This window comes from Methanohalophilus sp., assembly GCF_030156785.1.
Classification (GTDB): Archaea; Halobacteriota; Methanosarcinia; order Methanosarcinales; family Methanosarcinaceae; genus Methanohalophilus.
In genome coordinates, this window is sequence record NZ_JASGLW010000001.1 from 56,548 (window position 1) to 252,262 (window position 195,715).

Sequence of the window (195,715 nt, forward strand, 5' to 3'; positions counted from 1 at the left end):
GATGTGACTCTCGAATTATTCAATTCAAATATAGGTACCGAACACATTACCCGTCTTTTGTCAATAGGTTTGCTCGGACAAAAACGCAAGCTTGTACCAACACGATGGGCAATAACTGCTACGGACGATATGATTGGCAAAGAGCTGGCAAAACAGGCACTTGATTATCCTGAAGTTAAGGACATACAATTATTCAGCGGTGGATGCTTGGGAAACCATTTTGAAATTCTGCTTTACCCCCGTACTTATTCCTTTGAGCTGCTTGAAATCTGGATGAAAAAAACCGTTTGGTCCGGTGCAAATTCATGGATAGGACAGGATATGGAAGGTGCAAAAGGAAAGAAGGGGTATTCAAATCTGGCAGGAGGTTACTATGCCGCCAGGCTTCCGGTTTTGGAGCACTTCCAGAAAACAAGGCGGCAGGCAGCAATATTTGCGATTCGGGAAATTACTCCGGAATACTGGGCTCCTCTTGGCGTATGGGTGGTGAGGGAAGCGGCAAGGAATACAATGACCAGAAAACCACAAACATTCGAAACCCTTGAAGGTGCACTCATGGATATGGAAAAAAGAATCCATACGCCCCGAAGCGAATGGCAAAGTCGCTCCGAAATATTACAGCTCCTGCAAAAACAAACATCATTATCACAGTTTTTGAATTAACTATGTGAGATATATTGATCTATATAGCACAATGAAACTATATAGGAAACTTATATCTGCAAATGGCTGTTTTCATCCTCAGAGATTGAGGAGTTATTCCAATGGATTACTTAAACCCATACATGATAATTTTAGTTCTTGCCGGTTTGTATATGGCATGGAATATAGGAGCCAATGATCTGGCTAACGCCATGGGAACCTCAGTGGGGAGTGGTGCACTGACCCTGAAAAAGGTTGTGATTGTTGCAGCCTTTTTTGAATTCACTGGAGCCGTATTTTTCGGGAAACGTGTTACAACAACAATTGCAAAGGGAATTGTCCCCCTTGATGCAATAAAGACAATAGATCCTCATCTGGTAGTACTGGGAATGCTTGCTGCAATTCTTGCAGCCGGATTCTGGATCACACTGGCAACATTCTACAATTTACCCGTTTCCACAACCCATTCAATAGTAGGGGCAGTACTTGGTTTTGGAATAATAGCTGCTATGATGGACATAATCGCAATAAATGACATCCAGTGGAGCATCCTAGCTAAAATTGTAGCAAGTTGGCTCATTTCCCCGATCCTTGGAGCAATAATTGCTTACATTATATTCTTAATTGTGCGATTCTTATTTTTACAAAGAGCGACTGAACCACATGATGTAGAGAGAAAATTTGTTTATCTGCAAATAATGACTGCTTGTTACATCGCATTTGCACATGGATCAAACGATGTAGCAAACGCCGTTGGACCCCTGTATGCTGGACTTAATGCACTTGGTGCCGCGGATGGCGGAGTTCCAATATGGGTTCTTGCAGTAGGAGGAATAGGAATGGTAATCGGGCTTGCCACATGGGGATACCGAGTGATTGAAACCATCGGAACAAGGATAACTGAACTAACTCCTACAAGAGGTTTCTCTGCAGAGTTTGCAACCGCTTCTGTAGTGATTTTGCATAGTTATAGCTCCCTTCCAATATCGACCACACACACTCTTGTGGGTTCTGTGATTGGTGTGGGGCTTGCTGGAGGTCTTGCTGCCGTTGACCTCAGTGTGATAGGCAAGATTGTAGCATCATGGATCACTACAGTACCTATAGCTGCTCTGACTTCAGCAGTCATTTTTACAATATTATTGGGGATTGGAATATGAAAAAATTTGATTACATACGTACAGTTCTGGATATTTTTGCAACGTCACCGTTCAAACCAATAGCTATGCATGCCAGCAAAGGTGTGGAGGCAACCTACATTTTACAGAAATCATTTGAAGCATACTGTGAAGGAAATATGGATGCAGTACTGGAATATAGCAGGCAGATTGATTCCATCGAACATGAAGCTGATATCATCAAACAAACCATAAGAAGCGAGATTTCTTCATCCATAATGCTTCCAGTTAAGGCAGAAGACCTATTTAATTTCCTCAAACCACAGGATTCAATTGCAGACGTCGCCCAAGAAGTCGGATTCTGGATGACTTTAAGAAAGTGCGAAGTGCCACAAGATCTGAAAGAAGAGCTTAAGAGGCTTGTGGAAAAAACAATTGAAACTGTTGACACATATGAACTGCTTATAGGCGAACTTGAGGATTTACTGGAATCATCCTTTGGAAAAAAAGATGTCAAAGAAGCCCTTGCACTTGTTCCAAGAGTAGAGGAACTGGAGCACGAAGTTGACATTATTGAAAAAAACTTAATGATGAAGATATTCAACTCAGAGAATGAGCTTGGTGGAGCAGCCGTATATCACCTCACAGAACTTGTTAAACTCACAGGGGATATAGCAGACAAGGCAGAACATGCAGCAGACCGTCTCAGAACGATGATACTGAGAAGATAATGTCAGTGAAGGTTTGAATCTTCATTTAATATCCCTAACAATTCGATTATCGAGTAAGCCGCACGTGTAATCCCCATGCTGCGGCTGTCCGTATCTGTTCCTGCTATATAAAGATTCTTAACAGGAGTTCTTATTTTCGCAAAATTTCCGTCAATTGTAACTGAGGCCTTTTCTGGAATCGTTACTTGTTCATGCTGCATTTCCACATGGTCCTCAGCATTGGGAACTGCCGTGAAAACGGTCTCATAGGCCTTTTTAATTTCAGTATTTTGCGATGCACCCTCATCCATGGCAAATGCAAATCCCACAAGCTGTTTACCTGATGGGGCAAGTGAGGAATCATAATTGCTTATTGGCATTGCCCAATAGGCATTTTCCTTATACCAGATTTCAGAGCCTATGTAATTAAATTCATCAAGTATTTTATCAAAGCCCAGCCACAAAGTAAGGCTTTTGCTATGCACAATACCATTTAATTCATCGATATATGCTTGTGGCAACTCTTCTATCATAGAAGGCAAATCGCGGGCAAATCCTGTATGAATAACAACATCCGCAGTATAAATCTCATCTGCCTCCACACCTGTGACCTTTCCATCCTTCACAAATATCTTCCGGACTTCACATTCAGTCTTGATTTCAACCGATTTTGGAAGGGAAAATAAAATTGCATTGAGCAAGGCTTTGAGGCCTTTGCGGGGGTAACCCTGAGAATTACTTGCCTTGTTTGTAGCAAGTCTTCCAAGGGAGGAAAACTGGTTTGATACACTGTAAATCCGATCTTGTAGGGATGCATGATGCTCTGACGGAATTATAGTCCGGAGTATTGATTCCACAGGTGTTTTCTTGTGTTTGCCAACAATACTTTCAAACTGCTCCTGAGTAACACGATCCCTGACAAAGCTACTTCCGGTCAGTATTCTGTGCACAGAAGTCTCTTTCATGGATTTTCCGGATAGGAAATGCGATATTGAATCAACAAAATCATAGGTATCCTTAGAGAGGTTTTTTGGCAAGGCATCATATACCGATTGTTTGGTGAGATCAAAACCAAAAGTTGAAAGTGTTAGTTGCTTTGTCAAAGCCTGGGCGATTAGTAAGCGGTCTTTTTTTGGAAGAGGATCAAATACGGCAAATTCCTTTAGGTTGGAAGGGACTTTTACAAAGTGTTGTTCCGTCCTGGCAAAATAATTCCCGTAGTCCTCAAAAACCGGAAGATAATCAAAGTAGTTTTCCATCAGTATTTTCAGGGGACCTTCTGCAAGGTGTGTAATTGCATGAGGACCAGTATCAACTTGGAATCCATCAATCATGTAACTATTGCAATTTCCCCCGACATGTGACTTTTTTTCAAGCACCAGCACTTTTTTTCCATGCTTTGAAAGTGTCAGTGCTGCTAAAAGACCGCTTGCTCCTGCACCTATTATTACAATATCATATTTACCCATATTTTTTCTTCCGTTTTAATAAGGAAGTAAGGATAATGAAAAAATGTCAATGCGAAGTGACAGGAATTCCATTATACCTTTCAAAAAATTATTCAAATATCTCAGGAACTATTCGCCGGGCTACCTTTTCATAGACTCCCGTAACATTGCCTTTGTCAAACCTGAAAACATCCTTGTCAAGAGACTCACCAGTTTCTGCATCCCAGAAACGGCAGGTATCACAGGAGATCTCATCAGCAAGCACAATCTCGCCGTCCCTGCGACCAAATTCCAATTTGAAGTCAACAAGGATTAAGCCCCGCTTCTCTAGGTATGCAGTTAAGAGTTCATTTATCTTCAATGCAAGCTCCCTTATTTTAGCAATCTCTTCTCTTGTTGCAATGCCGAGTGCTACTGCGATGTCCTCATTGAGCATTGGATCACCGTATTCGTCACTCTTATAATCCATCACAATAACCGGTTCTTTGAAACGCATACCTTCTTCAAATGGATATTTGCGGGTGATAGAACCGGCTGCGATGTTCCTTGGAATTACTTCGATAAGGATTATATCAACCATTTGAACCAGCATATGCTCATCATCCAGCATACCAAGATAGTGGGTTTTTATTCCGGCGTCTTCAAGCATTTCAAATAGTTTTCTGGAAATTTGAGCGTTATAGTAACCTTTCTTCTCTGCCTCACTTTTTTTCTTGCCATCAAATGCAGTCAAGCTATCCCTAAAGTGTGAAACCAAAACATCGGGATCAGTTGTCTTGTAAATAGTCTTGGCTTTTCCAGAATATAATTTGTCTTTAATTTCAATCTCCGACATAGCAATCTCCTATACTAAATAAGTGATTTTTGATAATAAATTTATGCAACGAAATATGCGTACATGGTTTATAAATTTATGCAACGAAATATGCGTACATGGTTTATGCCATAACACAAAATGTTATTAATAAAAAATCCAATAGTTGATAGGTGAAGATAAGATGGATCCGGAACTTATGAGAATTGGCGTATCACTACCTAATAACCTATTAAACAAGTTTGACTCCATCATAATGGAAAGAGGTTATTCCTCCAGATCCGAAGGGATAAGGGATGCCATCCGCAGTTACATTAACTACTATGAATGGATGAATGACATAAGTGGCAGACGAGTGGGTACAATTACCCTCATTTATGATCATACCAAAAGAGGGGTTTCAAATGCGGTTGCTGATATTCAGCACGACTATTCAGACCTTATAAAGTCCTCTGTACACATTCATCTAGATAAAGAAAACTGCCTTGAAGTTATAATTTTTGATGGAGATGGGAACGATATTAGGGAACTGGATGAAAGTCTTATGGCACTTAAAGGAGTAAAATACGTCAAATTGAATACAACGCCTCCGGCAGAAAAATTGTAAGTTTTAGCACCTTATGTTAAATGCCATTTATTTATTTGGCATTGCTTGGCGGTACATGATATTCAGAGAAAAAATACCATATTTGCGGAAATCATTTTTCAGTTGATGAAAATGTAGCCCGCAAAAGAACATTCTGCATACTTCTCTGTTACAATAAAATCCGATAACAGGCTTACTGCTGCAATCGATAAAAAAATGGACTTGTCGCTTGATTAAAAAATAAAACTGCCTATAGAGGCAGTTCATTTCATTTTTCTATGGTATCCGTACATAATGACAACTGCGGCTGCCAGAATAAAGACGGTGCCAAAAACATCAGCTGCCGAAAAAGCAGAGGAAACGCCTTCACCGCTTGAAGGTGTTTCACGGTTCATCTCATAGCCCTCCACATAAGTATCTCCTTTCTTTGACTGCTGACTGGCAGGAGTATTTTCCTCACCGGCACCCGTGACACTTACAACTTCTGATGTCTGATTACCCGAAGCCCCGGTGATAACACGTGCTTCCCCCCTTCCAGAAAATGAAGGATTGTTATCCTTGGAAGGAAGACTACCTGACATGCCTGTAGCGGTCTCCATGAGCTGCAGGTAATCGCTGGCTGCCTGTTTGCTGACATGCGTGGTGGGAGCTGAAATATAACCATGCACATACTCATGGAGCAAGGGGTTGCCACAGGTATGGTGACAGCAGGTCACGCCATTCTCAGCAACGGATTCCACATACTCTTCTACAAGACGTTCCACAACTTCCTCAGGGGCATCCCAGTAATCTTTGCGCACAGCCTCCAGCATGCGTGCAACTGCAGACTGGTATGCATATGGGTTTTGTGTGTTGAATGCTTCCTTGATGCCGATTTCATTGCGATCAAGCACAAGAGTTTCGTAAAGATCGTTCCACATGTAGTCCTTCACAAGTTCCGGTGACACCACCTGCCATCCCCAGAGGTTGTCCACGATCTCGGCGATTTCCTTCATACCGGAGTATCCTGAGCCCATCATACCTTCAAGGTATAGAGGATTAAGGGCACGACTTCTCAATTCCCTTGCGAGGAAAACCTCTAAAGGCTCCACAACCGGATCGCCCCGTAAATTTACGACTTTGATCTCAGGCGAAGTTCCTGAAACGTGTTCAATCGCCACGGCAAGCCCTCCCACATACTGGAAGAAATCATCATTATCCAGCACGCCGTACAGGCTTGTGGAACGGCTGTTGAAAATAACGTCTGTTCCCTTGAGATTTTCGCTGAAGATATCCTCATAGTTCCCGAGGTAATGCACATTACCGCCTTCATCACTGGTGTAGAGATTGGCCATACGGAAGATATACATCGAACCAATGGCTTCCGTGGAATTGGAGGCATCCCATGCCGTACCACCTGCTTCAATCTCTTTTTCAATGCCCACACCATAACCGCCGGGCGGAGGTCCGAATATCCTGTGCCTGGAGAGTTTGGCTGCAAGTTCAGGGAAATCCCCGGCAAACCCGGGATCAGCCTGCAGGTAGTATTCCATCAGATCCCGTTTCTGGCTTTCATTAAATCCCAGAAGATGTTGTTCGATCTCCTGACTGTGCTTGCGGACATAATTCTCCTCAACAGATTCATTCAGTCCCGAGATCTCCCAGACGGCTACATCCAGCATCCTCATCTGGTACTGGAGAGTGTCACGGTAAAGACCCGAAGTTGTGATGACGACATCTATCCGCGGGCGCTGCACCACAGTACCATTTGAAAGGGTTAATGTCAGCTCATCGAGAGGCGTCACTGTTACCCGATCATTGTAGACTTTGGAAAAAGCACCGCTTCTGGTATAATAAAAAGACGGTTCTGCACCCATCAGCCGTAGCACCATGGATTCCACGACACCGTTATGCCGCAGTGTTTCCACAGACCACATGGATACACCCATCTTATCCGGAAAATGCCCGTGTAGCTCATAGTAATCCACCAGCATGTCATCTGCCAGGTCCTTTCCGATCTCCCATGTAGTGGGATCAGGGACTTTTTTGGAATTGAAACCGTAGTAATTACAGCCGGTTGGGAGAGCTGACGGGTTACTGACCGGATCGCCCTGCTCTCCGGGTATCACGTAACCACCATCAAGGGCATGGATTAAAGAATTCATCTCAATTGAAGGATCTAACAAACCTTCTGTTCTATTTAGTTCTTCATAGGTCTGGTTGAGCCTTTCACTGAGGGATGCATCAATGGTGATATTGAAGTACTCTGAAACTGTTTCCCTGAAATCATCGTTTCCGCTGCTATTGAAGAAAGCACCGAGTAGCCATTTGCTTGTATTTTCAGCATCAGTTCTGTTTTCCAGATTTCCAAGGCCGCCCTGCGAAACATCCGAATAATTATATCCAAGGATTGTACAGGAAGTGTTCATGAGGAGATCTGTATGCATGGTCTCAAGGAACATCGAAACATGTGAATCTGGCAACGCTATCCCGAATGTGTGTGTCCCGTAAGGAATTGTCTCGGAAGCTACCTGTTCCATATACTCCACGATTTCTTCGGCACTTTCGGCAAAATTGCTGTCATTTATCTCGACGCCGATCTCCTCGTCCAGTGTGGTATTCCCCAGAATGGCAATTACCTTCTCCTTTGTCTTGTTCATACCTTCGGTAGAACCGGTTTGTGAATACCGTTCATATTGCATGAGGTAATATTTCAGGTCACGGAGTTCACCGTATGTTCCGCCATATGCGATAGGGGGTGTCAGGTGGCTGATAAGGGTTGCATAACCACGCCTTTTTGCCTGTATACCTTCCCCGCCTCCGTCCATGATGTAAGGATATATGTTTGGCAGATCTCCGAGTAGGACATCGGAATAACTGGTATTGTCCAGGCATAACATCTTGCCAGGAAGCCATTCGTGGGTTCCGTGCCTTCCGACATGCACTATTGCATCTGCCCCAAAACCACCTTCGGCAGGAGAATGCTGCAGCCACAGATAGAACGCAAGGTACTGGTGCGGTACCGGAATGTTCAGGTCATGATAAAGCCTTTCCACATCCTCCTCCCAGCCCCTGGCAGGCTGTGGCGTGAGGATGACGTTGCCGTCCTTTATCGCAGGAATAACAATGTACCTGTTGCCGTCGCGTTCCAACACCATCATGTCCCCCGGTGGCTCCCCCCATGTCGCAACAACTTCATCGCGGATAGGAGACGGCAGTTCGGCAAACCATTCCTCGTAGGTTGCAACATCCAGCAGGACAATGGAATTATTTGCAAGCCCTGCATCCACAAGCTCTTCAAGTTCACCCGGAGCCCATGTTCCGACATTGCGACCTTCACATAAGATCATTCGCTGCAGCACTGAGGCATTCAGGTGCTGTGTGGAATATCCTTCATTTTCAAGGGCTGCAAGCATTCCGTCAAGTGACTCAAAAAGGTTCAGATAGCTTGCTCCTACATCCTGCTTACCCGGCGGATGATTGAAGTAGATCAGGGCTATCCTGCGATCTGCAGGAGATGTATTGCGCAAATCCGCATAGGATTCTGCAGTACCCACCAGTTTATCCACCCTGTCCATTATGGGATAGCGGGTATAATCGTCTTCTGTGAACTGTGCCTCCACGGGGATAGGAGCTATTACCCCATCCATTTCGGGTTGGTCAAGTTTCCAGGTTATTGCGGTACCGTGCATTCCATAGGGGTTTGCCTGCCACTCCGCATATGTCTGGTAGGAAAGACTCACGGCTTTTAAGACCGGTACATCACTCTGGCTTAGAATATCCGCCGGCCCTGTGGCACCGAAGAAAAGGAAACTTATTATGGCATCCACACAATGGTTTTCATCGGAATTGTTGTAAAAAGTATTAATGGGACTCCCCCATGGGACATAACTGGCTATGACATTGTAGCCGTCCTCTTCCAGCATCCGTATCATGACATCCTCGGTATGCAGCTTACCCTCCTGATAATCCCTGTAATACATTGCAATTCCGATCCATGGAGCACCCTCCGTATAATGCCCGCTCTGCTCATACCAGCTGTTGTATTCTGTCCGGTTTGTGAAAAGATGCTCAAAACTATCCCCTTCATAGTTGCATGGGGGAGCATCCGGATGATAGATCGCCGCCGGTGGTACAATCATTGTGGGTTTGACATAGGGAGCAAGATCTTCCCGTTCATCTACCTCATTTGAAACATAAACAAACATCCTTATAAGGTTTTCAGGGAGAACAGTACGCCAATACCCTGGCCTGTATTTGTCAAACAAAGTTTTAAGCACCTCAGAACCATCGTCTACGTTGTAGTAATAGGAATGTGCGGAACTAAAACCTCCAATCCCAAGCACGCTGATCCCTCTATCACCCGCAGCTTGAAGACTATCTTTATAGAGATCATACTGCGAGTCTGCTACATATTCTAGGATTATATCCCCATCGAAATCATCTATCTCCGCATTGACATAGGGTGCAAGGGAAGTATCCCGGGCCATCATGGACATTGCAGTGAGGTTGGCAAAACGTATGTCAATTCCGTACTCTTCAAGTTCATCCTCTACACTGAGTATCGTCGCATGGTTGGGAAGCACCACCAGCAGAATAGAAGTGCGTAAAGGGGGTTTTGGTGATAAGTCCACCCTGCCTGCAACTTCATGGGCGGAATATACAAGTAACCGTTCCAGATTCTCTTCCGTCCATGTCCAGTAAAGTGAGGCGTTCTGCTGCACGTCTTCAGAGACGGTTGCAAGGAATGCGGAACTATTCGTAAAACTGATAATTTCTCCGCTAATATTCCCGTTGCCGATTTCTTGTGATAGGTAGGTAATGTTTGCTTCAGCGCTTACATCCACAAATACGATATCCGCTTCAATCGACATCCCTCCGGGGATACAGTCATATTTGCTTACATTAAGCCCAAGTGTTGCATTTCCGATAATATTGTGTGGCACATCAGAATCTGTTACATATGCAAATTCTGTCATTGCGCTTGCTGTAGCTGTGTTTATTAATAGCATAACAAACAGGAAAAAAAACGCTGAAGAGGCGATTGATACCTGTTTCCACCGTACATCAGAATTATTTTCAGTAATATTTATTTTGATCATAGTAATACCAAAATCAGACAATAATAATTATTAGTTATAAAGTTATTGATATTTATAACATTAAATATTAATTTATATCTATTTGGTGTTACCAGATGTGAAGACAGCTTATTAAAACAAAAAACTACTGCTGGATATGGATTGCTGTTGATAGATATGGGAAGAAATTCATCAAATTCTCTTTTGACAGCAAAAAAGCATAAAAAGTAAAAACCTCTGGAAGAAGTTAAAGACAAAAGTGGTGGATAATTAATGACAGATTACTGAGGAAATATATGCAGAGTCCCTCCCTATAAAGATATATACCCGCTCAAAAGCAGAAACGTATACTGTTGAAGGCTATAAAACTATATTTAGGCACTTTCTACCAAGACTGAAGATAAAGTCAAAGGGTTATAGAAAAGTCTTGAAATGCTTAAATATTCTATTTTGCTCTTGATGAAATATGAAAATAAAGAACTAACTATTAATTAACAATGCCCTTTGATTTATTCTTTTAATCGGCCGTGCCTTCTGTCCACATCATCCATCATATTAAGAAGTTTGCGGATAGCCGTCCTGATTGCATCTGCCTGGCTAATAAATTTTTTATCCACACCTACGTGTGCATTAAGATCATCCAGAAGTTCTTGAGGGATATCCACACTTACCTTGGGCATTCAAACATCTCCTGTAACTATGTAAGGTAAGGGAATATAACATATATAAGATATAAAGCAAAAGATAGGCTTCTTAAGAGCCGTTTGTATTTTGTCTTCATTGACTTAATAATTTTTTGATTCAATTACAGGAACCGTGTAGATGTAACCTACATCCAACAACGGAAGATTGAATACCCCGAAAGTTTTTCGCGTCATCGAATTCATAATTAGCGACAACCGGTAAGATATTTCCACTTAACAATTTTGATACCCGGTGGCATCTTTAATTCCATGAAATGTTCGACGACCATGTCCCTGTTTTCAGGTTCCCATTTACTTATTTAACAGCATTTTCTATCCCATTTAACGAAATAAACTTTCAGTAACCCATTACGCAATGCAATATAATATGGAATGCAACATTCTAAAATTATTAGAGGTGCAAAAAAGTTAGATGGCGGGCCGGAAGGGATTTGAACCCTCGGCCGATGGATTAAGAGTCCATCGCTCTGCCTGACTAAGCTACCGGCCCATACTACTGAAACTGGCTCTCATACGTATTTTCATAATATATAGGTTTCGGATGGAAATTATGTTTAATCACAATATTGCAATAATTTGCCATTAATGAGATCATCCTCCTTCTCGTTTTGGTCCACTTAAGTGTGCTTATAGGGGGCTGATTATAAGGTAATGATATGATTAGTAAACTGCTGAACTTGATGTTCTCTCATTTTGCTTTCGGACTTCTCCGGATATGTGAAAAAGCTATTATAGTTTTGCAGGAATTTCATAATTGGCTGAAAATGTGGAGATTGGTTTGATGAGCCGTGATATGCTTTTGTGGGATGAGACACTTTTCCGTGATCCTCAGGTACTTGAAATCGATTATGTTCCTGAAGATCTTCTTCATCGTGAAAACCAGATGCAATCTCTAGTCTATTGTATCAAGCCTGCACTGGGAGGTATGAGACCTGTAAACTGTCTGTTGACAGGTCCGCCGGGTACCGGGAAGACTTCCGCAGTCCTCAAAATATTTGAGGAAGTGGAAAAACGCTCTGATGATGTGGTTGTGCTTAAAATAAACTGCCAGATTGATTCCACACGGTTTGCAGTTGCTTCCAGGATATACAGAAAATTGTTCAATGTGGAGCCTCCTTCTTCAGGTGTCGCCTTCAGGAAACTTTTTGAGAAAATAGTGCAACGACTTATCGAGAAGGATAAAGTAATGGTTGTATGCCTTGACGATATCAACTATCTTTTTCACGAAGGTCATGCGGATGAGGTTATGTACTCCATTCTCCGTGCTCACGAGCTTTTCCTCGGTGCAAAAATTGGAGTAATAGCTGTTGTAAGTGATACGGGCAAGCTCTATAGATTTGATCCGAAAGTCAGTTCAGTTTTTCTTCCAGAGGAAATTGAATTCTTACGCTACAATTACCATGAAATAAAAGATATTATAGCTTCTAGGGTCCGGCTGGCATTTTATCCCGATGTGTTTTCTAAAGATGCACAGGAGCTTGTAGTAGATTATGTTGACAGTATTGGTGATTTGCGTATAGGTATCGATCTCCTCAAACGGTCAGCTCTTAATGCGGAAAAAAGGGCTAGCAGGACTGTTGAGATCGAAGACGTAGAGAAAGCGTATGAATCTTCCAGGCTCCTTAACCTGAAAAGGGTGATAATGCCTCTCTCGGCTGATGAGAAAAAATTGCTTGCTATCATAGCCGGTATGGGCCGGTCAAAAGCAGGGGACATTTACGAGCAATTCCATGAAGTTACAGGACTCGGATACACAAGATTTTATGAAATTGTAAATAAGCTTGCTGAATTGCAGCATCTGGATGCTACTTTTTCCGGTGAGGGTATGCGTGGGCGCACTCGTTTGATCGGATTATCCTATCCTCCCGAAGACGTTCTTAAGTGCCTGAAGGGGTGAAGTATTGTGGAAAGAAAGAGCAAAGTATGGCTTTCGCATGAAGGCAAGCCCGTTCTTGGTGCGGGCAAGGTTGAAATCCTGCGTGCAATAGATGAAGAGGGATCTTTGCAGAAAGCTTGCAAAAAGCTTGACATTTCGTATAAGCACGCCTGGAAAATCATCAAAAGCATAAATGAAAGGCTAGGGTAGGATGTCGTGAGGACTGTAAGGGGTGGCAAGAAGCAGGGTACTTTCCTTACGGATTGTGGAAGGAAACTTATTGCGGAATACGAAATAAACAAGAGTTATCTGGATGAACTCATGGCCGATGAAGTTTCATGGGAAAATCTTGGAGTAAAATTATCAGCTCGAAATCGGCTTTTAGGAAAAATCGTGGAAATTGAAAAAGGGGATGTCGCCTGTAAGATAAAGATCGAAGTGGAACCTTCTGTACTTACATCCCTGATAACGGCTGAAGCAGCCGAAAGCCTTGATCTTTCTGAAGGTGATAAGGTATTTGCCATAATCAAGTCAACCGAAGTGCTTGTGGGAAAACCTTCAGGTACGGTGGAAAGTAAAAATGAGTGATATGCGTTTATTGTCATGGAATGTGAACGGCATTCGTTCAATGGTTAAAAAAGGATTTGTAGAATGGCTTCAGGAAGACTCTCCTGACATATTGTGTATTCAGGAAACCAAGGCAAACCCTAATCAACTTTCCAGATCCATAAAACACATCGATGGCTATTATTCCTATTTTTCGGCAGCTGAAAGAAAAGGCTATAGCGGGGTTGCTATCTATAGCAAAATTGCACCGGAACGTGTGGAATATGGTTTTGGGAATCCACGTTTTGATCATGAAGGCAGGATCCTGATTGCCTGGTATGAGAACTTTGTCCTTTTCAACATATATTTCCCCAACGGTAATTCTTCAAAGGAGAGGCTGGATTACAAGATGGCTTTCTATGATGTTTTCCTTGAATATGTGGATGATGTCAAGGATAAGGGTCACAATGTAGTCATTTGTGGTGATGTAAACACGGCTCACAAAGAAATCGATCTTGCACGACCCAAACAGAATGAGAAACATTCGGGTTTTCTTCCTGAGGAGAGGGCATGGATAGATACTTTCCTTTCCCATGGTTATGTTGATACTTTCCGCATGTTCAATGAAGAAGGTGGTCACTATAGCTGGTGGGATTTAAAAACGCGTTCCAGGGAACGCAATGTAGGCTGGAGAATCGACTACTTTTTTGTTAATGAAGAGTTTAAGAGTAATGTAAAATCTTCTTTCATGCTCAGTAATGTTATGGGTTCTGATCATTGTCCGATATGCATAGTTCTTAAGAATTAAGACTCATAATAAGGTTATTTTTATCTTTAACATCTTGTGGGTAAATGGAGTTTTCCTGCCACCAAGAATGTAATTGTATTTCTTCACTTCTCAGTTCTTCAATCCATATACTCTCTTAATTGCTACAGTCTTAATCTTGTTGTTCAATCCTTCAACAAAGCCATTAATAATGCTTTTTAATTGATTCCAAAATTCTCTGAAAAATCCTTTTTACCATCTTTGCTAATGTCAGTAGTTCGCTAATTTTTCTCCACGAACCTGTTTCATTATCCTTATTATCCTTTTTACCAGCATTAAATGAAACTCGCAATATTCAGCAATCCCTTGAAAACTACATTGAGCCATTCATATATGGCTTAGTACTTCTAAATCCCATCTTCAACAATCGTTCAATACTGATTCATTTGTCATCCCTGAATCGATTTGGACTTAAAAACTATCGTTTACACGCGAAAAAATATCGCGCAAAATAATAAATAATATGGTACGTAGGGTGAAATAATATGGAATGAAATTTATAAATATTGCTCCCCATACTTATAACTAGGTGTGCTTGCATGGATATCCTCAAAATATATGATGATGTGCAAAAGGATGTACAGGCTATATACAGATCGAGGTTGCAGGTTCAGGTACTTCTTTCACTTTTAGAAGGTAGGAAATTACTCAGTGACTTGAGGGATGTCACTGGTAGCACTTCACAGGCGCTGCTTCCAAAAATACGTGTTCTTGAGTCAAATAAATTGATTGAATCAGTTGACCATGAATACAGGTTAACTCCTCTTGGAAGAATTATTTCTTCAAAAATAGCTGATTCCATAAAAACAATGGGTTCCATACTTAAACACAAAAATTTCTTTTACACTCATTATCTGGAAGGTATTCCTGATGAGCTTCTGCAGGATATTGGCTCGCTTTACAATTCAACCTTGATCAGTGACACCAAAGTGGAAATATTCACTGTATATAACAATTATCTGAAAATGCTGCAGGAAGCAGATGAAATCTATGGCATTTCCACCATAATGACCGGTGGTCTGGCAGATGCACTTGCTTCCAGAATACTTGAAGGGATTCCCGTAGAATTGATTATTAGTGCTGATGTGATGAATGAGCTTGGTCAACAGGTATATGCCGAACAGATCAATGCTTTGTTACAAAACGAAAATTTTAAGATTTATGTAGTGCAGGAAAATATAAAACTTGGATTCACAGTAACAGACAAGTGTATATCTATTGGTCTTTATAAGAATGATGGTATTACTTATGATCCTACCATGGATCTTTTCAGCTATGATGATATGGCAATTAACTGGGGTAAGAAACTATTTGCTTACTATCATTCAAAAGCAGAAGAATTCAAAGGCTACTGATCTGATCTACAGAAAGCTCCTTCATAGCCTCCATAGCAGGGGGATTACTTTTTTTAAAAACTAATTCAGCAACAGTGTTGAGTAATTCCTTCGGATTAATAGGTTTGGTTAAATAAGCACTTGCTCCTGCTTCAAATCCTTTTTTCCTGTCAGAAGTATCTGTCAGTGCAGAGAACATCATTACCGGAATGTTTCTTGTTGATATATCATCCTTTAAAATCCTGCATGCTTCCAATCCGTTTATACCAGGCATCATAACGTCAAGAATAATGAGATCCGGATTGTAATGTTTCGCTTTTTTCAGCCCTTCTGTTGCATTAAGTGCACTGATTGTAGAATAATCATCTTCAAGGAATATTTCAAGCAATTCCACTACGTCAGGTTCATCATCGACAACAAGGATCAAGGGCTTATCTTCTGAATTCATGATTGGGAACATCCGTCGTTTTTGGAAGGGACCATGAGAGTTGCAAGGGATTTATGCAACTCTCAGGGCAATATTGCTTTCATTGATGTATTATAATTTGAAAACTATACATATATTGCTGTAAGCAATGTTAATCGATCCGATTAATATTTTCCATAGGAATTAATGTTAGTTTTTTCTGCATAAGTTAATCCTATGGGTGAATATACACAATTATCCAGATACAGTGATGGTACAGCAGTCAAACAAGTCCTTGATGCCATTATTTTCAGTTCGGTTTTTCTTGCATTTACCGGTGTTGGAATGGCATATATTTCCTGTTCATTTCAGGGTTTTCCAGTTATATGGGAAACACTGGGAATTATGTTCCTTGTCACATATTCCGTTTATAATATTGATCGGAAAGCAGACGAAGAAGAAGATTCAATAAATCACTCTGCCAGGTATTCTTTTACTTCACGTCATGCTAAATTTCTTTTCATATCCTCAATTTTTGCATACTTGCTCGCATTTGTAATTGCTGGATTCCACGGTATAAATGCAGTAATTGTGACATCTATTCCACTTGTTTGTGGTTTATTATATAGTTTTCCTTGGCTTCCAAAGGGTTTCAAGTATAGAAGGCTAAAAGAAATACCATCTGTAAAAAATCTCGTTATAAGTTTTGCATGGTCTTCTATCCTTGCTCTTCTCCCGGCATTGATATATGAAGTATCATACGATATCACAATGCTTGTAACACTGATTTATTTCTTCCTTCTTGTCTTCGTCAATACAGTTGTTTTTGACATGCGGGACATTGATGGTGATAGTCTTTCAGGAATCAATACAATTCCGGTAATGTTAGGTGCAGAAAAAACCAGATTTATGTTGCTCAGTATGTCAATTGTTCTTGGTACAGGAATGTCTTTAATTGGTATTTTCCGTCTGAGCATTCCTGCGATCGTTGTTTTGGTTGTAGGATTCATTTATACATTGATTTACGTCCTGTTTTCTGACAGGATAGGAGGAAACAATGCTATTTGTGATGTTGTGGCAGATGGACAATTCATCATTCTGGGATGTGTATTGTTTGTTGTCTCCGGGCTTATAGATGGCTGATTATTTATTTTATTCAAATTACTGAAATAAAATTGTGAAGGAAAACCTGTTTCCTTTACCCTATTCACTTTCCTCCCATATTTCCACCATCGATTTCCACAAAATTTTGACCTATACCAAGCCCATGGGATGTTCCTCAATATTTTTGTAAAGTAGGCAAATCTCATTAAGATCTTACAATAGATCTTTCTCAAATTATTATATGCTCAAATCCCGGGCTGAATATCGAGGATTTCTAGATAGTCAATTTAGAATAATACATTTTTTCGCTAAAGCAGGAAAAGTCAAGAGAAGAAACTGCAAACAGAAATGTTGATCTCAGACTTGCTAAAATACCCTTCCAAATTTCAACTCAGCAGCAAACCTTTAATCTTCTTATTCAAATATTCCCCCTATTCGATCTACCCTAAAACACAAAACTTAACAAGCAAAACCATGTCGCTGAAAAATATAGTTGTCAAAGGAGCCAAAGAGCACAATCTCAAGAACCTTGACGTAGTGTTACCCAGGGACAAGCTTATTGTCATCACCGGGTTGAGTGGCTCTGGTAAATCCTCTCTTGCTTTTGATACTATATATGCAGAAGGGCAGAGGCGTTATGTCGAATCACTCTCTGCCTATGCCCGGCAGTTTCTCGGGCTGATGGAAAAGCCGGATGTTGAGTACATCGAAGGGCTTTCCCCTGCCATATCCATCGAGCAGAAGACCACTAGCAAGAACCCCCGTTCCACTGTGGGCACAGTTACCGAGATTTACGATTACTTGAGGTTGCTCTTTGCCCGCATCGGTGTTCGTCACTGCCCGGACTGTGGTAGGGTTATAGAGCCGCTGAGTGTTGACCAGATTGTTGACAACATTATGAAAATCCCAGAAGGAACAAAAGTGAACATCCTTTCTCCCCTTGTCAGGGAGCGTAAAGGAGAATACCGAAAACTGCTCATCGATTTGCAGGCAGAAGGCTTCTCAAGGGTTCGGATTGACGGGAGAATCATGCGAATTGAGGATGCTCAGGAAGTGGAACTTGAGCGCTACAAAAAACACAATATTGAGATTGTTGTGGACAGAGTACAGATCAAACCGGATATCGCAGAACGTCTCTCAGAATCAGTGGAACAGGCACTTACAAGGAGCGGTGGACTTGTTATTGCAGATGTTGTTGATGGTAAGGAACTTGTTTTCAGCGAGAAACTTGCCTGTCCCAATTGTGGAACAGGTTTTGAGGAACTTGAACCAGCCATGTTCTCATTCAACAGTCCACAGGGAGCATGTGAGGAATGCCATGGTCTCGGGACTTCAATGGAATTTGATCCTGATTTAATCGTGCCAGATCCAACCCTAAGCTTGCGGGAAGGTGCTATTGAACCATGGGGTAAACGGCAAGACGGCTATTACATACAATCCCTTCTATCCATGGCCAACTACTTTGGCTTTTCAATGGATGTTCCTTTTGAAGATCTCAAACCCGAATACCAGCACATGATCCTGTATGGGACATCGGCCAAAATACCTTTGGTTCATGTGGGGAAAAATGGTGGTGTATGGAAACACACCGGTCGCTTCAAGGGAGTCATTCACAATCTTTCGCGCATCTATGAAAAAACAGAATCCGAAAGCACCAAGGAACGGATGCGCAAGTACATAAGCACAAATCCTTGCCATGTGTGCGGTGGGGACAGACTCAAGCCGGCCAGTTTGGCGGTACTCATAGCTGACAATAACATAATTGAAGTAACTAAGATGTCCATCGAGGAAGCACTGCATTTTTTCGAAAAACTGGAACAAAATCTCGGGCACAGGGAATACACAATTGCACGCCTGATCCTTAAGGAAATCAAAGCCCGTCTGGGCTTCCTTGTGGATGTTGGGCTTGATTATCTCTCTCTCGACCGCTCGGCTGCGACTCTTTCAGGTGGAGAGGCCCAGCGTATCCGGCTTGCCACACAGATTGGTTCAAGTCTTATGGGTGTGCTGTACATCCTTGATGAACCCAGCATCGGATTGCACCAGCGTGACAATTTGAGGCTAATCAATACTCTTAAACACCTGAGGGATATCGGCAACACTGTGCTTGTTGTGGAACATGATGAGGAAACCATCATGAATGCCGATCATGTGGTGGACATGGGTCCAGGTGCCGGTATTCACGGGGGTGAGATTGTTGCCCAAGGATCCCCTCTTGACATAATGGCAGATCCCCACTCACTTACAGGACGGTATCTCAGCCGGAAAGTTGAAATCGGTATTCCTGAAAAACGCCGTTCTCCACAGGGTTTTATCCGTCTAATTGGTGCCGCAGAGAACAATCTGAAATCCATTGATGTGGATTTTCCCATTGGTGTCATGGTATGCGTAACTGGTGTTTCTGGATCAGGCAAAAGCACTCTAGTCAATGAAACCCTGAACAAAGTGCTCGCCCAGAAGCTCAACCGTGCCAGAGAGCGTCCCGGGAAGTACAATTCCATTGAAGGGTTGGAAGCGGTTGATAAGGTAATTACCATCGATCAATCCCCAATTGGCAGGACTCCACGTTCCAACCCCGCAACCTATACCAATCTTTTTACTCCAATCAGAGAACTTTTTGCCCAGACTAAGTTATCCAAAACCCGGGGGTACAAACCCGGCAGATTCAGTTTCAATGTAAAGGGAGGCAGATGTGAAACCTGTAACGGAGATGGGACAATTACTATTGAGATGCATTTCCTTCCCGACGTCTATGTTCCATGTGAAGTATGTCACGGAAAACGATATAACAGGGAAACTCTTGAAGTCACTTACAAGGGCAGGAACATAGCCGAAGTTCTTGACATGACTGTAGAGGAAGCTCTTGAATTCTTTGAAAATGTGCCCAAGATAAAACGCAAATTACAGACTTTGTTTGATGTCGGTTTGGGTTATATCAAATTGGGACAGTCTTCCACAACCCTTTCTGGTGGTGAAGCCCAGCGGGTAAAACTTGCCACGGAACTCAGCAAGAAATCCACGGGCAAAACCGTTTACATTCTTGATGAACCAACCACAGGACTTCATTTTGCGGATGTGAAAAAACTGCTTGAAGTCCTCCAGCGGCTCGTTGATGCCGGAAATACTGTCATCGTCATAGAGCACAATCTTGATGTTATTAAGGTTGCAGACTGGATAATTGATCTGGGCCCGGAAGGGGGGGAGCGCGGAGGTTTTCTTATTGCCGAAGGCACTCCTGAAGATGTGGCGAAAGTGGAAAATTCCTATACAGGTGAATTCCTGCATAGATTGTTCCATGAGTAACCCACCGTAAGGTTTATTGTTGAGACCTTCAAAAAACTATCATGTAAATCTACCTTTGGAGTAAGAGGGACTGTATGGTAAGAAAAATTAAGTGTAAAAATATCAAGAATGATCTTGAATACCTTAGTAATATCATGGTAAAACAGGATCGTTCCGAACCGACTCCTGATGTTGCCAGATTCAAGACTCAGGTGGAATTCAAAAAAACCCTGTGCAAAATAATCAGGGAAGAGAATGAAATGGAAAGGCAGACGAGCCAATCCTGATTTCAGACGTCGTATTTCTCAAAGCAAGGGAGACAGAAATACTTTCCATGGGCAATACGTGCACGGCTTTCCATCATGCCTTCGCCACACTCACTACAGGTCAGAGTCTGGAAAATCACCGCCTTTTTTGGTGGCTCGGCTTTAATTTCTTCTATCTTGAATAATTCGTCTGCAGGAGCTTCCAGTATCATTTTAATTCTCTCTTCACGCTCTTTTTTGAACTCTGTCATTTCTTCTGGTGTAGCAGTTTTTGCACGAATTTTTTCAAACAGATTATTTCCGTTATTATCTCTTTCGAAAACATTCTGTTTTCGGACTATACGGAGTGCTTTTTCGTTCCCTCGTTTAAAAAATGTGTAAACGTGTTTCCCGTAATCTCTGAAGATCAGATTACCTTTTCCAAAAGTACAACTGTTGATAACCTGTATGGCATCTACTGAGCATGATTTGTTTTCTACAATAGCAACAAGTTCTTCATCTTTTGAACGCATCCCAAAATGCTCCTCTGCCAGTTTTGCAACCCTGAATCCAATTGCAAGACCGGGACACATGTGTCCGTGGAATTTCACGGCATCCTCGATTTCCATTACTTATCAACTCCACAATTAAAGGTATAATTTTCTCAGTTTATCAGTCACAGCATCAACCTGCTCAACGGCTGTGCCAATGTATTTGTAAGGGTCTACAAGGGCCTCAATTTCGCTCTCTGTCAGCACATCCTTCACAGCTTCGTTTTCAAGGAGTGTTTCCTTGAGGTGTTTTCCTTCTTCGTGTGCCTGCATGGCAGCGATTCGCACAATCTCGTGGGCCTCCTGCCTACCGACTCCTCTTTTTGCAAGCTCGATCATGACAGCTTCTCCCATATTTAGTCCTCTGAGAAGCTCAAGATTACGTTTTATGTTTTCAGGATAGAATCTGAGGTTATCAAGTACCCGGATTCCAAGATTTATAATATGATCTGTAAGGATGCAGCTTTCTGGGAACACCACACGTTCACATGATGAGTTGGTGAGATCCCTCTCATCCCAGAGTGTGTTGTTTAGTAATTCTGGTTCTACCATTGAACGAATAATCCTTGCAAGACCGCAAATCTGTTCGGATTTGATGGGGTTTCGCTTGTGGGGCATGGTGGATGATCCTACCTGTTTTTTGCCAAAGCTTTCCTCCACCTCTGCAAGTTCACTTCTTTGGAGGGTACGTAATTCAACACCTATTTTATCAAGTGTTGTTGCAACGTTTGCCATCCACATAATGAATTCAGCATGCCTATCTCTTTGGATAATCTGATTTGAAACATCAACACTTCCAAGTTCGAGGAATTCCATTGCCTTTTTCTGGATATCTATTCCTTTTGACCCGAAGGCTGCCTGAGTGCCCACAGCACCGGTCATCTGTCCCACGATCACCCGGGGTTTGAGTTGGTTCAACCTTTCGATGTGTCTTCCTACTTCAGAAGCCCATATTGCAAAGCGAAGCCCGTAGGTTGTGGGAACGCCAATCTGCCCGTGTGTTCTTCCTGCACAGACAGTTTCTCTATGTTTTTCCGCCTGCCTGACAAGTACAGCAAGCAAACCCTTCATTTTGGGTTCTAGAACTTCGATGGCCTCTTTAAGCTGCAAACCGGTTGCAGTATCCAGCATGTCATTAGAAGTAGCTCCAAAATGAACCCATTTGGCAGCTTCCTCATCACATTTTTCGGATATAGCAAGGACAACTGCCATCATATCGTGATGGATTTCATCCTCAATTTCCTTAACTCTGGCAATTTCGACTTTTGATATCCCTTCCTCTATCAATCTGGCTGCATCTTCAGGGATAAGCCCGACATAGGCTTCGGCTTTTGCAAGTGCAGCTTCTGCTTTGAGGATACACCGCAGCCGGTTGTCTTCACTCCATACCTGCTTCATCTCCTCAGTGCCATAACGAAATTCTATGGGGTGTATTGCCATTATAAATCACCTGATTATAATAAATTGATTTAGTATTCCTGAAGCCTTTAGAGCTTTTCAACCAATAAATAAGCTTTTGTAATCCATGAGTTTTGTACGGTTATCCCATAAGCATTAAATATCATTTACATTATATTCTAATATACAGTAAGTTTACTCTGGAGAGTATTTCTATGTCACAAAATGTTTTCGAGTTATCTGAAAGCCAGAAAAAAGAGCTTTCTGACATCTTTGGGGAACGTGTGAACTTTTCGAAGAGGGAGCGCCATTTTTACAATCATGATGTAGGTGCTCTTCCTTCAATGGTGCGCAGGTTTCTTGGTAAAGCAGAACCGGCCGCAATTGTAAAGTTAAATGATGAGGATGATGCTAAAAAACTGCTGAAATTTGCAGCGAACTATTCCATCCCCATTGTTCCAAGGGCAGGTGCAACATCCGGGTACGGAGGTGTAATTCCAACAAAAGGGGGAATTATTGCAGATGTTGGCCTGCTTAACAAAATCTATGATATTGATCATGAAGCTATGGAAGCCACCGTTGGTGCAGGTATAGTCTGGGAACGTCTCGAACAGAAGCTGAACCATGTGGATCTTTCCGTTTGTGCCATGCCTTCAAGTGCACCTGCTGCCACAGTGGGTGGTTGGCTTGCCCAAAACGGTGTAGGCTACGGAAGTTATGAATACGGCTGGTCACAGGATACTTTTGTAGGTGCAAGGATTGTGCTCCCGAATGGCGAAGTCAGGGAGTTTGAAGGAAACGAACTTGCTGATATTGTTGGCAATTACGGCAGTCTTGGTATAATCACACAGGTTACGATCAAGATTCGCAAACATGAAAGGACAATTGCTGTTTCTGCTGCTTTTAAGGATGCTGCCTCTCTGCAAAAGGCCATTGAGCTAATCGGGGAACGCAAGATTCCGCTGTGGTCAATCTCTTTTATAAATCCAGATTTTGCCGAGATGAAAAATAATGCTCCTGCGAGGTTGCATCATGGTGAACCTGTGAAAGAAGATCGTATTAATCTACCGAAGTCTTTTATCTGCAATTTCTTCTATCCCATAAACAGGAATATAATTGGTCTCGAAGATGCCATTAAGGATGCTGGAGGCGAAGTCCTGCCTGCAGAAATTTCCGAGCACGAGTCTGGTGAATGGTTCAGGACAATGAAAGTCAAGCGACTTGGCCCTTCATTTATTCCTGCAGAAGTAGTAATTCCTGCTGACAAACTCAGCAAGGTAATTGCCGAGATCAACAAAACCGTCTCCTTGCCGGTACTCATGGAAGGAATGGTGGCAAAGGGAGATGATATAGTTCTTCTCTGTTTCATTCCACATTCAGAAAGATCATTCAAATTCAATCTGGCCTTCCCGCTGGCTCTGAGCATCAACCGCATTGCAGAAGAGAACGGCGGAAGGATGTATGCTACCGGACTGTACTTCGCAAAGGATTCTCCTAAAGTCTATGGCGAACACTTTAGAAAGCTCATGGAGCTAAAGAAGAAATTTGATCCAAAGGACGTGATGAATCCCGAAACCCTTACTGGAAGGGGAAGTTTCAGTACGGCAATTTCCATGTCAAGGACTTTTGAACCCATTATGCGTGTTGTGGGCAACATGTCCGGCGTAGGGGAGACAAAGTTCAGCACGCAGAAGGGTATCCCTGCAGACGTAATTTCTCATGCTTACACATGTGCCCAGTGCGGTTATTGTGTAAACGAGTGTGACCAGTATTACGGTCGTGGATGGGAATCACAGTCTCCCCGCGGAAAGTGGTTCTTTATCAAGGAATACCTTGCCGGCAGGGACAAAATGGTACAGGAGCAGGTTGATACTTTCCTGGCCTGTACGACATGTGAACTCTGTGATTTCAGATGTCAGCTTGATCTTCCCATCAATGATTCATGGATGACTATGAGGAATGAACTGGTTGTGAAACAGGGCAAGATGACTATTCCGCCATTTGAGATCATGGCTTCAAGCCTGCTCAAGGAAAGGAACATCTGGGGAGAGTACCTGAAGAAGAGGGAAAACTGGATGCCTGAGGATCTTAAACCAAAGATCAAAGACAAGGCAGAGTATGCTTACTTTGCAGGCTGTACCGCTTCCTTTGTCGAGAAGGATATTGCTGAAGCTTCAGTACGTTTGCTGACGGATGCAGGAATGGATATTACATATCTTGGCAAGGAAGAATCATGTTGTGGTATTCCTATGCTTACAGCCGGTAAGTGGGATGTTTTCGAAAAAATTATGAGAATGAATATCGAGAACATGAGGAAGAAAGGCGTCAAAACCGTTATAACATCTTGTCCTGCATGCTGGCTGGTATGGGATACATTCTATAGACAGTGGGCAGAGAAACTTGGAATTGAATATAATTTCGAAGCAAAGCACTACTCACAAGTTCTTCAGGACAAGCTCGATGTTCTTTCAAAGAAATTCGTCAAACCACTGGACAGGGTAGTTACCCTCCATGATGCATGCCACATGGGTCGTGCAGGCGGCATATACGAACCGCCAAGGGATCTTATCAAATCAGTTCCGGGAGTTAAGTTCCGTGAGATGGAACACAACAGGGAAAATGGTCATTGTTGTGGTTCAGTACTGACACTTGTTTCTGACCCTGAAGTTGCGAATGTTGTTGGTAACATAAGACTTAAAGAAGCTGAAAATGCAGGTGCTGACTTGATGGTTGCAGCATGTCCGTGTTGTCAGGTACAGCTCAGGATTGCTGCAGATAAAAGTGGCAGTCCGGTGGAAGTGCAGGACTTGTCTGCAACTGTTGCCCGCAGTCTTGGGTATGATATTCCTGACACTACAAATACTGCACTGACGGCATGGGTAACCTTTGATCAGATGATACATCTGCTAAGACCAGAGAATATGACTGATCTAATGGTAGAGTTACTTCCGCAGATGATGGATGCAATGCCGGCTCCCCTGAAACCCATGATGAAGATGGTAAAATATGTTCCTGGTATGGATCGGGTGATGAAGCCAATGATGCCTATCATGATGCCAAAACTCCTGCCTGGAATGATGCCAAAGGTCATGCCGGATATGCTTGAAGCTGTCGGAAGGCGTGTGCAGATGTCTGATGACCTGAGGGAGCAGATGCCTGATCTTATGCCAAAAGCAATGGAGAATCTGATGCCTAATATGCTTCCGCAGATTATCCCGCTATTGACACCTAAGATGATAGAATATATCAAGACACACTGAACACCCCCCTCCTGCATACTGCATCCCATTTTTTTGGATGCAGTTTAATACTTTCTTTTTCCTTACAGAATGTTGGTGTTTTAAGAAATGGATTCTGGAATCCTATTATATGCAGTATTATTGGTAAAAATCTCAAATCCTGTTTTTGGGATCGAAAAAGTTATGTGCATTGGCAGCAGTCAAGTGAGGATGGGTCGAATTTGTATTCGTTTTCACGGAAGCACTTCCTGCATAACTGTTGTTTTCCACAACTGAATAGTTTTTCCATATATTCTCCACACTTTTCACATTGTGGCATAAAAAGCACCATGTATTGTGGTTTACTGCTATTATATCTATTTTGTGCTTTTCCATTCAGTATTTATAGCATGGTTTTCTAACCTTCTATGGGGTGTATAATATGCTTTCAGAAATACCTGGGTCTTCGGTGGATATGGATCCTGAAAATATCAATAAGGAAGTCCTCAGAGCGGCAATGCTTGCGGAGCTTGATGCCGTAAATTTTTATGAGTAAAGAGAAATTGACATCTATGGCGATAAGCGAGGATCTCCGCCAGGATATTGCTCGACATCGCACGTGAGGAGAAAATCCATGTCGCTATGTTTCCAGTCGGTTTTTGTGGTATACGACGAAGAAATCCTTGACATAATGGCTGATTTTTCTGCCACGCAATAAGATATTTTAAGAGTGGAGGTTCCTGATTGCAGGTAAACACTTCGAAAAGAACAGAACTGATAGACATTACTGAAATGGTCGCATCGGAAGTTAAGAACGCCGGAATTGATAATGGGATTTGTATTATCCGCACGGCTCATACTACCACTTCGATTGTGATTAATGAGAACGAAACGGGTTTGGTCTCTGACATTATCGGGATGCTGGAGAGATTTGTTCCTTCTCATGCAGGATATAACCATGATCGAATAGATAATAATGCAGATTCTCATCTTAGAAGCATAATACTTGGTAGCAGTGAAATTGTTCCTGTCAAAAATTCTCGCTTGTCACTTGGGACATGGCAAAGCATTTTTCTTGCAGAGTTTGATGGGCCACGAAAGCGCAATGTGGATGTAATTATTATTCCCGGTGGTATGTTTGGGTGAATATTTCCAGTCCATCAATTTTGATTAATAGTCTGATTTAGGGAGGTACAAAATGGCTGAAGAAACAGAAATAAAGAAAAACGTAGAGAAAAAGGAAACAAAAAAAGTGTCTCATGTGGAACCTATCCATCCCGGGGATGAAAGGGTAGGGAAGAGCCGGCATTTACTGGATACCTGCGAGTAAATTATACCGTATATGCCCGTGAAGAATGGTATTTTATCCATCAAATTGCAATTTTTAATCATTATTTTTGAAAATATTGGATTGAATATTTCGTATTTCTAAACATCATAACTCATAAAAAAAACAAAAGTGATAAAATGTTCTGCTACCAGTGTGAAGAAACAATGAATTTTAAAGGCTGTACAAAAAACGGCATGTGTGGTAAGAAAGGGGAAGTCTCAGACCTTCAGGATGATCTCATCTATTTGCTTAAGAGCATTGCATTCTACAACCAGAAAGCAAGAGAGTCAGGTATTTCTGAGGAAAGCACTGATGAATTTATGTTTGATGCACTGTTTTCAACCATTACAAATACAGAGTTCAGGGCTTCTGGAATTCAGGAACGCATTAGCAGAGGGTTCCAGATTCAGAATGAAATCAGGCAGAAACTTCTGGATAACGGTGCACTTGATGAGAACAATCTACCTGAGATTGCAACTCTGACCCCGGAAAATCTTAAGGATAGGAATACCGGAGTACTTGCAACTGAGGATGCTGATATTCGATCATTGAGAGCACTGATAATTTATTCTCTCAAAGGAATTGCAGCATATGCTTATCATGCTATGATGCTTGGAAATCACAATAAGAAGATAGTGAACTTCATAGAGAAGGCTCTTGTGGCAACCACGGATGACAGCCTGACTGTTAAGGATCTCATGTCATGGGCACTAAAATGTGGGGAACACGGTTTTGATGTAATGGCAGATCTTGATAAGGCAAACACAGGTGCATTTGGCAACCCCGAACCCACACATGTCAATATTGGGACTAGAAGCAATCCCGGGATTCTTGTAAGCGGTCATGATCTTAAGGATCTGAAAGAACTGCTGGATCAGACTGAAGGGACCGGTATAGATGTTTATACTCACGGCGAGATGCTTCCTGCACATGCATATCCTGAATTTAAAAAATATGACAATCTGGCAGGAAATTACGGCGGAGCATGGTGGGAACAGAGAAAGGAATTTGAGAGTTTCAACGGACCAATATTATTGACAAGCAACTGTATAGTGCCACCAAAGGATACCTACATTGACAGGTTATACACCACAGGTTCCGTTGGTTATGAGGGAGCCACACATATCGTGGCTGAGGATGGTAAGAAAGACTTCTCGGCTATTATAGAGCAAGCAAAGGCATGTGAACCACCGGTGCAGATAGAAGAAGGTACAGTTCTGACAGGTTATGCTTACAACCACGTACTGTCCAATGCAGACAAGATCGTAGATGCCATTCAATCAGGCAAGATAAAAAGGCTCATGGTAATGGCAGGTTGTGATGGGCGCCATAAGGACAGGCAGTACTACACGGATTTCGCAGAAGCCCTGCCAAAGGATACCATTATACTGACCGCCGGATGTGCAAAATATCGTTTCAACAAGCTTGATCTCGGGGACATTGACGGAATCCCGCGGCTCTGGGATGCAGGGCAGTGTAACGATTCGTTTTCACTGGTCATCATTGCACAGGGACTTATGGCACGGCTTGGCTTTATAGATGTTAATGAAGCACCGTTTTCGTACAATATCGCATGGTACGAACAAAAGGCAGTTCTTGTGTTGATGACCCTTTTGAGGCTTGGCGTAAATAATATCACGTTGGGGCCAAAGCTTTTCCCATTCGTCACACCGAATGTTTACAATGAACTGATGAAGGAGAAATACGGCATGGTGCCAAGTACCACGGTGGAAGAGGATATGGAAAGGCTTTTGAAATAAAGCCTTTGCTTTTTTGATTATCAGTTGATGGGAGACTATTTTTTGTTTTTCTGTACTTATCTATTCATAAAAAATCAAATAAGCAAAGATATTTGATATATTAATTCAGATGATTAAATGTGGACAACTCTATATGAATAGTGGTATAAATTGGATTTCCATATAACTACTTATCAAGAGAAAAATTGCTTAAGCAATCTAACATTTTTTGGATAAAACAATTTCTTTGGTTTTATGGGAAACTGACTAAAATTTAAAATAAAACAACTTTATGGATACGAAAGTCTTGATTGCCGTTAAGCAATCAAGTCCTCAATTTTTATTGTATGATGATGCTCAGAGGCATCGCCTTCTTTTGTGAAGTGTGTTCCATGTTCTTTCAATGATTTTTCTGTAAATTCTTTCATGAAAGATTGCAGTTTTTCCTGATCCACATTTGTGACAGCGCAAAGCAGAGCAAGAAACGGGCTCATTTTTGTCTGATTCTCCAATACCTGTATGCTGATTTCCGCTTCAGCTGATGTCACACTTGCACGAATCAGTTTATCGCCTGTACTAACAGCAATTTTCACATGTCCTACAAATTCAGGATTTAATTCAAGGATAGCGTCTTTTAGGTTATTGAGGACACCAATTGCAACGTTTTCTGCCGTATCTTCATTGATTGTACCTTCTTCAATCTGATATTTGATTGAGTAGGCTGCAACCCCTGATTCTTCAATGGAGTTTCTGGAGTTTTCTTTTCCAACTCTTGTGCTGTTCTGTGCAAGAATCTCAATAAACTGTCGGAAACTCTTGTTTTCTTTGGTTGCTGAAGTCCTGAAAATAGTTGCATCAGGATTGAGCTCCTGCAACGCATTGAATACAGCCTCTACCTTTTCTTTAGGTGTAATATCAGTCTTGTTTATAACAAGGATTTCCGCATCCTCAATCTGTGTCCGGATAAATGCTGGTGCCTGCTGGATTTCCGCACTAAAACGGCTGCCATCAATAATGTTAACAAGCGGAGCAAAAGTAACCCCTTCAATATCCATTATCTCCAGATCTTTTCTGATTTGCTTTGGAAACGCCAGCCCCGTAGGTTCGATAATAATTACATCGGGTTCGTATTCTTCTTTCAATTTCTGGAGAGTATATTCCATACTGATTTTAAGAGTACAGCAGATGCACCCGTTTGTAATCTCCCGGGTCTGAATTCCGGATGTTGAGAGTATTGTTCCGTCAAGTCCAACCTCTCCAATTTCATTGACAATGATTGCGATCTTGTTCCCCTGCTCGGTAAGGATTTTTCCAAGATTGAGCAACGTAGTTGTTTTCCCGCTGCCTAAAAATCCACCAATGATTATGATTTGCATAAGTACACCTAATGATCTGAAGTGATGAGGAAAAGGGCCTCAATTATTTATTTGTTATGAGTGCTTTATGTCCTTGCATTTTTTTACAGGATGCAACTCATAAAGATGGAATCCCAGTGATCAGGCATCTGTATTTGAACCACTAGCTGTCACAGTCATAAAACCCAATTGATGGCTCAGTAGGATTTACAAATAGGATTTCTACAGAGCCCTTTAACTCATCTTGAATATCTTAAAATCAACATCTTTTAGCAATATCAGTACCACCTCAGTACCAACTTGATAAATAGGAAATGTTCTTTTGGACATCATGTTAGCTTTTGGGCTAACATGCAGTATCCAACAGGATATCATGTATAATCCAGTTACCAATTCTTAAATATGATATCTTTTTTGTTAAAATGGATCAAGTTAACTTGCCTCTCATTTCAAAACGGAAATAATGACTCATCATGAATCACCTATAGATATTATAAATTTTTCAGAGGTTATTATAAATGGATGTTGTTGCACTCACAGTTATTGGGATTATGACTTCTATTCTGTTATTTGCAGTTAAGGCAGGCATAGGTTGTGGATGTTCTACAATCCACAATAGAAATATTTTTATAATTGCATCCACCTACCTTGTTATGTCAACTATAATAGGGATAGTACTGACACGCGTGGATATTTCCTATCTTATGGAAATATCAAGTGCAGGTATTGTAATACATGCCTTAATGGCACTGTTGCTGATCGGTGTAGGGGTTTATACCACCAAGAACTGGTACACAGGCAAGGATGTTTCCCACCGCACTTTTGCTCTTATGTCCATACCGTGTCCGGTTTGCCTTGCAGCGCTTTTTATATCGATCATGCTTCTAGGTTCCTCGCTTGAAAGAAGTACTGCAATTCTGGGTTTTGTTGTGGGTGTTATATTCTTTATAGCCGTGGTTGTTTCCTCGCTAACTTTGAGGAAGCTGAAAAAAGGACCAGACACACTTGGCAACATCATGACATTCTTAGGTATTTTCTATTTGCTTGGAGCAATAATCGCTCCTGCATATATGAAAATAAAGCAAATGGGTCTGCCTGAATTTGTAGGTCCTGAAGTTGAGTTGATTCCCTTTGTAGGTTTCTCCTTATTGATTGCAATTGGATTTGGCTTAAACAGACTAAAAACCCAATCTTGATTTTAGGAGTGAATAAATAAAATGGCAATTGAATCATCGCTTTTCCAGATAATGTATACAGTATCTTCTTCTTTACTGTATCCTGTAGTTATCCTTCTTTTGCTTGCAGTAGTGTCCTCTTTAGGTCTGATAGGAGAATTTATTTCAGAATATTCCCGAAGACATCGTAATGTCGCACAACTTGAGCAGATTGGGACGCAAGTTCAGCAAAGCATAACTAACTCTGATTTTAAATCTGCTGCGGCTTCACTTGAAAAAATTGACCAGAATCCTCTTGTTACTTCTTTTGCAAAGGATGCTGCACGGCATCTCGGGGAGGGAGTATCCACTTCAATAGACTGGCTTTCCGAGGAATATGAAGTCCGCATGACCAAGAATCTTGAATTCACAAAGATTCTTTCTACAGTATCCCCCATGCTTGGTCTCATGGGCACCCTGATCCCATTAGGTCCTGCTCTTATAGGTCTTGCGGAAGGAAACATTCTTCAGCTTGCCAACAACCTTATGGTTGCTTTTGCAACTACTGTGCTGGGTCTTTTTGCAGGTATCGTAGGATATGTTCTCACACTGGTGCGTAAACGGTGGTACTGGCAGGATATGGCTGACATTAATTATTTACTTGATTGTATGGAGGCAGAGAAGTGAGGAAACGCGACTTCCGCCGGAAAGGGCTGTTGTACGAAGGAGACGAGCAGAATCCCCTTACAGGGGTTGCAAATCTTTTTGACATAGCCATGGTGTTTTCCGTAGCGTTGCTGGTAGCCTTGGTAATGTCTTTCCAGCTTCCGGAACTCCTCTCGCCTACCGAGGATGTAACAATCGTCAAAAATCCCGGGCAGGACAACATGAAAATCATCATCAAGGAAGGGCAGGAGATTGAGGTGCTGAACATGACCGATCAGATAGGCGGCGGAACCGGCGAGGCACTTGGAACTGCTTACAAACTTGCTGACGGGCGTGTGATTTACGTGCCTGAGTCCGGTAATGAAACAGGAGGATAATTTTTTTCAGCAGTAGAGCAATTTAGTTTGTTATATAGAAATCCAATTTGAATTGGATTAATTTGTAGTGCATCCCGGCTGCTGGCTGGTAACCTTACCGGGATACACTGCATACCATCGGGTGATAATATGCATATGAAAAAAGGTGTCTTATTAGTTTTAAGCGTATTGTTTTTGCTGGCAATTTCAGTGTCAGCGGTATCGGCAGTAGAGAACAAGATTAATGTAACTTACATAGGTCTGGATGAGCCCGGTCAAATTCTCCTAAATGCATCGCTGAGTAATCCTTATTCTGATCAGATAAATTATACTTTTGTATCTGCTTATGATGGTTGGTCAGTCAGTGATGAAATTGTTAACGCTTCCACGAACGGTCTTCTGGAATTACTTGGTGATCAGGATGTGATTTTCTGTGACATGCTTTATTCAGCGGTTTATGATCCTTTAAATGATACCCTATATGAAGCTCATCTAAATGGAACTTCAATATTAGCTATCAGATCAGCTGATACTCCTTCATACTTTGATTACATTTCTGATGGTGACGATGAGGATAAAATATGTACATATTTTAATAATATGGACAGTGCATCTTATTCCGGGAAAAAGAGTGCTGAGAATCTTTTAATCTACCTCAGCAGGAACTACGGGAATCATCCATCAATAACAGACAGCTGGCCGATGATTAACATTACCTATGTAGCATATGATCCAAGTGCAGCTCTTGAAAAAGCAAGTAAAACCAATCCTTATGCTGAATTTATCAGCTTCAATTACCTTCCTTCGTATAACAAAACCGATTTTATCATAAGTGACGAACTTATAACAGCTTCAGAATCAGGCTTCCTTTCCCAGCAGGATGTCATTTTCTGTGATATGATATTTTATAATGAATTTTATAACAATACATTTTATCCTGCACACGAAAGTGGTGCATCTTTACTGGATGTCAACTCGTATGGAACTCCTGAGTACTTTGATTATGTTTCCAACGGTTCTTTGAATGATAAAATCTGCACATATTATGGGAATGCAGAAGTTTCAGGTTCTGGTCTTAAAAGTGCAGAAAATTTCCTGATGTATCTTTCAAGAGATTTTGGAAATCACCCTGAAATCACTGATGAGTGGCCACAATTGAATTTCACTTACATTTATTACACGCACAATATACCACTTGAGAATGCAGTTCTAACAAACCCTTACGCAGAATTTATTGATTTTACTTATCTACCTTCTTATTCACCAGATTGGTCGAATATGAGTGATGAACTCATCAACGCATCAGAATCAGGTTTTCTCTCGCAACAGAATATTATTTTCTGTGATATGATTGGTTATAACGATGACTATAACAATACATTTCTGGCTGCCCACGACCATGGTTCGGCATTGCTTGATATAAATTCAGCGAACACGCCTTCCTTCTTTGATTATATTTCCAATGGCACTGAAAATGATACCATATACCTCTACTACAGCAATATGGGCACGGACACTTCTGGGAAAGTTAATGCTGAGAATTTATTGATTTACTCATCCCGTGAATACGGAAATATGTCTTTTCTGACAGAAGGATGGGTACTTTCGGATGAAGGAAATATTATTCCTGCTGCTGGCCTGTACCATCCGGATTATGAAAATAGGTTCTTTGAAACCACAGAGGAATATTTAGAATGGTATGAAAATGATACTGCAGACCACTATGTGTATGATCCTGAATTGCCAACGATAGGAATGTGGTTCCATCGTAATGATATTACTGAAGATCATCTGGATGTTGTGGACGCTTTAATTTCGGATATCGAAAGCAAAGGTTGCAACGTTATTGTCGGATTCGATACTTTTGATAATATTACCTATTACTATTGCGACGAAAATGAAACACCACTTGTTCAATGTGTGATCTCTCTCAAGAGCTTCAGGTTGAACTACTGGGACAATGAACGTGGTATTCAGGAGCTTGAACACCTGAATGTACCGGTTCTCAGGGGAATCGTTGCAGATGTACCTACAAATCCTGATCCGGCAGATGCCAACAGGGGAATTCCCAATTCCCAAATGGTGTACAAGACTCTTGCACCAAATGTTGATGGTATTTTTGAGTATATTTTAATTGGCAATGCAGTTTATGATCCGGATACTGAAAGTACTTCCTATGTACCACTTTACTCGCAGATTGACTGGATCAGTAACCGTTCCATCAAGTGGGCAAACCTTAAACTGGAGGATAACAGTGACAAGAAAGTTGCTGTAATTTACTATAATTATCCTTCAGGTAAGGATAACATTGGTGCCAGCTATCTTGACACAATAACAAGCATGAGACTCTTGCTTGAAGAAATGGATGCTGCAAACTATACAGTTTCTAACATTCCGAAAAACAATTCAGTGCTTCTGGAAATGTTACAGTCCCAAGGTCTAAATGCAGGTTCATGGGCTCCAGAGGTACTTGATGAGATGGTCGAGAACAGGAAAGAATGGGGACTGCAACTCATACCGATGGAACAGTATCACACATGGTTTGAGGAGGAAGTGCCTCAGGAGCTTCAGGATCAGGTTATTGAGGAATGGGGTGCTCCATGGGATGAAGATCTGCCGCAGAACAAGTCACTGATGATATGGGAAAACGAAAGCGGTAGATATCTTGTGATCCCTGCTGTTCAGTTTGATAATGTATGGCTCATGCCGCAACCTGCACGTGGATTCTTACAGAATGACGATACTCTTTATCACAGTAGTATTGTCCCTCCACCTCATCAGTATATAGGTTTCTATCTGTGGCTGAACAAAGAATGGAAGCCTGATGCAATAATCCACGTTGGTACCCACGGAACTCATGAGTGGCTCCCTGGACAAACCTACGGGCTCAATAGGACTGCGGAATGGGCGCCCATATTGCTTCAGGATCTTCCCAACATATATCCCTACATAGTTGCGAATGTGGGAGAGGGTCTGACGGCTGAATATCGTGGAAATGCATTAATAATTGATCACCTTACACCAACCCTTGAAAGATCCGGTAGCTATGGGGAAATTGCCAATCTTTCCCAGCTCATGCAGACGTATTATGGACCTGAAATGAGTGAGCAAACCAAGCAGGCTTACCAGATGGAGATCATTGATGAAATGGTTAATTTAAATCTGGATGTTGATCTTGGAATCAATGTCACAGAGCTATATTCATACAATACAACTCAGTTTGGTGATTTCATCAAGAATGTACTCCATGAATATATTGAAGAGGTAGAGGGTGAAAATATGCCCTATGGAATGCACATTCTTGGACAGGTTCCGTCCACAAACATGTCAGATCCAAGCAGGGATGAGCTTTCTGCCATGGTATATGCTATGCTTGGAAACAAATTTGATGAAAATGTAACTCTTGCTTTCTATCCAGAAGATGACTATCCGTTAGGTATTCCTTTCAATGATACGAGAGTAACACAACTTGTCTGGGAAGTTGTAACTAATGAAACCGGTGTCAATGATTCCCAGATTATGGTATATGGTGAGATCAATGAGTCTGTTACTGCCGATCTGGAACGTGGTCTCATTTACCGTGACCGTCTCCTTGCCTCTGCAATTGAGATGGATCGTGTGATGGGAGCCCTATCTGCAGAGTATATTTCTGCAGGTCCAGGCACAGATCCTGTCATGAACCCAGCAGCTGTACCAACAGGAAGGAATTTCTATGGAGTTGATCCGGAACTTTATCCATCCGAAGCAACATGGAGAATGGGAAAATATCTTGCAGAACAATTGCTTCAGGATTATTATGAAAAGTATGGTGAATATCCGAGAAAAGTTTCATTTTCAAGGTTTGGTACAGAATTTATCAGAGATCATGGAACTCTCGAGGCTGAAATCCTGTATCTACTTGGAGTAGAGCCGGGGTGGGATGCTAATAATAAGATTGATCTTAATAAATTTGAGCTGATACCAGAGGAAGAACTTGGTCCAAGCTATGGGGAGTATCCTGGCAGACCCAGAATTGATATTGTTTATACAACTGCAGGAATGAGGGATGCTTTCCCCGATAAGATCAAAATGATCGATTATGCGGTTCAGATGGCAAGTGAAGCTCCTTCAGGAAACTACACAAATTATGTGAATGAAAGCAGTTCAGCTATATATGATGAATTGTATGCCCAGTTTATTCAGGAGATGAATGAAGAAGAGGCTTCAAAGCTTGCAAGGCAACTTTCAACCATGCGATGTTTTGCTGTAAAGGATGGTACATATGAAATAGGAACGGGTAACGCAATTGAGGTAAGTAGCTCATGGGAGGACGAAAGTGAAATTGCTGAACTTTATCTTGACAAGATGGGTTATGTTTACGGCCAATCTCTCTGGGGTTTCAAGAGTTCAGAATTGTTGATTGGGAATCTTCGAAACGTGGATGCATCCGTTCATTCAGATTCATCGAATCTCTACGATACACTGGACAATGATGACTTCTTCCAGTACTATGGTGTATTAAATCTTGCAACAAGGTATGTATCAGGGAAGACCCCCGAAATGTACGTTTCCGATACCCGTGATCCAGATGCTGCCAAGATGGTGGGGATGCAGGAATATCTTATGAAAAATCTGCGATCCAGATACTGGAATCCCAAATGGGTAGAAGGAATGCAAGAATCCGGTTATGCTGGTGGCAGAATGATGGCCGAATTTGTGGATAATCTCTGGGGATGGGAGGTATCAGATCCTGAGCTTGTTGATGACAGTGTCTGGCAGCAGACATATGAGATTTACACAAGTGAAGAAATGAAAGAGTGGTTCAATGAGAACAATCCACATGCATATCAATCAATTACTGGCAGAATGATCGAAGCCATAAGGAAAGGATACTGGACACCATCGGAAGAAGTAATTGAACAACTGGTTCAGGATTACTCTGAATCAGTTGAAGAATACGGAGTTGCATGCTGCCACCATACCTGTGGAAATCCACTTCTGAATGAATATATGCAGGGATTACTCTCAGCTCCAACTGTGTTGCGCTCATCAAGTCATGGCAGTCTCACAGCAAAGGTCGTAAACTCGTCATCTATGAGTCCCGGTAATCAGACATCATCAACGGATGGAGGTTATGGTGAATCCCTTACCGAACCCACGCCTGAAGCAAATGATGATTATGTTGAAGGCTACGAAATGACCAAGGAATCACAGCAAGCTGAAGAATCCGGAGGTATGTCATTCTCGGGTGCTGATATTGTTGGTACAGTACTCGTACTGGCAGCAGTGGGTGCCATGTATGTCGGATACAGGAGAAGAAGTCTCTAAAACAGAAGATGCCCGGAATTTCTGGGCTATTCTTTCTTTTTTATCTCAAATTTTAATCAATTCATAATCCCGGCTTCCAAGTCCTATCTTCTCCCCATAATCAAGCTGGTGATTTCCTGCGCTGTTTTCCCAGACACCTTTAAACTTATCTTCCCCAATTTCGAAATTGGAATGTAGTTTTGAATGAACAATACCATGCTGCTGGTTTACCAGATAGAGACTCGCAGCATCAATGGCTACCGGATCAATTGATGCAAGAATCCCGATATCCGGTACAAGTGGGATGTCGCTCCAAGGAGCACAATCACATTCAGGTGTAATATTGACAAGGAAATTCATGTAACCAACTTTTTTCTGCTTTCCGGTCACGGCCCCGAGGGCGTATTCCGTCATCATTTCGATAAATTTTTCAGCATCCCTTTCCTGGTTAAAATCGATTGCTTTTACAGGACACACCAGCATGCATTCCCCACAGCCGATACATTTCTCATGCCTGACAGAAGCAATGCTCTCGGAAATTTCCAGTGCTTCATAAATACAGGTTTCAACACATCGTCCGCACCCTATGCAGGAGTCAGGATCGACTTCAGGGTGCAGTCCTGCATGCTGCTCCATCTTACCGGGAACTGCCGCACATCCCATCGCAAGGTTCTTGATAGCTCCTCCGAAACCTGCAAGTTCATGTCCCTTGAAGTGAGACATCACTATCATGCTATGGGAGTCTGCAATTGAGGATGCAATCTTTACCTTATCAAAATGGTTCCCTGCAATTGCAACTTCGTGAAAATTGTTTCCGTCAAGTCCGTCAGCAATAACAAGAGGTGCCCTTGTAACTTCGTAACCAAACCCATGTTCTATGGCAGTTGTCAGGTGATCCACAGCATTCCTACGTGAACCCGAATATAGTGTGTTTGTATCAGTCAGGAAAGGATTTGCACCGCAATTCCTTGCTTTATCCACCACCTGCCGGACATGTACCGGACTTATGAATCCCTCGTTGCCTCTTTCACCAAAATGTAGTTTTATGGCGGTTAGTTCATTCTTGTCAATTAAGGATTCAAAACCTGCCGCATCAAAAAGCCGCCTGATTTTGCTCAGGGTATTCTCAAAATCCTTTCGGACTTTCAAATCGGTAAAAAAGACCTTGCTTTTCATAGAGCCTAGTTTTGTCAGTATTGGAGTATAACTATGTTGGTTAGGAGTAGGGGGATGTTATTCCATTTCTCAAATACCTATGATCATCTTTCAAATATCCAGAATCCACTTCCAGAGGGGTATGAAAGAGACACCATTTTCCTCTTTTACGATGTCTTTTGTGAAAAGCACCAGATTGGCATCAAAAATTCAAAAAAAAGAAAGAAAAGAATCCCGCCTCTTTCAGCAGGATCAATAATTCACTTATTTTCAGGTGGCCAGTTAGTTTCCAGCCAGCCGGGAATTCTTCCTGAATCAGTAGGCCCTATAAGAACCTTTGAGCCAAGCTGATCTTCCACATCACCCTGCAACCTTGCGGCAAGTCCCGGAAGGATGACGGTGTTGAAAGTTGTCTTTTCTTTCAGGTCAAAGCCAGCATCATCAAGTGTCTTCTTGATCTTGGCAGCTGTAAGCTGTCCGCCTGCAACAGCTGCTTCCACACCGATACCGTCAGTATCAACCACTACAATATAGCAGTCCACCTTGTTGGATGAAACGTCACTCTCCACGGTATAGTATGTGAGAGCGAAGTTTGTGGTTATGATAACTGGTGAATCAGCAGTTGGTGACCCGATTTCCATGATTCCCGGATCCACTGTCACAGGTTTACGTGGGTCGGTGTAAATGGTATCACGGATGTGAAGTTGTGGGAGCAAGGCGTGTGGCTGGATGCTGTGCATGATCATGATGTCACCGTATTTGACGGTAAATACAGATGCAAGCACTGTTTCCCAGTATGAGGCACTGATCTCATCATCATATGCCATCCATGCGGTAAGGGGCACTGCCATAATCGGGCATGCAATATCCCTGTCACCCTCGATTCCTGCTCTCCTGATTTTCAGGAAATTCTCAAAAGTGGTTTTTAGGTCTCTGCCAGTGGGAAAGGTTCCCGGATCAAGCACAAGGTTATTAATACTCATTTCACTGAAGGTCTTTGCCAGGGACTTGAGCATGTCAAGGTCATTGGGTGCAAAGAGGGTTACAGGAACTTCGTAGTCCTTTGCAAGTTTTGCGACTTCCTGCCAGTTGTCTTTTGTTGCAGCATAAAGCAGGGGTTTTTTCTCTGCAGCCACTTCAAGGGAGGCTTTCAGGACTGCCGGATCAAAAGAACAGAGCACCATTGGGAGATCTGTGGCTTGCATTACCTTTTTCACAGCAGCGGTAAATGTTTCGGGATTACCGGAAACACAACGTACTGCAATCATGTCAAGGGTCAGAAAATCCCCTACGTAGAATTTCTTGAAATTCTGGATTGTGTTAACACGTTCCAGTAGTTCCTTCTCGTCCATGGTGTCAGTTACGTCATATGCATAGGCTGTCTTGTTGAAGAAAGTAAGCTTGTGACGGAAAAGGACATCGTCACCACCGATTTTCACGGCTTTCTCACCAACACCGATGACAACTTCCCTGATCTCGGGTGCAAGAAGTGCTTCAAGTTCCTTGAGCTTATTGGCAAACTTGTCTTCCTCAACCATAGGAAGGCAGTCCGTAGCCTTATGTGATCTATCAATGAGGTGGGATGCAAATGCCATACAGGTATCTTCGCCACATCTGCCGCAGTTTGTACCTGGCAGGAATTTGTAGGCTTCAAGTGGACTGTTAACTTTCATTCTTTCACACCTCCGCTGTTACCCAGCTGTTGATGTCTGTCGGTCTGGATTCGATGCTGCCGAACAGTGTCTGGGTAATTTCCTTGAGTACCTGTACGGATGTCGGGTGCATCATCATGAACAAATCGTTTCCTGCAAGGGACAGGGTAAGACCCGTGACAATTTCCCAGATTGGGCCCCTGTATTCCCTAGGTCCCCAGTCGGAATCTTCCTTGAGGGGTGATTCTTTCATCCAGGATTCTCTTGCTCCCCAGGCATTGGTGGTACCTGAAGACATGGGGAAGTTAAGCTCTGTATCGCCCATCAGTGCGGAAAGCCTGATCCTCTCCATGTTGCTGTAGGCATAATCAAGGCCGTATCCCAGTGCTGCGGTGGTCGGGTCCATCACGATGCTGTCCCTGGGTACATTGCATTGTTTCATGAGCTTACGGTTAAGCTCCTTCTGGGCATTGATTTCAAGCTGTGTCCAGGATAGCACTGCATGACCATGGTCAGTTGCCGCTTTTGCAACCCTTTCATAATCCAGATTCAGGCTGGCGGATGCAAGCAGGGCACGTTCGCCTTCTGCAACTTCTGCTGCCCTTTCCAGCACTTCGGGGTCTTTTTGCGGATTACCAGATCCACCGATGACAATTGGTACATCTACGGCCTGAAGCACATCTTCCACAACCTTTGCAGCTTCCCTTGCAGGAGTGTCGTTGATAAGAGGATCTGTGGATATCAGGTGTATGGTTACCATGTCAGCATTGAAGTCCTTGACCACCTTTTTTGCCCACTCTGCCGGATCTTCCATGACATCTTCATAGTTGCTCTTAACTGTTTTTGCCATGGAAATTGGGATGTCAAAGACATCCATAGTAACATAATTGCGGTGAGGCATTTCTGCATCGAAATAGTAAGGCATTGCCTTTTCTCCACCAAGTGTGACTGTGCTTTTTCTGCTGCCGCCGTCTGCGGAAGTTGCACCGAGGGTAATTTCCTCTATCGGTGTGTTCCATTCGGCAATCTTTGCAACCTCGAATTTGCTTTCAATCAAATTCTGGATTGCAGGCTCTGCAACAGTTGCAGGTGAAGGTACAAGTCCCAGTCCTTCGGCAAAAAGCTGATCTACAGGATATCCCAGCATTCTGGAAATGTTGGCGATATGAAGTGAGATCTGGGCAGCTTCATGTCCAAGAGCATAGGCAAGGGCAGGGTTTAAGCCTCCTCCACCGCTGATATTTAATTCAATATCTCCTTCAATAGTAACCCCTTCAAGGGATTCCACATCGAGGTCTTTGAAAAGCTTGTTAATATCTGCAAGCTTGATCTTGTTCGACATAATGATTCACCATTTACGGTTTTCTGGTTGTTTACAACCCCAGTCTCTCTGCGATTTTATTCACTTCAGTGACAGCGATAGATTCGTCAGGAAGATCAAAAAGGGGCATCCCCTTAAGATCCCTATCGACGATCATCTCATCTGCCGGCACCAATCCAATAAGTGTAAGTCCCAAATCTTCCGCTGTCTGCTTGATGGTTTCCCGTGTTTCGTCAGTAACCTTGTTTGCAATCACGTAGATATTCCCGACATTGGTCTCGAGTTCTTTCACGAGTTCCCGAATACGTTCTGCGGTACGCAGTCCGCGACGTGATCCGTCGGTAACCACAATCAAATCATCAACATTTCTGATTATCTTCCGGCTAAAATGCTCCAAGCCCGCTTCGGTATCCATTATTACCATGTCGTAATTTTCAACCATCTTGTCCATTATTCCGCGGAGCAGGTTGTTGATATAGCAGTAACATCCTGACCCTTCAGGCCTTCCCATGACTATAAGATCATATTTGGGCATTTCATTCAGGATTTCGTATATCTTGGATTCGAAAATGGATTCCTTGTTGACATCAGGAGGGAGATTATCACGTTCGGTCATCATGAATTCTTTCATATCACCGATTGTTCTTTCCACTTCACATCCCAGAGTTTCCGGGAGGTTAGTATCAGGATCAGCATCAATAGCCAGAATTTCTTGGTTTGATGAGGCTAAATGGCGAATGAGAAGAGCCGTAATGGCAGTCTTCCCGGTTCCCCCCTTGCCAGTGATTGCAATCGTCCTTGTCACAGGAAACACCGGTTTTAGTCGTTCTTCTTGATTATTATTTTGTCAACCGATACCTTTGCATTCTTAAGAATAATTTTCACTCCACCGCCTTCTCCGGTCATTTGTGGCATTGTCGGGAAATTCATTGGCATGGTTGACTGCATCTGTGGCATTGTAGTAGCAGTTGTTTTTTCAGCGACTTCTTCAATTATCTCTTCTTCCTCGGACTCCCATCTGTCTACAACAGGGTGATTCTTCTCATTCAAGAAAGTCTTTAGGGATTCAAGGTCACTTACATCTTCTTCGGTTGCGATTTTGTCCACAATATCTGCTGGTATGTCACTGATGACTCTATCTTTGAGATTCTTGGGCATCCAGACTACACGGTTCCAGCCACCATCTGCCTGTATGAATTTCGGGGACCGGAAATAATTGATACCAATTCCAAGGAAACCAACAACCTGTTTCCCGCCACCTGTCTGTCCGGCCATTGTGGAGAAAGGCAAGCCGTTTGGTGCGGTTCCTGGGAAGTCCCTGTCAACCCATCCGATACCGTCAACTTCCGGAATGTAGAAACCGACTACTTCAAAACATCCGCAGGATGTGTGTGGATATTCAAAGAAAGAGTGGAGTTTGATCCGGTCATATTCACCACTTGAAAGGGTCTTGGCAATTTCGTTAACACCTGTGTATTCTCCGGACATGTCATCAATAACATCACCTTTCGGGATTGCGAACTGGGGACCCTCGGGGTCTACTTTTGCAGCTGCACGACCGTCAAACCAGTTGATAGCACCACAAAGGGAAACCCTGTCTGGAGTAATTACACAGACATTTGAAGGTGCAAATGACTGACAGAGTGTACATCCGTAGAATGTATCAACGTCCTCATCATGGAGGTTGCGGGTTCTGTCATCTCTGGATTTGTAGATTTCTTTTGCTTCGTCCAGTCTCTTCTCGATTTCATCCTTGTCTGTGATGTAAATGGCTTCTACCTTCTCAATAAAGGGAAGTTCGTTCTTAAAGAGCATCATGATTGCTTTGGCAATGGACTCAAAGGAAGTCATTCCTTTGCCAACCGCTTCCTTACTTATACGTACCCAGACGTCATAACGCTGGTTTAAGTGCATAAGTCCTTGGACATAGTTCTGGAAGTCATGGTTTCTTCTTTCCACAATGGATTCGAGGTCTTCTTCAACCAATTCACCCGCTATTTTGTAGATCATGGCAAAAGGATATCTTCCTCCCTCTTCCATTTCGGAAATGTCAGGACCAATAAGCGTGAATTTACCATCTTCCACATTGTCCATTTCTGAAGCTCTCACAAGTTCAAAACCAACGGATTTAGGACCTGCAAGTTCAACATACATGTCATTTTTTCGTATCCTTTCTCCTTCAAACATCGGGGAAATTTCAAAAGGAAAATCTTCAGCCATTCTTAAATCCTCTCTATAAAATGATCAAAGCTCTGCGATAAGTTCATCTAATGCTTCAAGGTGCGTTTCTGGTTTAATATTTCCGAAAGACATTGATGCATTCTGGATGAAATGTCTCTCTATTGCAATGGTCTTGAGGTTTGAAAAGTTTTTCAATCCTGAAAGTACCTGATTAATGTAGTACTTCTTGTGTCCGAGGAACAATATAAGATCATAGGGTCCTTTCCCGTCAAGCCCCTGCCAGTTCGCATCACAAAGATAACTGCCGAGGAAATGGATATTGATGTACTTTGCATCGACACCTTCTGCATCCTTTAAGCCTTTCATGGTATGTCCCGTGGCAGCCACAGGAATGCCTTTCTGTGCAATCGCAATTGCTTTTTCAAGCTTTTCATCCTTTAAGATTTCCGCTCCAACAACAAGCAAAGGTCTCTTTGCCTTGGTGATCATTTTTGCAACGATAGCAGGTTGGGCAGGCTTTGCGTTCTTCGGACCGTATGTAGTGTATACTTTCAAGTTCTTGGTAACGTCTGCCATTAGCATGCCTCCTTACAGAGTCTTTTGATGTTGGTTGGCTGGGCCGAAACATCCGACTTTGTAGTTGGTCCGGAAAGAATCTTCTTCTTGTTCCAGTCAATTTCCCATCCATGTTCTTTTTCGAGGATCTTAAGAAGCTCCTCACGCCGTGCTAGTGGAAGATCTGTTTCAGTTCTTACAAACTTATACCAGTCGTCAGGCATGATTCCAAGGTATTTCTCACTGAGCTCGATGTAGTGAGTCAGTTTGATCATCCTTCCCATGTTGTTATCACTTGGACGGATGCAGCTCTTGGCAAGCATTGGCATAAGTTCTTCAACAGTTTCAGCAGATGTCAGAAGATATTCAGGTGCAGCAGGAGTGCTAATTTCGGAACCATCCCTTGCATCGTACACCTTCCATTTTTCCTCATCATAGGGTTTACCTATCAGTGCCCTGCGGTATTTTGAACCGTGGGGTCCTACAATGACAGGTATTCCAAGACGGTTGCATCCGGTACCGATTGAAGCGGCTTTCTGGGAATATGCTCCCCATGCCACACCGACAGCACCTACACGGTTGAGGATGTAATCTGCAATCTCCTCGTAGTTTCCAGCGACATTGCGCTGTGCAAAAATGGCTGCAACTTTAATTGCAGCACCGGTAATGTGCGAGTTGGAGACACATGAACCGACGTTGATAAGATTTCCTTTGAGGAACCTTGCGGGATACCTCTCGTATAAGGTTTCACCATCTTCGTTTTTGTACATGCCTATATCCATTGCAGTACAACCTGAAACGATAACAATGTAGTTCCTTTTAAGCATCTCATCGCCTATGCGGTAAAGATCCTTTGTACCTTCAGGGTGATTGGAGCATCCTACAAGTGCGACAATACCCGGTGTTGTACCCATGACAAGATTTACACCTTCTTCACGGATTTCAGGGTCACTGATCTGCCCTCTTCCGACACGTACTTTGCCCTTTTCTTCACGGATAACTTTCTGTGCCGCCTTCTCAATTACATTAAGGATTGGGATGTCCTTCGGGCATGCCTGTTCACATCTGCCACAGCCGATGCATTTATCGTGCAGTTCTTCAAATGGTGAAAGGTTACCTTCTGCAGCGGATGTCATTGAATCACTGATGGGCAAGTTTGTCGGACAATCAAGCTCACATGCAAGACAGTGAACACATCTGGAAGTAAGTTCCTTGAATTCCTCATCGGTTGGAAGTGCTGTAACACCTTTTTCCTTGCGTATCTTTGACATTTCCTGTGCAAGTCTTGGTGCGACTTCCCCGAGCTTTTCAAAATCAAGAATCAGTGCACCATCCTGCTTGCCTTCCTTGAGATCATTGATAATATCTTCCACATCATCGTTCGAGCGGTTTGGAAGACCATACATGATTTTGTCGTTGGTAGTGATTACCGGCATCATGAGTTTTCTTGCTTCCCTGAGTACATCGGCACGTACACACTGCTCATCCACAACAATAACATCAGGTACACCGGACCTGATCATTTTCAGTTCTTTTGCAAGGGTTCCGACTACCTTGGCTTTTGGTACGTCTCCACCTTCAGTCCTATACCTTGTCATATCAAGGGCGGTACAGCAGAGACCACATAGCTCGATCTTATCTGAAAGATTGTGCTCTTCCATATAATCGATAATGTTGGTAACTCCGGCTACGTTATGACCAATTACCAGCAGGACGGGTTTTTCGGGATCTATTGTTCCCATTCCAATTTCTGCCAGTGAAGTATTTTCCTTGGCTTTTGGCATGTCAAGGCAGGAAATCTGGGCAATATCCGATACTTCCATTCCCACATGGTCGAGCATTCCGCCGTGCAGTGCCTTGGATTCAAAGTCAATTGCTTCTCCTTCCTGCCCCATGTGGACGGTTGCTAGAAGCTGGACAAGCTGTTCTTCTACATAATCCAGTGCATCATCAAGGTCTCCGAGGGTTTCCGGTTTCTTGCCGGTGACAAGCTGGACGTTGGGTGCGATGATGTTTGATGGTCCCACTTTCAGCGGATAATCTTTCCCGTAGAGATCAATCAGGTGATGCAGCAGGTGTCTGCCGTGACCGGAGTGTGCAGCTGCTCCTGTAATGACACGAAGCATGAATTCCCTTGCGTTGTGTCCTTCCATATTGATCCCACAGGCACCTTCCTTGTTTCCTGTAAGATCACAGGTACCGAAAGTACAGTAACAACACTGATCACACATGGGAGTATAAACCGGGTTGTATTTCTCGAGGAGTTTATAGTCCCAGTCCCTCAGATCGGAAATGCCGGGTTTTGCAGTTGGTCCCACATCTCCTTCTTCTTCTGCTGCTTTTTCGATAGCACCCACTATGCTACCGATGGTGATCTGGACGTTTTCCAGTTCCTCAATTGAGAAAGTGCCTGATTTCAGTTCACTCATCTTAATATTATCCTCCTGAATGACCCCTGCGCATCACAATGCTGTAACCGCAAACGGGTGTTACAAATTGAATAAACTTAACGGTATTTACAGTATAGAAGACTGTCGAACCAAATACGGGAATTCTCTATATAAGTGTTTGGATATTTGTCATGATTATAATTGTAGAATTATTTGCGTTGTTTTCACTGTTTACATTTTGGATCAGGATCTAAATAAAGGAATTAATCCTATAAATGCAAAGAAGGCAAGTAATAGGGTGTTTTTCATTATTATTTATGGATTGATGGCTATTTCACTATTGTATTATGTCCCGTTATCTATAGATAATGAGTATCGAGGTTTTATTTTCTTATGCAAGAAGAAGTTAATAGTGGGAAATATTCATACTGAGAAATGTCCATCTCCGATACCATTATAAGCATGGAGTCGGATTTCCTTAATGGAGGATAGCTTGGAAAGCGGTTGCTGGATCTGTGGTAAAGAGGACTATTTTATGACAAATTGTCCTTATTGTGGGCATACTTTTTGTGTAGAACACCGATTGCCACAGCAGCATGCTTGTCCGGGTATTGATTATTCATCACGCTTTGGACATCAGGCAGGAACCAGAAGGGTATACAACCAAGTTGGCAGTGATGATATTTTCAAGGTATTTTTCAGAAATGCGGCAAAAGGAGCAGCAACCGAGTTTGCATATAGAACTCATCGTTCCTTTTACAGCAGCCCTTCGATGGCGATCTTAATTATATGTGTTGCGGCATTCTTCATTCCACGCTTCATATCTCTATTGTTTCCGGGATTTTTAGGTCTGTTTTACGGTTTGTTCCAGCTTTACCCGAATGATATGTTATCCATGCCATGGACTATCATTACTCATATGTTCTTGCATGCGAGTTTCTCCCATCTTTTCTTTAATATGATGGTTCTCTTTTTCTTTGGAAGGGAACTGGAAAGGAGAATAGGGAACAATAGGTTCCTTTATGTTTATTTTATTTCCGGGATAGTTGCAGCAATTGGTTTTTCCATTACTTCAAGCACTTCTCTGCCACTTGTAGGTGCCAGTGGTGCCATCATGGGAGTTTTTGCCACTCTTACGATCCTTGCTCCCGACCTGCCTGTCTATGTTTTCTTCTTCCCCATGCGCATCAAGCATGCTTTAATGTTGTTTGCAATTCTTGATTTTGCTTTGATAGGCACAAATGATATGGTAGCCCATACGGCTCACTTAAGCGGGATTGCTGTCGGAATTTATATGGGTTTACGACTAAAAAATATGAAGAAAATGCGTAGCAGTTATCGGAGTTGACCTTATGAAGAGTGAGCTTCGGCGCCTTTCCTCTTACAGACCAAGGCCACAGGAAGGCGAAGAAATTCCTATCAGCTTTATCGATCTTGAAAAAAAAATCGCTGGCTGGTCTCCCAAATTAAAACAAACTGTATACGCGGATGATCTTAAAAACACACAGGGTCTCAAAAGAGTCAGAGAAATATTCCTGCTTAAGGTTTTCAACTGGTATCGAAATGGGGTGTCTATCATAGAACTTACTAACGATGAAAGGATGCACTTTGAGGACATCCTTAATGAATTTTTGCTTTATGGGGGTGAAATACTTTATTCAAGAAAGAAAAAAGGCAGGAAATACATCAATTCTTTCCGTCTGAATACAGCTGGAAACGGGAATGGTAATGTAAGGGAATGTTTGCTTGCCGAAAAGCTCTGACAATTATTTCCAAAATTAAAGGGATTAGCGGCAGGAATACTTTTTTAATCTGAAATCTGTTGAAAAATAATCTTTAGAAAATAACTTTAGTTTTGTCATCTTTAATATCTTACAATAGAATAATATAAGATAACATCTAAAAACTAAATTGTCCCATCTCATGGTATTAAGTTTGTTATTAGTGGGATTATAAGTGTTATTTGAGTATACTTAATTTATCGTGAGGCACCATGGCGAATGTGAAAACCGGTATTAATTCTATTGTGAAGTATTTGAGTACTAAAAAAGAAGGGGGACGGCGAAGCATTGGGCTTTTGGTTGATGGTCCAAACGTTCTCCGTAAGGAATTTGACGTAAATCTCGAGGTGATCCGAGATGTTCTTAAAGAATATGGGAATGTCAAAATTGGACGTGTTTTCCTCAATCAGTATGCTTCAAACAAACTGGTTGAAGCGGTTGAAAACAATGGATTTGAACCCATAATATGTTCAAGTGATGTTGATGTAAGACTTGCTGTAGAAGGCATGGAACTCGTCTACAATAACAACATTGACACTATTGCCCTTGTAACAAGGGATGCTGATTTTAAACCACTATTAAATAAGGCCAATGAACATGGCAAAGAGACTATAATTTTTGGAGTACAGCCCGGATTCTCTACGGCACTGAAAAATTCCTCTGATTATGTCATAATGCTGAATGAAGCTTTGGAAGAAATTGGTGAAGACAAAACAGATGAAAAATGAAGGAATTTTACTGGCTTTCATGTCCTTCTAGTTCAAGAATCATCTCTTTAAGCCGAGATCTTGAGATTCCCTTCTTGAGATCTGTACAATTCTTAATCCTGCCAATAAGGGTACAGAGTTGGTCATGCTCTAGACTGTATCCCATGTCCTTGATAATTCCTTTGAGGGCTTTCATACCGGTATGTTTACCGACAATCAGGTTTCGTTCTCCTCCAACCATCTCCGGACTGAATAATTCATATGTACGGGGTTCTTCAAGAATTGCCATAACATGGATGCCGGATTCATGGGTAAATGCATTCTTTCCGACGACTGCTTTGTTAACCGGTGTCTTAAGACCTGTATAATTTTCAACTTTTCTTGAAAGCCGGTTGAGATTAGATATGTCATATTTTTCCAATCCATACTGGACTCTCAGTGCAACAAGCACTTCTTCAAGGGCTGCATTTCCTGCTCTTTCGCCAATTCCGTTTACTGTGGTATGGAGTTGCTTTGCACCCGCTTCAGCTGCTGCCAATGTGTTTGCAGTGGCAAGCCCAAGATCGTCATGGCAATGTATACACACATCGGTTTTCACCTTTTCTTTGATTTTGCTCACAAGATAGTGAGTGGTACTGGGGTTAAGGATTCCAATTGTATCTGCAATGCTTACATATTCTACATTGTACTTTTCAGCTTCATGGAACACTTTCTGGAGAAGGTTTACATCTGTGCGTGTTGCATCTTCTGCTGCAAACCTGACCTTTAAGCCATGATCTTTTGCGTATTCAATGGTGTTCATTGCACATGTAACAATGTCATGGCAACTCTTATGGTACTTATATCTTAGATGAAGATCAGACATGGCAATGAAAATACTAACAATGTCTACATCACACTCAAGGGCAGCGTCCACATCTGTGACTATTGATCTTGAAAGGCAGCAAATGTTAGCATCAAGTCCCATGTTGCTTATGGTTTTGACAATTTCTTTTTCAGAGCTTGAAACAACCGGAAATCCGGCTTCAATAACCTCAATTCCGATACTGTCAAGTTCAGAAGCAAGGTCCATTTTTTCTTCTTTTGTAAAAGCCACTCCCGGAGTCTGCTCACCATCTCTGAGGGTGACATCACAAATCTCAATGTCAATATGTCCAATGCCCAGGTAATCCATGAGTTTGTTTCGGGAGTACATTTCATCTGAATGCATAGTAATTCGCTCTGTCAGAACGTAACTTAAGCTCTCATTTAAATAAGTATGTATTTGGTATTATCGAAGCTTTGATTCTACTTTTTGGTAAAAGCCAGTGATACCCGTTGATACAAATCGTGCAGGGTTTGGTGCTTCTGTAAGAGTAATAACATCATTCATTTTCATGGTGAAGTTGTGCTGCCCGTCAATGACAATGGCCGCTTCCTTTTCGGGAACAATGATCTCAACCTGTATACTCCTGTCGGATGGCACTACCCAAGGTCTTGCAGAGAGCCTAAAAGGTGCCAATGGAACAATAAGTGTTGCATTCACGCGGGGGTCAATTAGTGGGCCGCCTGCACTCATGGCATAAGCAGTTGAACCAGTTGGTGTGGCAATAACCACTCCGTCAGCTCTTATTTCTTCGATAATGCAGTGGTCGACGGTTATCCTGAAAGTTATTATTTTTGCAGGTCTTGCAGTGGTCAGGACAACCTCGTTTGTAGCAGATGGTAATTCTTTCCTATTTAACATGACTTTGAGGCGCTTTCTTTCCTCGTATTCAAAACCATCCAGTATTTTTTCAATTGTGGGAATGGCATCTTCTGCAGCTGTATCCACAAGGAACCCAAGAGTTCCCATGTGGATGCCAAGCAAAGGCAGAGGATCTTCCATTTTTGAAATAGTGCGCAAAACAGTACCGTCTCCACCTATTGATACAATTAGATCAACACCTTCTTCTCTCATTTTTTCAACAGGAATTATTTCGGCGTCAGTAATTTTGCAATAAGAAGCTGAGTTTGGGGTAACTGCAATGCTAATTTTATCCTTAAAGTGATCTACTAGTGTCTTAACCATTTCTCTGGCATCGGCTTTATCATATCGTGAGACGATACCGATTTTCCTAACTTTCATTGATATTTTCCCCCAATACTCTCTAATATAGCTTTATGTACATATCCATTTGACGCCACCATTGAGAGCCGATTGATAATATTACATTCAAGCGATAATGGTTTTCCTGTACCATTAGTTATGGTACCACCTGCTTCTTCAAGAATAAGTTTGCCTGCAGCAACATCGATAAGTCTTAACGAGTTTCTTACATCTACAATTGCATCCATTTTTCCGGATGCTACGTAGCAAAGTTCAAGTGCGACACTTCCCAGAAGACGTACGCGCCGGATTTTCCTGGCAAGTCCCAGTGTCTGCTCGACATTTTTCTGATATCCATAAAGACTTGCACAGGCTTGCTTCAAGTTTTTGATCTTAGATGTGTGAATTCTTCTTCCATTTAAGTATGCACCTTTTTCTGCCATGGCATAGTAGGTATCATTATTTGCAAGATTCTTTACATACCCAAAATCAATTTTTGAAAGATCAAGGCTTCCAATTGCTATGGAGATGCTGTAGAAAGGGATTCCCATTGAAGCATTATAGGTTCCATCAAGCGGATCCAATGCGATGGTTATTTTCGGATCTTTTCCCAATACGATTTCCCCGATTTCTTCGCTGAGTATTCTCATGGGGATTCCGGTATTCTCAAATACTTCCAAGATCGCCTTTTCGGCAACATCATCGATTAATCGCGTAGGAGTTCCATCTGCTCCGGCATATACTTCTTTGTAGGCATTTGGTGTTCCTACAAGTGGGGTGATTGCCTCTATAGCTTTTTCAGAAGCTTCCTCACAAATACTAAAATAATCTGTTTTGTCGTCCATGAAAAAAGAATGGGCATTAGATGCCCATATTTTTGTTTGTCATTGCAATGGATTTCAGTGGATCGTTTTCCAGCTCTGTGATCGCACGAATTGCATCTATGTTTTCAGGTATTACGTCGGATTCCTGATGTATTGCCTGGAAAAAGTATAATTCTCCTTCGTACATTGTGATGGATTCATCCCATACACAATTTTCCCACATGTCCCCGCGTGGTCTTCCGAGATCTTTTGCAAGCTCCATGATTTCTGCAGTGGAGGTTATACCTTGCCCCACAAAACGAACTCTTGATTGTTGCTCGAAGATATCTTTAACATCCTCTACGTTGGAGTCTTTTTCAAGTTCGATGTTCAGGGTATGCAGGTGCATAAGGGTAGTTGGTAACTTAACAGCAGTTGTTGCAATATCCATGTGTGGGATTACTGTCTTTACGTCTGGGCCATGGTGGGAAGGCAGCCTTATGGGATTTGGTACGATTGCATTAATGGGTCCTTTCTTGACGTCATTTGGATCAGCGGCCCTGCGCATGAGAGTAACTCTTGCTTTCTTTACTCCGAATTCCTTGTCCAGTGGGGTTAATACCCTGCAAAGGCCTGTGGTATTGCATGAAACGACTCTGACAAAATCCCTTCCCAAAGCCTCGGTATAATTACTGGCGGCATTAAATGAGCATCCTGCAAGATCGTGATCTTCTCCGCCCTGCCAGATAGCTTTGGTGCCAGCTTTCTCGTAAATCGCTTTGTTGCTTTTTCCTAATCCTCCGGGAGTACAATCCACGACAACATCAGCATTTGCAGCCATGTCCTCAATGTTGCCTGCAACTTCAATTCCGGCTTTTTCCATACCACTGATCTTCTCAGCAGGGGTATAGACATCAAAGCCTTTTTCAACAGCCATTTGTGTTTCAAAGTTTGGTCTTGTCTTTGAGACGCCGATTATTTCCATGTCTTTCTGAAGCATTACTGCGTCCGCAACACGCTTCCCAATGGTTCCATATCCATTTATAGCAACTTTGATTTTTGCCATTTTAGTACCGTCCTAATTTAAATGAAGTTCCACTTAGTTAATATTAACAAAATACCCCGATCATGTATACTGAAAGGCACTATTTAGTCGTTTGCAACAATTACGAGTATTCCTTTTGAGAAGTCTATTTCACGTATTTTGCCTTCAATTATTTCCTTTTCACCAAAGATACCGGTCATTTCGATAAGGGAATCGTTTACTATTACTTTCATAACAGATTCCATTATGTCACGACTTTTGTTATCCTCGGTTTTGAAGATAGCTTTTAGTTCGCACATGTGTATCACTTCATGAAAAGCTTCGCAACGGAGCAATCTTTTTCCAATCTCATATCATTTGCTACAGCATCACATTTTGTTCTCAGCAGGTATGCAATTGGACGAAGTTTCTTTTCAGAGAGGGTTTCGTAATTTGCCATTCCTTTACTAATAATAAGGCTGGCATTGTCAAATGCTTCAAGTAGTTCATCAGGTGCCTCCTCAAAGGATACTCCCACAGCATTACATCCTGTTGTTATTATTTTATCTACATGTTCTTCTATTTCAAGTGCCTTAACATCTTCCATTGTAACGTCAGTTAGCATTGGTTCACCACGAATAACAAGGGTTACTTTTCCTCCATGTTCTCGGATGATGTCGAATACGAGGGTATCAAGAATTATCTCACCGCAGTTGTCCGCTACATATACAGTATTGGAGGTTAGGTCGAACATTCTGTCAGTATCATCGACGTCAAGTCCTTTTTCAAAAGTGCTTGTGAATATTGCTTCAAAATTGTTTTCTCCAACTTCCAGTCCCATGACACCAAAGTCAAAGAAATTCCCGATAACTGCTGCAAGAACAGCTCTTCTAAAAATCTCTTTTGAATCGGGATTTCCTTTATAAATAAGTGCCTTTGCAAGAGGATATACTCCCAAAGCTGCATGGTTGCTGACTTGCTTTAAATCGTAGTAAGGGTCAGGATCATTGAGAATTTCGTAAGCTTTTCTGTGAACGGCTGTTGATACATGACCTGCAGCAACACCAGGTACATATTGTTCTTTGATGACATCCATGCATGAAATAAGAGTTTTGTGAATAAGTTGCTCATCTTGTGTTGAGAGCTTTGATTCATAATGTACCCGTGAGAGTAAACAGTAGATACAACGTGGATCCATTTTCATAAATTTGTTTTCCGCTTTTGTTTTCTGAAATTATTGGTTAACTATAAACTACAGTATTTTAAAATTTCGATTAATCGAGTTTAAAAAAGAATAGAATTATTTTCGGTTTGTTGTTACTCTGCCAGATTAAAGAATTTATACATGTATATGCTGTGTATATTTTCTTACACACTTGTGTACTTATTTGATTATACTTTTAACCAAGCATTTTGATTATAAGTCTTACTTGTTTTAATGAATAGTCAACACCAAACTCTTCTTCAATATATTCTTTAATCTGTTGCGTTGTTAATTTCTTATTCTGCACAAGGTATTGCTTAAGTTCGGCCTTTTGCTCAAGGTTTAATTTGGGTGGTCTACCACCTTTATACCGTGGCAATAATCCAGGGTAACCATCTCGGTTCCAGCGTCTTTGCCAGATGTATCCCGTGCGTTTTGTAACTCCAACCTTTCTTGCTGCTTCCTCGACTGAATCCCCCATGTACCTGTACCTGACAAAATAAAGTCGATCCAGTATTTTGATAAGTGTCTCGATGTATTTGATTCGTTTATTAAGTTCTTTTAAACTCACCTTTTCTTGGATTGGATATACTTCTTTTTTTACCATGCCTGATGATTGTGTTTTATATGTATAAAACATTTGGTTCTCTGCAGAAAATCTTTATATAAGATAACTCGATACCTTTTCTTAACAGCTTACCACCCTACATTTTTCAAGGGTCGGTTTGCTTTGTTACATCTAAAATATAGGTGATGAAATGGGAAATCAGGAAATTTTCGATAAACTTAAGGAAACTATCGTAACCCAGGATGTTGCTGGCTGTACAGCAGCAGTTAAGGAAGCTCTCGACGCAGGTATCAGTGCACTTGATGTAGTTAATGCACTTTCTGCTGGCATGAAGATTGTTGGTGATAAATTTGAAGCTGCAGAGCTTTACCTTCCACAGATTATGATGTCTGCAAAAGCAATGAAAAGTGCAATGGAAATTCTTGAGCCACTTCTCGCAGAAGAAGCAGGTGAGAGGGTTGGCACTGTCATCAAATTCGTCCAGGAAGGTGACATTCACGATATTGGTCACAGGCTTGTCGCAACCCTTCTTGCAGCAAACGGTTTTGAAGTAATTGATCTCGGTGTTGATGTACCTAACGAAAAGGTCGTTGAGGAAGTTGCAAAGCATAAGGGTGAGAAATTGATGATTGCTGGTTCAGCTCTTATGACTACCTCCATGCTCGGTCAGAAAGACGTTGTCCGTCTCATTAAGGAAGAAGGTCTCCGTGATTCGGTCAAGATCATGTTCGGTGGCGCACCTGTTACCGATAAATGGATTGAAGAAATTGGTGCAGATGCAACTGCAGAAAATGCAGCAGAAGCAGCAACAGTTGCACTTGAACTGATGAAAGAATAAAAGGGGAGGCGATTAAATTGACATTCACAAAATCAGTTACTTGCTATGATTTTTATGACCGTGCCCAGACCGGTGAGAAATGCAGTCAGGATGACTGGGATCTGATGACCATTCCAATGAAGGCAATGGAACTCAAGCAGAAATACAACCTTGACTTTGGTAAAGAGTTCATTCCAACTGACAAGGATCAGATGGAGAGACTTTTCAAGGCAGGTTTTGAGATGCTTCTTGAGTGTGGTGTATGGTGTACCGACACTCATAGAATCGTCAAATACACAGAAGACGAAATCTGGGATGCAATCAACAACCCACACAAGGAATTCCAGCTTGGTACTGGCAGGGATGCTGTCTACTGCAGAAAGAGGTCTGTTGGAGACAAAGCCAAACCAATCGTACAGGGTGGTCCAACAGGTTCCCCTATTTCCGAAGATGTCTTTGTTCCTGTTCACATGAGCTATGCTCTGGAGAAAGAAGTTGACACCATTGTGAACGGTGTTATGACGTCAGTTCGTGGCAAACCACCAATCCCCGGCAGTCCATATGAAGTACTCGCTGCCAAGACCGAGACACGTCTGATCAAGGACGCATGCTCCATGGCAGGTCGTCCGGGTATGGGAGTTTAGGGTCCAGAGACTTCCCTGTCAGCTCAGGGTAACATTTCTGCCGATTGTGTCGGCGGTATGGGTTGCAATGACAGTCACGAAGTTTCACAGCTTAACGAACTCAAGATCGATCTGGATGCAATTGCCGTCATTGCTCACTACAAATCCAACAGTGACATAATCATGGACGAACAGATGCCAATCTTCGGCGGATACGCCGGTGGTGTCGAGGAAACCACCATTGTTGACGTGGCAACCCACATTAACTCCATGGTCATGAGCAGTGCCAGCTGGCACCTTGACGGTCCTGTCCACATCAGATGGGGATCCACCAACACCCGTGAGACACTCATGATTGCCGGCTGGACATGTGCCACCATCAGTGAATTCACTGACCTGCTTTCTGGTAACCAGTATTACCCATGTGCCGGTCCATGTACCGAGATGTGCTTGCTTGAAGCAGCTGCCCAGTCCATCACAGACACCGCATCCGGTCGCGAAATCCTGTCCGGTGTTGCATCTGCAAAGGGTGTCATCACTGACAAGACAACCGGTATGGAAGCACGTATGATGGGTGAAGCAGCCCGCGCAACCGCAGGTGTTGAGATCGAAACAGTTAACGAGATTCTAGACAAACTCGTAGCAAGCTATGAGAATAACTATGCAAATGCACCTGCAGGCAAGACGTTCCAGGAATGCTATGATGTTGCAACCGTTACACCGACTGACGAATATGTCAAGGTTTACGACGGTGCAAAGAAGAAACTCGAAGACCTCGGTCTTTCATTCTAAATTTAAATTAAGAAAAGCCGGCAAATATGCCTGCTTTTCTTTTTTTTTAATGAGAATAGAATATAAAAAAATTATGTATCAAAATTGGAGGCATCAAATTGGACACTTGGACAATTGTTAATGGTGTACTTTATCTCGTAAGCTTTGCCATAATAGGCTATATGTTACTTGATGCCGCAAGGGTCTCAAAGAAATAATGGGGGGGACAATAAATGGAAGGTCAAGAATCTCCAGATCTAGTTAAAACATTACGTCCGTACCATGTTTGGGCTCTGGGTGTCGGTATCGTGCTTGTGGGCGAGTACATGGGTTGGAACTTTACTGTTGCTAAAGGTGGTGTTCTAGGTTCGCTTTTTGCTTTGCTAGTAGCAGGTACTATGTATGTCATGGTTTCTCTCTGTGCCAGTGAACTGGGATCATCTACAAAATTGGCCGGAGGACCTTATGACTGGGCCAGGTTATTTGTAGGTCCGGGCGCAGCCGCACTTGTAGGTCTGGGAGTATATATGGAATATATAGCTCTTGAAGCTGCAGATGCAATTGTGGTGGCATCGGTAATCCAGGCGATATTCCCGTCGGCGAATATAGCAGTATTCCCCATGACATTGATTGTTATAGCTTTCTTAACGTTCATGAACTATAGAGGAGTAGTGGCGGCGCTAAACCTTAACTTTGCACTAACTTTCACAGCACTGATTGCAATTATTGTCTTCTTCTTTACGAATATAGCTGGATTCGGTGGGCAATGGCATCCTGAATACCTGATATCTGGTGCAATGCCTAACGGCTTTGTGGGTATTTTTGCGGCGTTGCAGTTTGGTCCGTGGTTTTATCTCGGGATCGAAGGAGCTGCAATGTGTGCGGAAGAATGTAAACACCCCACAAGGGCTATCCCACTGGGTCAGCAGGCCGGTATGATTACCCTTCTACTTGCAGCAGGTATGACCCTGTATGTCTGTTCAGGTCTGGTACCAGATAACGTTCTTGGTGTATCAGCATATCCGCTCTTTGAAGCAGCAAGTAACAGTGGTGTAGGAATACTGATAGCATTGCTTGCAGTAGGTACACTCTTTACCTGTCTTGCAAGTGCGAACGGTACGGTTTGTGACTCTTCACGGTCATGGTACGCTCTGTCAAGGGATCACTTCCTGACTCCCTGGTTCTCTGCGATTCACCCGAGATACAACACTCCGTACAGAGCTGTAATCTTCACAATGCCAATCGCAATCGCCTTTGCATTCAGTGGTTACCTTGATCAGGTTATTACATTCTCAATTACATCAGGATTGGTTTGTTATGTTCTGATCCCATTCTCACTGATACGCTTCAGGAAGATGTTCCCAGAAAGCCACTTGAAAGCCAAGGGTGCAGAAAGGGCTGTACGTCCATTTGCGGGACCATTGCAACCTTACCTTGCATGGTTTACAATTCTGCTTGCGATAGTCATCATGTCCACTCTGAATTGGGGATATAACTACAACCTTGTCTTCGGACTGGTGTTCTATGTGATAGCATATTTCTACTTCACGTGGAGATATCGTTCACTTGAAGTCCATCATGACTGGGGTGAGGACATGGGATGGCCAGATCCTGTGGGAGTTGAATAAGGAGGTGTACTCGATGGAAGAAAACAATACAAATATTGATCCCGTAAGATATGCGAGTAAGCTGAAAGCTGATGCAGGTGTTGTTATACTGTTGCTTGCTATCCTGTACTTCTCAGAGAGTTTCATCACCTACAACATACTCTCCACGGTGTTGGCGGAGGTACCGGAAGCTGCAAAGCTACTCCCAGTTTACATACTCTTCTTTGTGCTGCTAATTGGTATTGAGACAGCAGGATGCTTGAGGGTGTATGGTTCGATCAAAGAGCACATGTACTCATTTGAGTACTATGATTAAAGGAGGATTAAGATGGGAGTTACTAGTAAAAATGGAGAGCGCAGTCTCTTCATGCAGATCTTCGATATCCTGTTCATATTCATAGTAGCAGGAGTATGTGTGGTTACGCCGGTTCTCCTGCAAGGTACCGTTCTTGTGGGATGGGGTGAAAAAGGAGGCATGCAATTTGTATGGGACCCGTCGGCATATTTCAGTCTGCTGGCCATAATTATTGTCTTCTTCATTGTGATCCTGTATCACTCGGTAAAGAATTATAAATTCTAAAATCTGGAAGTATGCCTTGAAGTTTCAAGGTATTTTCCATTTATTCGAGCAGGTGATTAATATGTCAGATGATATCAATTGGATAGAAATTGATGAGGAACGAACGGACGTCGAAGAGAGGCACGTGCCGGTTATTACTTCGCCGGATGTTATGACTGCAGGCGAGTCCTACGAAGTAAAAGTAACTGTTGGCATTTCGCCTCATGTGATGGAAACAGATCATTACATAGAATGGATTGAGCTATGGTTGGCTGACCGCAAAATCGGAAGGTTTGATCTTGGTCCATCGGAAAAAATGGCAGAAGCAGTATTTTCAGTTATGCCGGAAAAGGACATTATTGAAGCAACTGAATATGAAGTTTGTAATATTCATGGTGTAAATGTTTGTGCTGAGGATCTTAAATCGGCTTTTACACATCTTCGGGCAGTTGTAAGCTGCAATGTTCATGGTCTATGGGGCAGTAGCAAGAAAGTAGAAGTGAAAGAGTGAAAGAACAGAAGTAAATTTTTAAGCATTATCTGTTCTTCAAAGACAAATTAAATACCATACAATACCGATTTATGGGGATCGGTATTGCTTTCATTTTTTCACAAATTACTTATTGATTTTAGCTTGAAATAACAAATGGGGGAGTGCATATATCGGAACATCCACGTATAGTTATTGTTGAAGATGAGATGATAGTGGCCATGGGGATCAAGTTAAAACTTGAAAGTATGGGTTATGTTTGTAGTATGGTTTCTAACGGGTTGAGTGCACTAAAGGTTGTAAGAAAACAGAATCCTGATGTAATACTTATGGACATAATACTCAAAGGGGAAATTGATGGGGTGGAAACAGCTGCTTTAATTAAGAAAAATTATGATATACCATTAATTTTTCTTACGGGAGACAGTAGCGCAGAAACCCGGGAAAGAGCACTTGCTGTTTCTCCTGCCGCTTTTATCGAAAAGCCCTTCATGGATATTGAACTAAAGGATGCTATCGAAAATGCTCTTTATTCCAGGATGATAAAGCCAAATATAAGAAGAAAATATTCTATACGGCTTTGAGAAGTCCACATCATAATCTTTATATTCAATCCTACCTTTAAAGAAACCGATTCCGATGATCTATATCCCCATTCTTTTCATTTTGAGTTTTGTTCTTATCACAAAAGGTGCGGATTGGTTTGTGGAATCAGCAGTTGAGATTTCTACGAAAAGTGGAATACCGAAGGTAGTTATTGGTGCAACAATTGTTAGCTTTGCGACAACATCTCCTGAATTCACGGTTTCTGCCTACGCTGCGTATTTGGGACAAACTGATATGACAGTCGGAAATGCTGTAGGTTCTGCAATCTGTAATATTGGATTGATATTGGGTGCAGTTATTTCCCTGAAAGCGATTGAAGTTACGGATGCTTCTTTTTTGCAGAGAGGGGCTTTCATGCTTGTTTCAGGTATCATTCTGTTGATAACTTCTTTGGATGGGAATATTTCATGGATTGATGGTCTGATTATGCTTCTTTACTTTGCCATTTTCTTGTATTTTAATTACAGATCCCAATCGTCAATTTTTATTCAGTCTGTTCAGTGTGAAGATTGTGGAAGCATAAGAAAAGATGTAGTGTATTTCCTTGGAGGTGCAATTTCAGTCGTGGTTGGAAGTCGTATCCTTATTTATTCAGGTACGGAAATTGCTTATTGGCTTGGTATCCCGGAAATGATTATTGCATTAACTCTTGTGGCATTTGGGACATCCCTACCGGAACTCATTACTGCAATTTCTGCAACAATGAAAAACCATCAGGAATTAACAATTGGTAATATTTTTGGTGCAAATACAATGGATATTGTAATGATACTGGGTTTCTCATCCCAGCTTACCGATCTCCCGATTGGCAGTCAATCTTTGCAATATGATTTTCCGGTAATGCTGGTAATTATGGCTGCAATTGTTGCTTTCGGATTAACAAAACACCGTTTTGATCGATGGGAAGGTTTTCTCATCCTAGGTTTTTATCTTGCTTATGTGTTTGGCTTATTGTTCCTCTACAATTAAAAATTGGGCTTTGCTATTAACATTGTTCTATATTTATAAATTCTTAAATGCATGAATTACCTCTTCCTATTTTTAATTAACAATGTAACTACTAAAATTACCACTTAATTTTGAGGAGATCCATAAAAATGAAACAAAACATGTATATACAATAAATTCCTCTCATCTAAGGAAATGAGCGGGTTAAAAAACCTTTTTTAGTACCCCCACTCCCCAACCCGCTCATACCACCCCATTTTTAGAAATTCGTATTGGAGAAGTGTAACTAGTACTTTTGAATTTTATGCAATAACTGTTTCAAAAATATAAATACTATTTCTCCTAATTGTAGTTTGAGGAGTGTTGAATAGAATTACAAAAGTTCTTAGAGATTCTAGAAAGGTAAGCTATCACTTAAAAATAGTTTATGTGGACAATATTTTCATTAAAACTAAAAAAGGGCAGGGATAGCTTACAATGAATATAAGGAAACTATAAAGATAAACAGAGACATTATTAAACGATTCTTTACATCTGGTTGAAGATGGGGAGAAGATTCGCAAGCAGATATTAAAGGTTCAATGTACTTTTCAAGGATTTGCTTGGATATTAAATGTTTCATGTTCTGCTGGAAAAAAAGATAATAAGGATAATGAAACAGGTCCATGGTTTAATGCGGTATCCATCCTGTTCAATCAGGAAGATGACGCATGATGTGTCCTGCTTCAGGGAGAATTATCTCATCCATTGCAAGTTCCACTGCTTTTGGTGATCCTGGAAGGCAGAATATTACAGTTCCTTCTAATATCCCGGCAGCAGCTCTTGTAAGAATTACAGCGGAACCGATTTGATCAATGCTCTTATATCGGAATAATTCTCCAAATCCCGGCAGCGACTTCTTGAAAAGAGGTGCGAGGGCTTCTATTGTTACATCAGATGAAGCAAGTCCGGTTCCTCCGCTTGTTACAATCACATCTGCAGAGTCAAGATATTTCTTCACAGCATTCTGGATTAAATCCATATCATCTGGTACAAGAGAATAACCTACCACATCGTTTCCTTCTTTTTCGACACATTCAATCATTTTTTCTCCGGAAAAATCTTCAGCATCTGCAGGAGATGAAACTGATCCGTATTTCTGGTAGCGAGAAGTAGAAATCGTGATTAGTGCAAATCGGTAGGCGTTTTCAGTTCCTTTTTTGTGTTCTTCGACAACTGAAGTCATGGATACAAATAATTGTATTGAAAATATTAAAGTCATTTGTCATAGGTACATGCCATGCATCAATAAGGCTTATAAACCCCTACGTAATAACGAAGCTCTAAAGGTAGCAAACCACCAAATTAAAATATTAAAATCATAATAAGGTAGCAGACCCTTTCAAAGAAGTCTGTTATACCAATTATCCAAGGAGGCCTATATTAACTATGGTAAGAAAACCAGCAAGCATGTACAGGAACATTAAGCAGCGCTCATACACACGCAGGAAATACATGGGTGGTGTTCCTGGAAGTCATATCATTCACTATGACATGGGTAACAAGACAGCCGAGTTTCCAATTAAGGTATCACTTTTAGTTGAAGAAAAATGCCAGATCAGGCACACGGCACTTGAAGCTGCACGTATTACATCTAACAGATACATGATATCAGTGGCAGGTCGTATGGGTTACCACTTAAAACTCCGAGTATATCCACACGAAGTACTCAGGGAGAACAAGCAGGCAACAGGTGCAGGTGCAGACCGTGTTTCAAGTGGAATGAGAGGCGCATTCGGAAAGGCTGTTGGAACCGCTGCAAGAGTATCTGTAGGTCAGAAAATCTTCACAGTTTCAGTTAATAAGAACCACTTCAAAGAAGCAAAGGATGCGCTCCGCAGGGCAGGACAGAAGCTCCCGACACCTGTAAGGATTGTTGTTGATCAGGGCGCTGAACTTGTACAGTAAATGCACGAAGGAATTTAAATGGAAGATTATGAAGCCCTCCTTGACAGGGCAATCAAAAACTTGCCTGACATAGAAACGACTGATGTGAGGTTTGTAATCCCTGATCCAAAAGTATTCATAGAAGGGAAAACCACGGTCCTTGATAACTTCGGTCAGATAGCTAGTGTACTTAACAGGGACCCTGAACACATCATGAAATACCTCACCCGTGAAATGGGTACTGCTGGTAAAATAGAAGGAACAAGAGCAATCTTCCAGGGCAAATTCCCTTCAAATGTAATTAAATCCAATATTAATGCCTATGCTGACGAGTATGTGATTTGTTCAGAGTGTAACCGCCCTGATACACAACTCGTGAAGATTGACCGCGTCATGATGATGAAATGTGCGGCATGCGGTGCCCACAGGCCTTTTAAGAAGAGGAAAGCCACTGCTGCAGCTCCTGTAGCCGCTCTTGAAGAGGGGAAGGAGTATGAAGTTAAAATCGAGGCAGTTGGTTCCAAGGGTGATGGGATTGCCAAGCTGGCAAAATTCACTATATTTGTACCCCGTGCTGTAAAGGGTGATGTGGTAAAGATTCGCATCAAAAAGATCAGTGGAAACATTGCTTTTTCCGAAATCGTACAATGATAATACCAGGGGATTATCAAATCTCGGTACAGGATGAAATATATGGAAAATACGGATAGCGGGAAGGCAATTCCTGTAGTTTTGCTCCCGGGCCTTTCCATAGAGCTGGACAGTACCGGCAGTTTCTCCCAACTTCAGGCAGAAGGGAAGCTCAGTGCTGTCTGCAAACCTTTTTTAAAACGTATCAACGATCGCTTAAAAGAAGAAAAGCCTGCTCTTGTAAAGGAAGATTGTGTAATTGCTTCCACATGGTTGCCTCCAATACCAAGCGGTCCATTCAAAAGACTTGTTTCCGCAGAAGTACAGATAGCACTTGGAAAACGAATACCTGAAACGGTTTCCTTTGAAATAACGCGAAAATGCGGCTGCAAATGCGATCATTGTTTTATGAGCAATGGAGAAGGAGAGCTGGCTACTCCTGCCCTCAAACAAGCAATTGATGAAGTAATCGAAATGGGTGCAGTCGTGATCGTCTTTACAGAGGGGGACCCGCTCCTCAGAAAAGATATTTTTGAACTCATTAAACATGTTAATCCAGAAAGAGCAGTTGTAAATATGTATACTCCTGGAACCGAAATGACTCCGGAAGTTGCACATAAGCTCAAGGAGTCCGGTCTCCACAATATTCTGATCAGTATTTACTCTACTGATCCTGCAAAACACGATTCTATCCGCAAACTTGAAGGTGCACACCGGATGGCAATCGATGCTATGAAGATGTGCCTTGATGCAGGATTGCTAGTCACAATGTGTACGCACACGTCACCTTCCAGTTTCCACGAACTTCCCGGACTTTACAAACTTGCAAAGGAAATTGGGGTTCACGAATTTTCAATATGGGAGGCAATCCCCAAGAAGAAAGGTGATCCGGTGATAAGTGAAGCTCAGAGGGAAAGTATTCTTGAAATGTACCATCAAATCAATGCAGATCCGGATGGGCCGCGCATTTTTGCAAACAGTTATTTCGAAGGTGAAATGCTTGGTTGCATGGCGGGAGAACGTTGGATGCATGTTTGTGTAGATGGGGATGTCAAACCCTGCCCGTATATTCCATTTAGTTTCGGTAATGTAAGGGACAGATCAGTAAGGGATATCTGGAAGGATATGAAAGTGCTTACACACCCCAGACAGGGAACAGGGTTTTGTGTGATGCAGCACCCATATTATCTTGATCTCGCAGCAAAAATACCTGATGATGCACCGCTTCCTTATCCATTCGATATGATAAAATAACAGGATTGCCATAACGGGCAGGGAAGCAATGAATAAGGAACAAGAGGCTACCTATGAATTCAAAACTTGATCCATGGGGTTCATCAAACATCGATGATTATTCAAAACTGTTTGATGAATTCGGAATTCTCCCGTTTGACGATATTTACAGCAGTATACCTGAACCAAACCACTACATGCGCCGCAAGATAATTTTTGGTCACCGCGGGTATGACAGAGTGGTAGAAGCAATGACAGAAGGCAAACCATTTTCGGTAATGAGTGGATTCATGCCTTCCGGTATGGTTCACTTAGGTCACAAGATGGTTATGGAGGAAATTATCTGGCACCAGAATATGGGAGGATGTGCCTTTGTAGGCATTGCTGACATGGAAGCTCATGCCGTAAGAGGGTTTTCATGGGAAAAATGTCGGGAAATCGGTGTTGAACAATATATAATAAGTCTGATAGCACTTGGTTTTGAGCCGAAAGGGCACATTTATTTCCAGTCTGAATCAGATAATGTTAAAGATCTTGCCTTTGAACTTGGAGTCAAGGCAAACTTTTCCGAACTCAGTGCAATTTACGGATTCAACGGTCAAACAAATGTGGCACATATGGTTAGTGCTCTGACACAAAGTGCCGATATATTACAACCACAACTTGCGGAATTCAGCGGACCTAAGCCCACAGTAATTCCAGTGGGTTCGGATCAGGATCCACATATCCGTCTCACACGGGATCTTGCAAATAGCATGAACATGTTCCGTATCGAGAAACGGGAAGATCAGAAAGGAAACTCATACATGAGTATCCGTAGCAAGGCTGCACCTGAAGGAGCACTTGAGGAAGTGGCAAAGAGGATGCCATGGAAAACAAAAGTATTCGAGGGACATGTTGATGTTTTTGGAGTTGATGACAAACTAAAACTTAGGGAAATTGCCAGACAGACTGAGCTTGATCTTGGAGGATATGCATTTCTTCCGCCAGCGTCCACTTACCACAGATTCATGTCTGGATTGCAGGGAGGTAAAATGTCCAGCAGCATACCAGACAGCGTGATCTCTCTTACCGAAGACCCAAAGGCAGCTGCCAAGAAAGTCAAGCGTGCAAAAACCGGTGGACGCATGACTTTGGAAGAGCAGAAAAAGCTTGGCGGCGAAACCACTAAATGCTCAATTTACGAATTATTCATGTTCCATCTTATTGATGACGACAGGGAACTGGAGGAAATCCATTCCGAATGCGTTGAAGGTAGGCGTATGTGTGGACAGTGTAAGGTATATGCTGCCGAGCTTATGGCTGATTTCCTCAAGGAACATCAGGAACTCAGGGAACAGGCGCGGGACAAACTTGACGAATATGGACTCTGAAGGTAATATCCATGAATACTAATCTCACACTCAATGAAAAGAAGGTTTTACTTGCACTTGCAGAGCTCAAGGAAACAAACCCTGAAGTTCTGGCAGAAAAAGTATCACTGAAAGTGGAAAATGCAACACAGGCAGCGTTTCTACTTGAGGAAAAGGGGCTTGCCGGATTAAAAGATGATGTCACAGAAAGCTTTAGTTTAACAGATGAAGGTAAAATATATGCTTCTGAAGGACTGCCTGAAAGGCAGGTGCTAAACGCTATCGACGGGCCCACCCAGATCCAAGAATTGCAGCAGAAACTTTCTCCTCGTTTGGTGGGAATTGCGACTGGATGGCTCAAGAAAAAGGGATGGGCAACCATCGAGCAGGGGAAGATTGTACCAAATGTCGATGTTCCTGAAGGCGAGGATGAGACATTACTGAAAAATGCAGGGGAAGGCGAGTTTTCGGCGGAAGATATAGGTGTTTCTAAGAAAACAATCGATGATTTGCTCAAACGAAAACTTATCGAAAAAACCGAAACAAAGGAGCGTACAATCTATATCACAGAAGAGGGTCAGGCTCTTGCCACAGAGGGCATAAGTCTTGAGGAAGACATTACCCAACTTACTAGCCAGATGCTGAAAAGTGGAGAATGGATACGCAAGTCATTCCGCCCTTATAACATCGAGAAACCTCCGAGAAAGATTTATCCCGCCAAGGTACATCCTTACAGACGTCTGATTGACGAGATGAGACAGATTTTTCTGGAAATGGGATTCACTGAAATCAAAGGTGATATTATCCAGAGTTCATTCTGGAACTTTGATGCTCTTTTCCAGCCACAGGATCATCCGGCAAGGGAAATGCAGGATACGTTCCACCTTGACACGACGTCCGAACTTCCGGAAGAGTATGTTAAAGCAGTGTGTTCCATGCACGAGAGCGGTGGGGATATTGATTCCATTGGGTGGGGAGGCAAATGGAAGCAGGAAATTGCAGAGCGTAATGTCCTGCGTACACATACTACCGCCATCACAATCAAATATCTTTCAGAGCACACAGAACCTCCAGTGAAAGCATTCTGTATTGACAGGGCATACCGCAGGGAAACAATTGATCCTACACATACTCCTGAATTCGAGCAGCTTGAAGGAATTGTAATGGATAGGAACATGTCATTTGCAAATCTTCTGGGCTGTCTTAAAGAATTCTACCGCCGCATGGGATTTGAGAATGTCCGTTTTAGACCTGGGTATTTCCCATACACCGAACCCAGTGTGGAACCTGAAGTATACGTAGAGGGTCTTGGATGGATCGAACTCGGTGGTGCGGGCATATTCAGGAAGGAAGTTACAGAGCCTCTGGGAATTGATTATCCGGTTCTTGCCTGGGGTCTTGGTGTAAGCAGAGTTGCTATGCTTAAAATAGGTCTAAAAGACCTTCGGGATCTTTACCAGTCTGATATTGAATGGCTTCGCACAAGTCCTATCTGCAAGTTTTAATCTCAATTGATAGCAATTTAGCAAGCATGGACTGTTTGATGTAGACTGCCCCATAGGGAATATCTCACGGAAGCATTAGCAGAGGATAAACTTGCATTCATCCAAGAGGTAACAAACAAAGAACATCCTTGGAGGCTGTGTGAATTTTATTGCCACATCCTCAACAGGATTTCATGTAACTTCTGGTTCTGTATTCAAACCCATTCTGGGAGCAAACCGATTGGTCGAATCCAATTATCTTTGCTGCAACCGCAACGAAAGCTACGGAATTGATAGAAACAATAATTGTATCTGTTTACCTGGAAACCCTCAGTATAGGTCATGGCCTTCTATGCACAAAAACTGTATTCAAAATTGAAAGCAAGGGCCAGCCTGTTAATCGTTCATCAAAAACAATCTCTTTCACATCTGTTAAAAGTGTTTTGAGAACTCTGCTTTGCATAAACGATGCCCATCAGATGGGCTGGAATTGCACTAATTGCCGTACATGTTTCGCAGGAAATTCCTTCATTGGTAATATCAAGATGCAGAGAGGCACGTTTTATCAGGTTTCTGGGAAGGCCTTTGCGTCCAAGTCCCACAAGGAAAAGGAACGATTTGCACATCAGGATCTCATCTGCCATTTCAAATGGAGTTATTTTGAATGAAGGTTCAGGTCTTGAAGTAGTTGCCACAAGCTTGCCGAAATGGGACGGGAAACCTTTTTTAGGGAGTTCATGCACGAAAAAATGCCCTTTTTCATTGAGCTGCTGAAGATAATATCCGGATTCTCCAATTGTTGTTTTTTCCACTACATATTCCACCAGTTCATCCTTCTTCATCTTGAACGGAAAATCAAAAAGTGCAAGGCTGAAACCATAAGCTTTGCAGATGGGGGCAGCCCTTGCGACGGCACGATAGTGGGCGTCCAGAATCTTTATCTTATCATAAGTGTTGACAATACCAAGCGTCAGCATTCATTATTCTCCGTGGTTTTGAAGTAAAGGAAATGTTGCCTGCATGAATCGAGTAGGTTGCAATTGGCACAATCTTCCCATAAATCCTCTTTTCCAATGTTTTCAGCTTTCTTAAATCCCTCCTTCAGAAAAAAACCCGGAGCAGTTGTCCTTACGTATACAATACCATTAAATCGGTTTAATGCATGCATTAAAAGGGATTTTCCGACTCCTTTTCCCCGGTATGAAGCATGAACAGCTATGGAATGGATTTCGTTGAATGGTTCTTCCAGATAAGAAAGTGCACCGATTATCTTTCCATTAATTTCCGCAACAATGAAATTGGAAATATCGACATCATCCCTATCAAGGAAATAAGTGGAAAGAAGAGCATCAACTTTTTTGTTATCTGCCTTGTTTGCATTCCTGATTGATATATTCTATAAAAAGCAGGCATCTGAAGACAAGCTGCTGTATGTAGGTGATTTGATCTTTGCACACATTTACATAGAATCTCATGAATGGGCAGTATAATAATGTATTGATAATTACCAGCTACTACAGGCCAGATAAACAACATATGCAAAATTTATAATGCTTGTGTCCTAGATGCTGGAATTGATTCAGCCTGTAGAATATAATTTGTTTAATTCATGCCCACCATCTTTAAATAAGGAGAACCTTTATCTGCCAGCATTCTTTCAATACATCTGCTATAATAACCATTTAAAAGCAGGAACATTTAAAATGCCTGAAATCCTTGAAAAATCCTTATCTATTGCCCCGGTGATACAACGAGGAGAGTACTTCTATTTTATCCATCCCATTGCGGACGGTATTCCTCTGATTGAACCCGAATTACTGGAAGATGTTACAAAGAGAATCATGAATGTTGCAGACATGAACGTTGATCGCATCGTGACCGTGGAAGCCATGGGCATTCCGATTGCTACTGCTCTCTCCCTGAAAACCCGCATCCCATATTCTGTCATAAGGAAAAGGAGATATTGTCTGGAAGGTGAGGTCAAATTATCCCAGAGTACCGGCTATTCGAAGAGTGAATTGTATATCAATGGCATTGAGAAAGGAGACCGAGTTCTTATCGTAGATGATGTCATCAGCACCGGAGGTACTATGGATGTCCTTGTGAAGGGACTTCAGGAGATGGGCGTTGAAATCGTGGATATTGTGGTTGTAATCGGTCGGGGGGACGGTGCATCAAGACTTTCCGCCGAAGGTGTGAAGGTCAAAGTCCTTGTTACTATTGATGTGAAACCTGACGGAGTGATTGTAACGGAGGTTGCTGATTGGGAGTAACTGAAGATTTTGATCTGGGAATTGACCGAATAATCAATGAGATCAAAAACCGTAATGCTCGCAAAGTGGGGCTCCAATTTCCCGAAGGGCTTAAACGGAGGTCCTTTTCAATTGCTTCTGAGATTGAAAATAAAACCGGTGCTGAAGTGCAGATTTCAGCAAATCCCTGTTATGGTGCATGTGACCTTGACAGACAGCTTCTTGAAACTATGGATCTTGTATTCCATTTTGGTCATTCCACAATCAGAGAGGATGACGGCGGGAAGGTAATTTATATTGAAGCACGCTCACCTGTAGATCTTGGGGAAGTGGTTCGCAAAGCAATTCCACTGTTTGAAGGAATACGTATTGGCCTGATTACGACTGTACAGCATGTCCACAAACTGGAAGGTATACGCAGGCTGCTTGAAGAAGTAGGTAAGGAGGGAGTAATAGCGGAAGGGGATAGCAGGATTGCATATCCTGGACAGGTGTTGGGATGTAATTTTTCCGCTGCTTTTTCGGAGGACTGTGATGAGTACCTATATATCGGTGGGGGACAATTCCATCCAATTGGCGTGGCGCTTTGTAGCAAGAAGCCTGTAATTATTGCAGACCCCTATCTTAATGAAGTCAGAAAAGTGGACACCCATGCGATAATGAAAAAACGATATGCTGCAATCGGCAAAGCCATGAATTCAAAGGTTGTGGCGATAGTTGTATCCACAAAAACCGGTCAGCAGCGGATGGAACTTGCAAAATATCTTCTGCGTAGTGCAAAGAAAAAGGGGTTGCAGGCCTATATTCTGACCATGGATCTTGTCTCCCCGGAGCAGCTGTTGAATTTTAAAGTGGATGTTATCGTCAATACGGCATGTCCGCGTATTGCAATCGATGATGCCGGCAGATATCCTGCTCCGATGCTTACTCCGCCAGAATTCGAGATTGTACTTGGAGAGCGGGAAGAACTTGTTTTTGATGAGATAAGAGGTGAATGAAGCACTTATGAAACAGCGCAAACTTGAGATGCGGCTGCAAAAAGTAGAAGGCTTTGAAAAACCTGATATCAGCCTTGAGCAATACCCGACACCTGCAACACTTGCAGCGGAGATCTTACATTTTGCTTACATGCAGGGTGATCTTGAAGGCACTGTTATTGATCTGGGCTGTGGGACTGGGATGCTGGCCATCGGTGCAAAATTGTTGGGAGCTAAAGAAGTCATTGGATATGATATTGATCCCAGACCTCTTATGATAGCACGCAGGAATGCAGAAAAACTGGGTGTTGAAGTTGAATTTGTCTGCTCTCCAATCGATTCCATCCAGTAGCATGCTGATACCGTTGTTATGAATCCTCCATTTGGAGCCCAATGCAAAGGAAACGACAGACCTTTTCTCAAAAAAGCCTTGGAAATTGCAGACACAGTCTATTCCATACATAATAAAGGTAGTCGGAGTTTCATCGAGAAGTATATAAGGCCTGCCATTGTAACAGACACCTATTCTGCAAGTTTCTCGATAAAAAGAACATTTAAATTCCATAAAAAGGATGTAGAACAAATTGAAGTGGAAGTATACAGGATAAAGTCCGGTTCTCATTCAAACTAATATAATAGATATGAGGGATTTTCATTAGACTCAAAAATACTAAGAAGAAAACAACTAGGAGAAGGCTAAAATCCGCTTCTTCAGATGAACAGAAAATGAAATCAGAGTTAATCGAAGGGGATGAAACAGTTGGAGAAGTAGAAGAAGTAGGAAAAACAGATGAATCCCCAGAAGAGAAAGAACTGGAAGAGCATTTTGTCCTGCCTGGAGAAGTAGTGGGAATCACTGAAGAGTTCAAAGGCGGTGACGGGACATATACTGTTAGGGGTGACATTTTAGCAAGTCGCATTGGTACGGTCCAGATCAACAGGAAGAAAAGGGAAGTATCAGTTAAACCTGCCTCAGGCATTCCACCGGTTGTTAAGAAAGGCGACATAGTTGTGGGTATGATTATAAATCTTAGGGATTCCATGGCCCTTGTGAAAATTGCAGCAATTAAAGGGTATGGGGAACGTGAAATTAAAGATCCCGGGATTGCTGCCATTCACATATCAAACATCAGGGATTCCTATGTAAAAAATATCGCCGATGAATTCGGACTTGGTGATATTGTCAAGGCAAAAGTTATTGACATTGAAAACATGCGCCTCTCAACTGCGGAAAAAGACCTTGGTGTGATGTCTGCAATGTGCCCAAGATGTGGAACTGTAATGCAGAAAGATGAAAGGCGCCTTAAGTGCCCAGCATGCGGTAATGTTGAGAAACGCAATCTGTCTTCAGATTACGGAAGCGGTGAGATATAAAATTGATACAGGTGACTACTTATGGAATTAAAAATCCTGGAAAAAACCGATAATGAAATCAGACTTGAAATCCGGGGAGAGAGCCATACCCTTCTTAATTTACTCAAGTCTGTTTTGCTCGAAGATGAACACGTAGAGATCGCAACATATGACATGAAACATGTCACTATAAGCGATCCCGTACTTTTTGTCAAGACTGATGGCGAAGATCCAATTGCAACCATCAGGAAAGCAGCAGGAAACCTCATTGAAAGGTTTGACAATTTCATGGAAGTATTCCAGAAAGCACTTGCCTGAATTTCATGAGGCTTATTTATGGTACTGGATTCAAACAGTCTCTCCAAATTTGGTTTTATTGAGAGAGGACCAAAGGATTTTATCAATATTGACCCTCTGCAAACCGGCGGAAAGCTTACCCCTGAAGCCCAAAAAGCTCTTAAAGAGTGGGGTGATGGCTACTCTATATGTGACTTCTGCCCCGGTTCCCTTGATATCATAAAGCAGCCGCCTATTAAGGATTTCATACATGAAGCCCTGCCTGAGTTTTTAGGTGTGGACGGTGCACGTATTACCAATGGTGCAAGGGAGGCCAAGTTTGCAGTGATGCATTCAATTGCCAATGAGGGAGACTGTGTTGTGGTAGATGGACTTGCACATTACTCATCAATTGTTGCTGCCCAGCGGGCAAGGCTTAATATTGAATCAGTTGAACATAATGGCAATCCGGATTATTACATTGATCCAGAAGCTTATGGTAGGGCAATCGAAAAAGTAATAAGCGAATCAGGTAAGCCACCAGCACTTGCATTGCTTACATACCCGGACGGCAATTACGGAAATCTGCCGGATGCAAAGAAAATTGCTTCAATATGTCATGAGTATGATGTTCCTTTGCTTTTGAATTGTGCATATTCAGCCGGCAGGATGCCTATTAATGCAAAGGAAATTGGTGCGGATTTCATTTCTGTCAGTGGTCACAAATCAATGGCATCATCCGGTCCCATAGGAATAGTTGGGGTAAACGGAGACTATGTTGATACAGTATTCAGAAAATCGCCAACCCATCCTGTAAAGGAGATTGAATTCCTTGGCTGTACTGCCAGAGGTGCCACCATCATGACGATGATCGCGTCTTTTCCGGCAGTTGTGGAGCGTATAAAGCACTGGGATGAAGAAGTTGCAAATGCCCGCTGGTTCTCGGAAAAACTCGAAGGTCTGGGTTTGATACAGGTTGGAGACAAACCACATAACCATGACCTTATGTTCTTTGAAGCACCGGTATTTTATGAAATTTCACAGAAGGTCAAAAAAGGGCGCTATTTCCTTTACAAGGAACTTAAAGCCCGCCGGATTCATGGTATAAAGGCTGGACTGACGAAATACTTCAAGCTCAGCACTTTTGGTGTGGATAAAGAAGATTTGTCCTATATTGTTGACTCTTTTGAAGAGATCATTGACAAGTATCAGGATAAGTTTTGAATTCTAAACAGCATGTGGTGGAATATTACCACAAAAACTTTATTTAATTTCAGACTAATATTCCCCGACTCATGCGGCTGTGGTTTAGTGGTTATGACCTGAGCTTCCCAAGCTTAGAACCCGGGTTCGAATCCCGGCAGCCGCATCGTTTTCTGATAGGGATTTTAGTCGTTGTTATTCTGGCTTTTCAACTCTTGTTTCCTTGTAGAAATCTCGCGTGTTTGTTTGCTCAAGAAAATACATACAAAGGGGATGATTTTGTTTTGTCTGGCTTTGTAGAATTTTTTTTGAGTTTGGCAATGAACCATACTTATAAATTAAAGGTTTAGATTAATTTATGAAAAAAAGAAAATTTGCAGAAAAAAGTATGTGGGAGATGAACCGAATTATTTATCTCAGGAATAAGACTTGAGACGAACAATGTTTTCCATAAGCATTTCGTTCTCTTCAACAATTTCACGTTCAAGCGTATCAACAATTTCTCTTAGAGGAAGCGCAAGACGATAAACTTTGACCGGACGACCTTTGCCCTCATTCTTCTTGACATCTTCACAGAGTACCCAGCCACGTTTCTTGCACAGGTATTTCATTGCAATGCTGACCTCTGGCTGCCTGAGCTGAGATCTCATTTCAATTTCCCTTGATGTAATTTTATCAGTGGATGAGAGGCAAGCAAGAGTTTTTGATATGGGTTTTGATAAGTTTAATTTCCTGAAAAGATTGGCGATCTCTATCTCTCTTTCATTCATACTGGAAACAGCTTCATCATTCATCAGATCACCACTAATATACGGACCTAAATTCACTTAGAGATTCTATATATTTTAGAAGATATATAACTATTACTTTCAAAATTCTTGGATGAAAATGCCTATATATTGCCACGCTGAGTTGAGGAAAAGTGTTGGTGGGCCCGCTGCGATTCGAACGCAGGACCTCACGGTTATCAGCCGTGCGCTCCACCAAGCTAAGCTACGGGCCCATTCAGTCACATTCAGTCGCGATTGGACATCGTGCGAGCTACCAGATAAACATTCAAGTACTTTAATATTTCGCTTTGGTCCGTGATTATAACACAATTTTCAAAAAAATAAAAATGTAAAGGAGGTATAATCGATAAGTTTATCTTTGATGATTGCAAGTGTGTTTGTGCTCTTTTGGGCCGGTAGATCAGGGGTAGATCGCTACCTTGGCATGGTAGAGGCCTCGGGTTCAATTCCCGACCGGTCCACATTATAACTACTATTGAAATGGGCACTGTAGAAAAACACACTTTTTTATATTTTTACACAACGACAAAATAAAAAGTATATTGTTTGCCAACTGAAAACACAAAACGGGGATGGTTGTGCAAACTCTGAAACTCCATTAAATTCTTGTTCTAACAAGGATTTCTATAGAAACGAAACATTTAACTTTTTTTGTACTTTATAATTCACATGTAAATCAGGGGTAGTTATGAGGGATTTAATGGACAATACGATTATATTCGGAGGAATAAAGTATGCTCCAAATGTCCGTATGCTTAGTGATATGGATAAAGTACTCTATGACCGTGAGTGGCTAAAAACTGCCGAGAACAGGGAACTCTACTATATGTATCGTGACTTGTTCCTCACGGAAGATGATCACAATACAATGAAGATGTACGATCTGAGATATGATATTACTATTATTCCCACTGGGATGCTGGGAAGAGAATTCATAAAAACTGCAGGACATTTCCACCCGATGGTTCCCGGCACCACTATAACCTACCCAGAAGTTTATCAGGTTCTTGAAGGCAAAGCTACCTACCTTTTACAGTATGATGATTCAGCAGATGTTTCCGATGTAATCGTCGTACGTGCTTCTAAAGGAGATATTGTAGTAATCCCTCCGGACTATGGACATGTCACAATTAACGCTTCATCCGAAGATCTCAAAATGGCTAACTGGGTTTGCAGAAGTTTTTCTTCAATCTATGATCCAATACAGGAAAAAAGAGGAGCTGCCTATTATCTTCTTAAGGACGGATTCGTGAAAAATCCATCTTATTCAAGCGTTGCGGATATCAGGTATCTAAAACCCCGAGAGATGCCTGAATTTGGTCTTTTTCATGGAAAAGACATGTATGATCTTATCAATGATCCGGATAAGCTTCGTTTTCTGACAAAACCTCAGGAGTTCATGGAGTCTTTATATTCATTGATCAACTAAAAATATATCTTCAATGGCTGCATTCCTTATACAAACACATTCAGGTGTAGGTATGCAGGAATATAGCAAGCCTGTCTTATTCATGTCTTCAAAGATTGTGGACATGATGTTTAAGACAACTCTCGATCTCAGTACAATGGAAGGAGACATTATTGCAAATGTATCTATTGTGAGAGAAGATGATCTTGACAGGGTTCTTGAAATTATGGGTGTGGCTTTCAATAGTGGTCTTTCAATCAGTCCATTTTTTAGGTTATTCCATGCAGGCGAGACTATCGGAAGCTTAAAAATACCTCCCGGAAAAGTTGGTATTGCCACCATGTGCAGCATTACAATTGATGGCCTTCTGCTGAAATCAGGTGTTTTATCAAATCCCAAGTTTGGTGGAGTTGTCCAGATACACAACGGCTTACCTGTTCGGTTCACCGACGTGTTAACTTATACAAGTACTACGATTGATCCTCTTGAAGTCCTGATGTCGCAGGACATTACTTCCGTATTGCAGATGTTACACACCGGTTCCGGGAAAATCCTTGCAAACCTCAGAGAATTGCACATGTCTGCCCGGGATGAAATTGACAGGACTCTCTATGATATGATGGAAGTGGGTATCAGCGGAATACTGGAAGTAGGAGAACCAAATAGTCGCGTTTTGGATGTTCCGGTTGAGCGCGATCACCTTGGTCTGGTGGTAATTAGCGGGACAAACCCCATGGCCATTGTAAAAGAAAGTGGCATGTCTATCTGGACGCATGCGATGTCAAGTATTATCGACATTGCTTCCATGCGTCACATTGAAGATTTTATCTGAGCTGCTGCCCTATTATCTGGTTGAGTATAGTAACAAATTCCTGTTTTGAAGATGCAGGTATTGTGGCACCGGCTGCTATATCATGTCCTCCTCCAGTACCCCCCACTGCAATTGATGCTTCTGAGATCGCTTTTGAAAGATTAAGTCCGCGTCGGATAAGATCCTGATTTCCCCGAGCTGAAACCTTTACACCGGAGTCGGCATCCGCGAAAGCAATTATTGGCTTGTTCCGGTTTCCAATGACTGTGGTGCTCATTCCTGCAATAATACCGACAATTGTTTCCTTGATGTTATTTCCGGCATCAAAGTATTGCAGGTTTTCCATTTGGATGATGCCATTTTCTTTCACAAACATCAGTCCCTTTACAAGATTTTGCCTATGCTCATAAAGCAGTGCTTTTGCACGATCATAGGCATCCCCCCGATCACCCATACAAACCGCCATCCCAACATCAGCATGATCGTACCTGGCTGTTGCATTCAGGAGAGTTGAGAATTCGGATGCATCTCGCATTTCCTGCCCTTCTTTTTCATTTAACAGGAGGTAGACCTCCCCTATCATTCTTTCCACTTTATAGGACGGAATTCCTGACTGGACGCAATGTTGTATAAGTGCCGAGACTATCTTCTGTTTTTCTGGCACTTCAAGATCTATCCATCGCCTCCAGCGTTCGTCTCCACTAAATCGGATCCCAATGTCTGCAAGGAATTTTATGCAGGCGTCTTCGTTTCCTGTGAGTCCCGGGAGGTAGGGATCAGATGCAAATTGCAACAATTTGAATACAGGTCGTGTTTGCTTCCCAAAAAGTGTGATGTCCTTGCAATAATCAACAACCCCATTTGCATGACCTTCTTTTAGTATCATGCGGTTGATTCCAGTAAGTTCGCCTTTTTTCAGGTGTTGAAGGTCTCCGACTGCTCCCACGGTGGCAAGACCGGCAAGATCCTTATTGTTGCCAAGTTCATTTGCAAGTATATATGTGGTTCCTGATCCACTTAGCTGATAGGATCCGTTGATCCCGAAAAGATGTGGATTGAGGTGGAATTCCCCTGTTCCCTGAGGTTGGTGATGATCAGATATAACCGCATTTATTCCGTATTTGTTTATGGTTTCCAGCATTCCACTCCCCAGATCAGTGAAAACTACCACTTCAGGATTGATGTTTGCAACATCCTCGATTATCGTCTCATCGAGCTGTTTTACAAATCTGACATCGTATTCTATTCCCGCTCTCTGGAGTGAGGTGCATATAATGGCTGCAGATGTCAGTCCGTCAGCATCAATATGTGAGACTACGGATACAGAATCATGTTTTTGTATTTCAGTTGCACAGTAAGACGCAGTCTTTTTCATTTGGGTAAAAACGGAACTCATATTATTTATTCCCAAAATAGCTACCTCCTTATCTCCAGCATTCAGGTTCAATTAGATACAAATTCCCATTTCGTCTGATTTCGGGGTATTCCTGTATCTCAGAAATAGTGTATTTCAGCTCTCCGCTGGCATACTTCTTGGCAATGTCTTTCCAGGGTATGGCGTATGCAGCTCTTGCCTTTCCCATACCGTAGCGCAATTCAACAGCCAGAAATCCGTTTCTTCCGGATTTTTTAATATAATCACCGATTCGTTCCACCTGGTGAACCCCGTTTTTATCTACAGTAAAATGCTGACTGAAATATAATGCATTCGCCCCCTTATCCACGGAAATACTCTTGCATTCGATACCGAGATAATAATCTGGATTGAGCGAATCAACAAGGATATCCAGAAACTGTGGTGTAAAGCGATGCTGCTTGATGCGGTGTGCAATGGCACGTATATTAGTTTTTTCAAAAAACTGGTTGAATGATTGTACCAGCGCTCTCTCAAATTCTGTCATGTGTATCCTAGTATGTTTGATGTAGTTTTCTCTGTATGTTCCTTAAATGTTACTGCGTTAATTTCATGTATGAGATATACAATTCTACTAACATGAATAAGAAAACACTTGAAATTCTTCTTGCAATAGGCTCCATTGTCCTTTTCACTTTGCTTCTTATTGTCGTACATTCAACTTTCGGCAACTCCGAAGGTTCTGCCAATTATGAAGGATATGGGTATGTGGTCGTTTTAGTGCTGTTTGTTTTTGGTGTATCGGCTGCCGGCCTCAAACTTGTGGATATGAAATAATTTTATGGTGGTAGTGATGGTCGTTTATTCGGATGAATTTTCTTTTGAAACGGCCAAAGGGACTGATATTATTGATATAACCTCGCAGATACTGGAATCCGTTGAATCTTCTTCTATAAAAAATGGGATTATTTGTGTGTTTTCACCGGGTTCTACCAGTGCAGTAACAACAATTGAGTATGAGCTTGGTCTGGTACATGATCTGGAAAATGCCCTTGAAAGGATTGTTCCCGAGTTCCTTGAATATCGGCACAATGAACGCTGGAATGACGGGAACGGGCATTCACATATACGGGCATCACTCATAGGTCAAAGCATATCACTACCCTTGATAGATGGCAAGATTCCTTTGGGAACGTGGCAGCAGGTAATCTGCTTAAATCTTGATAACCGTCCAAGGACGAGAAAAGTGATTGTTCAGATAGTCGGAGATTAATATAAAAAGAAGTCCCAGTGGGACTCCCTTCTCATTGCTGTTGCATAATGAATTTGATGAAATCCGGACTCAGTCTTGTTTCTTTTACCATTTTATCGACAATTTTCTCTTCAGAAAGCCCTTCTTTCCTGTATTCATCTATGCGATCATAGACGTTTTTGGATACTTCGGAATACTCATTGATGTCTTTCCTGTGTCCCCAGACATCTCCTTCAAGGAGTTCGATTCCTTGCATCTCAAGATACATTTTTGCAGAAGATGATATTGTCCTCTTGTAAGAACTTGGGATGTGCAATGCTTTCACCTTTGGACATTTAATTACAAGATTAAAGATGTCCGTGTTTGATGGACGGAATGCAAGATGCACAATTTCCTCATCTTCATTTAATGTGTTTATTTCTTCCTTTGAGCTCACTACGCGTATTTTCATATGTGGCCCCTTCCGTCTTATTTCAAGACTAATTTAGTCAGCAAAAAATCTTTTAGATATTCTGCCAATGTGTATATACAGATCAATTCTATATAAATTTTATTAAAAAAGACGAAAGATTACTTTGGGGAAATTGTATCATCTGCACAGGTGGTAGAAAAATCCTTTTGGCAACGTATTTCACCCAAATCAGAAAGGTTATAGCCTTTGGTAACTATCAGCTTACAAGGAAGGATGTACATGAAAAGTTTGCATATAGGTTCTGCTACAATTGAATGGTTGGGTCATGCGGGATTTATCCTCAGGGACAAAGATCACGTTGTTTATATTGATCCTTACACGGTTCCCTCGTACATAGACCCTGACTCCCAGGCAGATGTTCTTCTAATCACACATGAACATCACGATCATTGTTCTCCAAGTTCGATTCGAAAAGTCAGAAAAAGCACTGCAACCTCCCTGATTCCTGAAAGCTGTAGTCTTGAGTTCCGTGGAGATGCAAGACGGATTAAGGCAGGGGATATTTTGCACAATGAACTTTCCATTAAAGGATTGGATATCGACGTTGTTCATGCTTACAATATTGAGAAACCCAACCATCCAAAAGGGATGGGTGTTGGTTACATTGTTAATATTGGTGGAAAGAGAGTCTATCATGCAGGCGATACCGATCTTGTTGAAGAAATGAAGGGCATTTATGCAGACGTTGTGCTTTTGCCAATTGCAGGCTACGGGATGGATGAAAAAGATGCTGCAGAAGCGGTTTCATGGATCAAGCCGAAAATTGCAATTCCAATGCACTATGGCACCCTGGAAGGAATGGATGGGGATATTGATCTTTTTGTATCCCTTGTAAAAGAGAAAGCACCGGATGTTGAAGTAATCATCCTCGAAAACATTGTTGAATCATGAGGATATCGGGTGTATTATGGCACGTTCCCGTAAACAAAGGAAGCATCTAATAAAAGAAATGGCATCAGAGCGCATATGCCGCCTCTTTGAGCTTGCTGAAGAGGAGTTTTCAACTCACCCTGAAAGGAGCTTCAGGTATGCTGCACTTGCACGCAAACTGGGGATGCGCTATCGTGTCAGTATTCCGCGGAAGTACAGGCAAAAAGTATGCAGGAGTTGTAATTCCTATCTTGTGCCTGGAAGCACTTGTAGGGTTAGGCTGCAGAAAAATAATATTTGTATTACATGTCTCAAATGCGGGAGAATAATGCGCTATCCTTACAAGCGCTGATTCAGGTTACAATTAATGACATGAGACTTTTGAGAATATAGGCGCCGATAATTACAACAATACCTATTGTGACATAAATAGCCACGTTCCGGTAGACTTCTTCTTTTTCAGCACCTGAACGAATTCCAAGGGCACCACAGCATCCTTTTGTATTGCATCCGTCACAGGAAGAGGATTTTTTTTCATTTTCAGATGGTTTTTGAATGACCGGAAGTTCACTCATATGTTTTGACATATGACAAACCATTGTAATTCTTATAGATATAAGTGACGACAAAACAGTACAAAGGAATAGGACGACGAGAGGGGGATTCGAACCCCCGAGGTGCAGGGCACCACAGGATTAGCAATCCTGCGCCATACCGGGCTTGGCTATCTCGTCACGCATCAGTCCATAAAGACTATCGGATATTTAATATTTTCCAGTATAGGGTGGCAGGCACACCTTGGGTCGATTTCTTTCACATCAACAAGTAGCCTGTGTTCTCTTCTCCACTCCGCAACCCTGAAAGCGATGTATGCTCACGGTAAGCCTGCTCCCTTCCGGGCCTCGGCCGGTCCCCGCGATGAAGATACAGAAGCTGATTCTCCAACCAGCTTCCATATCAGCACCATCCAGACAGGACGGAGCTTCGCAGTTGAGATCACAGGTTTGAAGATGATCCAGAAACCTTCCCTTGGTTTCGTCCCCCGCGTATCGACGATTTCGGGTTACAGATGACGCCGAACTATCCGGACTAGCCTGCCACCCCTAACATAGGCATGCCGGTTTATAAAAGTATTCCTTTTTGGGATCTGTAGAAAACATATCAAAATCAACATCATCAGACTTGAATAGGGATTAGTGTCCAATATCGTGTAGCACATTTGATCATATTTTTAAATTATTCGTTGCCCCCCTTTCTACAGAGCTAGCGTTTCCATAATACTTAAGATTCAATGACCCATTCATATAAAAGGAGATAAGATGGGAGAGCAAATAAGACTAATACACACTGCTGATACACATATTGGTTATAAGCAGTATCACAGCGATATCCGAAGGCATGATTTCCTGAAAGCTTTTGAAAGCATAATCAATGATGCCATTGGAATGGACATTGATGCAGTAATCCATGCCGGAGACTTATTTGACTCACGAAACCCGACTCTGGAAGACATTCTCCATACAATACAAATTCTTTCCCGATTAAAGGCAGCCGGGATTCCTTTTCTTGCAATTGTGGGCAACCACGAAAGCAAGCAAAATACACAGTGGCTGGATCTTTTCCAGAGCATGGAAGTGGCAATAAGGCTGGGAAGCGAGCCTTATATTCTCAATAACTGTGCAATATATGGCATCGATAGCATTCCCAAACCAAAAATTGCAGGATTTGATTATTCCGTCTTTACCAAACCTCCTGAAAATATCAATCATGTTTTTCTTGTAATGCACCAGCTTGTAACCCCGTTTCCTTTTGGGGAATGGGACAGTGAAGTTCTCATATCTTCAATGCCATTCCCGATAGAAGCTATCCTTCTTGGAGATTACCATAAATATGAAAAAACAAAAGTCGGGAATACATGGCTTACTTACCCTGGAAGCACTGAAAGAAACAGTGCTTCTGAGAAAGAAACGCGCGGTTACAACCTGATTACTGTAAGTGACAAAGGTATCGACATTGGAAGACGCAATCTTAATACAAGGGATTTCCGGTACGTTAATGTCGATCTAAAAGCAGATTCAGACACCTATAGAGACATTTTCAATACAATCAAGGAAAACCAAATTCGCGATACCGTCGTTTTCCTGGAAATCACTGGAGACACAGCTTCGGACATATCCTATAACCAGATTGAAGACTTTATCCTGAAAGAAGGAGCTGTTGCCTGTAGGATCAATGACAGAAGAATTTCAGGATACGAAGATGAAGAAGAACGTCCTGAGATAAATTTTGCAGATCCCGATCTGGCAGTAAAAGAAGAAATCGAAAAAATGGGACTTACAAAGGGAGGTCTTCTCCTCGATGAAATCATCCGTGATCTGACAATTCCAAAATCCAATATAGACAATGTTACCGAGGAGGCTTTCAGGAAACTTCTTGATGAGATGGATTTCAGCAAACTTCCTGATCATGTGAGCAAAGGTGATGAGATAAAAAAAGAAGAGATTCCTGAAGAAGTGAAGGGAGCCTTACCAACTGAAATTCAGGAGTCTCCAAACCCGGCTCCTGTACCTAAGAAAAGTAAGATTGAAACTAGTATACCCGGATCCGACCGGAAGGATAAAAAACAGATAGAAAAGAAACCTCGCCAATACAATCTGGGGGATTACCTGTGAAGATTAAAAGACTTCATATTAAAAATATCCGAAGTTATGAGGATATGGAAATCGGGTTTGATGACGGGGTCACGGTAGTTTCGGGTATTAACGGCAGCGGAAAATCCAGCCTGCTGGAGGCATGTTTCATAGGATTATTTGGCAGTAGAGGAATTCCAAAAAATTTTGTTCTTTCTGATATGATAAGAAAGGGATGCGAAGATGCATCTATTGTTATTGAATTTGAACACTTGGGACATAACTATAAAATCACGCAGCAGTTCAGGAATAACCCCAAAACCGGAAAAGCATCAACATCACTGTCAAGCATGGAGATGGAAGGTAAATTGATTGCTGATCAGGTCAACCTCACATATGATAATATTCGGGCACTGCTGCGAATGGACGAGGAAGCTTATAGGAATTGCGTATACGTCAGGCAGGGAGAAATTGATGTCCTGATCAATGCAAAGCCAAAAGAAAGGCAGCGTATGATTGATGACCTGCTCCAGATAGGCAAGCTTGAGGAATATAGAGAGAGAGCAAAAGGAGCACGTACTGGACTCCGAAGGCATATTACTGAAGCAAAAGCAAGGATCCAAGATCACAAAGAAGAGATTGAGAAAATCGAAAAATTGTCACCTGTAAAGCAGCTCAATTTGCTTAAGGAAAAAATAGGCAGGTTTGATCTTGAATTAAACAATATGAGGGAAAAAAGGGAGCGGGCAAAAAGTGCAATTGATCAAATCCAGAAACAGATTGAAAGTTATGCTGAATTGGAACAGCAGAAAAATGAGTTGATGGATGAAATCCAGATTCTCCAGAAACAGAAAATTGCCGCATTAAAGGCTGAAAGTGAATACCGTGCCCAGATCCTTGAACTTGAAAAATCCTGTCAGGAATTGAGTGTGGAGATAGGGAGCTTACAGAAAGAACTTGGTATTGAGAGGATTTCGGATATTGAGATATTACTTGAGAAAGCAAATGAGGAAGAGAGAAAAGCATACAATGCCATTGAATCCCTCAAAGCTGATGAAAAGGCTACTCTTATGCGACAGCAAACTGCTAAACAGCAAATTGAGACTATGGAACAGCGCCAGAGGGAGATCTCGGTGAAATTATCCCGACTACAGGATCAGATCGATGAACAGGAAAAGAGCTTATCAAATACGAAAAAACAGATATCTAAATTGCAAGAGGAAATTGCCGGCATATACAGTCAACTTGAGGAAATCGGGTTTGATCGGAAGAAAACGGAAAATCTGGATGAAATCAATGATTTGATCATAAACCGAAGACAACAATTCCACGGCAAAAGCGTGGAACTGGAAACAAAAATCACCAGATTAACAGAGCAGATTGCTAAAAACCGTACCCTAATTGAGAAGGGATTTTGCCCTACATGTGGACAAGACATGCACGGATCTCCGATTAATGAAACCACTGCCGCCGAAGAGAAAGAGCTGGAAAAACTAAAGAAGCAGCTTATGGAAGTGCAGGCTGAAGAGAAGAAGATTCTCAATAAGGTGGAACTGGTGAACCTTGCAAAGAGGCACCGTGATAAGATTGAAGAATTGCAGCACCAGATACAGCTTGCTGAAAACCAACTCGCAACTTCGAAAACTACTATTGGAGATTATAGGTCACAAATTGAAGAAGAAAAGCATGAAAGGGAAATAATACAGGAGCAACTGGAAAAATCTGGCAGGGATCTTGATGATTTGGAAAAACAACTGGATCTTTTGAGTATCGAAAAAGAAAAAGCGAAATTGCAGCACAAGGTTTTTGAAAACAAATTGAAACAGATGAATAAACTCTCCCGGCACAATCTCGATTACAGAGAGATGAAAGCCGAGATAAAACACCTACATGAAAGGGAGAATGAACAGCAGGAGAAAGCCGGGCTTCTCGAGAAACAGATCCTTTCCCTGAAAAAAAGAGCGGATGAACTCAAAGTAAAACTGGGTGAGAATGATCCGGCTAAACTGCAACAAAACCTCCATAAATTGGAAATGGCTTATACTGGACTGTCTGGAGAAATCGAGACTATTCGCAAGCAGAAAGATGAAGCACTAATTGAAATGGGACAGGTGGAGACAGCTATCAAAAGGCAGAAAGAACTCAAGAATAAGCTCAGAATTTTTTTCAACAAAAAACGCTATCTTGACGATGTATATAAAGAAGCGGAAGACCTTGAAGAGATGTACCTGAGGTTAAGGGCAGATTTGCGGGCACGTAATATAGAAGCTCTTAGCAGGTTACTTAATGAGATTTTTGCCTTCATGTATACCAACAACGCCTACTCTCTAATACAGCTGGACAGCGATTACGAGCTTACGGTTTACGAAAAAGACGGGACGCCACTTGAGCCAAAACTTCTTAGTGGTGGAGAGAGAGCAATATTCAACCTTGTATTGAGATGTGCGATTTATCGTCTGCTTTCAAGGGGGCTTGATGGAGGGGTATACAATAACGAAATGCCTCCACTCATACTGGATGAGCCAACTGTTTTCCTAGATCGCGGCCATGTTCATCAGCTTATCAAACTCATCGACCTTATGAGGGATACCGGAGCCGGACAAATAATTATTGTATCCCATAACGAAACACTTATTGATTCGGCAGATAATGTGTTTTCAGTTGAGAAAGACCCGACGACAAACATATCCACAATTAGTTCATTTTGACGAACAAAAAGCAATAAGTTATATAGAATTGTCTTTTAAATGTGGGAATGAGGGAAGAACTGGTTTGTGAGGTGCAAAATTGGAAGCAGGTCAGAGGGATTTTGTAATCGAACGGCTTGAAAAGCAGCTTTTACAAAAAACTGAAGAGGTTGAACAGATCAAAAATACACTCAGAGATTCTATAATTCATGAATTACGTGATGATCTCCTAAGTGATCTGGAAATTAATAAACGTCTTATGAGGCTAGAACAAAAAGTCCAGGAACTTGCAAATAATGTTAGCGGAGTGATGGACGAGTTGCTTGATCAGAAATCCATGATCCAGAAAATTAAAAATCCGGAAAAAGAAGACAGTTCTCAAATTAAGTCTAGGCAACATACTGGAATAAACGATGGTTTTTTTAATAGGAGGGAGCCTCCAGAATCTGCTGTAAGGATTAAACCCAAAGAACCTATCATGCCTGCACCTAAGAAACCAGGTCGCACCATGAGTTTCAGTATAAGGGATATTAATGAGGATGTTCAGGATGATGCACCTGAGCCAGAGATAGAAACAAAAGATGACTTGCTAATCGTACCTGAAAATAAATCAATCTCCGACAAGTGCAACGGGCAAGCAGAAAATTATGATTGCGAGTACATAATTGCCGATGAACGAAGTCATACCAGAAAAAAGCAGGAGACAGAATTTGAAACTGTCGAAAGCCGAGACGATGAAGACACTGTCATAACCATCACCCATAGGAAATAATCCTTCTGCAAAAAAGAGGATTTACGTGTATATTAAGGAAATAGAATTTGTCAACTTCAAATCCTTTGGCAAAAAGGTGAAAATTCCATTTTTTGACGATTTTACGACTATTTCCGGCCCCAACGGAAGCGGAAAGTCTAATATTATAGACGGGATACTCTTCGTACTTGGTCTTTCAAGCTCACGTACTTTGCGTGCTGAAAAACTAACAGATTTGATTTACAACGGTGACAGGAACAAAAAACCTGATTATGCACAGGTTACAATCCGTTTTAACAATGAAGATCGTGAATTGCCCGTGGATGCCGACGAAGTCGTAATTTCCCGGAAAGTGCGAAGTACGGAAAATGGCTACTACAGCTATTTCTATTTTAACGGGAAATCCGTGAGCCTGACGGACATCCATAATTACCTTGCAAAAGCGAAAGTCACTCCTGAAGGCTATAACGTGGTCATGCAGGGAGATGTTACCCGTATCATTACAATGACCTCCACTGAGCGCCGCAAGATCATTGATGAAATTGCAGGCGTTTCTGAATTTGACAGTAAAAAGGAAAGGGCTCTTAATGAGCTGGAAATTGTACGTGAAAGGGTTGAGCGGGCGGATATACTTATCGAAGAAGTTGAAACTCAGCTTAACAAGCTCAAAAGTGAACGTGATCAGGCTATAAAATATCGCTCTCTCAAAGAAGAGAAAATGAAATATGAGGGATTTGTACTTCTTGCAAAATTAAAGGATACAAAAGCCGAGCTAACCCGTGTGGATGAGGAAGTCTCTGAAAAAGAAGAGAGGATAGAAGGTCTTAAGCAGGAACTTGAGAAAAAGAAAATAAATCTTGAATCAATGGAAAAGGAAATCAGGGAACTCAATGCCAATATCCAGAAAATGGGCGAAGATGAGCAGATCCTTATCAGAAAAGAGATTGAACGAATTCGCGGGGATATTGGGAGATTCAATGATCGTATTGAGCTTTTCGAGAAAGAGATTGATGACATTGAGAGCCGCAGGCGCAGGACTTTTGTTGAGATAGATGAAGCAAAAGGAAAGATCACAGCTCTTGACACTGAAATAGAGGAGCGCACTGCACAGAAGGAAGTTGTGGAAGCAGAAGCTTCTGACAAGAAAACCCAGAGAATGATCCTGCAGAGTAGGATTGCTGATGTTGACGAAAAATTTGCCCAGACAAGGGATCAACTTACTTCTTTGCGGAATGATATTGAGATAATAAAGACCGAGAAAAACGAGCTCATGCGACAGGAAGATCGCATTCTGGATACTCTTAGGCGAAAATCTGCAGATGCCATGGATATCCAGAAAGAGATCGAAGAGGCAAAGCAAAAGGTGGTATCTGCGGAGAGCGATACAAAGTCCGTTCAGTATGACATTGACAAACTCAATGAACAGGTTGAAGCTCTCACTAAAGATATTGATGATCTGGAAAGCAAGCGCCACCAGATAAAACAGGTCATGTCCAAACTGGTAGAAGAAGTTCGCAACAAACAACATTCTTTTGCCATGCTTGAAGCCCGGGTTCGTGCCGCAGAAAATTCCAGTGGATATTCAAGGGCAGTGGAAGCAGTTCTGCAGGAGAAAAAACACCATGGATTGCCGGGAATATACGGTACTATCGCACAACTGGGGAGGGCAGACCAGAAATATTCCACCGCACTCGAAATTGCAGCAGGGGGCAGAATGCAGGCAGTAGTTGTGGATAGTGATGAGGACGCTTCCCGTGCTATTGATTTTCTGAAAAGAAGGAGGGTCGGAAGAGCTACATTCCTACCTATGAACAAACTGGAGGAAGGACGCCCATACAAGGACATGTCCAACAGAAAGGGTGTTATAGGCTATGCAATTGATCTTATCAATTTTGAGCCCCAGTTCGCTGGTGCCTTCTGGTACGTATTCAGAGATACCCTCGTAGTGGACACTCTTGAGAATGCCCGGAAACTCATGGGTGGGCTCCGCATGGTTACGCTTGAGGGAGAACTGATAGAGAAGAGTGGTGCCATGACAGGGGGTTTCCAGAAAAAATCTGGATTATCATTTGCCGCATCCGAAAAGGGAAAACTTGCCAAACTTGCAGAGGAACTCACCGAACTAGAATCCAGGAGAGAATCAATGATCCGCGAACTGGATTCAGTTGAGGGGCATATTTCATCCATAAACAGAGACATACAGCAGTTTGAGAAGGAAATTTCCAGAAAGCAGATGGAACTTGAGGAAATAGCAACCCGTGGGGAAAGGCTTGAACAGATCATTACCTCCAGAGATGAAGATCTGAAAGAAATAGAAGCCAGCAGGAAACAGCTCAAGGAAGAGATGGAAAAGGTCCTGGCCGAAAAGGCAGAGAAAGATAGGCTTGAGAAAGATATTGCCAGCCGTATACACAACCTTGAAGAAGAACTGAAGGGCTCTGAAATCCCTGAACTCAACCGCCAGGCAGAGGAAACTGATGAGGAAATACGCAGGCTTGATGATAGGATAAGGGATATTGAAGGACAAATCAACGCCCTGAAGCTGGACAGAGAGTATACAGATAAGAGCATTCAGCATCACCGTATGGACATAGAAGGTTTTGATCTTAAAAAGAAAGAAAACCAGAAACGCATTGCTGAACTCAAAAACCAGATTTCCGATTTCGAAAAATTACTTGAAGAGAAGAGAAAACGTGAGCATGAGCTGGAAGGGAAGCTCAGGCAATTGCAGCAGGAGCGTAATGACAAGGAGGCGCAATATGACATGTTCCGGAAAGACTTCGAGAATTCCCGGGACAGACACGAAAAAGCCATAACTCAACTTGAAGCCCTTAAAGCGACTCGCAAAGCACTTAATGATCAGGCGGAAGAGCTTAAAGCGGAACTCGAAAGACGTGGTATTGAGGAAACTGAGGAAGTCCCCGGATACGAGACTGTACGCACACGCATTGCATCCATAGAAAAGGCAATGGAAGCTATGGAACCAGTCAATATGAGAGCCATTGACGAATATGAGGATGTCGAGGGCAGGCTGGTGGATTTGAAGAGCCGGCGAGCTATCCTTTTCAATGAAAGGGAACAAATCCTTGAGCGCATTGACCAGTATGATCAACTCAAGAAAGATACATTCATGGAGTCGTATAATGGTATTAATGAAGCATTCAGGGAAATTTTCCATGAGCTCTCAGACGGAGAGGGTGAACTGGTACTTGATGACCCAGAGGATCCATTTTCTGGAGGTATGACTCTCAAGGCTTCTCCTAAAGGAAAAACTCTTCAGCGTCTTGAAGCCATGTCCGGTGGTGAAAAGAGCCTTACAGCGCTTGCATTTATTTTTGCAATCCAGCAATACCGTCCGGCTCCATTTTATGCATTTGATGAAATTGATATGTTCCTGGATGGTTACAATGCTGACAGGGTTGCACAGCGCATCCGAAAATCCGCATCTGATGCACAGTTTATTGTGGTTTCCCTCAGGAAACCTATGATTGAAAGTGCTGCACGCACCATTGGTGTCACAATGCAGCAGAAGAACATAACCAGCATCACAGGTGTGAAAATCAGGTGATGGAAGGACAGGAAGAATCTGCTCATCTAGTAATAGATAATGGGAATACAGGTAATCCCGAATTCATTGAGACCCTGCGGAGTCTTGGAGTTGCGGTGGAGGATATCGAAATTCCAGAGGATATCCTTTGTGAACCTGTAGAAATTCTTGTTAATTTTGCAAAAGCAGGAAGCATTAATCCGTGGGACATAGACATCGTTCAAGTGACTGATAAGTTCCTCGAGAAAATCGAAGAAATGAAAATGATGGACTTGAGGATCTCAGGAAGGACACTGCTATATGCTGCCATTCTTCTGAGAATGAAGTCAACGGGCATTGTACAGGAAGAGGAAGATGTAAATATTGAAGAACTTCCAGATACTGACCTTGATTTTCAGGATGTTGATGATTATCCAGTACCAAGCTTACCTGTTAGAAGAAGCGCCACCCGTCCTGTTACTCTTCAGGAATTGATTAATGAGCTCAAAAAGGCAGAAAGAGTTGAAACAAAAAGAAGTGAAAGAAGACGCAGAAATGCCGAAAGACAGGCTGAAATCCCTTCAACTGATGATGTGCTGGAAATTGCACACGAAGAAGATATTAAAGGAAGAGGAGAACGCCTCCATGAGTTATTGGAAGAAATGCTCCGGGGAAAAAAGTATATCAGATTTTCCGAAATTACTGACCAGCTTCCCGAAAAGTCTGAAAAGATAATGACATATTTATCCCTCCTGTTCTTGGCAGCGGATAAAAGAATATGCCTTCACCAGAAGGAGCTGTTTGGTGAATTATATATCTACCCGCGTGATGGAATGAGCATAATTGCCGAAGGAGTGAATGAGATAAATGAGTGACAAAAATGCTATAGAAGCAGCACTTTTTGCAGCAGGGGAAGCCGTAGGATTGGACGGCCTGGCAAAACTTGTTGGCAAAAAGCCAAAAACTACACTCAAAATTGTGGAAGAACTTATTCGTGATTATGAAGAGAGGAATGCGGGACTTGAAATAATTGATCTGGGCAAGAGATATGTGATGCAGGTTAAGCCAGCGTATTCTGAAAAAGTACGTTCGTTTGCACCAAAGGAAATGACTGCTCCTCTGCTGCGAACCCTCTCAATGATTGCCTACCACCAGCCAGTATTACAGTCTGATATTGTTGATTTGCGAGGAAACACGGCTTATGAACACATCAAAGAACTTATCGGAAGGGGGCTGGTAAAAGCAACACCAGAGGGACGCTCAAAACTACTTACCACAACACCTCTTTTTGCGGATTACTTTAACCTAGAAGAAAACAATCCAGAAGCCATCAGAAAGAAGATAATGGAGCTTTCAAGGGAGCAAAGTGGTAAAGAAGGATTGGATCGCTGGCTTGGACGCAGGTTTATCGGGTTTACCCCGATGTACAAGTCTCTTGCAGATCTATGTGGAATAAAGGAATTCAAGGTTGTTGATGCCTACAACCCGACTGAAGAAGATTTAGATACGCTTGATACTATTTTTAAGCTAATTGTTTCAAAAGGTTACAGGGAAAAGGTATCTGCTAACTATGCTGGAGAAATAATTGAAGCAGGATCTACAACATTTGATGATATTATTGCAATTATGGAAATCCTTAAGGATTCAGGGGATCCCCATATAGCAGAACAAAACATTTCCCACATCAGGGAACTCCGAGAAGAATATGTTTCCAAAGCCATGACAATCAGCCTCAAAGCGAATCCTACAACAGAAATGATTTCAAGAATTCTCAATGATCTGCATATAGGTATATCTCCCGAAGGAGCTAAAATATCTCCTGATTACGGTACAGGAAGCAATGGTGAGATTGTAGATTCAGAGTCTGCTTTACTCGTTCCAACTCACAAATCCATAGATGTTGATAATATCATAGAAAGGGTATCCATAAAGTATGAATCCATCATAAACGGGCTTAAAAATATGGAAGAAAAAAAGAATAGCACTTAAATAGGTTTATAAATGAAAGGGTGTTTATATAAGCTACGTAAATTTATATTTAAATACAGGATATGAAAATCATGACTGATTATAGCATAAAGATAGAAAATGTGGTTGCTTCCACAAAACTTGCCGAGGAATTTGATCTTACCAAAATCGAATCCGAGTTTGAAGGTGCAGAATACAATAAGCAGAAATTTCCCGGACTTGTTTACCGAGTATCTGATCCAAAGGCTGCATTCCTTGTTTTCACTTCAGGTAAAGTTGTATGTACAGGAGCAAAAAATGTTGATGATGTACACACCGTAATTGCAGACATGGCAAAAAAGCTCAATAGCATCGGGATTGAAACAATCAAAAACCCTGAAATTACAGTTCAGAACATTGTCGCATCAGCAGATCTGAAAGCTATATTAAACCTCAATGCAATAGCTATCGGTCTTGGTCTTGAGAATATTGAATATGAACCTGAACAGTTCCCCGGACTTGTATACAGGATTGACGAACCAAAAGTAGTAGTTCTCATTTTCAGTTCAGGAAAGCTTGTTGTGACCGGCGGTAAATCGCCTGAGAACTGTGAGCAGGGTGTTGAAGCCGTCAGGCAACAGCTTGAAAACATGGGTTTGTTGTAATTACATGGACGATTTTGATAAGGATAGTGTCTGCATTCTCATACCAACACTGAATGAGGAAGCCACTATCCAGCAACTCATAAGAGACTTCCATGAGGAAGGTTTTAACAACATATTCGTTATTGATGGGAATAGTTCCGACCGTACCCGAGAGCTGGCAGAAGCTGAAGGCGCCCGTGTGGAAATCCAGCATGGCAAAGGCAAAGGTCAGGCTGTCCAGGAAGCTTTTGGGATGATAGATAGTCCATATGTGGTTATGATAGATGGAGACGGAACATATCTGGCAAGCGATATTTATACCATGATAGGGCCCCTTATTGAAAGCAGGGCAGATCAGGTTATAGGAAATCGGTTTGCCAATTGTGAAAAAGGTGCTTTCACATTACTTAATCTCCTTGGAAACCGGATCCTTAACAAACTATTTGCGCTTGTATATGGCTCCAAGCTTGAGGATATTTTATCAGGCTACAGGGGTTTTACCCAAAAAGCCATAGATGATTTTGATCTCAATGAAACTGGATTTGAGATTGAGACGGAAATTGCCGTTGAAAGTGTCAAGAAGGAGCACAGGATAGAAGTAGTCCCAATCACCTACATTACCCGCCATTCAACCGGAGCTACCAAACTTAATCCCTTAAGAGACGGTTTTAAAATTGGTGCAACCATCTACAAGCTTGCAAAACTACATAACCCAATGTTCTATTTTGGAATTATCGGTGCAGGATTTATACTTGTCGGAATTATGACAGGTCTTTTTGTAGTTAGTGAATGGTTGCAGGGTGTTACACGTGTTCCAATGTCAATATTAACTGCGGTGTTGATTATTGCAGGAATACAGATGTTTATTTTCGGCATGTTGAGTGATCTAATAGTTTCACTTCACAGGGAAACCATGAGAATGATACGCAAAAGCCAGAAATAACTTAAAAAACCACCAATTCCATTTGCCAATAAGTAAAGTCAAGTTGTGTTCTTTTCATCCCGTTTCACATCATTTTTGCTATTTCTCAAGAACACCATTGTTGCATGCGGTTTTGGCATTAATTGTGGCCGTGTGGATCTCCGCATCGAAATTAAACAAGTTCTCTGGAGAACAACTAAAGTTGATTTTTTAGGAAGTTTTATATAAAATCCATGCTATCCCACAAATATAGTTAGTGAGGTATCACTTATGACAATTGTAGAAGATGCGAAACGTGGTGAAATTACCGAAGAAATGAAGATTGTGGCGGAAGCTGAGGGTCTTGAACCTGAATTTATCCGCCGCGGGATTGCTGCAGGAAGAATTGTTATCCCGATGACACCTTATAGGGATATCAAGCTATGTGGTATCGGAGAAGGATTAACCACAAAGGTGAACGCTTCCATTGGTGCTTCATCAGACATAGTCGATGTAGATGCGGAAGTTGAAAAGGCAAAGGCAGCAGAAGCAGCCGGTGCCGATACTCTTATGGAACTTGGAACAGGTGGAGATTTTCTTGAAATCCGGAAGAAAGTTTGTGAAGCAGTTTCCTTGTCTGTAGGTTCAGTTCCCTTATACCAGGCATTCATCACCGCTGCAAAGAGGGATGGTTCAATTGTTCACATGACTGAAGACGATCTATGGAATGCAACTGAGGAGCAGGCAAAACTCGGTACCAACTTCATGGCAATACACACAGGTATCAACAACATTGTTCTTGACAGGCTCAAAGCACATGGTCGTTATGGTGGTCTCTGTTCGCGAGGCGGTGCTTTCATGAGTTCATGGATGCTCCACAACGAGAAAGAAAACCCGCTATATGCAGATTTTGACTACCTCTGTGAAATCCTTAAAGAACATGAAGTCACTCTTTCCACCGGCAACGGAATGCGCGCAGGTGCAATCCATGATGCCACTGATCGGGCGCAGATCCAGGAGCTGATTATTAACTCAGAATGTGCACAGAAAGCACACGACGAATATGGTCTGCAGGTAATTGTCGAAGGTCCGGGTCACGTCCCGCTTGACGAAATCGAGATGAATGTGAAGCTGATGAAATCCATGAGTGATCACAAACCATTCTACATGCTTGGTCCACTGGTTACCGATGTTTCACCTGGAAGAGATCACATCGTAACCGCAATCGGTGCAGCCCAATCTGCAGCAGCAGGTTGTGACTTCCTCTGCTACGTAACTCCTGCAGAGCATCTTGCACTTCCAAACAAGGAAGATGTTATTGAAGGTGTCAAGACTTCCAAGATCGCAGCACATGTTGGTGACATGATCAAACTAGGTAAGCGTGATCATGACCTTGCAATGGGTAGGGCACGTCGTGATCTTGACTGGGAGAAGATGTTCAGCCTTGCATTAGACCCTGAACTGGCACGCAGTATCAGGAACAGCCGCGCTCCGGAAGACACGGATGCATGTACCATGTGCGGTAACTTCTGTGCTCTGAAAATCGTTAACCAGAACTACAACCTTGCAAAGTAATGCCTTTGGGCATTACTGTTCCTTCCTTCTTTTTTACTTAATATTTTAAGATCAGTTGATTTTTATCTCTGTTTATATTAATTTTTTCATTTATCATTCCAAGGCGTTGGGCTTTATTTCTATCGTTTAATGTTTTGAAAAGGTGTATATACTAACCTGTATTATTCTAAAAGAGCGTACAGATAACCACGCAACAAAGATTAAAATCAGTGAAAATCTATAGTTATCAACTGGAGTCAAAGGATGAAAAAAGCAATAATTGAAACTGACAAGGGTAATATTATTCTCGAATTGTTTGAAAAGGATGCCCCAAAAACAGTATCCAATTTTGAAAAGCTAATCCGTCAGGGATTCTACAACGGTCTGACATTCCACAGGGTAATTCCCGATTTTGTTATACAGGGAGGATGCCCGAAAGGTGACGGCACAGGAGGACCCGGCTATACTATCAAATGTGAAACAAATGGCAATCCACATAAACACGGTACAGGCGCACTTTCAATGGCACATGCCGGAAAAGACACGGGAGGAAGCCAGTTTTTCATTACACACTCCCCTCAACCGCATCTTGACGGCATACATACCGTGTTTGGGAAAGTAATCGACGGAATGGACGTTGTGTATAGCATCGAACAGGGAGATGTGATGAACAGACTTCGAATAGAAGAGGAATAAAGAAATAAAAAGCGGAGCCTTTGGCTTTCTTCTTCAATTTTGAAATGCTCTAGAACATTTTACAAAAAAAGATAGTTATCCATTACACAGATCCTGATCTTAATACTTGTTACGACATAGTTGCTGCTTTAAAGTAAAAACATATTTTTTTGTTTAACTATCTGATTGGATACCACCTCTATATATATGCATCTATATATATGGGCATTTGTGATATGCCAAATCTCTGAAAGATACCTGTTCTGGAGGAAAGCCGATTACATACAATGGTCCTGAGAAGATCCGCATAAGTGTCTGCTACAGTGATGAATTTGGAAGGAAAATAATAGGGAATCTTATCAATGACAGGAGATTTTGCACTTCCTGTGGAGAACTATGTGACAGTTGCCGGGATTTCCGGCCATCTTATGCAATGAATCTTGTTGAAATCCATGAGCTTCCGGCGGACTTGCCGGAATTTGTCGATGATCCCGAAGGATATCTTCCAGAGAAAATGCTGCCCTGTGATCTCCTTCTTGCACTCAACCTGCATCCGGACATACTGGCTACAGTGCCGGAACTCGTCAGAAAATCAAATGCAAAAGCAGTGATTGCTCCGGTGGAAGATCCATTCCTTGCACCAGCGGGACTTGTTGGACAGTTGAAAAAGAAATTGGAAGAGATGAACGTTGAATATGAATTTCCTAAACCGTTCTGTAGTCTGCAGAAAATAGGTCAGTACCACATTGATACTTTTGTAGAGCTTGGGTTTGGAAAGCCAGAGCTCCATATCGAGCTTGACGAATCCGGAAAGGAAATTGCACTGGCCCGTGTAGTGCGGGATGCTCCATGCGGATGTACATGGTACGTCGCAAGAAAACTGTCCCATTCGGATGTGGTAGATTTTGAAGAAACGGTTTCAAAAGCCCATCATGCATACCCATGCACTGCAAGTATGCAACATGATCCGGAACTTGGCGATACCATACTCCATGGTGCAGGGTACATAATAAGAGAAAGTGTTAGCTCTGCAATTAAAGAAGCGCAAAAGGAGGATTAAAAATGGCACACAAAAGGAAAATAGCTGTAGTCCGCTGCGATATAACCGCGGAAGCTTGCCCGGGAACCGGGTGTTTTAAGGCTTTCAATGAAAGGAAGGTGCATTTCAGCAATTATGATGAAAACACGGAAATGGCGGCATTTTTCACATGTGGGGGTTGCCCTGGACGACGAGTCTACAGGCTTGCCAGATCCCTGAAGAAATCGGGGATTGACACAGTTCATCTTAGTTCCTGCATGCTGATGGAGAATTACCCGAAATGTCCACATGTGGATTCTATTAAGGAAACATTTGAAAATGCTGGATTTAAGATTGTTGAAGGTACACACCACTAAAAGAGGAAGAAAGATGGTAAAGAGACTCATCGTTAAAATTGACGAGGAAAAGTGTAACGGCTGCGGTAAATGTGTTTCACCATGTGCTGAGGGGGCCATCCAAATAATCAATGGAAAAGCAAAGGTAGTATCAGAAGAACTCTGCGATGGCATGGGATTCTGTATCGGCGTTTGTCCACAGGGTGCAATTTCTATCGAAGAAAGAGATACTATAGATTTCAATCCCGATGCTGTAGCCATGGCAAAAGTAAATAGAGGCAAAGCAAAAGAAACAAAAACTGGCCATGAGAATACATCAATATATTGTTTCCAGTGTGGTCTAAGTGAGAACGAAAGGTATCTTATACCCCTCAGGCATGGCAAAGAAAGCATATGGGTCTGCACCCGCTGTCTCCCATCACTTATCCACGGATGAGAGCAAATGATCCTGCTTGAACTTGAAAAACCGGTTGACAAGCTATGTGATTACACCTATGGCTTCTGCTGGAGTAGCAACTTTGATCGGGATTCCATTATTCCACATCAAAAAGACTCGTCCTATACATACAGGGACGTCGTAGAAGCTCTGAAAGCAGGTGAAACAGTTCACGTGAAAGGAGATACAGGTGAACAATTAGCTCACAGCATGGGAGCAAGTATTGAGCACTTGGGTGGAAGCGGTGATATCGAAGATGCAGGCACAATTATTGTAGATGGGAATGTAGGTACTGAAGCGGCGATGGGGATGGTTTCCGGGACCCTCTATATTAGTGGAAAGGTTGCCGAGCCCATGGGAAATGTTATCGAAGTTAAATCAGATCGTGAAGGTTACCGGAAGTTTGTTTCAATCACGGATTTGTTGTGTAACAACCGGAAAGAGACAGTTATTTCCAATCAACTGGAAGGTAAAACCCTGATCCTATCCGACAATGTGAATCGCGGTACAATAGCAGCACGATGTAATTGTGATGTTGAAATCCGGGTTAAAGGTGATGTTTACAATGGCTGTGGTCTTCTGATGCGAAAGGGTATCTTGATTATTGAAAAAAATGCCGGAATGAACACAGCAGCACACCTTGACGGCGGCACTGTTGTTGTAAAGGGAAAATGTGGGGAATTCGCAGGTGCATTCATGAAAAACGGATACCTGCTGGCTGAGGAAGTGAAGGGTTATGCGGGTGCCGATATGAAGGGGGGCGTAATCCTTACTCATAAAAAAGCTAACATAAGCCCGCCTGCAAAGAAGGGGAAACTTGATAAGCAGGATATAAACTTACTCAAGAAATATTTGGGTGCGGGAATGTTTGCTTCAGTTCAGTATAATAAATATGAAGCTTCAGATGAAGGGAAATACATTACCATAAAGATGCGGGACGGGTCGTTTGTAAGGAGAAAAGTTGAGTAATTTTTTAAGTTACTTAGCAGAAGATAATGTCTGTATAATCAAGTGTGGACTCACTCCAGAAACCTTGAAGGTTCTCACAAAGTTTATTGAATTCATACATGAAGATAAAGAATTGCCAGAGTGGCTGGAAAACTTCAAGCGCTTTTGTGAGAGCGGAAAATAAACCAATCCTGCTCTTTGAAGGGCAGAACAATTAAATATGCAGAAATTAATCCAGATATGGTGTTAAAATGGACTGCCTGTTTTGTAAAATTGCTTCAGGTGATATCCCGTCGTATAAAATATATGAAGATGATTTTGTCATTGCATTTCTGGACATAAACCCCGTTTCAAGAGGACACACAGTGGTAATCCCAAAAATACATATTGGCAGTTTTACAGAAATGAAACCGGATGATGCAGCACGGCTTTTTGCTTCCGTGAACCGGGTAACCAAAAAATTATTGAAAGCCTTGGATGCGCCCGCTGCAAACGTGGGTCTCAATAACGGGAAAATCGCAGGTCAGATTGTTCCACATGTGCATGTCCACATAATTCCCCGCTATGAAAATGACGGTGGAGGTTCCATGCACTCAATTGTCAGTGCAGAGGTGGATACAGATGAAATAGAAGAACTGGCAAGTAGAATAATCAACAAATCCTGATAATTCAGGCTTTGGGAACAGTCAACCAGAAAATGCTTCCACCTTCAGGATTTTCAGAAACTCCCACCTCTCCACCACTTAATTCCATTATGCGTTTCACTATTGCAAGACCAAGTCCACTTCCTTTAATTGCACCCCTGTGAATCCGTTTGAATCTTTCAAATATTTCCTTTTTGTATTCATCCCCAACACCCGGGCCTTTATCAGATACACTTATCTTCCAAAAAGTATTCATGTCTTCTATATCTACTTTCACCGTACTGCCTTCAGGGGAATACTTGATAGCATTGGAAAGAAGGTTTTCGAATGCGTTCTTAATGAATTTTGATGATTTTGCAGGGAATTGCCCTTTTCTGAAAAATGTAATATTAATCTTTTTTTCGCTAATTATCGGATGCATTTCATCAATTGTTTCTGCTACAATTTCACGTAGATCTACGCCCACGAGTTCGACGTCATCGATTGATTCAATTTTAGCGAGTGTAGCAGCATCAGTAACCATTTTCAATAATTTTTCTGTACTCATGCGGATCCGTTGCAGGTATTTTTGCACTAATACCTCATCTTTTTCAGTGGACAAAAGGTCTGCATAAGCCTTGATTACACCAATTGGGTTTAGCAAATCATGCCTGAGGATATCAACAAACATTTCCTTTAGCTCATTGGAACGCTTCAGTTGATCTTCAGCTTGCTTGCGTGAAGTAACATCGACACAGACTCCTACGATTTTTCGCGGGTGATTCAAATCGGTTGAATCAATCCCCATACGAATAAGGATCCACTTCCAATTGTCATTCAAATCATTAATACGGACTTCAAGATCCACAGGATTTCTGTCTTCAACCAGAGCACTGACAGTAGAAGATATCAAATCTACATCATCAGGATGTACGAGATTCCGCCATTGCAAATAATCCGGATGTTGCTGCGGATCACAACCGATTATATCATAACAGCGGGAACTGATATAAGAGAATGCACTTGAATCCAGATCATATTCCCATATGCCCTGCTGAGAGAGTTCGTTTGCCAGCTCCAGTCTTTGGTTATTTTTTTGGAGAGCGGATTTAAGTAATTCCCACCTACTGTATTCCCGATAAAAACCTATAGCAATAAGCAAGAGCCCTGATGCCGTAAGAAAACCTTCAAGGTATACACTGAAAAGATCGGGCTCCTTTGTGAATTCATCCAGGAAATCAAACGTTAATCCGTAAACAAAAATAAACCATCCGAATAAGAGCGGGAAACTTCCAAGCTTATGTATTAAATAGAGAGAAAAAAGAGCAAATGCCAGATAGGCGCCCTCTATTATTACATCACCTGTGTCAAAGGATGACTTTAACGGGAAAGCTAGCAGCCAGATTAGGGGGATTAATATCAAGATAAATGAGGGTATAAGTAAATAATTCACTTGCATTTTCAATTTTTGCACTAGTTTCATCTTTAATTTTAAGATCGCGTGAATCTATATAATATTTTCTAAATATAGATATGAACGATTAGAACCAATATAAGAACCAATGTATAGAGTTTAAGTAGAAATCCAATTAGCACTGATTTCCATAATACCTGTTGAATCTTCGGCTTGCTACTTTGTCAGGAAAAGAAAACATGTCGAAAATTCAGGCTTTGGGAACAGTCATATAGGAAATGCTCTCTTCCATCAGAGTGTTCCATCACCCTTACTTCGCTGCCATGCAATTCCACAATATACCTTACTATTTACAAGTCCGGGACTACTCCCTTTAAATATTTCTCCCTTGTGAGTATATTAAAACGATTTAATGTCTCTTCTTTTGACTCATCCAGAATACTCAAAACGCTATCCATTACACCAATTATAAAAAAAGGATGTCCATTGTGTGTGATTTTTTATGTATGTAAATGTGCCGAAAGGTGCTGATTATAGAGAATTATTAAAATTACTAAGTTACTGAAATTGCATTTTTATGATCTATACTCACATGGCCATCTTTTTCCTCAATTGCATTCACTTGGAAAATTATCAAGATTTAAAAATCCTCTGCAACCAATAATCCCAAGATGCTGGCAATTTTTTATGAAGGAATGCATTGGTTGATTACTAATGACACTGCCGCCCCTGAAGAAGAATTTATATATTGACAGAAGCATCCAAAAAACACAATGAGGGATCTTAAACAGGGAGATGCAGGTTCATTTTATACGTACCTTACCGATGGCTGTAAAATTTGTCATAAAGGAGCGAAAATGGTCTTGTTCGTTACGGGTTTATGTGACAAAAGATGCTTTTACTGCCCTCTTTCTGAGGAAAGGAAAAAAAGTCAAGTATACGCAAATGAGCATCGTGTGGAAAATGACTTCGAAATTATAGAAGAAGCAAAACTCATGAATGCATTGGGTACTGGGATTACGGGCGGTGAACCGTTACTCGAAAAAGAGTTGGTGTTGCATTACATACGGTTATTGAAGAATACATTTGGGAAAAAACATCATATACATCTCTACACTGCATCTGCACCAGACAGAATTACGATCGAAGAATTTTGTGAAGCAGGTCTTGATGAAATGAGATTCCATCCTCCACAAAACATGTGGAAAAATCTGGAAGGGAGTTCCTATGAAAAGAGCATGCTTGAAGCAAAAAAAGCCGGGATTGAAACCGGGCTGGAAGTGCCTGCAATCGAGGGAGTTGAAAATCTAGTCAAGTTTGCCATGAAAAATGACTATTTCATTAATCTCAACGAATTAGAATTTTCTGATACCAATGCAGATGAGTTAAAAGCAAGAAACTACACTCTTGTGGATGACATTTCTAATGCGGCAGAGGGTTCAAGAGATATTGCTAAAAAAGCTATCAATGGATCAATTAAAGCGCATTTTTGCCCATCCAGATATAAAGATGCCATTCAATTGCGAAAACGGTTGATACGAATTGCAGAAATAACCAGCAGACCTCTTGACATGATTACTGATGACGGTACAATTGTTTTTGGAATAATCTATTCAGAAAATCTGGACAAAACTCTGAAGATCCTTCACGATAACGAAGTTCCGGATGAACTCTATGAAATAAAAAACAATACTATAGAGATTGCTGCATGGGTTCTTGAGGAGCTCGCAGTGAGCATTCAAGCCTATGGAAGAATGGAAATAGTGGAAAAATATCCTATGAAGGACGGGATGATTGTCGAGAGTATGCCAGTCTTAGATCCCAAAACTTATAAATAAAAAAGCTATAGATGGGTAAGATTCCCAAAGCGCATAGCATATTGTCATTCAGAATAAATATATAAACGAAAATAGCATAATTTAGTTGAGGTGTTCAGGCTGGAAGAAACCATAGAGGACAGGGTGCGAGCAAGGCTTATAAAGTATCTGGGTCGGGATGATACAGGTGTACGTAAGGTAGTCCTCAAATTGTTTTTGGAAGGTGGCAGATACACCACTGGAGATATCTATGAATATCTTCACAAAAAAGGCTTTGATGTAACCTATCGAGGCGTTTCTGCAATGGTTGGTCTTATGAACACACGCCTTGGAATCCTTAGCATTGATGTTACTGGTGATCACAACATTTACCTGTTGAAAGATGATTACAGAAACGTTGTTGATCTAGTTCTGGAAAATTATTAAAAAACGTGGAAACCATGTTAAATAGGCTCCTTGAGCTGTTATACAAAGGATATGAGGATTTTTTGTTAAGGGAGATAAATAAGGCCCAGCTCCCATCACACGTTGCAATTATCATGGACGGTAACCGAAGGTTTGCACAAAAACTGGGGAAAAGAACGGGCTATGGTCATCGCATTGGTGCAAATATAACGGAAAATGTTATCGAATGGGCTTATGAACTTGGAATAAAGGAACTTACCGTATATGCATTTTCAACTGAGAACTTCCACAGGCCACAGTCCGAGAAGAGCAATATTTTTGATTTGATCAAGGTAAAACTAGAAGAGTTGTGCATAGATGAAAGAACTCATCAGAGAAAACTAAAAGTAAGGGTTATTGGAGACAGGACACTTCTTCCGGAAGATTTGCTAAGAAGCGTCAGGAAGGTTGAAAAAGTCACTTCAGGCTACAATGAATTTACCCTCAATGTTGCAATTGCATATGGAGGCCGACAGGACCTTGTACAGGCAATTAGGGGAATTGCTCAGGCAGTTCAAAATGGTGAGATAAAAATATCTGACCTGACAGAATCTACAATTTCCCGATATCTATATCCAGAAAAAGATACTCCTGTATCCTATGTAGATTTAATTATCCGCACTGGAGGCGATGAGAGGTTGTCAAATTTTCTACCATGGCAAGCCAGTGGAAATGAATGTGCAACTTACTTTTGTGCACCTTATTGGCCTGATTTCAGGAAAATTGATTTTTTGAGGTCAATAAGACTCTATCAACAGAGGACTGCTGAAAAAGAAAAAATCCTTTCAAAAAGGGCCTTTCATCTTTTTAATGAGATTTATAGATAAAAATTAAACACAACTTTAAACTTCCTATTTGAAGAATAATTATTGAATGAAAATGGCTGTGTCAAAAACTACTGACGGGTAGAGGATGAAAACACAGCCTTGTATTATCGTTCATCTTGTTTTGTCGTTTGTCTGCCTGAAATGATCATATTTCTCGTAATGTTCCGTCCTTTCAACAAGTCCTTTGAAGAATTCATCCATGTGATTCACCTCAGATTCTAATAAGAAAGACAATTACTTTAAAGGAGGCCAAGCTGGGTGAAAGTATTCGGAAAAAGCAGTAAAGCTTTACCCATAGGAGAGCATACCGGGAAAAAGTAGAATCAAAACATAGTCTGTTTCTATTACTGGCAGAGAAAGAAAACAGTTCAATATTTAGATTAGTTGCTGGAAAAATGAAGATAAATATAAAACGTTCCAGAAGCAGAAATCAGCTCGTACAAAATGCAAAACTGACCCTTTCTGTTATGCACATTAGATTAGTTAGCAGAAAGAGTCAATTGATTGAACTTTTTTATTGACTATCGAATTAACTCACCAAAAACAGGGAGAAATTGCTTAATCTGGGATGAAACTTCTTTGCTTCTTTATAGTTGCTTAGAAGAAAGCCTCTGTATACAGGTAAAAGAGGTTTACTGCTACCGCTAACTAATATCTTTCCATCTTTATTTTTCAGATCCAATATACAACCTCCGCTTTATCTATAAAGCAGTGGAAATCCCTTTCTTAGTAATACTATATAATGATTGTTATTGTTCTAGAAATACAAAATTAAATATATAAAAAAAGAAAAAATCCGATAGAAGATGGCATTAGAATCTCTTTTAAAAATATAATCATTTAGAGATTCCAGACATCTTTAGCATTCTGGTACAGGACCTTATCAGCATCTTTTGCAGAAAAAATACCGTTGTATTGCATATCAGCAATCTGATTTACTTGTTCTTCCAGAGATGCCCATGGTTCATCTGATCCAAAAATAATTTTTCCCTCAGGAGCATTCATGAACATATCTTCCATCGTGGTTCCATGCTTTTTGTACAGGTTTTGATAGGACTCATTTGTGAACATTGCAGTATCAAGATAAAGGTTGTCAAACTCCCACAATGAACTTAGTATTTCCGGAATTCCATCCCCCATATGTGCAAGCTGGAATTTAATATCTGGATACATACTTACCTTTTCAAGAAGCTTCTGCGGGCATATCCTGCATTTCATAGGAAGGTGCAGCACCATATTCATTTTATGCTCATTCATGTAATCGAGAATCTTTTCATTTGGGATGTCGCCATAAATACCATAATATTTGATTCCACGGGGAGGGTTACCACGCTCATCAATATACTTTTCAATTTCTCCAATGCCATCGTTTGCAGAAAGGAAAGGTATGAAATTCACACGATTATCCTTGATTTTTGAAATTTCTTCATTTGATTTAACATAATTGATTTCCCAGCCAAAATATGGCTCCTGGGAATCCGTAGAGATGTTCCAAAGGTGATAATAAAGACCTCTCCAGATATGTCCAAAAGTGTTAGCAGGTTCTGGTTGGGCAAAAAGAACACAATTTTCCACATTATTCAGATCCATGATCTTTTGCAGTTCTCCGAGCTCATTGCTGAACTTTCTTGTTGGTCTCAAAGCCATTGTCATGAAAAGTGAGTTAGTACCATAGTGACAGTGGGCATCATTGATTCTTATTTTCATTTTTTCACCAACCAACCAAGAGACCCAGATGGATCCAAAGCTAAAGCTAGTCGATTTTGAGATGTATAAGTGGCATGCAGAGACGCTCTAACATACCATTACTACAAAGCTCTGAATAACAAATTATAATACTTAATCATACATAACCTAACGGAGGATTAATTGAAAAAGACCTTTAAAGTTTTCAAAGGGGAAGGTACTTTTCATAAGGGTGTGTACTTCATCACAAATTTTCCAATGAGCTTCCATAAGGAAGTTACCCAGAAACATATCAGGGAACTAAAAAACAGTATTATTGGTGCGGGGGACGAGATTCGAACTCGCGGATTCCTACGAAACTAGGCCCTCAACCTAGCGCCTTTGGCCTGGCTCGGCAACCCCCGCACAGGGAGTCATAAAATAGGAAAGATTTTGAAGTCCTTCCTGTTACAGCTCCTCCAGAATCTTATTGAGCCTGGAAGCTTTTTCCTTAATAGTACTAACTGCATTTATAATTAACTGTTGAGCACTATAGGAGCCATCTGATTCCATAGTGAAAATAAATGAATTTACATCTTCACTTACATTGATGGCATTAATATCACATGCATCTGCACAAAGTTTGCAGAGAGAGCACTTCAACACGTCATCTGCGGCAACTTTTGCAGAATCTGCATCAAGAGTTATGAGAGACCTTGGGCAGGCTTTAACACATGCACCACAGCGGTCACAATCATGGATCTCAATTACAGGTAGGTTCTTGTACCCACAAGCAACGCCTGCCTGCCATCTGGCATGATCATGTCCAAATCCCATCGTTGCAGTTGCTTCCAAAACCAACTTTTGACCGGGTTTGAGCAGGACAATAGGAATACTGGAATCTGCAGGAGAAACTTTCGGATCTGAAGAAACAAGGTCGCCGGAGTATACCATGCGATCCTCATCCTCTGCTTCCACACTGAGCGTGAACGTTACACTGCATGCCGGACATCCGTCTTCACACGAGCATTCGGTGTGTGGTACGAACTCGTCATAGTTCGTAGCAATAGGAATAAGTGCCAACCTGAGACCGATTTGTTCGTCATAGAGCACTGATGTGTTGTTGTAAATACCAACTTCTTCAATTGCCAATGTAGGAACATCGGCGAGCATAGCCCGCCTCAATCCGTTTGCAAACGATGCATCTACTCCTGAAAGGATGAATCTTGCAGAACGGTCGGATAATTCCAGTAAATCAACTTCCATAATCAGGATCCTCAGCTCCTTTATTATACACGCCTGCCACCTTTTGGACGAGTTCCGTCATGTGGGACAGGTGTTACATCTTCAATACGACCTATCCTTATGCCGGCACGAGCAAATGCCCTTATGGCTGCCTGTGCGCCCGGACCTGGGCTTCTCTGTTTGTTTCCACCAGGTGCGCGCACCCGGATATGAACACCTACTATGCCCTTGTCCTTAAGGATATCAGCCAGATGTCCTGCCATCTGCATAGCAGTGTATGGAGAACTCTCATCTCTTGCAGCCTTAACAACCATACCACCTGAAGACTTTGCAATGGTTTCAGCACCAGTGATATCAGTAATGGTGATAATAGTGTTATTGAACGAACATTTAATATGTGCAACGGCCCAAATTCCATCTGCCATTATTTAACCTCCTGTTTACTCCTCTACAAGGGATGATGCCACCTGAGCAGGTCTTTCTGGATGGGATTCACTGACTAGTGGTGATTTCTTGTAGTAATCTATTTTCATTTCATCTTCCTTGGAGATCAACATGCTTGGAACTGTAACTTTTTGCCCATCAATTGCAATATGTCCATGCGTGATGAACTGGCGAGCCTGTTTTGAAGTTCTTGCAAGACCTAGCCTATGGACGACAGTCTGCAATCTGCGCTCCAACACAGCTTCTGTGGTGAGACCAAGAATGTCATCAACTTTGGAATCTGGTTTGAGAATTGAGTATCTGATAAGCTTTGAAAGAATCTGGTCTGCTTCTGTCTTGGCGTGACCTGAAAGCTCTGATTCTGCAGATTCCGCAAGCAGACGCCTTGCATCAGCCCGATAGCGGCGAAGGATACTGTGCGCTTTCCAGAGTTCCCTCTTGTTCCTTAACCCATATTTCTTGACAAGTTCAACTTCATTTGCCATCCTGGCAGCTTGCCATGGATGATTTGGGGTGTCATAGCTTTTTCGCTTCTTTCCTGGATAACCCATTCATAATCACCTTCACTTCTTCTTACTGACACCAATAGTTGAGCCTTTCCTGCCGGTGGATTTAGTTCTCTGGCCGCGTACCTTGAGACCTCTTTCGTGCCTGAGACCACGATATGCACGAACTTTCTTGAGATCATTGATATCTTCTCTTATGGTCATTATAATATCCTGACCTAAAAGGTGTTTGTCTTCACCAGTTGCAAGATCCTTACGCCTGTTAAGCATCCAGTTTGGAAGATGCTGTTCAAAAGTGCTAATAGTTTCATCCAGTTTGGCAATATCTTCCTCTGGAAGATAACCAATTGTTGCAGTTGGATCAATACCTGTAGCTTCTGTAATAATACGCGCAGTTCTCCTACCGATGCCCTTGATACCTGTAAGAGCATATTGAACGGGTTGACTGCCCTGAAGGTCCGTATTCATTATACGGACAAGATGTCTAATTTCATCTTGCTGAATTTCATCATCTGCCATTGTTTTCCTCCTTAAGGATGCAAAACACATCCCGTAGCCCCGAAACACAAGGTTTCGACACAGTCAGTCAGCTCATAAAATAGTTATAAAGTCTGACAGGCTTGGCTCAATATACCCTTTTTGGTATATAACCTTAATTGTCACAAAAGGAAAGTGATCTTTATGAATCTCTCTTATTCAAGGTGGTACACGTTGTAAGAGAACTATCTTTGAACCTGTTTCATAAATCCTTTATACTTTTCTCCAGCAGAACATGAAACATTTAATATCCAGCAAATCCTTGAAAAGTGCATTGAACCTTTAATATCCGCTTGCTAATTTTTTAAATTCTCATTGTTCATCAGAAAGTTTTGTAAATTCTATTTAATACCCCTCAAACTGTGAGAGGGAGATGTACTATTTATATTTTTGAAACTGGATTTATCATTTTAAAACCATCCACATAAGGATAGTATTATTAATGATTTCTCACATAAGTTAGTATGTGGTGTGTATCATATATTTATGAGGATTTATTAGCTCCTCAGCATTATGGAAGGGACCTATGGACGGATATTTGCTGGGAATAAATGAAATTGATGATCTTATCGGTGGTATCAATGGAGGGACAAACCTTATGGTTTTAGGTCCTCCTATGAGTGGAAAGGACAGCATAGTCAATAATATTCTTTATGCTGGGCTGATTGATAGCAATGCTTCTATTTTTGTTTCGACCTGCGAAGTGGGTGAAAATATTCTGGAATGGTTCCAGAAACGCGATCATAATATAGATACATCCTGTTTTGGGATAATAGATTGTGTTACAAGGACTCTTGGAATTGATGCAGAAGACACAGATAATATAAAAAGAGCGTCAAGTCCTGTAGATCTCACCGGTATAGGTGTGCGTATGAGTCAGTATTTTGAGGAGCTCTGGATGAAAAAAGATAATCCACCAATTCGTGTGTGTATCAATTCTGTTTCTACCATTCTGATGTATTCCAATTTGCAGACAGTTTTCCGTTTCCTTCACGTTTTTACCGGCCGCATAAAAGCCGCCAAAGGGCTGGGCTTATTTGTCGTGGATGACAAAATGCATGATCCTCAGACAATTGCAACTTTAAAACAGTTGTTTGACGGTCTGATAGAAATTAAAGAACATGAATCTAGTTATATGATCCGGGTTGTAGGTTTGTCCCCGCGTCCGACCCCTTGGTTTGACTATGTCATTGAAGACTCTAAAATAGTATTTTCCGAAATTGAAGGCTGATCGATCGTTTGTTATTTTCACAAACAGCTATATATACGATCACACTTTCTGAGCATTAGGTGTTAATAATGGAGAAGACAAAACAGCTGCAACTAAAATCTGAGGCTTCGCAGCTAAAGCCCCTGCTTAATGTTGGTAAAAACGGACTTGATGATTCGGTTATTGATGAAATAAAAAAACAACTCAAGGTCCACCGTCTTATTAAGATCAAGATCCTCCGGAGTGCCGAAGAGGATATGGATATAAAAGCATTAGGAGGGGAATTAAGTCGCCTGACTTCAAGTGAACTTATTGATGTCAGGGGTCGTGTTGTTGTACTTTACAGATAAGGGTTAAAACCCTTCGCCTGAAACCACATCTATTTTCTGGCTTATTATCAGTTCATTGGGAAGTAGTTCTTTAAGAAGGGGAATAATTTCCTTTATTTTTTCTTCGGTTTCAACCACATGAATTATCACAGGAAGCTCAGTGGATAGCCGAAGGATCCCGGATGTGTGTATTTTGCTGTGAACACCATAGCCTTCAATTCCACGAAAAGCAGTTGCCCCTGCAATTTTCCTTTCTTTTAGCAATTCAATAATTGCCTCGTATGCAGGTCTTCCTTCAAGCTGGTTATTTTCGCTCAGGTATATAGTCATGAGGGCATGATCCAATTTCTCACCACTTTACTGTTATGTCAGTAGGGTTAGATTAAGGTTGCCAGCATCTATCCAGCTCCAGCTCCAATTAGGCAGAAGGTTATATTTGAAACTATATTTGTGAGAGAGAGATAAAATGAACCCTCTTCCATAAGGTGAAATGACTCATAGGCAAAAGTGGAGAAGGTTGTGAATGAACCCAGTGTTCCAATGGTTATTGGGTAAATAATGTCAGTTTTGATTGTAGAATATACCAGAAAAGCAAGGACAAAGCTTCCAATTGTGTTTACGGTTAAGGTGCCCAAGGGCAGACCCCTAGTTGAAGGAACTGCTCCAGAAACTAGGAAACGAAGACAGGCCCCGATACTTCCACCAAATCCTACAAGCAGGATACTCACAAAAGTTACCATTTTTACAACCACCTCTTTTTTTGGTAGAAAACTGTTCCTGCACGTGCGATATATACAGCAAGTAGTGCGATTCCAACATTTCCTGCAACGTTTGCCATTGCCGACAAAGAACTCATTGTAACTGTCTGCATAATAAAAGTAGAAAATGTGGTGAAAGAACCCATGAATCCGATTCCAAGAAATAGTTTCAGGTTTGAGGATGAAGAACCTGCGTATTCAAAGTAATATATCAATAATCCAAGCAGGAAACTTCCTATCACATTCACAAAAAAAATGTCAATTGGACTATAAAGGCATGCGGAAACTATATAGCGGCTTACTGTACCCAGAAAGCCTCCTGAAGCAACATAAAAAACAGGAAGAGGAGTCTTCAAATAAGTCCTCCTATTTATTTATCCACCGGATACCGGTGGGAACATGGCGATTTCATCGGAATCTGAAACTCTGGTGTCCAAACCGTCAAGATGTTGTATGTTGTTCCCATTCACAAGGATGTTGATATATCCCCTTATTTTCCCATCTTCTTCCAGCACTATCTCTTCAAGGGATGGGTATTTTGCTATCAGGTTATCAAGGAGTTCCTTGATATCATCTCCTGGGATCTCCACAGCTGAAGTCCCTGCAGCCTCGCGCAAATTAGCAAAAAGCTTTACTTTTTTCAGAGACATGGCTGGCAGATTGTAATCGATGCTTATAAACCTATCCACAAAAAAATATTTGATATGGGATAGCGCGGATTTGAACCGCAGTCCAAGCGTCCCAAACGCTCGAGGATGGACCAGGCTACCCTACTATCCCGCCTTGTCTGTCTCTTACATACACCTTCTAGTTAATATATCTAACTATTGAAAGCGCATCTATAGAGCATAATTCCCACCATACATTATGATCTCGATTGATTGAATACTGTTTTTTGCGACAACATTATACATAGTGAATCCATATTTTTAATCGATATATTTTCACATACCATAGAATGGGGGTAATGGAGTGTATAAAAGCAGCTATGAAAAGATACTGATAGCGACTGATGGTTCGAAGAATGCCAACAAGGCAGCAGAATCAGGCATTGAAATCGCAAGGTTGAGCAAGGCAAAAGTATACGCTTTATATGTCCTTAAAACAGACAGTAAAGACTTTTGTCAGAATCCGGCAGTTGTGGACTGGATAGAAGCCATGAAACCCAAAACAATCGAAGATCTCACTGACAAACAGTGGCTTGAAATAGCCCGGATAACAGATGCCAGGTTGAAAAAAGAACACGAGATGAACTTGATCCGCCAGGGTGAAGAGGCAATTGCCTATGTGGAAAGACTGGGCAATGAGAATGGTGTCAATGTTGAATCTGTACTGCTCAAGGGGCAGCCGGCTCAGCAGATCATTGACTTTGCAGAAAAGAATGATGTTGATTTGGTTGTACTCGGGACACTGGGGAAAACTGCTGATAATAGGTTCCTGTTAGGGAGTGTGGCAGAGAAGGTTGTCAGGAATTGCGGTGTGCAAGTTCTTGTAGTCCGTTAAACAGAATTCGATTTAACGCTATCAATAGTGCATTGATATGATTGCATAAGCCTGATATATGGGAATATCTGAAGAAGGGATCATCAGGTTATTTCCACCTTTTGTAGATGTCGTTGTCAATTCTCAAAAGATCCAGAACCCTTCCTACCATGAAGTTGATAAGATCATCAATGGTTGCAGGATGATTATAGAATGCGGGAGATGCCGGCAGGATGTCTGCACCTACCTGCTTAAGTTTGAGAAGATTCTCAAGATGTATCTGGCTAAATGGGGTTTCTCTGACCATAAGAATGACTTTTCTTCCTTCTTTCAGACAAACATCAGCTGCTCTCTCAATGAGGTTATCTGAAAAACCATTTGCGATTGCAGCTACAGTCTTCATACTACATGGAGCCACGATAAGTGCATCATACTTATGGGACCCGCTGGCAATAGGTGCAGTGAAGTCTCTCTCATCATAAACTGAATCGGCAAGTTTCTTGATGTTCTCAATATCGTATTCTGTTTCTATGCTAATAATCTGCTCTGCATTATTTGTGATTATGAGGTGTGTTGTAATTCCCATTTCAGAAAGCACTTCAAGCAAACGAATTCCATATTGTGCACCTGATGCCCCACTAATACCGATTGCAATTTCCATTTAGTCTCCCTCTATAATATTGATAAGTTCGTCTGCCATTTCATAAGATACTGCTGTTATTTCCTCAATTTCGTCTTTGGTGATATTGTCAAAATGGATTCCCGTTATGAATACGACATTCTTTGAGATTGCTTCACTAATCAAGCGGGACAGGGGGTAACTTATAAGGTCGTCCAGATGTCCCGGAATAGTAATGACGGAAGATGAGGTAAATCCTTTGTGGTTGTCATATGTTGAAACAGCCACTGCCCCCATGTGCTGATCTCCTCCGGAAAGAATAGCTATGAGATCATTTCCAAGCTGAGTATAACTAAGGGACAGTTTACCCCTTGAAGTCAGGTGTTCAATCGTCTGCATCTGGAATACCTCAAAGATCAGTCAATTTATACTGGCGCGTTTGTTTTTTCAAATCAAAGAAGGATTCCGCTACCTTCTTGACCTTTTCACGATGTTCTTTTGGCGTATAAACACCCATGCGCCAGTTATCCCGATGCGCATTTTCCAGTGTTGCAACAATATGTGAAGCCTGATCAAGGTAGAGCATTTTCCCATTGGATCTGATCAGGGCGTTCATTTCCTCAATCTGTGATAGTCTGGGGATATCGACAAGGACCTCCTTTTCCTCAACACCTGCATCCTCTGCGATTTCTTTCTCGATCCTGTGGATGTGCTTGCGTTGTTTTAATACATTTTCATCCACGCTTTCAAATCCGGCATAAAGCGCTCTTTTGTATAGCTGGCGTTCGTTAATTCTCCTCATCATTTCCCCGGGATAGCCGTCGTCATTGCGAAGGAACTCAAAAATCTGGCTGTCATCCATTCTTCGGAGTCTTTGCGGATTTAGTTTATCGTTTAATATAAGTTCTTCAACAGCACGATTAAACATTGATTCAGCAATCCTTGAAACATGGTGAAAATAAACAGTTGGGTACATAAGGAATCTTGATACAAGCAGCGACTCCGCCGCATTAAGACCTCCTTCTGTTACCACAAGCCGGTTTTCGTGAAATTGCATTTTATGGATCATTCGAATATGATCGATTATGCCGTAAGCAACTCCTGTATAATGAGCATCCCTTATGAGATAATCCATCCTGTCAACATCAATTTCGCTGTTAATTATCTGTCCAAGAGCGGTTTTACCCATGATATGATCGGCAATATTTGAAATGCTTAATCCATGTTCATCACAAATGCCTGAGATTTCTTCTTTTTTGAGAATGGACTTGACATCTTCATGTTTTGTGCGGGTATACTTTTCTATCAAGTCTTCAGTGACATGAGAAAGTGGCCCATGACCTATATCATGAAGCAATGCAGCAGCCCTTAGTTCGTTTTTATCGTCCTCAGAAGCCTCTATTTGTTCTGTTAACATGGATGCAAGATGCATTGTCCCAAGGGAATGTTCAAAACGGCTGTGATTTGCTCCAGGATATACAAGATTAGAAAACCCGAGTTGCCGTATTCTCCTTAATCTTTGCAAAGGCGATGTGTCGATAAGAGAGATAGCAAGTTTGTCAAGTTCAATGTATCCGTGTACAGGATCCCTCACGACTTTCATATGGTTTAAATAGTGTTTCTCATATAATGGTGTTTCTGCTACTGCAATGGAGATTTTGAAAATGATTATTTTTTCAGGTGGTACAGGAACCCCCAAACTGCTTGACGGTTTGAAACATATTTTACCCCATGAAGATATTCATGTTGTGGTAAATACTGCTGAAGACGTATGGGTGAGCGGGAATCTTATCACTCCGGATATTGATACTATCCTCTACCTTTTTTCTGAAAAGATTGATCGGAACAAATGGTGGGGAGTAGAAAATGATACTTTCCACACCCATCAGGCACTATTGGATGCAGGGTTTGACGAGGGTATGATGATAGGTGATATTGACAGGGCCACCCACATCATGCGCACAGAACTGTTGCGAAACGGATTGTCATTAACGGAAAGCATCCGTGAGCTGTGCAGATATTTCGGGATTTCTGCGGGAATATATCCCATGACTGATGACTCGGTTTCAACTTACATCGAAACTCCCAAGGGTATGCTTCATTTCCAGGATTTTTGGGTGAGCAAACGTGGTCTTCCCAATGTTACTGACGTGAAAATAGAGGGCATTGAAAAGGCTTCAATAACTCCTTTGGTTTTAGAGCTACTTGAAAAAGAGGATAATATACTCATCGGACCGAGCAATCCCATCACCAGCATCGGACCAATTCTTGCTTTGCCGGGTATGGTTGACATCCTCAAAGATAAAAATGTGGTTGCAATAAGCCCCATAATTGGTAATAAACCAGTGAGTGGCCCTGCAGGTAAGCTAATGGCGGCAAAAGGCTATGATGTATCTACAAAAGGGGTTGCGGAATGTTACGCTGAATTTCTGGATGTCATGGTAATAGACTCAAAGGATACTTCCGATGTTCATGAAATTGAATCATTGGGTTGTAGCGTAAGGCAAGAAAATACCCTAATGAAATCAGTCGAAGTCAGTAAAACTCTTTCAGAATCGATCATTCGTATATTTGATGAGTTAAATACAAGCCGCTGAATTAAATTAGCACTAAAAAATCCAAGACTTATCAAAAAAACATGGGTATATACAAGAAGGAATTATGTAACTGGTTCAGATATATACTCATTGGTATTTATAAAAGCAAGACCAAATCTACTAATGGAGATTTTTGATGAGATTTGCGATGAAACTTTTTCTGGGAAATATGTTGATTATTGTATTAGTATTTGCGGGTTTGAGTATTTCCAGCTATTATACTTCTTCTACTGAAGAAGAATTTGATAGAGATTTATTTTTCAGTGAATGCTATTCTTCGAGTGATGAGTTGGTATTTATCTATAATCTTCGAACTTCAAATTATTCAGGTGATTATTATGCAAGTTATAGCATAACGAAGGATAAGGATACGATAATAAATAAGAATAATAAATTATATGAGAATGTTTCTATCAATAATCCAATTGTAATAGAAATTCAAAGAGATGCTTCTTCAAAATATGAAATTTAGATCAAAATTAATGATTCATATGGGAATACAGCTCATGAAAGTCGCCTTGTAATTGGGCCACAGAACAAGTAATGTCAAATTCAATTATCCCTCCCATTTCCGGAATATACCAGTAATTTGTATCTCTGGTTGATGTTATCCTATTCCCCATAGTAAATACAAATACAAATACAACTACAAAATAATAGTAAGAGATTTGATAGCTCTGTATATTTTTCCATTAATTTTCAAATTCAAGTGCTTTTATTATTTTGATCATAAGTTTGACAGTTTTCACCACTGGCGATAACTGTCAAATTCAATAATCTTTTGTTAAACGACATGTGGAAGATGTATGTTGGCAAAATCAGAGTCAAAAGTGAAGTTGGCAAGGGAAACACATTTGCTTCCACACTACCAATAAAAGCACTGCTAAAATCTTTATTGTGATGAAAAGTGCCATTCAGCTTTGTTTAGAATGTTTTCTGAATTTCCAAACATCTGGTTTGATAGGTCGCTGAGTTGCTTTTTCCAGCTATCTTTATGTAATTTCAAATACTTCTAATTGCTAACTAACATGACTATTGTTGTATTTGCAGAGAAAAACAAAGCTGCGGCCAAGATTGCAGAGATTTTAAGCAAAGGGTCCAGCAAGAGGATTTATGTCAATGACCTTCCGGTTTATTCTTTTACAAAAAACGGCTCAGATTGGAAGATTATGGGTCTTGCAGGCCATATTATGTCATACGATTTTGATCCATCTTACAGTGACTGGAAAGCCGTGGACCCCGGTTCCTTGCTCGTGGCAGAACCGCAAAAACAGATTACGAAAGTCAATTATGCAAATGCCATAATATCTCTTGCGAAAGAGGCTGATCAGTTAATTCTTGCCTGTGACTATGACCGTGAAGGAGAAAATATCGGCTTTGAAGCTATGGATATAGCCAGAAAGATCGGAAAGTTCACGGTAAAACGTGCTCGCTTTTCATCCTTGTCAGCAAAGGAGGTCAACAATGCCTTTGAAAACCTTGTGGAACCCGATACCAATCTTGCCATGTCGGCAGAAGCACGACAGATCCTTGATCTCAAGATGGGTGCGGCTTTCACGCGCTTTGTAACCCTGTCAGTTCGGGAAAAAGCTCGAACAAAGGATATTCTTTCAATTGGTCCATGTCAGACTCCAACATGCGGGTTTGTTTATGAAAGGGAAAAGGCTATTCGCAACTTCAAACCGGAGGATTTCTGGAAAATTGAAGCTGTTTTTGATTCCAATGGAGTTTTGTTTGAAGGGCAGCACCGCAATGGAAAGATGCGGGACGAGGTAAAAGCATCTGAAATCTACAGGAAACTTGAAGGATGCAATAAAGCAACTGTTATGATCAGAAAAGTCAGAGAACAACCTTCTCAGCCACCATATCCCCTAAATACCAATGAATTCCTAAAGCGAGCTTCCAAGTATTTCAGCATAAGTCCAGATAAAGCCCTTGAAATTGCAGAACAGCTCTACCTTTCAGGATTTATCAGTTATCCGAGGACTGAGACCAACCGCTACGAAGAAGAACATGATTTCAAGTCAATGCTGATTTCATTGCACCAACTTGAAGATTACAGGGATATTGTCAGCAAACTACTGGAAGATAAGATTTCTCCGCGCAACGGCAAAAAGGATGGACATGATCACCCACCAATCCATCCAATAAAAGCGGCTTCAAAAACTGAAATTTACAAATATGTCAGACATCCAAATGCATGGGATGTCTACGATATGATTGTCAGGCATTACCTTGCCAATCTCATGAAGTCTGCAATTTTTGAGAAAACCCGTCTTGAAATTCATATCAAGGACGAGCCTTTCGATTCAAAGGGTTCCGTTCTCAGGGAAAAGGGATGGATGGAAGTTTATCCTTATGAAACTTCTATGGAAAAACTTCTCCCATTTGTTAAAGAGGGAGAAACTGTTAGTGTAAATGAATTGAAAAAGACCAAATCGGAAACTTCTCCTCCTAAACGAATGACGGAGGCTGAACTTCTGACTCTCATGGATAAACATGGAATCGGGACAAAGGCAACTGCTCCTTCTCACATAGAAACCAATAAGAAACGAGGCTATTTTGAGACAAAGGGCAAGACAATTTCCATGCTAGATACAGGTTATACCCTCATGGATGCACTGGGGTCAAGCGTTCCTATTTTGATACAACCCGAGATCAGGGCAAGAATTGAGGCTCTTATCCAAGATGTGGAAGATGGCACGAAGTCTTTAAATGATGCGCTGGATGAAGGTGTAATTCTCATTAAGCAAATGTATGGGCAGCTAATTTCCAGAAGACAGGAACTGGTTTCAAGGATAGCAGGCACCATACAAGATGAAAAAATTGCAAAAGATAAGCTCAACTACATAGGAATCTGCGATAAATGCGGGAGGGCACTCACCATCATACGTACTGATAATGGACGATTTGTCGGTTGCACTGGTTATCCTGATTGCCGGAATACATATCCTATTCCCAGACAGGGTACACTTGAAGTAATGCGCTCCCGTCAGTGTAAAATGGGTAGCCAGGCAGTGCTCAAGGTTGCCGGAGGCAAGTATTTCTGGGCTGTAGGCATTGGTCCATGTTTTACCTGTGAAAAACAAAGGGAATGCTATCCACCCACTGTAATTGGGAAATGTCCTCAGTGTGGAAAGGACATGATTTTGATAAAAACTCCTAAATCCCGTTTTGTGGGTTGCAGTGAACGCTGCGGATTCACGTGTTCTTATCCTTCAAAAGGGAGGGTTACCCTGCGTGACGAGGTTTGTAAGGAATGCGGCTGGCGCATTGTTCGGGTCAAGGAACCTGACAGCGATGCCCGGCACTTCTGTATCAACAAACGTTGCTCCAAAAAATTTAGGAATATTTTGTGAGGATTAATTTTGGTTGACAGCTTTCCAAAAGGGACTTATTGTATTATCCTGAAAACGGGTGGTTGTACACAGAAAGTTGGTAGTCTAGGAGAAATTGAATTCAAAACTGGCTATTATGTGTATGTTGGTTCTGCACTTGGTCCGGGTGGGCTGAAACGAATGTATCGACACATATCTTTATATGAAAATCGGGGAGAAGATTATTTTAAGAAACCACGCTGGCATATCGATTACTTACTCTTAAGTCCATTTTTTAATCTTGAAGATGTCTTATATGTGGAATCCGAAGAAAGGATAGAATGTGCGCTTGCAGAAAGGATTGATGTGGGAATATTAGGTTTTGGATGCTCAGATTGCTCCTGTCATTCACATCTTTTTTACAGACAGGGCTACCCAGTGGAAGAGATAAAGAAAGTAATTGAAGGGCTAAATCAAATACCGCAAATATTGGGAAAAGGGATCAAGTGAGGTCTCATCACCATTTAGTGTTAAAATCTTCCCTGAATACAACTTCTTCAAGGCCTTTCCTTGAGGATGTACGCTTTTTTTCAACTGGATGCCCAATAGCAATTACAGCCATGAGTTCAACGTTTTTTGGAGCATTCAGAATTGTATTTACATCATCCTCCTGATTGAGGATTTCTCCTAGCCAGACTGCACCAAGGCCAAGTTCATCACAGGCAAGCAGCATGTTCTGGATGGCAGCTCCTATTGCCTGTATATCTTTTGTTCTGTTGTAGGAAGTCTCATGATCAAAATAAACCGCAATCAAGACATTTGCGCCAAGGACGGTTTTTGTATACCTCGTACACTCTGCAAGTTTGCGAATTTTTTCTTGTTCACGAATGATAACAAATTTCCAAGGCTGATTGTTAAGTCCTGAAGGTGCCCAGCATCCACATTCAAGGATAGTAGTGATGTCATCATCACTCACATCCTCTTTAGTGAATTCCCGGACACTTCGCCGGGAAAAAATTGTTTTGATTGTGTTTCCCACAATATTTCCTCCTGAAAAGGAAGAAAAATTAATTACTCTTCATTGAGCTCACTGTTGAGCCATGGCATCATGGCACGAAGCTTCCTGCCGACTTCTTCTACAGGGTGCTCTCTCTCATGGCGTTCCATTGCTGTAAGGACAGGGTGATTTGTCTTGCCTTCCAGCACGAACTCACGGGCGAACTCACCGTTCTGGATGCGCTCAAGAGCACGATACATCGCTTCACGTGACTCCTCGTTGATGACCTGCGGGCCAACCGTTAAACCGCCGTATTCGGCGGTGTTAGATACGGAATACCACATCTTCTCAAGCCCACCTTCATGGATTAGGTCGACAATGAGCTTGAGTTCGTGGAGTGTCTCGAAGTATGCCATTTCAGGCTTGTATCCCGCTTCCACAAGAACTTCAAATGAAGTCTTGATAAGGGATGCAACACCACCACAGAGATCAACCTGTTCTCCGAAAAGGTCGGTTTCGGTTTCTTCTCGGAATGTTGTTTCGATCACACCTGCACGGGTACATCCAACACCACGCGCATGGGCAAGCGCCAGTGTTTTTGCATTACCGGTTGCATCTTGATAAATTGCAATAAGGCCGGGAACCCCTGCACCTTCCTTGAAAGTTCTTCTGACAAGATGACCGGGACTTTTTGGTGCAACCATGTAAACATCCACATCTTTTGGCGGAACAATCTGGTTGTAGTGAATATTAAATCCGTGGGAAAATACCAGTGCGTTACCAGCTTCAAGTCCGGATTCTATCTTTTCTCTGTAAACATCGGCCTGAACTTCATCAGGCATGAGTATCTGGATGATGTCTGCTTCACGAGCTGCATCTTCTACGGTCATTACCTTAAGACCATCGTCCTCTGCCTGTTTCCAGCGGCGGCTTCCTGCACGAAGACCAACCACCACATCAATACCTGAGTCATGCAGGTTCTGTGCCTGTGCGTGTCCCTGGCTCCCATAGCCGATAACTGCGATTTTCTTTCCATCCATTGCGGACAGATCCGCATCTTTGTCATAGAATACTTCTACCATAATTTAATCTCCTAATATCAAAATAATCAGGGACTCTTAGATCCCCTTTTAAGTGCTATTTTACCTGTACGTGCCATTTCCATGATCCCAAAAGGTTTTAGCAGGTTCTCGATTGCTTCAATTTTTCCTTCATCACCAGTTACCTCAATTGTGAGGGAATGGGCTGCAACGTCAATTATCCGGGCCCTGAAAATATCTACAATCTGGATAATCTCAGCGCGATTATCTTTATCTGCATTGACTTTTATAAGTGCAAGTTCCCTATCAACTGATTCTTCTGCACCAAGGTCCATTACCCTTATCACGTCAATGAGTTTGTTGAGTTGCTTGATTACCTGCTCGAGGACATGTTCATCACCGCGAACCACAATTGTCATCCTTGAGATATTAGGGTTTTCAGTAATACCCACTGCAAGACTATCGATGTTGTATCCGCGTCTTGAGAAAAGTCCGGCAACTCTTGACAGCACTCCGAATTTGTTTTCTACCAGAACTGCAAGTGTGTGTCTCATTCTTTTCTCTCCAGATCAAGTATTTCATTAATTGCAGCACCTGCTGGCACCATTGGTGATACGTTCTCTTCACATTCCACGATGAAATCAATGACAGCCGGTTTGTTGGATTTGATTGCTTTCTCGATAGCCGGTTTGACTTCGTCTTCTTTTGTAACACGAATTCCAAGAGCACCATAGGCTTCAGCAAGTTTTACAAAGTCCACACTGCCCTTAATGCAGGTAAACGAATATCTCTTATCAAAGAATAATTCCTGCCATTGTCTTACCATGCCAAGGTAACCATTGTTCATTATTGCGACAATTACCGGAATATCGTCCTGCATAGCCGTAGCAAGTTCTTGCAGATTCATCTGGAAAGAGCCATCCCCGGCAATGTTGAAGACCACTTTGTCAGGCCTTCCAATCTTTGCGCCGATTGCAGCAGGAAATCCGTATCCCATAGTCCCAAGACCTCCAGAACTAATAAAGGTCCTTGGCTCTTTGAACTTGTAATACTGGGCTGTCCACATCTGGTGCTGTCCGACTTCGGTTACAATGATTGCATCATCGCATACTTCATTTATCTGTTCAAGGATGAACTGTGGCTTAAGATTATTCTTTTCCTTAATGTAATGTAGTGGATAGGCGTCTCTCCACTCCTGGATCTTGTCAATCCATTCTTTCCTCTCAGTTTTCTTGACATGCTTGATGAGAGAAGCAAGGACATTCTTTGCATCACCCACAATCGGAATGTCAACAGTTACATTCTTTGAAATCTCAGCGGGGTCAATATCAATGTGAATTATCTTTGCATTTGGTGCAAATGACTGAACTTTTCCTGTAACTCTGTCATCGAATCTTGCACCGACCGCAATCAACAGATCAGATTCCTGAATTGCATAATTCGCATACTTGGTTCCGTGCATACCGGGCATTCCAAGATAAAGAGGGTGTCCGGAAGGGAAACTGCTTATTCCGGTGAGGGTTGTTGTTACAGGAGCCTGAATAATTTCTGCAAATTTGAGAAGTTCTTCATGTGCACCTGAACTAATGATACCGCCCCCTGCATAAATCAGTGGTCTGGATGATTTTGCAATCGCAGATGCCGCCTTCTTAACTTGCTGGAGATTGCCTTTAAATGTTGGTTTATATCCTCTTAAATCGACTTTATCTGGATAATAAAAGTCAATTTCATCAGTTGTTACATCTTTTGGAAGATCTATCAATACGGGTCCTGGACGGCCCGTAGATGCAATATGGAATGCCTCCTTGATGATTCTGGGAAGATCGTTTGCATTCTGCACAAGATAATTGTGCTTGGTAATTGGCATTGTAATTCCGGTTATATCAGCTTCTTGGAACGCATCGTTTCCAAGAAGAGATCGTGGAACCTGTCCGGTAAATGCTACCATTGGAATGGAATCCATGTAGGCATTTGCAATACCTGTAACAAGATTTGTAGCACCTGGACCGGATGTTGCAAGACATACACCTACCTTTCCTGTTGCCCTTGCATACCCTTCTGCAGCATGTGCTGCTGCCTGCTCATGTCTCACCAGTATGTGCCTGATATCGGCATCATACAATTCATCATAAAGGGGCAACAGGACACCTCCGGGATATCCAAAGATCACCTCAACACCCTCTCTATAGAGCGATTCGATGATAGCTCTGGCACCTGTCATCCTCTCTTTCTTTTCGCTCATATTATCTCCTTATAAGTTGGTTTATTCCATTGATTACTGCCTCTACGGATGCCTTTATAATATCCGTACGGGCACCTCGTGATGTAACAATTTTTCCGTCTCGTGATAATTTTACACGCACTTCCACAAGTGCATCGGTACCTCCAGTAATTGCATCAACATGATATTCTTCAAGCCGGATATCTGCAATTCCAGCAACTGCTTTACTGATGCCTTTTACAACTGCATCTACTGGCCCGTCTCCGACATCGGCTTCAATGACTTCCTTCCCGTCAACAGTTAGTCTCACAGATGCCGTTGGCATCACTTTGCTTCCGGAAACAATGTTGTATTCTTCAAGATTTACGCGGGCTTCCGTGTAAATACCAAGAACTGTTTCTGCAATTGCTTGCAGATCTGAATCCGTAACCCTTTTACCATGATCTCCAAGTTCTTTGATACGGAGAAGGATTTCGTTAAGTTGTGTTTTATCAACATCAAGTCCGAGCTCCTTCAGGGCAAGAGTAACTGAGCTCTTTCCTGCATGCTTTCCAAGAACAATCTTGCGTTCCCTTCCGATAAGTTCTGGTTTGAGTGGTTCGTAGGTTGAAGTATCAGCAAGCAGACCATGCACATGGATTCCTGCTTCATGTGTAAATGCATTGCCTCCAACCAATGATTTGTTGATTGCAACCGGTATTCCAGTCAACCTGCTGACAAGGCGGGATGTGCGATATAATTCCTCATGCTTAATTCCGGTGTCATATTTGTAGAGCCATTCCAGGATCATGACAACTTCTTCAAGAGCGGTGTTTCCGGCTCTTTCTCCGATACCGTTTATTGTGCAGTGTGCTTCTCTGGCGCCGGCACGCAGTGCAGCAATTGTATTTGCAACCGATAATCCGAAATCGTCGTGGCAATGTACACTGAGGGGGACTTTGCAAAAATCTGCAAGTGCTCCAAATATCTCAGTTGTTTTTTCCGGTACCAATAAACCAACAGTATCGCAATAACAAGCCCTGTCTGCGCCAGCTTCAATTACTCTTTGGTAGAAACTTTTTAGGAAATCAAAATCAGCTCTAGAAGCATCTTCTCCGCTAATTTCAACAATAAGACCGTGTTCTTTGGCGTATTCAGTGGTGTTAACAGCCATTTCGATGACTTTTTCGCGATCTTTCTTTAATTTTACATTAATGTGAAGGTCCGAAACCGGAGCTACCAGATGAATGGAATCCACGTCGCATTCAAGAGCATAATCTACATCCTGCTGCATGATGCGGCAATAGCTACAGATTTCTGCATCCAGTCCTTCAGAGACAACAGCTTTTATAGCTTCACGCTCTCCCTCAGAAGTTATTGCAGAACCGGCTTCAATTATTGGTATGCCAAGCTCGTCGAGCTTACGAGCGATTGCAAGTTTTTCTTCGGTATTCAGTGCGACTCCGGGTGTTTGTTCACCATCTCGGAGTGTAGTATCCAAAAAGCGTATATTTTCGAATAATATAATCCCTCACGGTAGTTTTGTAGGCGTTGTACAAATATATTTAGATCCCTTTTTTGGAATGTCAATTTCACTCATGCCTACTGATGATAGGGAATATTGATTGATCTTATTTATAACCCATGCTATTCAAAATATGATAGTAGAAAAAACGTAGCTGTTTGCTTGCTATTCAGGCAATACGGAGATAGATCCCATATGTGATCCCAATTGAGATATGCTTAGACTCAAAAGTATCAACATCCCTCGACTGAGATCTAGATCATGATCCAATCTCGAGCAAGATATAATATTTTCTGGATTCCACTCAATATTTAAGTATTTAATATTTGTCTGTTTCAAATATAAATATCACTTCTCTTCTTCTCTTGGCTTTGTAGAAATCTTCGCCCTAACTAAAAACACAGTCATACCCTTGTTTTTTGTTGGTAAGCAGTCACAGAAGACTTCTTATAAAAATGTAATAACTCATTTGAGGTTAGAGAAAAAGGATTTCTACAGAGCCATAAATTGTATTTTTTACTATTTTATTTTACTCTTTTCTATCGAAATACTTATTGCTGACCTTTATCATGTATAGGCAGGTTCCGATTATGCATGCAGTTCTTGGATTAGAAGATGGTACAGTTGTCAAGGGCACTGGATTTGGTGCTGAAGGCACGGTTTGTGGAGAACTTGTTTTTACAACTCAATACACTGGATATGAAGAAGCTCTTTCCGATCCTTCTTATAAGGGTCAGATTCTCATGTTTACCTATCCCCTTATAGGAAATTATGGTGTCAGTGAAGAGTGTTTTCAGTCAGATGGTGTCAAAGCAGAAGGTCTTGTGGTCAGGGAAGCCTGCCCCAGCCCATCACACCATAGGTCAAAGAAAACAATTTACAAACTTATGGAAGATGAGGGTAAACCCGGAATTTCCGGTGTTGATACTCGGATGCTGACTATTAATAACAGGGAGCATGGTACAATGCGGGCAGCCCTTATTAATGGGAGTGATGACGGTGATGAAGCTGTCCGTCTTGCCCGGGAAGTCCCTCCGATTTCTGAAATTGACCTAATATCCAAAGTGACATGCAAGTCTCCATACCTTGTAAAAGGAAAAGCAGCTACGGAAAAATCAAAAACGGCTGTTCTTGTTGATCTTGGCATGAAGACACAGATTATTGACAGCCTTGTTGCTAGAGGGATCAATGTACAGGTTGTACCAGCTTCAACATCTGTTAATGAGATTGCCGGTTATGAACCGGATCTACTATTTTTCTCCAATGGTCCAGGAGATCCACAGAATGCTACAGATGCCATCAAGGCAGTCAAAGAATTCTGTTCTGAGCTTCCAATTGCAGGTATATGCCTTGGCCATCAGGTAATTTCCATCGCTCTTGGAGCGGATACCTATAAAATGAAATTTGGTCATAGGGGTGGAAACCAGCCTGTGAAGGATCTTTCTACATCTATTGTGCACATTACATCTCAGAACCATGGTTTTGCCGTGAGTGCGGATTCACTTGAAAACACTGATCTCATAATTACGGAACTCAATACCAATGACAATACAGTGGAAGGTGTGGCTCACCGTGATCTGGATGTTCTCAGTGTCCAGTATCATCCGGACGCGCACCCCGGTCCGCTTGATACCGAGAAGCTGTTCTTTGACAGGGTTAACAGAATGATGGGGGGCGAGAACTAATGCCAATCAAGGAAGGAATCCATAAGATTATGCTTATCGGCTCCGGCCCTATTATGATTGGGCAGGCTGCAGAATTCGATTTCTCAGGAAGCCAGGCATGCAGGTCCCTTCGTGAAGAAGGCATTGAGGTTGTTCTCGTAAACTCTAATCCTGCTACCATCATGACGGATCCCGAAATTGCAGATGCTGTTTATATCGAACCCCTTGATGCTGAAATAATTGCAGGTATAATTGAAAAGGAGCGTCCTGATGGTATTATTGCAGGGCTTGGCGGACAAACCGGTTTGAATGTTACCAGTGAGCTGGCAGAGCGTGGTATACTCGATAAGTATGGTGTGCAGTTGCTCGGAACTTCCCTTGAAGCTATTGAGAACACTGAGGACAGAGAGCTATTTAAGGCAACAATGGAACAAATAGGCGAGAAAGTTCCCCGCAGTAAAGCCATTTCATCGTTGAAGGAAGCTGAAGAGCTTATCGATGAACTTGGTCTTCCACTTATTGTCAGGCCTGCATATACTCTTGGTGGAGCAGGTGGCGGAATTGCTCATACACGTGAAGAACTCCTTGAAATAGTGGAGCGTGGTATTCGCCGAAGCCGCATTAATCAGGTTCTCATTGAGGAAAGTGTGCTTGGATGGAAGGAGTTTGAGTATGAAGTAATGCGTGACTCAAATGATACCTGTATCGTAATCTGTAACATGGAAAACCTTGATCCGATGGGTGTCCATACCGGTGAATCCATGGTGGTTACCCCCTCTCAGACTCTCAATGATGAAGAACATCAGATGCTACGTACGGCGGCTATCAAAATCATAAGGGAACTTGGCATTGAAGGCGGCTGTAACATCCAGTTTGCTGTAAAGGATGGTGACTACAGGGTAGTTGAAGTTAACCCGCGGGTATCCAGATCGTCGGCTCTTGCATCAAAGGCAACGGGTTATCCGATTGCAAGGGTAACTGCAAAGATTGCTGTCGGCATGACTCTTGATGAGATTTCCAATGATGTTACAAAGAAAACACCTGCATCATTTGAACCTACTATTGACTACGTAGTGACAAAAATTCCACGCTGGCCATTTGACAAGTTTGTGACTGCTGACAAGACACTTACTACCTCCATGAAGAGCACAGGGGAAGTAATGGCTATCGGAAGGACTATTGAAGAATCTCTTCTCAAAGCGGTACGATCTCTTGAAAATGGCATGGTTCTCGGGGCAGGCGAGTGGGATGATTCCGAGATAGTAACTTTACTTAAGACTCCTACAAGTGAGCGTCTCTATGTCATTTATCATGCGCTGCAGAAGGGATATTCCATTTCAAAAATATCCACACTAACAGGCATTGATCCTTTCTTCATTGAAAAAATAGATAATATAGTGAAAATTGAGAAAAGACTTACAAGTTCTCTTTTTGTTGCTGGTGCGGTGGATTCAGAACTGCTCAGGGCTGCAAAACAGATGGGATTAACTGACGCCCGTATTGCGGAACTTACATCCAGAACGCGTGAAGAAATTAATGATATTAGAAGGGAAGCAGGAATCATACCAACTTACAAGATGGTAGACACCTGTGCTGCTGAGTTTGCTGCTGAAACTCCCTACTATTATTCATGCTATGAAACCATGTGTGAATGTAATCCCTCTGACAGGAAGAAAATCCTGATCCTCGGTGCTGGTCCTATTCGCATCGGACAGGGTATTGAGTTTGATTACTGTACCGTACATGCTGTTCGGGCAATCAGAGAAGAGGGAATTGAGACACATATCATCAATAATAACCCGGAAACTGTGTCCACTGACTATGATACATCCGACAAGTTATTCTTTGAACCACTCACCCTTGAGGATGTGATGAACGTCATAGAGCGTGAAAAACCAGACGGTGTATTGGTTCAGTTTGGAGGACAAACCTCCGTAAATCTTGCTCTTCCGCTTAAAAAGGAGCTCGATCGCCGCACCGATCTTCCCACAAAGATTCTCGGAACATCCCCCGAAAGCATGGATATTGCAGAGAACAGGGAGAAATTTAATCAGATGCTTCAGGAAATGGGCATAAACCAGCCTGAAGCCGGTTATGCAACATCTGAAGACGGGGCAATTGAAGTTGCAAACAGGATTGGATATCCTGTACTTGTAAGACCATCGTATGTGCTTGGTGGCAGAGCAATGGAGATTGTCTATGACGATTCAGATCTCCAGCGTTATATGAAGGAAGCTGTGCGTGTTTCCCCGGAGCATCCTATTTTAATTGATGACTTCCTTGAAGGCGCAATTGAAATAGATGTTGATGCAGTTTCGGATGGCAAGAATGTCCTGATTGGTGCTATTATGGAGCACATAGAAGAAGCAGGTGTGCATTCCGGTGATTCTGCCTGTGTGATTCCACCTTATGATCTATCCGAAGATATTCTTGAAATTGTCAGAGATTATACACGTAAGATTGCACTTGCCCTTGAAGTTAAAGGACTTATTAACCTCCAGATGGCAACCAAGGACGGCAAGGTCTATGTGCTTGAAGCCAACCCGAGATCAAGCCGTACAATCCCGTTTGTATCAAAGGCTTCGGGTCTTCCTCTTGCAAAGATTGCAGCACAGGTTATTATCGGGCATTCTCTTGAAGACCTTGGATATATTCAGGAGAAAGAGCCATCACTTGATTATTATTCTGTCAAGGAGGTCTTACTTCCGTTTGACAAATTGCCGGGTGCGGACCCTGTACTGGGTCCTGAGATGAAGAGCACAGGAGAGGTAATGGGAATTGATTACAATTTCGGTCGTGCATTCTTCAAAGCACAACTAAGTGCTGATAACCTACTTCCGTTGACAGGTACGGTATTCATGTCCATAAGAGATGAAGACAAGGAACTGAGCGTAGAAGTTGCCCGAAAGCTTCAGGAAGCAGGATTGAATCTCATGGGTACCAAAGCCACTGCCAAATATCTTGCAGATAAGGGTGTTGTTATGGAAGCAGTACAAAAGGTACATGAAGGTAGTCCAAACGTTATTGACATGTTGCGCCGTGGGGATGTGGCTTTGATTATCAACACCCCGACATCTAGGCAATCACGCAGGGATGGATATTACATTCGTCGTTCAGCAGTGGATTATCAAGTGCCCTACATAACCACGATCCAGGCTGCAAAAGCGGCGGTTGAAGCAATCACTTCAATGAAGAGTAGTGATAGGATAACTATAAAATCCATCAATGAGTACCATAAAGAAGTACTCCGGCAGGAATAAGATCCTGCTGTAATTTTTATTTATTTTATCTACCAGAGGACGCAAATATGGTAAAGAAAGCTGTACTAGCATATTCCGGAGGATTGGATACCTCCATTTGTATCCCCATTCTTAAGGAAAAATATCACTGTGATGAAGTTATCACTGTAGCGGTTGATGTTGGTCAACCTGCAGAGGACGTAAAACAGGCTGAGGATAAAGCAAAGAAAATCAGTGATAAGCATTATACCATTGATGCTCGTGAGGAATTTGTTAACGATTATCTTTTCCCCCTCATCAAGGCAAATGGTGACTATGAAGGCTATGTGATGGGTACATCCATTGCAAGGCCACTTATTGCCCGTAAAGTTGTAGAGGTTGCTGAGAAAGAAGGGGCAAATGTCCTTGCACATGGTTGTACAGGTAAAGGTAATGACCAGCTTCGTTTTGAAGCCATATTCAGGTTAACTGATATGGAAGTCATTGCTCCTATGCGTGAGATGAACCTTACTCGTGAATGGGAAATCAACTATGCTAAAGAGCATAATATTCCAGTAACTGTAACCACCAAAAAGCCATGGAGTATCGACGAGAATCTCTGGAGCAGGAGTATTGAAGGTGGGAAACTTGAAGATCCGGGTTATATTCCACCTGAGGAAATCTACAAGTGGACGGTTGATCCTGCATTGGCTCCTGATGCCCAGTTGATTGAAATTGGTTTTGAGGATGGTGTTCCAGTATCCCTTGACGGGGAACTTATGGGCGGGGTTGAACTAATTGAAAGACTTAACCACATTGCTGGAGGCCATGGCGTAGGACGCACTGATATGATTGAGGACAGGATTCTCGGCCTGAAGGCACGTGAGAATTACGAGCATCCGGCAGCAACAGTGTTGCTTACGGCTCACAGAGACCTAGAAAAACTTGTACTCACCAGATCCGAATTGAAGTTCAAAGCTCATGTTGATTCCGAATGGTCAGAGCTCGCATACTATGGTCTTGTGGATGAACCTCTTTTTGATGATCTCAACGCGTTCATTGATAACACACAGCAGAGAGTTACTGGAACCGTCACCCTGAAGCTTTTCAAAGGGAATGCATACGTTGTGGCCCGTACTTCTCCCTTCGCCCTCTATTCGGAAGAACTTGTTTCCTTTGATAGCCAGTCCATCAACCAGCAGGATGCTGAAGGGTATGCAAAGTACCATGGCTTCCAGGCAAGATATTATCGCAGGTTTATTTCAGGGGAGTAATTCCCCTCTACTTTCTTTTTTATTTGTTTACGCCAGCTTGTTCAGGTGAAGCCATCTTCCGGGCATTGTTACGAAAATAGGACCATTATACAATAGATGGCTTTTCAATATAGTGTATCCCAATGATTGTAATTGCTGCAGTTCCCATGCCAGATCAGGTTGCATAGGCGATAGCACAGATTTCAAGAAAATAATGAAAACCTGTGAAATAAAGGAGTTTCCGGATCACCGGAACTTTCCCTTACTTCAAAAGAGGCTGGCATAAGTTGCAAATCTGAGGAAGGCCATCAGGGCAATAGACACTGTAAGAGTGGCAATGAATGCACCGATGACATCAACATTAAGCCCCATGGTTTTCCATTCAAGGATGTTGTCTTCGTCGTCCATCATAGCCCCTTCGTAGTATGTGTCCATTTATTCTTTCCTCCGGTTTTGGTGTTAAACAATTAATCATCACGATTATTCATTGCATACATCTATAATGATTAATCATTTATTAAAGTTTCTATTGCCGGCATAAACATATAACCCCACAATCCAAATTAATCAGATCAAACTTTTATCTGCCTGCATGATGCTGAAAGCTATGCAAAATATCACGGCTTCCAGAAAGTACTACAGCAGGTTTATTTCAGGGGATAATTCCCCTTACTTTCCTTTTGATTTTTTTAGGCCAGCTTGTCGCTCAGGTTGAGCCCCGCAACCCCGAGCATTACCACGAAAATAGAAACCATTTTTATTGCGGTAGCCGTTTCCTTAAAATAAAAAATCCCGATGATCGTTATTGCTACGGTTCCGACACCGGACCATATTGCATAGGCAATGCTTACATCAATGGTTTTCAGGGCAATGGGAAATATGCCGAAACTGATTCCATAGAAAACAAAAATCAAAACAGTAGGCAGTATGTTTGCATATCCTTCGGATAATTTCATGCATATACTTCCGCATATTTCAAAAAAGATAGCTGCTGCCAGATATAAGTAACCTGTTATCATGTTTTTCTCCGATTTTAGCAGATTATTTTTCGGATGCTTTCTCCTTTTTATTTGCTTCAATTATTTCTCTTCCCCTACTTAAACATACCTCAAGGAGAAACAGCAACAAAGCTGCAAGGATATAATACATTTTCTGGCTTACTTGCACAAGCCGTGGCTTGTAGGAATTTTCTCTTGCGTCGCTTAAGAGAAGAGCTTTTGCTTCATTTTTGGAATAAACCTTGCCATCACTTTTATCTATCAAAGACAATAGTTCCTCATTAATGCCAACATCCCTGTATTCAATTCCATAATTTACTGCTATAGGATATCCAGAAACATGATGGATTCCTATTTTTGAAGGGTTTATTGTTGCTTTATATTTATTCCTGCCAACAAGGGATAATTCCAGTTCACTACCCTCATAAACGAGTTTTGGGACCGTATCTGTATCATACATTGTAACAGTAACCTCTGCAGGAATTCCATACCAAGTATCATCAGCTTCAACAACTTGCCCTTCTTTAATCTGTGGATCGGCTATGGCCCAATTAAGAGATGCAGAAATAAGACGGGAATCGTTTGCATACATTTCCCTGCTCCATCCATAATCTCTTCCGTTATCAGTTGTGATAGCGACAACTCTTCCAAGACCATATCTCCATGCGGTGATTACAGGTTTACCAGTATTTGTAATAATTATACGATCTGCTCCTGGCTTTGCTGTTACGTCATTGTAACCCGTAATATTCGAAGTCGTATTGGAATCACGTGATATAAAATGAGTGGGATTCAGTTCAATTAATTTATATTGTCCTTCTTCAGAAGTCTCATTCTGTAAATCTTCAGTTTTTTCGGGTTCAAAAGGATTATTTATCTCGTTTATATTGCCAATTCCATTTGGAGCTAATATATAGTTATATTCAAGCTTATCTGTTCCTTCAACTTCCTCAATAAAATTACGGGCATAATTTATGCCAACTGGATTTGTGACCTGAATAAAAACGAAATCGATATTTTGTGATTGCTTTAGTTGTTTTGCAACATTAATGCTCTGGGTATACGATTCTTCAATTTTCCCATCGGATAATATAATAATTGTTTTTTTACCAGCTTCTTTTTCAAGCATTTCACCAGCAGCTTCAATACCTACATGCAAATTAGTCCCTGCTCCACTTGTCAGGTTAAGAAGTTGTTTTTTGATATCATTCCGATTTGTTTCCGTATTCAATCTTGTCATTGGAAATTCAGTTTTGGCGTCCTTAGAAAATGAAATAAATCCTGCTTTTGCGTCCCATAGTTCCTGCCAGCCGATAAAAGAAAGTGTACTGGTTACTACAAGATCCAGAGTGCGTATATTAATAGTCTCTGCACTGGTTTCCGGGTTCTGAGGGTGACTGGGGTTTGGTATTACTTCACCTATCTCATAATCACCACCGGAAGCACTTCCAGAAGTGTCCAATAAGAAAACAATAACTTCTCCTCCAGTTGTCTCTGTGGGCTCAGATATCACAGGCAATAGCATTTCAAGAGAGGAATTCAGATACTCACCCCTATCATAGGAACGATCTCCTCCAACAACTACCAGACCTCCTCCATTAAGGACATACTCATCCAACTTATTGATATCTTCTTCACTCAAAGAATTTATATGAATATTATCTAGTACAACTGCCTTTTTGTCATCAAGATTGTTGAAATCAGAAGATACGCTCAATTTGTAAAATTCATTCAGGATATCTAGCAAGCCTGATTGATATTGTTCTTCAGTTATATACTGGACTTTTGGTTTTGGTATAACATAGATTGATTTTATAAACTTATTATTAATTGGATCATAATCTCTGCTTTCTGGAATTATTTCAACTTCTATTATGTGTTCTCCAACTTCATCAAAAATAGGAAGTTCTCCCTCTTTTGGAACAATTATGTTTTCACGGGTTCTATGTAGTGCTATGTCATTGAACATCGTAGTGCTTTCCACACCATCAACATAAACTTTCAAATCACATTTTACAAAATCATCGGATGCTTGTTTGACAATGATCTTAAAGTTATATCCATTGTCCTGTAATGCAACTTTTTCTCCCTCTATCTGAACGCTGAGATCGTTATACATGAGATCAGGAACCACAGCATAAACAGTGGTATCTGTCTCTTTAGCAACTTCAAAAGCTTCTTCGAGATCGGCACCATAATTGTTGTTGCCATCAGTTACAAGGACTATTTGCCGATCCCCCATGGAGTATTGCATAATGGCATCACCCAGTGGCGTTTTGTCTCCGTCAATTTCAACAAAAGTTGTGGGTGTTTTGGCGCTGAGGCTTTCATAAATTTCATCCCCCACACCCTTCTCAAAGAGCTGCATGCTGTCAGTATTATCCGAGATAATTACAAGCTGGGGGTTTTCCTCCTGCGTAACTTCACTGATGAAAGTATAGGGACCTGCAAGGGCGACCACAAGCAGGGAAAGTACAATCATACGGGAAATTATGAGGCTTCTGCTTCCACCTTTTATCAGGAAATAAATTGCTCCGATAATTACCGGAATTATAAGCAAAAGCAACAGCGGATTTTCAAAGGAAAACATTAAAGTTCACCTCTCTTTCTGATAATCAGAATTTCAATTATTGCAAGAATGATAACAATTGCAATCAGGTAATTCTCAAGATGTTTTTCGGCTGTGTATGTTGTTTCTCGTACAACTTTTGGTTCATCGGTAGTCATGGAACGTTCAATCAGTTTTTTCGGATCAACTGTTGTATCTGATTCAGAATCGCTATAGAGGTTGACCGCAATTGAGTTGCTTCCAATTGTGTAAATACCGGTTTCCTCGAAATAAACCCGGTTTGTGGTTATTGTACCAGAGGGTGTTAGTACATCCCTTTCTCCTGTAAGTTGGGTGACTGTTCCGGTTTTAAGGTTATAGTCGCCAATATCTCCTGCTTCACCAAGCAACGCAACAATGCGGGCCCACATAACCGGGTATTCCGGTAAATTATGAAAATTATTCCAAACATCCTCCTCTTTGTCATCAAATTCCAACCTGTCATTGAATCCCACATACAGGACTATTCCGTCACCTTTTTCCATGTATGCAAGCAGGGGGATATCATCTTCGGTTGTAACAACAGCCACTGCATCTTCCTTAAGCGTGGAATTAAGAAAGGTGTAAAGTGAAATCTCATCATATTTGATGTCATCAGTAAGGCGTGTTTCCTGTGTTATTTTAACTTCAGTACCTCTATGTTCTTCATCAATTCCGGATATTTCAATAGGAAGGAGTTTCTGTACATCATCAGCCACATCTGGATCCAGTGCTTTACTTGCAACGAAAACCACATTTCCGCCGGAATTGAGAAAGGTAGAAAGTCTGGTAACTTCTTCTTTGGAAAGTACAGTGTTTTTATTGGAGACAATAACAATACGATAATTATTGAGATCAGATACAGAAGGCACTCCGGTGGAGGTACTCAATTTTGCCCCGGGAAGCAGGGAGAGAGCTAAGGATGAAGGTAGTCTAGGGGTATCGGTGATGATGAGACATGGAATAACAGTGTTTGAGGGTATCGAAACATAGGCAGTGTTGTCTTCAGTAAAGGAGTCTTTATTTGAAATACTGATCTCTGTAATTCCTGTTCCAAGGTTAGTTATTTTGAATGCTTCGGTGTTTCTTCCCTGGATGCTAAGTGAAACTCTATCAGCATAATCTCCTGATTTAATATCTACATTAACAGTTTTCCTTGAACTGTCATAGTTCTTAATTATGCAATTATATTCATAGCCGTTAGGTGTCTGGTCAATCCAACCATCAATAATTCCGATGTTGTTTACAGGACTTCCAACCGGAACAAAACTAACATCAATACCATAAGATTCTGCAAGCTGCTTTGATTCAACTGGGTCATTTCCATCCCAGCTTCCAAAATCGGATAGAACTACAATTCTTCCACCTCTCTCCGAAAGAATTCGCATGCCTTCGGATATTGCCGCCGAAAGATCAGCTACGGTGGAAGTTGCTTTTATTTCATCCAGCTGAGACTTGGCGTCACCTGAATTTCCTTCCTGAAGGACGATTTCAGGAATATTTTTTGCAAGGATTATGGTATTTTCCTTGCTCACATAACCTTCGGCAAGACGAACAGCTTCTGCAAAACGGTTGTCAGCCTGCATGCTGGCCGATGAATCAATAATAATAACAGTATGCTCCCCGCTAAGGTCTTCCTCAGATGTCAGGAAGGGAGATGCTGCTGCTGTTGAAAGCAGAATTAAAACAAGCAATTGTATCAGAAAAATAGGATCCCTGAAGAGTTTCCTGATTGTAGAGAATCTTTTTTTCTGCTCCACTTTCATAAGGAACATCAGGGAAGGAATTTTAATTATAAATGGTTTAGGACGCAGCAGGTAAAGGATGATAAGTGGAATAATGCTTGCAAGTGCTGCCAGGGCAAGAGGTGTTTCAAATGGCATTACCAACGCCTCCTACTTCCCAGTGTGTAAAGGAATGTATCAAAAATCGGTACATCAGTTGTGACAGTATAGAAATCCGCATCCACATGATCACATACAGACTGTATGCGGGCAAGATGTTCATTCAGGATCTCATTGTATTCCTTCTGGAAACTCTTACTGATATATGTTTTGAGTTCTTCTCCAGTCTCAAGATCCATAAGTCTTGAATCTCCATGCAATGTAAGTTCACGCTCACTTTTATCCAGAACCTGTATGAGCATTAGGTCATGCGCAGACAACCGGTATATCGCAGATTCGATTGCTTCGATTTCTTGCAGGAAATCTGACACTATGATTATCAATGAACGGGAGCGTATGGCTTTTTCATACAATTTTACACAATTGCCAATGTCTGTTTTCCCCCGAATTGTTGCATTATTCAACCTTTCTATTGAATCCAACAGATGCCTGCGTCCTCGTTTAGGTCGATGTATTTCAATATTATCTGCAAATGTGGAAATTGTAAAACTGTCATTATCTTTTGTCACAAGATAGGCAAAACCAAGGGAAATCATAGAAGCATACTGGAATTTTGTCATCCCGTTTTCGGGATATGCCATACTGTTGCTGCTGTCAAGCAGGATATGGGTGGTAACTGATTTTGTTTCCTCAAACTGGCGAACATAGAGTTTTTCGGTACGTGCATAGACATTCCAGTCCACTGTGCGTAATTCATCACCCGGGTGATATTCTCGGTACTCAAGCGTATCCAGACCTCGACCACTTCGCACAGACCTGCGGCTACCTGCATAGGATGTAGAAACCCGTTTGCGAACCATCAGGGAAAAACGGTCCAGTTGTCTGAGGAAATTCAGGTCTATTTTATCATCGCTTTCTTTCATTTAAAGTCCTGCATCGTAATGATGAGATTAATTGCTGTGCTTAATTATTTCACTAATTACCTGATCAGGCGTAATGCTGCGCCTTTCAGACTCAAAAGTAAGCACTATCCTGTGCCTGAGAATCGGGTAAGCCATTGCGTCAATGTCTTCCTTGCTGACATAATTTCTTCCCATGATAAGTGCACGTGCCTTTGCAGCAAGAATGAGACCGATTGAAGCCCTGGGGGATGCTCCATACTCAATGTGCTCTGACCAGTTGCGAGTTGCAACTACCAGTTTGATTGCATATTCCTTTATATCATCAGCAATCGGTACTTCCCGTGTCAAACGCTGAAGATTAATGATATCTTTTTTATTAAGAACAGTCTTGACTTGTGGAATATCTACCATCGTGTAGCGGCGGACAATTTCCTTTTCTTCTTCAATAGCAGGGTAATCTACAAGTATTTTCAGGAGAAAACGGTCAAGCTGAGCTTCAGGCAGGGGAAAAGTCCCTTCCATTTCTATAGGGTTCTGAGTTGCAAGGACAAAGAAAGGTTTGTCCAGAATAAATGTGTCATTTCCGATTGTGACCTGTTTTTCCTGCATGGCTTCAAGGAGAGCTGACTGGGTTTTTGGGGATGCTCTGTTTATTTCATCAGCAAGAACGATATTTGCAAAAACCGGTCCAGCTTCAAATCTAAATTCCTTGTGCCCATCAATTTCCTCTATAATGTGTGTACCTGTTATATCTGCAGGCATTAAATCCGGTGTACACTGAATGCGGCTAAAACTCAAATCCACGACTTTCGCAATCGTTGAAATCATTAAGGTTTTTCCTAGTCCCGGATTACTTTCTATTAATGTATGACCGTTAGATAAAATTGCTACGATTATTTGTTCCACGGTTTCATGTTGCCCTACAACTACTTTTGAAATTTCAGTGAAAAGTTTGGAAAAAGTATCGGGTAAACTTTTATATGTTTCTTTCAGTTCAGTATTTGAAGCCTCGGTCATTGTTGTTACTCCTTTTAATGTTACTGCTTTGTGATTTCTTCAAAATATGATTTTATCAGATCCTCGTACCCTTCCGGTAAGTCCTCATGGTAAGGTGAAGATGAGATCATTCCGATATCGTAAGATGAAGATGGTTTAAAATCCGGCGGAAGGCTTTCATCGTCTCCAGATTCAGTAAACCCGGTTTCAGATCCTGGTGGTAAGGTGAGATCAACTTCTTCACCTTCTACTATTATCACTGAGGGTTCCCCGGTGATATTTTCTCCAGATGGATTCTTTCTGTCATCTAAAGGTGAGGTTTCAGGAGGCATATTTCCATTATCCGGAACAAATGGAAGATCTTCAATAACCTCTTCAATGTCTGAAGGAGTAATTTGAGTACGGTAATCTAATACGGTTGTAGTAGTTGTTAATATGGAAGCAGCAAAGAAAAGTATTATCGTTAATCTGAGCATTTTATTGATTAGAACTACAGAATTGGGTATTTCTTTTGTTGCTGATACTACAGACATTAAAAGTTCTGGAACTATTGTGTTTTGAACCTCACGATTATCATAGGCAGTTCTTAATTTTTCTTCAAGTATTGGATATTTTGATTCAATAATTTCAAGAATATTTTGTTTTTTATCTCTTCTATGTAACAATAAAACCGCCGGGAAAGAAATTATGAAAGCTGCAATCAAAAGTGCAATTGTAGATGCTTTTACTGTTATAGTAGAGATCAGGAAACTTTCATCAGGATCAGGATACAATAAATCCATGTTAAAAATTCGAAAAGCAATGTATAGAAGTAGTGTCACAGATAAACTGTCTATAGCTACAAAGATTCTTCTATATTTCTGAGCTGCTTTTTGTTTCTCTTGAATAAAAAGCTCCAAATCTTCACCGGCTTCTTCCATAGTTATTCCCTCAGATATTGTGCTTTTATGCAAAATATTCGCCGTAAGAACCCAGCATTTTCAATTTCTTTGTTTTCATAGCGATCTGACTAATCACATCATTGATATTTTCATCGTCAATTGTCCCTTCAAAATCAATATAAAACAAATAATCACCAAGAGATCTTTTTGAAGGTCTTGATTCTATTCTTGTAAGATTGATGTTCCTTGTGGCAAATTCTTTCAAAATTTCGTACAGTGCACCTGGACGATCGCTATCAAGATATACAATAATGGATGTTTTGTAATTAGCTGCTTTTTCCTGCGGAACACATGTTTGTTGTTTATTATGGCTGGCAACCATTGTAATAAAGCGTGTTTCATTTTTCTTCCAGTCCTGGATTCCCGAGAGGAGGACATTAAGTCCATAGGTTTTCGCCGCCGCCTCTGAAGCAATTGCGGCCATCTCATTAAATTCAGTCGCAAGGCGGGCAGCGTGCGATGTACTGCCTGTAGTCCTCAATTCTGCATTCGGAAAGTTTTTCCTGAGAAATTGCCTGCATTGTGCAAGAGCGTGTGGGTGGGATAAGATTACATGGATATCTTCTGTTTTTCCCTTTGAAACAAGACAATGACTAATAGGAACAACAACTCCGCCAATGATCGTAACATCCTTTTCCATCAGTAAATCCAGAGTCACTCCAACAGAACCCTCTATGGAATTTTCAATCGGAACAATGCCGACATCAATCTCTTTTTCATCAAGGGCAGTGAAAACATCCGGAATGTCATCAAAAAAACGGACAATTTCTCCTTTCTTTCCGCACAATTCAAGCCAGACCTTGGTGGCTCTTTCGGAATAAGATTGTTGTGGACCCAATGTGCCAGTACGCATCGCAATTTAGACTTATTTGATATTAAAAATAACTTGTGATTCAATTATTGTTTCAGAAGCCAAAAAATCAGCGTTATCCCTGTGAGGTTTATTATTGCAATTAATGCATAACCAAAATAATCAAACCATCCTTTGTCAGAAATGGGTGAATGAGATTTCTCTGTGGAAAGATGTATGATTCTGTCTCCACTAAGGGAATATATCTTTTCATCAATCAGTTTTCCTTCTTCGTCAAATACAACAAAAGTATAATCGGTATCAATATCCAGTTTTTGAAAATAGTGTATAACTCCGGGTTCACTTGAATCAACAATCTTACCTTCACGCAAAACACAGATATTACATCTATTTTCTGTAATTATTTTTAGTGTTGCATAATCCTTGATATGGATGCGTTTTCCTTCACAAAAATGGGGATTGTCGGGGATGTCTAGAAGACTAAGTATTGTGGGAGCAATATCCTGCTGATCTGCAGGGAAATCTATAATTTCAGGTTCAGAAGTGGGAGAGTATATTATTAAGGGAATTCTTTTTACTTCAGATGCTTCTGAGTACTTTCCGGATAGCACACCACCCCTGTTTTCTGAATCCGGAAAAGCCATGCCGTGATCAGATGTTATTACAAGTGTAATGCCATTATCCCTGCAAAGTTGATACAAAGGGAGAATCATCATATCAAAATACTCTATGGTCTGCAGGTATCCTCCGATTCCACGATAATGGCCGGCACTGTCAATTGCTCCTATATTTAGTGTAAGTATATATGGTACATCCGATTTTTTCATTTCCAGTATTGTGTCTTCTGCCGCCTTAAAAACAATTTCATTGTAGGCATTATATCGTTCAATGCTCCCTTCCCTTTCATTTTCCACAAGTTTGGGTAAGTCATTGGCATGTTTTCCCAGACTTTTCCAAACTTCATAAAGTGCTTCATCTTCTGAGCATTGCCTGGCTTTTAGCGATAAATTAACATCATTTATTGAATTTGTTGTATCATGAAGAATAAGATCCTGTTCTGCAATTATTTCAGCTGAATCGCCTTTTTCCATGATAGCAATCGCAACATATCCATAATCGTGAAGTACATCATAAATTGTAGTTCCTGGATACTCTACCATTTTTTCATCTGCTTTGCAGGTGCCTGTAATAAGCACATTATGTCCGCTATTTCCTGAAAGTGAAGTTGTGCTGATATCTAAAAACCGAATACTTTTTGATGATATTGCTGTGAAATTTTTTAATTGGGGTTTTTGCAATATGTTTCTATCAAGAGCTTTGGGTTGATATTCAGGATATATGTAAGATGCACCAAGACCATCAACAATCAGAATAACGATACTGTTAAAGTCGGTAGATTTTTCTTCTTCAACTACTCCATCGGCAGCAGATAACGGAATATGGGATGAGATTAATAAGATTATTAAAAACAAATATAATTTCATATAAGAATAATTAGTTTACGTTTTAAGATAAATAATATTCTATTTTTGTAGTTTTTTAGAACCTCCACAATGATTCATATTTATAAGTTTCTCTTAACATCCTATTATTATTTGCATGTGAAATTTTCATTATTAAAAACAGGACCTGTCGGAGGTTTTAAAAAATGTGCCATGAAAAGAATCTATTCTATCATAGGTTTCTTTTTATATTATTAATTATAACTTGATTTTCGCTCATTATATATAAGTATTGCTCACATGCAATTGTTTATAAATCTCAAATATTCTATAAATTAAACAATGAATCAACATCAACAAAACCATTATTTTGTTTTTTAATGGAACAATTGTATTACTTTTTTACAAAATGTTAATATATGGCATTTTCAAAAAACAAATATTTATATACATAAAACACCAACGCAGCAATAGTCAAATAAGCCCATCATAATGGGTTCATACATGTAGATTGGAGTGAATTAGTTATGGAAAAATTAGATCCAAAAACACGATTGATCAATGCGTTAACTGGGCAACCTGTTGATATGGCACCTGCAGTTTCAGTAACTCAAACTGCAATAGTGGAATTAATGGAAATGACCGGTGCTGCATGGCCGGAAGCCCATACAAATGCTGAAAAAATGGCAACTTTGGCAGTTGCTTCACATGAACAAGGAGGTCTTGAAGCTGTAAGGTATCCTTTCTGCCTGACAGTATTGGCAGAAGCAATGGGATGCGAAGTCAATATGGGTACAAACAACAGGCAACCATCGGTAACCGACCATCCTTACAAGAGTGGAATTGATGGACTTCAAGCCCCTGAGAATCTGGCCGAAACTGGTAGGGTTCCTATTGTTCTTGAAACAGCAAAAATTGTAAGAGAAATGGTTGGTGAAGATATACCAATAATTGCAGGCATGGAAGGGCCTGTAACACTGGCATCTGATCTTGCAAGTGTGAAAAAATTCATGAAATGGTCAATCAAGAAACCTGATGACTTTGAAGCCATTCTTGATTTTGCTACAGATGCCTGTATAGAATATGCTAGCCTGTTGCTTGATAGTGGAGTAGACATGATCTGTGTTGCAGATCCGGTTGCATCTCCTGATCTCATGGATCCATCTACATTTGATTCTATACTGAAATCACGGCTTATACGCTTTGCTGATAATATAGATTGTGTTAAGATCCTACACGTTTGTGGGAATGTTGAACCTATTCTTGATATGATGGCTGATTGCAAATTTGAAGGCCTCAGCATTGAAGAGAAAGTACCAGATCTCAAAGCTGCAAAAGAAACAGTAAAAGGACGTGCAACCCTTGTAGGAAATATATCCAGTCCCTTCGTAATCCTTGCAGGCACGCCCGATGACGTAAAAGAAAATGTTCGGAAGGCACTTGATGGTGGAATTGATGTAGTTGCTCCTGGCTGTGGTATTGCACCAAATTCTCCGCTTGAAAATGTGAAAGCTCTGGTTGAGGGCAGAGATGAATACTATCTTTAAAAATTTATGTAAAGATGCTTCCTCTTGCATCTTTACATAAATTTTCAACGGTGATACCATGAAAATCGGAGTTGCAATTGATCTTGGAACAAGCGGATTTCGTGCCCAGAAAATCGATCTTGATTCTGGTGAAATTAAAAAAACTGTAATCACTATGCGAAATCCTATACCTGGTGCCAATGTGATGGATCATCTGGATTTTGCTGTAACTTATGGCCAAGATCTTGCGCATGATCTTATGATCAATGCTTTCAAAAACATAATTGATAAACTTGAAGTTTCATCATCTTTAGAGCGCCTTGCTATCTGTGGAAATCCCATCCAATTATCTCTTTTCCAAGGTATTCCAATAGATGATCTGGCATATGCCGGTCAGAGAAAGAAAGAAAAAGACAAGATTAAAGAACAGGAACGAAATGCAGTCATTATTAACGCAACCGATATTCATGGACTCGAAGATTTCAATAAATGCCGGGTTTTTATTCCCCCCGCAATTAAACATGAGGTCGGAGCTGATGCTCTTGCTCTTATCCTGAAATCCGGCATGCTTGAAAAAGATGAAATTGCCATTGCTACTGATTACGGAACAAATGCTGAGATGGCATTGAAGGTTAATAACGTTATATATACAGGTTCTGCGGCGGCGGGCCCTGCTCTTGAAGGACAGGAGATAAGTAATGGAACTATTGCCAGACCATTTGCAATTTCGGATGTTTCGTTTAATCAAAGTGGGTTACAAAACTTCGTTTTAAATGAAGATATGGATACAATTCCCGGAGATATTGTAGATCCTGAAACGGGAACTGTGATTAATGAGGGTCAGATTGATGCCCGTGGAATTACTGGAACTGGTGTTATTGCTTTAATTGATGAATCCATCAAAAATGGATTGATAGTTCTTCCTCAAATTACTACCAAGGATAAATTGATTCATTTACAGGATGGTCTTACCTTTACTGAAAAAGATCTGAAAGAAGCAGGAAGGGCTATTGGTGCATTGCGTGCCGGGCATATTGCTCTGTGTAATGCCGCAGGTATTGGAATGGATGAAATCGAAACCGTTTATATGTCCGGTGCTGCGGGAACTTACATGGATGCAGCAAAGGCGCATTCAATTGGTATGGTTCCGTATAGTGCCCAAAAAGTGTGCCAGATAGGTAATACTTCACTTGCAATGGCTCGCGAAATCCTTCTATCGGAAGAAAGGTTGTGGGAATTACAATCTATTGCCAGGGAAATTGTCGGTACACATGTAATGTTTGCAACAGATAGTGCATTTAAAGATGCTTATATCCTCGAATTGTCCTACTGGGGAGAGGGGATGCCTTTTAAGGCCCTGAAAAAATACCTAAAAAAGAAGGGCCTACCAACAATTGATATTTCCAGTTCTAAACCAGTAATTGAAAAATGGGTGGAAAAAGACATTCCAGTTCTGGGTGAAGAAGGATTGCATGTTCTTGATAAAGTTGGCACCTATCTGCAAATGGAAATCGAACATTGCACATCGTGCCATGAATGCATGAAAGTTTGCCCAAATGAAGCATTATCGGTTGAAGATAAAACTGTCAGGATACGTACGGATCTGTGTGATGGTGCACATTGCCAGAAATGTATGCATGCTTGCCCACAGGATCTTTTGGACTGGAATTTGCTCCAGGTGGTCTAATATGAAAAATATGAAAGTTCTTGTAATTGGTGGTTTTCTTGGAAGCGGGAAAACTTCAACTATCCTCAGGGTAAGTGAGTTTCTTGGAAAGAAAGGTGTAAAGGTTGCAATAATTGTTAATGAGATTGGGGAAGTGGGTATTGATGGTGACGTAATATCAAGCTATGGTTTTGATAGTATTGAACTCACAAGCGGATGTATTTGCTGCACCTTAAAGCGAGATCTACGCTACACCATCAATGCTATAATAAAAGACTACAACCCTGATTTTTTGTTAATAGAACCTACAGGAATTGCTTTTCCTGCAGTAATCAGGGATGAAATAATGCTGATGAATCTGGGCAATGTTGACTTTGCTCCTCTAGTAACATTGATCGATGGCAGCAGGTTCAAGGATCAGATGAAAGAAATAAAACAGTTTTCAGAGAGGCAAATAATTGACGCGGAAATTCTTGCCATAAATAAAGTAGATATTGTTGAAGATCTATATGTTTCCATTATAGAATCTTCACTAAAGGAGATGAACCCAAAGGCGAGAATAGTGCGCTATTCTGCAAAATCTGATTCAATTCCTTTTTCAAATTTTATGGATCTTTTACTTGAAAATAACGTCAATTCAGGAAAGAATACTCCAAAAGTTTTGGAGCAGCCAAAAGAAATCAATTCAATCACTGCATCGGGCATGGCGACCTATGCTGCAGAGTTTATTTTGATAAGAGGTAGTCTCAATACAAAAGATGCAGAGGACATTTCCTGCATACTCCTCAAAAAACTAAGGGAAAAAATTGCTGCATTAAATCCATCATTTATCGGCCATGTAAAATCGGTACTGAAAACAAACACAGCTACAATAAAGGCAAGTACCACTGCTTACTATGAAGAACCACAAGTAGAAAGTTTTGAAAGCTTCAATTCGTCAATGTCTGTGAAAATTCTTGCAGCGGTATCCAACATTGCCAGTAAGGAGCTTATTGACTCCATTGATTTCTGTGTTCAGGAAGTATTTACACAAAATGACGTTCCCATAGTAAAGAATGTTGTTCAGAAAAGTCACAAGCATAAAAACTCTGTTGAGATTATAAATATATGTAACGATATTTGAGTTGCTCACATCTAAATACCAAACCACTTGTAGATTGGAGTAAGGAAGGAAGTGATACTTAGATGTGAGCAAATATTATCATTAATTGCGAACATATATAAGTTTGTAACTTCAAAACGGCATTTTAAATTAAATACCGCTTTTGATTACAAATTTATTACCGGACTTAAGTATGGGAAATACAACTATGATCAAAAAAGGCGGTGATGGAGGTGAAAATGCTCTTGTAAGCCGCTTTGTTACAGAAGATAATAGCAATCACATAGCATCGACTGCAGAAGATCTGGTGTCAATTTTTTCAGAATGTTTAGAAGATTGCATTCTTGTTGTCAAGGATTGCCGAATAGCATTTGCAAACAAGAAATTTTCTGAAATTGTAGGAAAAGAGATACAGGATATTTTAGGGACTTCTTTTTTGGATTATTTTGCTGTCGAATATCGCAGAATGGTTAAAAAAAAATACGATCAGCGAATCAAGAAAAATACAAAGGTAACAATATCCTATGATGTGGAAATTGTGGGAACTAATGGTTCCTTATATCCTTTTGATCTTTCTACATCACTGGTTACGCTTTCTGGTGAACCAGCTGTTTTGATAACTCTGCGTGAAATAACCCAACGTAAAATTGTGGAAGAAAATTTTAAAGAAACAGAAAAAAAGTTTCGTGCAATTTTTGAAAGCAATCCTGTGGGAATAGTTTACTTCAACAAAGAAGGTTTAATTGAAGATGCAAATGAAGCATTTAGGGAAATATTTGATTTCTGGGAAAATAAATCCACTCTTAATAACAATATTCTTGATTTGGTAGCTGATGATACATTAAAGAAGTTTGTTCTGGAAATAATGAAGGGCAAATCATTATCGTGTCATGGCGAGTATCAATTTGAAGCTAATCAAAGAATTAAATCAATCAAATTGTTGTGCAAAGCTTTTCTTTTAGACGGTAATCTTCAGGGTGGAATAGGAATTTTTGAGGATGTAACGCTTCAAAAAACAGCTGAAAAAAGTTATCGTTACAATAAGAAGCGTCTAAAATTACTTTTAGAATTAAGCCAGATGAATTACGTGAATTTTGATGATATTGTCAGGATTGCATTGGTAAAAGCAGTTGATTTTACATCAAACAAATCGGGTTTCTTTTATTTTCTTGAAAAACCAGAGGGAATAAAAGAAGAAGTATATTCATTTTCGCTGACCGGAAAGAAAAAAAGTAAAGAAAAGATCATTAATTATACGCAATCACTTTTTTCAACCACTACCGAAAATCAACTGAAAGAAAATAGAATTTTAATTCCTATTTACGAGAATGAAAAACCTGTTTTTGTTGCAGGTTTTGATAAAGACCTAATATATGATGACATGGAAACACGACATCTCAATCTATTGGTACATGATATATGGTCAATTTTCCAGCATAAATTATCCGAGCAGGCATTAAAAGCTTCAGAGAAAAAATACTCTACTCTTGTTGAAAAGGGAAATGATGGGATTATAATAATCCAAGATGGAGCTCTACGATTTGCAAACTCAGTATTTACTGAGCTTGTCGGGGAGAAAAGTGATGAATTGTTGGGTACTGAATTATCCTCTTTTGTTTCTGAAGAATACAGAAGAATGGTTCACAAAAAATTCAGCAAAATCCCTGATAATCCGGATCTTTTCCAGAAAAAACATGAGATTGAGCTTGTATCAAAAGACGGGAAACTTATTCCTGTAGAAGTGAGTTCCTCAGTTATTGTTCATGAAAATAAACCTGCAATAATGGCTATTATAAGGGACATTACTGAACAAAAGGAAAAAGAAAAAACTCTGATTGAAACTCTTGATGCCCTTAAATTAATGCAATCGGTTATACGCACAAGCCCTGCAATTGTTTTCTTCTGGAGTCCAAAAGAAAATTGGCCGGTGGAATTTGTTTCATCGAATATTGAAAATTTTGGTTACAAACCGGATGAATTCATTTCGGGAAAACTTCGGTACGGAGATATAATTCATCCTTCAGATCTGGAAATGGTTCAAAGAAGAGTTGAGGATTATTCCAAGAAAAAAGCATCTTCTTATGATCTTGAATACCGAATAATTACTAAATCCGGAGAAATCCGCTGGGTAGAAGAAAGAGCGTCAATTCAATATGACAGCATGGGTCGATTAAGTCACTATCAGGGCTTAATTCTGGATATTACAGAAAGGAAAAGGATCAACAGTTTCCTGAATATCGAAACAGATATGGGACAATATTTTACTCCTGCGGGGGATATCCATGACGTTTTTGTTCATCTTCTTGATATAGCATTACACATAGAAGGAATTGATTGCGGTGCACTTTATGTTGTAGATAAAACATCAGGCAACCTTAATATTGTTGCACACAAAAACCTTTCAAATATATTTGTAGAAAAGTTCCAAGGTCTTGATAGTGAATCACTTGCCGGTAGATTCTTAACAGTTGATTATCCAGTATATATGCTCTTTCCTGAAATATATCCTTTATCTCGTGACAAAGACATTCCAGATAAGCTTCTTGCAAGTGCTATTTTACCCATAAGGGTCAGGAATAAATTAACAGCAGTCTTGTTTGTTTCTTCCCATCAAAATTATGAGATAAGCATTCCTATTAGGGAATCACTGGAAAATGTTGCAGATCAGATTGAAGCAACAATGGAAAGAATTGGAAAAGAGGCTGATCTAAGCAAAAAGCAATACGATTTACAGATTCTTTTTGATACTATAGACGAACTAATTTTCGTGATTGATACTGAAGGTTGCATTGTTTATAGTAACCAAATGGCGTCAGAAGTACTTGGTTTTGCAAAAGAAGAACTCACTGGCATGAGTTTTATTAAACTTCAGCCGCATAATCAGGTTCTTGAGGCAGCTAAGGCCTTCAACACCGCTTTGCAAGGCTCAGATGTCAAGACAATTTTTAATTTATCTGATAAGAATGGAACGTTGATAAAGCTGGAATCTTCTCTTAAACTTGGAGAATGGAACCACAAAAAAGCAATCATAATAGTAAGTCGAAAGGTAGGGATATAATTCAATAGAAAATATATTGTGACATATTACAAAGTAGTGGTTATTTGGGAGGTTCATAATTTTGCTAGAAGTTAATCCGGATTTACTTATTACTCGTTATAATGTACTTGCAGAAGAAGAGATGACTCCAGAAGAAGTTGCTGAGCAATTATATCCGGCTGATCCTAATTTAAGATCAATTGCAAGAGCCGTTTTTAATGGAGATGAGGACGATGTTGTAGCAAATATTAAAGATGCAATTGATCAGGGAAAAGATCCTATCTCCCTTATCAACGATGCCTTGATGGAAGGAATGTCAGTTGTTTCAACATTGTATGATGATGGAATGCTCTATTTACCTGATGTTATTATATCAGCCCAAGCTATGATAGAAGGTATTGAATACTGCAAAGAACATTCCACAAAAGCACACGAATCAAAAGCAAAAATCATATCTTACGTAGTTGAAGGAGACATACACGACATCGGAAAACAGATTGTAACTGTACTTTTACGCGCAAATGGATACGAAGTTATTGATCTGGGTAAAGATGTGCCTGTGTAGGAGGTCATAGCTGCTACAAAGCGCGAAAAACCTATTATGCTTTCAGGAACTGCACTTATGACAACTACAATGCATGCTTTCAAAGAAGTGAATTCAAAACTACTTGAAAGTGATATTGATGTTCCGGTGGTTTGTGGAGGCGGAGCGGTTACCCAGGATTTTGTATCCCAGTACGAACTTGGTGTTTATTGTGAAGAAGCAGAAGACGTCCCCAAAATAGCAGATTCCATTCTCAAGGGTATGGATGTTAAGAAATTAAGAAGTACATTTCACAAACACTAACCTGAGGCAATATGATGGGAATTGGAAAATATAACACAATGGCATACAAAGATGCAGATGATCTTCTTTTCGGAGAATCTCTATACCCTGTCAAAACCGGATTGGATCTGGAAATTGGCGCCGGATACACTACAGCTGAAATTAATTATGCACCTAGACCACAGTCTGGTGAAAGCAAAGAATCCTTGATTGATGAATATGAAAGGATTACAAGAGATATTATGCAGAGGATGGTTCAGGTTGGCTTTCAGTCAGTTGTACTTGAAACCGAACATGTTCACCAGATGACAAAAAATCCATCATGGGGCGCTGAAATTGCTGAGGCGCAGAAATCCATTTTGGAAGATTATCATGATAAATATGGAATAAAATGTGCACTCAGGCACACAATCGCAGATCTCAGAATTGACAGCCATGGTGTGGATCTACGGGGAGATTCTTATGATTTATTAATGGAATCATTTGAAGAAGTTTCATCTTCTGGTGCGGATATGGTTGCAATTGAATCTCTTGGAGGCAAAGAAGTATTCGATCATTCCATTTTGCGAAACGATATAAGCGGTTTATTATTTTCAATAGGGGTGCTTGGTACACTTGATGTTGGGTATATCTGGAAAGACATTTGCAAAATATCAAAGAAGCATAATGTGATCCCCACAGGAGATACCGCCTGTTCCCAGGCAAATACAGCGATGTTTATTGCAGGGGGTATGCTTGATATGAAGCTCTCACATACAGTTGCAGCCATTGTGCGCGGAATGTCGGCAGCCAGATCTCTGGCAGCTTATGAGGCTGGAGCTATGGGTCCTGGAAAAGATTGTGGTTACGAGAATACTATAATCAAAGCGATTACCGGAACACCCATTTCTCAGGAAGGGAAGGGATCTACTTGTGCACATTCTGATTTTATGGGCAATCTTACCATGCAATGCTGTGACCTGTGGTCCAATGAATCGGTTGAATACCACGGAGATTTTGGCGGTACAACTGTGCAGTGTTGGGGCGAGACACTTGCATATGACTGTTCTATGATGAATACTGCACTTGTAGCAGGTTATGGGAAAATGCTACGCGATATCCTAATGGCATCCGATAGATATCGTGATCCTCAGTCATTTATTTTAGCCTATGATAATGCATATCGTATTGGAGAAACGATTGTCAACCATGCGAGTGATATTTACCTGCGTACCATGGATGCTGCCTTAGTGTGCTGTGATTTGATAGAAGATGCATCAAAGGGCTTACTTCACCTTTCTAAATTTGAGAAAGCCACTTTAAAGAAAACCAAAGCAGATTTACACTCACTAAGCATGGAAACAGATTTATTTATCGATAAATGTTTGAGTACCTATAGCAAAGAAGTAAGTTCTTTTAATCCTTCCAATTACGATCTGTAACAAATACTTGTAACAAATACTTACTTTTTTGACTATTTCGTTTTTCAGAGTGTTATTTTTAGCGTCTAGAAAATGGGTTCTATATAACATTTATCCTTCAATTAACCCTCTCTTTAGGCTAAAAGTACTTTTCTCAAAGAAAAACGTTGTCTTGTGGCGGCTTTCTTTTTACTAAGTTTTTTAGTTTATTTTTAACAACCGTTTTTTATATATACTTGTTTTATTTCCGAGTTCAAAATTAATAATATATAAGTAAATCGATTTGTTTATGTAGGTTTCTTATGTGTATATATTAAAATAGTTTCAAAAAACCAATCAGCAGCAGTTATAATCCACAATGAGTACTTCAGTTAATATTTTAAATTTAAGGGTAATCTTAATATATATAAAATTGCACATCGGTATATTTAAATAGTATGCGATGCCTCAATTAAATGAGGTTTGAGTACAAATCTCACATGTAGATTGGAGGGGGGGCAATTTCGTAAGATATTGCCTTCATTTAAAGAAATAAGGAAGGAAGTGTATTATGACCAGTTTAGAAATAGAACCAAACACTATTCTGGTACGGTACAACGTCGAAAAAGAAAAATCAATGAGTCCTGCTGAAGCAGCTGAAGAGCTGTATCCAAAGGATGAATTGATTCGCCCAATTGCAGAAGCAATTTTTGAAGGCGAAGAAGACGATGTTGTAGACGGTCTCCAGAAAGCAATTGATGCCGGAAAAGATCCTATTGCATTAATTGACGATGCATTGATGGTAGGCATGGGTGTAGTCTCCAAACTTTACGATGAAGGTGTAATTTTCCTGCCAAATGTAATGATGTCTGCGGATGCAATGCTTGAGGGTATCGAATTCTGTAAATCCAAGTCATCTACCGCCCCTGTTGCAAAAGGCAAAGTTGTGTGCCATGTTGCAGAAGGAGATGTGCATGATATTGGAAAGTCCATTGTTGTAGCTCTCCTGAGGGCCAACGGTTTTGATGTTGTCGATCTCGGTCGTGACGTACCTGTTGATGAAGTTGTTGAAGCTGTAAAAGCCGAAAAACCAATGATGTTAACTGGTACTGCATTGATGACCACCACAATGTTTGCATTCAAGGCGGTAAACGACAGGCTCCTCGAAGCTGGAATAAAAATTCCATTCCAGTGTGGTGGAGGTGCTGTGAACCAGGACTTTGTATCTCAGTATGAACTCGGAGTCTATGGTGAAGAAGCAGCTGATGCACCAAAGATGGCACAGGCAATCCTTGAGGGTAAGGATCTTGATGCACTGAAGAAGCAGTTCCATACACACTAAGAGGTGATCAAAATGGCAATAAACAGATACACAAAGATGGCATATGCAAGTGCAGACGACATGATTTTTGGTAATGCAACTGCACCTGTAAAAGCGGGTCTTGGCTTAGAGATTGGTGGAGGTTACACCGTCCCTGAGGTGAATTATGCACCCAGGCCGGAAGCAGGTGCAACAAAGGAGAAGCTCGTGGAAGAATACGAGCGCATTACCCGGGACATTATGGCAAGAATGGTCCAGATAGGAGCTCCTGCAGTTGTCCTTGAAACCGAACATGTCCAGCAGATGACCAACAACCCCACATGGGGCGGTGAAGTTGCTGCAGCCCAGAAAGCAATCATGGAAGACTATCATGATGAATACGGTATCAAATGTGCACTCAGGCATACTCCAGGGGATATTCGTGAAGACCGTGACTACCTGCAGCTTCGCGGGGACAAATACGATGTCCTGATGGAATCATTTGAAGAAGTCGCTTCAAACGGTGCAGATCTTCTTTCCATTGAAACAATGGGCGGTAAAGAGGTCTCTGACTATGCAATCCTGAGGAATGATATTGCAGGTATGCTCTTTGCAATCGGCTACCTCGGAACTACTGACATGGATATGATCTGGCAGGATATTACAAAGATTGCAAAGAAGAACAATGTCATATCAGCTGGTGATACTGATTGTTCCGAAGCAAACACTGCAATGTTTATTGCAGGCGGTCTTCTTGACAAGAACCTGGCTCACACACTGGCAATTATTGCAAGAGCTATCTCCGCTGCAAGATCACTCGCCGCATATGAAGCCGGTGCAGTTGGTCCTGGTAAGGACTGTGGTTATGAAAACACAATTGTCAAGTCAATTGCAGGTGTTCCAATTGCACAGGAAGGTAAGACATCTACCTGTGCTCACTCTGACGTGATGGGTAACCTTGTAATGCAGTGCTGTGACCTGTGGTCTAACGAATCAGTTGAATATCATGGTGAATTCGGCGGTACTACAGTCCAGTGTTGGAGCGAATCCCTCGCATATGACTGTGCCCTGATGAATGTTGCCCTTGAAACCGGCAATGCAAAGGTCCTCAGGGACATGATGGTCCTTTCTGATAAGTACAGGGATCCACAGGGATACATCCTTGCATACGACAATGCTTACAAGGTTGGTGAGGCAATTGTTAAGGATGCCAATGATATCTACCTGCGTGCAAAGAATGCAGCAGTTGAGTGCGTAAATCTGCTTACAAACGCAGATCCAAAGCTCCAGATGACCAGATTTGAGAAGAATGCTCTCAAGGATGCAAAGGAAGCTCTGGACGGACTCACAGATGATACTGACCAGTTTGTCAGTGATTGTCTTGAAACCTACAAGGCAGAAGTTAAAGTCTTCAGACCAGAAAACTACGATCTCTGATCTCTGAGGATTAAAGTAGAAAGTAGACATCTAGCTGCAGATCATGTAACATTCAAATCTCTCTGCATGATCTGCAGCATATCACCACATTCATCCACAACCTCCTATAAAGTCATCCTTTCAAGAAGGTGATAAATGTCAACAACCTCCTTTAACTCCTTTATTTTTTTTTATTAATTATGTTTGCTATATTTACTATGATTTGTAACAGGTGATTTTCATTATGGATATTGAAGAAAATGAAGCTAAATTAAATATTGTGGATAATACTGCAAACCCTGCAGCACTTGGATTTACGGGTTTGGGTTTATCTGCATTTCTTTTAAGCCTTACATATGTGGGTTTATTCCCACTGGATACAATGATAGTTTCGATGGCCATTTTCCTTGGCGGTTTTGCCCAAGTATTTGCCGGAATAATGGCTTGGAAGAAAGGTGATGTGTTTGCTGGAACAGCATTTGGAGCATTTGGTTTGTTCTGGTTTTCCCTTGCAGGATTAATAATTATTGATAGCCTTGGATGGGCAGCATCTCCAACGCCCATTGCAATGGCAGCGTATCTTGCAATGTGGGGAGTGTATACTCTGGGAATGTTAATTGCAACATTAAAGCTGGGAAGCCGTGCAATTCAGTTTGTGTTTGTCACACTGTTTGTTTTGTTCATTCTTCTTGCTATGGTAAATGCAGGAAGTGGTGGACTGTTATTTATTGCCGGAATTGACGGACTGTTGTTGGGATTAGCATCTCTTTACACAGCACTTGCCATTGTACTGAATGAAGTTTATGGGAAAACCATATTACCGATATAATTTCCTGTTTCCTGTTGTCCCATAAATCACCGTAGATGCCCCTTTTCAGGGCATCTCCTTTTCACAAAAAAGGGTTTGAAAATGTACCGATTTCCTAAAACAACAAAAATCTTTTTTCCAATAACTGCTCTTTTGTTATCGTTATTTTTAATTGCAGTCGGATATTTCGTTCAAGTTCTTTATGTTGAAACAATTGGTTTCTATTGCTTTTTCTTTGTTATTTCCATAATGATACTAGATTTTCAAAAATATTTAGCACTAAAAACTCCGGATAGTCATCACCCATATGGTTACACAAAATATGCCTCAATGATTCAACTTCTCATTTCAATTGTTTTTCTGGGATTTGTTGTATTAACGATTTGGAAAACCTTGCTGGAGAAGACTATCAGTGATTCATATGTTTTTATTCAAAGTCATATACAAGTATTGATAGGAATTATTCTGATCCTTAATATATTATTAATTCAAAAAATCCAAAATAAATCTGATATGAATGTTTTTTCAAGAAAAAGCACATTGATGATTTTATCCCCATTTTTTATGATTCTTATTTTTCTTTTGATCCATGTTTATCCAAATCTTGATTTTATTTCATCATTGATTTTATTATTGGTTTTGCTTAAGATGTCGAGTGGTACAATTGTAAGAAGTATCGACGAGCTTTGTGACCATTGTTGCATACCTGAAAAACACATTAGTGAGCTTGTAAAGCAGGTAGAGGAAGTGAATGCAGTATACAACATAAGAACGTATGGAACCAAATATAGTATCTTTGTTGATCTTCAGGTTGCACTTGATCCTGATATGCAATTAATTGATGCAAAACCTGTTCTGACAAACATTAAAAAAATACTAATTCAAAACTATACATCAATTTCTGATGTTACAGTTCATATTAGACCTTATTTAAAAAATTCGGATGTGAGTATATGAAATATGGCCTTGGGATAGACGCCGGTGGAACATATACTGATGCGGTAATTGTTGATCTGGAAAGTGGAAAAGTAATTGACTCAAACAAGCAATTAACAACATACCCCAACATACTGACGGGTATAGAAAAATCAATTGACGGCATTCTCCCCTCATTTCTTGAAGAAATTGCAGTTATTTCCGTATCCACCACACTTGCTACAAATACGGTTCTTGAAGGCACCGGATATCCCGTTGCATTAATCCTTATAGGTGAACACGGTACGTAGGAAAAAGAGTATCCTTCAAAGTATATTAAATGTATATCCGGTGGTCATGATCAGGACGGAGTTGAACTTGAGCCACTTGACGAGAAAAGTGTGGCAGAGTTCATAGATTCAGTTAGAGATAAAGTATCCTCATTTGCGATCTCTTCCTACTTCAGTATCCGAAATCCGGATCATGAATTAAGGGCAAAAGAAATAATCCTTGAGAAAATTAAAGATGTACCGGTTGTTTGTGGTCATGAATTATCTCAGGATATCGGTGCCTATGAAAGGGCTGTAACCGCATCACTTAATGCCCAGCTGATTCCGATTATTACGCAGTTTATCCATAGTATCGTTGCAGATTTTAAAAGACGTGGAATAGCTGCACCAATTCTAATGCTAAAGTGTGATGGTTCTGTAACCAGTATTGAAGATGCATTAAAAAAACCCATTGAGACGATATTTTCCGGACCTGCTGCAAGCCTTATAGGTGCATCACACCTCAGTAAAATGGATACATGCGTCACAATTGATGTAGGTGGTACAAGTACTGATGTGTCTGCTATGTTTAACGGCATTCCAGCCCTCAGCGATTCAGGAGGTATAATAGGAGGATGGAAAACTCGTGTACGCTCAATCAATATGGAAACTTCTGCAATAGGTGGTGATAGCCACATCTGGATTAAAAATCGGCATTTTTTCATAGGTCCTAGAAGGGTCATGCCATTGTGTGTAGCTGCAGAAAAGTATCCCCAAATTCTTCTTAAGCTAAAAAATCTAGCAATTCCACCGAGAGCAGATTTTGACAATAACATACAACCTGCTACATTTTTCATAAGAAATGGAAAAAGTGCTTCAGGAATCAATGAAGAAGAAAAACGACTTCTCAAATTGTTAGGGGATGACCCTATTTCATATGTTGATTTAACCTCGCTATGCGGTAAATATGTTTCTTCCCGCACATTGAATGGTTTATTCCAAAAGCGCCTAATACAAGGCATAGGATTTACTCCCACGGACGTTCTTCATGTGCTTGGCGATTATACTCAATGGAATGCATCGGCTTCATCATTGGGGGCAGAGCATCTTGCAAAATTATTATTCAGATCAAAAGTTGAGTTCTGTCAGACACTCAAAACAGAATTTGCACAAAACATGGTATTTAACCTGATTAAATATCTCCTTCCTGGGTATGATGAAGTAGGTATTGAAAAGATATTGCGTGGAAAAGTTGATGTTGGCTTTAAGGTAAAACTTCCAGTTGTACTAATAGGAGGACCTGTAGCCCCTTATGTACAGGAAATAAGCAATATCATTGATGCAAACATTGTTCTCCCCGAACATTCAGAAGTTGGAAACGCAGTTGGTGCACTTTTCGGAAAAGGAATTAAAAGAGTTGAATTTCTTATCAAACCGGTTTCACTGGAGGATCCCGATGCTGGCATTATAGTTTTTTCGCCCGAAAAGAGAGAAGTTTTCGAGAAATATGCCGATGCATATGAATATGCAATCAATATGGGTGAAAGCCTCATAATCGAATATATGTACAAATGCGGCATAGGTAAAAACAACGTTAGTATTGATTCAAATGTGAAAAAAATTACATTTGAAGGTTGGAAAAACCCTCCAATGGAAACCCGGATAACAATGATTGGTATAGGGAAAAAGTACGTTTGAATTGTTATATAGTGCCTTTTGTAAATATGTGATCCATTGTTGGATACTGTGAGTATTCATGTACATACTGTGGAAGGAGCACGCATCTCTCTTACGGAAGCTAGCTTTCCATATTATTTAATACTTCAACTGTATAAACAAATCTCATTTTAAGTCAACTATTTGATCAAGCAATATATTTTTTCGTTTTTTTCAGTTATAGTAAATTTTTCTAAATTCTTTCGTCTCATTGTTTTGAACTTACTAGTTTACTAGTGGCAAAAACGATTTTAGAAGTCACATAAGTTGTGCTAAAAGTGATCTTTTTAATGTAATCCACAGCAAATTTATAAAAATATTATATATTCAATGATTAATTTGGTTTTAACTATAATAATCTTGTTATAAGTCAAAATCAAACTTATTCGTAAGAACAATTGTCGCAAAAAGAATAGTGGCTGTTGCGATAAAAACAATTTCAAATCCCGGGTCGTTGGTAAAAAATCCTGCAATAACAGGTGCGATTGCAAGTCCTGCATAACTGCAAGTGCTGTAAACTCCCATTGTAGTACCTCTTTCCGTAGTCAAATATGATAATATGATTGGCAATCCTACCATAGCAAAACCTGATCCTAAGCCAAGCAGTATAAATCCCAAAAAAGGCATTGAAGTTGCAAGGAAAGTTCCTGCTGAGGCAACAATAATGCCTATACGAACAAGATTTTGTTCCTTAATAGGCAAATACGCCGAGGCAATTGAGGACGCCATGGTTGCAATATAAGTTGTCCCGATTGCAATACCCAAATCTGCTTTTGAAAGAAAATCCACACTATATTCCGGATAAAGGGCAAGAAGTACTCCATTGGCACCAAGAAGGGCAAAATTTACTACCCATATGTAAATAAAAGGAGATTTAATTATTAAACTAAAAGATGATTTGAATTTTTCCCGAAGCTCTATTCGGATGTCTTTTCTTATGGTTTCACTAAGTTGAACAGTATTGGAATTAAATATTGCAATTCCAAGAGGAATTATGGCAAGTACTGTGAAAAAGGCAATCCCGTATTTGAAATATATTGATGCCATTGTACCGGCAAGCACAACTCCACTTGCAAGTCCTGCATTGAGCAGGAAATAAAATTCCCCGATATATTGTTTTCTTTTTTGGTAAGTTGTCAGTATTGCAAAAGCTGATGGAAAAAAAGCACCGCATGCGGTTCCTTCTAATAAACGTGCAAGGATCAATAAAGTGATGTCATTGATATAATATAGCAAAAAACCTGAAACAACAGTTAAAATCATAGCCAATAAAATGAGTTTCCTATGTCCCACTCTTTCTGAAACCATTCCAAAGGGAAGCATGGTAGCAAGTGCTCCGAAAAAGTAAGCGGAAAACAGGAGGGTGGAAATAACTACACTGGATTCATGCTGGCTAAAATTGACAAATTCCGGCAATACGGGAATTACCGCATCAGACATGCCCATTATTACAAAAATCGATAGATATATAAGAAGCCTGTCCCGATCCATTTTTAGCACCCATTGAAAACAAAAGCCTTTCTTCAATGGCTTGACAGATTAATAACTGTTCCTCTAGTGGACTGAAAGTTTTATTTAGGAATCAACGAATAAAATTCAAAGACCCAGCTTAGAAGCATCCAAAGGGATAGGATAAAGGGTTTTGTAGAAAATCCTCATTTGAACATTGAACAATCTATAATTTTATCAATATGTTAACTTCATCAACCTGCCAGTCATAACTTCTGATTTTTGAAATTATAACTCTTCTGAGATCATAGCCTTATGATATGCCATTGATAATATGCGATTTATAAGCATTTCTCCTTCTTCGACATCTTTTACCCTCCTTATGGCAACTTTCCCATTATTGAAAATATTAAGTTCCTTGTTTCCATATTTCACCATCAGGACTCCCAATCCTTCTGAATATCTGCCACCAAGATATCTGGTAAGCAGAGAAAGGTCTGGAACTTCATCCAAATGTGCAATAACTCTTAGTTTCCAAGGATCTGAGATGCAAGGCAAAACTTTTTCGATACTGGATACCCTCATAGTAAATCCTCTTTTACGGTTTACCATTCTAATACCATGGTGTTTCAATAATATTTTAAATCGTAAACTATATATACATTTCAATAATATTTAAAATACTGATCCAGATGACCGAATCTGCACAAATGATGACATGCTAGGAAATAATCCCTTAAGGGGGTGATCAAATGACAGATTTAACAGTAAATTCGACAATATGTGGTTTTGTTCATGAGATTCATGGGGAACGTAAAGGGGACAAAATAATAATTAATATAGATACACCCTGTGAAAAGATCCAACAAATGTCACATTTGGAAGTTCCAATGATGGAAATACTCGACATCAAAGATAATTATGTAATGGAAAAAGCCAAAGAAGCAAAATGCTCTTCTAACTGTCTGGTGCCTTGTGGTATTCTTAATTTGTGCAGAATAGAATCCGGGTTCCTGGCAAAGTCTCTGGCTAAAAAAGCAGGCAGTATAAGTATCAAATTCAAATGAGTTTGAAAACTCTTTCATACATAGGCAAGGCAAGAAAAACAATGTCATATGCAGATGAGCTTATAGTGATATATAAAAGGTTTCGATAATACCAAAAATTTAAACTTTCAAGAAAAAAAGGTGAGCTTAGATGAAAATAGAAATTCTTGGCACTGGATGTGCTAAATGCATTAAAACAAAAGAGATTGTCGAAAAGGCTCTCAAAGAGAGTGCTGTAGACGCTGATGTCATTAAGGTTGAAGATATTGACAAGATCCTGTCCTATGGGGTCATGATTACCCCTGCAGTCGTAATTGACGGAGATGTTAAAGTAGCGGGCAAAGTTCCTAACATAGATGATGTTAAAAAATGGATAACTGAATAATTAAACATTTTATTTGTTAATTTATTGACTAAAAAAGGAGATGAATCAGATGGTGGAAGGCATAACATGTTCGTGCGGCTCTGAAAATGTTGCAATCTACCCCTGTTCTGGTGGATCAAATGTTGGCCAGATATCAAATAAAGTAGCGGTTGAACTCACAAAAGCAGAAGCAGGCAAGATTATGTGTACCGCAGGGATAGGAGGTCGAGTTCCTGGTCAGATAAAATCTGCAGAGGGTTGTGATAGGATCATAGTAATAGATGGATGTCCCATGCACTGCGCATTGAAAACGCTTGAGAATGCTGGACTTTCAGTTGACAAACATATTGTAATCACAGAACTTGGTATGAAAAAGAGTAAAGACCTGGACATTGATAACTCTACAATCTCAGATGCGATGGAAAAAATTTTAAAGATAATTTGATCGATGTCTATTGTAGGCGACTTATGAAATTGATGCATGACTCATAATACATTTCAATACCACTTCATGCATTAATTTTATGTGGTAGAAAATGTATCGGTTCGGGAAATATGCTTGGATATTTTCAGATGAAATCTACATCATTGGCAATTTATCTCGCCGTCTGAACATAGACAGCTTAGCAATCTGCCAACTTTTGTATTTCTCATATTTATGATATTGTCATTTTCATCTGATTCTAAAATTCAATGTGAGGGAAATGTTACTATAATGGAAGAATTTATGAGCTAGTTGATTTGCCAATCTCTAACGACTAAGATCCGGTTTCCGCCAATTGGTGTTAAAGGCTATATTCACTATATCAGGATTAAGTTTATATCATGATATCAACTATAAACCGAAAGCTTATGGACCTGTAGTGTAGAGGATATCACTTAAGCCTCCGGAGCTTAGAACCCGGGTTCGATTCCCGGCAGGTCCGTTTAAAAAATGCCTGAATTACAGGCCATATAATTTGCAAATATGCTCTTTTATTTTATTGCAAAGGTGGATTCTGTAAACTTCAGGATTCACGATGTCGAAGATCACTGCACCGTGCCAAGAAACATTGGTTATGAGACTTTTTTCTTCCATCTCATCCACAAAAGAACGGACTTTGCTGTAATCGAGATTCTGTCTCCAGTCCCCAACCTTCATGTTTGATCCACCTTTAAGGGCTAATTCCAATTCCTCCAGACCAAACTTGTATACTTCAAACCACTGGATGTCGTCCTTTTCGGATTTGATATGTCCCTTTTTTGTATCTTCTTCTATCATTTTAATGATAAGATCGATGTCTTTTGATTCTAAAACATTGTTCCTAATTTTTTCAAGATAAAGGTCAATCTCTTCCATCTTGTATCCTCTTGAATTTATGGTTGCTTCTGCTATATTTGAGATAAAAGGTGCTAATATAGATAAGTATTTCTTAATGTTTTGCCAAAAAGCACATACTTTCCTTCGGCAAGAGATGCCACTCTTAAAAATTACAGTTTTATACGGTGGGAGATGATGGGAATTCTTGCGGTGAGGAAGGATTCCAGTTTTTATCGTTTATAGTATTCAGATACCCCTTCTGCAAGGGGCATCATGTAATATTTCAGAAATACAGCGCATCTTTCGGGCAAGCTTCCACACAGCGGCCGCACTTGATACAATCCGGGTTATTCCCGATATCCCTGACGGAAAGTTGCATGGGACATACTTTTTCGCATTTTTTGCAATTTATGCAATCATCGTGTCTCATTTTAAGCTGGTATTTCTTGCCACCAATTATTCTCTGCATGGTTCCCATTGGACAGACAGTACACCACGCCCTTGAACTGAAATATCCTCCCATCATTATTGCAATGAATGTTGTCACAAAACACATTGATGCAAAGATTGTTCCTACCTTTTCAAAGGTATTCTGTGTGGCGAAAGCTATGGAAAGTCTGTATACCACAAGGGTCATCATCAAGACGATTGCAGGGACACGAATCCAGAGTTTTGAAAGGATTGCGGGAATTTTCTGCTTTCTTGAGAACTTGTCCAGCACAAAATCATGGAGACTTCCTCTCGGACATAGATTGCCGCAGAACCACCGACCACGGAAGACACTTGTTGTAAGTAGTATAACCATTACAACTACCATTATGTATCCAAGGGCGGGATAAAAAAGCCCTCCGATGGATGCAATCAGCACTATAATCCAGAGATAAGGGGTAATTTTAAGCATTTTTTCACCAGTTTTCCAGTTCGTTTTCGACTTTTTTTGCCCATTTAAAGACAATTTCCATAATTATCTTTTTAATCTCGTTTTTGTCTTTGATCATGTAGATATAGGTATATCCTCCATTGTTAAGGTTATTTTGAGATTTTATCAGTACTCCTTTTTCGTGCAATCTCTTCACAGAACGCTGAACTGTGGAAAGGTCGAGATGTGTTTCTTTGGCAATCAAATTAGTGTTATACCAATTCCCTGGTTTATGGATAAAGTAATCCATTATTTTCACATCTGCACGTGTGAGTGCCAGAGCACATTTGATTACTTCATTAATCTGGAATTCCTTACAGGCAAAATCAATCATATTCAATACCTTGAATTTATTACAGTACTGTAATAAATTCACGGTTTTTATATATATATGCGTTTTTAAGTACGGTTTAATCTTTTAGAAAAATATCAGTACTTACTGATTCGAGATATCATCAATGAATTGTGATAATTAGGAATATTGAATATTTTCATATTTCACGATGCCATCTAATACTTCTCAACATGTACCCAGCTCATTGGAAAACAGGCAACTTCAGTAGTTTGCTAATTTTGCATAATCCTATATAAGTCCCTATCAGCATTGATATACATAAAATGTGCCACCTTCATCGAATTGAAACCTACTCATTGCATCAAAGCTCGTTTATACCCCTTCTTGGGAGCACATAAATTTCGACCAACGGTTAGCTCAAGAGCAAGGGTCTTTTTGTCAGTGTTTTTGGGATGTTAACAGGGAAACGTTCAGTCCATTCTGTTGGTAAACAGTATCATATGACACCATGTAAAACATCAATGAGACATCATTTACAGATCAATTTTGATCAAATTGCTGAAAAAATACAGGAGATATATTTTGTGACAGTAAATATTAACCAAAAACGAAGAGGATGATGATTTCAAATTTGAAATTTGATATGTTTGTTCATTTGGTTGAGAAAACAGTTGCTGTCATTCACTTTTTTGGTGGAGTGATAGCAAAAATACCACCAATTTCAATGATTTTCTGCCGTCTAATTATTATAGTGCTTTGGACAATTTGTAATACCATCTATAAGGTATAAGAAGGAGTGAACAATATGAGTCTTGAAAATATTTTACAGCAGACTTTTAAAGGTGAAACGACAGAAGTTGGTTGGTATTTGGCAATGTCAAAGCTTGCGGAGAAGGAAGGGTATCCTGAAGTAGCCGTATACCTTCGCCAGATTGCGATGGATGAAGCATGGCATGCAGCTGAGGTCGCCGAAATTCTTGGACTTATCAAAGAAACAACAGTTGATAACCTCAAGATGATGCTTGAGGGCGAAACGATGGCAGAAGGTGAGAAAGCCGACGCCGCAAAGATTGCACATGATGAAGGTAATGAGCAGGCAGCTCTTTTCTTCGCTAAAGCTTCCTACGACGAAGCACGCCACAAAGAAGGTCTTAAAGGTCTTCTCAGAAGGCTTGAGAAAGGCGACTGAAGAGGAGGGTCTTAGTTGACAAAAAAAGATCTTCTTGAGAAAGCTGCAATTGTGCAGCGTGACAGGGAGACTTATGCAATCGCTCCCCAAACACCCGGTGGAATCGTAACGCCTGATATGCTTCGCAAGATTGCCGATGTTGCAGAAAAATACGGAGCTTCGGCCATCAAATTAACATCCGCACAGCGTGCCTGTATAGTCGGGCTTAAGGAAGAAGATATCGACAATGCCTGGAATGATCTTGGCATGAAGCCCGCAGCTGCAATTGGTCTTTGTGTTCGGAGTGTCAAAATATGTCCGGGTACAACATTCTGTAAGCGCGGACAACAAGATTCAGTTGCACTGGGGCTTGCCCTTGATGAGAAATATCACGGAATGCAGCTTCCTTCAAAATTCAAGATTGCGGTTTCAGGTTGTATGAATTCCTGTTCCGAGCCGGCTATTAAGGATATTGGAATCATGGGCACTCCTAAAGGTTATACGTTGATGGTTGGAGGAAATGCAGGGATCCGTCCACGTCTTGGTGATATAATTGCCGAGGAACTTAATGAAGAAGAGGTTATGGAACTTGTGGATCGGATTATAAGTTTCTACAAGACCCATACAAAGAAATGGCGCATAGGCCGTGTCATTGATGAGATGGGACTTGAAAAATTCAAAAAAGAGATCGGGCTTTAAGGTAAATCCTTAAACCTTTTCTTTCTTTTCATCAGTCTCCTGATTATCTTTTTGTTGATTTTTCAAGTGCTGCAGATGAAAATATTTAAATACAATCGTTACTACCAATAGACCAGAGTTAATTTTACATATTACATTTGTTTGAAAAGAACACATCAGGAGATATAGACGTTATGGCTATGGAATATTTTGCGGGAATATCCGATACTTTGAGGATTACTTTCGTGCAGATCATGATATTGTCAACCCTCGCGATAATTATTTTCCTCTACGGAATGTATATAAATTTGAAAAAATGGGGTGCAGGCGCAGAAGAATATGGTGGAAGCGGCACTAAAGGCAGTCTTTTAGCTTTTCCAAGAACACTTATTCGCCAGATGAGTGCGGAAGGACAGCATCACGGACAACATATTATTGTAACCCTTGTTCTTGATATCCTTTTCCAGAGGCGTATCCTGCGTCGCAGTCCTCTTCGCTGGTTCATGCATATCACAATTTTCGTTGGTTGGATGGCTCTTTTTGCTATGTCTCTTCTTATGTTCCTTGTGGAAATGACACATATGGTACTCCACATGGGTCCCGATCCTGAAGTCTTCAGGGAAATGCTTTCCCTTCCCAATGACATATTCAGCTACGTCCTGCTTACAGGAATTATCATTGCAATTGCAAGAAGACTTTTCATGCAGAGGATGAGAGAAAGCACAATAGCTTATGATTCAATACTTCTTGGCGGTCTTACTGTTATTACAATTACAGGTTTTATTGCAGACGGTATCAGGAACGGTACTTTCTGGGGTATGGGACTTCACTCTGAGTGGGCACCACCTGCAGCTTTGTTCCACGTAATTATTTCCTTGCTGTTTTGTATTGCATATATCCCATATAGCAAATACATCCACATGATTGCAATACCACTTACCCTTCTGGCAAATAAGGGAGGTGAATAATTATGGTACGAGATTCTCCATCTATAAACACAAATAACCTCACAGCCGTTCAGCTCATGGAACTCGATGCATGCAGCCGTTGTGGTGAGTGTGTACTTTGGTGCCCAACATATGATGCTTCAGGCAAAGATCCGGGACTTGCACCAAGAGACAAGATTCTCCGATGGAGAGAATTCATGAATAAGTCCTATGGTCTCAGGGCAAAACTATTCGGACCTAAAAAGATTCCGGAAGATGAAATTGAACAGTTCAAGGATGATGTTTACGGATGTACCACCTGTGGAATGTGTGCTACAGTCTGTGAATCCGGGATCAATACAGTAGAACTATGGGAAGCAATGCGTGCAAATCTTGTTAAACGCGGAAACGGTCCATTCGGCAAGCAGGGAATGTTTGTCAAGCTCATAGGCGAATATGGTAATCCTTACATGGCTGCAAAAGAGGAACGTTTAAGCTGGATTCCTGATGATGTTGTTATAGAAGACGAAGCAGAAATTCTCTACTTCGGTGGCTGTACCGCAGAACTTCGCCAGAAAAAACTTGCATTCGCAACAGCTCGTGTTCTCAACAAGCTAGGTATCAAATTCACCATGTTAGGGGAGGATGAAGTCTGCTGCAGTTCCGCACTTATCAGGACAGGTCAGTACGAGATTGATGATATTGCTCGTAAGGCTGCAAAGGCTAATGTTGATGGTATAAAGAAAAAGGGCGCAAAGAAAGTTCTTTATGCCTGTGCAGGATGCTTCCGCGCTTCTAAGATTGACTGGCCAAGGCTTCTTGGTGAAGAATTACCATTTGAAGTTGTTCACATCACAGAATTCCTTTCAGATCTCATCAAGCAGGGCAAGATTGAATGGAAGCAGTCCATCGATAGGACTGTGACCTACCACGACCCATGTCACCTGGGACGTCATGTAGGTGTTTTTGAGGCACCAAGGCATGTGCTCAGGAGTATTCCTGGCATAAAGTTTGTTGAAATGGACAGGATCAAAGACAACCAGCGCTGCTGTGGTGCAGGCGGTGGTGTAAAGGCCGGTATACCTGATCTTGCGCTTGGAGTTGCGGAGACCCGTGTAAAGGATGCTCTTGAAAAGAAACCAGACATTCTTTCAAGTGCCTGTCCTTTCTGCAAGAGGAACCTCAGCGATGGAAGGGATTCCCTCAACCTGACTCCCGATGAACTTGAAGTTGAGGACATAATTGTACTTGCCGCCCAAGCATTGGGAATAAGCCTCGACGATTGTGAAGATCAGGCAAGATGAACAGGATTTTTAGGGGATATGATTATCCCCTTCTTTTCCCAGAAAATATTTTAAAGTAATGTATTTCTGTTTTCAATATGCAAATTCCCTATGAACTTCTTGGCAAAGTATTTGTCTACACATTTATTTTTTCTTTTGTAGTATTACTTTTTGCCTTGATAATAGGTATTTACAGTTTCAAAAAAAGAAAATAATTATTCCAAATTTTATTCTTTTTGTACTTTATTTGTTTTATTCCCCTTCCAAGTGGGTATGCAAGGTTTTACAGATTCGTGATACACTGGTGGATGAAATCCTTATTGAGGTACGCAATGCTGTAATGAGAAATGATTTTATCCATAACAATGACCGCAGGATTATTTTACTTCCGCAATGTTTGAGGAATTCGGATTGTTGTGCACGTTGTGATCCAATTTTTGGATATGAATGTAAACAGTGTGGTAAATGCGATATTGGGACGGTATATAAAGTTGCCCAAAGCAAAGGTTTTAAGGTTTTTGTGATTCCAGGGGGCAGTTTTGTCAAGAAAATTATAAAACAATACAAACCGAGATCGTGCATAGGGGTAGCCTGTTACACCGAACTTTCCGAATCCATGGAAGAAGTGTCATTTATGCCTGTGCAGGGGATCCCTCTCCTGAAAGACGGTTGCTTTGAGACCAAAGTCGATGTGGATGAAGTGATCAAAGCTATGGAGATGTGTGATGTATAATTTTATAGGAAAATTATTGGTACTGTTTCTGGTATCATCTTTTATTCTTAGTTCCCTGGCACTTTTTATGGGGAAAATCAGCATTAGAAGAAATGTTCGTTTAGCCGGATTTTTTGCACTGATTTTGGATCTCTTTTACATGCCTATCAAATATCTTTTTTGCAGATTTTCTGATCCGAGAAATCTTGATCAATGGATGGTTTCTCTGAAGAATACCGCTAATCGCGAATCCTTCAAAAAATCTACTTCAAGAATAATGTTTGTACCTCATTGTATACGTTCTCTGGATTGCCCAGCTCTTTCCACCCGGGATGGTATACAATGTGTGGAATGTGGGAGATGTGTTCTCGGAGAACTCAGGAAAAAAGCAGAATCTGAAGGTTATGATTTCTATATTGTCACTGGTTCATCATTTGTAGAACGCATCCTACGTAAAAGCAAAGCAGATGGAGTGCTTGTGATAGCGTGCAATTATGAAATCAACAAGGGCATGCGTGCTTTAAGGGGTAGCAAACTTCCGATATTAGGCATACCTCTTCTCAAGGATGGATGCTTCAACACCTGTGTGGATCTTGATGAAGTTCTCCTGACAATGAAGAATTTCAGGAATGAGAATAAGATGTGTGAGTGAGGAGAGTAAGCTCCCTTCTGTTGGTGTAAATACACTGGCGGCATTCGGCTTAGCGTCAATACTTCGGGGGATGATCCAGACGTCACCGATCCCCTACTTCCGACTTGCACCCGCGAAGATTCGCCGTTCCATTCGGACACCATAGGACCTCAGTTTCTCAACATCATCGCATAAGTATGGGCCGATATCGTTTCTGTGCCAGCATGCAACCTTAGTTGCAAGAGCTGGTTTCCCAGCTGCCCGAGCTCTCGCCCGACACCCTTTACAGGTGTTCGCGTTTCTGGAAGGTGGGGAGACTTTCCTCAGGCCAATAAGGCCCGGCAGCCGCCCTTCCTCTCTCACACGGTTTTAAGTATTGTTGATGTTGCGATAAACCCGTCGTTTGCATTAATAGTTTTCGGGTACAAATTTTCAGGGTACTACAAGCACTGGTTTTGTAGAATGCCTGACTACATTTTCAGCTACACTACCAAGAAGGAATCGCTTAATTCCTCTTTTGCCGAGCGTACCTATCACAATGAGTTCTATCCCATTATTTTCAGCATATTTTAGTATAGCATCCGTAGGGTTTCCTTCAATAATCACTGCTTCAACTTCAACTCCTGCCTTTTTGGCCTTATCTTCAACATACTTTATGGCTCTATTTCCCTCTTCTTTTAGATGCTCTTTCAATGCTTCTGCCCAATTGGCTCCCCTTGTTGCTAATCCAACATCAACGTCTGATATGACATATATTGCAAAAAGCTGTGCACCGGTTACACGGGCAAGTTCAACACTCCAGTCAATTGCATTCTTTACATTTTCAGAACCATCAGTCGCCACAAGAATTCTTTTGTAAGTTTTTGAACCCATAATTTATCCCCAAATAAAAATGGTTTTTTAGCAATTTATTGATTTTGGTAAATATCAAAATATTAATTTATTGCGAACTCCATTCTTAGATGATGAATAATCTAATTGTTGCAAAGAGCATTGCAAAAAAATATGGCAGGATAATTGCAGTTGATAATGTTGATTTATGTGTAAAGGACGGAGAATTTGTTGCAATCACAGGTCCCAATGGAGCGGGGAAGTCTACTTTACTCAAATTGCTTTCATCAAGCCTTCATCCTTCAGATGGTGAAGTTCTGATCAATGGAGTGTCGTTTTCTGATGATAGAATAGACATAAGAAAAGAGTTTGGGGTTTTATCACATGAATCGTATCTTTATGATGATCTCAATGCTATCGAAAACCTGCGTTTTTTTGGGAATATGTATGATATGAAAGGTATCCAGCTTGAGGAGCAGATTAAGATGTTACTGGGTGAAACAGGATTATGGAAGCGTGCCACGGATAGGGTAAGTACTTTTTCTCGTGGCATGAAGCAGCGCCTGTCTTTTGCTCGCGCCTTAATTCATGACCCTAAAGTCCTGTTTTTGGATGAACCTTTCAGTGGTCTTGATCCCGGTGCATCAAAGATCATAGAGCAACTGTTGATCAAGAAATCATCTACAACAAGACTGCTGGTAACTCACAATATTGAGTTTGCGATATCCATATGCGATCGCATACTTGTAATGGATGCCGGCAGATTGGTAGCGGATTTTGAGTCAAAGGATGAATCGGTCAGAGAAACAATTTCACAAATATGCGGCATTGATGCCTGTGTGTGAGGTATGTATATGATCAAGGCTTTACACATAGCTGTCAAGGATTTCCGTATAGAAGCCCATGCAAAGGAATTGCTGAATTCAATGCTCCTGTTCTCATTCCTCATACTGGTAGTATTCAGCATTGCATTTTCCGAGTTGACGTCCTCTTCTGGAAATATTGCCATGCTTGGAGCCGGTGTTTTGTGGATATGTTTTGTATTTGCGGGAACACTCGGTTTTTCCCGTGCTTTTGCTTCGGAAACCCAAAATGGGGCTATTCAGGCACTGAAAATATGCCCGATGTCACCGATTTCAATCTACCTTGGGAAAGTAGTGTTTACGATTTCAATAATGCTTATTGTGGAGGCAATTACAGTAATCTTGTTTTCCATTCTGTTTAATTACACAATTCTATCTCCACTTTTTGTAATAGTTGTAATAGGTGGTACCATCGGGTTCGCGTCAGTTGGGGTTCTGCTATCTGCCCTTGTTCAGAATATAAAGGCAAAGGAAATCATGCTTCCTGTTCTCCTTTTGCCTTTACTTGTACCTGTGCTGCTTCCTGCCGTATCCGCAACCTCTGCGATTTTCAAAGGCGGGGATTTGGGTATGATTACCACTTATCTTAGGATCCTGTTTGTTTACGATATAGTGTTTTTGGCGGTTGCTTCAATTGTTTTCGAATACGTGATTGAGGATTAACAATTAATATAGCTATAATATATTCTATGATTAAATTCAGTCATGCTCGGGTAGAATTATGAATTATGGAAAATATGAACGTGTTACGAGTTTACTTTCAGGAATCCTGATGACAGCTGCTGTCTATTCTGTGTTTTTCGTACTTCCCGTTATGAAGGATGATTCGGGAAATGCCCTTGATACATCTTTCAATATTTTCTATTTCCACCTACCGATTGCAATTATTTCGTATATTGCATTTACAGTTGTTTTCATAGCAAATGTACAATACTTGAGAACACGCGAGATTTCGTGGGATATTCTTGCCAGATCGTCTGCAGAGATTGGTTTGATCTTTGCTTTCCTTGTGCTGGCATCGGGTTCGGTTTGGGCCAAACATATATGGGGGTGGTATTGGGTTTGGGAGCCACGCCTGACGACTTCCCTTGTGCTTTTCCTTGTTTATGCTGTTTACCTGCTTTTGCGTAACTCCATTGATGCTGTGGAAAGCCGTGCACGTCTTTCTTCCGTTTTCGGGATTGTCGGGTTTGTGTCGGTTCCTTTGAGTTTTTTTTCCATAAGACTGTGGAGAAGCGCACATCCTCTGATGTTTGGTGATTCCCTCTACGGACAAAGCGGTGGTGGTCTTGAGGGTACAACCCTGCAAACAGTCCTTTTAATAAATGTTGCAGCATTTATTTCTCTTTACATAGCATTGCTCATTTACAAACTTGGAAATGAATATCTTTTGGAAAACATAGAGGAATTGAAAAACTTCTGAATCACCCTGCAAAAACATAATTATTATGTATCCTTATCACTAAGAGTATGCTTTTTGAACCCATCAAATTAGGAAATATTGAAATTCCGAACAGGTTTGTAAGGTCAGCGACCAATGAATGGCTCGCGAATGATGATGGAATACCTACCAGTGCCATAGGTGATATATATGAGCAACTTGCCCGCAATGATGTTGGTCTAATTATAACGGGATATTCCTATGTGAACCCTCAGGGAAAGAGTAATGAAAAACAGCAGGGGATCTATGATGACAGGTTTATTGCTCCATACTCTGAAATCACTTCCCGTGTTCATAAATACAACAGCAAGATTGTTGCACAGATTGTTCACGGCGGAAGACAGTCTATAGTAAGGGAGAGCAGCGTTCTCCTTGCCCCATCGGCAGTAAGGGATGAATCCTCCGGAAAGATGCCGGTAGAAATGACTGAAGAAGAAATCCTGCAGACCATTGGTGATTTTGTCGAAGCTGCAAGGCGCACAAAAGAGGCAGGGTTTGACGGTGTGCAGCTGCATTGTGCACACGGTTTCCTTTTGAGCAGTTTTATTTCTCCCTATACAAATAGGCGTATAGATGAGTGGGGAGGTTCTGTGGAAAACCGCACACGCATAATCGTGGAGATTATTAAAGGAATACAGAAACATGTAGGTTCTGATTACCCAATTATGGTTAAGCTGAACGCAACTGACGGCTTTGACATATATTCTGGGAAAATAGGTCTTGATGCACCGGAATGTGTGGAGATTGCCGCAATCCTCGAAAAAGCCGGAGTTTGTGCAATTGAAGTCAGTGGCGGTATCTTTGAGGCAGGAGATGTGATGTCAAGGCCGGATATAGATTCCGAGGACAAGGAAGCCTATTTCAGGAGATATGCAAAGATGATCAAGGATACAGTGAACATCCCAGTTATTTTGGTAGGAGGGATTCGCTCCAGAAATGTCATGGACCTTGTGCTGAAGGCTTATGCAGACATGGTTTCCATGAGTCGTCCTTTTATCTGTGAGCCAGATCTTGTGCCAAAAATAAGGGATGGGGTTACTGCTGCTAAATGTGTCTCTTGCAATCTTTGCTTTGATCCCGATGGAATTAAGTGCCATTATTTTGCCAGTGAAAAATAATACTTTTCTATTTTGAAAAGTATTTCACTTTGCTGTAGCTATTTATAGTAGGGGCCATATTGAGCTAACGATGAGACTTGATTCCTATTTGGTAGAGACTGGTATTTTCAGTTCACGCGGAAGGGCCAAGAAGGCCATTTACAACGGTGAAGTCAAAGTTGATGGTGTAGTTGTCACCAAAACCTCAAAGGATGTTTCTACCATTAATTCCATAGAAGTAACCGAAGGGCTGGACAAGCCAGAAGGTTATTTCAAATTGCAGAGTATCCAGAAAAAAACGGGAATTCTCGAGGCAGGAGATCGGGCCCTTGATCTTGGTTCAAGTGCCGGTGGTTTTATCATGTACGCTTCCGGAATCGTGGGACACATTAAAGGTGTTGAGTTCAGCAAACATTTCCGCTCTGAGCTGGGCAAACTTGCGTATGAGAACGAAAACGTGGATATAATTTTTGGTGATGTTTTTTCCATTCCCCTTGAGGAGCTTTCTGAAACTCCTGTAGATGTTATCCTCTCGGATATGACATTGGAACCAGCTGATTCCCTTAAAGCCCTTGAACGTGTACTTCCGCTACTGAAGGAAGGGGGAAAACTGCTTCAGGTTCTGAAGATAGATAAGGCAAGATCATACAAGGGTTGGCTCAAAAAAATGGAAGCAATGGGATTGTCCATAGTTGATGTAATTGAACCAAAGAAGCGAGAGATTTACATTTTTGCAAGAAAAGAATAATTGTGATATAATCCGTGATTTTTTCGGATATATGGTAATGGAAGACCAGACATGTGGGGGTCTGCACGGCCAATGTATGGATAAACAGTTCCGCCTGATGTCTTTTAGGTCATATTTTAAATGTAAAAGGTAGGATATATCTATAAAAATAGAAATACCAAATAGAGTCAAAATACCTAATTAGACTCATAAACTTAGCTTTGAAAGCAAGTGATACATGCTAAAGAGGTGTGAAAAATGAATAAATTGATAATTGATTTCTTGTATCTTGATCTGTCTTGTTGTGAGAGATGTCAGGCAACAGATGAGACATTAGATGAAGTTTTGATGGAATTAAAGCCTCAACTTAAAGTGATTGACCACCTTTGCATAAACAAGATACGTGTTGCAAGCAAGGAAGAACAACAAAAATATGATCTTAAAAGATCGCCAACGGTTAGAATTAATGGAAAGGACTTAGAAGAAATTGTATTTGATAAATTAAGCATTAGAGACAATTATTGCGGATCTTGTTCTGATATTTGTGGAGAAGATACAAATTGTCGGATATTTGAATACAAAGGAGAAACCAGTGAGGATATCCCTAAAGAAATGTTAAGGGAAGGATTATTGAAAGTATTGAGCGAGTATGATAATTCTTTCAGTAAGAAATGTAGCTGTTGAAGGAGATTTTGGAACATCTTAGAGTAGTTTTTTGATAGGACTATAATGTCCACCGCATTTCTGGTTTCATTCTTGACCAGGATTATGTATGCGGTTTCGATAATTTCCTTTAACCCTTTTCCACTGGTTTTAAAAGTGGTCTTTGTAGAAATCTTCAAAGCGGAATATTTTGGCATTAAATCTCTGATTTAATGGGAGTTCCAGATTTTGAATTTGAAACAAGACACAATAATTCTCCTTGTGTTTTTGGTACAAACAGGGAATTATTCTTATAAAAAATATAATGGCTTAGTAGGATTTAAAATAGTTTTTCTGCAGGGTCTAAAAAATACAAAAAGAGTTTGGATTTCGGACACTATATATGTTCCTCAGAAATAATCTCCCTAAATTCACATCACTCTTCTAAATCCGCCTATCTTCTCGTCGCATATCCTTTTGTGTCGTTCCTCTTCTGCAACAAGGTGCTCCATATCCTGTATGAATTCTTTCCTATTCTCTTCATCAGGAAATGTTTCTTCCAGTACACTTGGCTCTGTTGAGGCTATGTTGTGGTAGGTATCCCTTGCAAGGATCTCGTATTTTCTAATTTCAGTAAAAATTTCAAATATGTTTGTCATGTTAAAATCAAATACTTTGAGTGGGATTCCTCTGGGTGCTCTTTTAGGAAGCTCAATGTTTGCGATATTGAGCCACTTCTCGAGAATCAGAGCATGTTTATCAGAATCATTTGAAAGGATCTCCAGTGCTTCTTTATGTTCTTCTTCGAGCTCAATTTTTGCTTCCCATGTTGCGAGCTGTTCCATTTCCGTTTCAATCCAGTACATTCTCTGAAGGTTCAGGGCTAGTATCTCTTTTTGATTAATCTTTTGCAATGGGATCTCTCCAGAATAATTCTTCTACGAATATCTTGCTTCATCTTATATAAAATTCTAAGCAGAACATAAATCAAATACGGTAAATGATTATAACATTAATTAATCAACATTACTTAATAATATTTTTCTACGTTTGTAGAAAATCTCAACCACACAAAAGATACAATTTTCTCAGAGGATTGCGATTAACTGCTGATTTTTAAAAAAGCAAATAGTGTAAACTATTCACCTGAAACTCAATTAGCAGAAGTACTAAGCAGCATTGAAAAATAGCAAAATTTGGAAAAATCACTATCATAAATGATAATGGTTAGGTGCTCCGGCCGGGATTCGAACCCGAGTCTTCGGCTCGAAAGGCCGGAATGATTGGCCGGACTACACTACCGGAGCATCTAGCTTTGTTATGTAAAAGCGACCCTACTAAGGCATACTTACATATTAAGTTTTCGCCTCTTGGCCATCCTTTTCTTCATCAAGATGGAGTATCCATTCGGTCAATGCTTCACAGCTTTCTGGCTGACATGCAAGACGGCATCCGGTACACGGGGAAAACATATTGCCTGCCAACAAAAGCTTGAAATTTTTCTTTTCAGGAGATGTAGCTCTAATCAAATACGTGTTCGAGCCGTTAACAGTTGCTTTTTCTCTGGTTATTTTCCCTTCTTTGAGCAGCTTTGCAACAATCCGGGAACACTTACGGCTATCAATATCAAGCTCTTTCCAGAGAGCATTCTGGTAAATACCATCCTTATTCTTCTTGATAAGGTCCAGAGTATCTTCTTCTATTCCCATGGTACTCAGACACTTTGTTCGTCAACTGGGATTATCAATATTATATTATTTCCACGTAATACCACAGATCCAAGAGAACGTTTGCGCTCTCCGTCTACTATCTCTACAGATTCATCAAGGTGAAGGTTCATATAGTCGTCAGAACTTTTCAGAACTCCTTCAAGTATAGCCTGATCGCCCTTCATCTCGACCAGAACCCTTGACCCTATTAACTTTTGGACTTTCTTATTTGGAAACAAGTTTCAATCCTCTCATGATTGATTTTTGAGCAGAATGTGCATCACTAGACTGTAATATCCATTATTTATGCCTATCGATTATTATGGTTTGCAGAGCTATATAGTTTATTATTTTTCAAATATAACCCTGTAAGTGTGCACTGTCATCCTTCGCAGGCTTCTCATCTTTTGGCATAGGTTTTCCTTTAATGGGACCAAACACTGCTATATACTCATTCAGGTGTTGGTTAAGCCATTTTGAAAGCTCCATTGCAGCAAGCGGGGACAAGATTATTTCAGTTTCCAGTGTTCTCTCAATTACCTGCTCATTGTTCTCGGAAACACCTTTTGGAGTATCGTTATAAAAACAAATCCTGAAATCATATGGGCTATGGCCACCCATTGCACCAATTGCATAGCATTGCTTAAAAGAATCAGGGCGGTTTAACTTAATCTTCACTTTTCTTTTTGGCTGCTCTGCATTTTCTGGTACTTTTTCAGTCATATATATCCCCCTTCTCTTTTCAGGATGATTAAATGTCAGTCATACTTCTAATACCTTTTGAGATAATTAACCCTCAATACGTTTTTTAAGTTGTTTAGCCAGATATGCTATTTTAGCTTTTGAAAATGCTCTTGCCATCATTTCAATAGCATCAAGACATCTAATTACATCATCAAGGTATCCGTAAACATCGCCTGCATATGTGCTAATCCCGTACATCGCATCAAGTCTTTGAACAATATCCTCCGGCTCAAGTCCTTCAACCCTCCATTTAATGATTCTTTCCCCAAATTTCTTCTCAGCACACCCGCAAAAGGGGTTTTCTTTGCAGTTGCATGTAAGGAAATCTGAAGCAAAAGCATACAACTGATCCTGTATTGTATCGTTAAGAGCAGAAAGGTTCTCTGCTTCAAAAACAATATCAATTGCAGCTCCCTGAAAAACTCTTGAAGGCATGTTAATCTTTAGTGCCGATGAAATCTGTGGAGCAAATTTAAAATAAGCTGCATCAAAAAACACAAGGTTAGAAACAATGTTAAGGGGTTCTTTTTCTCCAAGGACTGCGTCTTTTATCAAAAATGCCCTTGCCGGAGAGAGGAAATGCCTTGCAGCGATTGAACCTAGGCGTGTTAATGCTATATCTTTTCCTTTTTTCACAATAAACTTGTACTTTTGCAGCTTTTGAACGGTCGTATTGAAGTCAATATCCGCAACCATTTTTCTTGCCATGTATTTCAAGTCTTCCATGTTTGACGTAACAGCTGCACATGCAAGCATCTCCTCGGTTTGCTCTTCTTCTCCATATGCAACATGCATTTCTTCCATCTGGCCTTTGAGGAGTTTCACTGCCACTTCATCCTCGGTCATAGCCTGCTCAGATGAATAATTTTTCTCGGGGCTGGCGAGCAGGATTACAACTCCTCTATCATGGAAATCAGGTCTACCTGCTCTTCCAAGCATCTGAAGAAACTCCTTCTGTGTAATCCAGTTAATCCCCATAGCAAGGGATTCAAAAATTACCTGTGATGCGGGAAAATCAACTCCGGCTGCAAGAGCTGCTGTAGTAACAACCACTGGCAATTTTCCGGATGCAAATTGTTTTTCTATTATGCGCCGCTTTTCAAGCGAAAGACCAGCATGATAAGCTCCTGCCTGCATCGATAGCCCTTGTGCAATTCGATGGCAATTGCGGCGTGAGTTTGTGAAAACAATAGTCTGGCCGCGATGATTCTTTGATGATGTTTTTGCATACTCTTCCCTGATCAGACGTTCCATTATTTTCAGCTTCTTTTCTTGTGAACTGAAAATCAGATGACGCTCAATTGGAACCGGTCTGTGTTCATATTCTACCAGAGTAGCATCAAGCTTTCGTGCAAGTTCTGCAGGATTTCCCACAGTCGCCGAAAGATAGATAAATTGTGCCATCGGAGCTACATATTTGAGACGGGAAATAACCCCATCAAGCCGGTGACCTCTGTCAGCATCCTCTAACATATGGACTTCGTCAACAACAATAGTTCCGATCTGACCAAGTAAATCCGCCTCACCAACACGCAGCAGATAATCAATTCCTTCATAAGTTGCAACAATTATTTCCGAATCAAGGCTTTTGCGCATTGATTGTGTTTTTCGTGTTCTGATTTTTGTGCTTCCTATTCGGATTGAAGTACGGAGTCCGATTTGACCGTAGCGCTTTCCAAACTGATCATATTTCTGGTTTGCAAGAGCAACAAGAGGTACAAGATATAACATCTTTCCCTTCTTTTTAAGGCAGTTTTCCACACCTGCCATTTCACCTATGAGTGTTTTGCCGGTAGCTGTAGCCGATGTAACAAGCAGGTTTTTACCGAAAAAAAGTCCGCTTTCCACAGCAAGACTCTGCACTGGAAGAAGAGTTTTGGATTTTTTGAGGAGCAGTCCCTTGAGTTTCTTTGATATTTTAAGTGTACTGGTCTGTACAAGTTTTTCTTCGGTTTTAGCCTGAATTACATCATATTTTGTAATATCTGATTCCAGCTCTTCAGGATCCAGCATTCCAAGGGTTCTATCCAGATCTTTAGTCTTTGACAGTATGTCCAGCATCCTCTGGATAGCATCTTCTGAATAATGGCAATGGGTATTTCTGAGTGCTCGCAATAGTTCTTCTTCCGCACATTCCTTACAAATCCTTTCACTGTGATATAAAATTGATTTTGGGTTTACAAAATTGAATTGTTTTTTCATCAGACAAAACCGACATACATTTACGAGTTCAGCTTCAAGATGAAAACCTGAAAGCATTTCCACAAGGCGAATCTGGCTTTTTTGATTCCCGCCTTTTGAAATAAGTATCCTTTCAGAACGCCTGCAGAGTTCAATCACTTCTTCGGGACGCCGGAGCTCTTCCTTACCGTCTCGAATAACCCTGAATCTTAGAGGGCGTGGTCCGGTAGGTGTATCACTTAATGATACTTCTCCTAAAATAACAGGATTTTTTCTTTTATCCTTGATTAACATCAGGATCAATTTGTTTTTTTCAGGTCGAAAGAAGGACCAAAGAACCATATGCACGCAAATGGGGTTATCGATTATAAAAGAAATGGTGCATTAAAGCTAAAATGGAAAAGGAGATTTAATTAGGTTGCTTTAGTTTTCAATATAAGTTTTGTACAACATTATTGCTTCTCAAAATATAGTTTCACAGATATTTTTATATTAGGTGCAACATAGTTTAGTAAAATTTATTAGTAATAGAGATGCCCAATATTATATATACAAATTGTATAATATCTTGTATTATTATGTTGGAGATATTTATCGATGATGCCGTATGAAGAGAGTAGTAAATTTCAATATCAAGCGGCAAGGCCTGCATATATGAAGCAGGAACCAAAGTCTTCATATCAGCACATAATGAGTGATGCTGAGCAATCTTCAACTATGCCGGAATCTTATATCATACCAACCGGTATCTCTCTTCTAGATGACAGTCTGGGCGGAGGTCTGCCTTCCAGCTCACTTGTTTATTTCTCGGCTAACCCACGATCTATGTCTGAAGTATTCCTTTACCAGTTTTCTCAATCAAGAAAGACTTACTACTTTGCAACAAGCCGAAGACCCAGCTATATCCAGAAAGATATTTTAAATCTGGGCTTTGATCCTTCTAACATCCTATTTGTGGATGTCTACAGTGAATATTATTTCACAGCTACAGGTGATATGGTGGATAATGTCGGGAATGAATTTGCCGATTCCAAAATTATAGAATTTACGGAATACAATCTGCATAACATCCTTCTTGATTTGGAAAATGAAGAAGCGAACATAATTTTTGATACATTTTCATTCTTCACCAACCTGAATGTGAATTTTGGTTTAATAAAAAAGCTCATTAATGTTTTGTACGAAACGACTAAGGAAATTTCCGGAATTACGTATCTTTATGGGCTAAAGGGCAGCATACGCGAGCGGGTTGAAAATGAGATTTTCAATGTTTCAGATGTTATTTTTGACGTGACTATGGATTGCACATCCGATAAAATAATAAACAAACTGTCTATTCCAAAAATAAGGGGTATGGTCCCCTCTACGGACGTCATCAAGTTCAATGTTGCACGTGGTGTTAGCATTGATACTTCAAAAGATATTGTCTGATTCAAATTATGGCGTTTTCTTTTGAATTTTTACAGTTGCAGTTCCTCTGGGGATCAAGTATTCCAATTGAATCAAGGATGACTCTGAAGAGTTTTTCTTTTGTGGATTCCACTATTTCAACAACTTCGTCACTTGTGAGTTTTCCACAATTTAAGCCACATGCAGGATTTGTAATTGTGCAGATTGAAGCATAACATAGTTGTAATTCTTTTGCCAGTACAACTTCAGGGAACCCAGTCATACCGACTACATCTCCGAATTGGCTTAGCATTTTTACTTCAGACTTAGTTTCAAATCGTGGACCTTCGGTACAAATATAAGTCCCCTGACTAAAAGGCAATGTGTTTTTTGAGAGGGAATGAAGGAGTGCTGCCCTTAGTTGGGGGCAATATGGTTCACTCATATCGATATGTACCGTTTCATTATCAAAAAAAGTTGATGGTCTCATTTTAGTGAAATCAATAAAATCGTTTGGGACGAAAAAACTTCCCAAAGGATGATTTTTCATACTGCCTACGGAATTTGTTGCAATAATGCGTTTTACTCCAATTTTCTCTACAGCTTTTATGTTTGCACGATAATTAATCCTGTGAGGTGGAATATGTTTACCATTAACAAGATGTCTCGGGATTATTGCCAACTTAATTCCTTTTTCTTCAACAAAAAAAGCTTCCACTTCTCCAAAAGGCGTTGATATCATTTGGAGTGCGTCCTTTTCTGGCTTGAATACGCCAACACCTCCGATAATCGCACACTCTGCTTGAGGCAGGTTGTCACTATTCATAATAAATCACATTCAGGATACTCAGTTTTTTTCTTTGGAGTCGGTTGTTGCAAAACGAATTCCTGTAAGTCCCAGTATGATTGCACCGACAATAGAATATACAAAATACTGAAATGTAACTTCAATTGCATTTGATGAAACTGCACTGATAGCAAGGATGTATTCGCTGGCCCCCCATAGCAAAAGACCAATGGAAAGTGTAAAAATAGAGGGTGACAGCATTCTTTTGTTAAACCGATTTTCTATTTTCAGATCAATTATTTTTCCGGCATTTGCAAAGATTACAGATGTCACATACCACCAGACAGTTACATTAACAAAAACAGTCATCAAGGTGACAAATCCATAATACCAGCTTCCTCCGGTTGTATAGTAACCCCATAATTCTACGGCGCCTCTTATGGTTGCAATAATTGCAATAAGTCCTGCTGTCAGATACGTTATAAATGTCATCTGGCCAGCATAAAAAGACTGCTTTGCTTTTTCCTTTATTATGGTAAATGTTTCATCGAGATTCAGGCCCCTGTAGAGCATGTATAAACCAATTGCAGCTGATATTCCTATGATTGCTCCTGCAGGATACTGGATCAGAAGGAAAAATGCGTAAATAATCGCAGCAAGTCCAATTGGAATGAAGAATGTGTGTGAGATTTTAGGATCCCTAAATGCATGTTTGAGGATGTAGTAAGTACTCTCAAGATTTGCACTCTGCTTTACCACAATTCTTTTTACTGAATCAATTTTTATTCGGGATTGTACAATTGGAACGAGAGTCTCGTCTTCTGCTCCATCGGACACAAAAATTGCACTTTTTACATTCATTTCCTGAAGCACATCTTCTATTTGTTGTGCTATTTTCTGATCGGAAAGTATGCCGACGTTGCGGTCACCTGCGAAAGAGACAATTTCGGCATCAATACCTCTTTCTCTCAATTCATCAAGGACTTTTACGCCTCCAAAAATAGTATTTACGTCGGAGTCCTCCGGATCAACAGAAGCAAGCTTAACAGCAGCATTTATGTTATTTTCACGACCTATTAGAGGCGTCTGAATTCCGGCTTTATCTCCCAGGTCATTGTCCCTATCAATACAGATCACAAGAGTTTGCATTTGTCTCTATATCTTGTTAATGCCGAAAATATAAATATGTTCTGTCAAAATTTTAAAAGTTTTATACAAGATTCTGTAGCAGGCGATATGCCCATTGGAGTTTTTTCTTCTTGATTTCTCTCACAGACTCATCATCGAAATCAAATCCTGCAAGAGTTATACTTGATGCTCCAAAATGGTGGGCAAGGTATGCAGCCCTGTCGCCGTCGGTGAATCCACCAAAGTTGTAGATGTTACCAAATGGTTCCGACTGCGTAGTCCCGATTACCTTTGAAAGCAGAGGTACGTATTTGAGCAGTTTATCGGTGTTATCTCCATGGGCATGTACCACCATGATAGCACCTTGTATGTTTGCTTCAATCTCTTTTTCAACATCTCCATCTAGATCCGTCACAATGATTGCAGGTATAACTTCTCTGTCTACAAGCACGGAAGTAGCACCATCTGCCGCTATAATAATATAATCCTGCAAGTTCAACTCATCGAGTTCCTTTTTTAACGTAGGAGCATTCCCGCAAACGAGGATGTTTTTTCCATGGATAAGTTGCATGAGTGTTTCCGGAGGTTCCACAGAATCCGCTATCAGAAGAGTTGAAAGTAATAAGGCGGCACTTTCATCATCTTCCTTTGAGAAGCCAAAATCTTCAAGTATTTGTTTGTAAATTGGCTTCCAGTCATTAAATTCCATGTCTTCCTCCGTTTTTTATTCATCTGCTGGAGATATTCCGATATGCATGGAAACGCCTTCAACATCCCAGTCCTTTGTAAGCTTTCCAGTTGCTTCGATATCATAACCTATGACTTGAACTTTTGATCGGACTTCCTTTGCAATGAATGTTTCCATATCAAGGACGAGATCTACAACTCTTTCATCATCGATCTTGATATGTGCAATTATATTTTCATCGACTTCGAGATCAAGCTCTTTCCTCATGTCCTGTATCCTGCGGATAACCTCACGTGCAAAACCTTCAGATTCAATTTCACGATTAAGGGATGCATCAACATATACTTTCCCTCCTGTGAAATCCGCAGAGGCAACGTCTTTAGGTAATTTATCTTCAAAGTTTACCATTTCAGGTGTTATGGATACAATGCTTCCGTCTTCGAGTTCGATTTCCATGCTTCCGGAAGCAAGTCCGCTTTTGAGATCGTTGCCACTTATGGCATTGATGGCTTTGATAACCTTCCCGGCGTCTCCTTTGAAAACAGGTCCTATTGTACTTGGATTTGGTGTAGCTTCAACCCCCAGCTCTTCCCAACTTTCTCCTGTTTTTACAAGGAAAACCTGTTTTGTGTTAGTCTGATCCATAAGAACAGACTTGAGTCTTGCAGTTGCTTTTGCCACCATCTCATTTTCAGGTTCGATGACTATCCTGCTTACAGGCCATCTTAGTTTCCGTCCTGCTTTTTGGCGTGCATTGGATACTGCTTCCACAATATATCTGATTGTTTTCATCTGTGCCTCAAGCTCAAGGTCTCTCAGGTTTTCATCAGGCTTTGGCCAGTCACACATGTGAACGGTGAAAGGAGCTTCCTTATCCACATTTAGTACTATGTTGCTGTAAATTTCCTCTGCAAGATGCGGCATGAATGGTGCTATGACCTTTGTAAGTGTCACAAACACATCGTAGAGGACCCTGTAAACAGCCAGTTTGTCAGGATCATCAGCTTCATTCCAGGTACGTGGACGTATCAACTGAATGTACCATCTGGAGAGATCTTCAAGGATGAATTCATTAATTGATCTGATTACTTTATGAAGCTCATAATTGCTAATGGAAGTGTTGACATCTACAATAAGTGACTGCATCCTTGAAAGGATCCATTTGTCTTCATTTCGAAGGTGTGGTACAATCGATTCAAAGGATATTTTATTAGGATCAAATCTATCCAGTGCCATGTATGGCAATGGGAAACGGTAGACGTTCCAGAGGATGTTTAATGTCCTGTGGATAGTAGCAACTTCATCCCAGTTGAATTTCAGATCTTCCCAAGGTGCACTTGATGACAATACGTAGGTACGCAGTGCGTCAGCACCGAATCGGTCGATTACTTCCTGTGGCTGAACCACATTCCCAAGACTCTTTGACATTTTCTTTCCTGCGTCATCAAGGGTGAAGCCGTGCATCAGCACACTCTTGTAAGGTGCCTTCCCAAATCCAACCATACTTGCGCCGAGTTGTGAATAGAACCATCCCCTTGTCTGGTCATGACCTTCCGTGATAAAATCTGCAGGCCACCATTCATCGAACAGTTCTCTTGTATGCGGGAAGCGCAAGGTAGCCCATGAGGCTACTGCTGAATCAAACCAGACATCAAATACATCCTCAACCCTTCTCATGCTTCCCCCACATGAACATGGAATTATTATTTCATCCACATACGGTCTGTGAAGTTCGAGATCCGAATCGATTCCTGTAACTTTTACAAGTTCCTCACGGGTTCCGATAACTTTGATTTCATCGCATGAATCACAATTCCAGACAGGTATAGGGATTCCCCAGTAACGCTGTCTTGAGATGCACCAGTCCCTTGCACCTTCGATCCAGTCTTTGAACCTTGCTGAACCTGCCCATTCTGGATACCACTTGACTTTTGTGATTTCATCCAGCATATCATCTTTCAAATCGCTAATCTTGATGAACCACTGTTTTGTTGCAAGATAAATAATTGGGGTCTTGCATCGCCAGCAATGTCCATACCTGTGGCTGATTTCATCTTCGGAAAGCAATAGGTTCTTTTTGTCAAGATCCTCGATAACTATTGGGTTTGCATCCCGAATGTTCATGCCGCTATACTTTCCAGCATCGCGGGTGTAGCTACCGTTTGAACTTACTGGGCAGAATATGGGTAAACCGTTCTTGATACCAACTTCAAAGTCTTCAACACCGTGGCCGGGAGCAATATGTACGCATCCTGTGTTTTCAGCTGTAACGTAGTCTGCAGTATATACGTGATGTTTCATTTCCGCTTGTATGGGAACGAGATCTGCCAAGGGATGCTCGTATTCAAGTCCGGCAACTTCTTCTCCTGTAAGCGTTTCGAGGATTTCGTAGTCAGTGTATCTTCCCTTGCGGAGTACGCTTTCCACAAGTTCGGTAGCCATTATGAGAATCTCAGTTTTCCTATTCTTTTCGGCTTTAACTTTAGCGTACTCAAATTCAGGATTTACTGCAACTGCGATGTTTGAGGGAATTGTCCAAGGCGTGGTTGTCCAGATAACGATGAATGAATTTGCCTTATCCTTGAGAGGGAATTTGATGTAAATGGAAGGATCTGTCCGCTCTTCATACTCAACCTCGGAATCCGCAATAGCGGTTTCGCAACGTGGACACCAATTTACCACCCGCTTGCCAACTTCAAGGAGATCTTTTTCATGGGCTTGCTTAATAGTCCACCATGCCGCTTCGATGTATTCATCCTTGAGAGTCATATAAGGATCTTCCCAGTCAAGCCAGGTACCAAGTTCTTGGAACTGTTTTGTCATATCATCTTTCTGCTTGAGGGCAAATTCCTTACACTTATTAATGAAATTCTCAACACCATAACTTTCGATGTCTTTCTTTGATTTGAATCCAAGTGCAGCTTCTACCTTAACTTCTATGGGAAGGCCGTGCATATCCCAGCCGGCACGGTCAAGGATATCGTGACCGTTCATGGATTTGTATCTGAGAATCGAATCTTTGATGATTTTGTTCCAGGCAGTACCAAGGTGGATATGTCCTGTAGTATAAGGTGGTCCATCTACGAAAAAGAATTTTTTCTCTCCCTTGCGATGCTGCCTTACTTTAGAGTAAGCATAATTGTCCTCCCAGAATTCGTGTATACGCTTCTCTATTTTCTTGGCATTATATTGGTCAGCGACTTCCTCAATCATCATGGATCATCTCTATAATCAGTAAGTCTTCTGTATCCCTAATACGATAAAGGTTTTAAATACTTTGGGTACACTGACAGGTTTTCTGGAGGCGCTATGCATTCCTAGCATTATATCTGAACAAATGTTTAAGACCGATTGCAGATAAATGCATGACACTATCTGATTAGGTGATATATTGAAAGTTAAAGGAAGGGTTCAACTCCGCAAATCTGACAGGAAGAAGCTGCTGGAGGATCTCAAAAAGCGATTCAATGGTCTAGAAGTTCTGGAAAACAGTCGTCTGGAGAGCATTAAGGCGGATGAAATACCAGTTTTACTTGTTGATGGTAAACCCTTTTTTTTCCAGGAATCCGGTGTTTGGTTTCCCACTCTAAAAGGGGTCTTGGAATACAATATTGACAGACAGGTTGTCGTAGTAGACATGGGTGCCGTTCGGTTTGTTGTTAACGGAGCCGATATCATGTGTCCGGGAATTGTTTCTGCAGATCCGAATATTGCAGAAGGTGATCTGGTTATTATCAAGGAAGAGGGTCACAACAAACCACTTGCAATAGGCAAGGCTTTGTTAGAAGCCTCCAAAATGATTGCAGATTCAGGGAAAGCCATAAAGTCGATTCATTATGTTGGCGATAGACTCTGGAATCTGGAAATATAAGCGATATCATTAAAATAACATGAACGTTCATATAACAATGGTTGCATAATCATAACAGACTGGTTGCTTAAAAGAAAATTTAATAGGTGAGGATTAATGGCAAATTTCATGGACAAACTTTTTGGAAGCAGCAGTAAAAGCGCTTCTTCTATAGAGGAGTATACTGAACTTGATTTAGGCAAGTATGAAGAGGTCTTGGAGGACGAGCCTGCAGAAACCTATGTGAGGGTTGCAGAACTTAACAACCTGAACGATTTGCCCGCTCTCAAGAAAGAGATATATGACGGCAATATCCTCATGATAGATATTTCGAATATTAAAGCAGACAAACTAATGCTTGATCGCGCCCTGAAAGACCTCAAGGATGTTGTTATTGATGTTCATGGGGATATTGCAGGTATTAAAGAAGATCAGGTTCTTGTGACTCCGACAGGTATTAAGATAGACAGATCCAAAATTTTCGGTGGGCGTTATTGAATCCAAGTTTGAATAATGGCAAAGGTTTTGAGACCAGATCATCCTGCCCCCTTTGTCATGGCGATCTCATTATTCACTGGCAGGAAGATGAGATTCCTTATTTTGGTGCAGTTATGTATATATCTACAAGATGCAGTTGCGGCTTCAGATTTGCTGACACCATGATCCTAAGCCAGAAAGATCCTGTGCGTTGCAAACTGAGCGTTGAAAATCTGGAAGACCTCAATGCACGTGTAATACGCTCGACTTCGGGAACTATCAGAGTGCCTGAACTGGGAATTGTTGTTGAACCGGGTTCAATCTCTGATTCTTACGTTACCAATATTGAAGGTCTACTTACCCGAATACGGGATGTTGTGATAACTGCTACTAAATGGTGTAAGGAAGAACCGGAAAAATATGCAGTAGGGAATTCCATTCTTGCAAGAATCAACGATGTTCTGGAAGGGTTGGGAGGAATCTCTATAATTATTGAAGATCCCCTTGGCAATAGTGCAATAATTAGTGACAAGGCAGTTTGCGAGACTCTTTCTCCAGAGGAGGCGGCAGGACTTAAAACTGGCATGATTGTTTTTGATGTTGACACTTCTTCCCTGAAAGCGGATACTTCAGAAGATGGGCAAAGCTATGAATTGCAATAAGGTTTCAAACGACTTCCTAACTTAAGATGTCTATACTTCCGGGTCAAGTTTACGCATATTGAGATTCAATATGAAAGCCGGCAATATCTTCAGATATAATTTGTAGGAAAAAATCTATTTTTCTCCTCACAGACTTAATTATAAGGAGTCCCTTGTGATTTTTCCAACCAAAAACACAAAGAGGATTCTACAAAGCCATATAATGCACAAGGTTGAAGAAAACAATTTTTATGCTACTTGCTGGTTAACATATGGTGGAGAGTGGGGGAAATAATAAAATAAGAGTCTTCCCCTCTTATTTTTGCTTTTTAATTCTTTTACTTACTTTCAGCTTTATTCAAATGATTTAAGAGTTTCAAAGTCCAGTGTTGCAAAATAATCGTCTACTGTTTCAGCCCTGCGTATTTTTATAAAGCTTCCGTCTTTCCTCAGGAGTATTTCAGCTGAACGGAGCTTGCCGTTGTAGTTGAATCCCATTGCATGTCCGTGTGCACCTGCATCATGAATAGCGAGGGTATCACCCCTTTCTACATCAGGAAGCATCCTATCTATTGCAAACTTGTCGTTGTTCTCGCACAGTGAACCTGTGACGTCATATTTGTGAGTGGGTGTGATATCTTCCTTACCCAAAACAGTAATGTGATGATATGCACCATACATACCTGGCCTCATGAGGTTTGCCATACAGGCATCGGTACCTACATAATCTTTATATGTGTGCTTTAGATGGCGTACGGAGGTTATCAGATAACCATACGGACCTGTGATTACCCTGCCACATTCAAGGAAAATTTTCAGGGGTGAAAGACCCTTTGCTTCAATGATGCGATCATATTCTTTTTTGACACCTTTTGCAATCACGTCATAGGAAACCGGATTCTGATCTGGCTTGTATGGGATTCCAATACCTCCGCCAAGGTTGGCAAATTCAAAGCGAATTCCCAGTTTTTCGGATATTTCGGCTATAACCTCAAAAAGAATCCTTGCGGTCTCGATGAAATATTGAGGATCAAGTTCATTGGAAGCGACCATTGTGTGAATACCAAATCGTTTCACACCTTTCTCTGCAAGGATCCTGTATCCTTCAAAGAGTTGCTCACGGGTAAAGCCATATTTTGCTTCCTCTGGATTACCGATAAAGATATTGCCTTGCTTAAGTGCGCCTGGATTATAACGGAAACAGATAAGATCAGGTAATCCTGCAGTCTCTTCCAGATACTGTATATGGGATATATCATCGAGATTTATGATTGCACCTAATTCCTTTGCTTTGATAAATTCCTCTGCTGGTGTGTCATTGGAGCTGAACATGATATTTTCGCCGACAATCCCGACCTTCTCTGCCAGGATTAGTTCAGGAAGCGAACTGCAATCCACCCCAAAGCCTTCTTTTTTAAGGATTTTCATTATGTATGGATTTGGAAGTGCCTTGATCGCAAAATATTCTTTAAAGCCTTCAAGAATTCCGAATGCTTCTTTGAACTTTCGGGCGTTTTCAAGAATACCATTTTCATCATAAAGATAGAATGGCGTAGGATATTCTTCAAGGATTTCCTCTATTTTTTGCTTTGTAAAAGGAAGAGCTTTCGATGCCATTGATGTTGTCCTCAAGGTGTATATTTATACGTTGTTATCTTTTTCGATGTATCGATCAGAATTTCATGGACCATAATATATGTTTACACTTTTCATCTGCATAATTGATAAATAAGATTTTCCCTGAATAAATGTAATGGATAAACTCATTGAACATCTCAGAAATTCAGATTATTGTGTTGTTCTTACAGGAGCAGGCGTTTCAACCTTTTCGGGAATCCCAGATTTCAGAGGGAGCGGTGGTCTGTACAGTTCATTTGATGCTGATAAGATATTCTCATTTGACTACTTTTTAAAAGACCCTTCATATTTCTACTCCAGTTCAAAGGATTTTATCTATAATCTGGACAAAAAGGAACCCGGGTCTCCTCATATAGTTCTTGCAAAACTGGAGGCAATGGGAGTGGTAAAATCCATAATAACCCAAAATATTGATATGCTTCACCAGAAAGCAGGATCACAAAATATCATTGAAGTACATGGATCGCCTAAAACACACAGCTGTCTGAACTGTGGGGCAAAATACGATTTTGAAGATATAGCTGCAAGAATCTGGCACAATCCAGAACCGCCCCACTGCATTAAGTGTGGAGGTTTAATCAAACCTGATATTATTTTTTACGGGGAACTGCTGGAAAAAAATACTATTGAAAAGGCGTTGGAGGAGGCATCAAGGGCTGATTTGATAATAACAATCGGCACCTCACTCGTAGTACAACCGGCAGCATCATTGCCGCTCTATTGTCTTGACAACGGAGGAAAAATCATAATTATAAACAATATGGATACTCCACTTGAGTGGTATAAGTATTATCTTCCTGCTATGTGACTTTACATTTCACTATTATTTCTCATCAAATTCAATTAACTTCGCTTTTAAATTAAATTTCCCCACCTACCCCTTTAAACTTCTCTACAAATGCAGCTATTTTTTGAAAAACACTTTTCTTTTTAGTTAAATATTGAGGGTTTAGAGGACTCATTTTAGGGAGAATCTCATTTAGTTCTGTTCCATTTTCACTAGCATATTCTCTTTTTAATGAAACCATAATATATCTTTTTGCTGCTTCTTCATTAAGTTTTTCATCTTTAATAAGCTCCTCTGCTTCCCTTTTTTGCACAGCTTGGGCAAATTTAAAAAATGCCTCTATAATACTCGCTTTATCCTGAAACTGGTCTAAATCTGTCCTATTGATAAAATCAACTACTAAGCTTTCCTTGGCACGGTTTCCTACGCTAGAACGGATTATACGACGTACATCTTCAACCAATAGCTCTTTATTTTTTATTTTTTTATTCTTTTCAAAAATAAGTTCAAGAATATAATCTAGATTTATCTCTTGAGATTTTAAAAGGTCTATTTCAAATTCCACATCATCCCAATCAATAGAAGATTCTTCTTTTTCTTTTCCAGCCTTTTCTCGGCGTAACCATTCTCGAATATCATTATACATAGAACGATAGTCTTGAATTGTTCTTTCTCCTATAAATGGTGTCTCTTTTAATACTTCTATCTCTTCATCAGTTACATAGTAAGTGGCTTTAAATTTTTCCAAAGCTTTTGGGTCATTTTTATCTAATCCTTGATAAACTTTTAACTTTGTAAATTCATCATAATTTTGTAGGATATTTTCAATCCGTAAGTATTCTCCGAAGAGTTTAACAAAATCTTTTTTAGCCTTTTCAGTAACTATATTATCTATATTAGGATACTTTTCCTGTAAATCCTTTACAATACTTATATATCCACGGCGGGCTTCACCGGTTATTATATCGGTAAAACCTTCCATATACTCTTTATAACTTTTTTCTAATATCACATTTCTAGTGTTTTTATCACCAAAAAGGGTGATGGCATCGATGGTCGCCTTTTCCAAATCCCTAAAGGTAACTATATTTCCAAAGGTTTTGGTAGAATCATAGATCCGGTTTGTCCTTGAATAAGCCTGTATTAAACCGTGGTATCTAAGGTTTTTATCTACAAATAAAGTATTTAATGTAGGTGCATCAAAACCTGTTAAAAACATCCCTACTACAATTAGAAGGTCTATTTCTTGATTTTTCACCCGTCTTGAAAGATCTCTATAATAATTCTGGAATTCTTTACTTTCAACACTATAATTAGTTTTAAACATATCGTTGTAATCTTTAATTACTCTACTTAAAAACTCTTTAGCACTACTATTCATCGCTGAAGGTTCAAAGTTTTCATCGATAATTTCACCTATTGCACTTTGTTCTTCATTGGCAGCATAGGAAAATATTGTAGCAATTTTTAGTTTATCATCTCTATCTTTTTGTAAGTTTTGTAAAGTTTCATAATAAAGTTTTGCTGCCTCAACACTACTTACAGCAAACATAGCATTAAACCCTTTGCCACTAGGATTTAATCGATGGGTTTTTATTTTAAAGTTATCAAGAATATATTGAGAAATTTCTCTAATTCTTTCAGGATGGAGTAGTGCTTCTTTAGTTTCTGCTGCTGATAATTTTTTCTCGTCTTGTTCTGTCTCAATATACTTAAACTTAGGACGTACATCATTATAATCTACTTTGAATTTTAAAACCTTTTCATCTCTAATTGCATCAGTAATTACATAAGAATGTAACTGTCTACCAAAGACAGAAGCAGTGGTTTCAGAACCTAAAGCATTTTCTGGGAAAATAGGGGTACCGGTAAATCCAAATTGATAGTATTTTTTAAATTTCTTTTTAATGTTTTTTTGAGCTTCACCAAATTGTGAACGATGGCACTCATCAAAAATAAAGACAACATGTTTGTTATATATAGGTAGATTTTTTTCACTTTTTATTAGATTGTTTAGTTTTTGGATTGTTGTAACAATAATTTTATTATCATCTTTTTCGATATTACGTTTTAACCCTGCTGTACTTTCTGAACCATTAACACTATCAGGAGAAAAACGCTGATATTCTTTCATTGTTTGATAATCTAGATCTTTTCTGTCTACTACAAAAAAGACTTTATCTATAAAATCAAGCTCTGTTGCTAGACGAGCCGCTTTAAAACTTGTAAGGGTTTTTCCTGAGCCAGTTGTATGCCAGATATAACCTCCACCCTCTGTTGTTGACCATTTTTTTGCATGATATGAACTTTTAATTTTCCACAGTATCCTTTCTGTAGCAGCAATTTGATAGGGTCTCATTATGAGTAAGGTGTCATTTACATCAAAAACTGAATACTTAAAAAGTACATTAAGTATAGTATTTTTTTGAAAGAATGTAGCTGTAAAATCCTTTAAGTCTTTTATTAAGGTGTTATCAGCCTTTGCCCAGTTTATGGTAAAATCAAAACTATTTTTATCCCTTTTAGTAGTGTTGGCAAAATAACGGGTATCTGTTCCATTAGAAATTATGAAAATCTGTATATATTTAAACAGAGAGTTGTCTGAATTGAAACTCTCTTTACTATATCTATGAATTTGGTTAAAGGCTTCTCTAATAGCTACACCACGTTTTTTAAGTTCTACATGTACTAAGGGTAGTCCGTTTACTAAAATGGTGACATCATATCTATTAGCATGATTTCCCTTTTGCTCAAATTGTGAAATTACCTGAACCTTGTTTTTAGCAATATTCTTTTTGTCTACTAAATAGATATTTTGAATATGGCCATCATCAAAAACAAAGTCATAGATATAATCATTATGAATTTTTCGGGTTTTATCGATATGGGTATCTCCAGGTTTATCTAAATATTCTTCGCAAAATCTCTTCCATTCAGCATCTGAAAACTTAACATTATTGAGTTTTTCTAATTGGGTACGGACATTAGATAGCATTTTTTCCGGAGTGTTTAGATTAGTTAAATATTCATATCCTTGATTTACTAAATCTTGAATAAACTCCCTCTCTAAATCGGCTTCTGTTTGATAGGTTTCCTTCACCTGAAAACACTTTTCATATTTATCTAAAACTATAAAATTTTTAGATTCTGTTATTGATTTGTATTCATACATCTTTAATCCTCCTCTTTAGGAAAACTTAGGAGCAAATCACGATAATACTCATATTGTTTTTGACGTAGCTCTATTTCTCTAGGCAGTCCTTCTGTAATTGAGTTAGTCAATGTATCAAATTTGTCTAAAATTGATACTATACGCTCTTGTTCTTCAAGGGGTGGGATGGGGATTTTTATTTTTTTTACATCATTGGCATTCATATTTGGGACACTACTTTTCTTACTATAAATGTTTATTGATGATAAATAATAAAACAAATATTTTGATAATAAATTTTCTTTAATAGGTAATACTACTTTAAGCCTAATTATTGGTGTAAAAAAAGCTTTTCTAAAATATATTGTTCCAGTATTTGCTCCTATTGAAGAAATTGTTACAGCATCTTTATCAATTCTATATGTATCGGTATAACCATATACTTCAGCACCATTTCCAAATATAGGATACTTACAAATCGAAGTAGGATTTTCTCCTTTAATTAAATTTGCAGGGGGTTCTCCTCCAGTAAAAACTTTGCAAACCTCCCCTAACTTCTTCCACTCAACCTCTTTGCCATTTAAGAACCATTTACCATTATCTTCTATAGGTGTAAGTAGTTTATCCCTATAATACTCATACTGCTTTTTACGAGCTGTAAGCTCTGTTTTAAGCTCTGTTTTAAGCTCTGTAAAGGTATCCAAAATACGAACGATTTCCTGCTGGACAGGCAGTGGGGGGAGAGGGACTTGAATTTTTTCCCACTGTGTTTTTGTTAAACCAAAACGAGTTATACCTTTTGCTTTTTTATTAATTTGTTTTTGTACTAAATCAGAACTAAATATATGATTAATAAACATAGAAGTTATAATGTTAGGATTATTTAACCTTAAACGCATTATGTGATAACTGTAAACAACTCCTTCCATATTCTCTAATACTACAGCTGACTTACCAATATCGTTTAATACTTCGGAAGAAGGTGTGAAAAATATATCTCCTTTCAACACATTACATTGCTCTATTTTTTTATCAGTTGCTGTTACAACCATAGAAGGTATTTTATTATCAAGATATCTATTTTTATAAATATCCATATAGTTCAGTAGTTTAATAGGTTTTTCAGTCTTATTCTTTTTTTTATCAACACCAGCACCACTTACTATTCCTATTTCCCCCAACTTCTTCCACTCAACTTTAGCTCCATTAAGTAGTTTTTCTAAATAATTTGACTTCGTCATGATTCTATCACTCCAATGATGTCATCAATTTCAGCACGAAGTTTATCTATTTTTGCAACTGTTTCTTTTATCTCTGCATTTAACTTATTTATATCAATTTTTTCCCTTGTGTCTTTCATTTCCACATAGGAACTTACTGAAAGGTTATAATCATTTTTAACTATTTCATCATAATCAACCATTTTTGCAACGTGGTTAATATCTTCTTTTTTATCAAATATTTCTATTATTTTATCTATATGTTCATTTTCAAGTATGTTGTTATTAGTAGCTTTTTTATAAAATTCTTCTCCGCTTGCATCTATAAATTGTGTCTTATTATCGTTTTTATGTTTAGAGAGAACTAAGATATTAACAGCTATTGAAGTGCCAAAAAATAGATTTGGTGCTAAGGAAATAACCGTTTCAACAAAGTTATTATCAATCAAATACTTTCTAATTTTTTGTTCTGCGCCCCCACGGTAGAAAATACCGGGAAAGCAAACTATAGCAGCACGGCCTTTGCTGGAAAGGTAATGGAGAGAATGGAGAACAAAGGCAAAATCTGCTTTAGATTTTGGGGCTAATACTCCTGCCGGTGCAAATCTTTCATCATTAATAAGAGTTGGGTCATCTTTTCCAATCCATTTTATTGAATACGGTGGATTAGATACTATTGCATCAAAGGGTTTTTCATCCTTTAATTGAGGATTTAAAAGGGTGTCTCCTAAAACTATATTAAATTTATCGTAGTTTATATTATGTAAAAACATATTCATTCGGGCAAGGTTATAGGTTGTGTGGTTAATTTCTTGTCCAAAAAAACCTTCTTCTATAAGGTGCTCATCAAGTTGTTTTTTTGCTTGCAATAATAGGGAACCTGAGCCGCAAGCAGGGTCATAAATTTTATTTATACTAGTTTGGTTGTGTAATGCTAATTTAGCAAGAAGCTTAGATACACATTGGGGGGTAAAAAACTCTCCTCCAGATTTTCCGGCATTGGCTGCATAGTTAGAGATCAAAAACTCATAGGCATCACCGAAAAGGTCGATATTGCTGTTAGTAAAGTCACCAAAGTCAAGTCTTTCGATTCCTTTGATAACAGCTGCTAAACGTCTATTTTTATCCTTTACTGTGTTCCCTAACCTGCTGCTTGTAGTGTCAAAATCGGCAAATAATCCTTTAATAGCCTTTTCAGAAGGGTAACCATTAGCTGAGTTTTCTATAGAGGAAAAAATCTCTGCTAAATCTGTATTTAAGCTTTCATTAGTATTTGCAGTTTTTGCAATGTTACAAAATAGCTGGCTTGGATATATAAAATAACCTTTTGTTCTAATGGCATCCTCTTTAATCTCTTCGGTTATTACATCATCTGGAAGTTCTGCATAATTGATGCTTTCATCGCCACCTTCCATGTAATTAGCAAAGTTTTCACTAATA

At 40.6% G+C, this 195,715-nt stretch carries 183 protein-coding genes, 9 tRNA genes, 2 other RNA genes and 5 pseudogenes (1 of these 199 cut by a window edge); 114 read left to right on the forward strand and 85 right to left on the reverse strand.

Annotated features, from left to right (window positions below; translation table 11 throughout):
- From PWQ49_RS00320 to PWQ49_RS00330, 3 genes are all read left to right on the forward strand, one after another.
- Positions 1-663 carry the 3' portion of an Nre family DNA repair protein gene (locus PWQ49_RS00320; protein ID WP_300606277.1) on the forward strand. It extends 555 nt beyond the left edge of the window, so only the last 663 of its 1,218 coding nucleotides appear in the window; its start codon lies beyond the left edge, outside the window; the stop codon is at positions 661-663.
- 101 nt (positions 664-764) lie between these two features.
- Positions 765-1,802, forward strand: coding sequence for an inorganic phosphate transporter (locus tag PWQ49_RS00325; protein WP_300606279.1), 1,038 nt, complete (start codon positions 765-767; stop codon positions 1,800-1,802).
- Entirely contained in the window at positions 1,799-2,491 is a 693-nt protein-coding gene (locus PWQ49_RS00330; RefSeq protein ID WP_300606282.1) for a TIGR00153 family protein, read from the forward strand. Before PWQ49_RS00325 ends, PWQ49_RS00330 begins: the two co-directional genes overlap by 4 nt.
- Positions 2,492-2,493: 2 nt before the next feature.
- On the opposite strand, the gene PWQ49_RS00335 is transcribed toward PWQ49_RS00330, so the two are convergent.
- Together PWQ49_RS00335 and purC are read right to left on the reverse strand one after the other, a co-directional pair.
- On the reverse strand, positions 2,494-3,939 hold the full coding sequence (locus tag PWQ49_RS00335; protein ID WP_300606285.1) for an NAD(P)/FAD-dependent oxidoreductase: 1,446 nt from the start codon (positions 3,937-3,939) through the stop codon (positions 2,494-2,496).
- An 88-nt stretch (positions 3,940-4,027) separates the two neighbouring features.
- Positions 4,028-4,753 (reverse strand): phosphoribosylaminoimidazolesuccinocarboxamide synthase, encoded by a 726-nt coding sequence (purC, locus tag PWQ49_RS00340; RefSeq protein WP_300606287.1) that lies wholly within the window; start codon positions 4,751-4,753, stop codon positions 4,028-4,030.
- Between the two features lie 163 nt (positions 4,754-4,916).
- Here purC and nikR point away from each other — a divergent pair, with 163 nt between their 5' ends.
- A complete protein-coding gene (gene nikR / locus PWQ49_RS00345; RefSeq protein WP_300606290.1) occupies positions 4,917-5,339 on the forward strand; it encodes a nickel-responsive transcriptional regulator NikR in 423 nt (140 codons plus the stop codon).
- Between the two features lie 242 nt (positions 5,340-5,581).
- On the opposite strand, the gene PWQ49_RS00350 is transcribed toward nikR, so the two are convergent.
- Positions 5,582-10,276: a cobaltochelatase subunit CobN gene (locus tag PWQ49_RS00350; RefSeq protein ID WP_300606292.1), complete on the reverse strand. Its 4,695-nt coding sequence runs from the start codon at positions 10,274-10,276 to the stop codon at positions 5,582-5,584.
- A 242-nt stretch (positions 10,277-10,518) separates the two neighbouring features.
- Between PWQ49_RS00350 and PWQ49_RS00355 the strand changes: the two are divergent.
- Positions 10,519-10,873 (forward strand): annotated as a pseudogene (locus tag PWQ49_RS00355) (IS1 family transposase); the annotation flags it as partial.
- Between the two features lie 14 nt (positions 10,874-10,887).
- Here PWQ49_RS00355 and PWQ49_RS00360 read toward each other — a convergent pair.
- Entirely contained in the window at positions 10,888-11,058 is a 171-nt protein-coding gene (locus tag PWQ49_RS00360) for a CopG family transcriptional regulator (protein WP_300606294.1), read from the reverse strand.
- Positions 11,059-11,495: 437 nt separating this feature from the next.
- A tRNA-Lys gene (locus PWQ49_RS00365) sits at positions 11,496-11,572 on the reverse strand.
- 291 nt (positions 11,573-11,863) lie between these two features.
- Between PWQ49_RS00365 and PWQ49_RS00370 the strand changes: the two genes are divergently transcribed.
- Genes PWQ49_RS00370 through PWQ49_RS00380 form a run of 4 tightly spaced genes read left to right on the forward strand, consistent with a single transcriptional unit; the run spans position 11,864 to position 14,312 of the window.
- Entirely contained in the window at positions 11,864-12,979 is a 1,116-nt protein-coding gene (locus tag PWQ49_RS00370; RefSeq protein WP_300606297.1) for an ORC1-type DNA replication protein, read from the forward strand.
- Between the two features lie 6 nt (positions 12,980-12,985).
- Positions 12,986-13,168 carry a hypothetical protein gene (locus PWQ49_RS08240; protein ID WP_363321777.1) on the forward strand — a complete coding sequence of 61 codons (183 nt, stop codon included), beginning with the start codon at positions 12,986-12,988 and terminating at the stop codon, positions 13,166-13,168.
- A 6-nt stretch (positions 13,169-13,174) separates the two neighbouring features.
- Positions 13,175-13,546 (forward strand): TOBE domain-containing protein, encoded by a 372-nt coding sequence (locus tag PWQ49_RS00375; protein WP_363321778.1) that lies wholly within the window; start codon positions 13,175-13,177, stop codon positions 13,544-13,546.
- On the forward strand, positions 13,539-14,312 hold the full coding sequence (locus tag PWQ49_RS00380) for an exodeoxyribonuclease III (protein ID WP_300606300.1): 774 nt from the start codon (positions 13,539-13,541) through the stop codon (positions 14,310-14,312). Before PWQ49_RS00375 ends, PWQ49_RS00380 begins: the two co-directional genes overlap by 8 nt.
- 83 nt (positions 14,313-14,395) lie before the next feature.
- On the opposite strand, the pseudogene PWQ49_RS00385 reads toward PWQ49_RS00380, so the two are convergent.
- Positions 14,396-14,556 (reverse strand): annotated as a pseudogene (locus PWQ49_RS00385) (transposase); the annotation flags it as partial.
- A gap of 313 nt (positions 14,557-14,869) precedes the next feature.
- Between PWQ49_RS00385 and PWQ49_RS00390 the strand changes: the two are divergent.
- The gene (locus PWQ49_RS00390) at positions 14,870-15,685 is read left to right on the forward strand and encodes a transcriptional regulator FilR1 domain-containing protein (RefSeq protein ID WP_300606303.1); all 816 of its coding nucleotides are present in this window, start codon (positions 14,870-14,872) and stop codon (positions 15,683-15,685) included.
- Here PWQ49_RS00390 and PWQ49_RS00395 read toward each other — a convergent pair.
- Positions 15,672-16,112: a response regulator gene (locus tag PWQ49_RS00395; RefSeq protein WP_300606306.1), complete on the reverse strand. Its 441-nt coding sequence runs from the start codon at positions 16,110-16,112 to the stop codon at positions 15,672-15,674. The genes PWQ49_RS00390 and PWQ49_RS00395 overlap by 14 nt on opposite strands.
- 195 nt (positions 16,113-16,307) lie before the next feature.
- On the opposite strand from PWQ49_RS00395, the gene PWQ49_RS00400 reads away from it, so the two are divergent.
- The 3 genes from PWQ49_RS00400 to PWQ49_RS00410 all read left to right on the forward strand — a co-directional run bounded on the left by PWQ49_RS00400 (position 16,308) and on the right by PWQ49_RS00410 (position 20,743).
- Positions 16,308-17,213 (forward strand): UbiA family prenyltransferase, encoded by a 906-nt coding sequence (locus PWQ49_RS00400; protein ID WP_300606309.1) that lies wholly within the window; start codon positions 16,308-16,310, stop codon positions 17,211-17,213.
- Between the two features lie 435 nt (positions 17,214-17,648).
- A complete protein-coding gene (uvrA, locus tag PWQ49_RS00405; protein ID WP_300606311.1) occupies positions 17,649-20,477 on the forward strand; it encodes an excinuclease ABC subunit UvrA in 2,829 nt (942 codons plus the stop codon).
- A gap of 74 nt (positions 20,478-20,551) precedes the next feature.
- Positions 20,552-20,743 carry a hypothetical protein gene (locus PWQ49_RS00410; protein WP_300606313.1) on the forward strand — a complete coding sequence of 64 codons (192 nt, stop codon included), beginning with the start codon at positions 20,552-20,554 and terminating at the stop codon, positions 20,741-20,743.
- Positions 20,744-20,745: 2 nt separating this feature from the next.
- On the opposite strand, the gene PWQ49_RS00415 is transcribed toward PWQ49_RS00410, so the two are convergent.
- Both PWQ49_RS00415 and purB read right to left on the reverse strand, forming a co-directional pair.
- Positions 20,746-21,330 (reverse strand): FmdE family protein, encoded by a 585-nt coding sequence (locus PWQ49_RS00415; protein ID WP_300606317.1) that lies wholly within the window; start codon positions 21,328-21,330, stop codon positions 20,746-20,748.
- Positions 21,331-21,348: 18 nt separating this feature from the next.
- Complete coding sequence (purB, locus tag PWQ49_RS00420; protein ID WP_300606319.1) at positions 21,349-22,692, reverse strand: adenylosuccinate lyase; 1,344 nt, start codon at positions 22,690-22,692, stop codon at positions 21,349-21,351.
- Positions 22,693-22,865: 173 nt separating this feature from the next.
- Here purB and PWQ49_RS00425 point away from each other — a divergent pair, with 173 nt between their 5' ends.
- The 4 genes from PWQ49_RS00425 (at position 22,866) to hcp (ending at position 28,958) form a co-directional block, all read left to right on the forward strand.
- Positions 22,866-25,910 carry an FAD-binding and (Fe-S)-binding domain-containing protein gene (locus PWQ49_RS00425; protein ID WP_300606322.1) on the forward strand — a complete coding sequence of 1,015 codons (3,045 nt, stop codon included), beginning with the start codon at positions 22,866-22,868 and terminating at the stop codon, positions 25,908-25,910.
- 702 nt (positions 25,911-26,612) lie between these two features.
- Positions 26,613-27,014 (forward strand): secondary thiamine-phosphate synthase enzyme YjbQ, encoded by a 402-nt coding sequence (locus tag PWQ49_RS00430; protein WP_300606325.1) that lies wholly within the window; start codon positions 26,613-26,615, stop codon positions 27,012-27,014.
- 52 nt (positions 27,015-27,066) lie between these two features.
- Entirely contained in the window at positions 27,067-27,198 is a 132-nt protein-coding gene (locus PWQ49_RS00435) for a hypothetical protein (RefSeq protein ID WP_300606328.1), read from the forward strand.
- Between the two features lie 137 nt (positions 27,199-27,335).
- A complete protein-coding gene (hcp, locus tag PWQ49_RS00440; protein ID WP_300606330.1) occupies positions 27,336-28,958 on the forward strand; it encodes a hydroxylamine reductase in 1,623 nt (540 codons plus the stop codon).
- A 296-nt stretch (positions 28,959-29,254) separates the two neighbouring features.
- On the opposite strand, the gene PWQ49_RS00445 is transcribed toward hcp, so the two are convergent.
- Positions 29,255-30,313, reverse strand: a complete 1,059-nt coding sequence (locus PWQ49_RS00445) for a GTP-binding protein (protein WP_300606333.1) — start codon at positions 30,311-30,313, stop codon at positions 29,255-29,257.
- Positions 30,314-30,810: 497 nt separating this feature from the next.
- Between PWQ49_RS00445 and PWQ49_RS00450 the strand changes: the two genes are divergently transcribed.
- The 4 genes from PWQ49_RS00450 to PWQ49_RS00465 all read left to right on the forward strand — a co-directional run bounded on the left by PWQ49_RS00450 (position 30,811) and on the right by PWQ49_RS00465 (position 37,775).
- Positions 30,811-31,488 carry a DUF2162 domain-containing protein gene (locus PWQ49_RS00450; protein WP_300606336.1) on the forward strand — a complete coding sequence of 226 codons (678 nt, stop codon included), beginning with the start codon at positions 30,811-30,813 and terminating at the stop codon, positions 31,486-31,488.
- Between the two features lie 21 nt (positions 31,489-31,509).
- Complete coding sequence (locus tag PWQ49_RS00455; RefSeq protein ID WP_300606339.1) at positions 31,510-32,133, forward strand: MotA/TolQ/ExbB proton channel family protein; 624 nt, start codon at positions 31,510-31,512, stop codon at positions 32,131-32,133.
- Positions 32,130-32,489, forward strand: a complete 360-nt coding sequence (locus PWQ49_RS00460; RefSeq protein ID WP_300606342.1) for a DUF2149 domain-containing protein — start codon at positions 32,130-32,132, stop codon at positions 32,487-32,489. Before PWQ49_RS00455 ends, PWQ49_RS00460 begins: the two co-directional genes overlap by 4 nt.
- Positions 32,490-32,618: 129 nt before the next feature.
- Positions 32,619-37,775 carry a cobaltochelatase subunit CobN gene (locus PWQ49_RS00465; protein ID WP_300606345.1) on the forward strand — a complete coding sequence of 1,719 codons (5,157 nt, stop codon included), beginning with the start codon at positions 32,619-32,621 and terminating at the stop codon, positions 37,773-37,775.
- A gap of 45 nt (positions 37,776-37,820) precedes the next feature.
- Here PWQ49_RS00465 and PWQ49_RS00470 read toward each other — a convergent pair whose 3' ends face one another.
- The 7 genes from PWQ49_RS00470 to cdhA form a co-directional block, all read right to left on the reverse strand.
- On the reverse strand, positions 37,821-38,930 hold the full coding sequence (locus tag PWQ49_RS00470) for a DUF362 domain-containing protein (protein ID WP_300606348.1): 1,110 nt from the start codon (positions 38,928-38,930) through the stop codon (positions 37,821-37,823).
- A gap of 239 nt (positions 38,931-39,169) precedes the next feature.
- A complete protein-coding gene (acsC, locus tag PWQ49_RS00475; RefSeq protein WP_300606351.1) occupies positions 39,170-40,582 on the reverse strand; it encodes an acetyl-CoA decarbonylase/synthase complex subunit gamma in 1,413 nt (470 codons plus the stop codon).
- 4 nt (positions 40,583-40,586) lie between these two features.
- The gene (gene cdhD, locus PWQ49_RS00480; RefSeq protein ID WP_300606355.1) at positions 40,587-41,903 is read right to left on the reverse strand and encodes a CO dehydrogenase/acetyl-CoA synthase subunit delta; all 1,317 of its coding nucleotides are present in this window, start codon (positions 41,901-41,903) and stop codon (positions 40,587-40,589) included.
- A gap of 31 nt (positions 41,904-41,934) precedes the next feature.
- Positions 41,935-42,687 carry an AAA family ATPase gene (locus PWQ49_RS00485; RefSeq protein WP_300606358.1) on the reverse strand — a complete coding sequence of 251 codons (753 nt, stop codon included), beginning with the start codon at positions 42,685-42,687 and terminating at the stop codon, positions 41,935-41,937.
- A gap of 14 nt (positions 42,688-42,701) precedes the next feature.
- On the reverse strand, positions 42,702-44,102 hold the full coding sequence (gene cdhC, locus PWQ49_RS00490) for a CO dehydrogenase/CO-methylating acetyl-CoA synthase complex subunit beta (RefSeq protein ID WP_300606361.1): 1,401 nt from the start codon (positions 44,100-44,102) through the stop codon (positions 42,702-42,704).
- A gap of 24 nt (positions 44,103-44,126) precedes the next feature.
- A complete protein-coding gene (gene cdhB, locus PWQ49_RS00495) occupies positions 44,127-44,639 on the reverse strand; it encodes a CO dehydrogenase/acetyl-CoA synthase complex subunit epsilon (RefSeq protein WP_300606364.1) in 513 nt (170 codons plus the stop codon).
- Positions 44,639-47,047, reverse strand: coding sequence for a CO dehydrogenase/acetyl-CoA synthase complex subunit alpha (gene cdhA / locus PWQ49_RS00500; RefSeq protein ID WP_300606367.1), 2,409 nt, complete (start codon positions 47,045-47,047; stop codon positions 44,639-44,641). The genes cdhB and cdhA overlap by 1 nt, the downstream gene beginning before the upstream one ends.
- A gap of 442 nt (positions 47,048-47,489) precedes the next feature.
- Here cdhA and PWQ49_RS00505 point away from each other — a divergent pair, with 442 nt between their 5' ends.
- The 3 genes from PWQ49_RS00505 (at position 47,490) to PWQ49_RS00515 (ending at position 49,517) form a co-directional block, all read left to right on the forward strand.
- A complete protein-coding gene (locus PWQ49_RS00505) occupies positions 47,490-48,356 on the forward strand; it encodes a rhomboid family intramembrane serine protease (RefSeq protein ID WP_300606370.1) in 867 nt (288 codons plus the stop codon).
- Between the two features lie 4 nt (positions 48,357-48,360).
- Positions 48,361-48,771 (forward strand): hypothetical protein, encoded by a 411-nt coding sequence (locus PWQ49_RS00510; protein ID WP_300606373.1) that lies wholly within the window; start codon positions 48,361-48,363, stop codon positions 48,769-48,771.
- A 230-nt stretch (positions 48,772-49,001) separates the two neighbouring features.
- A complete protein-coding gene (locus PWQ49_RS00515; RefSeq protein ID WP_300606375.1) occupies positions 49,002-49,517 on the forward strand; it encodes a TIGR00288 family NYN domain-containing protein in 516 nt (171 codons plus the stop codon).
- 7 nt (positions 49,518-49,524) lie between these two features.
- On the opposite strand, the gene PWQ49_RS00520 is transcribed toward PWQ49_RS00515, so the two are convergent.
- The 7 genes from PWQ49_RS00520 to PWQ49_RS00550 form a co-directional block, all read right to left on the reverse strand.
- Entirely contained in the window at positions 49,525-50,706 is a 1,182-nt protein-coding gene (locus PWQ49_RS00520) for a homocitrate synthase family protein (RefSeq protein ID WP_300606378.1), read from the reverse strand.
- Positions 50,707-50,766: 60 nt separating this feature from the next.
- Complete coding sequence (locus tag PWQ49_RS00525) at positions 50,767-51,603, reverse strand: NAD(+)/NADH kinase (RefSeq protein ID WP_300606381.1); 837 nt, start codon at positions 51,601-51,603, stop codon at positions 50,767-50,769.
- Complete coding sequence (locus PWQ49_RS00530) at positions 51,600-52,409, reverse strand: bifunctional fructose-bisphosphatase/inositol-phosphate phosphatase (protein ID WP_300606384.1); 810 nt, start codon at positions 52,407-52,409, stop codon at positions 51,600-51,602. Before PWQ49_RS00530 ends, PWQ49_RS00525 begins: the two co-directional genes overlap by 4 nt.
- Before the next feature lie 16 nt (positions 52,410-52,425).
- On the reverse strand, positions 52,426-53,433 hold the full coding sequence (locus PWQ49_RS00535) for a type II glyceraldehyde-3-phosphate dehydrogenase (protein ID WP_300606387.1): 1,008 nt from the start codon (positions 53,431-53,433) through the stop codon (positions 52,426-52,428).
- 83 nt (positions 53,434-53,516) lie between these two features.
- On the reverse strand, positions 53,517-53,711 hold the full coding sequence (locus PWQ49_RS00540; protein WP_300606391.1) for a CooT family nickel-binding protein: 195 nt from the start codon (positions 53,709-53,711) through the stop codon (positions 53,517-53,519).
- 5 nt (positions 53,712-53,716) lie between these two features.
- On the reverse strand, positions 53,717-54,595 hold the full coding sequence (locus tag PWQ49_RS00545) for an ARMT1-like domain-containing protein (RefSeq protein ID WP_300606394.1): 879 nt from the start codon (positions 54,593-54,595) through the stop codon (positions 53,717-53,719).
- Positions 54,596-54,791: 196 nt separating this feature from the next.
- Positions 54,792-55,202 (reverse strand): helix-turn-helix domain-containing protein, encoded by a 411-nt coding sequence (locus PWQ49_RS00550; RefSeq protein ID WP_300606397.1) that lies wholly within the window; start codon positions 55,200-55,202, stop codon positions 54,792-54,794.
- Between the two features lie 151 nt (positions 55,203-55,353).
- Here PWQ49_RS00550 and PWQ49_RS00555 point away from each other — a divergent pair, with 151 nt between their 5' ends.
- From PWQ49_RS00555 to PWQ49_RS00590, 8 genes and pseudogenes are all read left to right on the forward strand, one after another.
- Positions 55,354-56,001, forward strand: coding sequence for a corrinoid protein (locus PWQ49_RS00555; protein ID WP_300606400.1), 648 nt, complete (start codon positions 55,354-55,356; stop codon positions 55,999-56,001).
- Positions 56,002-56,018: 17 nt separating this feature from the next.
- Positions 56,019-57,395, forward strand: a pseudogene (locus tag PWQ49_RS00560) (monomethylamine:corrinoid methyltransferase).
- Between the two features lie 212 nt (positions 57,396-57,607).
- A complete protein-coding gene (locus PWQ49_RS00565; protein WP_300606403.1) occupies positions 57,608-59,002 on the forward strand; it encodes an amino acid permease in 1,395 nt (464 codons plus the stop codon).
- 13 nt (positions 59,003-59,015) lie between these two features.
- A complete protein-coding gene (locus tag PWQ49_RS00570) occupies positions 59,016-59,297 on the forward strand; it encodes a monomethylamine transporter (protein WP_300606406.1) in 282 nt (93 codons plus the stop codon).
- Between the two features lie 12 nt (positions 59,298-59,309).
- Positions 59,310-59,561 (forward strand): AcrB/AcrD/AcrF family protein, encoded by a 252-nt coding sequence (locus PWQ49_RS00575; RefSeq protein ID WP_300606409.1) that lies wholly within the window; start codon positions 59,310-59,312, stop codon positions 59,559-59,561.
- 61 nt (positions 59,562-59,622) lie between these two features.
- On the forward strand, positions 59,623-60,051 hold the full coding sequence (locus tag PWQ49_RS00580; RefSeq protein WP_300606412.1) for a class II SORL domain-containing protein: 429 nt from the start codon (positions 59,623-59,625) through the stop codon (positions 60,049-60,051).
- A gap of 143 nt (positions 60,052-60,194) precedes the next feature.
- Positions 60,195-60,614 carry a response regulator gene (locus tag PWQ49_RS00585; protein ID WP_300606414.1) on the forward strand — a complete coding sequence of 140 codons (420 nt, stop codon included), beginning with the start codon at positions 60,195-60,197 and terminating at the stop codon, positions 60,612-60,614.
- Between the two features lie 55 nt (positions 60,615-60,669).
- A complete protein-coding gene (locus tag PWQ49_RS00590; RefSeq protein ID WP_300606417.1) occupies positions 60,670-61,605 on the forward strand; it encodes a calcium/sodium antiporter in 936 nt (311 codons plus the stop codon).
- A gap of 670 nt (positions 61,606-62,275) precedes the next feature.
- Here PWQ49_RS00590 and PWQ49_RS00595 read toward each other — a convergent pair.
- Entirely contained in the window at positions 62,276-62,809 is a 534-nt protein-coding gene (locus PWQ49_RS00595; protein ID WP_300606419.1) for a MogA/MoaB family molybdenum cofactor biosynthesis protein, read from the reverse strand.
- Positions 62,810-63,012: 203 nt separating this feature from the next.
- Here PWQ49_RS00595 and PWQ49_RS00600 point away from each other — a divergent pair, with 203 nt between their 5' ends.
- From PWQ49_RS00600 to PWQ49_RS00620, 5 genes are read left to right on the forward strand one after another with little or no spacing between them, the layout of a single operon-like run.
- Positions 63,013-63,531, forward strand: coding sequence for a 50S ribosomal protein L16 (locus PWQ49_RS00600; RefSeq protein ID WP_300606422.1), 519 nt, complete (start codon positions 63,013-63,015; stop codon positions 63,529-63,531).
- 18 nt (positions 63,532-63,549) lie between these two features.
- Positions 63,550-64,161 carry a translation initiation factor IF-2 subunit beta gene (locus PWQ49_RS00605; protein WP_300606425.1) on the forward strand — a complete coding sequence of 204 codons (612 nt, stop codon included), beginning with the start codon at positions 63,550-63,552 and terminating at the stop codon, positions 64,159-64,161.
- Positions 64,162-64,203: 42 nt separating this feature from the next.
- The gene (locus PWQ49_RS00610) at positions 64,204-65,394 is read left to right on the forward strand and encodes a radical SAM protein (protein WP_300606428.1); all 1,191 of its coding nucleotides are present in this window, start codon (positions 64,204-64,206) and stop codon (positions 65,392-65,394) included.
- Between the two features lie 53 nt (positions 65,395-65,447).
- Positions 65,448-66,746, forward strand: coding sequence for a tryptophan--tRNA ligase (locus tag PWQ49_RS00615; protein WP_300606431.1), 1,299 nt, complete (start codon positions 65,448-65,450; stop codon positions 66,744-66,746).
- A gap of 11 nt (positions 66,747-66,757) precedes the next feature.
- Positions 66,758-68,230, forward strand: coding sequence for a phenylalanine--tRNA ligase subunit alpha (locus tag PWQ49_RS00620; protein ID WP_300606434.1), 1,473 nt, complete (start codon positions 66,758-66,760; stop codon positions 68,228-68,230).
- A gap of 386 nt (positions 68,231-68,616) precedes the next feature.
- Here the strand turns inward: PWQ49_RS00620 and PWQ49_RS00625 are convergent, their stop codons facing one another.
- Positions 68,617-69,186: a DUF531 domain-containing protein gene (locus PWQ49_RS00625; RefSeq protein WP_300606437.1), complete on the reverse strand. Its 570-nt coding sequence runs from the start codon at positions 69,184-69,186 to the stop codon at positions 68,617-68,619.
- Positions 69,180-69,503: a GNAT family N-acetyltransferase gene (locus PWQ49_RS00630; RefSeq protein ID WP_363321783.1), complete on the reverse strand. Its 324-nt coding sequence runs from the start codon at positions 69,501-69,503 to the stop codon at positions 69,180-69,182. The genes PWQ49_RS00625 and PWQ49_RS00630 overlap by 7 nt, the downstream gene beginning before the upstream one ends.
- Here PWQ49_RS00630 and PWQ49_RS00635 point away from each other — a divergent pair.
- The 9 genes from PWQ49_RS00635 to PWQ49_RS00670 all read left to right on the forward strand — a co-directional run bounded on the left by PWQ49_RS00635 (position 69,417) and on the right by PWQ49_RS00670 (position 74,436).
- Positions 69,417-69,599, forward strand: a complete 183-nt coding sequence (locus tag PWQ49_RS00635; RefSeq protein WP_300606440.1) for a hypothetical protein — start codon at positions 69,417-69,419, stop codon at positions 69,597-69,599. The two genes, PWQ49_RS00630 and PWQ49_RS00635, sit on opposite strands and share 87 nt — an antisense overlap.
- Before the next feature lie 313 nt (positions 69,600-69,912).
- Entirely contained in the window at positions 69,913-70,482 is a 570-nt protein-coding gene (gene hpt / locus PWQ49_RS00640; protein ID WP_300606443.1) for a hypoxanthine/guanine phosphoribosyltransferase, read from the forward strand.
- Positions 70,473-71,459 (forward strand): diphthamide biosynthesis enzyme Dph2, encoded by a 987-nt coding sequence (dph2, locus tag PWQ49_RS00645; protein ID WP_300606445.1) that lies wholly within the window; start codon positions 70,473-70,475, stop codon positions 71,457-71,459. The genes hpt and dph2 overlap by 10 nt, the downstream gene beginning before the upstream one ends.
- Entirely contained in the window at positions 71,452-71,790 is a 339-nt protein-coding gene (locus PWQ49_RS08245) for a 50S ribosomal protein L11 methyltransferase (RefSeq protein WP_363321779.1), read from the forward strand. The genes dph2 and PWQ49_RS08245 overlap by 8 nt, the downstream gene beginning before the upstream one ends.
- 18 nt (positions 71,791-71,808) lie before the next feature.
- Positions 71,809-72,069, forward strand: a complete 261-nt coding sequence (locus tag PWQ49_RS08250; protein WP_363321780.1) for a hypothetical protein — start codon at positions 71,809-71,811, stop codon at positions 72,067-72,069.
- 95 nt (positions 72,070-72,164) lie between these two features.
- Positions 72,165-72,812 carry an exosome complex RNA-binding protein Csl4 gene (locus PWQ49_RS00655; protein ID WP_300606447.1) on the forward strand — a complete coding sequence of 216 codons (648 nt, stop codon included), beginning with the start codon at positions 72,165-72,167 and terminating at the stop codon, positions 72,810-72,812.
- A gap of 21 nt (positions 72,813-72,833) precedes the next feature.
- Entirely contained in the window at positions 72,834-73,109 is a 276-nt protein-coding gene (locus PWQ49_RS00660) for a DNA-directed RNA polymerase subunit L (protein ID WP_300606449.1), read from the forward strand.
- A gap of 18 nt (positions 73,110-73,127) precedes the next feature.
- Positions 73,128-74,291 carry an O-phospho-L-seryl-tRNA:Cys-tRNA synthase gene (gene pscS, locus PWQ49_RS00665; protein ID WP_300606452.1) on the forward strand — a complete coding sequence of 388 codons (1,164 nt, stop codon included), beginning with the start codon at positions 73,128-73,130 and terminating at the stop codon, positions 74,289-74,291.
- Between the two features lie 73 nt (positions 74,292-74,364).
- Positions 74,365-74,436 (forward strand) — tRNA-Gly (locus tag PWQ49_RS00670).
- A 250-nt stretch (positions 74,437-74,686) separates the two neighbouring features.
- On the opposite strand, the gene PWQ49_RS00675 is transcribed toward PWQ49_RS00670, so the two are convergent.
- Both PWQ49_RS00675 and PWQ49_RS00680 read right to left on the reverse strand, forming a co-directional pair.
- On the reverse strand, positions 74,687-75,064 hold the full coding sequence (locus PWQ49_RS00675) for a transcriptional regulator (protein WP_300606455.1): 378 nt from the start codon (positions 75,062-75,064) through the stop codon (positions 74,687-74,689).
- A 132-nt stretch (positions 75,065-75,196) separates the two neighbouring features.
- Positions 75,197-75,273: transfer RNA gene (locus PWQ49_RS00680), tRNA-Ile, on the reverse strand.
- A 177-nt stretch (positions 75,274-75,450) separates the two neighbouring features.
- On the opposite strand from PWQ49_RS00680, the gene PWQ49_RS00685 reads away from it, so the two are divergent.
- From PWQ49_RS00685 to PWQ49_RS00695, 3 genes are all read left to right on the forward strand, one after another.
- Positions 75,451-75,522, forward strand: a tRNA-Ala gene (locus PWQ49_RS00685).
- Between the two features lie 239 nt (positions 75,523-75,761).
- Positions 75,762-76,490 (forward strand): glucose-6-phosphate isomerase family protein, encoded by a 729-nt coding sequence (locus tag PWQ49_RS00690; protein WP_300606457.1) that lies wholly within the window; start codon positions 75,762-75,764, stop codon positions 76,488-76,490.
- 13 nt (positions 76,491-76,503) lie between these two features.
- Complete coding sequence (locus PWQ49_RS00695; RefSeq protein WP_363321781.1) at positions 76,504-77,301, forward strand: DUF128 domain-containing protein; 798 nt, start codon at positions 76,504-76,506, stop codon at positions 77,299-77,301.
- Here PWQ49_RS00695 and PWQ49_RS00700 read toward each other — a convergent pair.
- Together PWQ49_RS00700 and PWQ49_RS00705 are read right to left on the reverse strand one after the other, a co-directional pair.
- Entirely contained in the window at positions 77,294-78,676 is a 1,383-nt protein-coding gene (locus tag PWQ49_RS00700; protein WP_300606710.1) for a DHH family phosphoesterase, read from the reverse strand. The genes PWQ49_RS00695 and PWQ49_RS00700 overlap by 8 nt on opposite strands.
- A 28-nt stretch (positions 78,677-78,704) precedes the next feature.
- Positions 78,705-79,181: a hypothetical protein gene (locus PWQ49_RS00705; RefSeq protein WP_300606459.1), complete on the reverse strand. Its 477-nt coding sequence runs from the start codon at positions 79,179-79,181 to the stop codon at positions 78,705-78,707.
- Between the two features lie 92 nt (positions 79,182-79,273).
- Here PWQ49_RS00705 and PWQ49_RS00710 point away from each other — a divergent pair, with 92 nt between their 5' ends.
- Positions 79,274-79,471, forward strand: coding sequence for a hypothetical protein (locus tag PWQ49_RS00710; RefSeq protein WP_300606461.1), 198 nt, complete (start codon positions 79,274-79,276; stop codon positions 79,469-79,471).
- Between the two features lie 16 nt (positions 79,472-79,487).
- Positions 79,488-79,907: a secondary thiamine-phosphate synthase enzyme YjbQ gene (locus PWQ49_RS00715; RefSeq protein ID WP_300606463.1), complete on the forward strand. Its 420-nt coding sequence runs from the start codon at positions 79,488-79,490 to the stop codon at positions 79,905-79,907.
- 31 nt (positions 79,908-79,938) lie between these two features.
- Here the strand turns inward: PWQ49_RS00715 and PWQ49_RS00720 are convergent, their stop codons facing one another.
- Positions 79,939-80,337 (reverse strand): DUF1699 family protein, encoded by a 399-nt coding sequence (locus PWQ49_RS00720; RefSeq protein WP_300606465.1) that lies wholly within the window; start codon positions 80,335-80,337, stop codon positions 79,939-79,941.
- Between the two features lie 240 nt (positions 80,338-80,577).
- Between PWQ49_RS00720 and PWQ49_RS00725 the strand changes: the two genes are divergently transcribed.
- Both PWQ49_RS00725 and PWQ49_RS00730 read left to right on the forward strand, forming a co-directional pair.
- Complete coding sequence (locus tag PWQ49_RS00725; RefSeq protein ID WP_300606467.1) at positions 80,578-81,249, forward strand: MBL fold metallo-hydrolase; 672 nt, start codon at positions 80,578-80,580, stop codon at positions 81,247-81,249.
- 16 nt (positions 81,250-81,265) lie between these two features.
- A complete protein-coding gene (locus PWQ49_RS00730; RefSeq protein ID WP_300606469.1) occupies positions 81,266-81,580 on the forward strand; it encodes a ribonuclease P protein component 4 in 315 nt (104 codons plus the stop codon).
- 1 nt (position 81,581) lies between these two features.
- Here the strand turns inward: PWQ49_RS00730 and PWQ49_RS00735 are convergent, their stop codons facing one another.
- From PWQ49_RS00735 to ffs, 3 genes are all read right to left on the reverse strand, one after another.
- Positions 81,582-81,815, reverse strand: coding sequence for a hypothetical protein (locus PWQ49_RS00735; RefSeq protein ID WP_300606471.1), 234 nt, complete (start codon positions 81,813-81,815; stop codon positions 81,582-81,584).
- A 62-nt stretch (positions 81,816-81,877) separates the two neighbouring features.
- Positions 81,878-81,962: transfer RNA gene (locus PWQ49_RS00740), tRNA-Ser, on the reverse strand.
- 51 nt (positions 81,963-82,013) lie between these two features.
- Positions 82,014-82,328, reverse strand: an RNA gene (gene ffs / locus PWQ49_RS00745) — signal recognition particle sRNA.
- A gap of 219 nt (positions 82,329-82,547) precedes the next feature.
- On the opposite strand from ffs, the gene PWQ49_RS00750 reads away from it, so the two are divergent.
- The 15 genes from PWQ49_RS00750 to PWQ49_RS00820 all read left to right on the forward strand — a co-directional run bounded on the left by PWQ49_RS00750 (position 82,548) and on the right by PWQ49_RS00820 (position 99,966).
- A complete protein-coding gene (locus PWQ49_RS00750; RefSeq protein WP_300606472.1) occupies positions 82,548-83,900 on the forward strand; it encodes an exonuclease SbcCD subunit D in 1,353 nt (450 codons plus the stop codon).
- Entirely contained in the window at positions 83,897-86,566 is a 2,670-nt protein-coding gene (locus tag PWQ49_RS00755; RefSeq protein WP_300606474.1) for an AAA family ATPase, read from the forward strand. The genes PWQ49_RS00750 and PWQ49_RS00755 overlap by 4 nt, the downstream gene beginning before the upstream one ends.
- 79 nt (positions 86,567-86,645) lie before the next feature.
- Positions 86,646-87,317 (forward strand): hypothetical protein, encoded by a 672-nt coding sequence (locus tag PWQ49_RS00760; RefSeq protein WP_300606476.1) that lies wholly within the window; start codon positions 86,646-86,648, stop codon positions 87,315-87,317.
- 25 nt (positions 87,318-87,342) lie between these two features.
- Positions 87,343-90,864 carry a chromosome segregation protein SMC gene (gene smc, locus PWQ49_RS00765; protein ID WP_300606478.1) on the forward strand — a complete coding sequence of 1,174 codons (3,522 nt, stop codon included), beginning with the start codon at positions 87,343-87,345 and terminating at the stop codon, positions 90,862-90,864.
- Entirely contained in the window at positions 90,864-91,697 is an 834-nt protein-coding gene (locus PWQ49_RS00770; protein WP_300606480.1) for a ScpA family protein, read from the forward strand. Before smc ends, PWQ49_RS00770 begins: the two co-directional genes overlap by 1 nt.
- Positions 91,690-92,811 carry an SMC-Scp complex subunit ScpB gene (gene scpB / locus PWQ49_RS00775; RefSeq protein ID WP_300606482.1) on the forward strand — a complete coding sequence of 374 codons (1,122 nt, stop codon included), beginning with the start codon at positions 91,690-91,692 and terminating at the stop codon, positions 92,809-92,811. The genes PWQ49_RS00770 and scpB overlap by 8 nt, the downstream gene beginning before the upstream one ends.
- A gap of 71 nt (positions 92,812-92,882) precedes the next feature.
- Complete coding sequence (locus PWQ49_RS00780) at positions 92,883-93,434, forward strand: TATA-box-binding protein (RefSeq protein ID WP_300606484.1); 552 nt, start codon at positions 92,883-92,885, stop codon at positions 93,432-93,434.
- Between the two features lie 4 nt (positions 93,435-93,438).
- Entirely contained in the window at positions 93,439-94,356 is a 918-nt protein-coding gene (gene aglJ, locus PWQ49_RS00785; RefSeq protein ID WP_300606486.1) for an S-layer glycoprotein N-glycosyltransferase AglJ, read from the forward strand.
- A 249-nt stretch (positions 94,357-94,605) separates the two neighbouring features.
- Entirely contained in the window at positions 94,606-95,889 is a 1,284-nt protein-coding gene (gene thiC, locus PWQ49_RS00790) for a phosphomethylpyrimidine synthase ThiC (RefSeq protein ID WP_300606488.1), read from the forward strand.
- Positions 95,890-96,132: 243 nt separating this feature from the next.
- The gene (locus PWQ49_RS00795) at positions 96,133-96,564 is read left to right on the forward strand and encodes a peptidylprolyl isomerase (RefSeq protein ID WP_300606490.1); all 432 of its coding nucleotides are present in this window, start codon (positions 96,133-96,135) and stop codon (positions 96,562-96,564) included.
- A gap of 286 nt (positions 96,565-96,850) precedes the next feature.
- Complete coding sequence (locus PWQ49_RS00800; RefSeq protein ID WP_363321785.1) at positions 96,851-97,603, forward strand: DUF166 family protein; 753 nt, start codon at positions 96,851-96,853, stop codon at positions 97,601-97,603.
- A gap of 2 nt (positions 97,604-97,605) precedes the next feature.
- Positions 97,606-97,938 carry a CGGC domain-containing protein gene (locus tag PWQ49_RS00805; RefSeq protein ID WP_300606492.1) on the forward strand — a complete coding sequence of 111 codons (333 nt, stop codon included), beginning with the start codon at positions 97,606-97,608 and terminating at the stop codon, positions 97,936-97,938.
- Between the two features lie 13 nt (positions 97,939-97,951).
- Positions 97,952-98,353 carry a 4Fe-4S dicluster domain-containing protein gene (locus tag PWQ49_RS00810; RefSeq protein ID WP_300606494.1) on the forward strand — a complete coding sequence of 134 codons (402 nt, stop codon included), beginning with the start codon at positions 97,952-97,954 and terminating at the stop codon, positions 98,351-98,353.
- 6 nt (positions 98,354-98,359) lie between these two features.
- Complete coding sequence (locus tag PWQ49_RS00815; RefSeq protein ID WP_300606497.1) at positions 98,360-99,322, forward strand: formylmethanofuran dehydrogenase; 963 nt, start codon at positions 98,360-98,362, stop codon at positions 99,320-99,322.
- Between the two features lie 230 nt (positions 99,323-99,552).
- Positions 99,553-99,966, forward strand: coding sequence for an HIT family protein (locus tag PWQ49_RS00820; protein ID WP_300606499.1), 414 nt, complete (start codon positions 99,553-99,555; stop codon positions 99,964-99,966).
- Positions 99,967-99,970: 4 nt separating this feature from the next.
- Here PWQ49_RS00820 and PWQ49_RS00825 read toward each other — a convergent pair whose 3' ends face one another.
- Positions 99,971-101,347 carry a sensor histidine kinase gene (locus tag PWQ49_RS00825; protein ID WP_300606501.1) on the reverse strand — a complete coding sequence of 459 codons (1,377 nt, stop codon included), beginning with the start codon at positions 101,345-101,347 and terminating at the stop codon, positions 99,971-99,973.
- 764 nt (positions 101,348-102,111) lie between these two features.
- On the opposite strand from PWQ49_RS00825, the gene PWQ49_RS00830 reads away from it, so the two are divergent.
- The 3 genes from PWQ49_RS00830 to uppS all read left to right on the forward strand — a co-directional run bounded on the left by PWQ49_RS00830 (position 102,112) and on the right by uppS (position 104,426).
- Complete coding sequence (locus PWQ49_RS00830) at positions 102,112-103,176, forward strand: radical SAM protein (protein WP_300606502.1); 1,065 nt, start codon at positions 102,112-102,114, stop codon at positions 103,174-103,176.
- A gap of 90 nt (positions 103,177-103,266) precedes the next feature.
- Positions 103,267-103,581 (forward strand): DUF2551 domain-containing protein, encoded by a 315-nt coding sequence (locus PWQ49_RS00835; protein WP_300606504.1) that lies wholly within the window; start codon positions 103,267-103,269, stop codon positions 103,579-103,581.
- A 62-nt stretch (positions 103,582-103,643) separates the two neighbouring features.
- Positions 103,644-104,426: a polyprenyl diphosphate synthase gene (gene uppS, locus PWQ49_RS00840; RefSeq protein ID WP_300606506.1), complete on the forward strand. Its 783-nt coding sequence runs from the start codon at positions 103,644-103,646 to the stop codon at positions 104,424-104,426.
- A gap of 840 nt (positions 104,427-105,266) precedes the next feature.
- On the opposite strand, the gene PWQ49_RS00845 is transcribed toward uppS, so the two are convergent.
- The 6 genes from PWQ49_RS00845 to PWQ49_RS00870 all read right to left on the reverse strand — a co-directional run bounded on the left by PWQ49_RS00845 (position 105,267) and on the right by PWQ49_RS00870 (position 108,805).
- Positions 105,267-106,133, reverse strand: coding sequence for an amidohydrolase family protein (locus PWQ49_RS00845; protein ID WP_300606508.1), 867 nt, complete (start codon positions 106,131-106,133; stop codon positions 105,267-105,269).
- Positions 106,134-106,429: 296 nt separating this feature from the next.
- Positions 106,430-106,517, reverse strand: a tRNA-Leu gene (locus PWQ49_RS00850).
- A 42-nt stretch (positions 106,518-106,559) separates the two neighbouring features.
- Positions 106,560-107,363, reverse strand: coding sequence for a DNA-directed RNA polymerase subunit D (locus tag PWQ49_RS00855; protein WP_300606716.1), 804 nt, complete (start codon positions 107,361-107,363; stop codon positions 106,560-106,562).
- Positions 107,364-107,380: 17 nt separating this feature from the next.
- Complete coding sequence (locus PWQ49_RS00860) at positions 107,381-107,761, reverse strand: 30S ribosomal protein S11 (RefSeq protein WP_300606510.1); 381 nt, start codon at positions 107,759-107,761, stop codon at positions 107,381-107,383.
- 15 nt (positions 107,762-107,776) lie between these two features.
- Positions 107,777-108,331: a 30S ribosomal protein S4 gene (locus PWQ49_RS00865; RefSeq protein ID WP_300606512.1), complete on the reverse strand. Its 555-nt coding sequence runs from the start codon at positions 108,329-108,331 to the stop codon at positions 107,777-107,779.
- Positions 108,332-108,343: 12 nt separating this feature from the next.
- Positions 108,344-108,805 (reverse strand): 30S ribosomal protein S13, encoded by a 462-nt coding sequence (locus PWQ49_RS00870; RefSeq protein ID WP_300606514.1) that lies wholly within the window; start codon positions 108,803-108,805, stop codon positions 108,344-108,346.
- A gap of 544 nt (positions 108,806-109,349) precedes the next feature.
- Between PWQ49_RS00870 and PWQ49_RS00875 the strand changes: the two genes are divergently transcribed.
- Both PWQ49_RS00875 and PWQ49_RS00880 read left to right on the forward strand, forming a co-directional pair.
- Complete coding sequence (locus PWQ49_RS00875; RefSeq protein WP_300606516.1) at positions 109,350-110,054, forward strand: ATPase domain-containing protein; 705 nt, start codon at positions 109,350-109,352, stop codon at positions 110,052-110,054.
- Between the two features lie 68 nt (positions 110,055-110,122).
- A complete protein-coding gene (locus PWQ49_RS00880) occupies positions 110,123-110,383 on the forward strand; it encodes a YhbY family RNA-binding protein (protein ID WP_300606518.1) in 261 nt (86 codons plus the stop codon).
- 3 nt (positions 110,384-110,386) lie between these two features.
- On the opposite strand, the gene PWQ49_RS00885 is transcribed toward PWQ49_RS00880, so the two are convergent.
- The 5 genes from PWQ49_RS00885 to PWQ49_RS00905 all read right to left on the reverse strand — a co-directional run bounded on the left by PWQ49_RS00885 (position 110,387) and on the right by PWQ49_RS00905 (position 111,900).
- Complete coding sequence (locus PWQ49_RS00885) at positions 110,387-110,692, reverse strand: DUF190 domain-containing protein (RefSeq protein ID WP_300606520.1); 306 nt, start codon at positions 110,690-110,692, stop codon at positions 110,387-110,389.
- A gap of 68 nt (positions 110,693-110,760) precedes the next feature.
- Entirely contained in the window at positions 110,761-111,102 is a 342-nt protein-coding gene (locus PWQ49_RS00890) for a CrcB family protein (RefSeq protein WP_300606521.1), read from the reverse strand.
- A gap of 2 nt (positions 111,103-111,104) precedes the next feature.
- Positions 111,105-111,476, reverse strand: a complete 372-nt coding sequence (gene crcB / locus PWQ49_RS00895) for a fluoride efflux transporter CrcB (RefSeq protein WP_300606523.1) — start codon at positions 111,474-111,476, stop codon at positions 111,105-111,107.
- Positions 111,477-111,494: 18 nt separating this feature from the next.
- Complete coding sequence (locus PWQ49_RS00900) at positions 111,495-111,770, reverse strand: ubiquitin-like small modifier protein 1 (RefSeq protein WP_300606524.1); 276 nt, start codon at positions 111,768-111,770, stop codon at positions 111,495-111,497.
- Positions 111,771-111,825: 55 nt separating this feature from the next.
- Positions 111,826-111,900: transfer RNA gene (locus PWQ49_RS00905), tRNA-Pro, on the reverse strand.
- Positions 111,901-112,092: 192 nt separating this feature from the next.
- On the opposite strand from PWQ49_RS00905, the gene PWQ49_RS00910 reads away from it, so the two are divergent.
- Positions 112,093-112,623 (forward strand): universal stress protein, encoded by a 531-nt coding sequence (locus tag PWQ49_RS00910; protein ID WP_300606526.1) that lies wholly within the window; start codon positions 112,093-112,095, stop codon positions 112,621-112,623.
- A gap of 88 nt (positions 112,624-112,711) precedes the next feature.
- Here PWQ49_RS00910 and PWQ49_RS00915 read toward each other — a convergent pair whose 3' ends face one another.
- The 3 genes from PWQ49_RS00915 to PWQ49_RS00925 are packed head-to-tail and all read right to left on the reverse strand — an operon-like array spanning position 112,712 to position 114,824.
- A complete protein-coding gene (locus PWQ49_RS00915; RefSeq protein WP_300606528.1) occupies positions 112,712-113,263 on the reverse strand; it encodes a UbiX family flavin prenyltransferase in 552 nt (183 codons plus the stop codon).
- On the reverse strand, positions 113,264-113,620 hold the full coding sequence (locus tag PWQ49_RS00920; protein WP_300606529.1) for a hypothetical protein: 357 nt from the start codon (positions 113,618-113,620) through the stop codon (positions 113,264-113,266).
- 10 nt (positions 113,621-113,630) lie between these two features.
- Positions 113,631-114,824, reverse strand: coding sequence for an HD domain-containing protein (locus PWQ49_RS00925; RefSeq protein WP_300606530.1), 1,194 nt, complete (start codon positions 114,822-114,824; stop codon positions 113,631-113,633).
- Between the two features lie 61 nt (positions 114,825-114,885).
- Between PWQ49_RS00925 and cofD the strand changes: the two genes are divergently transcribed.
- The 4 genes from cofD to PWQ49_RS00945 all read left to right on the forward strand — a co-directional run bounded on the left by cofD (position 114,886) and on the right by PWQ49_RS00945 (position 119,645).
- Entirely contained in the window at positions 114,886-115,818 is a 933-nt protein-coding gene (gene cofD, locus PWQ49_RS00930) for a 2-phospho-L-lactate transferase (protein ID WP_300606531.1), read from the forward strand.
- Positions 115,819-115,954: 136 nt separating this feature from the next.
- On the forward strand, positions 115,955-116,290 hold the full coding sequence (locus PWQ49_RS00935) for a hypothetical protein (RefSeq protein WP_300606532.1): 336 nt from the start codon (positions 115,955-115,957) through the stop codon (positions 116,288-116,290).
- Positions 116,291-116,846: 556 nt separating this feature from the next.
- Positions 116,847-119,177: a DNA topoisomerase gene (locus tag PWQ49_RS00940; RefSeq protein WP_300606534.1), complete on the forward strand. Its 2,331-nt coding sequence runs from the start codon at positions 116,847-116,849 to the stop codon at positions 119,175-119,177.
- A 9-nt stretch (positions 119,178-119,186) separates the two neighbouring features.
- Entirely contained in the window at positions 119,187-119,645 is a 459-nt protein-coding gene (locus tag PWQ49_RS00945) for a GIY-YIG nuclease family protein (protein ID WP_300606535.1), read from the forward strand.
- Between the two features lie 7 nt (positions 119,646-119,652).
- Here PWQ49_RS00945 and PWQ49_RS00950 read toward each other — a convergent pair whose 3' ends face one another.
- Genes PWQ49_RS00950 through PWQ49_RS00970 form a run of 5 tightly spaced genes read right to left on the reverse strand, consistent with a single transcriptional unit; the run spans position 119,653 to position 124,900 of the window.
- A complete protein-coding gene (locus PWQ49_RS00950) occupies positions 119,653-120,174 on the reverse strand; it encodes a nitroreductase (protein ID WP_300606537.1) in 522 nt (173 codons plus the stop codon).
- A gap of 32 nt (positions 120,175-120,206) precedes the next feature.
- The gene (ilvC, locus tag PWQ49_RS00955) at positions 120,207-121,214 is read right to left on the reverse strand and encodes a ketol-acid reductoisomerase (protein ID WP_300606539.1); all 1,008 of its coding nucleotides are present in this window, start codon (positions 121,212-121,214) and stop codon (positions 120,207-120,209) included.
- Between the two features lie 26 nt (positions 121,215-121,240).
- Positions 121,241-121,726 carry an acetolactate synthase small subunit gene (gene ilvN / locus PWQ49_RS00960; protein WP_300606542.1) on the reverse strand — a complete coding sequence of 162 codons (486 nt, stop codon included), beginning with the start codon at positions 121,724-121,726 and terminating at the stop codon, positions 121,241-121,243.
- Complete coding sequence (locus PWQ49_RS00965; protein ID WP_300606544.1) at positions 121,723-123,414, reverse strand: acetolactate synthase large subunit; 1,692 nt, start codon at positions 123,412-123,414, stop codon at positions 121,723-121,725. Before PWQ49_RS00965 ends, ilvN begins: the two co-directional genes overlap by 4 nt.
- A gap of 1 nt (position 123,415) precedes the next feature.
- Entirely contained in the window at positions 123,416-124,900 is a 1,485-nt protein-coding gene (locus PWQ49_RS00970) for a (R)-citramalate synthase (RefSeq protein ID WP_300606719.1), read from the reverse strand.
- A 587-nt stretch (positions 124,901-125,487) separates the two neighbouring features.
- Between PWQ49_RS00970 and carA the strand changes: the two genes are divergently transcribed.
- From carA to PWQ49_RS00985, 3 genes are read left to right on the forward strand one after another with little or no spacing between them, the layout of a single operon-like run.
- Positions 125,488-126,582 carry a glutamine-hydrolyzing carbamoyl-phosphate synthase small subunit gene (gene carA / locus PWQ49_RS00975; protein WP_300606547.1) on the forward strand — a complete coding sequence of 365 codons (1,095 nt, stop codon included), beginning with the start codon at positions 125,488-125,490 and terminating at the stop codon, positions 126,580-126,582.
- Positions 126,582-129,821, forward strand: a complete 3,240-nt coding sequence (carB, locus tag PWQ49_RS00980) for a carbamoyl-phosphate synthase large subunit (RefSeq protein ID WP_300606550.1) — start codon at positions 126,582-126,584, stop codon at positions 129,819-129,821. The genes carA and carB overlap by 1 nt, the downstream gene beginning before the upstream one ends.
- A 47-nt stretch (positions 129,822-129,868) precedes the next feature.
- On the forward strand, positions 129,869-131,053 hold the full coding sequence (locus tag PWQ49_RS00985; protein WP_300606552.1) for an argininosuccinate synthase: 1,185 nt from the start codon (positions 129,869-129,871) through the stop codon (positions 131,051-131,053).
- Between the two features lie 246 nt (positions 131,054-131,299).
- Here PWQ49_RS00985 and PWQ49_RS00990 read toward each other — a convergent pair whose 3' ends face one another.
- From PWQ49_RS00990 to PWQ49_RS01030, 9 genes are all read right to left on the reverse strand, one after another.
- The gene (locus PWQ49_RS00990) at positions 131,300-131,467 is read right to left on the reverse strand and encodes a hypothetical protein (RefSeq protein ID WP_300606555.1); all 168 of its coding nucleotides are present in this window, start codon (positions 131,465-131,467) and stop codon (positions 131,300-131,302) included.
- Positions 131,468-131,721: 254 nt separating this feature from the next.
- Entirely contained in the window at positions 131,722-132,051 is a 330-nt protein-coding gene (locus PWQ49_RS00995) for a multidrug efflux SMR transporter (protein WP_300606557.1), read from the reverse strand.
- 22 nt (positions 132,052-132,073) lie between these two features.
- Positions 132,074-134,620, reverse strand: coding sequence for a VWA domain-containing protein (locus PWQ49_RS01000; RefSeq protein WP_300606560.1), 2,547 nt, complete (start codon positions 134,618-134,620; stop codon positions 132,074-132,076).
- On the reverse strand, positions 134,620-136,500 hold the full coding sequence (locus PWQ49_RS01005) for a BatA domain-containing protein (RefSeq protein WP_300606563.1): 1,881 nt from the start codon (positions 136,498-136,500) through the stop codon (positions 134,620-134,622). The genes PWQ49_RS01000 and PWQ49_RS01005 overlap by 1 nt, the downstream gene beginning before the upstream one ends.
- Entirely contained in the window at positions 136,500-137,384 is an 885-nt protein-coding gene (locus tag PWQ49_RS01010) for a DUF58 domain-containing protein (protein ID WP_300606565.1), read from the reverse strand. The genes PWQ49_RS01005 and PWQ49_RS01010 overlap by 1 nt, the downstream gene beginning before the upstream one ends.
- A 27-nt stretch (positions 137,385-137,411) precedes the next feature.
- Entirely contained in the window at positions 137,412-138,380 is a 969-nt protein-coding gene (locus PWQ49_RS01015; protein ID WP_300606567.1) for a MoxR family ATPase, read from the reverse strand.
- 20 nt (positions 138,381-138,400) lie between these two features.
- Positions 138,401-139,279, reverse strand: a complete 879-nt coding sequence (locus PWQ49_RS01020; RefSeq protein ID WP_300606569.1) for a hypothetical protein — start codon at positions 139,277-139,279, stop codon at positions 138,401-138,403.
- Positions 139,280-139,304: 25 nt separating this feature from the next.
- Complete coding sequence (pheA, locus tag PWQ49_RS01025) at positions 139,305-140,153, reverse strand: prephenate dehydratase (protein ID WP_300606572.1); 849 nt, start codon at positions 140,151-140,153, stop codon at positions 139,305-139,307.
- A 44-nt stretch (positions 140,154-140,197) separates the two neighbouring features.
- A complete protein-coding gene (locus PWQ49_RS01030; protein ID WP_300606574.1) occupies positions 140,198-141,595 on the reverse strand; it encodes a sulfatase-like hydrolase/transferase in 1,398 nt (465 codons plus the stop codon).
- 485 nt (positions 141,596-142,080) lie between these two features.
- On the opposite strand from PWQ49_RS01030, the gene mtaA reads away from it, so the two are divergent.
- From mtaA to PWQ49_RS01085, 12 genes and pseudogenes are all read left to right on the forward strand, one after another.
- Positions 142,081-143,100, forward strand: a complete 1,020-nt coding sequence (gene mtaA / locus PWQ49_RS01035; protein ID WP_300606576.1) for a methylcobamide:CoM methyltransferase MtaA — start codon at positions 142,081-142,083, stop codon at positions 143,098-143,100.
- A 58-nt stretch (positions 143,101-143,158) separates the two neighbouring features.
- On the forward strand, positions 143,159-144,766 hold the full coding sequence (locus PWQ49_RS01040) for a methylamine methyltransferase corrinoid protein reductive activase (protein ID WP_300606578.1): 1,608 nt from the start codon (positions 143,159-143,161) through the stop codon (positions 144,764-144,766).
- Position 144,767: 1 nt separating this feature from the next.
- A complete protein-coding gene (locus PWQ49_RS01045; protein WP_300606581.1) occupies positions 144,768-145,868 on the forward strand; it encodes a GTP-binding protein in 1,101 nt (366 codons plus the stop codon).
- Positions 145,869-146,040: 172 nt separating this feature from the next.
- Positions 146,041-148,905: a PAS domain S-box protein gene (locus PWQ49_RS01050; RefSeq protein ID WP_300606583.1), complete on the forward strand. Its 2,865-nt coding sequence runs from the start codon at positions 146,041-146,043 to the stop codon at positions 148,903-148,905.
- A 61-nt stretch (positions 148,906-148,966) separates the two neighbouring features.
- Positions 148,967-149,731: pseudogene (gene mtaC / locus PWQ49_RS01055) on the forward strand (methanol--corrinoid protein MtaC).
- A gap of 14 nt (positions 149,732-149,745) precedes the next feature.
- The gene (gene mtaB, locus PWQ49_RS01060; protein ID WP_300606722.1) at positions 149,746-151,131 is read left to right on the forward strand and encodes a methanol--corrinoid protein co-methyltransferase MtaB; all 1,386 of its coding nucleotides are present in this window, start codon (positions 149,746-149,748) and stop codon (positions 151,129-151,131) included.
- A gap of 529 nt (positions 151,132-151,660) precedes the next feature.
- Positions 151,661-152,431 (forward strand): methanol--corrinoid protein MtaC, encoded by a 771-nt coding sequence (mtaC, locus tag PWQ49_RS01065; RefSeq protein ID WP_300606586.1) that lies wholly within the window; start codon positions 151,661-151,663, stop codon positions 152,429-152,431.
- Positions 152,432-152,443: 12 nt separating this feature from the next.
- The gene (gene mtaB / locus PWQ49_RS01070; RefSeq protein WP_300606588.1) at positions 152,444-153,826 is read left to right on the forward strand and encodes a methanol--corrinoid protein co-methyltransferase MtaB; all 1,383 of its coding nucleotides are present in this window, start codon (positions 152,444-152,446) and stop codon (positions 153,824-153,826) included.
- A gap of 223 nt (positions 153,827-154,049) precedes the next feature.
- Positions 154,050-154,634 (forward strand): acetate uptake transporter, encoded by a 585-nt coding sequence (locus PWQ49_RS01075; RefSeq protein WP_300606591.1) that lies wholly within the window; start codon positions 154,050-154,052, stop codon positions 154,632-154,634.
- Between the two features lie 81 nt (positions 154,635-154,715).
- Positions 154,716-155,570, forward strand: coding sequence for a cation transporter dimerization domain-containing protein (locus PWQ49_RS01080; RefSeq protein WP_300606593.1), 855 nt, complete (start codon positions 154,716-154,718; stop codon positions 155,568-155,570).
- Positions 155,567-156,034, forward strand: a pseudogene (locus PWQ49_RS08255) (hydantoinase/oxoprolinase N-terminal domain-containing protein); the annotation flags it as partial. The gene PWQ49_RS01080 and the pseudogene PWQ49_RS08255, both read left to right, overlap by 4 nt.
- Before the next feature lie 57 nt (positions 156,035-156,091).
- On the forward strand, positions 156,092-157,495 hold the full coding sequence (locus PWQ49_RS01085) for a hydantoinase/oxoprolinase family protein (protein ID WP_363321786.1): 1,404 nt from the start codon (positions 156,092-156,094) through the stop codon (positions 157,493-157,495).
- A 381-nt stretch (positions 157,496-157,876) separates the two neighbouring features.
- On the opposite strand, the gene PWQ49_RS01090 is transcribed toward PWQ49_RS01085, so the two are convergent.
- Positions 157,877-159,004, reverse strand: coding sequence for an MFS transporter (locus PWQ49_RS01090; RefSeq protein ID WP_300606595.1), 1,128 nt, complete (start codon positions 159,002-159,004; stop codon positions 157,877-157,879).
- A 246-nt stretch (positions 159,005-159,250) separates the two neighbouring features.
- Positions 159,251-159,547: a hypothetical protein gene (locus PWQ49_RS01095; RefSeq protein WP_300606598.1), complete on the reverse strand. Its 297-nt coding sequence runs from the start codon at positions 159,545-159,547 to the stop codon at positions 159,251-159,253.
- Positions 159,548-159,714: 167 nt separating this feature from the next.
- Here PWQ49_RS01095 and PWQ49_RS01100 point away from each other — a divergent pair, with 167 nt between their 5' ends.
- The 4 genes from PWQ49_RS01100 (at position 159,715) to PWQ49_RS01115 (ending at position 161,298) form a co-directional block, all read left to right on the forward strand.
- Entirely contained in the window at positions 159,715-160,029 is a 315-nt protein-coding gene (locus tag PWQ49_RS01100; RefSeq protein WP_300606601.1) for a hypothetical protein, read from the forward strand.
- Between the two features lie 130 nt (positions 160,030-160,159).
- Positions 160,160-160,393 (forward strand): thioredoxin family protein, encoded by a 234-nt coding sequence (locus PWQ49_RS01105; RefSeq protein ID WP_300606604.1) that lies wholly within the window; start codon positions 160,160-160,162, stop codon positions 160,391-160,393.
- 49 nt (positions 160,394-160,442) lie between these two features.
- Complete coding sequence (locus tag PWQ49_RS01110) at positions 160,443-160,817, forward strand: putative zinc-binding protein (RefSeq protein WP_300606607.1); 375 nt, start codon at positions 160,443-160,445, stop codon at positions 160,815-160,817.
- Positions 160,818-161,226: 409 nt separating this feature from the next.
- Positions 161,227-161,298, forward strand: a tRNA-Arg gene (locus tag PWQ49_RS01115).
- A 17-nt stretch (positions 161,299-161,315) separates the two neighbouring features.
- Here the strand turns inward: PWQ49_RS01115 and PWQ49_RS01120 are convergent.
- From PWQ49_RS01120 to PWQ49_RS01130, 3 genes are all read right to left on the reverse strand, one after another.
- Positions 161,316-161,711 carry a hypothetical protein gene (locus PWQ49_RS01120; RefSeq protein WP_300606610.1) on the reverse strand — a complete coding sequence of 132 codons (396 nt, stop codon included), beginning with the start codon at positions 161,709-161,711 and terminating at the stop codon, positions 161,316-161,318.
- A gap of 244 nt (positions 161,712-161,955) precedes the next feature.
- Complete coding sequence (locus tag PWQ49_RS01125; protein ID WP_300606613.1) at positions 161,956-162,573, reverse strand: 4Fe-4S binding protein; 618 nt, start codon at positions 162,571-162,573, stop codon at positions 161,956-161,958.
- Between the two features lie 4 nt (positions 162,574-162,577).
- The gene (locus PWQ49_RS01130) at positions 162,578-162,925 is read right to left on the reverse strand and encodes a winged helix-turn-helix transcriptional regulator (protein ID WP_300606616.1); all 348 of its coding nucleotides are present in this window, start codon (positions 162,923-162,925) and stop codon (positions 162,578-162,580) included.
- A 766-nt stretch (positions 162,926-163,691) separates the two neighbouring features.
- On the opposite strand from PWQ49_RS01130, the gene PWQ49_RS01135 reads away from it, so the two are divergent.
- The 6 genes from PWQ49_RS01135 (at position 163,692) to PWQ49_RS01160 (ending at position 168,305) form a co-directional block, all read left to right on the forward strand.
- Positions 163,692-164,075: a ferritin family protein gene (locus tag PWQ49_RS01135; RefSeq protein WP_300606619.1), complete on the forward strand. Its 384-nt coding sequence runs from the start codon at positions 163,692-163,694 to the stop codon at positions 164,073-164,075.
- 15 nt (positions 164,076-164,090) lie between these two features.
- The gene (locus PWQ49_RS01140) at positions 164,091-164,753 is read left to right on the forward strand and encodes an NAD(P)/FAD-dependent oxidoreductase (protein ID WP_300606621.1); all 663 of its coding nucleotides are present in this window, start codon (positions 164,091-164,093) and stop codon (positions 164,751-164,753) included.
- Positions 164,754-164,926: 173 nt separating this feature from the next.
- The gene (locus tag PWQ49_RS01145) at positions 164,927-165,700 is read left to right on the forward strand and encodes a disulfide reductase (protein ID WP_300606623.1); all 774 of its coding nucleotides are present in this window, start codon (positions 164,927-164,929) and stop codon (positions 165,698-165,700) included.
- Between the two features lie 2 nt (positions 165,701-165,702).
- Entirely contained in the window at positions 165,703-166,962 is a 1,260-nt protein-coding gene (locus PWQ49_RS01150) for a (Fe-S)-binding protein (protein WP_300606626.1), read from the forward strand.
- Positions 166,963-167,245: 283 nt separating this feature from the next.
- Complete coding sequence (locus PWQ49_RS01155; RefSeq protein ID WP_363321782.1) at positions 167,246-167,674, forward strand: DUF116 domain-containing protein; 429 nt, start codon at positions 167,246-167,248, stop codon at positions 167,672-167,674.
- Between the two features lie 196 nt (positions 167,675-167,870).
- Positions 167,871-168,305, forward strand: a complete 435-nt coding sequence (locus tag PWQ49_RS01160) for a DUF116 domain-containing protein (RefSeq protein WP_300606628.1) — start codon at positions 167,871-167,873, stop codon at positions 168,303-168,305.
- Here PWQ49_RS01160 and rnpB read toward each other — a convergent pair.
- Positions 168,300-168,645: RNase P RNA component (rnpB, locus tag PWQ49_RS01165), an RNA gene on the reverse strand. The genes PWQ49_RS01160 and rnpB overlap by 6 nt on opposite strands.
- A gap of 71 nt (positions 168,646-168,716) precedes the next feature.
- A complete protein-coding gene (locus PWQ49_RS01170; protein WP_300606631.1) occupies positions 168,717-169,157 on the reverse strand; it encodes a universal stress protein in 441 nt (146 codons plus the stop codon).
- Positions 169,158-169,246: 89 nt separating this feature from the next.
- Here PWQ49_RS01170 and PWQ49_RS01175 point away from each other — a divergent pair, with 89 nt between their 5' ends.
- The 6 genes from PWQ49_RS01175 (at position 169,247) to PWQ49_RS01200 (ending at position 173,927) form a co-directional block, all read left to right on the forward strand.
- Positions 169,247-169,960, forward strand: a complete 714-nt coding sequence (locus tag PWQ49_RS01175) for an ABC transporter ATP-binding protein (protein ID WP_300606633.1) — start codon at positions 169,247-169,249, stop codon at positions 169,958-169,960.
- A 9-nt stretch (positions 169,961-169,969) separates the two neighbouring features.
- Positions 169,970-170,641, forward strand: a complete 672-nt coding sequence (locus PWQ49_RS01180) for a heme exporter protein CcmB (protein ID WP_300606636.1) — start codon at positions 169,970-169,972, stop codon at positions 170,639-170,641.
- A 58-nt stretch (positions 170,642-170,699) separates the two neighbouring features.
- Positions 170,700-171,401 carry a cytochrome c biogenesis protein gene (locus PWQ49_RS01185; protein WP_300606639.1) on the forward strand — a complete coding sequence of 234 codons (702 nt, stop codon included), beginning with the start codon at positions 170,700-170,702 and terminating at the stop codon, positions 171,399-171,401.
- A 47-nt stretch (positions 171,402-171,448) separates the two neighbouring features.
- Entirely contained in the window at positions 171,449-172,537 is a 1,089-nt protein-coding gene (locus tag PWQ49_RS01190; protein ID WP_300606642.1) for an NADH:flavin oxidoreductase, read from the forward strand.
- 70 nt (positions 172,538-172,607) lie between these two features.
- Positions 172,608-173,264 (forward strand): SAM-dependent methyltransferase, encoded by a 657-nt coding sequence (locus PWQ49_RS01195; protein ID WP_300606644.1) that lies wholly within the window; start codon positions 172,608-172,610, stop codon positions 173,262-173,264.
- A gap of 237 nt (positions 173,265-173,501) precedes the next feature.
- Positions 173,502-173,927: a DUF2703 domain-containing protein gene (locus tag PWQ49_RS01200; RefSeq protein WP_300606647.1), complete on the forward strand. Its 426-nt coding sequence runs from the start codon at positions 173,502-173,504 to the stop codon at positions 173,925-173,927.
- A 389-nt stretch (positions 173,928-174,316) separates the two neighbouring features.
- Here the strand turns inward: PWQ49_RS01200 and PWQ49_RS01205 are convergent, their stop codons facing one another.
- From PWQ49_RS01205 to PWQ49_RS01230, 6 genes are all read right to left on the reverse strand, one after another.
- Positions 174,317-174,799 carry a hypothetical protein gene (locus tag PWQ49_RS01205; RefSeq protein ID WP_300606649.1) on the reverse strand — a complete coding sequence of 161 codons (483 nt, stop codon included), beginning with the start codon at positions 174,797-174,799 and terminating at the stop codon, positions 174,317-174,319.
- Between the two features lie 318 nt (positions 174,800-175,117).
- A tRNA-Glu gene (locus tag PWQ49_RS01210) sits at positions 175,118-175,192 on the reverse strand.
- 48 nt (positions 175,193-175,240) lie between these two features.
- Positions 175,241-175,594: an Lrp/AsnC family transcriptional regulator gene (locus PWQ49_RS01215; RefSeq protein WP_300606651.1), complete on the reverse strand. Its 354-nt coding sequence runs from the start codon at positions 175,592-175,594 to the stop codon at positions 175,241-175,243.
- Between the two features lie 5 nt (positions 175,595-175,599).
- Positions 175,600-175,833, reverse strand: a complete 234-nt coding sequence (locus PWQ49_RS01220; RefSeq protein WP_300606653.1) for an LSM domain-containing protein — start codon at positions 175,831-175,833, stop codon at positions 175,600-175,602.
- A 115-nt stretch (positions 175,834-175,948) separates the two neighbouring features.
- Positions 175,949-176,317 (reverse strand): DUF3467 domain-containing protein, encoded by a 369-nt coding sequence (locus PWQ49_RS01225; protein ID WP_300606655.1) that lies wholly within the window; start codon positions 176,315-176,317, stop codon positions 175,949-175,951.
- Between the two features lie 66 nt (positions 176,318-176,383).
- Complete coding sequence (locus PWQ49_RS01230; protein ID WP_300606657.1) at positions 176,384-178,813, reverse strand: DUF5814 domain-containing protein; 2,430 nt, start codon at positions 178,811-178,813, stop codon at positions 176,384-176,386.
- 360 nt (positions 178,814-179,173) lie between these two features.
- On the opposite strand from PWQ49_RS01230, the gene PWQ49_RS01235 reads away from it, so the two are divergent.
- Positions 179,174-179,950, forward strand: a complete 777-nt coding sequence (locus tag PWQ49_RS01235) for a recombinase RecA (RefSeq protein WP_300606659.1) — start codon at positions 179,174-179,176, stop codon at positions 179,948-179,950.
- A 1-nt stretch (position 179,951) separates the two neighbouring features.
- Here the strand turns inward: PWQ49_RS01235 and PWQ49_RS01240 are convergent, their stop codons facing one another.
- The 4 genes from PWQ49_RS01240 to ileS all read right to left on the reverse strand — a co-directional run bounded on the left by PWQ49_RS01240 (position 179,952) and on the right by ileS (position 185,724).
- The gene (locus PWQ49_RS01240) at positions 179,952-180,734 is read right to left on the reverse strand and encodes an MTAP family purine nucleoside phosphorylase (protein WP_300606661.1); all 783 of its coding nucleotides are present in this window, start codon (positions 180,732-180,734) and stop codon (positions 179,952-179,954) included.
- Positions 180,735-180,755: 21 nt separating this feature from the next.
- Positions 180,756-181,844: a DUF373 family protein gene (locus PWQ49_RS01245; RefSeq protein WP_300606663.1), complete on the reverse strand. Its 1,089-nt coding sequence runs from the start codon at positions 181,842-181,844 to the stop codon at positions 180,756-180,758.
- Positions 181,845-181,905: 61 nt separating this feature from the next.
- Positions 181,906-182,532, reverse strand: coding sequence for a 6-hydroxymethylpterin diphosphokinase MptE-like protein (locus PWQ49_RS01250; RefSeq protein WP_300606666.1), 627 nt, complete (start codon positions 182,530-182,532; stop codon positions 181,906-181,908).
- Positions 182,533-182,547: 15 nt separating this feature from the next.
- Positions 182,548-185,724 (reverse strand): isoleucine--tRNA ligase, encoded by a 3,177-nt coding sequence (gene ileS / locus PWQ49_RS01255; protein ID WP_300606724.1) that lies wholly within the window; start codon positions 185,722-185,724, stop codon positions 182,548-182,550.
- Positions 185,725-185,902: 178 nt separating this feature from the next.
- Between ileS and PWQ49_RS01260 the strand changes: the two genes are divergently transcribed.
- From PWQ49_RS01260 to PWQ49_RS01270, 3 genes are all read left to right on the forward strand, one after another.
- On the forward strand, positions 185,903-186,382 hold the full coding sequence (locus tag PWQ49_RS01260) for an RNA-binding protein (RefSeq protein WP_300606669.1): 480 nt from the start codon (positions 185,903-185,905) through the stop codon (positions 186,380-186,382).
- A gap of 96 nt (positions 186,383-186,478) precedes the next feature.
- Positions 186,479-186,859, forward strand: a complete 381-nt coding sequence (gene sepF, locus PWQ49_RS01265) for a cell division protein SepF (protein ID WP_300606672.1) — start codon at positions 186,479-186,481, stop codon at positions 186,857-186,859.
- Positions 186,856-187,500, forward strand: coding sequence for a ZPR1 zinc finger domain-containing protein (locus PWQ49_RS01270; protein WP_300606675.1), 645 nt, complete (start codon positions 186,856-186,858; stop codon positions 187,498-187,500). Before sepF ends, PWQ49_RS01270 begins: the two co-directional genes overlap by 4 nt.
- A 333-nt stretch (positions 187,501-187,833) precedes the next feature.
- Here the strand turns inward: PWQ49_RS01270 and PWQ49_RS01275 are convergent, their stop codons facing one another.
- A complete protein-coding gene (locus tag PWQ49_RS01275; RefSeq protein ID WP_300606678.1) occupies positions 187,834-189,096 on the reverse strand; it encodes a diaminopimelate decarboxylase in 1,263 nt (420 codons plus the stop codon).
- Positions 189,097-189,232: 136 nt separating this feature from the next.
- Here PWQ49_RS01275 and PWQ49_RS01280 point away from each other — a divergent pair, with 136 nt between their 5' ends.
- On the forward strand, positions 189,233-189,925 hold the full coding sequence (locus PWQ49_RS01280; protein ID WP_300606680.1) for a Sir2 family NAD-dependent protein deacetylase: 693 nt from the start codon (positions 189,233-189,235) through the stop codon (positions 189,923-189,925).
- A 52-nt stretch (positions 189,926-189,977) separates the two neighbouring features.
- Here the strand turns inward: PWQ49_RS01280 and PWQ49_RS01285 are convergent, their stop codons facing one another.
- The 3 genes from PWQ49_RS01285 to PWQ49_RS01295 form a co-directional block, all read right to left on the reverse strand.
- A complete protein-coding gene (locus tag PWQ49_RS01285; RefSeq protein WP_300606683.1) occupies positions 189,978-193,076 on the reverse strand; it encodes a type I restriction endonuclease subunit R in 3,099 nt (1,032 codons plus the stop codon).
- 2 nt (positions 193,077-193,078) lie between these two features.
- Positions 193,079-194,296 carry a restriction endonuclease subunit S gene (locus tag PWQ49_RS01290; protein WP_300606686.1) on the reverse strand — a complete coding sequence of 406 codons (1,218 nt, stop codon included), beginning with the start codon at positions 194,294-194,296 and terminating at the stop codon, positions 193,079-193,081.
- On the reverse strand, positions 194,293-195,715 hold a 1,423-nt coding region (locus PWQ49_RS01295), incomplete at its 5' end, for a type I restriction-modification system subunit M (RefSeq protein WP_300606689.1). The genes PWQ49_RS01295 and PWQ49_RS01290, both read right to left, overlap by 4 nt.

Excerpts from the sequence above, each read along its gene's own strand:
- PWQ49_RS00325 (WP_300606279.1), top strand. The coding sequence starts at position 765 with ATGGATTACTTAAACCCATACATGATAATTTTAGTTCTTGCCGGTTTG.
- PWQ49_RS00330 (WP_300606282.1), top strand. The coding sequence starts at position 1,799 with ATGAAAAAATTTGATTACATACGTACAGTTCTGGATATTTTTGCAACG.
- PWQ49_RS00335 (WP_300606285.1), bottom strand. The coding sequence starts at position 3,939 with ATGGGTAAATATGATATTGTAATAATAGGTGCAGGAGCAAGCGGTCTT.
- purC (WP_300606287.1), bottom strand. The coding sequence starts at position 4,753 with ATGTCGGAGATTGAAATTAAAGACAAATTATATTCTGGAAAAGCCAAG.
- nikR (WP_300606290.1), top strand. The coding sequence starts at position 4,917 with ATGGATCCGGAACTTATGAGAATTGGCGTATCACTACCTAATAACCTA.
- PWQ49_RS00350 (WP_300606292.1), bottom strand. The coding sequence starts at position 10,276 with ATGACAGAATTTGCATATGTAACAGATTCTGATGTGCCACACAATATT.
- PWQ49_RS00360 (WP_300606294.1), bottom strand. The coding sequence starts at position 11,058 with ATGCCCAAGGTAAGTGTGGATATCCCTCAAGAACTTCTGGATGATCTT.
- PWQ49_RS00370 (WP_300606297.1), top strand. The coding sequence starts at position 11,864 with ATGAGCCGTGATATGCTTTTGTGGGATGAGACACTTTTCCGTGATCCT.
- PWQ49_RS00380 (WP_300606300.1), top strand. The coding sequence starts at position 13,539 with ATGAGTGATATGCGTTTATTGTCATGGAATGTGAACGGCATTCGTTCA.
- PWQ49_RS00390 (WP_300606303.1), top strand. The coding sequence starts at position 14,870 with ATGGATATCCTCAAAATATATGATGATGTGCAAAAGGATGTACAGGCT.
- PWQ49_RS00395 (WP_300606306.1), bottom strand. The coding sequence starts at position 16,112 with ATGAATTCAGAAGATAAGCCCTTGATCCTTGTTGTCGATGATGAACCT.
- PWQ49_RS00400 (WP_300606309.1), top strand. The coding sequence starts at position 16,308 with ATGGGTGAATATACACAATTATCCAGATACAGTGATGGTACAGCAGTC.
- uvrA (WP_300606311.1), top strand. The coding sequence starts at position 17,649 with ATGTCGCTGAAAAATATAGTTGTCAAAGGAGCCAAAGAGCACAATCTC.
- PWQ49_RS00410 (WP_300606313.1), top strand. The coding sequence starts at position 20,552 with ATGGTAAGAAAAATTAAGTGTAAAAATATCAAGAATGATCTTGAATAC.
- PWQ49_RS00415 (WP_300606317.1), bottom strand. The coding sequence starts at position 21,330 with ATGGAAATCGAGGATGCCGTGAAATTCCACGGACACATGTGTCCCGGT.
- purB (WP_300606319.1), bottom strand. The coding sequence starts at position 22,692 with ATGGCAATACACCCCATAGAATTTCGTTATGGCACTGAGGAGATGAAG.
- PWQ49_RS00425 (WP_300606322.1), top strand. The coding sequence starts at position 22,866 with ATGTCACAAAATGTTTTCGAGTTATCTGAAAGCCAGAAAAAAGAGCTT.
- PWQ49_RS00435 (WP_300606328.1), top strand. The coding sequence starts at position 27,067 with ATGGCTGAAGAAACAGAAATAAAGAAAAACGTAGAGAAAAAGGAAACA.
- hcp (WP_300606330.1), top strand. The coding sequence starts at position 27,336 with ATGTTCTGCTACCAGTGTGAAGAAACAATGAATTTTAAAGGCTGTACA.
- PWQ49_RS00445 (WP_300606333.1), bottom strand. The coding sequence starts at position 30,313 with ATGCAAATCATAATCATTGGTGGATTTTTAGGCAGCGGGAAAACAACT.
- PWQ49_RS00450 (WP_300606336.1), top strand. The coding sequence starts at position 30,811 with ATGGATGTTGTTGCACTCACAGTTATTGGGATTATGACTTCTATTCTG.
- PWQ49_RS00455 (WP_300606339.1), top strand. The coding sequence starts at position 31,510 with ATGGCAATTGAATCATCGCTTTTCCAGATAATGTATACAGTATCTTCT.
- PWQ49_RS00465 (WP_300606345.1), top strand. The coding sequence starts at position 32,619 with ATGCATATGAAAAAAGGTGTCTTATTAGTTTTAAGCGTATTGTTTTTG.
- PWQ49_RS00470 (WP_300606348.1), bottom strand. The coding sequence starts at position 38,930 with ATGAAAAGCAAGGTCTTTTTTACCGATTTGAAAGTCCGAAAGGATTTT.
- acsC (WP_300606351.1), bottom strand. The coding sequence starts at position 40,582 with ATGAAAGTTAACAGTCCACTTGAAGCCTACAAATTCCTGCCAGGTACA.
- cdhD (WP_300606355.1), bottom strand. The coding sequence starts at position 41,903 with ATGTCGAACAAGATCAAGCTTGCAGATATTAACAAGCTTTTCAAAGAC.
- cdhC (WP_300606361.1), bottom strand. The coding sequence starts at position 44,102 with ATGGCTGAAGATTTTCCTTTTGAAATTTCCCCGATGTTTGAAGGAGAA.
- cdhB (WP_300606364.1), bottom strand. The coding sequence starts at position 44,639 with ATGGCAGACGTTACCAAGAACTTGAAAGTATACACTACATACGGTCCG.
- cdhA (WP_300606367.1), bottom strand. The coding sequence starts at position 47,047 with ATGAGTGAACTGAAATCAGGCACTTTCTCAATTGAGGAACTGGAAAAC.
- PWQ49_RS00505 (WP_300606370.1), top strand. The coding sequence starts at position 47,490 with ATGGAGGATAGCTTGGAAAGCGGTTGCTGGATCTGTGGTAAAGAGGAC.
- PWQ49_RS00510 (WP_300606373.1), top strand. The coding sequence starts at position 48,361 with ATGAAGAGTGAGCTTCGGCGCCTTTCCTCTTACAGACCAAGGCCACAG.
- PWQ49_RS00515 (WP_300606375.1), top strand. The coding sequence starts at position 49,002 with ATGGCGAATGTGAAAACCGGTATTAATTCTATTGTGAAGTATTTGAGT.
- PWQ49_RS00520 (WP_300606378.1), bottom strand. The coding sequence starts at position 50,706 with ATGCATTCAGATGAAATGTACTCCCGAAACAAACTCATGGATTACCTG.
- PWQ49_RS00525 (WP_300606381.1), bottom strand. The coding sequence starts at position 51,603 with ATGAAAGTTAGGAAAATCGGTATCGTCTCACGATATGATAAAGCCGAT.
- PWQ49_RS00530 (WP_300606384.1), bottom strand. The coding sequence starts at position 52,409 with ATGGACGACAAAACAGATTATTTTAGTATTTGTGAGGAAGCTTCTGAA.
- PWQ49_RS00535 (WP_300606387.1), bottom strand. The coding sequence starts at position 53,433 with ATGGCAAAAATCAAAGTTGCTATAAATGGATATGGAACCATTGGGAAG.
- PWQ49_RS00540 (WP_300606391.1), bottom strand. The coding sequence starts at position 53,711 with ATGTGCGAACTAAAAGCTATCTTCAAAACCGAGGATAACAAAAGTCGT.
- PWQ49_RS00545 (WP_300606394.1), bottom strand. The coding sequence starts at position 54,595 with ATGAAAATGGATCCACGTTGTATCTACTGTTTACTCTCACGGGTACAT.
- PWQ49_RS00550 (WP_300606397.1), bottom strand. The coding sequence starts at position 55,202 with ATGGTAAAAAAAGAAGTATATCCAATCCAAGAAAAGGTGAGTTTAAAA.
- PWQ49_RS00555 (WP_300606400.1), top strand. The coding sequence starts at position 55,354 with ATGGGAAATCAGGAAATTTTCGATAAACTTAAGGAAACTATCGTAACC.
- PWQ49_RS00565 (WP_300606403.1), top strand. The coding sequence starts at position 57,608 with ATGGAAGGTCAAGAATCTCCAGATCTAGTTAAAACATTACGTCCGTAC.
- PWQ49_RS00570 (WP_300606406.1), top strand. The coding sequence starts at position 59,016 with ATGGAAGAAAACAATACAAATATTGATCCCGTAAGATATGCGAGTAAG.
- PWQ49_RS00575 (WP_300606409.1), top strand. The coding sequence starts at position 59,310 with ATGGGAGTTACTAGTAAAAATGGAGAGCGCAGTCTCTTCATGCAGATC.
- PWQ49_RS00580 (WP_300606412.1), top strand. The coding sequence starts at position 59,623 with ATGTCAGATGATATCAATTGGATAGAAATTGATGAGGAACGAACGGAC.
- PWQ49_RS00590 (WP_300606417.1), top strand. The coding sequence starts at position 60,670 with ATGATCTATATCCCCATTCTTTTCATTTTGAGTTTTGTTCTTATCACA.
- PWQ49_RS00595 (WP_300606419.1), bottom strand. The coding sequence starts at position 62,809 with ATGACTTCAGTTGTCGAAGAACACAAAAAAGGAACTGAAAACGCCTAC.
- PWQ49_RS00600 (WP_300606422.1), top strand. The coding sequence starts at position 63,013 with ATGGTAAGAAAACCAGCAAGCATGTACAGGAACATTAAGCAGCGCTCA.
- PWQ49_RS00605 (WP_300606425.1), top strand. The coding sequence starts at position 63,550 with ATGGAAGATTATGAAGCCCTCCTTGACAGGGCAATCAAAAACTTGCCT.
- PWQ49_RS00610 (WP_300606428.1), top strand. The coding sequence starts at position 64,204 with ATGGAAAATACGGATAGCGGGAAGGCAATTCCTGTAGTTTTGCTCCCG.
- PWQ49_RS00615 (WP_300606431.1), top strand. The coding sequence starts at position 65,448 with ATGAATTCAAAACTTGATCCATGGGGTTCATCAAACATCGATGATTAT.
- PWQ49_RS00620 (WP_300606434.1), top strand. The coding sequence starts at position 66,758 with ATGAATACTAATCTCACACTCAATGAAAAGAAGGTTTTACTTGCACTT.
- PWQ49_RS00625 (WP_300606437.1), bottom strand. The coding sequence starts at position 69,186 with ATGCTGACGCTTGGTATTGTCAACACTTATGATAAGATAAAGATTCTG.
- PWQ49_RS00635 (WP_300606440.1), top strand. The coding sequence starts at position 69,417 with ATGAACAGCTATGGAATGGATTTCGTTGAATGGTTCTTCCAGATAAGA.
- hpt (WP_300606443.1), top strand. The coding sequence starts at position 69,913 with ATGCCTGAAATCCTTGAAAAATCCTTATCTATTGCCCCGGTGATACAA.
- PWQ49_RS08250 (WP_363321780.1), top strand. The coding sequence starts at position 71,809 with ATGAATCCTCCATTTGGAGCCCAATGCAAAGGAAACGACAGACCTTTT.
- PWQ49_RS00655 (WP_300606447.1), top strand. The coding sequence starts at position 72,165 with ATGAAATCAGAGTTAATCGAAGGGGATGAAACAGTTGGAGAAGTAGAA.
- PWQ49_RS00660 (WP_300606449.1), top strand. The coding sequence starts at position 72,834 with ATGGAATTAAAAATCCTGGAAAAAACCGATAATGAAATCAGACTTGAA.
- pscS (WP_300606452.1), top strand. The coding sequence starts at position 73,128 with ATGGTACTGGATTCAAACAGTCTCTCCAAATTTGGTTTTATTGAGAGA.
- PWQ49_RS00675 (WP_300606455.1), bottom strand. The coding sequence starts at position 75,064 with ATGAATGATGAAGCTGTTTCCAGTATGAATGAAAGAGAGATAGAGATC.
- PWQ49_RS00690 (WP_300606457.1), top strand. The coding sequence starts at position 75,762 with ATGGACAATACGATTATATTCGGAGGAATAAAGTATGCTCCAAATGTC.
- PWQ49_RS00695 (WP_363321781.1), top strand. The coding sequence starts at position 76,504 with ATGGCTGCATTCCTTATACAAACACATTCAGGTGTAGGTATGCAGGAA.
- PWQ49_RS00700 (WP_300606710.1), bottom strand. The coding sequence starts at position 78,676 with ATGAGTTCCGTTTTTACCCAAATGAAAAAGACTGCGTCTTACTGTGCA.
- PWQ49_RS00705 (WP_300606459.1), bottom strand. The coding sequence starts at position 79,181 with ATGACAGAATTTGAGAGAGCGCTGGTACAATCATTCAACCAGTTTTTT.
- PWQ49_RS00710 (WP_300606461.1), top strand. The coding sequence starts at position 79,274 with ATGAATAAGAAAACACTTGAAATTCTTCTTGCAATAGGCTCCATTGTC.
- PWQ49_RS00715 (WP_300606463.1), top strand. The coding sequence starts at position 79,488 with ATGGTCGTTTATTCGGATGAATTTTCTTTTGAAACGGCCAAAGGGACT.
- PWQ49_RS00720 (WP_300606465.1), bottom strand. The coding sequence starts at position 80,337 with ATGAAAATACGCGTAGTGAGCTCAAAGGAAGAAATAAACACATTAAAT.
- PWQ49_RS00725 (WP_300606467.1), top strand. The coding sequence starts at position 80,578 with ATGAAAAGTTTGCATATAGGTTCTGCTACAATTGAATGGTTGGGTCAT.
- PWQ49_RS00730 (WP_300606469.1), top strand. The coding sequence starts at position 81,266 with ATGGCACGTTCCCGTAAACAAAGGAAGCATCTAATAAAAGAAATGGCA.
- PWQ49_RS00735 (WP_300606471.1), bottom strand. The coding sequence starts at position 81,815 with ATGTCAAAACATATGAGTGAACTTCCGGTCATTCAAAAACCATCTGAA.
- PWQ49_RS00750 (WP_300606472.1), top strand. The coding sequence starts at position 82,548 with ATGGGAGAGCAAATAAGACTAATACACACTGCTGATACACATATTGGT.
- PWQ49_RS00770 (WP_300606480.1), top strand. The coding sequence starts at position 90,864 with ATGGAAGGACAGGAAGAATCTGCTCATCTAGTAATAGATAATGGGAAT.
- scpB (WP_300606482.1), top strand. The coding sequence starts at position 91,690 with ATGAGTGACAAAAATGCTATAGAAGCAGCACTTTTTGCAGCAGGGGAA.
- PWQ49_RS00780 (WP_300606484.1), top strand. The coding sequence starts at position 92,883 with ATGACTGATTATAGCATAAAGATAGAAAATGTGGTTGCTTCCACAAAA.
- aglJ (WP_300606486.1), top strand. The coding sequence starts at position 93,439 with ATGGACGATTTTGATAAGGATAGTGTCTGCATTCTCATACCAACACTG.
- thiC (WP_300606488.1), top strand. The coding sequence starts at position 94,606 with ATGACAATTGTAGAAGATGCGAAACGTGGTGAAATTACCGAAGAAATG.
- PWQ49_RS00795 (WP_300606490.1), top strand. The coding sequence starts at position 96,133 with ATGAAAAAAGCAATAATTGAAACTGACAAGGGTAATATTATTCTCGAA.
- PWQ49_RS00805 (WP_300606492.1), top strand. The coding sequence starts at position 97,606 with ATGGCACACAAAAGGAAAATAGCTGTAGTCCGCTGCGATATAACCGCG.
- PWQ49_RS00810 (WP_300606494.1), top strand. The coding sequence starts at position 97,952 with ATGGTAAAGAGACTCATCGTTAAAATTGACGAGGAAAAGTGTAACGGC.
- PWQ49_RS00815 (WP_300606497.1), top strand. The coding sequence starts at position 98,360 with ATGATCCTGCTTGAACTTGAAAAACCGGTTGACAAGCTATGTGATTAC.
- PWQ49_RS00820 (WP_300606499.1), top strand. The coding sequence starts at position 99,553 with ATGGACTGCCTGTTTTGTAAAATTGCTTCAGGTGATATCCCGTCGTAT.
- PWQ49_RS00830 (WP_300606502.1), top strand. The coding sequence starts at position 102,112 with ATGAGGGATCTTAAACAGGGAGATGCAGGTTCATTTTATACGTACCTT.
- PWQ49_RS00845 (WP_300606508.1), bottom strand. The coding sequence starts at position 106,133 with ATGAAAATAAGAATCAATGATGCCCACTGTCACTATGGTACTAACTCA.
- PWQ49_RS00860 (WP_300606510.1), bottom strand. The coding sequence starts at position 107,761 with ATGGCAGATGGAATTTGGGCCGTTGCACATATTAAATGTTCGTTCAAT.
- PWQ49_RS00865 (WP_300606512.1), bottom strand. The coding sequence starts at position 108,331 with ATGGGTTATCCAGGAAAGAAGCGAAAAAGCTATGACACCCCAAATCAT.
- PWQ49_RS00870 (WP_300606514.1), bottom strand. The coding sequence starts at position 108,805 with ATGGCAGATGATGAAATTCAGCAAGATGAAATTAGACATCTTGTCCGT.
- PWQ49_RS00875 (WP_300606516.1), top strand. The coding sequence starts at position 109,350 with ATGGACGGATATTTGCTGGGAATAAATGAAATTGATGATCTTATCGGT.
- PWQ49_RS00880 (WP_300606518.1), top strand. The coding sequence starts at position 110,123 with ATGGAGAAGACAAAACAGCTGCAACTAAAATCTGAGGCTTCGCAGCTA.
- PWQ49_RS00885 (WP_300606520.1), bottom strand. The coding sequence starts at position 110,692 with ATGACTATATACCTGAGCGAAAATAACCAGCTTGAAGGAAGACCTGCA.
- PWQ49_RS00890 (WP_300606521.1), bottom strand. The coding sequence starts at position 111,102 with ATGGTAACTTTTGTGAGTATCCTGCTTGTAGGATTTGGTGGAAGTATC.
- PWQ49_RS00900 (WP_300606524.1), bottom strand. The coding sequence starts at position 111,770 with ATGTCTCTGAAAAAAGTAAAGCTTTTTGCTAATTTGCGCGAGGCTGCA.
- PWQ49_RS00915 (WP_300606528.1), bottom strand. The coding sequence starts at position 113,263 with ATGGAAATTGCAATCGGTATTAGTGGGGCATCAGGTGCACAATATGGA.
- PWQ49_RS00920 (WP_300606529.1), bottom strand. The coding sequence starts at position 113,620 with ATGCAGACGATTGAACACCTGACTTCAAGGGGTAAACTGTCCCTTAGT.
- PWQ49_RS00925 (WP_300606530.1), bottom strand. The coding sequence starts at position 114,824 with ATGAAAGTCGTGAGGGATCCTGTACACGGATACATTGAACTTGACAAA.
- cofD (WP_300606531.1), top strand. The coding sequence starts at position 114,886 with ATGATTATTTTTTCAGGTGGTACAGGAACCCCCAAACTGCTTGACGGT.
- PWQ49_RS00935 (WP_300606532.1), top strand. The coding sequence starts at position 115,955 with ATGAGATTTGCGATGAAACTTTTTCTGGGAAATATGTTGATTATTGTA.
- PWQ49_RS00940 (WP_300606534.1), top strand. The coding sequence starts at position 116,847 with ATGACTATTGTTGTATTTGCAGAGAAAAACAAAGCTGCGGCCAAGATT.
- ilvC (WP_300606539.1), bottom strand. The coding sequence starts at position 121,214 with ATGGTAGAAGTATTCTATGACAAAGATGCGGATCTGTCCGCAATGGAT.
- ilvN (WP_300606542.1), bottom strand. The coding sequence starts at position 121,726 with ATGAGACACACACTTGCAGTTCTGGTAGAAAACAAATTCGGAGTGCTG.
- PWQ49_RS00965 (WP_300606544.1), bottom strand. The coding sequence starts at position 123,414 with ATGAGCGAAAAGAAAGAGAGGATGACAGGTGCCAGAGCTATCATCGAA.
- carA (WP_300606547.1), top strand. The coding sequence starts at position 125,488 with ATGCATGCAGTTCTTGGATTAGAAGATGGTACAGTTGTCAAGGGCACT.
- carB (WP_300606550.1), top strand. The coding sequence starts at position 126,582 with ATGCCAATCAAGGAAGGAATCCATAAGATTATGCTTATCGGCTCCGGC.
- PWQ49_RS00985 (WP_300606552.1), top strand. The coding sequence starts at position 129,869 with ATGGTAAAGAAAGCTGTACTAGCATATTCCGGAGGATTGGATACCTCC.
- PWQ49_RS00990 (WP_300606555.1), bottom strand. The coding sequence starts at position 131,467 with ATGGACACATACTACGAAGGGGCTATGATGGACGACGAAGACAACATC.
- PWQ49_RS00995 (WP_300606557.1), bottom strand. The coding sequence starts at position 132,051 with ATGATAACAGGTTACTTATATCTGGCAGCAGCTATCTTTTTTGAAATA.
- PWQ49_RS01000 (WP_300606560.1), bottom strand. The coding sequence starts at position 134,620 with ATGTTTTCCTTTGAAAATCCGCTGTTGCTTTTGCTTATAATTCCGGTA.
- PWQ49_RS01005 (WP_300606563.1), bottom strand. The coding sequence starts at position 136,500 with ATGCCATTTGAAACACCTCTTGCCCTGGCAGCACTTGCAAGCATTATT.
- PWQ49_RS01010 (WP_300606565.1), bottom strand. The coding sequence starts at position 137,384 with ATGAAAGAAAGCGATGATAAAATAGACCTGAATTTCCTCAGACAACTG.
- PWQ49_RS01015 (WP_300606567.1), bottom strand. The coding sequence starts at position 138,380 with ATGACCGAGGCTTCAAATACTGAACTGAAAGAAACATATAAAAGTTTA.
- PWQ49_RS01020 (WP_300606569.1), bottom strand. The coding sequence starts at position 139,279 with ATGGAAGAAGCCGGTGAAGATTTGGAGCTTTTTATTCAAGAGAAACAA.
- pheA (WP_300606572.1), bottom strand. The coding sequence starts at position 140,153 with ATGCGTACTGGCACATTGGGTCCACAACAATCTTATTCCGAAAGAGCC.
- PWQ49_RS01030 (WP_300606574.1), bottom strand. The coding sequence starts at position 141,595 with ATGAAATTATATTTGTTTTTAATAATCTTATTAATCTCATCCCATATT.
- mtaA (WP_300606576.1), top strand. The coding sequence starts at position 142,081 with ATGGAAAAATTAGATCCAAAAACACGATTGATCAATGCGTTAACTGGG.
- PWQ49_RS01040 (WP_300606578.1), top strand. The coding sequence starts at position 143,159 with ATGAAAATCGGAGTTGCAATTGATCTTGGAACAAGCGGATTTCGTGCC.
- PWQ49_RS01045 (WP_300606581.1), top strand. The coding sequence starts at position 144,768 with ATGAAAAATATGAAAGTTCTTGTAATTGGTGGTTTTCTTGGAAGCGGG.
- PWQ49_RS01050 (WP_300606583.1), top strand. The coding sequence starts at position 146,041 with ATGGGAAATACAACTATGATCAAAAAAGGCGGTGATGGAGGTGAAAAT.
- mtaB (WP_300606722.1), top strand. The coding sequence starts at position 149,746 with ATGGGAATTGGAAAATATAACACAATGGCATACAAAGATGCAGATGAT.
- mtaC (WP_300606586.1), top strand. The coding sequence starts at position 151,661 with ATGACCAGTTTAGAAATAGAACCAAACACTATTCTGGTACGGTACAAC.
- mtaB (WP_300606588.1), top strand. The coding sequence starts at position 152,444 with ATGGCAATAAACAGATACACAAAGATGGCATATGCAAGTGCAGACGAC.
- PWQ49_RS01075 (WP_300606591.1), top strand. The coding sequence starts at position 154,050 with ATGGATATTGAAGAAAATGAAGCTAAATTAAATATTGTGGATAATACT.
- PWQ49_RS01080 (WP_300606593.1), top strand. The coding sequence starts at position 154,716 with ATGTACCGATTTCCTAAAACAACAAAAATCTTTTTTCCAATAACTGCT.
- PWQ49_RS01090 (WP_300606595.1), bottom strand. The coding sequence starts at position 159,004 with ATGGATCGGGACAGGCTTCTTATATATCTATCGATTTTTGTAATAATG.
- PWQ49_RS01095 (WP_300606598.1), bottom strand. The coding sequence starts at position 159,547 with ATGAGGGTATCCAGTATCGAAAAAGTTTTGCCTTGCATCTCAGATCCT.
- PWQ49_RS01100 (WP_300606601.1), top strand. The coding sequence starts at position 159,715 with ATGACAGATTTAACAGTAAATTCGACAATATGTGGTTTTGTTCATGAG.
- PWQ49_RS01105 (WP_300606604.1), top strand. The coding sequence starts at position 160,160 with ATGAAAATAGAAATTCTTGGCACTGGATGTGCTAAATGCATTAAAACA.
- PWQ49_RS01110 (WP_300606607.1), top strand. The coding sequence starts at position 160,443 with ATGGTGGAAGGCATAACATGTTCGTGCGGCTCTGAAAATGTTGCAATC.
- PWQ49_RS01120 (WP_300606610.1), bottom strand. The coding sequence starts at position 161,711 with ATGGAAGAGATTGACCTTTATCTTGAAAAAATTAGGAACAATGTTTTA.
- PWQ49_RS01125 (WP_300606613.1), bottom strand. The coding sequence starts at position 162,573 with ATGCTTAAAATTACCCCTTATCTCTGGATTATAGTGCTGATTGCATCC.
- PWQ49_RS01130 (WP_300606616.1), bottom strand. The coding sequence starts at position 162,925 with ATGATTGATTTTGCCTGTAAGGAATTCCAGATTAATGAAGTAATCAAA.
- PWQ49_RS01135 (WP_300606619.1), top strand. The coding sequence starts at position 163,692 with ATGAGTCTTGAAAATATTTTACAGCAGACTTTTAAAGGTGAAACGACA.
- PWQ49_RS01145 (WP_300606623.1), top strand. The coding sequence starts at position 164,927 with ATGGCTATGGAATATTTTGCGGGAATATCCGATACTTTGAGGATTACT.
- PWQ49_RS01150 (WP_300606626.1), top strand. The coding sequence starts at position 165,703 with ATGGTACGAGATTCTCCATCTATAAACACAAATAACCTCACAGCCGTT.
- PWQ49_RS01160 (WP_300606628.1), top strand. The coding sequence starts at position 167,871 with ATGGTTTCTCTGAAGAATACCGCTAATCGCGAATCCTTCAAAAAATCT.
- PWQ49_RS01170 (WP_300606631.1), bottom strand. The coding sequence starts at position 169,157 with ATGGGTTCAAAAACTTACAAAAGAATTCTTGTGGCGACTGATGGTTCT.
- PWQ49_RS01175 (WP_300606633.1), top strand. The coding sequence starts at position 169,247 with ATGATGAATAATCTAATTGTTGCAAAGAGCATTGCAAAAAAATATGGC.
- PWQ49_RS01180 (WP_300606636.1), top strand. The coding sequence starts at position 169,970 with ATGATCAAGGCTTTACACATAGCTGTCAAGGATTTCCGTATAGAAGCC.
- PWQ49_RS01185 (WP_300606639.1), top strand. The coding sequence starts at position 170,700 with ATGAATTATGGAAAATATGAACGTGTTACGAGTTTACTTTCAGGAATC.
- PWQ49_RS01190 (WP_300606642.1), top strand. The coding sequence starts at position 171,449 with ATGCTTTTTGAACCCATCAAATTAGGAAATATTGAAATTCCGAACAGG.
- PWQ49_RS01195 (WP_300606644.1), top strand. The coding sequence starts at position 172,608 with ATGAGACTTGATTCCTATTTGGTAGAGACTGGTATTTTCAGTTCACGC.
- PWQ49_RS01200 (WP_300606647.1), top strand. The coding sequence starts at position 173,502 with ATGAATAAATTGATAATTGATTTCTTGTATCTTGATCTGTCTTGTTGT.
- PWQ49_RS01215 (WP_300606651.1), bottom strand. The coding sequence starts at position 175,594 with ATGGGAATAGAAGAAGATACTCTGGACCTTATCAAGAAGAATAAGGAT.
- PWQ49_RS01225 (WP_300606655.1), bottom strand. The coding sequence starts at position 176,317 with ATGACTGAAAAAGTACCAGAAAATGCAGAGCAGCCAAAAAGAAAAGTG.
- PWQ49_RS01230 (WP_300606657.1), bottom strand. The coding sequence starts at position 178,813 with ATGTTAATCAAGGATAAAAGAAAAAATCCTGTTATTTTAGGAGAAGTA.
- PWQ49_RS01235 (WP_300606659.1), top strand. The coding sequence starts at position 179,174 with ATGAAGCAGGAACCAAAGTCTTCATATCAGCACATAATGAGTGATGCT.
- PWQ49_RS01240 (WP_300606661.1), bottom strand. The coding sequence starts at position 180,734 with ATGAATAGTGACAACCTGCCTCAAGCAGAGTGTGCGATTATCGGAGGT.
- PWQ49_RS01245 (WP_300606663.1), bottom strand. The coding sequence starts at position 181,844 with ATGCAAACTCTTGTGATCTGTATTGATAGGGACAATGACCTGGGAGAT.
- PWQ49_RS01250 (WP_300606666.1), bottom strand. The coding sequence starts at position 182,532 with ATGGAATTTAATGACTGGAAGCCAATTTACAAACAAATACTTGAAGAT.
- ileS (WP_300606724.1), bottom strand. The coding sequence starts at position 185,724 with ATGATTGAGGAAGTCGCTGACCAATATAATGCCAAGAAAATAGAGAAG.
- sepF (WP_300606672.1), top strand. The coding sequence starts at position 186,479 with ATGGCAAATTTCATGGACAAACTTTTTGGAAGCAGCAGTAAAAGCGCT.
- PWQ49_RS01275 (WP_300606678.1), bottom strand. The coding sequence starts at position 189,096 with ATGGCATCGAAAGCTCTTCCTTTTACAAAGCAAAAAATAGAGGAAATC.
- PWQ49_RS01280 (WP_300606680.1), top strand. The coding sequence starts at position 189,233 with ATGGATAAACTCATTGAACATCTCAGAAATTCAGATTATTGTGTTGTT.
- PWQ49_RS01285 (WP_300606683.1), bottom strand. The coding sequence starts at position 193,076 with ATGTATGAATACAAATCAATAACAGAATCTAAAAATTTTATAGTTTTA.
- PWQ49_RS01290 (WP_300606686.1), bottom strand. The coding sequence starts at position 194,296 with ATGACGAAGTCAAATTATTTAGAAAAACTACTTAATGGAGCTAAAGTT.